The following is a 230686-nucleotide window of genomic DNA, read 5'->3' on the forward strand; positions in this document are numbered from 1 at the left end:
CTAAGAATGTAAAAGGCTCCGAATATTTACAGATCCGACATAAAAAGCCAGCCCGGCGGCGGGGCCGGGCTGGCTGGGTTCATTCGATGTTCTGTTTGCCGAGCACATCCGAGGTGGGAGTCTCGAAGGTGGGGATACCGGCATAGGGATCGGGGGTGGTATCAGCGGGCAGACTCTTCATATACTCGTCCATGGACTGCGCCACCTGCTTGGCGATGGCCACAGCCTCGACGACGGTGCGGGCACCCATGACCGCATCGCCGCCTGCAAAGACGCCGGGGCGGGTGGTGCTGCCGTCCTCACTGACGGTGAGCAGGCCGCGCTGGTTGGTCTCGATGCCGGTGGTGGTCTTGACGAGGTTGCTCTCGGAACCCTGGCTCACCGAGACGATGACGCCGGTGTGGGGGTAGAAGGTCTCGCTGCCCTCCACCTGGGTGAACTTGCCGTCCTCGCCCTTGACGGTGTCGCGGCAGATGAGGCCGTTCTCGCGGATCTCGACGGGAGCCTTGCAGAAGCGGAAGCCCACGCCTTCGAGCTTGGCGTAGCGCACCTCGTACTCGGAGGCGCTGATGCAGCTTTCATCGCGGCGGGCGTAGCAGGTCACATGGCGGGCACCGTTCCGGATGGCGGTGCGGGCGCAGTCCATGGCGGAGTTGCCCACACCGATGACGGCGATGTCGCTGCCCAGGTGGAACGCCTTGGAGTTGGCCAGGTAGTCGATGCCAAACGCCACGTTGCCCAGGGTCTCGCCCTTGATGTGCATGGCGTTGGCCTTCCACAGACCGGCACCGATGAAGACGCTCCTGTAACCGTCGCGGAAGAGGTCGTCGATGGTGATGGTCTTGCCGATGGTGGTGTTGGGGCGGAAGCGGATCCCCTTCAGGTCCAGATGGTGATACTGGAAGTCGTCCAGCACACTGTCGGGCAGACGGTAGTTGGGGATGCCGTACCGCATGACGCCGCCGATCTTGTCGCGGGCGTCAAAGATGGTGATGTCGTAGCCCCAGCGTGCCAGCAGCACCGCGATGGTCAGGCCGGCAGGGCCAGCGCCGACCACAGCGGCTTTCATGCCGTTTTTGGGGGAGGGGCCGGCCACCATCTTGTTGGCATAGGTGGTGGAGATGTAGTCCTCGATGATGGAGAAGTGGACCGGGTCGTGGCTGGGCATCCGGTTGCGGATGCAGTGGCCCTCGCACTGGTTCTCGTGGTTGCAGACCAGAGAGCAGACCGTGGTCAGGGGGTTGTTTTCGAACAGCATCCGGCCTGCGGCATCCAGCTCGTTTGCCTTGAGCAGACGGATGACCTCCGGGATGTTGGTGTGGATGGGGCAGCCCTGCTGACACATCGGCTTTTTGCAGCCGAGGCAGCGGTTGGCTTCGTCCAGAACATGAAGTGCCATGCAGTTCCTCCTCTTGCGCCCATTCTGGGGACGCTTCGTTGTATCCAATGTTCTCTATTATTCTACACCGGATGCCCCTCGTGATGCAAGAGCGTATCTGCCAATTTTTTTGCGAAAAATTTTGTCACTTCGTCAAAAAGATAATTTTTTGACGAAGTGCGCTGCCCATAGGCTCCGGTGTTTTCCGGCAGAGCGCGGAAAAATCGCTGGCCGTGAGCTGGGCGGAGACCATCCGGGCGCAGGCGTCGTTTTCGTCTTTCAGGCGCATCAGCGCATGCGAGACGGGAAGGTGCGCTTCCTTTAATAAAGAAAGCGCTTCCCGGTTGGCCCCCAGCAGGTGGAGATAAGGCGGCAGGGCGGGCAGGGCGTCGTCATAGCCCAGCGCGGCGTCCATGGCAAGGCGGCGCATCCGGGCGCGGGGATAGCGCACGGTGGTCAGGGTGTCCAGCAGCTCTTCGTGGGTGGTGCTGGCCCGCACAGCCCGCTCCAGCCGGTGTTCCAGACCCTCTGAAACACCCCGCACGGCAGCAAACGGCGTCTGCCCCACGCAGCGGGAGCGGAGCAGGGCCAGCTCGCAGCGGCCCGCCGCGTCAAAATCGGTGTACTGCCCGGCGGCGAAGGCTTCCCGGTAGAAGGGAAGGACGGCTTCGGGAACATAAGGGGCCACGGCATCCGCTCCGCCGGTCTGCCAGAGCTTCCGCAGGGCGCTGGCGCTGGCAAACCGGACGGCGTCCGGGGCCAGTTCCTGCCCGTGGTCTGCGCCCTGGCGGGGCAGCGGGACCGGCGTCATGGCGGGGGCCAGTTCAAGGATGGCCTTGCAGTATTCCACGGCCAGGTTGTTGTTGGGCTTGTCCAGCAGGGCGGCCAGCGGAGTGCCGGGGCAGAGCGCTTCCACCGCAGCCTGCCGCGCGGCAGCAAAGTTTCTGGCTCCATCGGCCAGCTGGGCCTTGAGGGCGGCGCGGTAGTCCGCGCACAGCAGGACGCGGGCTGCCTGCATCAGGAGGGCGGCGTCCGGCGTCTCGGCCCCGAAGACCAGCGCATCGCACCCGGCGGCAGAAAGGAGCCGTACCCCCGCGCGGGCAAAGGCTTCGGCCCCGGCCCCGGCGCAGGGGGCGGGCAGGGCGAAGACAAAGTCGGCCCCGCAGGTAAGCGCTGCGCGGACGCGGACGGCCTCCGGCAGCAGGGGCAGAGCGCCACGCTGGGTCAGCCCGCAGCTCATGGCCACGGCGACCCGTTCGGCCCCCAGTGCTCTGGCCTGCGCCAGCTGCCAGGCGTGGCCGTTGTGGAAGGGATCGTATTCGGCAATGATACCGGCCAGTTTCATAGAAGTTCACCTCAATTCCTCGGTCGGGCTCCCCTGATCAGAGCGCGGACTGAGAGGTTCGATTCAAATCAAAACGCATCGACAGACACATTGTGAAATATATGTCAGACTAACAACAAAAAATGGCAATAACCTGCGGATTCTGGGCAGGATGTACAAAAAAGATGGGATACTTTGTAGAACCCTTTGCCTCGTTTACGGCTTGAAAAGGGGGCAGACCTATTATATAATATTTTTAGGAATCTGTAAAATTCTGCCCGTTTCGGCGGGTGGAAAAACAATATGGAGGCACAAGAAGATGAAAGTTCTGGTTATTAACTGCGGTTCTTCTTCCCTGAAATATCAGCTGATCGATATGGACGGCGAGAAGGTGCTGTGCAAGGGCCTGTGCGAGCGCATCGGCATGGAGAGCAGCATGATCACCCACGAGGCAAACGGCCACAAGGCCACCACCCCGGCGATCTTCCCCACCCACACCGAGGCGTTTGCTGAGGTCGTCAAGAAGATGACCACCGGCGAGGGCAAGTGCATCAACGATGTCAGCGAGATCGATGCCATCGGCCACCGCGTGGTGCATGGCGGCGAGAAGTTCAAGAGCAGCTGCCTGATCACCGATGAGGTCATCGACACCCTGCGCGAGCTGAGCCCCCTGGCTCCCCTGCACAACCCCGCAGGCATCCTGGGCATCGAGGCTGCCCGCAAGGTGTTCGGCAACATCCCGATGGTCGCCGTCTTCGACACTGCGTTCCACAGCACCATGCCCCCGAAGGCTTATATGTACGCCATCCCCTATGAGTACTACGAGAAGTACGGCGTCCGCCGCTACGGCTTCCACGGCACCAGCCACAAGTACGTTGCACACAAGGCTGCAGAGTACCTGGAAGAGCCCATTGAGCGCCTGAAGCTCATCACCTGCCACCTGGGCAATGGTTCCTCCATCGCCGCTGTGGACCAGGGCAAGGTCGTCGATACCTCCATGGGCATGACCCCGCTGGCCGGCCTGATGATGGGCACCCGCTGCGGTGACCTGGACCCCTCTGTGGTCAACTACCTGAAGTACACCCTGAACATCACCGGCCATCAGCTGGACGAGATCCTGAACAAGAAGTCCGGCCTGCTGGGCATTTCCGGTGTTTCCAGCGACAAGCGTGACGTTGAAGAGGCAGCTGCTGCCGGCAACAAGCGCGCACAGCTGGCTTCCGATATGCTGAACTACCAGATCAAGAAGACCATCGGCAGCTACATTGCAGCCATGGGCGGTGTGGACGCCATCGTCTTTACCGGCGGCATCGGCGAGCACGATGACATTGCCCGTGCAAAGATCTGCCACCACATGGACTGGCTGGGCATCCGCATCGACACCGAGAAGAACAAGCACCCCGTCGGCGATGTGTGCGAGATCACTGCCTGGGGCGCCAAGGTCCGCACGCTGGTCATCGCTACCGACGAGGAGCTGATGATCGCCCGCGACACCAAGGAAGTCATCGAGAAGTAATCGAACCTCCAAAGCCGCATTGCAAGAGCCGCGTTTCCGCAGGGGAGCGCGGCTCTTTTGCTGTTTTGAACGATGCAAAGTCTGTCTTATTGGGCGGAATCCACAAAAAGGAAGGCGAAGGGTTGTTTTTTGGTTGACAAATCCAAAAAAGAACGGTACAATAGTGGAGTCCTCAGCTAGAGGATGTTTTATCATTCAAGCCCCTGGTAGCTTACGATCAGCGCGATGGTCCCTAAAAACCAAAGGTATGGTTACAATCCTTCCGTGGGCAAGAACTAAACAAAGAGGAGATACTACTATGTTCGAAGACAAGACTTTAGTTTGCAAAGACTGCGGCAAGGAGTTTGTTTGGACTGCTGGTGAGCAGGAGTTCTACGCATCTCGCGGCTTTGAGAACCAGCCCCAGCGCTGCAAGCCCTGCCGTGACGCCCGCAAGAACGGCGTCCGCGGCGGCAACAACGGCGGCGACCGTCAGATGTTCGATGCTGTCTGCGCAGCTTGCGGCAAGGCTTGCAAGGTTCCCTTCCAGCCCCGTGAGGACCGTCCGGTCTACTGCTCTGACTGCTTCGCTCGCATGAAGCAGAACTAAGCGCTGATTTTACAAGTTTGAATCGCGTGGCCCCCTCTGCCGCAAGGCAGAGGGGGCTTTTTGCGCCAAAGGCGAGACTGAGAGGTTGTACTACATGCTGCTTCACGGTTTCTGGGGAGCGGTCGTACAGAGCCAAAACGTTAAAATTTACAAGAATACTTGAAAATAAACCTAGTAATAGGGTATAGTATATATGGTCGGCCGTCTGGCTGGCGAAATGACCGAAACAGAAAGGAAACACCATCATGTTTGATATTTTTGATATGCTCAAGAAGGACAAGGACGAAAAGAAAGCTGCCGTGAAGCAGGTCACCCGCGAGACCATCATCGGTGATATTCTGGATATGGACCAGACCACCGCACCCTACTTCATGGAGATCGGGATGCACTGCCTGGGCTGCCCGGCTTCCCGCGGCGAGACCATCGAGGAGGCCTGCGAGGTGCACGGCGTGGACTGCGATGAGCTCATCGGGAAGCTGAACGAGCACCTGGCTGCAAAGAAGGACTGATGCTGCCCACACTGGATGCGCGTCTGACGGCGGCGGCAGAACTGGTGCTGCCGGGCAGGCCCGTGGCCGACATCGGCTGCGACCACGGCAAGCTGACGGCGGTGCTGGCGGCTTCGGGAAATTACCCGAAGGTCATCGGCGCCGACCTGCGCCCCGGCCCGCTGGCCAAAGCAAAACAGACGCTGGAACATGCAGGCTGCGAAGACCGCGCTGAGCTTCGGCTCGGCGACGGTCTTTCTGTGTTGTCGGCGGGGGAAGTGGGAACCGTCGTGCTGGCGGGTGTCTCCGCACAGACGACGTGGGAGATCATCGAACAGGCACCGTGGGTGATGCAGCCCGGCGGGCCGCGGCTGGTCCTGGTGCCTGCCACCCGCCACAGCGAACTTCGGCGCTGGCTGTGGGCACACGGCTTTGCCCTTGCGGCCGACCGCCCTGTGCAGGCGGCGGGCCGCTGGTATGCGGTGATGGCCGCAGAGTACACCGGCGAGCGGAAGGAAGCCTCCTTCACCGAATGCCTGTTCGGCAGGACCGACGAGTGGCCGGAGGGCGCGGGCTATGCGGCCTGGCAGAAAGCCAAGCTCCCCCGGTTCCGGCTGGGTGTGCCGGATGGGACCGCACTGGCCGAAGAGATCGACACATTGTTAGAATCCTCACCCTCTCAGGCTGCTTCGCGTCCAGCTCTCTCGAAGGGAGAGCCCTTGGCATAAAGAGATGCGCTATGTGGACTGCCAAACCCTCCCACTTCGGGGGAGAGCGGCATCGCGCAGCGATGACGGAGAGGGGAAAGCGGGTGAAACTATGAGAACAGTCAACGAACTTTATGAAGCGATGCAGCGCATCGCGCCGCTGGAACTGGCCGAAAGCTGGGACAACCCCGGCCTTCTGGTGGACTGCGGCAGACCGGTGGACCGGGTGCTGGTCACGCTGGACATCACCCCGGACGTGGTGGAGGAAGCCGCCGCCAAGGGCTGCGGGCTCATCGTGGCCCACCATCCGGTCATCTTCAGCCCGCTCAAGCGGCTGGAACCGAGGGACGTCCCCTTCCAGCTGGTACAGAACGGCATCTCGGCCATCTGTATGCACACCAATCTGGACGCCGCCGAGGGCGGTGTCAACGAGGTGCTGGCGGGCATTTTCGGGATGCGGAATTGGGAGCCTTTCGCGGGCGGCTGCGGCCGTGTGGGCGAAGTGGACCCCATCCCGGTGCCGGAACTGGCGAAAAAGGCGCAGGACGCGCTGGGCAAGCGGTGCAACCTGCCCGAAACTGGCCCTGCAGTGCAGGTGAAATACACCGACAGCGGGAGGCCCGTGCGGCGGCTGGCCGTCATCAGCGGGGCAGGCGGGAGCCTGTTCGAAGAGGCCATTGCCGTGGGGGCGGACTGCCTGCTGACCGGCGAGGCCAACCACCACCACGCCTGCGACGCGGCCCGGCTGGGCCTGTCGCTCATCGCGGCGGGGCACTACGCCACCGAGTTCCCGGTAACGGAAGCCGTGGCCGAAAGGCTGCGGGCGGCGTACCCGGAACTGGAAGTGCTGGTGAGCACCGCGAACCGAGACCCCTATACTTATATATAAAGAAGGAGAGTGAGGAAAGAATATGGCTTTGGATGCTGCAACGCTGGCATTGACGGCGGCAGAACTGAAAACGACCCTGACCGATGCGAAGATCGCAAAACTGTTTGAGCCGACCCGCGATGAACTGGTGCTGACCCTGCGCACCCGCACCGAGACGTACAGCCTGCTGCTGTCGGCCCGCAGCGGTTCCGCGCGGGTCTGCCTGACCGAGGAGAGCTTCGAGAACCCGGAGACCCCGCCGTCCTTCTGCATGCTGATGCGCAAGCATCTCACCGGGGGCAAGCTGCTGGATGTCCGGATGGAGCCGGGCGACCGCATCGTCTACTTCGAGTTCCAGTGCACCAACGAGATGGGCGACCTGGTCCGGAACGTCCTCTGCGCGGAGCTGATGGGGCGCTACTCCAATCTGGTGCTGGTGCAGAACGGCAGGATCATCGACGCCCTCAAGCGGGTCGATTTTGAGGACAGCGACATCCGGCAGCTGCTGCCCGGCCTGCCCTACACCGTGCCGCCCAAACCGGCCCGCCCGGATTTTCTGACCGTGAGTTCGGCTTCCATCGTGGCAGCGGCCTGCGAGCGGGACCTGCCCGTGGCGGATGCCCTGAACAAGACGGTGGCCGGAGTCGGCCCGGTGGTCTGCCGCGAAGCCGCCTGGCGCGCATTCGACGGCGAACACCTGCTGGCCAATGAGCTGACCGGGGAGCAGAAGCGGGCCCTGATGGCAGCCATCGACGAGCTGAAGGAGATCCACGCCAACGGCGGCTGTCCGTGCAGTGTGACGGCTCCGGACGGCAAACCGGTGGAGTTCACCTTCTTCCGGCCCCGGCAGTACGGCGAGGCCTATGCGGTCAGGGAGTGGGCGTCCTTCAACGCGATGCTGGAGGGCTACTATGCCGAAAAGGACCGTGCCGAGCGCCTGCGCACCAAGAGCAAGGAACTCCACAAGGCGGTCCACAACATGTACGAACGCGCTGTCCGCAAGCAGGCCGCCCGGCAGGAAGAGCTGGCCGCCAGCGGCAAGAGCGAAAAGCTCCGCCTGTACGGCGAGCTGCTCTCGGCCAACCTCTATCTGGCCCAAAAGGGCATGAAGAGCATCACCGTGCCCAACTGGTACGATGAGGGCAGGGAAGTCACCATTCCGCTCGACCTGCGGTTCACGCCCAGCCAGAACGCGCAGAACTTCTTCAAGAACTACAAGAAGAAGCAGACGGCGGCGCGGATGCTGGTGGACCTGTTGGCCGAGGGCGAAAAAGAGATCGCCTACCTCGAAACGGTCCTGTATGAGGTGGAAACGGCCTCCGGCGAGGCGGCGCTGAATGAGATCCGCGCGGAGCTGAAGAGCCAGGGCTACCTGAAATATTACAAGCAGCGGGACAAGCGCCAGAAACCGGCGGATTTCCTGCGGTTCACTTCCAGTGACGGCTTTGAGATCCTGGTGGGGCGGAACAACGCCCAGAACGACCGGCTCACCCTTCACACCGCCCGCGGCAAAGACCTGTGGTTCCATGTGCAGAAGGCCCCCGGCAGCCACGTGGTGGTCATGAGCCGGGGAGAGGACATCCCTGACACCACCCGGCAGGAAGCCGCTGAGCTGGCCGTGCTGTATTCCAGCACCTTCAAGGCGGGCACCGGTGCCAAGGTCGCGGTGGACACCACCGAGGTGAAGAACATCTGGAAAGCCAGCGGTGCCAAGCCCGGCATGGTGCTGTACGAGGTGTACACGACCGTCTACATCACACCGAGGGAGGATCTGGCGGAGCGGCTGAAAATGAAGAAGTAAAGTTTGCGGAATGCCAAGGGCTCTCCTGCCAGGAGAGGTGTCACCGAAGGTTTTGTATAACAGGAGCTTTTTTGGGGCATCCTGAAAGGGTGGCTCCGGTTTTCCACCGGAAGGGACTTCCGGAAATTGTGCGTTCTGCACAAAATTTGAGCCGGGAGGCCAAAAGAAGAAAATAAAAAAGAAAAATCAGATTTTTTCTGAAAAATCGCGAAAAAGCACTTGCCAAATGCACGAAGATGTGATAAAATATCTCTCGGCTGCAAAAGGCTTGTGCGATACAAGTCGTGCAGGCCAGCGATATGCGTAGATGCGGGAGGTTGTCATCCGGCGATAGCTGTGATGGGTTATTTCCGCGGAGTATGTCCGATCTTAGAACCGGGCGAAAAAATTACTGACAGCGATGGAATACGTTCCCTCGGCAGGGCGACCTGCGAAACGGGCGGAACCAATGTTCGGATTTGATTTGCTAATATTTTCCGGGAGAACTGCCAGGCGGTTCACCGGTTTTTCTAGTGCCAAATCGAGGAACACCCGGAACTGTGTAGAGCAATTTATCGGCTCGCCTAGGGCAAAATCAATTTTTTCAGGAGGCGTAAGCAATGGCAGTCAAAGAGAAAATCAGAATCCGTCTGCAGAGCTATGATGCTCAGCTGATCGATGCCGCAGCAGAGAAGATCGTGGAGACCGCAAAGCACACCGGTGCACGCGTGTCCGGCCCCATCCCCCTGCCCACCGACCGCGAGATCGTGACCGTTCTGCGTGCTACCCACAAGTACAAGGATAGCCGCGAGCAGTTCGAGAGCCGCACTCACAAGCGTCTGATCGACATTCTGAAGCCGTCTAACAAGACGGTCGAGGCTCTGATGAGCCTCCAGCTCCCCGCTGGCGTGGACATCGAGATCAAGCTGTAAAAGCTGATCCGGAGATGCTCCTCGTTTCCCGAGGGGTCATGTTGGCGGTGACGTGCGCCGCCAACCAATAACCTTTACAGGAGGAAAAGAAAATGGTTAAAGGCATTATCGGCAAGAAAGTCGGTATGACTCAGCTGTTCGATGAGAACGGCAAGGTCGTTCCCGTGACCGTCATCGAGGCAGGTCCCTGCACCGTCGTGCAGAAGAAGACCGTCGAGAGCGATGGTTATCAGGCTGTTCAGCTGGGCTTCGGCGAGGTTTCCGCCAAGAAGGTCAACAAGGCAGCTGCAGGCCACTTCAAGAAGGCAAACGTTGCCCCCAAGAAGACCCTGCGCGAGTTCCGTCTGGAAGATGTTTCCGCAATGAACGTTGGCGACGTGCTGAAGGCTGATGTCTTCGCAGCTGGCGACAAGGTCGACGTTGTGGGCGTTTCCAAGGGCAAGGGCTACCAGGGCGTTATCAAGCGCTACGGTCAGCACCGTCTGCGTGAGAGCCACGGCACTGGTCCTGTTGCTCGTCATGCAGGTTCCAACGGTTCCACTTCTACCCCCTCTCGCGTGTTCCCCGGCAAGCGCCTGCCCGGCCACATGGGCTTTGTGCGCGTCACCGTGCAGAACCTGACCGTTGTCAAGGTTGACACCGAGAACAATCTGATCGCTGTCAAGGGTGCAGTTCCCGGTACCAAGGGCACCATCGTCACCCTGGCCAACAGCGTGAAGGCGTAAGGAGGAAAGCTACAATGGCAAAGTTTAACGTAGTCGATATGAACGGTCAGCATGTTAGCGAGATCGAGCTTTCCGACGCCGTGTTCGGTATCACCCCGAACGAGAAGGCTGTCCACATTGCGGTGGTGAACTTCCTGGCCAACCAGCGTCAGGGCACCCAGAACACCAAGATCCGCATGGAGGTTTCCGGCGGCGGCAAGAAGCCTTGGCGTCAGAAGGGCACCGGCCACGCTCGTCAGGGCTCCATCCGTGCTCCCCAGTGGACCCACGGTGGTGTTGCTCTGGGCCCCAAGCCCCGCAGCTACAACTACCACATCAACAACAAGGTCAAGCGCCTGGCTCTGCTGAGCGTTCTGTCCGACAAGGCTGCCAATGGCAACATGGTCGTTGTTGACAAGTTCGCTTGCGATGAGTACAAGACCAAGACCGTGGTTGCAATGCTGAACGCCGTTGGCGCCGGCAAGAAGAACCTGCTGGTCAATGAGACTGTCGATGCAAAGTTCGTCAAGAGCGCTGGCAACATTGCCGGTGTCAAGACCACCTTCGCTGGCAGCGTGAATACCTATGACGTGCTGAACGCCGACAAGCTGATCATCAGCGTCGACGCAGCAAAGAAGCTTGAGGAGGTGCTTGGCTAATGAAAACCGCACATGATATCATCCTGAAGCCGGTCATTACCGAGAACTCCATGGCTGGCATCGCCGACAAGAAGTACACCTTCAAGGTCGCTACCGACGCTACCAAGGTCGAGATCGCTCAGGCAGTCGAGACCCTGTTCCCCGGCGCTAAGGTCGCAAAGGTCAACACCATTTCTGTGCGTGGCCGCTTCCGCCGCCAGGGCATGCACGCAGGCTACACTGCTGCATCCAAGAAGGCCATCGTCACCCTGACCAAGGACTCCAAGGAGATCGAGTTCTTCAACAGCATGGTCTGATCGAACCCACCGAGGGTTCCTCTATGGGGATATGACCCCGATAATAATTCATAAGATAAACAAAGGAGAATAGCATTATGGCTATCAAGAAGTATGGCCCCACTACTCCGGGCCGCCGCGGCATGACCGTCACGGATTACAGCGTCCTGAGCAAGGTCGCTCCTGAGCGCAGCCTGCTGGAGCCCATGAAGAAGCACAGCGGCCGCAACAACACCGGCCGCATCACCGTCCGTCACCAGGGCGGCGGCAACCGCACCAAGTATCGTGTCATCGACTTCAAGCGTCAGAAGACCGATATCCCTGCTACCGTCAAGACCCTGGAGTACGATCCGAACCGCAGCGCATTCATCGCTCTGGTCGAGTACACCGATGGCGTCAAGAGCTACATCATCGCTCCCGACGGCCTGAAGGTCGGCGATGTGATCCTGAGCGGCAAGGGTGCCGACATCAAGCCCGGCAACTGCCTGCCCTTCGAGAACATCCCCGTCGGTACCATCATCCACAACATCGAGCTGTATCCCGGCCGCGGTGCTCAGCTGGTTCGTTCCGCTGGCAACATGGCTCAGCTGATGGCAAAGGAGAACGGCTACGCACTGGTTCGTCTGCCCTCCGGTGAGATGCGCAACGTGCCCCTCAACTGCACTGCAGTCGTCGGCCAGGTTTCCAACATCGACCACGAGAACGTCAACCTGGGCAAGGCTGGCCGCAAGCGCCACATGGGCGTCCGTCCCGGCAGCCGCGGTACCGTCATGAACCCCTGCGACCACCCCCACGGCGGTGGCGAGGGCCGCGCACCTGTTGGTCACTCCGGTCCTATGACTCCCTGGGGCAAGCCCGCTCTGGGTCTCAAGACTCGCAAGCATCATAAGCGCTCCGATAAGCTGATCGTGAAGCGTGCAGGTAAGTAAGAGAGGAGTTTAAGACAATGGGTAGAAGCATTAAAAAAGGACCTTTCGTCCAGGCTGCTCTTCTGAAGCACGTTGAAGCGATGAACGCTTCCGGCAAGAAGCAGGTCATCAAGACCTGGAGCCGCGCCTCCACGATCTTCCCCGAATTCGTTGGTCACACCTTTGCCGTCCACGACGGCCGCAAGCATGTGCCTGTGTACGTGACCGAGGATATGGTTGGCCACAAGCTGGGTGAGTTCGTTCCCACCCGCACCTTTAAGGGCCACACCGGTAATTCGAAGTAAGAGAAGGAGGAACACAACATGGAAGCTCGGGCAATTCTTCGTTATGCCCGCATTAGTCCTCGTAAGGTGTCCATCGTTATGGATCTGATCCGTAACAAGCCCCTGGACGAAGCGCTGGCAATCCTGCAGTACACCCCGAAGGCCGCTTGTGAGCCCCTTCTGAAGCTGGTGAAGTCTGCAGCCGCAAATGCGGAAAACAACTTCAATATGGACAAGAACAACCTCTACGTCGCCGAGTGCTACGTCTGCCCCGGCCCGACGCTGAAGCGCATGATGCCTCGTGCACAGGGCCGCGGCTACCGCATCCTGAAGCGCACCAGCCACATGACCGTTGTTCTGAAAGAGAAAGAGTAAGGAGGGAAAACAATGGGCCAGAAAGTAAATCCGCACGGCATTCGTGTCGGCGTTATTAAAGACTGGGACAGCCGCTGGTTTGCCTCCAAGAAGGATTTCAGCGATAACCTCGTCGAGGATCACAAGATCCGCACTGAGCTGAAGGCTCAGCTGAAGGACGCTGGCGTCCCCAAGATCGAGATCGAGCGCACTGTGGATCCTTCCACTTCCGCTCCCCGCGTCACCGTCAACATCTACTGCGCAAAGCCCGGCATGGTCATCGGCAAGGGCGGCGAAGAGCGCGTTGCACTCCAGAACAAGCTGACCAAAGAGTATGGCAAGACCGTGATCGTCAATGTCATCGAGGTCAAGAGCGCTTCCACCAACGCTCAGCTGGTTGCTGAGGACATCGCTCGTCAGCTGGAGAACCGCGTGACCTTCCGCCGTGCCATGAAGCAGTGCATGCGCAATGCCATGAGCCCCCGCGATCGTTCTACCGTTCCCGCAAAGGGCATCAAGGCAATGTGCTCCGGCCGTCTGGGCGGCGCTGATATCGCTCGTACCGAGAGCTATCATGAGGGCACCATCCCCCTGCAGACCCTGCGTGCCGACATCGACTACGGCTTTGCAGAGGCTGCTACCACCTACGGCCGCATCGGCGTCAAGGTGTGGGTCTACAAGGGCGAGGTCCTGAAGAGCGCTAAGACCGCTCAGAAGAAGGAAGGAGGCAACAAGTAATGTTACTGCCTAAGCGTGTTAAGTACCGCCGCGTTCAGCGCGGCCGCATGACCGGCAAGGCTACCCGCGGCAACGTGGTGTGCCAGGGCCAGTACGGCCTTGTTGCTCTGGAGCCGGCATGGATCTCTTCCACTCAGATCGAGGCTGCCCGTGTTGCGATGACTCGTTACATCAAGCGCGGCGGCAAGGTCTGGATCAAGATCTTCCCCGATAAGCCCGTTACCGAGAAGCCCGCTGAGACCCGAATGGGTTCTGGTAAAGGCTCTCCCGAATACTGGGTCGCTGTGGTCAAGCCCGGCCGCGTTCTGTTCGAGCTGGCAGATGTCGATGAGGCAACTGCTCGTGAGGCTCTGCGCCTGGCTATGCACAAGCTGCCCATCAAGTGCAAATTTGTGGTCCGTGAGGACTCCGTGAAGGAGGATGGCACCAATGAAGGCTAATGAACTCCGCGAGATGCAGACCGCAGAGCTGACCAGCAAGCTGGCAGATCTGAAGGCTGAGCTGTTTAACCTGCGCTTCCAGCATGCCATCAACCAGCTGGAGAACCCCGGCCGCATCGAAGCAGTCAAGAAGGACATCGCCCGCGTGATGACCGTTCTGGCTGAGAAGCAGTAAGGAGGTTAAACGATGGAAGAACGTAATCTGAGAAAGACCCGCGTCGGCGTTGTCGTGTCCGACAAGATGGATAAGACCATCGTGGTTGCCGTTAAGGATAGCGTGCAGCACCCCCTGTACAAGAAGATCCTGAAGCGTACCGCCAAGTTCAAGGCTCGTGATGAGAAGAACGAGTGCGGCATCGGTGACCGTGTTGAGATCATGGAGTGCCGCCCCCTGAGCAAGGATGTGCGCTGGCGCCTGGTCCGTATCGTTGAGAAGGCAAAGTAATCTTTGCCCGCTGCTTTGAACAGTTTGAAAGGAGATATCTGAAATGGTTCAGATGCAAACTTATCTCAAAGTTGCCGACAACACCGGTGCCAAGGAGCTGATGTGCTTCCGCGTGCTGGGCGGCACCCGCAAGAGATACGCAAACATTGGTGACGTCGTGGTCTGCTCTGTCAAGAAGGCAGCCCCCGGCGGCTCCGTTAAGAAGGGCGACGTCGTCAAGGCTGTCATCGTGCGCAGCAAGCATGGCGTCCGCCGCGACGACGGCTCCTACATCCGTTTCGATGAGAACGCCGCCGTTATCGTCATGGCCGACAAGAGCCCCAAGGGTACTCGTATCTTTGGACCCGTCGCTCGCGAGCTGCGTGATGCCGGCTACACCAAGATCCTGAGCCTGGCTCCGGAATCGCTGTAAGGAGGTTTTAGTAATGAATAATCTTCATGTTAAAACCGGCGACAACGTTATGATCATCAGCGGCAAGGACAAGGGCCACACTGGTAAGGTCCTGCAGGTCAGCCCCTCTGAGAACAAGGTCATCGTTGAGGGCCAGAACATGGTTACCAAGCACGTCAAGCCCCGCCGTCAGGGCGAGCAGGGCGGCATCGTCAAGGCTGAGGGTGCAATGTACGCATCCAAGGTCATGCCCATCTGCCCCAAGTGCGGCAAGGCTGTGCGTGTGGGCCACGTCGAGAAGGACGGTAAGATGGTCCGCGTCTGCAAGAAGTGCGGCGCTGAGCTGTAAGAAAGGAGTATGGAACAATGGCTCGTTTGAAAGAACAGTATGTCAATGAAATTGCTCCTGCTCTGAACTCCAAGTTCGGTTACAAGAGCGTTATGCAGATCCCCAAGCTGGACAAGGTCGTCATCAACGTTGCCTGCGGCGAAGCCAAGGACAACGAGAAGATCCTGGAAGCTGTCATGAAGGATCTGGGCCAGATCACTGGCCAGAAGGCAGTCGTCTGCCGTGCCAAGAAGAGCGTTGCAAACTTTAAGCTGCGCCAGGGCACTCCCATCGGCTGCAAGGTCACCCTGCGTGGTGAGCGCATGTACGAGTTCGTCGATCGTTTCTTCAACGTCGCTCTGCCCCGTGTCCGCGACTTCCGCGGCATCAACGGCAACGGCTTTGACGGCCGCGGCAACTTCGCATGCGGCATCAAGGAGCAGATCATCTTCCCGGAGATCGACTTCGATAAGGTCGATGCAGTCCGCGGCATGGATGTCTGCTTCGTTACCACCGCTAAGACCGACGAAGAGGGCAAGGAGCTGCTGAAGGCTCTGGGCGCTCCGTTCGCTACCGAGAATAACTAAGGAGGAGATTGGTACAATGGCTAAACTGTCTATGAAGCTGAAGCAGTCTCGTCCTGCTAAGTTCTCTACCCGTGCATACACCCGTTGCCGCATCTGCGGCCGCCCCCACTCCGTGCTGCGCAAGTACGGCGTGTGCCGTGTGTGCTTCCGTGAGCTGGCCTACAAGGGCGAGATTCCCGGTGTCAAGAAGGCTTCCTGGTAATTTACCGGACGCCGGATAAATGGTCGGATATCCGCTCCGGGGCAAACGATTGTTTCGGAGCGGTATCATTATAAAACAAATGAGAGCTAATCTAAGGAGGTTAGTGGCAAATGCAGATTACTGATCCTATCGCGGACCTGCTGACTCGCATCCGCAACGCTAGCACTGCCAAACACCCTTCTGTGGAGATCCCCGCATCGAACATGAAGAAGGCAATCTGCCAGATTCTGGTTGACGAGGGCTACATCAAGGGTATGCAGGTCAAGAACGATACCGTCCAGGGCACCATCGTTGTCACCCTGAAGTATCAGGCAAATGGCGAGCCCGTCATCGCCGGCCTGCGCCGTGTTTCCAAGCCCGGCCTGCGCATCTACACCAACTGCGAGGATATGCCGAAGGTCATGAAGGGCCTGGGCACCGCAATCATTTCCACCTCTAAGGGCATCATGACCGATAAGGCTGCTCGTGCTGCGCACGTTGGCGGCGAGGTCCTGGCCTTTGTGTGGTAAGAAAGGGGTAAAAGACAATGTCGAGAATTGGAAGAAAACCCATCGTCATTCCTGCCGGTGTCACGGTCACTGTTGATGAGGCAGCACATACCGTCGCCGTCAAGGGCCCCAAGGGCAGCCTGAATTCCAACTATCATCACCTGATGACCGTCAAGGTCGAGGGCAATGAGGTTTTGGTTACCCGCCCCAATGACGAGCCCGAAGCACGCAGCCTGCATGGCCTGACCCGCACCAACATCGCCAACATGGTGAACGGTGTCGTCAACGGCTATGAGAAGAAGCTGGAGATCGTCGGTGTTGGTCTGCGCTGCCAGAAGCAGGGCTCCAACCTGGTCATGAACCTGGGCTTCTCTCACCAGGTGAACATCCCCGATACTGAGGATTGCACCATTGTGTGGCAGGACCCCAACCACTTCTCTGTTACCGGTATTGACAAGCAGAAGGTCGGCCAGTATGCCGCCGAGATCCGCGCCAAGAAGCCGCCTGAGCCTTACAAGGGCAAGGGCATCCGCTACGAGGGCGAGGTCGTCAAGCACAAAGAAGGCAAAGCCGGCAAGGGCAAGAAATAAGGTAAGGAGTGAAAGACAATGGTTAAGCAGATCGACAAGAACGAAGCTCGTCTTCGTCGTCATCGCCGTGTTCGCAACAAGATCAGCGGCACCGCAGCACGTCCTCGCCTGGATGTTTTCCGCTCCGCCAAGCACATTTACGCTCAGATCATCGATGATGAGCAGGGCGTGACTCTGGTGTCGGCTTCCACCATGGACAAGGACTTCAATGGTTTCGGCGGCAACGTCGAGGCCGCTGCTGAGATCGGCAAGAAGATCGCAGCAAAGGCTCTGGAAAAGGGCATCACCGAGGTCGTTTTCGACCGTGGCGGTTACGTTTATCATGGCCGTGTTAAGGCCCTGGCTGATGGCGCCCGTGAGGGCGGCCTGAAGCTGTAATGAGAGGAGGAAACACATTATGGCTATGAGAAACCGTGAAGACGACGGCATGATCACCAAGGTTGTCTCCATCAACCGCGTTTCCAAGACGGTCAAGGGCGGCCGCATCATGAAGTTTGCTGCTCTGGTCGTTGTGGGCGACGGCAAGGGCACCATCGGTTACGGCATCGGCAAGTCCGGCGAAGTGCCTGAGGCAATCCGCAAGGGCGAAGCTGCTGCAAAGAAGAACATGCACAAGGTTGCCCTGAAGGGCACCACCATCCCCCACGAGATCGTCGGCAAGTACGGCGCAGGCGCCGTTCTGCTCAAGCCGGCTGCACCTGGTACCGGTATGATCGCCGGCGGCCCTGTGCGTGCCGTCATTGAGGCTGCTGGCATCAAGGACATCCGTGCGAAGTCTATGCGTTCCAACAACCCCATCAACGTTGTTTCTGCTACCTTCGCAGGTCTGTGCGGCCTGGTCAGCGCGGAGTCCGTCGCTGAGAAGCGCGGCAAGACCGTGAAAGAGATTCTGGGTTAAGGAGGTAACAAACCATGGCAGATAAGATGCTCAAAATCGAGCTGAAGAAGAGCCTGATCGGCCGCGGCGCAAAGCAGATCGCTACCGCCGAGGCTCTGGGCCTGAAGAAGCCGGGCGACGTTACCGTTCAGCCTGACAATGCCGCTACGCAGGGCAAGATCGCAAAGATCGGCTTCCTGCTCAGCGTCACCGAAGCCTAATAGCAGGGGGTATACGCATAATGAAACTTCATGAACTGCACGCGATTCCCGGCGCAAACAAGGCTGTGACCCGCAAGGGCCGCGGCATTGGCTCCGGCAATGGCAAGACTGCCGGTTTCGGCAGCAAGGGCCAGAAGGCCCGTTCCGGCGTGAAGCACGCTGGTTTCGAGGGCGGCCAGATGCCTCTGGCACGCCGCCTGCCGAAGGTTGGCTTTAACAACATCTTTGCTACCCAGTATGCCATCGTCAACGTGGCAGACCTGGAAGCAGCTTTTGAGGCCGGTGCCGTTGTTGACACCGAGGCTCTGAAGGCAAAGGGTCTGGTCAAGAAGACTCTGGACGGTGTTAAGGTCCTGGGCAACGGCGAGCTGACCAAGGCTCTGACCGTCAAGGCCGCAGCCTATTCCGCTTCTGCCAAAGAGAAAATCGAAAAGGCAGGCGGAAAGGCTGAGGTGATGTAAGGTGTTTCAGACATTCCGTAACGCATGGAAGATTCCCGAGCTGAAAAATCGTCTCCTGTTCACGCTGGCGATCCTCGTGGTGTATCGTCTGGGCTGCGCCATCCCCGTTCCGTTCATCACCGGCTCTGCACTGAGCCAGATGTTCTCGAACGGCAACATGCTCTCGTACCTTGATATGATGAGCGGCGGTGCGTTGTCCCGGTGCACACTCTTCGCGTTAGGTGTGACACCTTATATCAACGCTTCCATCATTGTGCAGCTGCTCACCGTTGCGATCCCTTCGCTGGAAAACATCGCGAAGGAGCCGGACGGCCAGAACAAGCTGCAGCAGATCACCCGGTATGCCGGCGGCGTCATCGCTCTGGTGATGAGCCTTGGCTACTATTTCGTGGTCCGCAATATGGGCGCACTGAAGTATACGAACGGCGCGGCTGGCATCTTTACCGCCGTGGTCATCATCGCCACCTTCACCGCAGGTGCTCAGCTGATCACCTGGTGCGGCGAGCAGATCGATGACAAGGGCATCGGCAACGGCCTGTCCCTTCTGATCTTCTCTTCGATCGTTTCCAACTGGTCCAGCGTCTACACCACGGTCACGGGTCTGCTGACCCGCGCCGCCGCAGGCGAGACCAAGTTCTATATCCTGCTGCCCCTGCTGGTCGTGCTGGCACTGGTCGTGATCGTGTTCATCGTCATCATGACGAATGCAGAACGCCGCATCACCATCCAGTATGCAAAGCGCGTGGTGGGCCGCAAGCAGATGGGCGGGCAGAACAGCTATCTGCCGCTGAAGCTGAACATGAGCGGCGTCATGCCCATCATCTTCGCTTCCGCTCTGGTTTCGATCCCCGGCACGATCGGCAGCTTTTTGCAGATCGACCAGGCAGCACATCCGTTCTGGTATGCGTTTTTCCATACCTTCAACTACACGTCTGCGCTGTATGTGGTCATCTACCTGCTGCTGATCCTGGCCTTCAACTACTTCTATGTGGCCATCCAGTACAACCCTGTGGAGATCGCCAACAATCTGCGCCGTAACAACGGCTCGATCCCCGGCTTCCGTCCCGGCAAGCCGACCAGCGATTTCCTGACCCGCACCCTGAACAAGATCACCCTCATCGGCGCGATCTTCCTGGCTGCGGTGGCTGTACTGCCGATCATCCTTGGCAACCTGACCGGTATGAGCATCCAGCTGGGCGGTACCAGCCTGCTGATCGTTGTGGGTGTTGCACTCGACACGACCCGCAGCCTGGACAGCTTCATGACGATGCGCAACCACAAAGGCTTCCTCGGCTGATCCAATAAAGCACGGATGTGAGAAAGCACTGGAAAGGAGAGTACGACTCGAACTTTTCAGTGCTTTTTTGCTTTGGTGAGTCGTTAGCCGACTCAAACAAAAATACGAACGTCCTTTTATAAGAGGAAAGGAGCCATCCTATGAATCTGATTCTGTTGGGCGCACCTGGCGCCGGCAAGGGCACGCAGGCAGAGATCATCTGCGCAAAGCTGAACATTCCTTCCATCAGCACCGGCAACATCCTGCGTGCGGCTGTGAAGGAAGGCACCGAGATGGGCCTGAAAGCCAAGAGCTTCATGGACGCCGGTGCGCTGGTGCCCGATGAGGTCATCATCGGCATCCTGAAGGATCGTCTGTCCGAGGCAGACTGTGCCAATGGTTTCATCCTGGACGGTGTGCCCCGCACCATCGCGCAGGCCGAGGCCATTGAGACCATGGGCATCCGCATCGACAAGGTGCTGGAGCTGCAGGTCGAGGACAATGTGATCGTGGACCGCATGGGCGGCCGCCGCGTCTGCGAGAAGTGCGGCGCAAGCTACCACATCGTCAACAAGAAGAGCAAGGTGGAAGGCGTCTGCGACTGCTGCGGCGGTAAGCTCGTCATCCGCAAGGACGATCAGCCCGCAACGGTGCTCGACCGCCTGAATGCTTACCATGAGCAGACCGAGCCGCTGGTGGAGTTCTACCGCACCCGCGGCAAGCTGGCTGCCATCCCGTTCTGCCCCTCCATCGAGGAGACCACGGCTGAGATCATGAAGGCTTTGGAGGCATAAACGTGATTCAGATCAAGAATGCGAAAGAACTGGACGGGATGCGCCGGGCAAATGCCCTGAGCGCAGCTGCCCTGAAGTACGGTGGCGAGCACATCGAGGCCGGCATGACCACCTGGGAGCTGGATAAGCTGATCTATGAGTTCATCGTGAAGCACGGCGGCATCCCCAACTTCAAGGGACTGTACGGTTTTCCGGGAACCGCCTGCATCAGCCTGAATGATACCATCATCCACGGCATCCCGTCGCATGATATCGTCATCCGCCCCGGCGACATCGTCAGCATCGACACCGGTGCCAAGGTGGACGGCTTCAACGGCGACAACGCCTGCACCTATGCGGTGGGCAAGATCGACCTGGAAGCCCAGCGCCTGCTGGACGTGACCAAGGCCGCGCTGTACAAGGGCATCGAGCAGGCCAAGGCAGGCAACCGCATCGGCGATATCGGCTGTGCGGTGCAGAGTTACTGCGAGGACGCAGGCTTCTCCGTCGTCCGCGAGTTCGTTGGCCATGGCACCGGCCATGAGCTGCACGAGGACCCCGAAGTGCCCAACTACGGCCATGCAGGCCGCGGCCCGCGTCTGGTGCCCGGCATGACCATCGCCATTGAGCCGATGATCTGCCAGTACGACTGCAAGATCACCCAGTCCAAGGACGGCTGGACCGTCAAGACCAAGGACGGCGGCCTGGCAGCGCACTTTGAGCACTCCATCGCCATCCTCAAGGATCACACCGAGATCATGACCCGCAGCTGGGATGACCCCGATTTTGACCCGGATAGCTTCCGCTTCCAGTAAGCACAAGCGCGCTGAGACCTCCCTTCGGGGAGGTCTTTTTTGGTCGTCAGACCTGTGATTTGTGCAATTCCGACAAGTTTTAGTGAAAAAGTTTCATCCTACAGGGTGAGACGCCCGAAACACGGCACGGAAAAGGACCGGTTTTGCATCAGAGGAAATTTTTATCGGAAATACGGAAAAAAGCACTTGCAAAATGGATGCAAAAGGTGTATAATCTATAAATGGCCGTGACAGCCAGATGCTTTCTCGGTGGACAGGGATTTTCTGCCCACTTTGCGGATTTTGTGCCGCAGGAGAAGAAGTATGTGGCGGTTATCGCCGCCTGTCCGTCAATTCATGGCAAACTGAGCAGATCCAATGAGGAGGCAAATAGCTTGTCTAAAGAAGACGTTATCGAAATCGAAGGCATTGTGCGTGAAGCCATGCCCAACGCCATCTTTAAGGTGGAAATGTTGAGCGAGGATAAGAACACCGGGAAGCTCACTCCCAGCGGGCACATCCTCTTAGCGCACATCTCCGGCAAGCTCCGGACCAATTTCATCCGTATCCTGCCCGGGGACAAGGTCACCGTAGAAATGTCGCCCTACGATCTTTCGAAGGGCCGCATCACCTGGCGCTCCAAATAAGCGTCAGGGTATCAACCAAAAGGAGGTTCAACATCATGAAGGTCAAGCCTTCCGTGAAACCCATCTGCGAAAAGTGCAAGGTCATCCGCCGCAAAGGCCGCGTGATGGTCATCTGCCAGAACCCCAAGCATAAGCAGCGCCAGGGCTAATTCGGGCGCCTGGGGGTCAAGTGCGTAGAGTCCCGGCGCAGACCCCGACACTGACATGGGATGATTTTGGAGGAAACTACTATGGCACGTATTGCCGGCGTTGACCTGCCCCGCGAGAAGCGCGTTCAGGTGGGTCTCACCTACGTTTACGGTATCGGTCAGACCACTGCTAACAAGATCCTGGAAGCAACTGGCATCAACCCCGATACCCGCGTCAAGGACCTGACTCTGGAAGAAGAGGCTAAGATCCGTGACTACATCGATCAGGCAAACATCATCGTTGAGGGCGACCTGCGCCGCAACGTTGCTCTGGACATCAAGCGCCTGGTCGAGATCCAGTCCTTCCGTGGCACCCGCCATCGCAAGAATCTGCCCTGCCGTGGCCAGCGCACCAAGACCAATGCACGTACCTGCAAGGGCCCGAAGCGCACGGTCGCTAACAAGAAGAAGTAAGGAGGATTTGAGAAATGGCAAGTGCAAATAATGCCAAGAAGGGCGCAAATGTCCGCATGAAGCGGAAAGAGCGCAAGAATATTGCTGCTGGTCAGGCTCATATCCAGTCTACCTTCAACAATACCGTTGTTACCATCACCGACCTGCAGGGTAATGCAGTGTCCTGGTGCTCCTCTGGCTCCCTGAACTTCCGTGGCAGCCGCAAGAGCACTCCGTTTGCAGCCCAGTCTGCTGCTGAGACCGCAGCAAAGGTCGCAATCGAGCATGGCATGAAGACCGTTGAGGTCTACGTCAAGGGCCCCGGCGCTGGCCGTGAGTCCGCTATCCGTGCACTTCAGGCTACCGGCCTGGAAGTCACCCTGATCAAGGACGTGACTCCCATCCCCCACAACGGCTGCCGTCCCCCGAAGCGCCGTCGTGTCTGATCGAAGGAGGAAATTGAATTATGGCAAAGAATACGCAGCCTATCGCAAAGCGTTGCAAGGCCCTGGGCATTTCTCCTGCGGTCATGGGCTATGCAAAGAAGAATACCACCCGCAACTCCAATGGCAACATGCGCAAGAAGCAGTCTGAGTACGCTTCTCAGCTGAAGGAAAAGCAGAAGGTCAAGTTCATCTACGGCGTTCTGGAAAAGCAGTTCCACAATGCTTACCTGCGTGCTGAGGCAATGCCCGGCAAGACCGGTGAGAACCTGCTCCAGCTCATGGAGCGCCGCCTGGACAACGTCGTGTTCCGCCTGGGCTTTGCTCAGACCCGCCGCGACGCCCGCCAGCTGGTGAGCCACGCTCACTTCACCGTCAATGGCAAGAAGGTCAACATCCCCTCTTACCAGATCAAGGCCGGTGACGTGATCGAGGTCCGTGAGTCCAGCCGTTCTTCTGCAAAGTTCGCAAAGCTGACTGGCCCTGAGGCTCCCGTCGTGGCTCTGCCTTCCTGGCTGGACCGCGAGGCCGGCACCCTGAAGGGCGTCGTCACCAAGCTCCCTGAGCGCAGCGACATCGACTACGAAGTTGCAGAGCACCTCATCGTCGAGCTGTACTCCAAGTAATCCATTAAGAAGGACGAGCCTTCCGGATGGATGGCAGTCTTTCGCATTCTTTTCTTTGAAAGAATTTAATAATGGGCCGACGGCAACGTCGGTTTGACAAGGAGGGCATAGATATGATGGAGATTGAACGTCCCAAAATCGAAACGGCAAGCCTGTCCCCGGATGGCCGCTACGGCAGATTCGTCGCGGAGCCCCTGGAACGTGGCTTTGGCATCACACTGGGCAACAGCCTGCGTCGTGTGCTTCTTTCCTCTCTGCCCGGTGTCGCCGTGACCAGCGTCAAGATCGACGGCGTGGTCCACGAGTTCTCCACCATTGAGGGCGTCAAGGAAGACGTTACCGAAATTGTCCTGAACCTGAAGGGTATTGCTGCAAAGCTGTACACCGATGGTCCGAAGACAGTGCGTGTTGAGGCAGTGGGCCCCTGTGAGGTCACCGCTGACAACATCAAGCAGGGCGACGATATTGAGATCCTGAACCCTGAATGGCACATTGCGACCCTGGGCGAGGGCGGCAAGCTCGTCATGGAGCTCACCTTCGATAAGGGCCGCGGCTATGTGCCCGCAGAGCGCAATAAGCAGGCCATCGTCGAGAAGAACGACATCAACACTCTTCCCGTCGATAGCATTTACACCCCTGTTCTCAAGGTGAATTACAATGTTGAGAACACCCGTGTTGGCCAGGCAATCGATTATGACAAGCTGACCATTGAGGTTTGGACCGATGGCACGATCAATGCGCAGGAGGCCGTTTCTCTGGCTGCCCGCGTGCTGACCGAGCACCTGAACCTGTTCGTCAACCTGTCCGATGAGGCCGCTGGCACCGAGATCATGGTGGAGAAGACCAACGACGACAAGGAGAAGGCTCTGGAGATGACCATCGAAGAGCTGGATCTGAGCGTCCGTTCCTTCAACTGCCTGAAGCGTGCCGGTATCAACACGGTCGAGGATCTGGTCAGCAAGAGCGAGGACGAAATGATGAAGGTTCGCAACCTCGGCCGCAAGAGCCTGGAGGAAGTCATGGCGAAGCTGGACTCCCTCGGCTTCAAGCTGAACACAGACGATGAATAACTAAAATAATTAAGGAGTGAAACGGGATGCCCGGTACCAGAAAGCTCGGTAGAACCAGCGACAGCCGCAACGCTATGATGCGCGCCATGGTTACCTACCTGTTGGAGAATGGCAAGATTGAGACCACTGTCACTCGCGCTAAGGACGTTCGTTCCATGGCCGAGAAGATGATCAGCCTTGGCAAGGCAAGCGACCTGCACACCAAGCGTCAGGTGTATGCCTACATCACCAAGGAAGATGTTGCAAAGAAGCTGTTTGATGAGATCAGCCCCAAGTACGCTGACCGCAACGGCGGCTACACCCGCATCATCAAGATCGGCGCTCGCCGCGGCGACGCTGCTGAGATGGCAGTTCTGGAGCTCGTCTGATCGACTCTGACTGTAGAAACAGTGTAACGAAACGCTCTTTCCCTTCGGGGGGAGGGCGTTTTTTGTTGCCCGGAAGCGCGATTCGTGCTATACTGAATACTGTATACGCAGCCGGGAGTTTTCCACAGAAAGGAGGGACTGCGGTTGAAACGACGACACTTCCTGTCGCTTGCGGCCTGCGGCCTGCTGGGGCTGCTGCCGGGGTGCAGCTTCCCCATGACGGACAACATGCAGGTCGAGGATCTGCTGCGCGCTCCGCGCCTTTCGGGTGATTACGGTGCGCTGCAAAGTGCCCTGAACGACTGGCTGGGCGAGAGTGCGCAGCTCAAATACCCCATGCAGGGGGAGTTGCTTTCACCCTTCCTGCTGCAGGATCTGGACGGCGACGGCGAACAGGACGCCGCCGTGCTCTACACGACGGCCCAGTCCTCCAACGTCTGCATCGCCTTTTTGCAGAAGGATGCCGCAGGCGCGTGGAAGGTGCAGCAGACCATCGAGGGTCTGGCTGACACAGTGGACAATGTCCGGCTGGCGCAGTTGCAGGACGGAAACGCTGTGCAGCTGGTGGTGGGCTATCTGGCTGCACAGGGGGACAGCTATCTGGCCGTCTATTCCTACGAACACGGCGAGGTGAACGCCATTCTGGAGCAGTCCTACGAGCAGTACCTCGTGGAGGACATCACCGGCGGCGGCAACGAGGACCTGATCCTGATGTCCACGCTGGAGGACGGCGGGGTGCAGATCGAGCTGCTGACCGTGAACCGGGACGGCAGCTTCCAGCAGGTGGCCGTCATGGGCCTGTCGGCGGACAAGTTCTCCGGCTGCGCCTCGGTGGCGTCGGGCCTGGGAGCGGACGGACGGCATTATCTGGTGCTGGACGGCTGGACCGGCATTTCCGGCAACAATCTGGCCACGGTGCTCCTGCGCTTCGATGAAGAGAGCCAGCAGATGATCCCGGCCGAGCAGATCAGCGCCAGCGCGCTCTACAGCGCCTCACTGCGCAACGTGCCGAACCTCGTCAGCCGCGACCTGGACGGCGACGGCACGGTGGAGATCCCTACCCAGCCGGACGAGGCCGGTCTACTGAACATGAGCCAGAGCCGACGGATGGACTTCATCGTCTGGATGGACTACACCCGGCCCGACCCGGAAAAGAGCTTCGGCCTGCTGGACGAAGAGACGAACTGTTACATCGAGCTGCCCGCCGAGTGGGAGGGCAACCTGCTGCTCACCGACAGCGCCGACATCGACGATGCGGTGGAGCTGCGCACGGTGGACGAAAACAAGCTGGTGCTCACCCTGCGGCTGGTGCCGTCCAGCGCCAGCGCGGCGGGCTGGACCCGGCTGGGCGTGGTGGCATCCCGCCAGATGCAGGCAAAGCTGGGCGAGGATGCCGTCATCCAGGACCAGACCTATCGGCTGTCCCGCTCGCTGTATCGGCTGAACTGAGCCGGTCCGACCGGCTGGATGCAATCCAAAAGAAATTGATTGAAAATAGACCGGCCCCGCGGTCACACCGGGGCGGAATAGAACGGAGGCATGTTGTAGATGGTCAAGGTACTTGTTGTGGAGGACGAAGCCAGCATCCGCGAGATGATCGCGCTGAACCTGCGGCGGGCCGGGATGGAGGCCGTGGAGGCCGACAGCGCCGAGGCTGCGCTCCCGCTGCTGGAGCAGAGACCGGGCTGCGATGCGGCCATTCTGGATGTGATGCTGCCCGGCATGAACGGCTTCTCGCTCTGCGAGACCATCCGCCGCACCGACCAGAAGATCGGCATCATCATTCTCAGCGCCAAAGGGCAGGAGCAGGATAAGATCCGCGGCCTGTCCATCGGTGCCGACGACTATATGACCAAGCCGTTCAGCGTCAGCGAGCTGCTGGCCCGCGTGGAGGCGCTCTGCCGCCGTGTGAACCGCTCGACGGGCGGAGAGAACGGAAAGGAAGCTGCCCCCGCCGCCCTCGTCAGCGGCGATTTCGTGCTGGACGAGAACCGCCGTGTCCTGCTCAAGGCGGGCCGCCCCATCGAGCTGACGCAGGTGGAGTTCCAGATCATGGAGCTGTTCTTCCACAACCCCGGCATCGCGTTGGTGCGGGAAAAGATCCTCAAGGGCGTCTGGGGCGAAAACTACTTCGGCGACGTGAAGATCGTGGATGTGAACATCCGCCGCCTGCGGATGAAGGTGGAGGATGAGCCGAGCCACCCGACCCACATCATGACGGTGTGGGGCTACGGCTACCGGTGGGAAGAATGACCCGCTCCGGCTCACAAAAGGCAGACTGAGGAAGGGAGGTGCGCAGGGTGAGAAGCGGAATCACGAGGCGATGGCTGCGGGGCAGCCTGATGCTGACGGTGTTGCTGTTGATACTGGTCGAAGGCATGTTCCTGTACAGCTGCTCACGCAACTACTACAACAGCGTCCAGCAGACGATGTACCGCCGCTTTTCCTCGGTGAACGGCCAGCTGAAGATGTACACCGGCGACACAGCCCAGAAAACTGCCGCCAACCGCAGCGTGGCCCTGCGCCGGATGGTAGAGCAGTTCTCCGATAAGGACAAATACGAGTTTATGCTGCTGGACAGCTACGGCGGCGTCATCGCATCATCCAGCGGCACCGATGCCGAGGGCATCCTGAGCAGTGTTGACTTTGAGCGGGCGCAGGAGAACGCCGACGGCATGGGGATGGCCATCTATCGCACCGCCAGCAATGAGATGGTCATGGCCGTCTGCTGTCTGGTGCCCTATGCAGCCGAAGACGTGGCGGCCATGCGGCTCGTCACGAGCCTGACCCTCATCCAGAACCAGATGAAAAGCGTCTTCCTCATCAGCATCGTGGTGGTGGTGGTCATTCTGGGCTTTACGGTGGCGTCCGGTCTGTATTTCGTGCGCAGCATCGTGGTCCCGCTGGGGCAGGTGGAGCGCACCGCCGCCAGCATCGCGCGGGGAGAACTGGACGTCCGCCTGCCCGTGACCGGCGACAGCCGCGACGAGGTGGACCGCCTGCGCGGCACCATCAACCAGATGGCCGAGGGGCTGGAAGAGACCGAGAAGATGAAGAATGAGTTCATCAGCTCGGTGTCCCATGAGCTGCGCACACCGCTGACCTCCATCCGGGGCTGGGTGGAAACGCTGCGCACCCTCGACGACCCGGAGGACGAGAATTACCGCAAAGGCTTGGAGATCATCAACAACGAGACGGCCCGCCTGTACAACATGGTGGAGGAGCTGCTGGATTTCAGCCGCCTGCAGAACGGCCGCCTGAAGATGGATTGCCGCCTGCTGGACCTTGTGGCCGAGCTGACGGACGCCGTCCTCTTCTGCGAGGCCCGCATCCAGCGGGAGGGGCTGCTGCTCTCCTACAACGAGCCGGAGGAGATGATCCCCGTCTATGCCGACCCGGACCGCCTGCGGCAGGTGTTCATCAACATCCTGGACAATGCCATCAAGTATTCGGCCCCCGGCGGGCGCATCACCGTGAAAATCTGGCAGGGTGAGTATAAGGCCTTCATCGAGATCATCGACCAGGGCCGGGGCATCCCGCCGGAAGACCTGGAAAACGTGAAGACCAAGTTCTACAAGGGCAGCAACTCGGTGCGCGGCAGCGGCATCGGTCTGGCGCTGGTGGATTCCATCATGACGGCGCTGGACGGCACGCTCGACCTCAAGAGTACCCTGGGCCGGGGCACCGTGGTCACGCTGGGCCTGCCCCTTTATAAGCGCTGAGAAGATTTTGACACAATTTTGCGGTAAAATGAGAACTGCAAAAAAATCGCCCGCCCGGCTCAGCCGTGTGCGGGGACAGGAGACATGGATGAATCAACCAAAACAGGAACGTTTCAAAACAAGCGTGGGCGGGCAGGCCCTGATGGAAGGCATCATGATGCGCGGCCCGAAGAACATCTGCTGCGCGGTGCGCAAGCCGGACGGCACCATTGAGACAAAGATCGAGCCGACCCCAACCCACGGCATCTGGACGAAGATCCCCCTCGTGCGGGGGGCCATCTCGATGGTGGAGAGCCTCATCATGGGCTACCGGTACATGATGTATTCCGCACAGGTGAGCATGGGCGACGACTACGACCCCGAAGAGGAGGAGACCGCCTTTGAAAAATGGGTGGGCGACCACCTGGGCAAAAAGGCCGAGGATATCCTGCTGGGCGCTGCCGCCGTGCTGGGCGGACTGTTCGCCATCCTGCTGTTCACGGTGCTGCCGACCGTTCTGGTGGGCGGCGTCAATCGGCTGCTCCCGCTGGGCCGGTGGAGCAAAGTCATCCTCGAAGCGGTCCTGAAGGTGGCCATCTTCCTGAGCTATATGGTCGCCATCTCCAAAATGAAGGAGATCCACCGCGTGTTCGAGTACCACGGGGCCGAGCACAAGACCATCGCCTGTTATGAGGCAGGGGATGCGCTCACCGTGGAGAACGTCCGCAAATACACCCGCTTCCACCCCCGCTGCGGCACCAGCTTTCTGATCCTGGTCGTCATCGTCAGCGTCTTCCTGTACAGTGTGCTGCCCTGGTCCAGCACCGGGCTGCGGGTGGTGTTCAAACTGCTGCTCCTGCCGGTGGTCATGGGCATCAGCTACGAGCTGCTGAAGTGGTGCGGCCGATCTGACAACCTTGCCACCCGCATCATCCGACAGCCCGGCATCTGGGTGCAGCATCTGACCGTGTTCGAGCCGGACGACAGCATGATCGAAGTGGCCATTGCGGCGGTGACGCCCGTCCTGCCCGAAGACCCGGAGGACGGCAGATGGTGAACGAAGGCATCCTGCCCCGCGCGGCGCTGCGGCAGGTGGAGGCCCGGCTCACCGAGGCGGGCTGCCCCGATGCCGATTTTGATGCCGCCGAACTCTTCCGGCTGGCGGTGGGCGCAGACGCCCGGCTGGCCACGGCTCCGCTGACCGCCGCACAGGCGGCGCAGCTGGAAGCCCTGACCGCCCGCCGTGCCGACCGTGAGCCGCTGCAATACCTCTGCGGCAGCTGGCCGTTCCTCGACTTTGAGCTGGCGGTGGGGCCCGGTGTGCTCTGCCCCCGTGCCGATACCGAAGTGGTGGCCGAGGCCGCCGCTGAACTGCTGCGGGGCGTCCCGCACCCGAAGGTGCTGGACCTCTGCGCCGGGACCGGCTGTCTGGGCCTGGGCGTCCAGCGGTTCTGCCCGGCGGCAGAGGTGACGAGCCTGGAAAAAAGCCCGGCGGCGTTTGCGTATCTGACCCGGAATGCCCACCTGCCCAATGGGCTGCATCTGACCCCGGTGCAGGGAGACCTGTTCACCTATTGGGAGACTCTGCCGGAAGGGGAGCTGGACCTCATCGTGTCCAACCCGCCCTACCTGACCGCGGCCGAGATGGGGCAGCTACAGCCCGAAGTGGCACAGGAACCGGCCATGGCGCTGGCAGCGGGGGAGGACGGCCTTGTATTTTACCGTGCCCTCGCGGAACACTACCAGAGAGCGCTCCGCCCCGGCGGTGCACTGGCGCTGGAGATCGGCTGGCAGCAGCGGGAAGCCGTCACGGCCCTGCTGGAAGCAAACGGCTGGGTCGGGATCGCCTGCCGGAAGGACTACGGCGGCAACGACCGGGCCGTCACCGCAAGAAAACCCTGCAAGTGACCGCAAAGCCCGGCTGCCTGCCGCAAGACGCGTGGGCCTGCCCGGCCTGCCAAAGGGCGAGGGTTTGCGCCGACTTGCGGGTCAGCTTGCGAGGGAAAAATAATCGAAAAAACAAACAACTTCCTGTTGTAATATTCTGGATTTGTGATATACTATTAGAGAAAGAATCGGAATGCCCCGCGCAGGCGGCGGAACGAGCCGCGCCGGGAGAGGACAGCAAAGGAGAACACTATGGCAGCAAAGAATCAGAACACGGTCGTCACCGCGACCCAGAAGACCGAGCCGGGTGCCAAGAAGGACGCGCTGGCGACCGCGCTGGCCCAGATCGAAAAGCAGTTCGGCAAGGGTGCCGTCATGAAGCTGGGCGACAATGCCGCCATGCAGGTGGAAGCCATCTCCACCGGCAGCCTGGGTCTGGATATGGCATTGGGCGTGGGCGGTGTGCCGCGCGGCCGCATCGTCGAGGTGTACGGCCCGGAATCCAGCGGTAAGACCACGCTGGCCCTGCACATCCTGGCCGAGGCTCAGAAGCAGGGCGGCGAGGTCGCCTTCATCGACGTCGAGCACGCGCTGGACCCCGTGTATGCCGAGGCACTGGGCGTGGACATCAACAACCTGCTGGTCAGCCAGCCGGACACCGGTGAGCAGGCCATGGAGATCTGCGAGGCGCTGGTCCGTTCCGGTGCCATCGACGCCATCGTCGTGGACTCGGTCGCCGCCATGGTCCCCCGCGCCGAGATCGAGGGCGAGATGGGCGACAGCCACGTCGGCCTGCAGGCCCGCCTGATGAGCCAGGCCATGCGCAAACTGACCAGCGTCATTGGCAAGACCAACACGGTCTGCGTCTTCATCAACCAGCTGCGTGAGAAGGTCGGCGTCGTCTACGGCAACCCCGAAGTCACCACCGGCGGCCGTGCGCTGAAGTATTATTCCTCGGTGCGCATCGACATCCGCCGTGTGGAGGGCCTGAAGGACTCCTCCGGCCAGTTCATCGGCAACCACACCCGTGCCAAGATCGTGAAGAACAAGGTGGCCCCTCCGTTCCGTGAGGCCGAGTTCGACATCATGTTCGGCGAGGGCATTTCCAAGATGAGCGAACTCATTGATCTGGGCGTCAAGCTGGGCATCGTCCAGAAAAGCGGCGCATGGTTCAACTATGGCGATATCCGCCTGGGTCAGGGCCGCGACAACGCCAAACAGTTCCTGCGGGACAATCCGGAGCTGGCCAACGACATCGAGGGCCAGATCCGCGCCAATGCCGACAAGCTCTATGCCACCCGCCGCACCGCAAAGGCAGCCGCTGCTGCACCGGACGCCGGCAGCAAGGCCGAGTCCGCCCCGGCTAAGGAGCCGGTGGTCAAGGCTCCCGTCCGCAGCAGCGAGAGCGAACTGGACATCATGGTGGAAGAGTAAATGGCATGGTACCGTGGAGCCCGCCGCCCGCTGGACGAGGCGGAAAAATCCACCGATGCGGCCAAGGCCCGTGCCCGCGCGATGGAGCTGCTGGCTGGGCAGGAGCTGTCCTCCGGCGGCCTCTACGAGCGGCTGAACCGCCGCTTTGCCGGGCAGACGGCTGCCGCCGTGGTGGCTGAGATGGTGGAGCGGGAGTATGTCAACGATGCGCGCTATGCCGAGACCCGCGCCCACGGCTTGCTGGCGGCGAAAAAAAGCCGCCGCGCTGCCGCACAGAACCTGCGGCAGAAGGGCCTGAGCGCCCCGCAGATCGAACAGGCGCTGGACACGGTCTATGCCGCCGACGAGACCGGGGAAGACCCGGAGCTGGAAGCCGCCGCCGCGCTGGTGGCCAGCCGCTACCGCAAAAAACTGGAAGCCGGACGCCGCGACCTCGTGGTGGCCGCTCTGATGCGCCGGGGCTTTGCCTACCCGGTCATCCGGGACGCGATCCAGCGCGTGGAACAGGAATAACGGCTTGTTTGCACGGCCGCTTTGTCTCGCACACAGTGCCGGAACGGCCGTTCGGACGAACACCGGAACCGTAAAAAAGAAAGAGAGTAGCATCCCCTTATGAAAATTGCATGTATTTCCCTTGGCTGCCCGAAGAACCAGGTCGATCTGGACGGCATGGTCCACATCCTGCTGTCTGCCGGGCACGAGACCGTGGCCGAGCTGGGTGAGGCCGACGTCATTCTGGTCAACACCTGCGGCTTTATCGAGAGCGCCAAGACCGAGGCCATCGAAAACATCCTCGAAGCCTGCTCCTACAAGCAGCAGAACCCCGATCTGAAGGTCATCGTCACCGGCTGCCTGGCCGAGCGCTACCGCAGCCAGATCGAGGAGGAGATCCCCGAAGTGGACGCCGTGGTCGGCTGCGCCTCCAACAAGGCCATTGACTCCATCGTGGCCCGCCTGTTCAACGGCGAGGACCACCTCGAAAGCTACGGCCTGAAGAAGGACTTCCCGCTGGGCGGCAAGCGTGTCATCGGCACCCCCGCCCACTATGCGTACTTAAAGATCGCCGAAGGCTGCAACAACCGCTGCCACTACTGCGCCATCCCCGGCATCCGCGGCCCGCTGCGCAGCCGTGACATGGCCGACTGCGTGGCCGAGGCCCGCTGGCTGGCCGGTGAGGGCGTCAAGGAGCTTATCATCGTGGCGCAGGACCCCACCGCCTATGGCGAGGACTGGGGCAAGCCGGGCAGCATCTGCGAGCTGCTGGATCAGCTGAACAAGGTCCAGGGCATCGAGTGGATCCGCATCATGTACGCCTACCCGGAGCGGATCACCGATGCGTTTATTGCCGCCATGAAGCGGAACGAGAAGGTCCTGCCTTATCTCGACCTGCCCATCCAGCACTGCAACGATGTCATCCTCAAGAACATGAACCGCCGCTCCAACCGTGCGGAGCTGCTGGACGTCATCGGCAAGCTGCGCCGCGAGATTCCCGGCATCACCCTGCGCACCACCCTGATCGCAGGCTTCCCCGGCGAGACCGAGGAGCAGTTCGAAGACCTGTGCAACTTCGTCAAGGAAGTGCAGTTCGACCGTCTGGGCTGCTTTGCCTACTCGGCTGAGGAAAACACCGTGGCCGCCCGCATGGACGGCCAGATCGAGCAGGAGGTCAAGGAGAAGCGCGCCGAGCTGGTGATGCAGATCCAGACCGGCATCATGGCCCAGAAGCAGGCGGCCAAGGTAGGCCAGACCGTCCGCGTCATCTGCGACGGCATCGACGACGAGAGCGGCCTGTACCTCTGCCGCACCGCAGCCGACGCCCCCGAAGTGGACGGCAACGTCTGCGTTTCCAGTGAAGAGCCGCTGTATCCCGGCGCATTCTATGATATCCTGGTGGACGACAGCGACCTTTACGATCTGTATGGTACTGTCGAAAAATAACAAATTGGAGGGTAAAACGTATGAATCTGCCCAATAAACTGACCCTGTGCCGCATCATTCTGGTGCCTGTTTTCATGATCTTCGTCTCGCTGACCGAGTTTGGCACCGAGACCTTCAACGCAACATGGTATCTGGTGGCAGGCATCGTCTTCGCCGCCGCCAGCTTCACCGATTATCTGGACGGCCATCTGGCCCGCAAGTGGCACATGGTCACCGACTTCGGCAAGTTTGCCGACCCGCTGGCCGACAAGCTGCTGACCACGGTGGCCCTCATCTACATGATGCGGGACGGTGTGTGCAGCCCCGTGGTGCTCTGCATCATCCTGGCCCGCGAGTTCGCGGTGTCCGGCCTGCGGATGGTCGCCGCCGGTGCGAAGGACGGCAAGGTCATCGCGGCCAATATGTGGGGCAAGGTGAAGACGGTGCTGCAGATGCTGACCATCATCTTCTACTTCTTCGGCATCTCGCTGACCTATGGCAATACCATCCTTGGCAATCTGAACGTCTGGCTCATCTCCTACTGGCTGTGCTGGCTGGTGGCAGCGGCCACCGCCATCTCCGGTATCAAGTATCTGTGGGACAACCGCAGCTTCATCAACACGGCAAGATGATCCATTCTGGAATAAAATGAAACAAAATTCGCTTTTGGATCAGCTTCGGCGGGTGTTGTCCATCCTGCTGAACCTGGCCGTGGTGCGGATGGAGCCCATCGCCATCCGGATGAGCTGGGAAGCGGTGGGCGAGCAGAGCCTGACCTTCTACACCGAAAACTCCAACCTCTTCTCGGCGGTGGTCTGCCTGCTGGTGGCAGTCTGCCAGGTGTGGACGCTGCTGTCCGGTCGTGCGCTGCCCCGCTGGGTCAAGCGGCTGAAGTTCATTGCGGCCTGCTGCCTGACCCTGACCTTCCTGACGGTGGTCTTCGTGCTGGCACCCTACTACCCCGATGAGGGCGGTGTGGTGTTTCTGCTGACGGAAAGCTCCATGCTGTACCACCACCTGCTGAACCCGGTCCTCGTTTTTGTCTCCTTCGTCTTTCTGGAACGGGAGCCGCGGCTCCCGGCCCGGAACATCCCGCTGGCGCTGGTGCCGACGGCGATCTACGGAAGCATCGCTCTGTGGGCCAACTACCAGCGTCTGTGGACGGGGCCTTACCCCTTTTTGCTGGTGTATGAGCAGACGCCCCGGCAGACGGTGCTGTGGTGCGTGTGCATCCTGGCCGGGAACCTGATCTGCGCAGCGCTGGTCTGGTGGCTGGGGGGCAACAGCCGAAAACGCCGATAAACTGCAACCAAAAGAGCCTGTTTTCTGACGGCAGCTGCCGCCGGAAAACAGGCCCTTTTTGCGTGAAGCAGGGGGGAACGGATCAGTCCGCTTTCTTGTATTCTGCTTTCATGGCAGAATAGCCGATGAGGACAGTCCACACATAGGCGCAGGTCTTGGGGATCATCAGCAGGCCGATGACCGGGATCACATCGCCCCACAGCACCACCGGGATATAGAAGCCGAAGCTCAGCACGATGGTGAGCCACATCCAGCGGAACGCGGTGTCGTGGTGTTCTTTGGCGCTGCGGTAGAACAGCACGATGACCAGCAGGCCCAGCAGCGCGAAGGGAAGGTTGCGGTAGATGCCCCAGGACAGGGGAGAGTGATTGGTGAGCCACTGGTTCTGGGGCATCACGCAGAGGATCACACGGGCAGCCGACAGAGCGTAGACGGCCCAGGTCACAGCCTTCTGGCCCTGGATGTGGTAGCGTTGACGCCAGACGTAGTACAGCAGCACATAGAATACCGTCATGGTGACCGAGGTGATCCACTTGCCCAGACCCAGCTGGAACGCGTAACTGTCAAGGCCGGTGGTGCACAGAGCCAGTGCGCGGGGCACCAGATGGAAGGAATCACCGGCACCCAGCACCACAGCCATCCAGCCAAACAGCTGGAACTGGGCGGAGCCTTTGCTGTTCCGGATCATGCGGATGCCCACGGAAAGGACGGTGAGCAGATAAAAAATGTCAAAAAGCGTTTCAAAGATCGCACGCATCGTAAAAATCTCCTTTGTTGCCTGAAATGGGTGGAATGCAGCAGGGTTCCTGCCTGAGGGTACGGAACCTCACCCCCTTAATTGAACAATGTTCACTTTGACGGATAAAAAATCCCCACGAAACCGTGGGAAGTTTTTTAATAGATGGCCCGCCGGACGATCTCCAACACCATGGACGGGTCGAAATCCTGCTGCACCAGCGCGGAAAGCATCTGGGAAAACAGGACCCCGGCAAACCGTTCGGCAGTGAACTGGTCGTTGAAGGCGTCCGGCCGGACGTTGGGGTCCTGCTGCAGGACGAAACACAGCTGCCGCAGGATGTGCTGCCACGCCTGCTGCATCTGCTGTTTTCCATCCGCCGTGCCCTGGTGCATAAAGCCAAGGGAGTGATGGGTGAAAAAGCCGGGATACTGGGCGCAGCCGTATTCCAGCTGCCGGTACATCCAGCGGACACAGGCCAGCGTGTCCCGGAAGACGGCTTCGTCCTCCGGGCGGTGGAAGATATCGTTCCAGATGCTTTCCACCGTGGCGCTCACCAGCTCGGTCTTGGATGCAAAGTAGTTGTAGATGCAACCCACCGACACACCGCAGGCCGCAGCCACGGCGCGGATGTTGACCGCTGCCCATCCATTTTGCTGGATGAGGGCACGACTGGCTTTTAAGATATCCTCTTTGGAGGTTGCAGTAAGATTCATGCGATCACCTCAAAATGAACTGTGTTCATTATAGATAGAACACAGCGTTCTGTCAAGGGGAAAAGCAAAAAAGTTTTTGGAAATTTTTGCACGGTGCAAAAAAGGCTGCCCCGCGGGAAGACCCATGGGGCAGCCTTGGAAAGAACGCTGGTCGTTACAGCAGCGGGATGCCGGCCTTGGCGCAGGCTTCGTGTGTGGCCTGATCCCAGACGCTGGCCTGGACCTCGCCGATGTGGGCACTGCCCAGCAGCAGCATGCACAGGCGGCTCTGGCCGATGCCGCCGCCGATGGTGTAGGGCAGCTCGCCGGACAGGACGGCCTTGTGGAACGGCAGGGCGCGGCGATCGTCGCAGCCTGCCATGGTCAGCTGCCGGTCCATGCTTTCGGGGCTGACGCGGATGCCCATGCTGCTCAGCTCATAGCTGCACTGCAGCGGCTCGTTCCAGAACAGCAGGTCGCCGTTCAAATCCCAGTCATCGTAGTCGGGTGCACGGCCATCGTGGGGCTTGCCGCTCTTCAGCGGGGCACCGATCTTCATCAGGAAGGTGGTGCCGTTCTCCTTGACGAAAGCGTTCTCGCGCTCCTTCGGGGTCAGGTCAGGGTACAGGTCTTCCAGTTCCTGGGTGGTGATAAAGGTCACGTTCGGGGTGTGCAGGGGCAGGTCCTGCAGCTGGGGGAACATGGCGTGGAGGTTCATCTCGGTGGCGCAGACCGCCGACACGATGGAGCGCACGACATTCTTCAGATAGGCTTCGTTGCGGTCCTCTTCACGGATGACCTTCTCCCAGTCCCACTGGTCCACGTAGACGGAGTGGAGGTTGTCCAGCTCCTCATCGCGGCGGATGGCGTTCATGTCGCAGTACAGGCCCTTGCCCACCCGGAAGCCGTAGTCCTTCAGGGCTTTGCGCTTCCACTTGGCCAGCGACTGCACCACCTGCGCTTCGGTGCCGCTGTCCTTGATGTCGAAGGTGACCTTCCGCTCGACGCCGTTCAGGTCGTCGTTCAGGCCGGTGGAGGCCTCCAGGAACAGCGGTGCGGACACGCGGTAGAGGTTCAGCGTGGCGCAGAGCGTGTCTGCGAACAGCCGCTTCACGGTGCCGATGGCGCGCTGGGTGTCGTACAGATTCAGCGCAGGCGTGTAGTTTGCCGGGATGATCGTTTTACTCATGGCAGTTTACCCCTCTCTTGCGCTCCAGACTGGCCGAATTGCCAGAGCTGGAGACGCTTCCCTTTAATATCGTAAATTATGGCACAAGTTGAGGGAGATGTAAAGGGGGATGCCGAAAAAGCTGCGCTCAGGCGGGCAGGGCGCACAGAATGAACCGCGGCCCCTCCTTGCCCACCGTCCCGGTGGGGACGAAGCCGACCTTGCGGAGAACCGCCTGGGAGGCCGCATTGGCGGGTTCGGTCTCAGCCTCCACGGCGGCCACGCCGGGCTGGGCCAGCGCCCAGCGGCAGGCGGTGCGGACGGCCTCGGTGGCATAGCCCTGGCCCTGAAATTCGGGTGAGATGCCGTAGCCGATCTCCGGCTGGCCGTTTTTGGGCAGACCCTTGAAGCAGAGGTCGCCGACAAAGTCACCGGAATCGTTCTGGTAAAGGCCCCAGGCCGTGTACCAGATCCACTGCTCCGGGTGCCGGAGGGAGAGGGTCAGCATTTCGGTATAGGGGCCGACCAGCTCCGGGTCGGTGGTGCGGGCGAGCAGGGCGCGCATCCCATCCGGCTGCAGCGGGATGAGAAAAAGACGTTCGGTCAAAAGCTGCATGATGTGAACCCTCCGATTTGTTTTTGCCCAGTGTAGCACAGCCGGAGAATGGCGTCAAATCGCTTGACTTCCTGTCCGGCGGCTATTATAATAAATTTGTATCAGAACAAATGCGTTGATCCGGGCAGAGTAGCGCAGAGAGCGTCTGCACAGAGAGAACGGGCCGTTGGCTGGGAGCCTGTTTGCAGAGGACTGTGGGAAGTGCGCCCGGAGAGCACACTGCGGGAAGGACAGTATCGCAGTGCGGCCGCCGCCGTTACCGGCTTTGAGCGACAAACAGAAGTGGAACCGCGATTTGGAATGAGAACCGCCTTCGTTGCTGTACCAGGGTACAGCGAGGAGGGCTTTTTTGTTTTTGCGGCTTCTGTCTGCCACACAAAAGGAGAGGTTTTTATGCAGATTTTCAACACCCTGACCCGCCAGAAGGAAGAGTTCGTGCCGCAGGTGCCCGGCGAGTACCGCATCTACGTCTGCGGCCCGACCGTTTACAACTATATCCACATCGGCAACGCCCGCCCTCTGATCGTGTTCGACACCCTGCGCCGCTATCTGGAATACCGCGGCAACAAGGTCATCTATGTGTCCAACATCACCGACATCGACGATAAGCTCATCAAGAAGGGCCAGGAAGAGGGCACTTCCATGAAGGAAGTCGCCCAGCGCTTTGAGGCCGAGTACCTCAAGGATGCCGCCGGTCTGAACTGCAAAAAGCCCACCGTCCAGCCCCGCGCCACCGAGCACATCCAGCAGATTTTGGACATCGTCAAGGACCTGATCGACTCCGGCCACGCCTATGTGGCCAAGAACGGCGACGTCTACTTCCGCGTCAAGAGCGACCCGGAGTACGGCAAGCTCAGCCACCTCAAGCTGGACGATCTGGAGAGCGGCAACCGCGAGCTGCGCAGCCAGATGGAGGATGACCTGAAGGAAGACCCCGCCGACTTCGCTGTCTGGAAGGCCGCCAAGCCCGGCGAGCCTGCCTGGGAAAGCCCCTACGGCATGGGCCGCCCCGGCTGGCACATCGAGTGCAGCGCCATGAGCCGCACCCATCTGGGCAAGACCATCGACCTGCACTGCGGCGGGCAGGACCTTATCTTCCCCCACCACGAGAACGAGATCGCCCAGAGCGAGTGCGCCAACGGCTGTGCGTTCGCCCGCTACTGGATGCACAACGGCTTCATCAATGTGGACAATCAGAAGATGTCCAAGAGCCTGCACAACTTCTTCACCGTCCGCGATGTGGCCAACCTCTACGGCTATGAGCCCATCCGCTACTTCATGCTGACCGCAGGCTACCGGATGCCGCTGAACTATACCGTAGACCTCATCGAGAGCTGCAAGAACAGCCTGGAGCGCCTGTACACCTGCCGCGAAAACCTCGATTTCGCCCTGAGCAAGAGCGAATTTGGCACCGACGAGAGCCTGAAGGCCAAGGCCGACGAGGCCCGCACCAAGTTCTGCAAGGCCATGGACGACGACCTGAACACCCCCGACGCGCTGGCTGCGGTGTTCGATCTGGTCAAGGAGATCAACACCCTGTCCGCTTCTTCCACCAAAGAAGCGCTCGAAGCCGCCGCCAAGGCGTTCGACGAGATCACCGACGTGCTGGGCCTGATGTACAACCGCAAGAAGGACGAGGTGCCCGCCGAAGTGACCGAGCTGGTCGAAAAGCGCGCTGCGGCCAAGAAAGCCAAAGACTGGGCCACCGCCGATGCCATCCGCGCCCAGCTGACCGAGATGGGCTGGGCCGTCAAGGATACCGCCCAGGGCCCCCAGCTGAGCAAGCTGTAAAGAGCGGAAGAAACTGCCGTGCGTCTGCGCGGCAGTTTTTATATCAAAATTTTGAGTTACTTGAATCCCGTTATTGACCCAAAGGGCAGGATGCGGTAAAATAAAGTTGGCCCAAAGCAATTTTTGGCCCGGCGGGAAGTTTCCCGCCGCATGACCGCAACCTTTGAAATGCAAACAGGAGGTCTGCTCTATGAAGACCAAAAGGATGATCTCGCTGCTGCTCGCCGTCCTTCTGACGCTGAGCGTGGCCGTTACCCCGGCGTTTGCAGCGTCGGCGGGGGATCTGCTGCCCGCCGCAGAAAGTGCAGATGTCGAGGAAAGCAATGATGTCGTTTCCATCCGCCTGACCACGTCGGGTGAGTTGGTTTATGGTTCGCCGTTCACCCTCAGCGTCGTGACCAAACCCGCCGACACCCAGTATATCGGCGTGGTCATCGGCACCAAGGGCGAGGCAAAGGGCTATGTGACGCTGGTCCTCTCGGACAAGATCCGCACCCTGCTCAAGATGATCCCGCTGCCGCGCAAGATGTCCGCTACACCGGATCAGCAGGAAGAATTCAACCTCTACGCCTACATCAAGCAGCTCATTGACGGCAACGACGTGAGTGTACTGCTGCGGGTGGCCGACGAGGTCGTTTCGGTGATGGATGTGCTGCAATTCTATATGCCCACCATCAAGGACGTTTCCACCGGCCTGAAGCTGGCGCTGGCACTCATCCGAAAATTCCTGCCGGATGGTGCCTTCAGCCGCATCTACGTGGATGAACAGCCGACCGAGTCCGGCAACTATGTGGCCGGTGCAGTGGCGCTGGAATCCGGCGACGTGAACACCGCCGGTGTGGCCATGTTCCGCATCAAGCCGAAGACGGAAGGCGTCCGCACTTACTGGGCGCAGGAAGTGCCCGAAACGATGACCGTGGAGGAAGCACAGAACTACGACCTGAGCGCCGTGCTGGAAGTGGACGGCCAGCCCGTTCCGGAGGGCAAGATCAGCTACACCTATAAAAAGGGCGGCTGGTTCGGCAGCAAGTCCGACACCCTGCCCACCCAGCCGGGCGAGTATGTCCAGACCGCGACCGTGGGCGGCAACTACTCCTGCGAGAAGATCACCCGCACCATCATCATCCAGTAAAACGATCAGACGATGAGAAGACCCCTGCCGTGCAGCTGCATGGCAGGGGTCTTTTGTATCAGGAACAGCGGAGATCAGATGCCCCGGAACCGCCAGCCCCAGCCCCAGCCGCCGCAGCAGCAGTTGCAGAGGAGGTTCAGCAGGATCATGCTCCAGCACCAGCGCATCAGGCCGCCCGGCTGGGCATAGGTCGTCTGGGTGCGGTAGGTGCGGCCGGAGCTTTGCAGATTGCGCAGATGCACCTGGTATTCGGTGTTGCCCGGCTCCATCTGGGCGGCGCGGCGGGCGTCCTGCAGGGCGTCGATGCTGTTGCCCAGGCCCTGGTTCGCCAGCGACGAGAGATAATACCACCGGGCGGTGCGGTTCGCGATGCCGTCCAGCACACGGCGGGCCTCGGCGTAGCGGCGGTTCACGATGAAGTTGCGCGCCGCCTGCAGTTCGGGCGTGTCCGCGCTGCTGAAGCCCGGCCCGCTCTGCTGCTGGTAGCCGCCGAACCCAAACCCAAAACCGAACGGGTCGAACCCGAAGTCCCAGTCGCCGTCCTGCTGGCCGTAGCCCTGCTGATAGCCGCTGTTGTAGAAGCCGCCATAGCTCTGCTGCTGGCCGTAGGGGTTGCCGTAGCCGCCGTTCTGTGGGCCGGTCTCCCCTTTGGTGATGGCGTCGTAGGCCGCCTGCACTTCCTTGAAGTGCTCTTCGGCCGTGGGGTCGTTGGGGTTCAGGTCGGGGTGCCAGCGCTTGCACTTGGCACGATAGGCTTTTTTGATTTCTTCCTCGCTGGCTCCGCGCTGGATGCCCAGCACCTCATAGGGGTCTCTCATGGATCAACTTCCTCACGTCTCTACGAACTTGCGCGGCCTTGCTGCCGCACGAACAAAATTAAGTGTACAGGACAATGCCTGAAAAATCAAGAGAAACCGCCTCATTCGGCGGCTCTGGGGGGATTTTTTGCACGTTTGCAGTTGTATTTGAGCCAGACGCCGGAGTAGAGGATGTTCCGCAGCAGGTCCACATCCTCCACGCAGGGCAGGCGCTCAAAGCTACGGGCACAGTTGGCGAGCAGCAGCTCGAAGATCTCCCGCATCTCTTCTTCGTAGCCGGGCAGCTGGTGCAGGCTGCGCAGCGGGTTGTAGGCTCCCTTTTTCAGGTCGCGGTCGAGGTCGTCGTAGGCATCCAGCAGGTAGATGTATTTGCCCAGATGAAAGCCGATGCTGCGCAGCTCCGGGGACCAGTGGTCCTGCTTGTAGTCGAACAATTCCGCCATCAGGTCGCCAAAGCAGCCGGACACGGCGTCCAGGTCTTCGCTGCCCTCGGCCTCGTACTGCGCCAGCCGGTCCAGACAGGCGCGGATGGCGCTGCACTGCCGTGGCCAGCGTTCGGCGGCTGCCGCAGTGGGGGCGGCGAGCAGCGCCTCGAACCCCAGCCCCAGCAGGCTGCGGTCATCGTTCCACTTGTCCTGTGCGTTGTAGTAGTGGAGCGCAACGCTCAGGTCGGCGCAGTAATCGGTTGGCCCGCTGGAACGCCAGTCCACCTTCCGGATGGGGTGGATGGGGCAGTGGTCGGCGCCGGTGTGTAGCGCGGTCTCGCCATCGTACAGGCTGGAGAGCAGCAGATCCAAGAAGGTCAGGTCATAGCTCAGGGTCAGCCGCCCGCGCAGGCCGTGCAGCGCACCGATGCGGCGGCAGAGCCCGCAGTAGGCTGAGCGGTACCGCGCCTGCGCTTCCGGCGAAAGCGCAGCCTGATTCGGGATCACATATCCGAACATGGCTCAGCTCTTCTTGATGAACTGGGTGCCGCAGCGGGGGCAGGAGATCTGGATGCGGCCGCGCCCGCGGGGCACACGGAGCTTCTGGCGGCACTGGGGGCAGCGGTAATAGTGGTAGACCTTGCGGTTGGCCCACTGCTCTTTCAGGCCCCGGAACTTGTTGTCCACCCGGTCTTTGAGGGTGTAGAACTTGTAATTCTCTTCGGTCCGCTTCGAGATGTTGCGGCTGAAGGTGCGGTAATAGCAGAAGCCCAGCAGCACCACACCCAGCCAGGTGAACAGGCTGATGCGGCTGACGATGGCGATGAGCAGCAGAACCAGAGAGGCGATGCTCAGAAACTGGTTCAGGCCGTCGGTGCCGTAGCGGCCGATCATAAAGCGGCGAAGTTTTTCTCTCATAATCGTACAGTCCTTTGTCCTCAAACTCTTCAAAAGGGGACGGCCGAAGCCGTCCCATAAACTCTTTACACCCATAGAATATCAGCCAAACATGATAAAATTTTGAACGGAGTGCAAATCTATCATGAAAGGACGGGATTTAAGAACGCTTGCGCACCGTGAGCACGGCTTCGGTGTCCAGCGCGCCCTCCATTTTGCAGTGGAGCACGGCGCGGCCTGCCCGGCCGGTGGTGGCAAGGTAGGTGCCTGCCATGCCACCCCGCAGCGGCACAACGCTGGGGCCGAGGATCCTGACCGGGCCTTCCACGCTCAGCTGAACAGCCTCGCCGCAGTAGGGCAGGAAGTTGCCGTTCTGGTCGATGGCCCGCAGGCTGACGGCAGCGCAGTCCCAGGTAGGGCCGTCCGTCAGCAGGGGATTGTAGACCGTGCACTCCAGCCGGACGCTCTGCACCGGCTCCCGCACCACGGTGCGGACGGTGCGCCCATGCCACACGGCCTCGAACCGGTAGACGCTGGAGGGTGATCCGAGAACGCCGATGTACTTGTAGTACATCCGGAGCAGGTCGTTCCAGCTCAGCCGCAGCGAAAGCAGCCGCGCCCGGCTCAGGGGCGAAAGGCTCAGCGCGTCCCGGCGCATCTCGTTGAGGATGGCGGCCACCTGCGGCGCGACCACGGGGTCCAGCCCCTCATACTTTTCGAGCAGAGAGCCAACGAAATCCTGCACCTCGATGGGCGGATGGGGCAGCGCCGCGAACCGGCCCCGGCGGTCCGGGCTGAACTCGGCAATGAAATCGTTGCCGCGGTAGAGCCGGACGCTCTCGGCGTTGGTGAACACCCAGCAGGCCCCGGCAAACCCGCCGGGGTGGTCGCCCAGCGCCATGCTGGACGAAACTTCCAGCACGATGTCGGAGGGGGAGCGGGGCGTCTTCTGGCTGGCATAGACGGCGGCGGAGAGCTTCGGGTTCCGGAACGAGTCGAGCACACCGTGGTAACAGATGCGGTCGCCGCTGCCGAACTCCCGGTGGGTGTTGTAATCGGCCATGCACCAGCCAAAGCTGCCCGCCACGCCCGGCTGGGCGATGGCATCGTTCAGGACGGCCGCGTGGTGGAGGGCCTGGGCCAGCCGGTGCGGCTCGTCGTCAAAGGTCTTGGCCGGGAACTGCTGGCCCCCGAACTCGCTGATGAGGTAGCCCTTGCGCAGGTCGGGCGTGACGGCAGAGCGGTTCTCGCAGCCAGCCCCCCGCCCGGTGTAGGAAAAATCGTTGTAGGCGTAGACGTCTTCCAGCAATTGGTCTTTGCGGCGGATGTGGGCACCGCCGGTGGGGCGGGTAGGGTCCAGCCGCCGGACGGCCTCATTGGTGCGCTTGTAGAACGCTTCATCGTCGGGGCTGCCGTTGACCCGTACGCCCCACAGAAAGACGCTGGGATGGTTGCGGCACTGGCAGACCATCTCGCGGCAGTTCTGCAATGCCTGCGCCTGCCAGCTCTCGTCGCCGATGTGCTGCCAGCCCGGCATTTCCACAAAGACCAGAAGCCCCAGCTCGTCGCAGGCGTCGAGGAAGGCTTGGCTCTGGGGGTAGTGGCTGGTGCGGACTGCGTTGCAGCCCAGCTGCTTTTTCAGGATCTGGGCATCCAGCTGCTGGATGCTGTCCGGCATGGCATAGCCCTGATAGGGGTAGCTCTGGTGGCGGTTCAGGCCGCGCAGCTCCACCCGCTGGCCATTGAGGTACAGCCCGCCCGCCACGAACTGGAGGGTCCGGAAGCCGAACCGGGTGGATTTTTCGTCCAGCACCCGGTCGGGCAGGCCGCTGGTGCCGGGGCGGATGAGCCGCACGGTGAGGGTGTACAGGAAGGGGTGTCCGATGCTCCATGGATGGACGCCGTTCAGGGTGCCCACGATGGGCAGCGACAGCTCGCCGCTGTAGAGCGCCCGGCTCCCGGCGGGGCTGCGGATCTCGGCCTGCAAGGTGCAGCCGACCGTTTCGCCCACGGTGGAGGTGTAGATGCGGAAATCGCCCTCGGCCTGCGCCTCGATGAAGATGTCCCGCAGATAGGCAGGCTCCTTCACGTCCAGCGAGACGGCGCGGTAGATGCCGCCGTAGGTCAGGAAATCGATCTGCCCGCCGAAGGGCGGGATGTTCAGGTCTTCCCGGCTGTCGCACCGGACGGCCACGACGTTCTGCTCCCCCAGACGGAGGGATTCGGTCAGGTCCACGGTAAAGGCCGTGTAGCCGCAGCCATGATGAAACATCCGGCGGCCGTTGCAGAAGACGGTGGCGTCGTGCGCCACGGCCTCAAAGGTCAGCAGGACCGTGCGGCCCTGCCACTCTTTGGGCGCAAAAAACTCCCGCCGGTAGCCGCAGAGCCGCTGGTAATCGTTCTCATTGCAGTAATTGTAGGGCAGCGTCCTGACCGTGTGCGGGATGCGCACCGGGGTCAGGGGCAGATCCGGACATTCCGGCCGCACGATGGCGGGGTCGAATACCGGGGTGAAGGTCCAGCCGTCGTTCCAATCGTAGTGTTCCATAGCCTGCTCTCCGTCATGGTAAAAAATACTTATCTTCATGTTACCACAAAGTTATGAACGAAAAAAGGATGCAGGCGCTGTTTCTGCGGGATTTCTCACTTTTTCTGGAACAAAAGCGGCGGATGGCAGCAGAAAAGCCCGGCCGGGCAGTGCCGGTCAGGCTTTTCGGGCGTGGCTGCTTATCGGATGAAGTTCGTCATGGGGCGGCGGGGATTCTCCGGGTGCCGGATGCCGGCGGCCTTGCCGGCCTCGATGCACTGGAGCAGCCAGGCCATGTTCCGGCCCAGTTCCCGCATCACGGCGCAGCCCTCTTCGTCCTGCAGGACCTGAGCGGGGTTGGAGCCGTGGACCATGGCCCAGTAGGAGCCGTTGACCAGCGGCATGTGGAAGAACTCCGGGTACTTGACCAGCTGGTCCAGCGTGGTGGTGGTACCGCCGCGGCGGGCCGAACAGCAGATGGCGGCAGGCTTGTAGGCCAGATACTTGCCGCCTGCGTAGCTCAGACGGTCCATAAAGCTGGTCATGTTGCCGGAGGCCGAGGCATAGTGCACCGGGCTGCCGAAGACGAAGGCGTCGGCGGTCCTGGCTTTTTCGATGGCCTCGTTGACCACGCCGCCAAAGACACAGCCGCTGCCTGCGGCGCAGCCGCCGCAGCCGATGCAGCCGCCGACGGGCCGGGTGCCGACGTTGAAGATCTCGGTCTCGATGTGGGCGCGGTTCAGCTCCTCCGCGATGAGGGACAGAGCGGTGTAGGTGCAGCCTTTCTCGTGGGGGCTGCCGTTGATGAGCAGGACTTTCATACGTTGAATCTCTCCTTTTGACCATGCGCCCCGGAACAGGGGGCGCTCTGCCCTGATTTTAGCACACTTGCGGCCGCAGTGCAACGCGGGCCTTGACAAAGCACGGTGTCTTGACAATAATATAAAGATACATAAAACGGAATGCAAAAGGAGGCAACCACATGCGAGTCATTGCAGGAGACGCACGGGGCAGACGGCTGGAGGCCCTGCCCGGCACCGATATCACCCGCCCCACCCTCGACCAGGTCAAGGAGGCGATGTTCAGCATCGTTCAGTTCGACCTGCCCGGCGCACGGGTGCTGGACCTGTACGCGGGCAGCGGCCAGCTCGGCATCGAGGCCCTCTCGCGCGGGGCAGCACGGTGCGTGTTCCTGGACGAGAACCGCGAGGCCGTCAACATCGTGATGAAGAACTGCAAGACCTGCGGCGTGTTCGACCGCAGCCGTGTCAACATCGGCGAGGCGGCGCGGTATCTTTCCGCCTGCCGTGAGCAGTTCGACCTGGTTCTGCTGGACCCGCCGTTCCACGGTGGTACGCTGGAAAAGATCCTTCCCAGCGTGGAAAAGGTGCTGGCGCCCGGCGGCATCGCCCTGTGCGAGAGCGAGACCGGTCTTGTGCTGCCTGCCGAGGTGGGCAGCCTGACGCTGAAGAAACAGTATAAGTATGGCAAGGTGCTGCTGTGGAAGTACACGAAGCCCATGCAGCCTGCCGGAGAGGAAGATGCGGAATGAACGTGAACGAGCTTTTGGATACCATTGAGGACGCGCTGGAAGAGAGCGCCGGGATGCCCCTTTCGGGCGGCAAGCGGATCGTGGACGTGGAGCAGATCCGGGATTATCTGGACGAGATCCGCCAGAATCTGCCCGTGGAGCTGCGGCAGGCGCAGTCCATCGTCAGCGACCGCGCCCAGCTCATTGATTCGGCCAACGCCCAGGCCCAGGCCATCGTGAAAAAGGCCGAGGACCGCGCCCGCATCCTCGTCAGCGAGGCGGAGATCGTCAAGGCGGCCCAGCAGCGCGCCTCCGAGATCGTCTCAGCCGCCCAGACCGAGGCCCGCACCGTCCGCCAGACCGTGACCGACTACTGTGATAATATGCTCAAGACCACCGAGGAGACCATGGCAGAGAATGCTGCGCAGGTCCGGAACGTCCGCGCCAATCTGCGCCAGACGCCCCGGAAACCCCAGTGAGCGGAGTTTGTCGGAAAAACCCATTTGCCCCTGCAGCAAAATTGACGGCTTGCAGGGGCTTTTTTTGTGACATTTTGAGAGAAAAACCAGCCCGAAAAGCCTTGCATTCGCAGGGCGGTTTTGTTACAATAAAACTGTATCAGAGAGATGCCTTGGGGCAGTGTGTGCCTGCGGGCAGAAAAACACGGCGAAAAACGGAAAAAACAGCGTGAAATCGCCGGATGATACGCAACTTGAAACGACAGAAAGGAGGCTGGGCCCTATGGGCAGTGAAACGATCGGACAAGCCTTTGACCCGGCCTCGTTTGAGCATGTGCCTGTGCTTTTGAACGAGTGCCTGGACGGCCTTGCCATTGATCCGGCAGGCATCTATCTGGACGGCACCGCAGGCGGTGCGGGGCATTCCCGCCAGATCGCGCTGCGGCTGGACGCGGAACAGGGCGGCAGGCTCATCTCGCTGGATCAGGACCCGGACGCGGTGCAGACCGCGCGGGCGCGGCTGGCCGGGCTGCCTGCCACCGTGGTGCAGATCAACTTCCGCTATGCGGGACAAGCTCTGGAACAGCTGGGCATCGACAAGATCAACGGAGCGCTGCTGGACCTCGGCGTTTCCAGCCACCAGCTGGACGATGCTGCCAGAGGCTTTTCCTACCGGGCAGACGCTCCGCTGGACATGCGGATGAGCCAGGAGGGCGAGACCGCCGCCGACCTCGTGAACACCGAGAGCCGGGAGGAGCTGGCCCGCATCCTCAAGGATTACGGCGAAGAACCCTTCGCCTGGCAGATCGCGGGCAAGATCGTCGAGGCGCGGGAGGCTTCCCCCATCGAGACGACATTGCAGCTGGCCGACATCGTGGCCAGCGCCATGCCGGCGGCCGAGCGGCGCAAGAACAAGAACCCGTCCCGCCGCACCTTCCAGGCGCTGCGCATTGCAGTCAACCACGAGCTGGACGCACTGGAAGAGGGCATGGACACCATCTTTGAGCATCTGGCCCCCGGCGGGCGGCTGTGCATCATCACCTTCCACTCGCTGGAAGACCGGCTGGTGAAGAACAAGTTCCGCCGTTGGGCCACCGCCTGCACCTGCCCGCCGGAGTTCCCGGTCTGCGTCTGCGGCGGCAGGGCCAAAGCAAAACTCATCACCCGCAGACCCATCGAAGCAAATACGCAGGAGCTGGAAGAGAACCGGCGCAGCCGGTCGGCACATCTCCGCGTTCTTGAAAAAATTTAACCATTGCGGAGTATCAGTGAGGAGGAGAGTACCATGGGCCAGGCAGCATATGATATGACAGAGGTGCGCCGCAGAAGAGCACCCCAGACGCAGAGGAACGTTCCGCTGCGGGTGGAAAAAGGCGGCAAGCCCCGGCTGAACCCGGTGCGCGCTGCCATGCAGCACGCATTGCAGCTGCTCTCGGCGGCGCTGCTGGTGGGCTTTGCCGTCAGCCTGCTGTGGAGCGAGTCCCAGCTGGTGGAGCTGAACAGCAAGATCCAGAACGCCAAGGCAGAGCTCGTCAGCGAGCAGAGCCAGTACACCTACTACAACAGTGCACTGAACAACCGCACCAACATCACCAGCGTGGAAGAGACGGCCACCCGCCTCGGTCTGATGAAAATCGACCAGAGCCAGATCACCTATATCCGCCTGGACGAGGGCAGCGTCCTTGTCCGCAAGGAGTCCGCTGTGCGGCAGTGGACCGACTTGCTGCACGACGGTGCCATGATGGTCATGGGCCGCGTGAACCGCGCAAACTAAAATAAAACAGGAAAAGCGTGCGGCAGCGCACGCTTTTTCGGTTTCTCAGGAGTCAAACCAACATGCAGGAACCATCCTCCAAGAACAAAAAAGGGCTTTACCGGCTGCGCCGCGCCGACCCGCACGAGCGGCTGAGCGCACGGCTGCGGCATTTCAGCTTTGGCGCAGCGGTGGTGTTCGTCGTGGCGGCGGCAGGCATCGTCATCCACAGCTTGTACAATATCCAGATCAAGAACGGCGCGACCTTCCGCCAGTATGCGGCCCAGCAGCAGCTGCTGGACAGCACCATCCAGGCGACCCGCGGCGAGATCTACGACACGTCCGGCATCACGCTGGCCTCCACCAGCGTGGTCTGGACCATCTGGGCCGACCCCAGCTACAGCACGGCCCTGTTTACCAGCAGCAAGAACGACGACACCGGCGAGGTGACCAGGACGGCCGACCCTGCCGCATTGCAGGAGGTCAGCACCCAGATCACCCTGCGGCTGCTCTCCGGCGACGGTGAGAGCCTGGACAGCGTGGACACCTCCTCGGCGGCCTACCAGACCCAGTATCAGGCGGTGTACGATGCCCTGTCCAAGAGCGACTCGGCCTACCAGACGCTGGCCACCAAGGTGAACAACGCCATCAAGCTGTCCATTGAACAATACGTCACCGCATACAACAAGGCCCACAAAAAGGCCGATGCCGACAAGGGCATCCGCAAGGGCCGCATCTCTGTCTCGTCCACCAAGAGCTTCCAGCGGGATTACCCCTACGGAGCCTTTGCGGCGGCGGTGCTGGGCTTCTGCGATGCCGACGGCTACGGTACCTACGGCCTGGAAAAATCCTACGAATCCACGCTGGCGGGCGTCAATGGCCGCACCATCACCCTGCGCAACGCTTACGGCAATGCCATCGCGGACGAAAACGCCACCACCTACGCTGCCAAGGACGGCTCCAATCTGGTGCTGTCGCTGGATGTGAACATCCAGGAGGTGGCGGAGCGCTACCTGAACGAGGCCATCTCGGCCAACAACGTCGAGAACCGCGGCGCGGCCATCGTGATGAACGTCAAGACCGGTGCCATCCTGGCCATGGCCTCCAAGCCGGACTTCGACCCCAATAACGCGCTGGATTACACCGCCAACGAGGCCTATCTCAACGAGCTGGTCCACGCCGAACCGGAACTCTACGGCATCTACCTCAAGAATGAGGACGGCAGCTATGTCACAGATGCGAACGGCAACAAGGTGCTGGACCCGGAGGGCGATTATTCCGGCTATTACCGCGACATCCAGTGGAAGAACAAGACCATCACCGAGCTGTACTACCCCGGAAGCGTCTTCAAGGTCATCACGGCGGCCATGGGGGTGGACTCCGGCAAGGCGACCATCAACACCACGCTGAACTGTTCCGGTGCCTACGGCGTCGCCAAGGAGACCTATCACTGCGCCGGCAAAAAGGCTCACGGCGTCCAGAATCTGGCCGAAGCGCTGCGGAACAGCTGTAACATCTACTTCATCCAGCTGGGCCAGCGCATCGGTTCCAGCCTGTTCTATGATTACTTTGACGCCTTCGGCTTCACCGAGCGCACCGGCGTGGACCTGCCCAGCGAGACGAACTTCATGCAGTATTACAGCAAGAGCCGCCTGGGTGAAGTCGAGCTGGCCTCGTCGGCCTTCGGTCAGGCCATGGCGGTCACGCCGCTGCAGGTCTGCACGGCCATCTCCGCTGCCGTCAACGGCGGCTATCTCGTCACCCCCCATGTGGTGGATAAGATCACCGACCAGAACGGCAACGTCATCGAAGAGGTGGGGGCAAACGTCCGCCGCCAGGTCATCAGCGAGAGCGCCAGCAAGGCCATCCGCCAGATCATGGAATATGAAGTGGCGGACGGCACCCAGGGCGGCGGCGGTCGCGCCTACGTGGCAGGCTACCGCATCGGCGGCAAGTCCGGCACGTCCGAGCAGCTGAACATGGACCGCCGCAGCGATGGCGACTACAAGAAGGTCGCTTCCTTTGTGGCGGTCCTGCCCGCCGACGACCCGGAGATCCTCGTCTACGTCATGCTCGACGACCCCAACAACGCCAAAACGGACTACTCGTCCATTCTGGCTGCGCCCGTCGTCGGCAACATCATCAGTGAGATCGCGCCCTACCTTGGCATCGCCACCGACGGCACCGACCGCAGCGGCACCATCGTCAAGGTGCCCAACCTCATCGGCAACGAGTGGAGCAATGCGCAGGTCTCGCTGAACATCAAGGGCCTCAAGCACCAGCTGGCCGAGAGCGACGCCAGCCAGGCGGGCGCGGTGGTCACCTACCAGTACCCGCGCGCAGGCGCGGAGGTGCCCTACGGCACCACGGTGTATCTGTATACCGATACATACGAAGGCAGGCACACGGAGGTGCCGGATGTGACGGGCAAGAGCGCGGATTTTGCCCGCCAGATGCTGGCAGCAGCCGGGCTCAACTGCATTGTGGCCGGCGACGCGAATGGCCTGGTCCAGGAGCAGAGCGAGGCGGCGGGGGCCAGCGTCCAGCGCGGCACCCTCGTGACCATCACCTGCGGGTAGACCCTCTCAGGCGCTTCGCGCCAGCTCTCCCCAAGGGAGAGTCATTGGCAGCCGGGTCGTGAGGATCCAATCTGCTGGGGGCTGTTGGTAAGAGGAACGGCATCTCGTATGGAAGACGATCGAGTGATATCAGGAAAAGGGAGAGTATCGTATGGAAAAGATCAGAGCAAGCATTCTGCTGAACGGCCTTGCGCCGGAAGGCTTTGACACCGGGGACGCCGAAGTGTCCCTTGTGACCACCGACAGCCGCGAGGTCTGCCCCGGCTGCATCTTTGTGGCCTTTCCGGGCGAACGATTCGACGGCCACGACTTTGCAGCCAGAGCGCTGGAAGCCGGGGCCTTCTGTGTGGTGCTGAACCACCCGGTCGAGGGCGTCCCGGCGGAAAAGGCCGTGCTCTGCGCGGACAGCTACCATGCCATGATGGTGATGGGGGCCAACTACCGCAGCCAGTTCCACCCCAGAGTCGTGGGCGTGACGGGCAGCGTGGGCAAGACCACCACCAAGCAGATGTGCTATGCTGCCATCGAGGGCTTCGGCAATACCATCAAGACCGAGGGCAACCAGAACAATGAGCTGGGCCTGCCCCGCACGATGTTCCGCATCGGGAACGAGACCGAATACGCCGTCGTCGAGATGGGCATGAGCCACCTGGGCGAGATCGAGCGGCTGAGCCGCTGCGCCCGCCCGGATGTGGGCATCATCACCTGCATCGGCGTGTCCCACATCGGCAACCTGGGCAGTCAGGAGAACATCTGCAAGGCCAAGCTGGAGATCTGCGCCGGTCTGCCGGAGGGCGCTCCGCTGGTGCTGAACGGCGACGACCCCTTCCTGCGGAAGGCAGAGCTGCCGGAGCATGTCCGGCCCGTCTGGTTCAGCCTGGGCGACGAGGGCGCGGATGTCTGCGCCCTGTCCATCCAGCAGGAGGCCGACGGCATGAGCTTCGTGCTCGAAGACCACGAGGAGGGCACCTTTATGGTACACATCCCTGCGATGGGCCGCCACAACGTGGCCAATGCGCTGGCCGCCTATTGCGCCGCCACCCGGCTGGGCCTCAATGCCCGGAAGGTGCTGCGGGGCATCAGCAACTTTGAGCAGACCGGGATGCGCCAGAAGATCGTGCACAGCAACGGCGTGGATGTCATTGAGGACTGCTACAACGCCAATCCAGACAGCATGAAGGCCGCGCTGGCCATGTTCCGGGAGTACCCCTGCAAGCGCCGCTTTGCCCTGCTGGGCGATATGCTGGAGCTGGGAGACCTGAGCCGTGAGGCCCACGAGGAGGTGGGCCGTCAGGCGGCGGAAAGCGGCATCGACACCCTCATCACCTACGGCGAGCAGGCCCGACGCACGGCCGTGGTGGCTGCGGCCAAGGGCCTGACCACCCTGCACGCCAACACCTACCGCGAAGCCGCCGACGCCCTGCTCCGGCTGATGCAGCCGGGCGATGCGCTGCTGGTCAAAGCCAGCCGCGGCATGGCGCTGGAAAAGGTGCTGGAACTCTTCTACAAGGAGCAGCAGTGATATGATCCGTTTTGCCTTGATCGTCGCATCGACACTGGGGTTCGTCCTCACGGCGGCGATGGGGAATCTGATGGTGCCGCTGCTGCGGGCCTTCCAGAGCCGCCAGCAGCCCACCCGCCCGCCGGAGCCGGAACGGCCGGACGCTGCGCCAAGCCAGGACTCGGACGAAGCGCCGGAGCGCCCAGCCCAGCCGCCCACGATGGGCGGGCTCTGCCTGATGGTGGGGGTGCTGGCCGCCGTGGGTGTGGGCTGGACCGCCGCCTGCGTGGCCGAACCGCAGCTGCTGGGCACGGAGGGCCTGCTCTCCACCCGGCTGCTCATCGCCCTGTTCGGGGCGCTGCTGTTCGGCGGCGTCGGCCTGGCCGATGACCTGGCCCGCATCCGCCGCCGTGCCCCGCTGGGCCTGCGCCGGGGCACCCGCCTGCTGCTGGAAGCGGGGGCCGGTGCCGTGGTGCTCCTGCTGCTGGGGGCCAGCCGCTGCCTTGCCACCGGGCTGGCCCTGCCGGGCCTGGGCTATGTGGAGCTGGGCGTTCTGGCTCCGCTGGTCTGGGAAGCGGGCCTTGTGGCGCTGGCCGAGAGTGTCCGCATCGCGGACGGCATCGACGGCCTGTGCTGCGGCACCGCATTTGCGGCCCAGCTGGGCCTGATGCTCTGCATGACCATCCTCGGCTGGTTCCCGCTGGCCGTCTTCCCGGCGGCGCTGGCCGGGGCACTGATGGCGTTCCTGCTCTGGAACTTCCCACCCGCCCGGCTGCGGCTGGGCAGCGTGGGCAGCCTGTTTCTGGCCGGGGCACTGGGCTGTGCGCCGCTGTGCATCGGCTGGCCGGACCTTGCGCTCCCGCTGGGGCTGCCCTACTGGCTGGAGGGCGGCATGGTGGCGGTGCAGATCGCGGTCTATCAAACCACGCATGGGAAAAAGCAGCTCTTCCGCACGGCCCCGCTCCACCGCTGGATGGAGCTGCGCGGCAGCAGTGCGGTGCAGATCTTTTATACATTCTGCGTGCTCGCCCTGCTGGGCGCGGCGCTGGCCCTGCAATGGGCAAAAATCAGTTGAGGAGGTGTGCAGATGGCAACCATCCGCCGAAAAAAGCCGGAGCCGTTCGCGCTGCTGCAGCGGGACCCCGGCCCCTGGTCTCCCATTCTGCTCTACTGGCTGGCAACGCTGGGCATCATCATCGTATTCGGGCTGGTGATGCTGTTCAGCGCCAGCTATACCACAGGCTATCTCCGCTTTGGCGACAGCCTGCACTACATCAAATCCCAGGTGCTCTGCCTGGGGCTGGGCCTTGTGGCCATGTTTTTGTTCTCCTATGTAGACCACCGTCTGCTCCGCAGGCTGGTCTGGCCGGGGTATTTCCTTGTGCTGGCGCTGCTGGTGCTGGTGCTGTTCAGCACCCCGCTGAACGGCTGCAAGCGCTGGCTGCGCGTGGCCGGTATGACGGTGCAGGTTTCGGAGATCGCAAAGTTTGAGATGATCCTGCTCACGGCCCACATCGCGGCCAAGGCCCCCCGGCTGGAAAAACTGGACCCCAGCCGCAGCGGCCAGGTGCCGGTGGGGCCGTGGCTGCAGCAGCGGCTGGTGCGGGAGCTGCTCCTGCCGCTGCTCCCGCTGCTGCCGGTCATCCTGCTGCTCGTGATGGAGCCGCACATGTCCGGCATCGTGCTGACCACCGCCATGGTGGGCACCATCCTGCTGCTGGGCGGCAACGGCGGCGTCATCACCTGGGTGGGGGGTGCAACCGGCATTTTTCTGCTGGAAACGATCCTGCAGCACATCGACTCCATCCCCTACTTACAGAGCCGTCTGGACGGCTGGACGCAGGACCTGACCAAGATGACAGACCAGACCCTGCAAAGTCTGTACGCCATCGGCTCCGGCGGCGTGACGGGCCTGGGGCTGGGCAACAGCATCGAAAAGCAGCTCTGGCTGCCCGAAAGCACCAACGACTTCATCTTCAGCGTCGTCTGTGAGGAGCTGGGCTTTGCGGGGGCCGTGCTGGTCATCGTGCTGTTCGTGGTCTTCCTCGTGCAGGGGTTCTGGCTGGCTTTCCACGCCGAGAACCGCTTCTGCACGCTGGTGGGCATCGGCATCATGGCGCAGATCGCGTGGCAGGTGTTCTGCAACATCGCGGTCGTCACCAACACGCTGCCCAACACCGGCATTTCACTGCCTTTCTTCTCCTCCGGCGGCACGAGCCTGATTTTGCTGCTGGCGGAGATGGGGGTCATGGTCAACATTGGCCGCAACGGTGAGCGCATCCGTCAGGAGCGCCGCCGCGCCCACGAGGAGCGGGAGGCCCGCCGCCGGGAAAAGACCATCGTGCTGGATACCGCGCGCAGAGCGCGGACCGAATCATAAGGAGGAACCAAGATGCGTGTTCTGATCGCTGCCGGCGGCACGGCCGGCCATATCAACCCCGCACTGGCCATTGCCGGTGCACTGAAAAAAGCAGACCCGACGGCCGAGATCCATTTTGCCGGCCGCAAAGAGGGGATGGAGTACCGTCTGGTGACCCAGGCGGGCTATCCCTTCCACCACATCGAGATCACAGGCTTCCAGCGGAAGCTCTCGCTGCACAACATCAAGCGGAACCTCATCACGCTGTGGAATCTGGCCCTCTCCGGCCCCACGGCCCGGAAGATGATGCGCGAGGTGCAGCCCGATCTGGTCATCGGCTGCGGCGGCTATGTGTCCGGCCCGGTGGTGCGCTGCGCCGCCAAAATGGGCATCAAGACCGCCCTGCATGAGCAGAACGCCTTCCCCGGCGTGACCAACAAGCTGCTGGCCCCGGATGTGGACATCGTGTTCGCCGCTGTGCCCGCTGCCGTGGAAAAGCTGGGTGCCCCCGAAAAGACCCGCGTGGTGGGCAACCCGGTGCGGCCGGAGGTGTTCGCCCAGGCCGGGAACCGCGACGCCATTCGCGCCGAACTGGGTGCAGGGGACCGCACGGTCATCCTGTCGTTCGGCGGCAGTCTGGGAGCACGGCGGGTCAATGAGGTCGTGGCCGACCTCTGCGCCTGGGAGCAGAAAAATCAGAAGCCGGTGCTGCACCTGCATGCCACCGGCCAGTACGGCGTAGAGCTGTTCCAGAATCTGGAAAAAGAGAAGGGCTTTGCCCCCGGCGACAGCCTTGTCGTGAAGGAATATATCAACAACATGCCGGAGCTGCTGGCCGCGGCAGACCTCGTCATCAGCCGCGCCGGTGCTCTGACGCTGGCCGAGCTGGAGGCCGTGGGCCGCGCTGCGATCCTCATCCCCAGCCCCAATGTGGCCGAGAACCACCAGTATTACAACGCCATGGAGCTGCAAAAAGCCGGGGCTGCGGTGGTCATTGAGGAAAAAGACCTGACCGGCGAAGCACTCGTGGCCACCGTGGCCGACCTGCTGGCCGAGCCAGGCAAGCTGGCGCAGATGGGCCAGAACGCCCGGAAGCTCTCGGTGGACGACAGCCTGGACCGCATCGCCAGTGCCCTGCTCCAGCTGGTCAAGACCCCGTAACAGAACGTGAAATCCAAAGGAAAGGAGGTGCGGCCCAATGGCAGACCGACCCCAGAACCGGAAAAAGAATGGGAAGCGCCGCCCGGTCTACGATCAGGCGCGGGACACCCGGCCCAGCCGCCCGGCAGACCGGAGCAATGTGGGTTATCCAAGCTCCACGACGCCCGGCAGACACCCGGTGACCAACCCGAACTATGACCCCGATGCGCCCCGGCCCAGCCGCTATGCGGCGCGGGATACCGGCTCCGGCAGCTACCCGGACAACAGCATTCAGTTCCCCACCGGAGTCCGCCCCGTCCAGAAGCAGAACCCTTCCCGGAACCGGGCACCCAATGCGCCGCGCCAGAACCAGCGGAGAACAAGCGCGCCGCAGAGCCAGCGGCCCCGCAATGGGAAGGCCCGGCCTCAGAACCCGAACGCCCGGCACCCGGCCAGCGGCCAGCGGCTCCGCCCTACGCAGGCGAACCTGCGGGACCCCGCCCGCCGGGAAGGAAAAAAGAAACGGAAGATGACCCGCAAGGCCCTCCGACGCCGCAGAGCCATCCAGCGCCTGACCGCGCTGGCCATGCTGCTCTGCGTCATTGCGGCAGGCATCTATTTGACGGTCACCATGCTGTTCAAGATCAACACCATTGAGGTGCGGACGGCGGACGGCGTGGTGAGCGAAGCGGGCGGCTACTCCAGCGAGCAGATCCTGCAGGCGCTGGGTGTCCAGAAAGAAGAGAACATCTTCAGCTTTGACCCCGCTGCCAAAGCCGCCGCGCTGGAAAAGGTCTTCCCCATGCTGGAGGACATCCATGTGGAGCGGGACTACCCCAGCACCGTGGTCGTGCGGGTGGCGGAAGCCCAGCCCGCCTACGCCATGCAGACGGCAAAGGGCTGGCTGACCCTCTCGGTCGGTCTGAAGATCCTGGCGGCGGACTCCGCCCAGCCCGCCGGCCTGCCCACGCTGTATGGCGGCGAGCCGATCTTCTCGGACCCCGGCGAGCAGCTGTGCTTCGAGGAGGAAAAACCGGCAGACAGCAGCACCGCTTCGGAGAGTGCCTCCGACGCGGCCAGCGCCTCCGCTGCCGTGGAAGAGGAGGCGGGCGACAAGCGTCTGGAGGCTCTCAGCACTCTGCTGACGGCGCTGGATACCGCCGGGATGCGCGGGGATGTCACCCGCATCGAGTTCGCCGACCCGGAGGAGATGGCGTTCCTGTATCAGGACCGCATCAGCGTCCGGCTGGGCACCCTGAACGAACTGGACTACAAGCTCAAGCTGGCCCGGCATGTGCTGCTCAATGAGGACGGCAAGGGCTGTGCGGCCACCGACACCGGTACGCTGGACTTCACCCACATCAGCATGTCCAGCACCCGCAAATTCACCTTTGCGCAGGGCGAGCCGGAGCTGCCGTCCGGCTATGTCGTGCCGGAGCCGACGACACCGGAGGAAGCCCCGGCAGAGGAAACGGCGGACAGCACCGCAGAGGGTGCCGCCGATGAAGCAGCGCCCCCGGCGGGCGCCGCTGCACAGCCTGCGGACGATGCCCAGGCTCCGACCACAGAGACAGACCCGGCCCCCGCCGCGCAGGATACGGCAGGCACCGGGGCTGCAAACTGAAGAAGTGAGGTTCATGTATGAAACTGGAACAATTGATGGAAGGCGTCCCCTTTGCCCTTGTGCAGGGCAGTCTGGAGACCGAAGTGACCGATATCATCTACGACAGCCGCAAGGCAGCCGAGGGCATGGCCTTCGTCTGCATCGTGGGCACCCAGCGCGACAGCCACACCTTTGCGGCCGACTGCGCCGCCAAAGGCGTGAGCGTACTGGTCATCCAGCATGACATCGACCTGTCTGCCATGCCGGACGTGACCGTTGTGAAGGTGGAGAACAGCCGCTATGCCATGGCGCTGATGAGCTGCAATCTCTTCGGCAACCCGGCCCGGCAGATGACCGTGATCGGCGTCACCGGCACCAAGGGCAAGACCACCACCACCCACATGATCAAGAGCGTGCTGGAAGCCGCCGGCAAAAAGGTGGGCATGATCGGCACCAACGGCATCTATTTCATGGGCCGCCATCAGGAGACCGCAAACACCACCCCCGAAAGCTACGAGCTGCAAAAGACCTTCCGCCAGTTCGTGGATGCAGGCTGTGATGTGGCGCTGATGGAGGTGTCCAGCCAGGGCCTGATGATGGACCGCGTGGCGGGCATTCACTACGACGTCGGCGTCTTCACGAACCTTTCGCCGGACCACATCGGCCCCGGCGAGCACAAGACCTTTGAGGAGTACCGCAGCTGGAAGGGCCAGCTGTTCAAGCGGTGCGACGTCGGCGTCGTGAACATCGACGACGAGAACACCGAGGCCCTGCTGGAAGGCCACACCTGCAAGCTGGTGACCTATGGCCGCAGCGAGAGGGCCGACTACCGCGCCGAGGGCTGCGAGCTGCTGCGCACCCACGATTTTCTGGGGGTGGCCTTCCACGTCTCCGGCAAGGACGACATGGACGTCCGGGTGAATATGCCCGGTGAGTTCAGCGTATACAACGCGCTGGCCGCGCTGGCCGTGGGTAAGGTGCTGGGCCTGCCCGATGCCGCCATCCACGAGGGTCTGGGCAAGTGCGTCGTCAAGGGCCGCGTGGAGCTGGTGCCCATCAGCAAAAAGTTCACCATCCTGCTGGACTACGCCCACAATGAGGTCTCCACCGAGAGCCTGCTCACCACCCTGCGGGCCTACAAGCCGCACCGGCTGGTGGTGGTGTTCGGCTGTGGCGGCAACCGCTCCAAGCTGCGCCGCTACGGCATGGGCGAGACCTGCGCCAAAATGGCCGATTTCTCCATCCTTACCGAGGACAACAACCGCTTCGAAAAGGTCGAGGACATCCTCGCCGATATCCGGGTGGGCATGAACAAGGGCAACCCGGACGCAAAATTCGTGGAGATCCCCGACCGGCTGGATGCACTGCATTACGCCGTAGACCACGCCCAGGAGGGCGACCTGATCGCCGTCATCGGCAAGGGCCACGAGACTTACCGCGACCGGATGGGCGTCAAGACCCCATTTCTGGAGCGGGAACTGCTGGAAGAATACGCCCAGCAGATCGGGCTGGAATAAGCAGACATAAAAAATACGGAGCATCGCCGTAGCGATGCTCCGTATTTTTATGCTCAGTTCTCGGCCAGGTTGCCGGTGTAGAGCTGGTAATACTTGCCCTTTTTGGCAATCAGCTCGTCGTGGCTGCCGCGCTCGATGATGCGGCCCTGCTCCAGGACCACGATGCAGTCTGCATTGCGGACGGTGGACAGGCGGTGAGCGATGACGAAGGAGGTGCGGCCATACATCAGGCCGTCCATGCCGCGCTGGACCAGTGCCTCGGTGCGGGTGTCGATGGAGGAGGTGGCCTCATCCAGGATCAGCACCGGCGGGTCTGCGACCGCCGCGCGGGCGATGGCCAGCAGCTGACGCTGGCCCTGCGAGAGGTTGGCACCGTCGTTGGTCAGCATGGTGTTGTAGCCATCGGGCAGGCGCTTGATGAAGCCGTCGGCGTTGGCCAGACGGGCAGCGGCGATGCACTCTTCATCGCTGGCTTCCAGACGGCCGTAGCGGATGTTCTCCATGACCGTGCCGGTGAACAGGTGGGTGTCCTGCAGCACGATGCCGAGAGAGCGGCGGAGGTCATCCTTTTTGATCTTGGAGATGTTGATGCCGTCGTAGCGGATCTTACCATCTGAGATGTCGTAGAAGCGGTTGATGAGGTTGGTGATGGTCGTCTTGCCGGCACCGGTGGAGCCGACGAAAGCGATCTTCTGGCCGGGGCGGCCATAGAGGTTGATGTCGTGGAGGACGGTCTTCTCCGGCACATAGCCAAAATCGACATCGGTGAAGGTGATGTCGCCTGCCAGCTTGTGGTAGGTGGTGGTGCCGTCGTGGTGGGGGTGCTTCCATGCCCAGAGGCCGGTGCGGTCGGTGGTCTCGACCAGCTGGTCGTTCGCATCGTATTTGGCGTTGACGAGGGTGACGTAGCCCTCATCGGTCTCGCTGGTCTCGTCCATCATCTTGAAGATGCGCTCGGCACCGGCCAGAGCCATGATGATGCTGTTGGCCTGCATGGACACCTGGCTGATGGGCATGTTGAAGCTCTTGTTCAGGGAGAGGAAGGCCATGACGGTGCCCAGCGTCATGCCGCCGACATTGCCGACGGCCATGGCAGCGCCCACCAGAGCGCAGACTGCATAGCTGATGTTGCCCAGCTGCGCCGTGACGGGCATGATGATGTTGGCGTAGCCGTTGGCCTGCTTGGCACTGTCCTTCAACTTGTCGTTCAGTGCACGGAAGCCGTCCAGCGTCTTCTGCTCGTGGGTGAAGACCTTGACGACCTTCTGGCCCTCCATCATCTCTTCAATGTAGCCGTTCACCTTGCCCAGGTCTTTCTGCTGGGCGATGAAGTACTTGCCGCTCATGGAGGTGATCTTCTTGGTGCAGAAGAGCATCAGAGCCACCATGCACAGGGTCACGAGGGTGAGCTGCCAGCTCATCAGCACCATGCTGGTGAGGACGGAAACGATGGTGATGGCGCTGGACGTCAGCTGCGGGATGCTCTGGCTGAGCATCTGGCGCAGGGTATCGACGTCGTTGGTGTACACGGACATGATGTCGCCGTGGGGGTGCTGGTCAAAATACCGGATGGGCAGGCTCTCCATGTGGGTGAAGAGCTTGGTGCGCAGGTTGCGCAGGGTGCCCTGGGTCACGTTGACCATGATGCGGGAATTGAGCCACGCGGCCAGAACGCCGACGGCGTAAACGCAGCCGATGCGGCCCAGTGCTGCGGCCAGCGGGCCGAAATCGGGGGTGGCCTGCTGGGTCATGGGCACGATGTAATCATCAATGAGGGTCTTGAGGAAGAGGCTGGCCTGCACATTGGCCAGCGCGCTGACCACGATGCACACCAGAACGAAGATGCAGTGGGGCAGATAGTGCTGGAACACTTCGTCCATGATCCGCTTGAGCAGCAGACCCGGATTTTCGACCTTGGGCCGGGGCTGGCCTGCGCCGCGCGGGCCGGGGCCGCGAACTTCTTTCACCTGTGCCATTACTGCTCACCTCCCTGTTTGTCGAAGTCGCCGCTGCTCTGGGTCTGGCTGTTGTAGACTTCCTGATAGATGGTATTGGTCTTCAGCAGCTCCTCGTGGGTGCCCAGGCCGTTGATCTGGCCGTTGTCCAGCACCAGGATGCGGTCGGCATCCTGCACGGAGGAGATGCGCTGTGCGATGATGATCTTGGTGGTGCCGGGGATCTCTTCCCGGAACGCCTTGCGGATCTTGGCGTCGGTGGCGGTATCCACGGCGCTGGTGGAGTCGTCCAGGATCAGCACCTTGGGCTTGCGCAGCAGGGCGCGGGCGATGGTCAGGCGCTGCTTCTGGCCGCCGGAAACGTTCGAGCCGCCCTGCTCGATCCAGGTATTGTACTTGTCGGGGAAGCGCTCGATGAATTCATCGGCGCAGGCCAGCTTGGCCACCCGGATGCACTCTTCCTCGCTGGCGTTCTCATCGCCCCAGCGCAGGTTGTCGAGGATGGTGCCGGAGAACAGGACATTCTTTTGCAGTACCATCGAGACCTCGCGGCGGAGCACATTGAGATTGTAGTCGCGGACATCCACGCCGCCGACCTTGACCGAGCCGGTCTCCGGGTCGTACAGGCGGGGGATGAGCTGCACCAGGCTGGATTTTGCGCTGCCGGTGCCGCCGATGATGCCCAGCGTCTCGCCGGGCCGGATGGTGAAGGTGATGTCGTTCAGGACAGGCTGGCCGGAACCATGCTTGTACTTGAAGGTGACATGGTCGAACGCAATGCTGCCGTCGGCCACGGTGTCCACCGGGGCCTTGGGGGCGGGCAGGTCGGTGGTCTCGTCCAGCACTTCCACGATGCGGCGGGCAGAGGAAGCGGACATGGAGATCATGACGAAGGCCATGCTCAGCATCATCAGGGCCATCAGGATGTTCATGATGTAGCCGAACAGGGCGTTCAGCTGGCCGGTGGTGATGGAACCGTTCAGCACGTAGTGGGCACCAAACCAGCTCAGGGCGATGTTGCAGCCGTAGACGGAGACCAGCATGGCGGGGTTGTTGAAGCTCAGGCGGCTCTCGGCGCTGACGAACTGCTTGTACAGGCTCTCGCAGGCGGTGGTGTATTTCTCGTTCTCGAAGTGCTCGCGGACGAAGCTCTTGACCACGCGGATGGCGGAGATGTTCTCCTGCACCGAGGCGTTCAGGTTGTCGTAGTTTTTGAACACGCGGTCAAAGATCTTGAAGGTGGGGATCATGATGGAGGCCAGCACCGCCACCAGGAAGACGATGGCCACCACGAACACCAGCGACAGGGTGCCGCTGATGGCGGAAGCCATGAGAAGCGCGAAGACCAGATGCACCGGGGCGCGCACACACATGCGCTCGATCATCTGGAAGGCGTTCTGCACGTTGGTCACGTCGGTGGTCATGCGGGTGACCAGACCGGCCGTGGAGTATTTGTCGATGTTGGAGAAGGAAAAATGCTGGATGTTCTCATACATCGCGTCGCGCAGGTTGCCGGCAAGGCCGGTGGAAGCCTCGGCGGCAAATTTGCCGGCCAGCACACCCAGCAGCAGCGCAATGGCGGCCACCAGGAAGGTGAGCAGACCGTATTTGATGACGGCGTTCATGTCGCCCTTTTCAATGCCCTGGTCGATGATAAAGGCCATGATGGTGGGCAGCAGAACGTCCATGACCGCTTCCAATGCGGAAATGATCGGTGTCAGGATCGCGGCGCGTTTGTACTCGCCCAGATGTGACACTAATTTTTTGATCATCTGGTAATCCTCCTGTTTTTTGTTTTTTTTGTTTGACAAAGAACAATTCTATACAAAACAATTTAATTGTCAATGCGTTTTTGCAAAGTTCCGAAAAAAGTCATGAAACTCTCAAAAATCGTACGATTCGCGGGGTCACTGCAGGCCCTTGCGCAGCTTGTTCAGCAGGCGGAGCAGCTCGGCGTTCTCCTCCGGGGTGAGCAGGCTCTCCACAAATTCGTCGGTCTGGTGCAGGGCCTGCATGGTCTTTTCGCGGATGCAGGCCCCCTTTTCGGTCAGCACCAGGCGCTTGAGCCGGGCGTCCTGCGGTACGCTCTGACGCTCGATGTAGCCTTTGCGCTCCATGAGCTGCAAAATATTGGTCACAGTGGAGCGGGTGATGGAGAACTCCCGCTCGATGTCCCGCTGGTAGACGGGTTCGTCCCTGTGCCAGAACAGGTAGCTCAGGATCCACTCGTGCATCGGGGTCACGTCCTCGACCTCATTTTCGCGGTGGAACTGGTTGATCTTGCGGAAGATCAGGTTGTTGACCCGGCGCATCTGCGCCGGGATGACCTGCGGCGGCTCCCAGGGGGGCGTTACCGGCGGGCAGCTGGAGTTGATTTTGTCACACATGATGGTTCGTCCTTTGAATTGTTGGATGGATGATTGTTTTGAATAAAACTGTTTGATACGATACCATTCTAACCCTCGCATCCCGGAATGTCAAGAGCGTTTATGAAAAAATAAACCCCTCTCCGTCTCGCCGTGCGCCAGCGCTTCCAAAGGGGGAGCTGCATGGCAAGGCAAGAGCGGAGAGGGGTTCCGTTACGTTTCAGCCTGTGCTTTTTCGATCCATTCGCGGATGACGTCGGGGCGGTCGGTGACAAAGCAGTCCGGGCCGAGAGGCACCAGAGAGCGGACGACATCCTCGGTGTTGACGGTCCAGAACGCGGCCTTGCAGCCGGCGTCGTGGAGCTGGTTGACCACCTCCGGGTTGGCGAAGGCGGTGTGGTACTCGCAGCTGACCAGCTCCACCGGGAAACCCAGCGTCCGGACATAGGCGGCGGGGTCTGCCTGCGCGGACAGGGTGGCGAGGATCTGCTGGACCGACATCTGCGGGTAAAGAGCCGCGATGAGAGTCAACTTGTCCGAAATAGCACTGGAGACCATGCCCACCTGTTTTTTCAGGGCGGGGCAGTTCTCCTCGTCCAGCGGCTCGTCCATGCTGTTGACAAGGCCCAGATCCTGCCAGATCACCGGCGGCGGGAGCATCATGCTGAGCAGGTCGCCCAGGGTCAGGACGCCGATGCGCAGTTCCGGCATCAGCGCCTTGGCCTGCTGAAGCAGGTCGTGGCGGAACGAGACGAGGAGCAGCCGGTCTGCGATGCCGGAAGCGCGGATGCAGTCCACGACATGGGGCACGAAGTCCGGGTCGGGGAGGATGGGGGCCTTCAGTTCCAGCTGGACGGTGCAGCCCTCCATTTCTTTGCAGCAGGCCAGCGCTTCGTCCAGAGTGGCCAGTCTCTCGGTGGTGAGGCTGACGCCGTTCCATTTGGTCAGGTCGATGGAGCGCAGCTCACCGACGGTCAGGTCGTAGATCTTGGCGGAGAGCTCGGTGCCGATGTCGATGAGGTAGTCGTGGTGGATGATGAGGCCATGGTCGCGGGTCTGCTGGACGTCCATCTCAACGCCGTCGGCACCGAGGTCAATGGCGTTGCGAAAGGCGGACAGGGTGTTTTCGGGGGCAAGATAGGTTGCCCCGCGGTGTGCAATGATCTCAGGCAAGGTCTTCACCATCGGTCGCAATGACCTTTTTATACCAGTAGAAGCTGTCCTTCCGGCTGCGGGTCAGGGTGCCGTTTCCGGCGTTGTCCTTGTCTACATAAATGAAGCCGTAGCGCTTCTTCATCTCACCGGTGGAGGCGGAGACAAGGTCGATGGGGCCCCAGGTGGTGTAGCCCAGCAGGGGCAGGCCGTCCTCGTTGATGGCCTTTTCCATCTGCTCGATGTGGGCGCGCAGATAGTCGATGCGGTAGCTGTCGTGGATGGAACCGTCCGGCTCCACCGTGTCCACCGCGCCCAGACCGTTCTCCACGATGAACAGCGGCTTCTGGTAGCGGTCGTAGAGGGTGTTCATGGTGATGCGCAGGCCCACCGGGTCGATGGGCCAGCCCCACGCACTGGCCTTGAGGTAGGGGTTTCGGGTCGCCGCGCCGAGGGCGTTGCCGTCAGCCTGCTCCAACAGCTCCGGGTCCACCGTGATGCAGCGGCTGGAATAGTAGCTGAAGGAGATGAAGTCCACAGTGCCCTCGCGCAGGGTCTGGTCATCGTCCGGCTCGGTGCGCAGCTGGATGCCAGCCCGCTCCATCCGCTTTTTGGCCCAGACCGGGTAGGCACCGCGGGACTGGACGTCGATGAAGAAGTAATTGTTGCGGTCGGCTTCGGCAGCGGCCTGCACATCCGCCGGGGCGCAGGTGCGGGGGTAGAACTCGCCTGCGGCCAGCATACAGCCCACCATGCAGCCGGGCATGATCTCGTGCGCCAGCTGGACGGCTTTGGCGCTGGCCACCAGCTCGTGATGAGCGGCCTGATACTTGGCCTGTTCGACGTTCTCGCCGGGCTCAAACAGCAGGCCTGCCCCCATGAAGGGCATGTGCAGCAGCATGTTGATCTCGTTGAAGGTCAGCCAGTATTTTACCTTATCTTTATAGCGGCGGAAGATGATGTCGCAGTAGTGGACGTAGGCATCCACCATCCGGCGGTCTTTCCAGCCGCCATACTTCTGAATGAGCGCGATGGGCGCATCGAAGTGGCAGATGGTGACCAGCGGTTCGATGCCGTACTTGCGGCACTCATCGAACAGCGCATCGTAGAAGGCCAGCCCCTCTTCGTTGGGCTCTGCATCGTCGCCGTGGGGCAGGATGCGGGTCCACGCGATGGACAGGCGGTAGCACCGGAAGCCCATCTCGGCGAAGAGGGCGATGTCCTCCTTGAAGTGGTGGTACATGTCGATGGCTTCGTGCGAGGGGTAGTAGTGCTGGTCATCGCATTCCAGCATCTTCAGCTTGCCGAACATCACCGGGAAGCGGTCCTCGCCAAAGGGAACGACATCCACATTGGCCAGCCCGCGCCCGCCTTCGTTGTAGGCACCCTCGCACTGGTTGGCGGCGGTGGCACCGCCCCATAAAAAGTCTTTCGGAAATCTGCCCATGAAAAAATACCTCCTGAACAAAAATTCTGCTGCCTTCATTTTATCATGTTCCGGGAGGGCATTCAAGGACGAAAGTATGACTATTTCCGTCATTTTGACGAAAATCGAGCGTGATTTTTTGCAGTTTTCACGAGAAAATCTGAAAAACCGGGAGATTTTCCTTCCATTCTGTTTCTTCCCAACGGACAGAAAATATGATAGACTGGATACGTAAGAAAAAGCCGTTCGGCCTGTTCGCACAGGGGGATGGCTCCTCTGTGCGCGCTCTGCCGCATGGCCGGAGCGGCCGCACAAAGGAAACAGTAGAACATCGAAATAAGGAAAATGGAGTGTTTTGCGATGAAGGAGTTCCAGCCTATCAAAGAAGGAAAGGTCCGCGAGATCTATGACAACGGCGACAGCCTGATCATGGTCGCAACGGATCGCATTTCCGCATTCGACGTGATCCTGAAAAATAAAGTGACCAACAAGGGCAAGGTGCTGACCCAGATGAGCAAGTTCTGGTTCGACTACACCCGCGATGTGCTGCCCAACCACATGCTGAGCGTGGACACGAAGGATATGCCGGAGTTCTTCCAGCAGCCCCAGTTCGAGGGCAAGTGCATGAAGTGTCGCAAGCTGACCATGCTGCCCATCGAGTGCATCGTGCGCGGCTACATCACCGGCAGCGGCTGGGCCAGCTACCAGAAGACCGGCAAGGTCTGCGGCATCCAGCTGCCGGAGGGCCTGCAGGAGTCTGAGAAGCTGCCGGAGCCCATCTACACCCCCTCCACCAAGGCGGAGATCGGCGACCACGACGAGAACATCTCCTACGAGCAGAGCATCACTGTGCTGGAAAAGCAGTTCCCCGGCCACGGTGAAGAGTACGCCACCAAGCTGCGGGACTATACCATTGCGCTGTACAAGAAGTGCGCAGAATACGCCCTGAGCCGCGGCATCATCATCGCCGACACCAAGTTTGAGTTCGGTCTGGACGAGAACGGCAATGTCGTTCTGGGCGACGAGATGCTGACCCCCGATTCCTCCCGCTTCTGGCCGCTGGAAGGCTATGAGGCAGGCCACGGCCAGCCCTCTTTTGACAAGCAGTTCGTCCGCAACTGGCTCAAGGCCAACCCGGACAGCAACTACGACCTGCCCCAGGACGTCATCGACAAGACCATCGAGAAATACCTCGAAGCCTATGAGATGCTGACGGGCAAAAAGCTCTGATCGCTGACATTCGATCAAATATTAGAACGGTGCCCTGCTTTTTCGGCAGGGCACTTTTTATTTGCAAACTTTTTGTGAATTTCCGTGGAGCAGGGGCCTGCGCTCTTGACATCACAGGGGGTTTGGAATATAATTTTAGCAGTCAAATAGATAGAGTGCTAAAAACAAAATAGCATATCCAATGAACGACTGCTAAATCAACATCCGGTACGAATGGAGGTCGATTCTATGAATACCAATCAATATACCCAGAAGACGCTGGAAGCGCTGCAGGCTGCTCAGCAGCTGGCTGTGGAGTACCAGCACAATGCACTGGAGCCGGAACACCTGCTGCACGCACTGGCATCGCAGGAGCAGGGGCTTATCCCGCAGCTGCTCCAGAAGCTGAATGTAGACCCCGGCAGCTTTTCCGCCGCAGTGGCCGAAAAGCTCTCGGCGCTGCCCCGTGTGTCCGGCTCCGGCCGTGACCCGGACAAGGTCTATATCTCGCAGGCCACCGATAAGGTCCTGAGCGCCGCTGCCCGCGAGGCCAAGGCGATGAAGGACGAATACGTCAGTGTCGAGCATGTGTTCCTCGGCCTGCTGGACGAGCAGACCCAGAACACCGCAGACCTGTTCCGCGCGTTCAACATCCGGAAAGATGCCTTCTTACAGCAGCTGACGGCCGTGCGCGGCAATCAGCGCGTGACCAATGACAACCCGGAGGACACCTACAACGCCCTGCAAAAATACGGTCAGGATCTGGTAGACCTGGCCCGCAAGCAGAAGCTGGACCCCGTCATCGGGCGGGATCAGGAGATCCGCAACGTCATCCGCATCCTGTCCCGTAAGACGAAGAACAACCCCTGCCTGATCGGTGAGCCGGGCGTCGGCAAGACGGCTATCGCTGAGGGTCTGGCCGAACGGATCGTGCGCGGCGATGTGCCCGAAAACCTGAAAGACCGCACCGTGTTCAGCCTGGATATGGGCGCTCTGGTGGCCGGTGCAAAGTACCGCGGCGAGTTCGAGGAGCGCCTGAAGAGCGTTCTGAATGAGGTGAAGAAGAGCGAGGGCAAGATCATCCTCTTCATTGATGAGCTGCACACCATCGTCGGTGCAGGCAAGACCGACGGTGCCATGGATGCGGGCAACCTGCTCAAACCCATGCTGGCCCGCGGCGAGCTGCACTGCATCGGTGCGACGACGCTGGACGAGTACCGCCAGTATATCGAGAAGGACCCCGCTTTGGAACGCCGGTTCCAGCCGGTGCAGGTGGATGAACCGACCGTTGAGGACACCATCTCCATCCTGCGCGGCCTGAAGGAGCGGTACGAGGTTTTCCACGGTGTCAAGATCAGCGACAACGCCCTGATCGCCGCCGCCACCCTGTCCGACCGCTATATCACCGATCGGTTCCTGCCGGATAAGGCCATCGACCTGGTGGATGAAGCCTGCGCCATGATCAAGACCGAGATGGACAGTATGCCCAGCGAGATGGATGATCTGGCCCACCGCATCACCCAGCTGCAGATCGAGCAGGTCAGCCTGAAAAAGGAGACCGATGCGCTCAGCCAGAGCCGTCTGCGCGACCTGGAAAAAGAACTGGCCGAATTGCAGGATCAATTCCGCAGCATGAAGGCAAAGTGGGAGAACGAGAAGAACGCCATCGGCAAGGTGCAGACCCTGCGCGAGCAGATCGAGCAGACCAATGCCGCCATTGAGAAGGCGCAGCGCGAGTATGACCTGAACAAGGCTGCGGAGCTGAAGTATGGCAGACTGCCCGAATTGCAGAAACAGCTGGAAGCCGAAGAGAAGCTGGCCAACGAGAAGAAGGAGGACAGCCTCCTGCGCGACCGCGTGACCGACGAGGAGATCGCCCGCATCGTGGCCCGCTGGACCGGCATCCCGGTCGAGAAGCTGGTGGAAGGCGAGCGCGAGAAGCTGCTGCATCTGGACGATGTGCTCCATAAGCGGGTCATCGGCCAGGATGAGGCTGTCACCAAGGTCAGCGAAGCCATCCTGCGCAGCCGCGCCGGCATCGCCAACCCGAACCGCCCCATCGGCAGCTTCCTCTTCCTCGGCCCCACCGGCGTCGGCAAGACCGAGCTGGCCAAGGCGCTGGCACAGGCATTGTTCGACGATGAGCGGAATATGGTCCGTATCGACATGACGGAGTATATGGAGAAATTCAGCGTCAGCCGCCTGATCGGCGCGCCTCCGGGATACGTCGGTTACGAAGAGGGCGGTCAGCTGACCGAGGCCGTCCGCCGCAAGCCCTACAGCGTTGTGCTGTTCGATGAGGTGGAAAAGGCCCATCCGGACGTCTTCAACATCCTGCTTCAGGTGCTGGATGATGGCCGCATCACCGACAGCCAGGGCCGCACCGTGGACTTCAAGAACACCGTCATCATCCTGACGTCCAATCTAGGCAGCGACATCATCCTGAACGATCTGGAGCGTGCCCGCGCCAGCGGTTCCAACGAGCTGAGCCCGGAGGCCCGCCAGCAGATCGACGCGCTGCTCAAGTCGAAGTTCCGCCCGGAGTTCCTGAACCGTCTGGACGAGATCGTCTACTACAAGAGCCTGACCAAGGATGAGATGCGCAGCATCGTGGACCTGCAGCTCGACGACCTGCGCCGCCGCATGGACGAGGGCAAGCATCTGAAACTGGATGTGACCACCGCCGCCAAGGACTTCATCATCGACTCTGCTTACGACAGCGTCTATGGTGCACGGCCTATCAAGCGGTTCATCCAGAGCCGGGTCGAGACCCTCATCGCCAAGGCCATCATCCGGGGCGACTACGCCGAGGGTACCACTTTGACGGTGGATTACGACGGCAGCGCCCTGATCCTGCGATAAATCACGTTGATTTTACCAGTTCTGTACCTTCGTGTGAGCAGTAACACTTGCGCGGGGGTGCAGAATATGATATGATAAACGTTGAACAAAGTGCTTTTCATCGTCGAGAGCAACGGTGAAAAGCATTTTTTAATATTCAGGATCTCTCAGGCATTGCTTCGCAATGCCTGAGAGGTTCACAACAACATAGGAGTGTGATTTTCCTTTATTATGGACGATGGCAGTATGACGCTTTGGGTAGCGCTGGTAGTATTGGTGGCGTTCTCCGCCTTTTTCTCCGCATCCGAGACCGCATTTTCTTCCCTGAATCAGATCCGCCTGAAAAGCCGGGCCGACGATGGCGACCGCACGGCCGCCCGTGTGCTGGCAATGGCAGAAAAATACGATAAGCTCCTGTCCACCATTCTGGTGGGCAACAACATCGTAAACATTGCCGCAGCCTCGATCGGCACCATCATTTTCACCCAGATGCTGGGTGCAGAGCGGGGCGCTACGGTCTCCACCATCGTGTTGACCATCGTGGTGCTGATCTTCGGCGAGGTGAGCCCCAAGAGCCTGGCCAAGGAGATGCCGGAAACGGTAGCCACCGCAGTTGCGCCGGCACTCAGCCTGCTGATGGTGGTGTTTACCCCGCTGACATGGCTGTTCAGCCAGTGGAAACGGCTGCTGAACCATTTTGTTCACAGCAGCGAGAGCGACACCATCACCGAGGGCGAGCTGATGACCATGGTCAGCGAGGCTGAGAACGACGGTGAGCTGACCGACCGCGAGAGTGAGCTGATCCGCAGCGCCATCGAGTTCGATGACGTGGAGGTGGAAGAGATCCTGACCCCCCGTGTGGATGTGGTGGCGGTGGCGGACGATATCCCGCTGGAAGAACTGGCGCAGACCTTTGCGGAGTCCGGTTACTCCCGCCTGCCGGTCTATCATGGCACCATCGACAACATCATCGGTGTCGTCCATGAAAAGGACTTCTACATTGCCCGCCTGAAAAAGGAGACGAAGATCGACGATCTGGTGGCCCCCACCCTGTATACCACCGGCTCCACGCAGATCTCGCAGCTGCTGCGCATCCTGCGGGAGCAGCATCACCATATGGCGGTCGTCGTGGATGAATACGGCGGCACCGAGGGTATCATCACGCTGGAAGATATCCTCGAAGAGCTGGTGGGTGAGATCTGGGATGAGCATGACGAGGAGACGGAGGACTTCCGCAAGCAGTCGGACGGCAGCTGGCTGGTGGCCGGTTCCGCCAGCGTGGATGACCTGTTCGAAACGCTGGAGCTGCCCGAAGATGAGGACATCGACTCCAACACCGTGAACGGCCTCGTGCAGGAAAAGACCTGCCATCTGCCCAAGGTGGGCGACCACTTCACCCTCGGCGAGTACGACGGCGTCGTGACCCGCACGGCCCGCCGCCGCGTCACCGAGGTCCGCCTCACGCCCGCAGAACCTGTGGACGCCGAGGAGAAGGACGACGAAAAGGAAAAGCGATTTCCCCGGCTTTCCGCGCGGGAGAACCGCTGACGCATCCGCAGAAAAGACCCCCGGCCTTGCATGAAATTGCAGGGCCGGGGGTCTTTGTTATCGGTTCCTTTCCTGTGCCAGCTCGATGAAGGCCTTCATCTGCGGGGTCAGCCATTTGTCGCGGTGGTAGAAGAGCTGCCGCCGCATGGTCACGGTGCAGTCCGGCACGAGCAGGCGGGCCAGTGTCCCGGCGGCGAGGGCGTCCCGGACGATGTACTCCGGCAGAAACGAAAGCCCCATGCCGCGCTCGACCATCTGGCAGAGCAGGGCGGCGCTGCCCAGTTCGAGATAGGGCTTGACGGCCAGCTGGTGGGCGGCAAAGGTCTGGTCCAGCGCGTCGCGGTAGCTCATGCCCCGCTCGGTTAGCAAAAATTCCTGGTGGGCCAGCTCTTCCAGAGACACGCGCTTCTGCGCGGCCAGCGGGTGCCCGGTGGGGGCCACGAAGCAGATGGCTTCCGGCACATCCAGCGCCAGCACAAGGTTGGGCTGGACCAGCGGCTCATCCAGTGTATAGGCCAGATCGACCTGATTCGTGCCCAGCCATTGCAGCATCTCGTCCGAAGTGGCCGTGCAGAGCACAAGCTCCACCTGCGGGCAGAGTGCGTGATAGCGCTGCAGCAGACCTGGCAGGAATGCGCTGCACAGCGAGTCCGCCAGTGCGACCCGCAGGGTGCCGCGGACCTGCTGCGCCGGCTGGAGCGCGGCTCTGGCCTGCTGCGCGGTGGTCAGCAGGGTGCGGGCGTAGGACAGAAAGGTCTGGCCTGCATCGGTCAGCCGGACAGTCTTGCCCACCCGGTCGAACAGCGGGGTCTCCAACTCTGCTTCCAGCTGCGCGATCTGCGACGATACTGCCGACTGCGAATAGCCCAGCTCCCGCGCCGCGCGGGAAAAGCTGTGCAGCTCGGCAATGTGCAGGAAGGTGTTGATGGTTCGCAGTTCCATGGCGTCTCCTTTGGCTCAGCGGCGGTCGATGCCGGTGACGGTCAGTGTGCTGCCGTCCACCTGGAAGTGGACTTCCAGCCCGGCAAACTCCATGCCGTACACCCGCTCCGGGTCGTGCTGGTAGGAGGGGCGGGGGTCGTTTTCGAGCACGCCCCGCAGGCCGTCCCGCTGGTCTGCAGGGACCCTGGCCCAGAGCGTCTCCGGGCAGGCGACGTCGAGATGGTGGAACTGCGTCTGCGCCGTAAAGCCTGCGGCTGCGTCCGGGTGGCAGTCGGCATAGGGAATGTAGGGCTTGATGTCGTAGATGGGGGTGCCGTCCATCAGGTCGGCTCCCCGCACGATGAGCACCGGGCCGACTTCCGGCCGAACTTCAATGGCTTCCAGCTTCACGCTGGACAGCCCCAGCGGGTTGGGCCGGAACGGTGACCGTGTGGCGAAGACACCCATCCGGGTGTTGCCGCCCAGCCGCGGCGGCCGGACGGTGGGGGACCAGCTGTCCCGCACGGCACCCGAAAACTGCCACACCAGCCAGATGTGGCTGAAATCTTCCAGCCCGCGCACAGCGTCCGGGCTGCGGTATTCGGGCGTGAAAACGATCTCGCCCCGCAGACTGTCCACCAGCCCGCTTTGCCGCGGGATGCCGAACTTGGTGGGAAAGGCCGTGTGGATGTGTGCGATGACCTTCAGGGTCATGGCCTCGTTGGATGGTTGGTTCATAGGGGGCATCTCCTTATAAAAATGGAAAAGAGTAGTTGACAATGGGTGAATTTCGCTATATAATACAACTAAAGATTGTGAAGTGCGAGTCCTGTGGAAAACAGAAAGGAGAGTACGCATGACAGATGGCGCACAGATCGAATACTACATTTGGGACCGGAAGCTGAAGATGAACCATGTGGCACAGGTGCTTGGCATCAGCACCTCCACATTGAAGAACAAGCTCACCGGAAAAACAGATTTCAAGGTCAGCGAGGCGGACACCCTCTCCTCGCTGCTGGAGCTGACGCCGCCTCAGCGGGACCTCTGTTTTTTCTGCGGCGGCCGGAGGTGAGCGCGGATGACAAAGGAACAGCGGGAAAAGACCAAGCTCGCCCTGCGGCGCTACGGCACCCGCCAGTGGGCGGCCTGCCCGGCCAACGCAGGCTGGCGGCTGGCCATTGAGCGGACGATCGAATATTACCAGCAGGAAGACCCGCTCCGCGCCGACCTGCTGCGGCTGCGCTATCTGGAGCGCCGCACCGAGGATGACACCATCGAGCGGCTGCACATCGGCCGCAGCACCTACCAGAAGGCGCAGAGCGACCTTCTGAGCACGGTGGCAGTCTATGCCGCCCGGTTCGGTGCCCTGTGAGGCGGGCAGACAGCTGGTCATGAAACGATGAAAAAAGGCTCCCCATGCGAAACGCCGGGAGCCCTGCATTCACTGATTCTTCTTTTCCGGATGGTTACAGCGCTCATGGCAGGCAGAGCAATTTCCGCCGCAGCCTTTGCCTTCCCAGCCGTCATGCTTGGAGATCCAGATGACCGCGAGGGTAAACAACGCCGCCAGCACCAGGACGGTAACGATTCCGCGAATGGACAACAGCATCAATAAGACCTCTCTTTTGCGCCAACAGGCACAATTTTAGTATACACCTTTTTCCGCAAAAGAGCAACCGGGCAGCAGCGCAAAAAAGTTTGCCGAAATCGAAAATTGGGGCTTGCAAATCCACCAAGGCTGTGCTATAATCTTCTTGTTCCGATTCGGAGGATTAGCTCAGCTGGTTAGAGCACCTGCATCACACGCAGGGGGTCTGGGGTTCGAGTCCCTAATTCTCCACCATACAGTTCGTACTCGAACCCGATTCTTTACGAGAAAGGGTTCGGGTACGTTTTTTGTTTATCGGAAATTCTGCGGAAGGACTACACAGAGCGTTAAACGAGCAAAGGCAGGGTATCACTATGACGGTGGTATCCTGCCTTTTGCTTTGAGGAATCAAGTTCGCTTTGTGCGAACTTGGTCGTCACCCTATATGACGCATTGGGGGCAATCGCTGTGTACGTGCGTACCGGGAGAGCGTGTACACCTCTGGCAAGGTGTAACACACTAGACTTTGTTCCAAAGTCTGTGTGCCAAGGGGCATAGCCCCTTTGGAATCCCTGCGGAGCGTGTACGCACGTACGCAGAAAAATGGAAAAATTTCACTATATCGGGGTGTTCTTTCATGGAGGAGTGTGGTATACTCGGCTTAGCCCAGTAAATTGGAAGTTGTGAACTTAGAATTAGAGGTGTTGAAAATGAAAATAATAATTATATTTATTGATTTACTGATGGCAACTGTTCTCTTTTTTGTTGGAAGATTTTTTATCAAATCAAGGAATACAGAAAGAAGTGTGCTGTTTTTATCAGGAGATTATACTGGATTAAACACAGAGAAAATATGCAGAGTTACTGGAAAACGGATTAAGACATGGGCAATGCTCTTTTGTCTTGGCGGTATAATTGATTTTATCAAGCCGGGCGCAGGAATAATAATAGCTTTCGTTTTTTTTATTATCTTACTTGTATTTCATTTGGTTGATATGACTATAAATCGAGACAAGTACCGGGTATAAATTCCAGTTTGCTGTACTCGTTCCTAGCAGGGTTTGGGGCAGGCACGCCCCAACAAGAAGCTGTCCCAAAGGGGCAAGAATTTTCAAGAATTGAAAATTTGTGGCCACGGGACGATTCTTGCTCTCAGCTTTTTCGCTGCGTTTCGCAATTTTCACATTTCAATCTGCTCGCAGATTGTTGACAAGCTGCGCTTGACCCGATACTATAAAGGCAAGTCGAATACACGCCAAGGAGGTGCAACCATGACCGCCGTGATCTACGCCCGCTATTCATCTGACAGCCAGCGAGAAGCGTCCATTGAAGGACAACTGCGCGACTGCAAGGACTACGCCGAGAAGAACGGCATCACCGTGGTCGGCACCTATATTGACCGTGCCTACTCTGCCAAAACGGATGACCGCCCGGACTTTCAGCGGATGATCAAAGACAGCGGAAAGAAAATCTTCGATGTGGTTCTGGTCTGGAAGCTGGACCGCTTTGCCCGGAACCGATTCGATGCCGTGAACTACAAGTACCAGCTGGAAAAGAACGGTGTCCATCTGGTGTCTGCCATGGAACCCATCTCGCAGGGGCCTGAAGGCATTATGGTGGAGAGTATGCTGATTGGCATGGCGGAATACTATTCCGCCGAACTCGCCCTGAAAGTGGCGCGCGGTGAGCGCGAAAATGCCCTCCAGTGCAAGTACAACGGCGGTGTGGTGCCGCTGGGCTTCACCATTGGCAAGGAGGACAGGCTGTACCATATCGACCCGGAGACGGCTCCCATCGTGCAGGAAATCTTCACCCGGTATGCCGACGGCGAACCGGCTGAGAAGATTGCGGCATCCCTGAACGAGCGCGGCCTGCGTACCCGCACCGGAAAGCCGTTCGTGAAGAACAGCTTCTTCCAGATCTTCCGCAACCGCCGCTACATCGGCGAATACCGCTACAAGGACATCGTGACGCCGGGCGGCATTCCGGCCATTGTTGACAAGGACTTGTTCGACCGGGTGCAGCAGCGTTTCGAGCAAAACAAGATCGCCCACGGTCGGCCTGCAAAGGAGGATGTGAGCTATCTGCTGACGACCAAGCTGTTCTGTGGCAAGTGCGGCACCCTGATGGGCGGCGAAAGCGGCACCAGCCACATGGGAAACACCTACTATTACTACAAGTGCGGCAACGCCAAACGCCACGGCAAGGCGCACTGCAACCTGAAAGCCATCCGCAAAGAGCCGTTGGAACGGTTCGTGGTGGAGACTGCCATCAAGGTGATTTTCAGCGATGAAATCATCGAACGGCTGATAGATTTGATTATGGAAGCCCAGCAGCAGGAGAACACCCGCCTGCCCGTTCTGAAAGACCAACTCCGGGATACAGAGAAGCGGCTGGCAAATCTTCTGGAAGCCATTGAACAGGGTATCCTGACCCCGACCACCAAGCAGCGGCTGGACGAACTGGAAGCCCGGAAAGAAGCTCTGAACACCAGCATTCTGGAAGAAGAACTGAAAAAACCAGTTCTGACCCGCGAATGGATGCGGTTCTGGTTTGAAAAATTCCGCAAGGGTGACATGAGAGACATGGAGCACCAGCGGCAGATCATTGATACCTTTGTCAACTCGGTCTACGTCTTTGACGACCGGGTCGTGCTCAATTTCAACTTCACGGACGATGCTAAGACGGTCACTCGTGAAGAGGTTTTAGGTTCGAGTGCTGTGGACAATGCTCCACCAAATGAAAGCCTCTAACGAAAGTTAGGGGCTTTTTTGTTGCGTCTGCCGCTGTCTCATGTCAGAGCAGGACGGTACAGGACTCGAACAGGGCGGCTCTGACGACGCCAGTCGGCAGAGTAAGCAATCAGCCCGTTGGGCTGTTGCTTAGCCCGCGGTTCCTGGACCCGTAGGAATGTCTACAAAGAAAGCACCCGCCTGCCGGAGTATCTTCCCCCGCCAGTGCAGGCCTGAGCGATGGCATCCTGCCTTTTGCTATTTTTCACAGAGTATGATATACTCGGCTTAGTTCATCAAATCGGAAGTTGTGGAGGAAACAAACGTGGAAGATAATAAATCAACGAATGTCAAGAAAACGGTAAAATCAGGAATAACTTTTGGAAGTGCATTAGCTATGGTTATTAGTTATACAACGTGGAAGTCTGTCGGTTGGGCGATTTTTCATGGATTACTTAGCTGGGTATATGTCATATATTTCCTTTTGCGTTACTAAATTCCAGTTTGCCGTACTCGTTCCCAGCAGGGTTTGCCCCCCACGCCCCAACAAGAAGCTGTCCCAAAGGGGCAGAAAATTTTCAAGAATTGAAAATTTGTGGCCACGGGACGGTTCTTGTCCTCTACGTTTTCCCGAAAGGATTGAAAGAGCTAAGATGATTCAAAAACACGAACTGCCTATTTTAGAGTACGATTCCAACTCGGAAGAAGTCATAAGGCCAAATCATGGTGCAGAACAGCTGAAACTTCCCGAAAAATGCGTCTATGCCTTTCTTGGAGACGCGGTTGATGATTATGCTTTCGAGGCAGAAGCCACCGTTGCTGAAACTTTTGAAACCATAACCCGGAACTATCCTGTTTACATCGTAAAGCAGGATGGCATGGAATTTTGCCTTTGCGCTGCCCCGCTGGGCGCACCTGCGGCAGCACAACTGATGGACTTCCTCATCTCCTGCGGTTGTAGGAAAATCATTTCGACTGGTTCTTGCGGTGTTCTGACCGATTTGGCCGAAAACGAATTTCTCATTCCGGTAAAGGCGTTACGAGACGAGGGAACCTCTTATCATTATCTTCCGGCATCCCGCTATATAGAGCTTAACAAAAATATCCGGGATGCCATCGAGCATACTCTTCTTGTGCAGAACATTCCGTTCCGGGAGTGTGTTACATGGACAACGGATGGTTTTTTTCGAGAAACACGAGATATGGTAGAATATCGCAAATCCGAGGGCTGTTCCACAGTTGAAATGGAGTGTGCTGCATTGGCTGCCTGTGCCCGGAAGCGAGGTGCTTCTTTCGGGCAGATTCTCTACACTGCCGACTCTCTTGCGAATATTTATGCGCATGATGAGAGAGATTGGGGAAAGGGTTCTTTGCGGAAAGCGCTGGAACTCTGTATTGCTGTGCTGCAAACGATTTGAAGGTTCGGCTGCCGTGGACGGTACAGGATTCGAAAGCACGGCCTGCCGGAGTATCTTCCCCCGCCAGTGCAAGTTCGAACGGTCGTACAACAACAAAGGCAGGGTATCACCATGATGGTGGTATCCTGCCTTTTACTATTGTATAGGATTGCTCGCGCGCCCTGTTCTCGTCCTGTGCCTCTCCCCCCACAAAACAAAAAATCCCCAGACAAATGTCTGAGGATTTTTGTGGTGGACGGTACAGGACTCGAACCTGTGACCTCCTGCACGTCAAGCAGATGCTCTACCAGCTGAGCTAACCGTCCAAATTGGCTGTGCCGCAATCGGCTTGATTATGTTATCATATTCTCCGCAAAAAAGCAAGTCTTTTTTGAAATTTTCTGCAAACTTTTTTGCAGCAGGGCGGGAGATGCCGAAATTTCTGCGGCCTGGCGTGGAACTTGGCCGACGCAGGGTGGCAGGAGGAGCCGTTTTGCCAAACGTGCTGCGGGACTGCGCAAAAAAGCCCGGCCGGAGGCTGTACGGGCAGCGCTCCGGCCGGGCGGAAAACGGAAATGAGAGATCAGGCGGGGAGAGGCTTACAGGGCGAAGTAACGCTTTGCGTTGTCGAAGCAGATGCCCTTGACGATCTTCTCCAGAGCCTTCTCGTCGTTGGGATACTCGCCATCCTCGACCCACTGGCCGATGATGTTGCACAGGATGCGGCGGAAGTAGTCGTGGCGGGTGTAGCTCAGGAAGCTGCGGCTGTCGGTCAGCATACCGACGAAGTTGCCCAGCAGGCCCAGGCTGGCCAGACGGGTCATCTGCTCTTCCATGCCGATCTTGTGGTCGTTGAACCACCAGGCGGAACCGTGCTGGATCTTGCCCGGAACCTCGCTGTTCTGGAAGCAGCCCAGGATGGTGCCGATCTGGGCGTCATCGCCGGGGTTCAGGCTGTAGATGATGGTCTTGGGGCACTCGTCGGTGTCGTTCAGAGCGCTCAGCAGGCTTGCAATCTCGCCGCCGCAGGTGGCAGTGTTGATCATGTCGAAGCCGGTGTCGGGGCCCAGCAGGCTGTTCATCTTGCGGTTGACGCCGCGCAGGCAGTTGTAGTGGATCTGCATGGCAACGTTCAGGCGGTGATACTGCTTGCCCAGGTGGATCAGGATGTAGGTCTGATACTTCTCAACCTCTTCCGCAGTCACAGCCTCGCCGGCCATGGCCTTCTGGTAGATGGCGTTGACCTCTTCCTTGGTGGCCTCACGATAAGGCACGTAGTCCAGGCCGTGGTCGGTAGCGCGGCAGCCCATCTCGACGAAGAACTCGATGCGCTTGGTCAGAGCATCGCAGACGCAGTCGATGCAGGCCAGCTTTTCTTTGCCGACGACCTCAGCCAGCTTGCCCATGTACTCGACGAAGCCGGGCTTCTGGATGTTGAGGGCCTTGTCGGGGCGGAAGGAAGGGGCCACGGTGAACTTGATGGTGGGGTCTTCCTTGATCTTCTTGTGCCACTCCAGATCGTCGATGGGGTCATCGGTGGTGCCGATGAAAGCGACGTTGGACTGCTCGATCAGGCCGCGGACGGTCAGCTTGGGGTCGTGCTGCAGCTTGTCGTTGCACAGGTTCCAGACTTCCTCAGCGGTGTCGCCGTTCAGGACGCCTTCATAGCCGAAGAAGTGGTGCAGCTCCAGGTTGGTCCAGTGGTACATCGGGTTGCCGATGGCCATGGGCAGAGCCTCTGCGAACTTCTGGAAGCGCTCGCGGTCGGGCTTGTCCCCGGTGATGTACTCTTCCGGCACACCGTTGGAGCGCATCACGCGCCACTTGTAGTGGTCGCCGAAGTAGCTGCCGTCCGGGTTGCGGCCGCCCAGCCAGACCTGAGCGATGTTGTCGAAGCGGCGGTTCTCGTAGATCTCGCGGGGCGGGATGTGGCAGTGATAGTCGCAGATGGGCATATCCTCTGCATAGTCGTGATACAGATGCTGAGCCGTGGCAGACTGGAGCATGAATTCCTTATCCATAAATGCTTTCATGGGTTGAACTCCTTTTCTGATTCGTTCATCGGATAGATAAAACAGTCGGGTTTGCGCCTGCCTGTGCGGGCAAGCTGCGCCTGCCTTTAGTATACCGAAAAATGCCGATGTATACAACTGAAAAACTGCCAAATTTTCAGACTTTTCCTTGTGAAAACCGCTGGAAATTATAAAAATGACCTGTTTTTGGACAAAAATCTGGCAAAAAGTACTTGACTTATTTGTATACAACAGCATAAAATAGAGAAGAGAAGGGGAGGGCACACGGCCCTCTCAGGCGAAGCAAAGCAACCGCAAAGCAAACTTAAAAGGAGAACACAGACATGGAAACTTTGAATTACAAGGTTCTTGAGCAGACGGGCTATCACGGCTACATCCTGAAGGATGCACCGGTCAAGGTCATGCAGTTCGGCGAGGGCAATTTCCTGCGCGCATTCGTGGACTACTTCTATGATATCGCGAACGAAAAAGCAGGCTACAACGGCAAAGTCAAGCTGGTGCAGCCCATCGGCAACTTCCCCCAGATGGCCGACTGGATCAACGAGCAGGAGGGTCTGTACACCCTGTATCTGCGCGGCAGTGAAAAGGGCCAGAAGGTCGATGCCAAGCGTGTGATCTCCTGCGTGTCCGACTGCGTCTGCCCCTATGTGGACGACAAGTGGGACGAAGTGCTGGCTCTGGCCCGCTCGGCAGATCTGGAGACTGTTGTATCCAACACCACCGAGGCTGGCATCGCCTACACCCAGGGCGACAGCGCATTCGACCAGGTGCCCCCCAACAGCTTCCCCGCAAAGCTGACCCGTGTGCTGTATGAGCGCTACAAGGCGTTCCAGGGCGCTGCCGACAAGGGTCTGGTCATCCTGAGCTGCGAGCTGATCGACAACAACGGCAAAGAGCTGAAGAAGTGCTGCAACAACTACGCCAAGGACTGGAATCTGGAAGCGGAGTTCATCGACTGGATGAACGAGGCCAACACCTTCTGCTCCACTCTGGTGGACCGCATCGTTCCGGGCCGCATCCGTGACCCGAAGGAGCTGGCTGCTCTGGAAGAGGCCAACGGCTACCACGATGCCGTTCTGGACGTCGGCGAAGTCTTCGGCGTCTGGGTCATCGAGGGCCCCGCAGGTCTGGAGGACAAGCTCCCGTTCAAGAAGGCCGGCGTCAACGTTATGGTCGTGCCCGATGTCACCCCGTACAAGAAGCGCAAGGTCCGCATCCTGAACGGTGCCCACACCGGCTTCGTCCTGGGCGCATACCTGGCAGGCTTCGACATCGTGCGTGACTGCATGCACAACGACACCATCCGCGGCTTCATGAACAAGATGCTGCACGAGGAAGTCATCCCCACCCTGCCGCTGGACAAGAAGGATCTGGAAGACTTTGCATCCGCTGTGCAGGACCGCTTCAACAACCCGTTCATCAACCACGAGCTGATGAGCATCTCCCTGAACTCCACCTCCAAGTGGAAGGCCCGCAATATGCCGTCCTTCCTGAGCTACATCGAGGAGCAGAAGCAGCTGCCCAAGTGCCTGACCATGAGCCTGGCCGCTTACATCGCCTTCTACTCCAACGACATCCAGGAGCGCACCGCAGACGGCCTGATCTGCAAGCGCCCGGCCGGCAACACCTATAAGATCCAGGACGACGCATGGGCGCTGGACTTCTACTTCGCACACAAGGACGATACCGCTGCTGAGCTGGTGCATGCAGTCCTGACCAACACCCAGATGTGGGATCAGGACCTGACCAGGATCGAGGGTCTGGAGGCCGCTGTTCTGGCAGATCTGGAGCTGATCCGCACCCAGGGTGCCGAGGCTGCTTACAAGAGCTGCCTGTAAGCTGAAGGAAAACTTCCCCCAAGGGGGAAGGCCTATAAGGAGAGTTATTATGCCGCAGGCAATTCATATCAGCCCCATCGACAATGTTGTGGTCGCGCTGCACCCCATCGCCAAGGGCACGCTGGTGGAGGTGGACGGCCTGTCCGTCACCGCGCTGGAAGACATCCCGCAGGGCCACAAGATGGCCGTGAAGTCCATCCGGAATGGCGAGAACGTCATCAAGTACGGCTTCCCCATTGGTCACGCTACCGCAGATGCCGAGCCGGGCACCTGGATGCACACCCACAATGTCCACACCAACCTGTCCGGTGAGGTGGAGTACAGCTACAACCCCGCGCCGGATCTGGCTCCGCTGCCCAAGGTGGCCCCGGAGACCTTTATGGGCTTCCGCCGCAAGGACGGCCGCGCTGCCATCCGCAACGAGATCTGGATCATCCCCACCGTCGGCTGTGTCAACGACATCGCCAAGAAGATGGTCGCTGATAACCAGGACCTCGTCACCGGCAGCATCGAGGGCCTGTACACTTTCACCCATCCGTTTGGCTGCAGCCAGACCGGCCACGACCATGCCCAGACCCGCAAGCTGCTGGCTGCGCTGGTCCGCCATCCGAACGCTGCTGCGGTCCTCGTGCTCCATCTGGGCTGCGAGAACCTGCAGCACGACCAGTTCGTCGAAGAGCTGGGCGAGTATGACCACGACCGCGTCAAGTTCCTGACCTGCCAGGACGTGGACGACGAGTTTGCCGCCGCCCGCAGCTTCCTGAAGGAGCTGGCGGCTTACGCCGGTCAGTTCCAGCGCGAGCCCATCCCGGTGAGCGAGCTGGTCGTGGGCATGAAGTGCGGCGGTTCGGACGGCCTGTCCGGTATCACCGCCAACCCCACCATCGGCCGCTTCTCCGATATGCTGGGCCAGCGCGGCGGCTCCACCGTCCTGACCGAGGTGCCGGAAATGTTCGGTGCCGAGGGCTTCCTGATGGACCGCTGCATCAACCACGACGTCTTCGTCAAGGCGGAGAAGATGATCAACGGCTTCAAGGAGTACTTCATCAGCCACAATGAGGTCGTCTACGACAACCCCTCTCCGGGCAACAAGCAGGGCGGCATCACTACGCTGGAAGACAAGAGCTGCGGCTGCGTCCAGAAGGGCGGCACGGCCCCCATCATGGACGTGATCGGCTACGGCGACCCGGTGGTCACCAAGGGCCTGAACATGCTCTACGGCCCCGGCAACGATCTGGTGTCTGCCACGGCCATGACGGCCGCAGGTGCCCACCTGATCCTGTTCTCCACCGGCCGCGGCACGCCGTTCTCGGCTCCGGCTCCCACCCTGAAGATCTCCACCAACACCCCTCTGGCAGAGAAGAAGTCGGGCTGGATCGACTACAACACCGGTGTCATCGCAGACGGCGAAAAGACCATCGACGAGACCGCACAGGGCCTGCTGGATCTGGTCATCCGCGTTGCAAGCGGCGAGCAGACCAAGGCCGAGAAGCACGGCTTCCGCGAGATCTCCATCTTTAAGGACGGCGTCGTGCTGTAAATACAAAAGGCTGCTGTGCGTTTGTTTTGCGCACGGCGGCCTTTTTGTGAAATACAGGAAGGAAGTGTTATTATGGCAGTCAATACAACCGGAATGCTCTTGATCACACTGCTGGTCTATGCAGCGATCATCTACGGCGCAGTTTGGCTTGTAAAATACTTTATCCGGTATGGCGTTGATTACTATTTCAAAAAACTGGCAGAAAGCCAGAAAAATAGGGAGGACTTAAAATGAATCAGATCACGACTCAGTATGTTACCGAAGGCGGTGCCTGCTACGAGCAGTACGTCATCACTGACCCCGCTGCCAAGACGGCCCTGACCATCACCCCGGAGCGCGGTGGTATGATCACCGGCTTCACGCTGGACGGCGACGAGTACATCTGGACCCGCCGCCCCAACTTCAGCGAGTGCAACCGCCCCCGGTTCGGTGTGCCGGTGCTCTTCCCCAGCTGCGGCAACCCGGACGGCGGCGTCCATCTGTTCGACGGCAAGGCCTACCCCATGGAGTGCCACGGCTTCGCCGACCTGTGCGCCTGGGAGGTGGAGAGTGTCGGACCCGACGGTGTGACGCTGATCCTGGAGTCCACCCCGCTGACCAAGTTCCTCTACCCGTTTGATTTCACCCTGCTGGTGAACTACGACCTGAACGGCACCACCGCTTCCATCAGCATGACCGTCATCAACGAGGGCGATGTCCCGATGCCCTTCAGCTTCGGCTATCACCCCTATTTCACGGCCTCCGCTCTGGAGAATGTGGATTTTGACATCCGGTGCAAGACCTGCTCCGAGAACGCCAAGGGCGAGCAGCCCGCCGCTCCGGAGAAGATCACCCTGACCCGCAAGGAAGGCGCCGACAACACCATCCGCCTGATGACGGGCGTGGAGTTCCCGATGAGCTTCACCGACAAGGGCAACGGCCACAAGGTCACGGTGGACGCCGACGACAGCTTCAACAACGGTGTGCTCTGGCAGCAGGACGCGGAGAGCTTCGTCTGCATGGAGCCTTGGAACGGTTGGGCCAACAGCGTCAACGAAGAAGGAAAGCACGAGGTCCTGGAGCCGGATGAGGCCCTGACCAGCGAGTGGACCATTACCATCGAGAAAGTCTAAGCCCCCGCTTCGGAACCTCTGATACGCAAAAACTCCCCTGCATCCCGGTAAAACGGAGTGCAGGGGAGTTTTTATGTTACAGGCTCAGGCCCGTGGTTTTTACTTCTCCGGAGCGGTGAAGCTGATGGGGGTAGCACCTGCTGCGGCGTCAGCGCTCAGCAGGGAGATGGGAGCGACCTCGTAGCTCAGAGTGTCGAAGCTCTGGGTGGTACCGTCCTCGGTAGTGAACTCCAGGACGTACTTTGCGGACTGGTCAGCATCCTCCGGCAGGGTCAGAACGACGTTCTCGCCGTCTGCCAGACCCTCACCGGCCAGATTCTCGCCCTTGTCCTCAGAGCCGGCAACATACAGGTACAGCTCGGAAACGGTGGAACCGGTGGTGTTGTACACGGTGTACTCAGCGGGCTCGACAACAGCCTCAGAGCTTGCAGCCTCGGAAGAAGCCGCAACAGAGGAAGCCACGGAAGAGGCGGTGGAAGAAGCAGCGGTAGAGGAAGAGGAAGAACCGCAGGCGGTCATGCCGACGGCCAGTGCCAGAGCAGCAGCGACGACAGCAGCATTTTTCAATTTCATAGTGATAGATTCTCCTTGTTCAATGTGAAAAGTTCCTTCATGGGACAACTTCGTGTGAAAGTTGCTCACGAGTAACTATTATACCGAAAATGACGAAAAATGCAAGGAAAAATCCTTTACAAAAATGTGAAATCTCAGGGTTTCTCGAAACAAACTGGGCATCACGACAAGAGACACTGACAAAAATTTGAAAAAACTATTGACATTGTTGATATCAAAATGATATTATAATGGCGAAAGATGGAATAGGAGGTGTTTCCATGAGGCGGACAAAACTTTTCGTGTGGGTGCTTGCAGCGGCATTGCTGCTGTGTGCCTGTACGGGCAGGCCGAATCAGAATCTTCCGCACAGCCGCAGCGACCTGACGAAATGGGTCGTGAGTGAGCGGCAGGTCGAGATCCCATCCCAAACGGTCGAGCACGGCGAAGATTATGTCATCCAGTGGGAAGACCCCGCCATGGAAGCCCACATCCGCTTTGTGCTCAATCAGCCGGAAGGGGACATCCTGCACAGCGACGTGTGGGAGATTCAGGTGCTGCGGATCAGCGCAAACGGCGTGGATGCCGCATGGACAGAGCCGACCGAGGGTGCTGTTTTCAATACGGCTGACAGCGCAAAGAATGCGTCATATCTGGCTGAGGGCGGAAATCTTGAGAACCTGACCAGCCTGAACGATCTGCGGCATTTTGACAGCCTGCAAGTGTTCTATTATACGGCAAAAGTGCCTTACGACAGTCTGACAGACCTGTCCGGACTGGAAGCCTGCACCGGGCTGAAAGTGCTCTCGCTCTATGGTGCCAAACCCGTAACGCTGGCCCCTCTGGCGGCGCTGACGAAGCTGGAAAGCCTGACCCTTTCCAACTGTGGAGCGCTTGATCTAAGCCCCTTGGAGGGCTTGCAGGAGTTGGAGGTGCTTGGCCTGAGTTCGTCGAATGAACTGGCTTCGCTGGAGCCGCTGACGACACTGCCCAAACTGCGGTATCTGAGCATCGGAACCGGCACCACGTACCCCAGCCTGGACCCCTTGACCCGAACGCACATTGAGTTCCTGGACATGGGCCTTGGCGTGGGCGACGAGAAGACCTGCAAGGGTCTGGATTACAAGCCGTTGACCCGGATGCCGGACCTGAAGTATCTGGACCTGATGAACCATCTGGACCTCACCGCCGACCTGTGCAAGCGCATCGCCGCCGGTTCGCCCAACCTGCGCGGGCTGGATATCTCCTACACTCCTGCTGCGGACCACAGCAAGGAACTGCAGGCCCTCGGCATTGAATGGCTGCAGGACCCCACCAACCGAAGCATCAACGAGTTCTGGCGTCGGCTGATCTATAAGCTGGGATGATCGTCCGGCATGGCCAGACAAGATACAGGCAATCATAAAACAAGCCCCCTGCGTGACCAAATGATCTGGCCACGCAGGGGGCTTTGCAGTGTTCGCGGAACTTACTTAGGCTGCTTGCCGATGTAGGCAAGGATGCCGCCGTCGGCGTAGAGGATCTGGCCGTTCACGAAATCGGATGCGTGAGAAGCCAGGAAGACGCAGGGGCCGACCATGTCTTCGGGGTCGCCCCAGCGGCCTGCGGGGGTCTTGGCGCAGATGAAGGTGTCGAAGGGATGACGGCTGCCGTCCGGCTGGATCTCGCGCAGGGGAGCGGTCTGGGCGGTGGCAATGTAGCCGGGGCCCATGCCGTTGCACTGGATGTTGTACTCGCCGTACTCAGAGGCGATGTTCTTGGTCAGCATCTTCAGGGCACCCTTGGCGGCAGCGTAGGCGGAGACGGTCTCGCGGCCCAGCTCGCTCATCATGGAGCAGATGTTGATGATCTTGCCCTCGCGCTTGGCGATCATGTCGGGCAGGACGGCTTTGGAGCAGTTGAACGCACCGCCGACGTGCACGTCGATGACGCGCAGGAAATCGGTGTGGCTCATCTCGATCATGGGCACACGCTTCATCAGACCGGCGTTGTTGACCAGAATGTCCACGGGGCCGACCTCTTCCTTGATCTTGGCCACCATGGCGTTGACGGCGGCCTCGTCGGTGACATCGGCCACATAGCCGTGTGCCTCAACACCGGCCTCCTTGTAGGCGGCAATGCCCTTTTCCAGGCTGCCCTCGTTGGAGCAGTTGAAGCAGACGGTAGCGCCGCACTGTGCCATGCCAACGGCAATGGAGAAGCCGATGCCGTGTGCGCCGCCGGTGATGAGGGCGACCTTGCCCTTCAGATCAAATGCAGACAGATTCATTGATATATTACCTCCGTTTTTTGCAAAAAGCCCCGTGCCGGTTGAGCGGTACGGGGCTTGCTGGTGTTTTTTAGCGCAGGTCGGTGGTGGCGATGTTGTCCATGTCGTCAAACTCCATGTTCTCGCCGCCCATTGCCCAGATGAACGTATAATTCGAGGTGCCGACACCGCTGTGGATGCTCCACGAGGGGCTGATGACAGCATCCTCGTTGTGCATCACGATGTGACGGGTCTGCGTCGGCTCGCCGCACATGTGGAACACCACCTGCCCCTCAGGCAGTTCAAAGTAGGTGTAGATCTCCATCCGCCGCTCATGGGTGTGGCTGGGCATCGTGTTCCAGTTGGAACCCGGCTCCAGCGCGGTCATGCCCATGCTCAGCTGGCAGGTCTTCAGAACATCCGGGTGGATGAACTGGTTGATGGTGCGTTTGTTGCAGGTCTCGACGCTGCCCAGAGGACGATGGTTCGCATCGGCCATCTTGATGAGGCGGGTCTCGTACGAGCAGTGCGCCGGAGCGGAGACCATGTAGAACTTGGCCGGATGCTCCGGGTCGGCGGAAGCAAACGTCACTTCCTTGGTGCCCTTGGTGATGTACAGGCAGTCCTTATAGCCCAGCTTGTACTCGACACCGTCGGCCACCACGATGCCGGTGGAATCCTTGCCGATGTTGAACATGCCGATCTCGCGGCGTTCGAGGAAATAGTGGGTGCCAAAGTTGGCCCAGACATCAATGCCCTTGTCGATGGACACGGTCTCGTGCACCGGCATACAGCCCAGCGTGACCATGCGGTCCACATGGCTGTACACGGCTACGACCTCATCGGCCTTGTACAGGCCGGTGATGAGCATCTCGTCGCGCATCTCCTCGGTGGTATAGCGCTTGAAATCCTTCTGGTTGCAGGAATAGCGGATATCCATATCGGACTCCCTCCTGCGATCAGCGCTGGATACGGCCGGAGCCGTCGCCGCCAGCCAGCTTCTCGACCTCGGAGACGGTCATCATGTTGTAGTCGCCCTCGATGGAGTGCTTCAGAGCAGAAGCAGCAACTGCGAACTCAACAGCCTCCTGGGTGCTCTTGCCGGTCAGCAGAGCGTAGATCAGGCCGCCGCCGAAGGAGTCGCCGCCGCCAACGCGGTCGATGATGTGCAGGTCATACTTCTTGGAGAAGCAGTACTCGTTGGAAGCAACATCGTACAGCATTGCGCTCCAGCCGTTGTCGAATGCGCTGTGAGACTCACGCAGGGTGATGGCGACCTTCTCGAAGTGGAACTTGTCAGCCAGCTGCTTGGCAACGCTCTTGTAGCCCTCAGCGTTCAGCTTGCCGCCGTAGATGTCGGTAGCCTCAGCCTCGATGCCGAAGACGTCCTTTGCATCCTCCTCGTTGGAGATGCAGACGTCAACATACTGGCACAGGTCGGTCATGGCAGCACGGGCCTGCTCACGGGTCCACAGTTTGCCGCGGTAGTTCAGGTCGCAGCTGATCTTCACGCCGTGTGCCTTTGCAGCCTTGCAGGCCTCGCGGCAGATCTCAACGACGTTCTCGCCCAGAGCCGGGGTGATGCCGGTGAAGTGGAACCAGTCCACGCCCTCGAAGATCTTGTCCCAGTCGAAGTCAGAGGGCTGAGCCAGCTGGATGGCGCTGTTGGCACGGTCGTAGATGCAGACGGAACCACGCTGGGAAGCGCCCTTCTCGTTGTAGTAGATGCCGACACGGTCACCGCCGCGGGTGATCATGCTGGTATCGACGCCGTAGCGGCGCAGGCTGTTGACAGCGGCCTGGCCGATGGCATGTGCGGGCAGCTTGGTGACGAAAGCAGCGTCCAGGCCGTAGTTTGCCAGAGAGACTGCAACGTTGGCCTCGCCGCCGCCGAAGGTGAACTCCAGGCTGTTAGCCTGAACGAAACGCTCATAGTTGAACGGCTGCAGACGGACCATCAGTTCGCCAAAAGTAACGACTTTCATTGTGATATTCTCCTTTTTTGTTGGTTCTTATATCCGCCCGCCGCAGGGAAGACCGGTGCGGCGGAGCATGGCAGAAGGAAATGCTCAGGCCTGAACGAGATGGAAGGCGAAGCCGCCGATCTCGTCTGCGAAGTAGCAGGCGACGGTCTTGCCGTTCTTGACGTTCTTGGAGTCCAGGTCGAACTTCACGCCGCGCTGGGTCAGGTGATAGATGGCGCGGTCCACGTTGTTGCAGCCGATGGCGATGTGGCCATTGGTGCCGCGGCCGGGCTTCTTCATGATTTCGAACTCCTTGTTGCCGACGAAGATGCTGGAGTTGCCGGGAGCGACCTTCATGTTCAGCAGACCGCCGATGAGGTTGGCGACCTTCATGGCCTCTTCCTCGTTGCCGGTGTTGATGCCGACGTGCATCAGCTTCAGACCCAGCATGGTGTCAACGGCTTCCTTGCTCTGTGCGGTGATCTTTGCCCAGTCGCCAGCCTTGATGACGTCGCTCTTGCACATCCAGGTGCCGCCGACGGCGAAGATCTGGTCGTAGCCCAGGTAATCGTTGACGTTCTTGGCGTTGACGCCGCCGGTGCACATCCAGCGGGCACCCTTCAGGGCAGCGCCGATGTTCTTCAGCATGTTCACGCCGCCGTTGGCCTCAGCCGGGAAGAACTTCAGAGCCTCGCAGCCCAGGTTCATGGCCTGCTGCATCTCGCCTGCGGAAGCGGTGCCGGGCATCATGATGCCGCCCTTGTCGATGACGTGCTTGCAGACTTCGGGGTCAAAGCCGGGAGCCACGATGAAGGAAGCACCTGCTGCCATTGCGCGGTCTGCCTGCTCGGTGGTCAGGACAGTGCCGGCGCCCAGCAGCATTTCGGGCATCTCATCGTGGATCTTGCGGATGCACTCCTCAGCACATGCGGTGCGGAAAGTGACCTCAGCAGCGGGCAGGCCGCCCTCTGCCAGAGCCTTGCACAGGGGCAGGGCCTCGTCCACGCTGTTGAAAGCGATAACAGGGATAATGCCGATCTGATAGACCTTTTCGACAATGGGATTCATAACGCATTCTCCTTTTATTTTCACTCTGGGGGCGGGGCTTTGGCCCGTTTGGGCACACTCTGCCCCACCATACGTTCGTAATATTAGTATAAACGACAGCGGGGGTTTTGGTAATGCTCAACAAGCACAATGTTTTGCATAAGAGCTTGTATACATTGCACAAAAATGCCGAACGCTCACAGCCCCAGCCGCTCAAACAGCTCGGCCACGCCGTCGTGGTCGCAGTCGTTCGTGCTCACAAGGTCGGCCAGAGCCTGGATGTGGGGCATCCCGTTGGCCATCACAGCGGCAATGCCAGCCTTTTCCAGCATGGCGCGGTCGTTCTCGCTGTCGCCCACGGCCACGGTGGATTCGCGGGGGATGTGCAGCAGGTCGGCCAGCGCCAGCAGGGCCGTGCCCTTGTCTACACCCTGCGCCGTGAGCTCGATGTTGTCCGGTGAGCCCTGCACGACCTCGGCCCCGGCAAGGGCCCGGAAGCGGGGGAGGGCGGCCTGCGCCTGCTCCGCTGTATCGAAGAACATGCAGAACTTCTCCACCTCGTGGGCATGGCGGCTCATCCACTCGGTGAGGTCCCGCACGACCGTGAACCGGCCGTCGTTGGGCTGGCGGGCCTCGGTGGAGCCGCGCCGGGCGTTCCGGCGGGCGAACCGCTCCATGGCGACGGTGTCACGGTAGGTGCGGCCATCGCAGAAGACGCTCATCGCGCCGGGGTATTCCATATAAAGTGCAAAGGCCTCCCGCGCCAGCTCCACCGGCATGGGCCGCGCGATGAGGGAGACCGGCTCGGTGGTGCGGTGTTCGGCAGCATTGCAGTAGCGGCTGTAGACGGCGCTCATGGGGTCGGTGCCCAGGTCCCAGACGGCGGCACCGTTGGAGGTGATGGCGTAGCGGATGCCGGTCAGCTGGGCCACGACCGGTGGAAGATTGGACAGCGGCCGCCCGGTGGCGGGCAGGACCACGATGCCGCGGGCGACTGCCTCCGCGATGGCCTGCCGGGTGCGGGGCGTGACCTGCCCCTGATGATTCAGAAGGGTGCCGTCGAGGTCAAGGGCCACGAGGCGGGGAGAAGTGGTGTTTGACATAAAGGCTCCTTTGGTTCGCTTTTCCTTCGTACGACCTCTCCGTCTCGCATCCGCCCGGCCGCTTTCCTGCAAGGAGAGGTGGCATTGCGCAGCAATGACGGAGAGGTTGTATAGAGTAGAACATGATCTTTTTCATTTTAACGTAAAAATTCCATTTGCGCAATACGGCGCATTATGATAAAATAGGTCGTTGCGGAATCAAAATTATAGGAGAAAATACATGAATACACGCTCGCTGCGCTCCCGCCTGAAGCCGCATCTGTGGTTTCAGGCATATTGGGTGGTGTATCTGGTCTGGTTTTTCTGGCTGGACCTGACCATCACCGACCCGAAGTACATCATCCACAGCCCCATTGACGACTTCATCCCCTTCAATGAGTGGTTCGTTTTCCCGTATTGCAGCTGGTTTTTGCTGCTGGCGGTGGTCACAGCGCTGCTCTGGTGGAACGACACGGAAAGCTACGACAAGCTCTGCCTGATGATGTTCTCCGGCATGACCTTCTGCCTCATTCTCTATATGATACTGCCCAACGGTCTGGACATCCGCCCCACGGCGGAGGCCGTCGGCCGCGACAACATCGCGATGCAGATCATGCAGCTCCTCTGGAAGGCGGATGCCTCGGTCAATGTCTGCCCGTCCATCCACTGCCAGAGTTCCGGCTGCATGGCGCTGGCGTTCTCTCAGAGCAGGTTGGCAAAAGGCCGCCCCGGCCTGAAGGTGCTGGCCTGGGTGTGGGCTGCCCTCATCTGCGCCTCCACCGTCTTCACAAAACAGCATTCCATCCTTGATGTGGTCTGCGGTCTGGCGCTGGTGGCCGTCTGGGTGCCGATCCTTTCTGCCAAAAAGACGAAGAAAGCGGCTTGACAAGAAAAAATTGCATTTTATATCCAAATCCCCTTGACGCACGGTGCGCTTCGGGGGTAAAATAAAACTGGTACTTTCACTAATATATCAAAGAGCGACCGGAATTGTTTTGGTGGATAGAAGGAGAACGTTACGATGGCAGTACGGAGTGCACGGGAGGCTGCATACGAGACCATCCGCAGCCGTATCATTACAATGGAACTCAAGCCTGGCGATGAGCTCAATGACCATGCACTGGCGCAGGAGATGGGCATCAGCCGCACCCCCATGCGGGAGGCACTGATCATGCTCAACATCGCTCACATGGTCACCATCAAGCCGCAGAGCGGCACCTATGTTGCCCCCATCGACCTGACGCTCATGGAGATGGAGCAGTTTGCGCGCTATACGCTGGAAAAGGAGATCCTGAACCACATCCGCGGGCGGCTGACCGGCGAGCAGGAGCGGGCTTACCGCCTGCTCATTGAGCAGTACCGTGTGCTGGAGAGCGACTCCGGCGCCGAGAACCGCGAGACCCGGATGCTGGAACTTGACAACGCCTTCCACCGCCGCGCGTTCGAGCTGTGCGGCATGGAAGCGCACTTCGATCACATGCTGTCCACCTTCCAGCACATCGAGCGGCTGCGCAAGTTCAGCTTGCAGACCGACGAGAATAAATCCGTCTGCGGGGCCCATACCCGCATTCTGGAGGCCGTCCTCCACGGCAGCGAGGACGATGTCGGCCGCACCCTGCACGAGCACCTGAACCGCTATAAGCTCTCGGTGGAACAGGCCAGAGCCATCCATCCGGATTACTTCATTGAAGGGTAAGCGGTGAGAGAAACTGGAAATTGCCGATATTGACAAAAAAATAGCAAGAAAATTGTGTATTTGACGGCCGCAAAAAGGGGAAAATCCTTTGTGTGGTCGTCTTTTTGTCTAAAGTATACAAGAAAAAACTCTGAAAAATGTCAAAACGCCAATTGCCAAGTCGAAACTGATATATTAGAATATATGCAGAGACGTGCCGCAGCGGTTGCTGCGGACGAAACAGCAAAGCAACATAAGGAGGAAACCCCTATGCCTATGAAAATGGGTTGGCGTTGGTATGGTGAGGGCAACGACCCCATCACGCTGAACGACATCAAGCAGATCCCCGGCGTGACCAGCATCGTCTGGGCACTGCACGACAAGATGCCCGGCGAGATCTGGGAGGTCGATGAGATCCAGAAGGTCGCAGACCAGATCCACGCCTACGGCTTCGATATGGACGTTGTGGAATCGGTCAACGTCCATGACGACATCAAGATCGGCCTGCCGACGCGCGACCAGTATATCGAGAACTACAAGCAGTGCATCCGCAACCTGTCCAAGTTCGGCGTCAAGGTCATCTGCTACAACTTCATGCCCATCTTTGACTGGACCCGCACCGACCTGTTCCACCCCGTCGGCGATGGTTCCACCGCTCTGTTCTATCAGAAGGACATGATCCAGAACGACTACAAGGCCATGGCCGACTATATCCTGGGCTTCACCGAGAAGTACAACATGACCTTCCCCGGCTGGGAGCCGGAGCGTATGGCCAAGCTGGACGAGCTGTTCAAGGCCTATGCCCCCGTCACCAAGGAGAAGCTGTGGGAGAATCTGAAGTATTTCCTGGAGGCTCTCATGCCCACCTGCCGCGAGTGCGACATCAAGATGGCCATCCACATGGACGATCCCCCTTGGGATATCTTCGGCCTGCCCCGCCTGCTGGTGGATGCCGAGAGCATCGACCGCTTCCTGAGCATGGTGGATGACGAGTACAACTGCCTGACCCTGTGCTCCGGCAGCCTGAACGCAAACCCCAACAACAACGTTGCTGAGATCGTCCGCAAGCACTGCGATCGCATCGCATTCGCACACATCCGCAACATCCATCACTTCCCCAACGGCGACTTCTCCGAGGCTGCTCACCGCGATTGCTGCGGCGAGACCGGCATCATCGAGATCCTGCGCGCCTACCATGACGGCGGCTACGAGGGCTACATCCGCCCCGACCACGGCCGTCAGCTGTGGGAGGAAGGCCCCGGCAACTGCCGCCCCGGCTACGGCAAGTATGACCGTGCGCTGGGCATCCAGTATATGCTGGGCGTCTGGGATCTGCTGGACCGTCTGGATGAAGAGAAAAAGAAAGGCTGAGCATCAAAATGAAGCTGTCTGATATCAAAAACGGCAATCTGTCCGCCGAGTGGGCAGAAAAAGGCTACGAGCTGCCCAAGTTCGATGTCGAGGCCGTCAAGGCCAAGACCCATGCAGAGCCGACCTGGGTGCACTTCGGTGCAGGCAACATCTTCCGCGCCTTCCCCGCAGCCGTCCTGAACGACGCCCTGAACAGCGGCAAGTATGACCGCGGCGTCATCGTGGCCGAGAGCTTCGACTATGAGATCATCGACAAGGCTTACCGCCCCTACGATAACCTGAGCCTGCTGGTCTGCCTGAAGTCCACCGGCGAGATCGAGAAGAAGGTCGTGGCCTCCGTGACCGAGAGCCTGAAGGCAGACCCCTCCTTCACCGAGGACTGGGCACGTCTGGTCGAGATCTTCCAGAACCCCAGCCTGCAGATGATCTCCTTCACCATCACCGAGAAGGGCTACGGCGTGGCTCCTGCGGACCTGGAGCGCGGCCTGACCCCCGTGCTGGCCATGGGCAAGGTCACCGCTCTGCTGTATGAGCGCTTCAAGGCCGGCAAGCTGCCCCTGACCGTGCAGAGCATGGACAACTGCTCTCACAACGGCGACAAGGTCAGGAATGCCGTCTTCACCTACGCTTCCAAGTGGGTCGAGCAGGGCCTGGTGCCCGCCGAGTTCCTCGCCTATGTGCAGGACGAGACCAAGGTCACCTTCCCCTGGAGCATGATCGACAAGATCACCCCGCGCCCCGACGCCAAGGTCCAGAAGATGCTGGCCGACGACGGCTTTGAGGACAACTACACCATCGTCACCGAGAAGCACACCTTCACCGCTCCCTTCGTCAACGCCGAGGAGACCCAGTATCTCTGCATCGAGGACCACTACACCAATGGCCGTCCTCCGCTGGAGCTGGGCGGTGTTCTGTACTGCGACCGCGAGACTGTCGATAAGATCGAGAAGATGAAGGTCTGCACCTGCCTGAACCCGCTGCACACCGCCATGTCCATCTATGGCTGCATGCTGGACTACACCCTCATCTCTGCCGAAATGGCCGATGAGGACCTGCGCGCCTTCATCCAGAAGATCGGCTACATCGAGGCTATGCCCGTCGTCGTCGATCCGGGCGTCCTGAACCCCTATGAGTTCATCGGCGCGGTCATCAACCGCCGCCTGCCCAACCCCTTCATGCCCGACGCACCCCAGCGTATCGCTACCGATACCTCCCAGAAGCTGGCCATCCGCTTCGGCGAGACCATCAAGGCTTACGAGGCCCGCGGCCTGGACAAGAGCAATCTGGTCCTGATCCCGCTGGTGCTGGCAGGCTATGCCCGCTACCTGAAGGGCATTGATGACAACGGCAAGGCCTTTGAGATCTCTCCCGATCCGATGCTGGCCGAGCTGCAGGCCATCGTGGCTCCGCTGGAAGTCAAGGAAGGCGAGCAGGATTTCAGCTGCCTGAAGAACCTGTACAGCCGCGCCGACATCTTCGGTGTGGACCTGTATGCGGTCGGTCTGGGTGAGCAGATTGAGGGCATGGTCAAGGAGCTGTATGCTGGCAACGGCGCAGTCCGCAAGACTCTGCACAAGTACGTCGTCGCTCGCTGAGCGCTGACATCCTCTTTTTAGGTTAAGCTATCTTCGTCCCCACGCTGCGTTTTGCTTTGCCGCAGCGTGGGATTTTTTATACCCTCTCAGTCTCGCTTCGCTCGCCAGCTCCCCCGATGGGGGAGCTTTTGTGCTGTATATGTTGCCGCTGCGGCAAAACCTCGCCCTTCGGGAGAGGTGGCAGCGCGTGAGCGCTGACGGAGAGGGTGGAATTTCCGGCAAATGCCTTTACTTATAGCCGATTTTTTGCCATAATAAGAAAAAACGGAACCGGGAGGAAACCAGCATGAAGGTCATGATCTTTGACGTGGGCGGCACCGAGATCAAATACTCGGTCATGGACGATGCGATGAACCGGTACGAGTCCGGCAGCATCCCGACGCCCAGCGACAGCCAGCCGCACTTTCTCGAAACGTTGGCGCAGCTCTACCGCCCCCACAGGGACGAGGTGGACGGCATCGCACTGAGCCTGCCCGGCTTCATCGACGCCGAGCACGGTGTGGTCCTGGGCGGCGGTGCGCCCTCTATCATCTATAACATCGGCACCCCGGTGGGCCCGCGCCTGGCCGAGCTCTGCGGCTGCAAGGTCTGGATCGAAAACGACGGCAAGGCAGCTGCCATTGCCGAGCTGCAGCGCGGTGCGCTGCAGGGGTGCAGCAACGCGGCGGTGTTCGTCATCGGCACCGGCGTGGGCGGCGGCCTGATCGTCAACGGCCAGCTGGTGCGCGGCCGGGACTTCACCGCGGGCGAGTACAGCTTCATGAATACCAACGCCGACGCCTGGAGCGACAGCAAAAAGACGATGGCCGGCCAGTGCAGCACCTCCGCGCTGCTGGATGCCTACCGGGTGCGCAGGCAGCTGCCTACCGATGCCCCGTTGAACGGCAGGCTCTTCTTTGATGCGGCCAACGCAGGGGAGCCGGAGGCGCTGGAAGTGCTGGAAGCCTTCTGCAGGGCGGTGGATGTGCAGATCTACAACCTCAGCGTCCTGCTGGATCTCGAAAAGGTGGCCATCGGCGGCGGCATCAGCGGCCAGCCCCTCCTCATCGAGACCCTCGACCGGGTGTATGAGGAAAAGATTCTGAAGGGCCATCCCTTCAGCGAGGAGCAGGCCCGCAGCCTGCCCCGGCCGGAGATCGTGCCCTGCGCGTTCCACAATGAAGCCAACCAGATCGGTGCGCTGGTCAGCTACCTCAACGCATTTTACCCGCAGAAATAAAGTGCCCAGAGCGGCTGTTTTTCGATGGTTTCTATTTCTAGCTTGAAGCAAAGCGAAAAATGGTGTATTATAATGGGTATTGAATCATGAGCAGTACCGGGCGGTTTGGCCCGGATGAAGGGGGAACTCCACCATGGCTGATAAAAACTTTTTGACCGAGATCATCGACGCCGACCTCGCCGAGGGCAAGGTCAGCGAGATCCATACCCGTTTCCCGCCGGAGCCCAACGGCTACCTGCACATCGGCAGCGCCAAGGCGATCTATATCAACTGGTCCATCGCGAACCAGTACGGCGGCAAATTCAATCTGCGTCTGGACGACACCAACCCCGCCCGCGAAGGTGAGGAGTATGTCAACAGCATCATCGAAGACCTGCACTGGCTGGGTGCCGACCCCAACGGCGGCATCTTCTACGGCAGCGACTACTTCGACAAGTGCTATGAGTATGCCGAGAAGCTCATCCTCGAAGGCAAGGCCTACGTGGACGACCTGACCCGCGACGAGATGCGCGAGTACCGCGGCAATGACGCGGGCAAGCCCTCCCGCCCCTCTCCGTGGCGCGACCGTACCCCGGAGGAGAATCTGGACCTGTTCCGCCGGATGCGTGCCGGGGAGTTCCAGGAGGGCGAAAAGACCCTGCGTGCAAAGATCGACCTGGCCAGCCCCAACATGAACCTGCGCGACCCGGCCATCTACCGCATCAAGTATGCGGAGCACCACCGCCAGGGCAGCAAGTGGTGCATCTACCCGATGTACGACTTCGCGCACCCCATCCAGGACGCCATCGAGGGCATCACCCACAGCATGTGCAGCCTGGAGTTCGAGAACCACCGCCCGCTGTACAACTGGGTCATCGAGAACATCTTCGGGACCGAGTTCCCCAAGCAGCGCGAGTTCGCCCGCCTGAACATGACCAACACCGTCATGAGCAAGCGCTACCTGCGCGAGCTGGTGGAAATGGGCATCGTGGACGGCTGGGACGATCCCCGGATGCCGACTCTGTGCGGTCTGCGCCGCCGCGGCTACACCCCGACTTCCATCTTTACTTTTGTGCGTGAGGCCGGTATCTCCAAGTCGGACAACCTCATCGACATGCGCCAGCTGGAAGCCTGCATCCGCAGTGAACTGGACCTGACCGCGCAGCGCCGCATTGCCGTGCTGGACCCGGTCAAGCTCATCATCGACAACTACCCGGAAGAGAAGACCGAGTACTTCGACATCGCCAACAACCCCAACCGCGAGGCCAACGATGCCACCACCCGCAAGGTGGCGTTCACCCGCGAGCTGTGGATCGAGAACGAGGACTTCGCCGAGGTGCCGCCTCCCAAGTTCAAGCGCCTGACCATCGGCGGCGAGGTCCGCCTGATGGGTGCATATCTCGTCAAGTGCGAGAGCATCGAGAAGAACCCTGACGGCAGCATTGCCGCCATCCACTGCACCGCTGACATCGAGACCGGCAATGGCAACCCGGCCGACGGCCGCAAGGTCAAAGGCACCATCCACTGGGTGAGCGCCGCCCACGCCGTGGACGCCGAGGTCCGCCTGTACGACAAGCTCTTCACCGAGGCCAACATGAACGCCATCCCGGAGGGCAGCGACTACAAGGACTACCTGAACCCGGAGAGCGTGACCGTGCGCACCCACTGCAAGCTGGAAGAGAGCCTGAAGGATGCCAAGCCCGGCGAAAAGTTCCAGTTCGTCCGCACCGGTTTTTTCACCCCGGATTCCAAGAACCCCGGCGTGTACAACCGTGTCGTGACCCTGCGCGACAGCTTCAAACCTGCAAAATAAACCAAGACCTGCCAAAGGAGCATACAACAAGATGAAGAAACACATGAGCCGGAACACCCTCGTGATGGTGCTGCTGGATATCGTTCTGGGTGTGGTGCTGTCGCTGTATATCGCCAACACCGGCACGATGCCTGCCGCAGACAACGCGGCCACCTACACCGATGGCACCTACACGGCCAGCGCCAAAGGCTGCCTGAGCGATGTGGCGGTCACCGTGACCATCACCGGCGGCAAAGTGACGAATGTGGACATTGATGCTTCGGGCGAGACGCCGGAACTGGGCGGCAAGGCGGCGGAAAGCCTGACAGCCAGCCTGAAAGAGGCAGGCAGTACCGCCGGTGTGGATGCTGTGACCGGCAGCACCATGACCAGTGACGCGGTCTTTGCCGCAATGGATGATTGTCTGGCGCAGGCCGCACAGTGATCGCACTCTCCCAACTGCTGCACGGCAACTGCGCGTGCAGCAGTTTTTTGTTTGGAAGGCTTTCCGTTGTACAACCTCTCCGTCAATGCTTCGCATTGCCACCTCTCCTGGTAGGAGAGGCCTTGGCATTCCCTGCAACGTTCACCGTTTCGCCAGAGGCTCTCCTACCAGGAGAGCTGTCGAGCGGATGCGAGACTGAGAGGTTGTACCGGGGAGGGCTTTCTCTTGTAAGGAATCTCTATGCTGATTGATGTTTTACCATTGTCCGATACCACGGCCCGCCTTGTCCGGGCCTATGGGGAGGCCCCCTGCATCGCCCTGCCGTCGGCGCTGCCGACCCCGGAGGGCGGCAGCTGGGCTGTCACCGAACTGGGGGACTACTGCTTCTCCGAATCGCCCCGGAACATGCCCGCCCCGGACGCAGTCTGCCGCTACGCAGTGGGGGAAGACGGCAGCGCCGTCCTGACCAGAGCCTTTGGCCGGGACCGGACCGGACGGCACCGCCGCTATGACCTCGACTTTGGCGCTGCGCCCGAAGAAGACCTCCACCCCGTCTGCGGGAACTTCCTCGAAGAAGCCGTCCTGCCGGACAGCCTGCGGGTCATCGGGAGCTGCGCGTTCTACAACTGCCGCAGGCTGCGCACCCTGTCCGTGGGAGCGGGGGAGCTGACCGTGGGCAGCGATGTCTTTTTGAACTGCTTCGCACTGGCGGACCTCATCGTCCGGGCCGACCCGGAACAGGCCACCGGCCTGTTCGCGCTCGTCAACAACATCACCGAGGCCGTGCGGGCGCTGTTCTGGTGCCCCGGCGAGGCGGCCCCCCGCGCAGGTCTGTGGTATCCGGCCTACTGGGAGGATGTGGAGGAATCTCCGGCGCATATCCTGCTGCACACCTTTTCCGGGCAGGGATATCATTACCGGCAGTGTTTTCTGGATGGAAAAATCCTCTGCGCAGAATACGACGCTATTTTCCCGGACGGCCACGCCTCCGAGGACAAGGATATCATGGCCATGCTCTGCTTCGACCGCCTGCGCTGGCCTTGGGGCCTGACCGAACAGGCAAAGACCCCCTACACCGCGTTCCTCAAGGTGAACACGGGCCGGGTCGTGGCCCGGCTGCTGAAGGCGCAGGACCTTGACAGCCTGAAGGCCTTGCTGGCGCTGGATGTGCTGGACGCGGCCGGGTTTGCCGAGGCCGCAGCGCTGGCCGTTCAGGCCGAACAGGCTGCTGCTGCTGCCCTGCTGGCCGATGCCGCCCACAGCAGACAGGCCGCAAAGCCGAACCGGAAACGCTATGATTTTGACTTTTGAACCCTTTCCCGCAGGGGAAGTGAGGTGAAACGATGCCCAAAGAAACATTTTTCGACCCCCGCAAGCCGTTTGAATCGAAGCGCCCGGAGACCCACGAGGAGTGGCAGGTACGGATGGGCGGTGAGGTGCTGGCTGTGGTGCGCAGCGGGCTGTATCTGGACTTCCGCTTTCTCGACCTGGCGCTTTCGGCGCTGACGCCCACCCCGGATGAGCGGTGCGGTGTGCTGGCCACCGATGGCCGCATCCTCTGCTACCAGCCCAGCGCCCTGCTGCGGCTCTATCAGCAGAATCCGAAGTATCTCAACCGGTTGTATCTTCATACGATATTCCACTGCGTATTCCGACATCTCTGGATGAAAGGGAAGCGCGACCCGCGTCTGTGGAGCCTGGCCTGTGATATCGCGGTGGAAAACGTCATCGACGGGCTGAACCGCAGCAGCGTCAAACGGCCGCTGACCTATGTGCGGCAGAACGCCTATCAGTGCATCGCGGAAGAGGGCAAAGTCGTGGCAGCGGCCCCGGCGTACCGCTGGCTGGTCCGGCAGACGCCCGGTGTGCTGCGCCAGCTGGAGCGGGAGTTCTGCACCGACGACCACCGCCTCTGGCCGAAAGACGCCCCCGAACAGCCCCAGCAGATGCCGACCCCGCTGCCCCAGAAGACCTGGCAGAAGATCGGGGAGCGGATGCAGACCGAACTGGAACTGCGCGACAAGGAGGCGGGCGAGGGGGCCGACAACCTGAAGGAACAGGTCAAAGCCGCCAACCGCAGCCGCCGCAGCTACCGGGATTTTCTCCGCCGGTTCTGCGTCACGCGGGAGGAAGTCCACCTTGATCCCGACGAATTCGACCTGAACTTTTACACCTACGGCCTGTCCGTCTATGGGAACCTGCCTCTCATCGAGCCGCTGGAAACGCGGGAGAGCAGAAAGATCGAGGAACTGGCCCTCGTCATCGACACGAGCTATTCTACCTCCGGCGAGCTGGTCCGGGCATTTCTGGCCGAGACCTACACCCTGCTGAAAGGGAGGGAGAACTTCTTCCACCGGATGAACCTGCACCTCATCCAGGCCGACAACGCCATCCGGCAGGACCTTCTGGTCCGGAACGAGGACGAGCTCATCCATGCGATGAACCACTTCCAGCTGCGGGGCGGCGGCGGAACGGATTTCCGCCCGGCGTTCGAATACGTCAGCCAGCTCTGCGCCGAGAAAAAGTTCTCCAACCTGCGGGGCCTGCTCTACTTTACCGACGGCATGGGCACCTACCCGGCCCGCCGCCCGGCCTACGATACGGCGTTCCTGTTTCTGGGCGACCGTTTCGATGACGCCAATGTCCCGCCCTGGGCCATGAAGGTCGTGCTGGACGAGGAAGAATTTGCAGGCCCGTCTGCCAGAGCCGCGTCGGCCCTTGCCGAGGCGCTGTACGACGAGGACGTCCCCTGCCGCGAACTGAACAACACCTGAGGATGTGAGGAACGTTTATGAACATCAAACGAGCCAAAGAAGAGATCGAACACACCGTCAAAGCGTATCTGGCCAAGGATGCGCTGGGCGAATACGCCATCCCGGCCATCCGGCAGCGCCCCATCCTGCTGATGGGCCCTCCGGGCATCGGCAAGACCCAGATCATGGAACAGGCGGCGCGGGAGTGCGGCGTGGCGCTGGTGGCCTATACCATCACCCACCACACCCGCCAGAGCGCGGTGGGCCTGCCCTTCATCCGCCAGCGCCATTATGACGGGAAAGACGTCTCGGTGACGGAATACACCATGAGCGAGATCATCGCCAGCGTCTACGCCAGAATGGAGGCCACCGGCCTGAAGGAGGGCATCCTCTTCATTGATGAGATCAACTGCGTCTCCGAGACGCTGGCCCCCACCATGCTGCAATTTTTGCAGTGCAAGACCTTCGGCAACCAGGCCGTCCCGGCGGGCTGGGTCATCGTGGCGGCAGGCAATCCGCCGGAGTATAACAAATCGGTCCGTGATTTCGACATCGTCACGCTGGACCGTGTCCGCCGGATGGACATCGAGCCGGATCTACAGGTCTGGAAGGACTACGCCCGCGCTGCCCACCTGCACAGCGCGATCCTGAGCTATCTCGACCTTCACCCGCAGAACTTCTATCAGATCAACGCCGATGTGGACGGCACCCAGTTCGTCACCGCCCGCGGCTGGGAGGACCTCTCCAATCTGCTGGATACCTACGAGGCGCTGGGCCTCAAGGCAGACGAGGCACTCATCCGCCAGTACATCCAGCATGAGAAGATTGCGGAGGATTTCTCGGCCTACCTCGACCTCTACTACAAATACCGCGACGACTACGGCGTGGAAGAGATCCTGGCCGGGCAGGCCAAACCCGCCGTCTTCGCTCGCCTGCTCAACGCGCCCTTCGACGAGCGGCTGAGCCTTGTCAGCCTGCTCCTGTCCGGCCTGAACAACCGGTTCACGGCGTCCCGCCGGGCCGATGCTGCGGCCGATGCCTGCTATGCCTTCCTGCGGGAGGCCAAACAGGGCTTTGCGACCCTGCCCGATGACATCCCGGATGGCCCGGCAACTCTGTTCAACCAGATGATGACCGACTACGACGCCGAGACCCAGCGCCAGCGCGAGGCGGGTCTGCTCAGCCGCGACGCGCTGGCCACCCGGCTCAAGGTCTATGCCGTCCTGCGCCAGTGGGAGGCGGAACTGCGCCGCGCCAAGGCGGCGGGCACACAGGAAGCCTTCGACCTGCTGCGCACCCAGTTCCAGTCGCTCTCCGACGAGCGGGATGCCGCACAGGAGGCGGCAGCCAGCGCACTGGAAGCGGCCTTCGATTTTATGGAGCAGGCCTTTGCCGAGAGCCAGGAGATGGTGGTCTTTGTCACCGAGCTGACGCTGGCCCCTGCCGCCCATGCGTTCATCACCGAGAACGGCTGCCCCCGGTACTTCCAGTACAACAAGGACCTGCTGCTCGACCACCGCAAAGCGGCATTGCAGCAGGAGCTGGCGGCAGAAGAGCGCCGCCACGGGGGAATGTGAGCCATGCTGGCAAGTCTGATCTTCAGCCTGAACAGCACGATGCCGTTGTTTTTCCTCATGCTGCTGGGCTACCTGCTCCACCGAAGGCAGTTCCTCACCGACGACTTCGTGGCCATGGCCAACAAGTTCGTCTTTCATGTGGCGCTGCCGGTGCAGCTGTTCCGGGACCTTGCCACCATGGATGTCCGTGCCAGCTTCGATGGCCCGTATGTGCTGTTCTGCGCTGCGGTCACCACGGCAAGCATTCTGGTCATCTGGAGGCTGGCCCGGCTCTTGTTGAAGGACAAGCACATCGTGGGGGAGTTCGTGCAGGCGAGCTACCGCTCTTCGGCGGCCATCCTCGGTGCGGCCTTTATCCAGAACATCTACGGAACCTCCGGCCTGTCCGGCCTGATGATCCTGGGCAGTGTGCCGCTGTACAACATCTTTGCGGTCGTCATCCTCACGCTGGAAAGCCCTTCGCAGGACGCCCGGAGCGGCATGGGGGAGAAGCTGGTCAGGAGCCTCAAGGGCATCGTGACCAACCCCATCCTGCTGGGCATCGCGGCGGGCTTTGCGTGGAGCCTGCTCCGCCTGCCCATGCCCGCCATGGCCAACAAGACGCTCTCCAGCCTGGCTGGTATGACCAGCCCGCTGGCCCTGCTTGCCATCGGTGCGGGCTTCAGGGGCCGCGCAGCGCTGGGCTACCTCAAGCCCACGGCCGTTGCAACGGTCATCAAGCTCATCCTCCTGCCGGCCATCTTCCTGCCCGTGGCGGTGCGGCTGGGCTTTGTGGACCAGAAGCTCGTGGCGCTGATGGTCATGCTGGGCAGTGTGACCACCCCGGCGGGCTACGTCATGGCCAAACAGATGGGCCACGAAGGCACCCTGACCGGCAGCGTCTGCGTCACCACCACCTTCTTCAGCGCCCTGACCCTGACCTTCTGGGTCTTCTGGGCGAGGAGCCGTGGATATATCGTATAAATAAAAAAGAGCTGCTGCAAAACTCCTTCAGTCACGGCTTCGCCGCGCCAGCTCCCTCGAAGAGGGAGCCTTAGCGTGACGGGTAGCTGTAAAGCCTCCCTCTGGGAGGGAGGTGGCATCGCGGATGCGATGCCGGAAGGAGTTTGCAACGGCTCACTTTTTGCATGAAAATAAAAAAACAACAAAAAAGCATCTTGAAAAACTTCAAGATGCTTAGTGGTTGCGGGGGCCGGATTTGAACCAACGACCTTCGGGTTATGAGCCCGACGAGCTACCAGACTGCTCCACCCCGCGCTATTTACTTTTTGCTGTCGGCCTCTCGCTGACTGCTCAAGTATAATACCACAGAGCGGGGGAGATGTCAAGTGTTTTTCAAAAGTTTTTTCGAACTTTCCGGTCGTCACTTCGCTTCAGGCTTGCGGGGCTGCTTTTTGCGGGGGTGGCGGACTTTGTAGAACACCACGCCGCAGACGATACCGATGCCGATGGCGGGCCATGCGCCGATGAGGAAGACGAGAACCGTCTGGACCCCGGCGGTGAAGTTCGACCAGCCGTTCCGGAAGGCGTCGGTCAGCCGGGCACCCAAGCTGCTGCCGGTGGAGGTCAGGGTCTCGACCTCGTTGAGGGTGATGTTCACGGTGCAGTACTGCACCTGATTGGCGTACCAGTTCAGCTGGCTCTGGTAGCTCTCGATCTGGTACTGCACGTCGCTCAGGGAGGACTCGATCTGCAGCAGGTCGGAGAGCGCGTCCGCGCTGGCCTGCAATTCCTGCAAACGGGTGCGCTGGGCGGTCAGATTGTCCAGCCGGGCCTCGATGTCCAGATACTGGGTGGTCACATCGTCGGCGCTCTCGCTTTTGCTGGTCACATTGCCAAGAACATTTTCGGCAACGCCGAGGAAGGCGCTGTAGTACCCCTTCGGCACCCGCAGGGTCAGCGAGAGGGTGCGGGTGTTGTCGGTGCTGTCGGTGTACTCGTTGCTGGATTCCATATAGCCGTCCACATCGCTGAGCGTTTCGTTCAACTGCTGCTGGGACCAATCGAAGTCCTGCGTCTCGATGGAGAGATCGGCCGTGTAGATGAGCTTGGCGCTGTCCACCGTGCCGGAAGCCGCGTTCTCGCCCTCCACATTGCCGGAGGTCAGCAGGTCGGCGCTGCCGGCATCACGCACGGCGTGTTTGGCGCTGCCGGTGCCGTAGGTGTCTGCGCCGCCGTCCAGAGAATAGGTGGCAAGCTCCGGTGCGGCATCGTAGGCGGCTGCCGTGCTGGGCGCAGACCCGCCGGAGAACAGGGTGACACCGTTCCAACTGCTTTTGCTCAGCGCGGCACCATACAGGCAGACACCGCACAGCGCCACACAGGCGGCCAGTTCCGCCGCCCGTTTGACTGGGAAACGGATGGGGGCCTTTTTCTTCTTTTCCAGTGCAGGGGCCGGGGTGAGCTGGGGTTTGGGGGTGGTGCCGGATGCGGCCTGCTCGGCCTGCCGGGCCTTCTGCATGGCCAGCAGCTTTTCCTTCAGGTCGTCCGGGGCATGGACGTCATCGACCTCCATCTTGTACTCATACCACCTCATCTTCGATCTCCTCCTTCAGCATCGTATGTAGCTGTGCGCGGGCCCGCCGCAGCCAGCTGAGCACCGTATTGGTGGGAGCCCCCATCATCCGGCCCACTTCCGCAGCCGTGTATCCTTCGTAGTAGTGCAGGTACACGGCATTGCGGTAGTTCTCCGGCAGGGTGCGCACCGCATCGAGCACACTGCCGTCTTCCATCTGGTCGGGCGCGGGGATATTCTCATCCAGTTCGGTGTCCTTCTGGCGCGCTGCACGGGTCAGGTCCCGGCAGCGGTTGATGGCGACACGCAGCAGCCAGGCCTTGAGGTGCTCCTCACTCTCAAAGCGGCCGTCGTAGTTCAGGAGCTTTTCGAAAACATCCTGCACCACATCTTCGGCGTCCGCCGCGCAGCTGCAATTATGATAGGCTGCTCGGTAGACGGCGTCGCTGTATCGCTGCACAGCCAGCGCAAAAACTTCGTCTTTGGTCAACTGTCCCATATCGTCTTACACTCCTTTGAAGCCCCGGTGGCCGGGGTCTGCTGGAAATCGTTGGTTCCAGTGGGACATTCTACCGGATACACGGCTGAGAGGTCCCGATTATTGCATCGCAGAATAAAAAGAGTATAACAAAAATTCAACGTTTGTACAATCGCTGAAGCAACGCAATGCGCCCGGCGAGAAAGGCTTCGGCCTTGGGGTGGGCAAGCCAGTGCTTGCCGCCCGGCTCCCGGCAGAGCCGCTGCTCCAGCGCATGAGGGTCGGCGTCGATGGCCTCCACATCCCGCAGCGTGAGGGTGAGCGTGAGGGCCGCCGCGCAATCCGGCAGGGGCGGGAGCGGGTCTTCCCAGACGAAGGGCGGCAGCAGCTGCACCGCATACACCGTGCGGGAGCATTCCTCTGTCAGCAGCAGGGCGGCGGGGGTGCCGTCGGGCAGGACATGGAGGCTGCTGTAGAGCAGTTGCAAAGTCCGGGGTGCCAGCAGGGGCATGCTGGCCGCGCCGGGCGTTTCGCGCAGGGTGAGGAAGGCTTCGGCCTCGTCGGCGTAGATGCGCCGGGCCGGTGCCTGAAAGTCTGCCCAGAGTGCGGGCAGCGCAAACACGCCCTCGCGGTCCAGCCCATGCTGGAGCAGCAGGTAAAATTCGGTCAGCGGGTGTGCCGGGTCCGGCTGCGGCATCCCGAAATCCGGCCGGGAAAGATGTCCTCCGCCCATGTGATACGCCTCCTTGGAGATTCTGCTTCCAGTATAGTGGGCTGCGGGCCGTTTGGCAAGCAAAATCACGAATTGTAAACCCTGGCTGAATTTTTGTGTTGACCATTTGCGGCGGGCCGGGGTATACTGGCGAGCGTGACCGACAACAACGACAATAACGACCCGAATATCGGAGGGGAATCATGGAGAAGAAACTGACGACGTATCAAATGGCAGTCACGGCGCTGATGGCAGCGGTGATGTGTGTTCTTGGCCCGCTGACGGTGCCCATCGGAGCCGTCCCCATCTCGCTGGCAAATTTTGTCATCTGCCTGACCGCCTGGCTGCTGGGCCCCAAGTTCGGCACCCTGAGCGTGGCGGTGTATCTGTGCATCGGCCTGATCGGTGTGCCGGTCTTCTCCGGCTACGGTGCAGGTCTGGCCAAGCTCGCCGGCCCCACCGGCGGTTATCTGGTGGGCTACCTGCTGCTGGCGCTCATCGGCGGCCTGTTCATCGAGAAGAGCAACGGCAATCCGGTGGTCTCCGGCATCGGTCTGGTGCTGGGCGACGCGGCCTGCTATGTGCTGGGCACGGCATGGTTCGTGTTCCAGATGCAGTGTGAGCTGGGCTACGCACTCTCGGTGTGCGTCTATCCCTTCATCGCGCTGGACCTCGCCAAGATCGTGGTCTCCTGCGTCGTGGGCGCATTGCTGCGCAAGCGTCTGGTGCAGGCAGGCGTCCTGAAGATGGCCTGATGGTCAAAAGAAACGAGAAAACCTCGGCATTCTCCGGAGGATCATGAAGCACGAGAGGAAGACCGGCCTTCTGCAAGCAGCGGAGGGCCGGTCTTCCTGTTTTTTCTGCTTTTGTTTGACAAGTGCGGCCAATGGTTGTAAGATTAAATCATTTGGTACTTATTAAATAAAGCGAGATACTTCAGGAGGAACATCGTGGCAGCAACCGTTTTGGAACCGCAGAAGAAAAAGACCCGTTTGATGACGGAGGGCAGCATCTGGAAGAGCATCCTGCTGTTTTCCGTGCCGCTGATCCTGGGCAACCTGCTTCAGCAGCTGTACAACACCGCCGACTCCATCATCGTCGGCAACTTCGTGGGCAGCAATGCGCTGGCAGCCGTCGGCTCCAGTGGCTCGCCCATCTTCCTGCTCATCGGCTTCAGTCAGGGCATCGCAGTGGGTGCGGGCGTCGTGGTGGCGCAGTATCTTGGCGCGAAGGACCGCGAGGATGCGCAGCGGGCCGTGCATACCGCGCTGGCGCTGGCCGTGCTTCTGGGCCTCATCCTGACCATCGGCGGCATCCTCGTCAGCCGTGCCCTGCTCACGGCCATGGATACCCCGGCGGAGGTGCTGGAGGACGCTGTGACCTATATGCAGATCTACTTCGGCGGTGTGCTGTTCAGCGTCGTGTACAACATGGCGGCGGGCATCCTGAATGCGGCGGGCAACTCCCAGCGGTCGCTGCTCTATCTGGGCATCGCATCGGGCACGAACATCCTCCTCGACCTCGTGCTCATCGCGGGGCTGCGGATGGGTGTGGCCGGTGCGGCCATCGCCACCGACATCAGCCAGCTGGTTTCCTGTGTGCTGGCGCTGCGCTTTTTGATGCAGGTCCAGGACGACTACCGCGTGACGGCCAGAGAGATCCGGGTGCACGGCAAAATGGCCGTCCGCATCATCAAGGTGGGCCTGCCCACCGGCATCCAGAATATGGTCATCTCGCTGTCCAACATTCTGGTGCAGGCCGGCGTCAACGGCTACGGTGCCGCCGCCATGGCCGGGTTCGCGGCCTATATGAAGGTGGACGGCTTCAACATCCTGCCCATCATGAGCTTCAGCATGGCGGCCACCACCTTCGTGGGGCAGAACTTCGGCGCGGGCAAGCTCGACCGCGTGAAGAAGAGCCTGTGGGTCACGCTGGGCATGGGCGTCGTCTACACCATCCTCACCGGTGTGCTGCTGCTGGCCTTCCAGGACCCCATCATGCACCTGTTTACCCACGAAGAGGACGTCGTCGCCTTTGGCTGCACGGCCATGCACTACTTCTGCCCCTTCTACTGGGAGCTGAGCGTCCTGCACGGTCTGGCGGGCACCGTGCGCGGCACCGGCAAGACCATTCCGCCCATGGTGGTGCTGCTGGTCTCGCTGTGTGTGTTCCGCATCGGGTGGATCCAGTGGGTGCTGCCCTTCTTTTCCAGCATCGACGGCATCTTCCTGCTGTATCCCGTCTCGTGGGGGCTGGGTGCGTTGATGATGGTGGGTTACGCATGGAAAGCAAACTGGCTGGAAACTTAAAATAATAAGGAAAAATCTTCCACTTCCGCTCAAAAAACGTAAAATTTTTTGTCGGGGGGGGGGTAACAATTGGTCGAATTTGATTGCTTTTTCCACGAATGTACCGTATAATAAAACCTGAAACGTTTACAAAAAGGTTCCAGTTTTGAGTGGAAAGGGGATGCGTCCGGATGGAAGAGTCGAATCGGCAGAAATGGGAGCGCTATATCCAGAATCTTCGCCGGGTGCGGACCCTCTCCCGCCCGCAGTTCCCGCCGGAAACGGCTCCGGAATTCCTGCTGGAGGCGATCCAGGGCAACGCGGTGCGCTGCTTCGACCTGATGAAGGAGAACAACGCCCTGCTGGGAGAGCTGGTCTACACGCGGGATGCGAAAACGTTGTCCGACAGCGACATCGCCGAGCTGGAAGAGGCGGCGGGCAGGCTGTTCAACTATGCCAACAGCGAGGACTGCGGCGTGGCCTACAAGATCCACGAGCTGCTGCTGAAGGCGGCCCGCTTCCGCGACGATGTCCCCATGATCGTCCGGGAGCTGTACTACAACGGCATCACCCTGCACTATATCAATGTGCGGGATGAGGACCACGACGTCAACCTGCTGTGGCCGCGCATCCATGCCTTCTTTCTGGAGGGGGCCAACTACATTGCCCGGTATGAAGAGCTGGACAAGGAGACCCGGCAGTACATCATCCGGTGCGTGGGCAACATCCGGCTGGCGGTCTCGCGCCAGACGAAAGAGGATTGCCATCGGTATATGGAGCTGTTCGACCTGGCTATGAGCATCATCACATCGCCCTATTACCAGAAGCTGGACCCGGACATCCCCTGGGCACGGTTCACCTATTCCATGCACATGGACCAGATGATCCTGATGGCCTATCTGCGCCATTGCAATGACCCTGAGGTCGCAGAGCGGGTGCTGCGGTCGGCCTCCTATGTCTACGAGCATCAGAAAAAGAACGCAGGAGAGGAATCCCGCCAGCAGAACTGGCGGGTGAGCTACTTTTACCATGCGGCACTCTACCATGCCGGAAAAGGCACGGCCCGCGCCGTCGTGGAAGATCTGCTGGAGATGATCGACCAGACCGGCGAACAGGATTATTCGCCGGACGGCATCAACCGCAACCTGACCGGCTCGGCCTATCTCTTTTATTATGAAGCATTTTTGAGCGAGCAGGACCGCGCCGAGCTGGCTGACCGCATTGCAAAGGAGCGGGCGGCGGTCCACCGGTATCTGGACGAGATGCCGGGCAATGAATACCCCCGTGTGGCCAGCATGGCCATCCGGGAACTCATCACGGCGCAGTCGGATACCAAGGAAATCGACAACCGCAAGATCCTGGAGAGCATTCTCTCCGGCCACAAGCCGACCTATGTACACTCCACGATGGTGGCGCACCTGACCAGAGTGCTGCTCCGGCGGATGATCGAGACCGACCCCGCCGCTCTCATCGGCCTGCTGGGCTGCAAGACCGCAGCCGAAGTGCAGGCCCGGAAGCCGGAGCTGCTGCAGACCGCCTATGAATGCGGCCTGTACCACGATGTGGGCAAGAGCGCGGTCATCATGTACATCGACACCAACAGCCGCAGCCTGCTGGAGGAAGAATTCTGCTGCATCCAGAGCCACCCGGTCATTGGCTGCAGTCTGCTGCGGGATGCCGGGTACGAAGAGCATCTGGCCCCGGCGGCGCTCTATCACCACTGCTTCTACAACGGACAGGGCGGCTACCCCAGAGATGTGCCGCCCTGCCCGCAGGACATCAAGGGCATCGTGGATGTGCTGACTGTGGCGGACTCGCTGGATGCCGCCACCGACAACATCGGGCGCTGCTACAACCGGGCCAAGCCCCTGCGCACACTGGTGGGGGAGCTGCAGGCCCAGAGCGGCACCCGCTATGCACCGGACGTGGTGGCGCTGTTCCGGGACGAGACCTTCTGCAAAGTGCTGGCCCAAAAGCTGGATGCCGAGCGAAAAAAGGTCTATCTGCACGCATACCACGCTGCGGAATAAAAAAATGAGATAAAAACTTCCATTTCTTTCTTCTGTGTGATACAATAACCGGTAAGAGTGCATAGAAAGCTGCGAAACCGCACGCTGAGGAGGAAAGGCCAATGGAAAAACTGCGCAATCTCCTGTTTTATGGCGGCGCGATGCCGGATGTCTACCGGAACTGCCGGGACGAGATCCGGAAGGAAAACCTGGAAAAGCTCTTCTTCTTTCTCACCGTGGAGATCGTGTTCCTGCTCATGGCGCTGGCGGTGTGCTGCGCCGTCAAATCGCTGGCAGGCGGCTTCATCGCCTACATCATTGCGCTGGCCTGTGCGCTGGTGCTATTGTGCACGGTGCAGAGCTGCCAGAACAGCAACATCGTCCTTTCCATCTGTGCGGACAGTTTTATGGGCATCTGCTATCTGCTGAGCCTCTATCTGGGCTGCTTTGCCTACCCGGATGAACCGGCCATCTGCTTCCATGTCGTTGCGGTGGTGCTGCCCATGCTGTTCACCCGCCCGGCCATCGGGAACATCCTGCGCACGGTGATCTACGAAGCGCTGTTCATCGGCTGTTCTGTGACCTTCAAAGACCCGGCCCTCGTGCCCAGGGATGTATTCAATGCCGTCCTGTTCGGGCTAATGGGCTGTGTGCTTTCCACGTACTATATCCGCGTCCTGACGGACAATGTCGTCGCGCGCTGCAAGCTGAAGGTCATCGCAGAGACCGACCTGAACACTCAGATCCCCAACCGCAACGCCTACGAGAACCACATGAACGAATATCCGCTGCGCTGTTCCAACACCCTGAGCTGTGTCTATGTGGATGTGAACGGCCTGCACGAGCTGAACAACACCAAGGGCCACAATGCGGGCGACGTCATGCTCAAGACGGTGGCTCAGGAGATGGTCCGGCAGTTCGGCATCAAGGACAGCTACCGCATCGGCGGCGACGAGTTCGTAGCCTTTGTGGTGGACGAGCCGCCCCGCACGGTGCGGGAACGGATGAGCCAGCTCGTGGCCAATGTGGAGGCCAACGGCTATTCGGTCGCCGTGGGCTGTGCTACCTGCAGCGCCGGCGGCATCCAGCTCGAAGCCCTCATCAAGCAGGCCGAGAGCCGCATGTACGACGACAAGGAAGAACACTACCGCCGCCGCGGCATCCCGCACGGGTAAAAAGGATAAAACCCTCTCCGGCATTGCGAAGCAATGCCGGAGAGGGTTTCTGTTTTTATAAACCATAGAGCTTCGGCACCTGAATGCGGAACAGCTCCAGCATGGCCTTGAGGGGGGCGCTTTGGTAGTTGCTGCGGGGGTAGACGAGGGCCAGCGGGCGGCTGGTCTCGACTCTGGCAATGTGGAAGTAGCACAGCTCCTCGCCGTAGAACTGCCGCTGGGCAAAGATCAGCGGTGCAAAGGTGATGCCGAGCTGCTGCGCGGCCAGGCTCAGCGCGCGCTCCACGCTGCTGCACTGGAGCCGCAGGTCGGGCAGAAAGCCCGCCTGCTCGCACATTTTCTGGCAGATGCCGCCCAGCATCTGCTCCGGCGGCAGCAGGATGAACGGCTCGCCGCTGAGGGCGTTCAGCTCCAGCGCACCGCTCTGCGGCTGGATGCGGGGCAGGAACGACCGGGGCACGGCCAGCAGGATGGGCTCGTTCAGCAGCAGCTCGTTGCAGTAGGTCACGGTGTCGGGGCTGGGCACGTCCACGATGAAATCCAGCTGTTTGGCGTCCAGCTGAAGGCGCAGCAGGGTGGTGGAAAGCTCCACCGTGTGGACTTCGCAGCTGGGGAACTGCCGGTAAAACGCCGACAGGATGGTGGGCAGCAGCAGATTGCCCCGGTGGGGGCTGACGCCCAGCCGAAGCAGCTGGCGCCGGCCGGAAGCGATGTCGCTGAGCTTGTCGTTCAGCCGCCCGAAAGAGATGTCGGTCTCCGCAGCCCAGGCGCAGAACAGGCTGCCCGCGTAGGTGGGCTCCAGCCCGTCGGGCCCGCGGGTGAACAGCGGGGTGCCCAGCTCCTCTTCCAGTGCCTTCAGGCTCAGCGAAAGGGACGGCTGGGTCAGGTAAAGTCTCTGAGCCGCGCGGGTGATGCTTTTTTCCTCCGCGATGGTCAGAACATAGCGCAGCTGGTTCCAGTTCATACGGCACCTCCGTTCCATAAGAAAAACCTATGGATTCTATCATAAAACATATATTTGAAAAATGCAACCCCCTGTGATACCCTATTGTCAGAAACAGGAGGAATGGATGTTGGAAAAAGCAATTCATAGAACCGCACAAAAAAAGACCGAAGCCGCCCCGGAGCAGACCTCCCGCGTGAAGATGGCGCTTCTGATCTTTGCATACTTTATTAAGATCGGCTCCTTCACCTTTGGCAGCGGATGGAGCATCCTGGCCCAGATGGAGCAGGAGTTCGTGGACAAGCGCCGCTGGCTGACCAAGCAGGAGCTGCTGGAGCTGGTGGCCGTGGGCAAATCACTGCCCGGCATCATGATCACCAACATCACGATGCTGTTCGGCTACCAGATGGCTGGGGTGCTGGGCGGTGTTCTGGCCGTGCTGGGCATCGCGCTGCCGGCCGTGGTGGTGCTGAGCCTGGTCACGCTGGCGTACGATGCCATCAAATCGAATTACTGGGTCTGGGCCGCGCTGCAGGGCGTGCAGTGCGCGGTGGTGCCCATCATCGGCGGGGCGGCCATCTCGCTGGGCAAAGAGGCCCTGAAGGATAAGGCGAGCGTCTTCATCTGCCTGGCGGCGCTGGCCGTCTGCCACTTCACGAGCATCAGCAACATCGTGCTGATCCTGGCGGGTGTTGTGGCCGCGCTGGTCTGGATGGAGGGGAAGGAACATGCTTGAGACGCTGGTGCAGCTGTTCTTCGCCTTTGCCCGCATCGGTTTCACGAGCTTTGGCGGCACCTCGATGATCCCGCTCATCCTCGATGAGATGTCCAGCCACGGCTGGATGAGCGCCGACGACCTGACCAACCTCATCGCCATTGCCGAGATGACCCCCGGCAGCCTGGGCGTGAATTGTGCCACCTTCGCAGGCACCCAGACGGCGGGTACCATCGGCGGTCTGGTGGCTGTGCTGGGCGTGTTGAGCCCGGCCTTCACCCTGACGCTGGCGGCAGCGGTCTTCTTCCAGAAGTTCCGCACCAGCAAGGTCATGGGGTGGATCATGAAAGTCGTCAAGCCGCTCTGCATCGGCATGATCCTGGAAGTGCTGCTCAGCCTGAGCCTGAGCACCTACGCAGGCGAGGGCGGCATCCGCTTCGTCGGCATCGCCATCGGCCTGCTCTGCTTCTGGCTGCTGCAAAAGAAAAAGATGAGTGTGCCGAAGGTCATCGGCATTGCGGCCACGCTGGGCGTGGTCGGTTTCGGCGTATTGTAACAAAGAGAACGGGAGCCTTTCGTGCACGGTGCGGAAGGCTCCCGTTTTGTATCTCATCCAAAATTCGTCTGGGTTTCTCATAAAAAAAGCCTAACGCTTTTTGGGCAGAATGCGCTATACTGGCCCTATCACAAACCTTGGAGGAGCATTTTATGGAGGAAACAAAGAAAAAGGGTTCCGGTACCACCGACCTGACCGTTGGCCGGCCGCTGACCCGCATTTTGCAGTTCGCCCTGCCGCTGGTGCTGGGAACGCTGTTCCAGCAGCTGTACAGCTTTGTGGACACGATCATCGTGGGGCGCTGCATCGGCACCGATGCGCTGGGCGCGGTGGGCACGACCTACTCGCTGAATTTTATGATCGTGGGCTTCGTGCTGGCCACCTGCAACGGCTTCGGCATCCCGGTGGCTGAGAGCTTCGGCGCAAAGGACCGGGATGACCTGCACAAGTACCTGTTCAACGGTGCCGTGCTCTGCGTGGGGATGAGTCTGGTCTTTGCGGTGGGCACGACTCTCGTTGCGGCCCCGCTGCTGCAGCTCATCCACACCCCGGCAGAGCTGCTGGAGAATGCCGTGCACTACATCCGCATCATCTTCCTGGGCATCCCTGCGACGGTGCTGTACAACTATTCGTCCACCGTTCTGCGCAGTCTGGGCGACTCGAAGCATCCGTTCTACTTCCTGCTGGTGTCCAGCTTCCTGAACATTGCGCTGGACGTGCTGTTCATCGTGCCGCTGGGCATGGGCGTCGAGGGCGCGGCCATCGCGACGGTGATCAGCCAGCTCGTCAGCGGCATCCTCTGCACCTGGTGGTTCTTCACCAAAGTGGAGGACATCCACTTCACCAGAGAGAACTGCGTCCTTTCCGGCAGGCACTGCAAGCGGCTGGCCTACATCGGCTTCCCGATGGGGTTTGAGTATTCGGTCTCGGCCATCGGCGCCGTCATCATGCAGGACGCCATCAACCAGCTGGGCAGCGTGGCCGTGGCCGCGCAGACCGCCGGTGAGAAAATCCGCCAGATGTTCACCCTGCCCATGGAGAGTGTCGGCATGGCCATGGCGACTTATGTGGGCCAGAACCACGGTGCGGGCCGCACCGACCGCGTCCGACAGGGCATCCGGGACGGCTGCATCATCCAGGCGGGATACAGCGCCATTGCATGGGTCGCGGTCTTCCTGGTCAAGCGCTGGGCCGTGGGCCTGGTGCTGGGCGATGCCGAACCGGCCATCTTCAACGGTGCGGTGGAGTACCTGACCGTCATCAGTGTGCTGTTCGTTCTGCTGGGCTTCCTGATGATCTTCCGCTACACGCTGCAGGGCCTCGGCTACAGCGTACAGGCCGTCATCTCCGGCGTGGGCGAGCTCATCGGCCGCGCCCTCGGCGGCTGGCTGGCCGTGCACCAGCTGGGCTATCTCGGCATCTGCATCTCGAACCCCCTTGCCTGGGGCTTTGCCCTGTGCTACTGCGTGTTCATGGTCACGCGGGTGCTGAAAAAGGAGAGCCGGGCGTCATAAACCAAAATCAAAAAAGCGCTCCGCAGTTTTGCACTGCGAAGCGCTTTTTTGTGGAAAACTCAGTTGATAAAATTCACAAAGACGGGGCAGAGCACAGCGGTGAGCACACCGGCTACCGCGATGGACAGGCCGCTCATCGCGCCTTCGACTTCGCCCATCTGCAGGGCTTTGCTGGTGCCGACGGCATGGGCCGAGGTGCCGATGCCCACGCCCTTGGCAATGGGGTCGGTGATGTGGAACACCTTGCAGACCGTCTCGGCCAGCAGGTTGCCCGCGATGCCGGTCAGGATGACGATGGCGCCGGTCAGGGCCGCGATGCCGCCCAGCTCAGCGGCGACATCCATGCTGATGGCAGTGGTGACGGACTTGGGCAGCAGGGTCACATACTGCTCACGGGTCAGGCCCATGGCCACGGCCAGAGCCAGTGCGCTGCCCAGACTGACCAGGGTTCCCACCGAGATGCCCGCGATGATGGCGGCGGCGTTCTCCTTGAGCAGATCCCACTTTTCATACAGCGGGATGGCCAGGCTGATGGTGGCGGGCAGCAGCAGATAGCTGACCGGCGCGGCGCTGACTTTGTAATCTGCGTAGGAGATGTTCAGCACACTGAGCAGGATGATGACGAAGATGCTGCCCAGCAGCAGAGGGTTGAAGACGGCCTTGCCCGTCACCCGGTTGATGAGGGTGCCCAGTGCAAAGGCCGCCAGCGTGAGCAGAACGCCCCACGCCGAGGACGAGGAAAGAAACTCATTCAGCAGCTGTGTCATTTGCGGCAGCCTCCTTTTTGCTCTGCTTGCGGCGGGTGAGCGCCTGGGTGGTGTGGCCGGATGTCACCAGCACCAGCACCGTGACCGGGATGATGGCGATGACGATGGGCAGCAGCATGCTGCCCATCTCGGCCCACAGCTCCATGACACCGGCTGCGGCGGGCACGAACAGCAGCGGGAAAATACCGGTCAGGAACAGGCCGACCTCCTTCACATCGTCCAGCTGAACGAGGCCCAGCAGCAGGGCGGCCAGCAGCAGGACCAGGCCATAGATGCTGGCCGGGATGGGCAGCGGCAGAACAGCGTGGCAGAACTCGCCCAGAAAACAGAACGCAAGGATGCGTGCGAACTGAAACAGATACTTCGTAAAAAATCCCCCTTCATCGCGCCCGCGCAGCCCCCCTTCGGGGCAGCTCTGCCGGAGAATGGGCCTCTGGCAGGGCGGGCCGGTCAAACAAAGCCCGGAAGACGCCGGGCCGCGCGTTTATTTGTGACGGTCAGTGTAACAGTATAGCCCAAAAGCCCCGGCGGCGCAACGGCAATACTTGCTAAGAATTTATGTCGAACCGACAAAAAACTGGATGTTCTGAGGGTTTGGCGGAAAATGAGAAAACCGGCCGGGAATGGAACACCGCCTTTTCCCGAAAAAATTTGTGTAAATGCCCGCCGGAGGGTTGCGCTGGGTGGGGCGTTCATTGTACAATAAACACGTTACCGAAAAATACGACACAGCGGGCGGATGTGCCCCAAAGTGAGGAATCGAAATGAACGGATCGAAAATTCGGGTGCTGGCGCTGGATCTGGACGGCACCCTGACCAATGATGAAAAGATCGTTACCCCCCGCACCCGCGCGGCGCTGGACGCAGCAGCGGCGCAGGGCGTGACCATCGTGCTGGCTTCCGGCCGGCCTACGGCGGGCATCACCCCGCTGGCAAAGGAACTGGGGCTGGACAAAAAGGGCGGCTGCATCCTGGCCTACAATGGCGGAAAGATCGTGGACTGCGCCACCGGTGCGGCCCTATATCAGAAGCTGCTGGCCCCGGAGTTCGTGCCCCAGCTGTGCCGGTTTGCGGCAGAGCAGGACGTCGCGCTCCTGACCTACGATGCCCGCGGCATCGTCTGTGAGCGCGACCAGGACCCCTGGGCCCGGAAGGAGTGCGTGACCACTAAGCTGGAGATGTACCATGTGGACGATCTGGCTTCCTATGTGGATTACCCCATCTGCAAGATGCTCCTCACCGTGGACCCCGCCCGCCGCGACGCCGTCTGCGCCGCAGGCCGGCAGCAGTTCGAGGGCAAAATCGACATCTACCCCTCCAGCCCCTTCTTCATCGAGGCCGTGCCGCTGGGCGTGATGAAGGACGTCAGCCTGGGCGCTCTGCTGGAACGCATGGGCCTGACCCGCGAGAACCTGATGGCCTGCGGCGACGGTCTGAACGACCGCTCGATGATCGCCTTTGCGGGCGTGGGCGTCGCCATGCAGAACGCTGAGGACGCCGTGAAGGAGGTCGCCGACTACGTGACCGCCGCCGACAACAACCACGACGGCGTCGCCGAGGCCATTGAGAAATTCATTTTACAGTGAGAGGACAGGACACACGAATGCCGCAGCGCAATCTGGTTTTATTTGATTTGGAATGGAACATCGGCTACCAGCCGTATACGTTCAACTATCATGGGGTGCAGCAGACCTTCCGGGGCGAGATCATCGAGATCGGCGCGGTGAAGATCGACGAAGACGCCAACGTCCTCGATACCTTCTCCATCCATCTGCGCCCCCGTATCTTCCGCAAATTGCAGCACCACATCGCCAAGGTCACCGGCCTGACGCAGGAAGACCTGGACAACGGCGCCCCCATCGTGCAGGGCCTGCGCCGTTTCATGCAGTGGTGCGGCCCGGACGCCGAGTTCGCCGAGTGGGGCATGGACGATGTGCCGGTGCTCAAGCAGAATCTGTTCCTGTGCAATCTGGACGAGAGCCGCCCCACGGTGTGGTACGACCTGCAGCAGGTCTTTCTGCGGGAGCATCCCCGCAAGGAAGGCGAGGGCATGACGCTGGAAAGCGTCGTCACCCGGATGGGCATTCCGATGGACCGCCCCTTCCACGACGCCCTGTCCGATACCCTCTACACCGCCGATGTCTGCCGCAAGCTCGACCTGCGGGAGGGGTTGGCCGCCTACCCCAGCGAGGAGCAGGCCCTGCGCCAGAGCCTCTGCCCGAAGCCCGGCGACTACCGGGATTTCCGCGTCTTCCGCGGCTATGTGGAGCCGTACACCTGGCGGGTCGACCCCATCATCAGCACGGCCCAGTGCCCGGCCTGCGGAGCCGACCTTGCGCCGGACGAGATCTGGCTGAAAAAGGGCAGCAACAGCTGGTACACGCTGGCCCAGTGCCCCCACTGTGCCGGAACGGCCAGCGAGGCGGGCAAGGGCGTCTTCCAGCGGTACAAGCTGGCCCGGCGGGACGGCCTGCACTGGAGCTTTGCCCGCTGTGTGCAGGTCCCGGATGCCGAGGCGCTGGCCCGCTGGGACAAGCAGCGCACCCAGCAGATCGAGCGGATGAAGGCCCGCGCCGAAAAACAGGCCGGGGAAAAAGCCTGAGACCGATCGTGCAGGAAAACCGCACCCCATTTCGTATAGCAAAGTATAGCGCAGACGAAAAAGCGAAGAAAATGCAGAATTTCTTCATCGCACATTCATAAGTTCTGGATATACTAAGAGAAACGAGAGGGAAGGAACACACGATGGAAAGCACCCTGATCAGCTTTGTGCACCAGCTGGGAACGCTGGAATTCTGGCAGACATTACTGGACAGCTTCGGAGACCTCGGCCCCCTTGCGCCCATCTTTCTGGCAATGGTGGAGTCGTTTTTTCCGCCGCTGCCCCTCATCGCCATCGTGGCGCTGAATGTGGCGGCCCACGGCGGCCTTTTCGGTTTTGTGTACAGCTGGGTGGGCGTCATGCTGGGCGGCACCCTGATGTTCCTGTTCTGGCGGCGGGTGCTCAAACAGTTCTTCTGGAAGTTCGCCAGCCGTTCCCAGAAGCTGGAAAAAGCTGAGCAGTGGGTCAGCCGGTTCGACGTTTCGTCCCTGTTCATGCTGTCGGTGCTGCCGTTCACCCCTTCGTCCTTCATGCACTTTGCCTTCGGTATCTCGGATTTTGACGAAAAACGCTACCTCATCACCATGCTGCTGGGCAAGGGTGTGATGGTGGCCATGATGGCCCTCTTCGGCCAGTCCCTCGTCAGTTCGATGAAGAACCCGGTCTACCTCGTCCTCGCCGTCGTCATCTGGGGCGCAATGTACTGGGGCAGCAAGCGGTTCTGCAAAAAACATGATCTGTAAGAAACGATGAAACGATAAAAACGCTCCCTTGCCGACGGCAAGAGAGCGTTTTTTGTGCAAATGGGTCGTTATCCTTCGTATCCCAAGGTCGCCGCCATAACGGCCTTGATGGTGTGCATCCGGTTCTCGGCCTCGTCGAAGACGATGCTCTGCGGGCCTTCGAAGACCTCGTCGGTGACTTCCATGGCATCGCGGCCGAACTTTTCGCCCATCTCTTTGCCCACAGTGGTCTTGTGGTCGTGATAGGCGGGCAGGCAGTGCATGAAGACGGCCTGCGGCCCGGCCAGCGCCATCAGTGCGTTGTTGATCTGGTAGGGGGCCAGGTCGTGGATGCGCTCGGCCCAGACCTCGACAGGTTCGCCCATCGAGACCCAGACGTCGGTGTACAGCACATCGGCACCCTGGGCGGCTTTGGCGGGGTCTTCCTCAAAGGTCAGGGTCGCGCCGGTCTCGGCGGCGATAGCCTGGCACTGAGCGATGAGCGCCGGGTCTGGCTGATACTTCTTGGGGGCGCAGGCCGTGAAGTGCAGGCCCATCTTGGCGCAGCCCACCATCAGGCTGTTGCCCATGTTGTAGCGGGCGTCGCCGAAGTAGACGAAATGGATGCCCTTCAGGCGGCCGAAGTGCTCCCGGATGGTGAGGAAGTCGGCCAGAATCTGAGTGGGGTGGAACTCGTTGGTCAGACCGTTCCAGACGGGAACGCCTGCATAATGGGCCAGGTCCTCGACGATCTGCTGGCCATAGCCGCGGTACTCAATGCCGTCGAACATCCGGCCCAGCACACGGGCGGTGTCCGCAATGGACTCTTTTTTGCCGATCTGGCTGCCCGACGGGTCCAGATAGGTGACTTCCATGCCCAGATCGTGGGCGGCCACTTCAAAGCTGCACCGGGTGCGGGTGGAGGTCTTCTCGAAGATCAGGGCGATGTTTTTGCCGCGCAGGGCATCGTGGCGGATGCCGGCCTTCTTCTTGGCCTTGAGGCCAGCGGCCAGATCCAGCAGCGCTTCGATCTCGGCGGGGGTGTAATCCAGCAGCTTCAGAAAGTTCCGATTTTTCAGACTCATTGCATATTTCCCTCTCTATTCATGAAAACTTGAATATTTATTCGAAATGATGCTTCTATTATATAGCAGAAGAAACCGCCGGTCAAGGGCTTTGCGCGCTCACAGCTCCAGTTCGATCTTCCGCCCGCTGGGGGTGTAGGAGGTGAGCCGGATACCGGCCTTTTTGAACATGAACCGTGCTGCAACGCTGGAATCGGAGTCGTGGTACTTGTCGCCGTAGTAGACCACCTCCGAGATGCCGGACTGGATGATGGCTTTGGCGCACTCGTTGCAGGGGAAGAGGGTCACATAGACCCGTGCGCCCTTCAGGTTGTTGTGGGCGCTGTTCAGGATGGCATTCAGCTCGGCATGGCAGACGTACATATATTTGGTGTCCAGCGGGTCGCCCTCGCGGTCCCAGGGCATGGCGTCGTCGTCGCAGCCAATGGGCATACCGTTATAGCCCAGTGACAGGATCTTGTTTTCCGGGCTGACGATGCAGGCACCCACCTGGCTGCTGGGGTCCTTGGAGCGCATGGCGGTGAGCAGGGCGATGCCCATAAAATATTCATCCCAGTTGATATAATCGGTGCGTTTCATAAAAACAGCCTCCCTTGCAAGTATGGCTTGTTCCGGTTTGACAGAACGTTGAAAATCGACTATGCTGCAAATGAAAAGACGCTCGCGGCCGGAGCGCAAGGTAAGGATACCATAAAAAGAAAAGAAGTGCAATCGCAAAAGCACCCGCAGACGCTGAGCCTGCGGGTGCTTTTGGAATGGTTATGAGAAGGTTTGAGAGAGGTTCAACTTACTTGTTGCCCTTGTAATCCAGCGGGAGGCTGGTCCAGCGGGCGCGGAAGTGGAAGGCGGCGTCCTTCGGCTGACGCTGACGGGTGAAGATGCCCTTCTTGTTGCCGTTGACGCGCATGATGCCCTCGGTGGTCTGGAAGTCTGCAAAGTTCCAGACCAGCTCGCCCTGCACGAAGTCGTAGCTGTCGAAGACGTTGTGGTTCATGTCGAGGTACTCGTTCTGGTACTCCTGGCTCCACATGACGCTGGGCAGCTTGTGCTCGGTGGGCATGGTATCGGCACCGTACTCGGTGAAGATCATCGGGCGGCCGTTCAGGACCTTGGCCCAGCCGTCCATCTCCTTGCGGAATGCGGCCTCGGCATCCACGATGCCCATGCCGCCCATGACGTACCAGCCGTAGTAGCGGTTCAGGCTGATGAAGTCAGCGAACTGCTGGCCCTTGCTGTTGTGGGGCAGGCTCATCATGACGATGGCGTAGGTGCGGGGGCGCTTCTGCGGGTCAAGCTCGTGTGCCAGATCGAACAGGGTCTTGAAGTAGGCTTCGGTGCCCTCGCTGGTGCACTGGGGCTCGTTCAGGATGCTCCATGCGATGACGGAGGCGTGGTTCTTGTCGCGGTCGATCATGTCGGTCAGCGCGTCCTTGTGGTTTTCCAGCAGCTGAGGCGTGGTGTCCTTCTCGAACCAGCCCACCTTCTTGCCGTTGCCCTGGTTTGCTGCCAGGAAGTTCATGGTGCTCTCCATGAAGCCGACGGCGGGGACTTCGTCGATGATGAGGAAGCCTTCCTCATCGGCCATCTGGTACAGCTCCTCCGCATAGGGGTAGTGGCTGGTGCGGAAGCAGTTGGCACCGATCCACTTCATCAGCTCGTAATCGCGCTTGACGGTGGCCAGGTCGAGGCCGCGGCCGCGGATGTCTGCATCCTCGTGCTTGCCGAAGCCGCGCAGGTAGACGGGCTTGCCGTTCAGCAGGAAGTGGCCGTTCTGGATCTCGAAGGTGCGGATGCCGATCTTCTCGGCGTACTCGTCGACGATGGCGCTGCCGTCGTGGATGCGGATGACGAGGTTGTACAGGTAGGCGGCATGGACGTTCCAGAGCTTGGCGTCCTTGACGACCAGAGTACCTTCCTTGCCGGAAGCTTCAGCGACCTTGGTGGTGCCGTCGTACAGCTCCACAGTCACGTCGTGGCTGCCGTTGGTGGTGACGGTGTAATCGACCTCGGCGCCGTCCGCAGTCAGGCGGTGCTTGACGGAATAGTCCAGAACGCGCTCGGTGGGCAGGGCCATCAGCTTGACGGGGCGATGGATGCCGGCATAGTTGTAGAAGTCGAAGTAGGGGGCAGCGACCTTTTTGCCGTTGGACAGGGTAGCGGTGTTGCCGGCGGGCAGCATGTACTCGTTCAGCTCGTTGTTCAGCAGGACGCTCAGCTTGTTGTACTGATTGTAGCGGACGATGTCGGTGACGACTGCGTCAAAGGGCAGGAAGCCGCCCTCGTGCTGTGCGACCTCGACGCCGTTCACAAAGACGCGGGCGTGGTGGGTGGCAGAGCCGAAGCGGATGGCGATGTCCTTGCCGCTCCACTCGCCGGGCACGAAGAAATCGGTCTCGTACCAGAAATCGCCGCAGTACTCGCGGGATTCCTTATCGGTGAAGAAGTCGCAGAAGGAAGCGGGCACGGGCATGGAGATGGACTCCGGCAGGCCGTTTGCCCAGTCTGCATCGACGCCCTCGCTCTTGGGGTCGAAGCGGAAGCGCCACATGCCGTCCAGGCTGACGACGCGGCGGGAAGTGGAAGCCACAGGATACAGCAGGGATTTGTTGTTCATTGCAGGAACCTCATTTCTCATCATACTAAAACATTTTGAACTACGAAATAAACCTCTCCGTCATCGCTGCGCGATGCCACCTCCCCTGATAGGGGAGGCCTTGGCAGTCCCCGCAAAGGATACGGTTTCGCCAGAGGCTCTCCTATCAGGAGAGCTGTCGAGCGAATGCGAGACTGAGAGGTTGATACCGCAGCTCATATCTTCTGGTATCAGTATGACAGATTTTTTGCAAAAGGAATAGAACAATTTTTTTATAAATCCAGACTTTTTTGGGGAATTTTGAACGATTCCGGGGCAGAATACCTATTATAATGCGGGCGATGCCGCGAAAACTGTTAAAATCAACTACGCCAAGGAAAATGTAGTGAAAGAGATTCCACATATTTTATGAAAAAATTGGCAAAATGCCCAAACAATAATCGTAAAATTTTACGTTTTCACCTAAAAATTCTTCTAACAATGATTGCTAAAGATTTGTCATAATACTGATATACAAGCTGAAATGCAGTGAACCATATTTCGATGTGTTTTGCAGCAGCGTTTGGAGAACCGAATCCAAGAATCCATCTATCTAAGGAGAAACCAATGGCAAATGAGATGAAGAAAGCCGCCCCCTTCGGCATGAAGGACAAGGTCGGCTACATGTTCGGTGATTTCGGCAACGATTTCACCTTCCTGCTGTCGTCGAGCTTCCTGATGAAGTTCTACACCGACGTCATGGGCGTCAACGCCGCTATCGTTGGCATGGTGATGATGATCGCCCGTTTTGTGGATGCGTTCACCGATGTGGGCATGGGCCAGATCGTGGACCACTCCAAGCCCACCAAGGACGGAAAGTTCCGCCCCTGGATCAAGCGGATGTGCGGTCCGGTGGCCATCGCTTCCTTCCTGATCTATCAGTCCGGCCTGGCCGGGATGCCCTATGGCTTCAAGGTGGCCTGGCTGTTCATCACCTACATCCTGTGGGGCTCCATCTTCTATACCTCCATCAACATCCCCTACGGCTCCATGGCTTCCGCCGTCTCGGCAGACCCCAAGGACCGCGCGGAGCTGTCCACCTGGCGCACCATCGGTTCCACGCTGGCCAACATGGTCATCGGCGTGGCCACGCCCATGGTCGCCTATGTCGTCGTGGACGGCAAGACGGTGATGTCCGGCTCCCGCATGACCATCATCGCAGGCGTCTTCTCCATCTGCGCCATCCTGTGCTATATCGTCTGCTTCAAGCTGACCCGTGAGCGTGTCGAGGTCCCCGCAAGCAGCCAGAAGGTGAGCGCTTCCGCCATCTTCAAGAGCATCTTCACCAACCGGGCGCTGCTGGGCATCATCGTGGCGGCCATCTTCGTCCTGCTGAGCCAGCTGACCGTCATGAGCCTGGCCGGTTACGTTTACCCCAACGTGTACGGCAGCGCTGCCGCACAGTCCACTGCCAGCCTGCTGGGCACGGTGATCATGCTGATCGTCTGCGCACCCTTTGCTTCCAAGCTGGCTGCAAAGTTCGGCAAGAAGGAGCTGGCCGTGGCCTCCAGCATCTGCTCCGCTCTGGTCTGGCTGGTCTGCCTGATCTGGCGTCCGGCCAGCGTCTGGGGCTTTGTGGCCTGCTACATCCTGGCCAATATCGGCATGGGCTTCTTCAACACCATCATCTGGGCCATGATCACCGACGTCATCGACGACGCCGAGGTCCGCAGCGGCATCCGCGAGGACGGCACCATCTACTCGGTCTACTCCTTCGCCCGCAAGCTGGGTCAGGCCTTCTCTTCCGGTCTGGTCGGTGCCCTGCTGGGGATCATCGGCTACACCGAAGCGACTGCGTTTGACCCCGCTGTCACCCGCGGCATCTTCAACATGGCCTGCATCGCCCCCATCATCGGCTTTGTGTGCATCGTGCTGGCGCTGGTCTTCCTCTACCCGCTGAATAAGAAGAAGGTCGAGGAGAACGTGGCAGCTCTGGCTGCGCGCCGCAACAACAAGTAACCCTTTGTAAGAACATGGAACGAAGTGTCCTGCTGTCTTTGGATGGCAGGACACTTTTTCTACGCTCGGCCACTTGTTTCTTGCGGAAAAATGCTGTATACTGATATATCAAATGAGATGTGAGAGATGCGATGAAACAGGAAAGGAGACGCCATGCGGGTCGATCCATTACAGGTGCTCACCAAACTGGCGGCAGCACAGAATATCCCCACCCGGCGGGTGACGCCGCCGTTCGACGGACTGGAAGAGTTCGACTACGGCCTGCGCCGCTCGCTGGACCCTCAGTTCGACTGGCAGGAGTTCGGCCGGCTGCTGCTGGAACAGACCCCGGCGCAGACGCTGCTCTTCGTGGAGGGCACCTTTGAGCTGCATTTTGCCCTTTTCCGCATCCCGGACGAGGAAAACACCGTCTTCCTCGTCGGGCCATGGACCTTTGGCCCCCGCAGCGAGCAGGCCCGCAAGTGGGCCCGCCGCTATCTGGGCGAGGACGGAGAAAATGCCGTGCAGGAATACTACAACGGCGTCAAGCTGCTGCAGGCGAACGATTTTTACATGACCATCCGGGTCCTGGTCGGGATGATGATAGGGGAGGATCTGGTCGTGAAGGAGCTGAAGGAGTTTCTGCCCTTCTGCTTCCACCCGGACGTCCGGTATTTCAATGAGCCGAAGTTCCAGAAGGATATCCCCATCTCCATGCTGGAACAGCGGTACGAATCCGAGAACCGCATCCTGGATGCCGTGAGCCGCGGCGACGACGAAGCCGCCACCGAGGCCATGCACCATCACTCCCGCTTCACCTACGGCGGGCGGTTCGAAGGCTCGCTCTACCAGCAGAAGAACATGATGATCGTCTTCAACACCCTGCTGCGCAAGGCCATCGAGCCCAGCAAGGTGCACCCCTATTATATCGACGCCATCTCCAGCAAGTACGCCCGCATCATTGAGGAGGCCGACGAGATCCCCCAGGAGATGATGTGGCAGATGGTGCGGGATTACTGCGCCTATGTCCGCCGCTACTCGCTGAAGGAGTTCTCGCCCGCCGTCCAGAAGGTGATGAACTACGTCAACCTGAATGTCTCCGAGCCGCTGACACTGAAGAGTCTGGCGGCCATGTGCTTCATCAGCCCGTCGTATCTGTCGGCGCTGTTCAAGCAGGAGACCGGCACCACCCTCATCGACTATATCAACACCCAGCGGGTGAACCGTGTGGCCCAGCTGCTGGAGCAGAACAACCACAGCATCGCCGCCGTAGCCGAAGAAGTGGGCATTCTGGATGTGAATTACTTCACCAAGATCTTCAAAAAGACCCTCGGCGTCACCCCCACCCGCTACCGCCGGGAACACAAAGAAAAATAACTGCGAAACAGCAGAATGAAAAAAAGACCCATTTTGTCCTTTTGATGCGTACAGATTATGCAGCGGGACAAAGTGGGCTTTTTTTCATCGGATAGGATTGTTGCACACCGGAACGGTCTCTGTAACTATTTTGAGAGATTTCATGGATTTTTGTATGGAATTTGGACGCATGTTGCAAAATCGACAGAAATTGTGCTTGATATCAAAAAGAAACTTGTATCCAACAAAAGCAATTGTGAGGGATGCACAAAAGATTTCTTGGATTCTTGTGAACTTGTTCTATTGCGCATGGTCGTGCGGACGGTTATAATACAAACAGAATCACGAAACGTGCGGTATGCGCACGATTCGATTTTGCTGTAATATGCGAATGAAGGAGAACATTATTATGAAAATGATTTCGCGTCGTGACTTCATGAAGGCTTCCGCTGTTGTGGGTGCCGCTGGCGTTCTGACCGCCTGCGGCGGCTCCTCCAGCTCCACTGCTGCATCCTCTGTTGCAGCTTCCACCGCTGCATCTTCTGCAGCCGCTTCCACCACCGGCAGCGCAAACATCGGCGTCTGCATCTATCAGTTCGCTGATAACTTCATGACCCTGTACCGCACCGATCTGGAAGAGTACCTGAAGGATATGGGCTACGCCGTCACCATCGTCGATGGCAAGAACGACCAGAACACCCAGACCGAGCAGATCAACACCTTCCTGCAGCAGGGCGTGGACGTCCTGGTCATCAACCCCGTCCAGACCACTTCTGCACAGACCATCGTGGACACCATCTCTCCCTCCGGCACCCCCATCGTCTTCATCAACCGTGAGCCGGAGAAGGCAGTTCTGGACTCCTACGCTGGCAAGTGCTGCTACGTTGGTGCAGACGCACGTCAGTCCGGTACTTATCAGGGCGAGCTGATCCTGGAGACCTCTACCCAGGGCGATATCAACGGCGACGGCAAGATCACCTACATCATGTGCAAGGGCGACCCCGAAAACATTGATGCACAGTATCGTACCGAGTACTCCATCAAGGCTCTGACCGACGCCGGCAAGGAAGTCGAGTGCCTGTATGAGTACCTGGACAACTGGGACCAGACCACCGCACAGCAGGACGTTGCAAACGCTCTGGCACAGTACGGCGAGAAGATCGAAGTCGTCTTCTGCAACAACGACGCAATGGCTCTGGGCGCTCTGCAGTCCATCGAGCAGGCTGGCCGCAAGGTCGGCGAGGACATCTATCTGGTCGGTGTTGACGCACTGAAGGAAGCTGTCCAGAACGTTGTTGACGGCAAGATGACCGGTACCGTCCTGAACGATGACGTTGGCCAGGCTACCGCCGCTGCCGACGCCACCAAGCTGTTCGTTGAGGGCAAGGATGTCGAAGAGTACTACTGGGTCGACTATGTGAAGGTCACCACCGAGAACGCTTCTCAGTATCTCTGATTCGGAGCTGAGAACCACTCACGGTTGCAAGGTACGCAGTGAGTCCGAGGCTTTCTAAAAGCTAACAAGCGCGTGCGTGCGAGAGTTCCTCGGCGCACGCGCTTTCCTTTCGGAACGAACCGTGCCGTGCCTTATTTTGAACGACAAGGAGGCTCTGCGGAATGTCAGAATACCGTCTGGTAATGAAAGGCGTGGTCAAGACCTTCCCCGGCGTCAAAGCGCTGGACCACGCGCAGTTGGAGCTCCGCCCCGGCAAAGTCATGGCCCTGATGGGCGAAAACGGCGCTGGCAAGTCCACTTTGATGAAGTGCATGTTCGGCATTTACAAGATGGACGAAGGCGAGATCGAATACGAAGGACAAAAAGTCACCATCCCCAACCCTCTGGAAGCACTGAACCGCGGCATCGCGATGGTGCACCAGGAGCTGCAGCCCATCCCGGCCCGTACCGTGGCTGAGAACATCTGGCTGGGCCGCTTCCCCACCAAGAAGGCAGGTATCATCACCATAGTGGACCATGCCAAAATGTACGCCGATACCGATGCCCTGCTGAAGAAGCTGAAGCTGGACATCAACTCCCACGCAAAGCTGGGCAGCCTGAGCATCGCACAGATGCAGATGGTGGAGATCGCAAAGGCCGTCTCCGCAAACTGCAAGGTGCTGATTTTGGACGAGCCCACCTCCTCGCTGACTGCGAACGAGGTCGAGTCGCTGTTCCGCATCATGCGCGAGCTGAAGGAGCAGGGCGTTGCGCTGGTCTATATCAGCCATAAGATGGACGAGATCAAGGTCATCGCCGACGAAGTCACCATCATGCGCGATGGCCACTACATCGGCAAGTGGGACGTTGCCAACATGACCAAGGAGCAGATCATCGCCAAGATGGTCGGCCGTGAGCTGTCCAATCTGTTCCCGCCGCTGGAGAACCACCCCTCCGACGAGGTCATGATGAAGGTGGAGGACTTCACCTCCATCCATCCGCGTTCCTTCCGCCATTGCAGCTTCGAGCTGAAGAAGGGCGAGATCCTGGGCGTGGCCGGCCTGGTTGGTGCCCAGCGTACCGAGCTGATGGAGGGCATCTTCGGCCTGCGCGCCCACACCGCCGGTAAAGTGTGGATCAAGGGCGAAGCAGTCGAGATCAAACAGCCCCGCGACGCCATTCGCAAGAGCGTGGCGCTGCTGACGGAGGACCGCCGCGCCACCGGCATCATGGGTGTGCTGAGCGTTGCCGACAACATCTCCATTGCATCGCTGGACGCTCTGCGCAAGGGCCCCATCATGCTGGACGATAAGAAGATCCTCAATCTGGTCGCCACCAACAAGGAAAAGATGGCCATCAAGGTGCCCAGCCCCAAGACCGCCATCAAGAGCCTTTCCGGCGGCAACCAGCAGAAGGTGCTGATCGCCCGCTGGCTGGCCAATAACCCCGATGTGCTGATCCTCGACGAGCCCACCCGCGGCATCGACGTCGGTGCAAAGTACGAAATTTACTGCATCATTGCCGACCTGGCCAAGCAGGGCAAGAGCATCATCATGATCTCCTCCGAAATGAGCGAGATCATCGGTATGTCCAACCGTGTCATGGTCATGTGCGATGGCCGCATCACCGGCTTCATCGACGGCAAGGACGCCACCCAGGAGAACATCATGGCGCTGGCGACCCAGTTTGAGACCGCACCGACGACGGCAGCGGCCAATCAGTAAACAAGGAGGCTGTCTATTGTGGAAGCTACCAAGAAATTGAACGGCAAGTCCGTGAAAAAATGGCTGAGTGAAAATGCCATCATCGTCCTGATGCTTGCGGTCTCTCTGATCGTCGGCATCATCCACCCCAACTTCTTCGCAGTCGCAAACCTGATCAACCTGTTCAAGAACGTGTCCATCCGCTACATCATCGCGCTGGGCATCTCCGGCTGTCTGATCACCACCGGCAACGACCTGTCTGCCGGTCGTCTGGCTGGTTTTGCGGCCTGCCTGGCCTGCATCTTTGCGCAGACGGAAGGCGCAGCCGGTAAGTTCTACCCCAACCTGCCCACTCTGCCCACCCCGGTGGTCTTCATCCTGGTCATCGCCATCTGCGCCATCGTGGGTCTGTGCAACGGTCTGGTCGTCAGCTACCTGAAGGCCCAGCCCTTCATCGCTACCCTGGGTATGCAGCAGGTCGTCTACGGCATCTGCCTGGTCTACACCGGCGGTACCCCCATCGGCTCCCTGAACAAGGACTTCACCTCTCTGGCCTCCAACACCATCATCGGCATCCCGGTCCTGATCTGGTTCGCCCTGATCGTGGCTGCCTGCTTCTGGTTCCTGTACAACAAGACCCGCCACGGCAAGTACATGTACGCCATCGGCGGCAACGAGGCTGCGGCTGAGGTCGCCGGCGTCAACGTCAACGCCACCAAGATCCGCATCTATATCCTGGCTTCCTGCATGTTCGGTCTGGCAGGCTGCCTGCTGGCTGCAAAGTCCGGCGGCGCATCCGTCAACACCGCACAGGGCTATGAGCTGGACGCCATCGCAGCTTCCACCATCGGCGGCGTTTCCACCACCGGCGGTGTCGGCACCGTCCCCGGCATCCTGGTCGGCGTTCTGGTCTTTGAGCTGATGAAGGTCGCTCTGCAGTTCATGAACGTCAACTCCTCCTACACCTACATCGTGCAGGGCCTTGTCATCATCGTGGCTGTCGCCATTGATATCCGCAAGTACCTCGCCAAGAAGTAATTTCCCCCGAAAAGAGAGCGCCTGCTGGGCCGTCCACTCGTTGCAGTGGGCGGCCCGCTTTGTTATAATAGAAGAAAAACCAAGGAGAACGACCATGGCAGAATGGAATGAAAAAGAAGCCGAACTCGCCCGCCGCGAAGCACTGCTGGCCGAGCGCGAGGCCCAGCTGGAAAAAGAACAGGCCGAACTGGAAGCGCGCAGGGCGCAGGGCGAAGTGGGGAAGAAGAGCCTGCTGAACAACAACGACCCCAATTTCGTGAACCCCAAGGAAAAGCTCTACGACAAGTTCCCGCTGAGCGTCCACCAGATGGACATCATCATCGGGGTGCTGTTTGCCCTCATCGTTCTGTTTCTGGTGCTGGGCATGACGCACACCAGCTTTTTCGGCCTGTTTGGCGGCTGAAAACGTGGAGCAGGAGCAGCCGCTCTTTGGGAGGCTGCGTAGCCCGGCCGAGCCGCACTTGCAATTTCCCCCGGCGGATGGTATCATAAGCACTGCATGTTCTGTGCATGCAAACTAGAACCAAGGAGCAATCTTTTGATGAAGATCATGAATCGTATCCTCTCTGTTGTCGCTGCTGCTGCACTGGCCGCCGGTCTGCTGGCAGGCTGCGGCGCTTCCTCTGCCGCAGGCAGCACGGCTTCTTCCGCTGCATCCAGCGTGGCGGCATCTTCTTCGGAGGCCGCTTCCTCGGAGGCTGCATCGGCAGAGGCTTCGGAAGCCAAGGTCAAGGCCCAGTTCACGGTGACCGGGGCCGACGGCGAGAGCCAGACCTTCGACCTGGAAGTGACCGACGGCGAGAAGCTGAGCGATGCGCTGGCCGAGGCCGGCATCATCAGCGCGGACGAGGCCGCTGCAGGCTTTGTCACCACCGTCAACGGCGAGACCGCCGACTGGGACAAGGACAGCGCCTGGTGGTGCCTGACCGATGCTTCCGGTGAGATGACCACCGTGGGCGTGGCGGACATCGAGCTGCACGACGGCGACAGCTATGCCTTTATCTACACGAAGTAAGGAACCTATGCACATCAGAGTGCTGCGACTGGTCCTCAGCGGGCTGATGGGCGCACTTCTGGTGGTGAGCAAACAGGCTATGAGCGGCCTCCCGAACATCGAGCCGGTGACGCTCCTCATCATCCTGTTCGCGCTGGAACTGCCCCGTGAGACGCCGGGGGCCATCACGGTGTTTCTGGTATTGCAGGGTGTGCTGTATGGCTTCGGCCTGTGGTGGGCGATGTATCTGTACGTCTGGTATCTGCTGGCCTTTCTGGCCCGGCTGCTGCGCCGGATGGACCATGCCCTCGGCTGGGCCGTGTTCAGCGGGCTGTACGGCCTGTGCTTCGGCGGGCTGTGCGCAGCGGTGTATCTTGTGGCCAAGACGCCCGCCTTCGCGCTGAGCTGGTGGCTGAGCGGCCTTTCCTACGACGCGATGCATGGTGTGGGCAACTTTGCCCTCATGCTGCTGCTCTACCGGCCTCTGCGCACGGCGCTGCGCACCGCCCAAAAACAGATCCATGGATGAAAAAAGACGTGCTGCACAGCGTGTGCGGCACGTCTTTTTCGTTATCCTAAGATCTTTTCCAGCAGCCAGAGCAGAATGCCGGGCAGACCGGCCTGCTCCAGAAACCAGAGCAGGATCGAGGACGAAAGGGAAAAGGTGGAAAGCATGAGCGGTTCTCCTTCCTTCAGATCTGAGAGCGCATTGCAACAGGCGCTCCAGTAAAAATACGAAGGAGAAAAGGCCGCGATTGCTGGAAAATTTTAGCGCTTCACGTTGAACGCTTCCATGCCGGGATAGACGGCGCTGGCACCCAGGTGCTCCTCGATGCGGAGCAGCTGGTTGTACTTGGCCACGCGCTCGGTGCGGCTGGGCGCACCGGTCTTGATCTGGCAGGTGTTCAGGGCCACGGCCAGGTCGGCGATGGTGGTGTCCTCGGTCTCGCCGGAGCGGTGCGAGCTGATGGCGGTGTAACCGGCCTTGTGGGCCATCTTGATGGCCTCCAGCGTCTCGGAGACCGAACCGATCTGGTTCAGCTTGATCAGGATGGCGTTTCCGGCACCCAGCTGGATGCCCTTGGCCAGGCGTTCGGTGTTGGTGACGAACAGATCGTCGCCCACCAGCTGGACCTTGCCGCCCAGCTCGCGGGTCATCTCCTGCCAGCCCTCCCAGTCCTCTTCGTCCAGACCGTCCTCGATGGAAATGATGGGGTACTTCTCCACCAGACTCTTCCAGTGGGCGATCAGCTCGCTGGAGGTGTACTCGGTGCCCGCCTTGGGCAGCTTGTAGAAGCCCTTGCCCTTGGGGCTCTTCCACTCGGAGGAAGCGGCATCCATGGCCAGCATGAAGTCCTTGCCGGGCTGATAACCGGCTTTCTCGATGGCGGCCAGAATGGTCTCGATGGTCTCCTCGTCACTGGACAGGTTGGGCGCAAACCCGCCCTCGTCGCCGACGGAGGTGGCCAGACCTTTGGCCTTCAGGATGGAGGCCAGAGCGTGGAAGACCTCGGCGCACCAGCGCAGCGCCTCTTTGAAGGAGGGGGCACCTACGGGCATGATCATGAACTCCTGGGTGTCCACGGTGTTGGTGGCGTGTGCGCCGCCGTTCAGGATGTTCATCATCGGGACGGGCAGGCGGTTACCGTTCACGCCGCCCAGAAAACGGTACAGCGGCATCTCCAGCGAAGCGGCGGCTGCGCGGCAGGCGGCGATGGACACGGCCAGAATGGCGTTTGCGCCCAGATTGGACTTGTCCTTGGTGCCGTCGGCTTTGCGCATGGCGGCATCGACTGCATAGATGTCGGAGGCATCCAGCCCCACGACGGCGTCGGCGATGACGGTGTTGATGTTCTCAACGGCTTTGGTCACGCCCTTGCCCAGATAACGGCTCTTGTCGCCGTCGCGCAGCTCCAGAGCTTCGAACTCGCCGGTGGATGCGCCGGAGGGGGCACAGCCGCGGGCGACAGTGCCGTCGGCGAGCGTGATCTCAGCTTCGACGGAGGGGTTCCCGCGGGAGTCTAAGATCTCGCGGCCGACAACGGATTCGATTTCCAGATAATTCATACTAAAGACCTCCCGGTAATGATTTGAAATGGTGGATAGTCAATACTAACTAACTGCCTTTATCCTATCACGTCCTGTGCCTGGTTGCAAGAGGGGATCGCGATGTTTGCGGCTGTAAACATCATCAGTCTGCCCGGAGGCGGGGGCGGATATGCCCGGAGGCGGGAAGGCGGCCGCCGCCGCACCTGCCCGGAACCGACCGGACGGCCATTGTGTAACCTTTTTGACATTCGTGAAAACCGTTCATTTCAGGGTGAAACAAGATGAATGATTTAGAAAAACAGCCAAAAGTGATATGGAAATTTTGTGTACTTTAACATGATTTGACGGAAAAGGCCCGGAAAAGTATGGACGGTTTGTGAATTGCGAACGGCCCCGAAGGGGGCTATAATGAAACTACCGAGAGCAGAGCCGCTTTGAGGGAAAGGGCTCTGCTTTCTGCATTTTGCAAATGCTTCCAAACAGGAGGATCACGATTATGAAAAAGATGATCACGCGTCGTAACTTTCTGGCTGCTGCCGGTGTCGTGGCTGCTGCCGGTGTCCTGACCGCCTGCGGCGGTTCTTCTTCCAGCACGGCTGCTTCCGGTTCCGCTGCTTCCGGTGAGACCATCAAGGTGGGCGTCATGGGCCCCCTGAGCGGCAACGTTTCCGTTTACGGCCAGGCCGTTGTCAACGGTGCGGCCCTGTACCTGAAGCAGGTCAACGCCGATGGAGGCATCAACGGTAAGCAGATCGAGATCCTGACCGAGGATGAGCAGGGCGACGCCACCCAGGCCGTCAACTGCTTCACCAAAATGGTGGACGAGGGCATCACGGCACTGGTCGGCGATGTCACCACCACCCCCACGCTGGCCGTGGCTGCTGAGAGCGCCGACTACAACATGCCCATGGTCACTGCTTCTGCGACCGCAGAGGCCGTTACCTACGATGCCGAGACCGACACCGTGAACGCCAACGTTTTCCGTGCCACCTTCACCGACCCGTTCCAGGGCATCAAGATGGCAGATTACGCTTACCAGAAGCTGGGCTACACCAAGGCTGCTGTCATCTTTAAGAAGGGCGCCGACTACAACGAGGGCCTGGCTGAGAACTTCATCGACGAGTTCGAGAGCCTGGGCGGCACCATTGTCGATCAGGAGAGCTACTCCGACGGCGACGTGGACTTCAAGACCCAGCTGACCAGCATCCTGGGCAAGGCACCGGAGACGGTCTTCTGCCCCAACTACTATGAGGAAGTGGGCCAGATCCTGTCGCAGGCTGAGAGCATCGGCCTGACCGTTCCGTTCCTGGGCGGCGACGGCTGGGACGGCCTGGAGGGCTATGCGACCGCTGACCAGCTGAAGGACAGCTACTTCTGCGCCAACTATGCAAAGGGCGCTTCTCCGGAGTTCGAGGAGGCCTACAAGGCAGAGTACGGCGAGGATTACCCCAACGGCTTCGCACCTCTGGGCTACGACGCTGCCAAGACCGTGGTCTACGGCCTGCAGGCTGCGGAGGACGCCGGTCTGGAAGCAGGCAGCGACGAGTACAAGCAGGCTGTCATTGACGCCATCGCTTCCGGCACCATCGACGGCATCACCGGCACCTTCACCTTCGACGAGCACCACGACCCCGTCAAGGAGACTGCGATCCTGACCTATGTGGATGGCAAGCCCGAACTGAAGGAAATGTTCTGATCCCTCGCATCCAGAACCACTTGCGGAGACCGCCGAAACGGGTTGTCTCCGCTTTTTTGGTAAAAGAGTGTCTCCCAAAAGGCGTGGCAAAACGCCGCAAAGAAAGGAAGTATCCATCCATGACAGTGTTTTTTAGTCAGCTGATCAACGGTCTTTCCCTGGGCAGCATCTATGCACTGATCGCACTGGGCTACAGCATGGTGTACGGCATCATCCTGCTGCTGAACTTTGCCCACGGCGATGTCATTATGGTGGGCGCGTACATGTCCTGGTTCGTGATGAACCAGCTGGGCCTTGGCCCGGTGACGGCTGTCTGCGCCACCGTCATTACCTGCACCCTGCTGGGCGTGGTGATCGAAAAGGTCGCCTATACCCCGCTGCGCAGTGCGCCCCGCATCTCGCTGCTGATCACGGCCATCGGCGTGTCCTTCTTCCTGGAGTATACGGCGGAGCTGCTGATGGGCTCCGGTGCAAAGGTCATCCCGTCCTACTTTGAAGCCAGGACCTTCTACTTCGGCAAAGTGCCGGTGGGCCTGACCTCCGTGATCACGCTGGTGGTCACTGTGCTGTCCATGCTCGTGCTGACCTTCCTGGTCCAGAAGACCAAACTCGGCAAGGCCATGCGCGCCGTCTCCGAGGATATGGATGCGGCCCGCCTGATGGGCATCAACGTCAACAGCACCATCTCCTTCACCTTTGCGGTGGGTTCTGCGCTGGCCGGTATCGGTGCAGTGCTGTACTGCTGCTCCTATCCGCAGGCAACGCCCACCATGGGTTCCATGCTGGGCCTGAAAGCCTTCGTTGCCGCAGTTCTGGGCGGCATCGGTTCCATTCCGGGCGCGATGATCGGCGGCATCGCCATCGGCCTGTGCGAGTGCTTCGTTTCCGCCATCGGTCTTTCCGCCTGGAAGGACGCCGTTACGTTTGCGATCCTGATCATCGTGCTGCTGTTCAAGCCCACCGGCTTCCTTGGCCGCAAGGTGCAGGAAAAGGTGTAAGGAGGGCATGAAGATGAATACCAAACGCAAAACGCTCAAAATGCCCGTGCGCTACCTGATGAATACGGTGCTGGTGGCGCTGCTGTTCCTGGGGCTTTCCTACCTGACCGGGAATCTGCTTTCCACCTATCAGAACAAGGTGCTGATGACCGTGGGCATCAACATCATCCTGGCCGTGTCTTTGAACGTGGCCACCGGTTACCTGGGCCAGCTGCCGCTGGGCCATGCCGGTTTCATGGCCGTGGGTGCTTACACCTGCGCGCTGTTCACCAAGTACAGCCCCCTGCCCAGCGGCATCTCCTTTGCCATTGGTCTGGTGCTGGCCTGCATCATGGCGGGCCTGTTCGGTGTGCTGATCGGCATCCCCGCTCTGCGCCTGACCGGTGACTATCTGGCCATCCTGACGCTTGGCTTTGGCGAGATCATCCGCATCACGCTGAACAACATCGACGATGTGCTGGGTTACAGCCTGTTCTACGGCTCCAAGGGCCTGAAGAACATCCCCAAGTATTCCCATTTCAGCAATGTGTTCCTGTGCGTGGTCATCACCTGCTTCCTGATCCACACCATGATGAAGAGCCGCCACGGCCGCGCCGTCCTCGCCATCCGCGACAACGAGATCGCGGCCGAGAGCTGCGGCATCCAGACCACCTACTATAAGGTCATGGCCTTTGCTTTCTCTGCGGCCTTCGCCGGTCTGGCTGGTGGTCTGTACGCCTGCTACATCGGCGTTCTGAACCCCTCGACCTTCGGCTTCATGAAGTCCATCGAGATTCTGGTCATGGTCGTTCTGGGCGGCATGGGCTCCATGCTGGGTTCCATCCTCTCGGCAACGGTGCTGACCATCCTGCCCGAAGCGACCCGCAGCTTTGACAGCTACCGCATGGTCATCTACTCGCTGGTGCTGATCCTGATGATGATCTTCCGCCCCGGCGGACTGCTGGGCAGCTACGACTTCTCCATGAGCCGCATCGTGGAGAAGGTCCTGAATGGGGAACTGTTCCGCAAGAAGAACAAGGAGGGTGCAGACCATGAGTGAGTTCCAGACGAGACTGAACAGCGTCCCCTCCGGCGGTTTCCTGACCGACCGCGACAAGGACAAAAAGCCCATCCTCGACGTGCGCGAGCTGGGCATCGACTTCGGCGGTCTGACCGCAGTGGACGGCTTCAACCTGATGATCGGCCGCAACGAGATCACCGGCCTCATCGGCCCCAACGGTGCCGGTAAGACCACTGTTTTCAACCTGCTGACCAACGTGTACCAGCCCACCCGCGGCTCCATCCTGATCGACGGGATGCCCACGGCAGGCAAGAAGACCTATCAGGTCAACCGGATGGGCGTAGCCCGCACCTTCCAGAACATCCGCCTGTTCAAGGAGCTGTCGGTCATCGACAACATCAAGGTCGGTCTGCATGAGTCCATGAAGTACAACCTGGCCTCCTCCCTGATCCGTCTGCCCAACTACTGGAAGGAAGAAAAGAAGTGCACCGAGCGGGCACTGGAGCTGCTGGATATCTTCCACATGGCCGACCTGGCCAACACCCCGGCGGGCAGCCTGCCCTATGGTGCACAGCGCCGGTTGGAGATCATGCGCGCCCTGGCTACCAGCCCGAAGCTGCTGCTTCTGGACGAGCCTGCTGCCGGTATGAACCCCTCCGAGACCGCTGAACTGACCGAGACCATCCGCCGCATCCGCGACGAATTCGACATTGCCGTGCTGCTGATCGAGCACGACATGAGCCTGGTCATGGGGATCTGCGAGGGCATCGCGGTGCTGAACTTTGGCCGCATCATCGCCAAGGGCACCCCGGATGAGATCCGCAGCAACCCGCAGGTCGTTGAGGCCTATCTGGGCAAGAAGGAGGGCTGACCGATGGCAGATTCTATGCTGAAAGTGGAGAACATCAACGTCTATTACGGCAACATCCACGCCGTCAAGGACGTTTCGTTTGAGGTCCACGAAGGGGAGATCGTGACCCTGATCGGTGCCAACGGTGCCGGTAAGTCCACCACCCTGAAGACCATTTCCGGCCTGCTCCACCCGAAGACGGGCGATGTCCTGTACAAGGGCAAGAGCATCAAGGGCGTCCGTGCCCACAAGATCGTGGAGGCTGGTCTGGCCCATGTGCCGGAGGGACGCCACGTCTTCCTGCACATGACCGTGGAGGAAAATCTGGAAATGGGCGGCTATACCCAGCCGGCCTCCACCATCGGCCCCAACAAGGAAAAGGTCTTTGAACTGTTCCCCCGCCTGAAGGAGCGCCGCAAACAGCTGGCGGGCACCATGTCCGGCGGTGAGCAGCAGATGCTGGCCATGGGCCGTGCGCTGATGAGCAACGCCTCCATGCTGATGCTGGATGAACCGTCCATGGGCCTGTCGCCTCTGCTGGTGCAGGAGATCTTCGACATCATCCGGAACATCCACGAGGAGGGAATGACCATCCTGCTGGTCGAGCAGAACGCGCAGATGGCGCTTTCCGTGGCTGACCGGGCCTATGTTCTGGAGACCGGCCGTGTTGTCATGGATGGCACCGGTGCCGAGCTGCTGACCAATGAGCGTGTCCGCAGCGCCTATCTGGGCGGCTGAGACACGGTATGATAGAGCAAGCAAAAAAGGACTGTCGCGTTCGCGACAGTCCTTTTTTGCTGTGTCTCACTTGATGCAGGTGGAACAGGGGGTGTAGCCTGCTGCAATGGCCTCGTCGTAGCTGGAGAAGAGGATCTGGTTCTTCTCTGCCGGGAGGTTCGGGCAGGTGGGCAGATGGAACTTTTTGGAGTTCACGTTGCCGATGTAGGTCTGCTGTGCCGTGCTGGATGCCGCCGGGGCGGTGGGGTTCAGCTCGGCGTCGGTGGCCGTCTTGTCGGTGCGGATGGTGTAGTTCTGGCCGTCCGACCCGATGACGACCGTGCCCAGCAGGTCGGTGCGGTAGACGTCCACGCCTGCATCCCGCAGGATGCTCAGGGTCTCCTCATGCGGGTGGCCGTATTTGTTGTTCACACCGCAGGAGATGACGCCCATTTCGGGCAGGACGGCATTCAAAAAGAGGTAGCTCGTCGAGGTGCTGGAACCGTGGTGGCCCACCTGCAAAACATCGGCCTTCAGGTTGGCTCCGCTGTTCACCAGGTCGCGCTCTGCATCCGATTCCATGTCGCCGGTCAGGAGGAAGCTGGTGGCACCATAATCTACCCGCAGGACGATCGAGGTATCATTCGTCTCACTGTATTGCGCCACCGGACCCAGCATCGTCACCGTTGCACCGCCCAGCTGCCAGACGGTGCCCACGGTGGGCACCTCGACCTGCAGGCCCTGCTGCTGGGTGTACTTCACAAAATCCTGAAAGCACTTGGTGGAGGCCTCCGTCACCGGGCTGTACACATGGTTCGCCGGGAAGAAGGCCAGCGCAGCGGCCAGCCCGCCCACATGGTCTTCATGCGCGTGGGAGCAGAAGACGTATTGCAGCTCTTCCACGCCCTGCTTCTGCAAATAGCTGACCACCATGCTGCCGTCGTCCACGTTGCCGCCGTCGTACAGCATGTACTGGCCATCGCACTCCACCAGGACGCTGAGCGCCTGCCCCACGTCGAGAAAGTGCATCCGGAAGCTGTCAGCGGTCTGCACCCCGCTGGATGCCGGGTTCGGGATCACATCGGCGCTGCCGCCCGGAAGGACGGATGCCCCGTCACAGGCCGCAAGGCCCAAGGCCAGCGCAGCGGCCAACGCCAGTGCGGCCAGCCGCCGGAAAGGCTTTCGCCAGAAACTTACTTTTTCCGATTTGTATTTTTCCACGTCGTATTCTCTTTCTGTTGATCGTTTTTCGGCTTATGGCCAGGTGTAGAGCGGGGCGCGAACCGTGCGCCGGGGCTGGGCTGACGTCCGCCCGCACTGCGGTTCGCCGGCGCGGCATGGCCCTGCGGACGGCCCTTGCCCTTGCCGTTGGGGCGGACGGTGTAGGTGCCGTCGTTGTGGATGGTCACCTCGGCGGCCTCGGCTCTGCGAGCCGAGCGCTGGACGGCGCGGCGGCCCTCAGCGGGCACCAGCAGCGGGATGAGGTCCTCGCGGTGGGTCATTTTGAGCGCCTTGATGACCTTTTCGGCGTTGCGCGGCTCGTAATACTGGAGCAGTGCGCGCTGCAGCGCCTTGCCTTCGGCGGTCTTCTCCACGAACACCGGCTTGAGGGTGTAGGGGTCCAGACCGGTATAGAACATGCAGGTGCTTACGGTGCCGGGCGTGGGGTAGAAGTCCTGCACCTGCTCCGGGCGCATGTGGTTTTTGTAAAGGTACTCGGCCAGATAGACCGCGTCGCTCAGGGTGCTGCCCGGATGGCTGGACATCAAGTAGGGCACAAGATACTGCTTTTTGCCCGCCTTTTTGCTCAGCTCGTAGAACTTATCCTTGAACTTGTTGAAGGTCTGGATGGGCGGCTTGCCCATGTAGGCGAGGGTATTGGGGGCGCAGTGCTCCGGGGCAACTTTCAGCTGGCCGGAGACGTGGTATTCCACCAGCTCCTTGAAGAAGGTATCGTCCGGGTCTGCCATCAGATAGTCGAACCGGATGCCGCTGCGGATGAACACCTTCTTGACGCCCGGCAGCTCCCGGACGCGGCGCAGGATCTTCAGATAGTCGCTGTGGTCCACGATCATGTGGGAGCAGGTCGTGGGGGCCAGGCAGTGCTTGCCGCCGTTGCACATGCCCCGCAGCATCTGTTCGCGGCAGGACGGGAAGCGGAAGTTTGCCGTGGGGCCGCCGATGTCGTGGATGTAGCCCTTGAAATCCGGCTCATGGGTCATCCGCTCGGCCTCGGCCACGATGCTGTCGGCACTGCGGCTGGTCACGCGGCGGCCCTGATGCAGCTGGATGGCGCAGAAGTTGCAGCCGCCGAAGCAGCCACGGTTCTGGATGATGGAAAACTGCACCTCCCGGATGGCGGGCACACCGCCCATGGCCTCATAGATGGGGTGATACCGGCGGGTGTAGGGCAGGGCATAGACCCGGTCCAGCTCCCAGCGCACCAGCGGCTTTGCCGGGATGTTCTGGACGAGGTACTTCTCGCTCTGCTTCTGGACGATGATCTGGCCGCTGACGACATCCTGATTGTCCATCTGGATGCGGCAGGCTTTGGCGTAGGCGGTCTTATCGGACGCCACCTTTTTGAAGCCCGCGCACTCCACATATTTTTCGGGCAGGTGGTCGAAGTCGGTCAGGTAGCAGGTGCCGTCCACATCGGTGATGGAGCTTACCGGTTCACCGGCCGCCAGCCGCCTGGCAATGGCGACGGTCTGGTGTTCGCCCATGCCGAAGCTGATGATGTCTGCGCCGGAGTCCTCCGCGATGCTGGGCAGGACGGTGTCCAGCCAGTAATCGTAGTGGGCGAACCGCCGCAGCGAGGCTTCCAGACCGCCCAGGATCACGGGCAGGTCGGGGTAGGCCTGCTTTGCCAGCCTGGTATACACGGTGGCGCTGCGGTCCGGCCGGGCACCGCCCTTTCCGCCGGGGGAGTATTCGTCCTCGGCGCGGGGGATCTTGGCGACGGAGTAGTGGCTGACCATGCTGTCCACATTGCCGCCGCCGATGAAGAAGCCGTACTTCGGCTTCCCGAACCGCTTGAAGTCCTCGCAGTCGGTATAGCGGGGCTGTGCCAGTACGCCCACCTTGTAGCCCTCGGCTTCCAGCAGGCGGCTGATGATGGCAGTGCCAAAGCTGGGGTGGTCCACATAGGCGTCGCCGCCCACGACCACGAAGTCCAGCTGCTCCCATCCCCGCGCCTCCATGTCCGCGCGGCTGATGGGGAGAAATTCGGTGTAGATCGGGGAAGAGTTTTCCATAATGCTCCTTTTATTTTATCGTTCGTTCCGTTTCGCTTCTGGATCGCGGGTTTCCCGCTCCGGGGAGAACGGACACGTCAGTGTCTGCGCGGATCATTCATCCGGCTGGTTCATCTGCATTTCCAGCCACTGCTGGCGGCTGATGAGGACAGCGCGGGGCTTGGCACCCTCGTAGGGGCCGATGATGCCTTTTTGTTCCATCTCGTCCATGATGCGGGCGGCGCGGGCATAGCCAAGCTTGCACCGGCGCTGGAGCAGGCTGGTGGATGCCTGACCGGCATCAATGACCACCTCGACGGCCTGCTTGAGCATCGGGTCGCTGCCGGTCTCCTCGTCGGCATCGGCAGAGGACGCGCCTTTTTTGCCGTCCAGGATGGCGTGTTTTTCCATGGCCTCGATCATGGCCTCGTCGTACTGGACCGTCGCGCTCTGCTTGATGAAGTCCAGCACACGGCTGATCTCCTCATCCCGCACGAAGGTGCCCTGGATGCGGATGGGCTTGGGGGCACCGACCGGCATGAAGAGCATATCGCCCATGCCCAGCAGCTTTTCGGCACCGGCACCATCCAGGATGGTGCGGCTGTCCACCTGGCTGGACACCGCGAACGCGATGCGGCTGGGGATGTTGGCCTTGATCAGGCCGGTGATGACGTCCACGCTGGGGCGCTGGGTCGCGACGATGAGGTGCATACCGGCCGCACGGGCCTTCTGGGCGATGCGGCAGATGGAGTCCTCGACGTCCTTGCCCACGACCATCATCAGGTCGGCCAGCTCATCAATGATGATGGCGATGTAGGGCATCTTTTCCAGCATGGGGTCGGTGGCGGCCAGCTTGTTGAAGGACTTGATGTCGCGGACGTTGTTCTCCGCAAACAGGTGATACCGGCGCTCCATCTCCTGCACGGCGCTGCTCAGAGCGCCTGCCGCCTTTTTCGGCTCGGTGATGACCGGCATCAGCAGGTGAGGGATGCCGTTGTACTCGGCCAGCTCGACCACCTTGGGGTCGATGAGGATGAGCTTGACGTCCTCCGGGCTGGACCGGAACAGCAGGCTCATGATGATGCTGTTGACACAGACGGATTTGCCGCTGCCGGTGCTGCCTGCAATGAGCAGGTGGGGCATCTTGCACAGGTCGGCCACCTGGGCTACACCGGCGATGTCCTTGCCCAGTGCGATGCCGAGGGGCGAGGTCATCCGCAGGAAGGCCTGGCTCTCGAAGACACTGCGGATATAGACCGGCGTCTTTTTGTGGTTGGGCACCTCGATGCCCACGGCGGGCTTGCCGGGGATGGGGGCCTCCATGCGGACGTCAGCGACGGCCAGGTTCAGTGCGATGTCGTCTGCCAGCGAGGTGATGCGGCTGATCTTGACGCCCGCCATGGGCTGGACTTCATACCGCGTGACCGACGGGCCGCGGGAGATGTCCAGCACACGGGTGCGGACGCCGAAACTTTCCAGCGTGTCCACGAGCTTCTGCGCGTTGGCCTTCAGCTCGTCCTGTGCGTTGGGGTCGCTCTCCTCCGGGGCCTTTTCGAACAGGTCGATGCCGGGGTACTGGTACTGATAGCTCTCCTCAGGCTCCGGCTCCTCGGCCGGGGCGGTGGCTGCCTGCTGCTCGCCGACGGCGGGCTTTTCCATGGCAGCGGCTACCAGCGTGTTGATGTCTTTTTCCTCCACCGGCTCGCTGGTGATGCTGATCCAGCCGTCCTCGTCCGGGGCAGAGCGCATGGCCATCACGTTGTCGGCCATGACCCGCACCGGCACAGAGGGCTCGTCGGTGGTGGGCAGGGTCGGTGTCTGGAAAGCTCCGCTGCCGTCGAACGCAGGAGCTTCGGCGGGGCCTTCGTCCACCGGCTGGGCCGGGATGCCGGGCGTTACCACCGGGGCCGGTGCTTCGGGGGCCGCTGGGGCTTCCGGTTTTGCAAAGAAGTCCTCAGCCGCCGTCTCAATGGCATCGGGCACCACCGGCTTCACGATGGGCCGGGGCGCAGGCTTGTGGAGCGGGTCCTGCCCGAAGGTGCCGCCGGGCCCGACGATGAAGGGCTCGATGGGCTCACTGCCGCCCTCGACCACGGGGGTGCTGTCCGGCCCAAGGTCGATGTCAAACGAGGCGCGGGGATGGGGCGTGCCCACCTGCACCGGCGTAAAGGCCGGGGCCTCCTGCGGCTCTGCCGGGGCAGGCGCGGGGGAGGGGGCAGGTGCTTCGTAGCCGAGGGAGTCGTCCACCGGTTCGGGCACGGCTTCGCCCTCCAGCTCTTTGGTCACCTTGTGGCCCCAGCTGAAAATACCGGACAGCCAGCCCGGAGCCGCAAAGCCGTCTTCCTCGTCCTCTTCGCCGCAAAGGTCCGGCTCGTCTCCGTCTTCCAGCGCGGCCGCTTCCTCCTCGGCCTGGCGGGCGGCCTGCCGCTCGGCGCGGCGGGCTGCATTCTGCTCGTAGACGGCCACGCCCTTTTCGTGGGCGCTGCCGCCCAGTTCACATATCCACTGCCACAGTTCGGCAGGGGTGATATCAAAAATGTACAGGCTGGCACAGAGCGCCAGCACCACCATCACGAGATTTGCCGCCGGACGCCCGCAGAGCAGCAGCAGATTGCCGCCCAGCAGGGCACCGATGGCACCGCCGCCCAGCCAGGCATGGACGCCGTTCTGATAGCACTCCGCTACCATGCGGGCCGCCGGGATGTCGGCGGGGATCTCGGAAAAGACGATGACGGTGCCGCTGGCAAACACCAGCCCCAACATCAGCTTGAACATCTGGCCGATGAGGTCTTCGCCCCGTGTGTAGAGGATGGCCAGATAGCAGATCGCTGCGCCCAGCACGAAGCTGCCGCAGCCGAACAGGCCGAACAATACCTCGTGCAGGGCCTTCCAGACCGAGCTGCCTTCCACAAAGGCCAGCACGATGAGCAGCAGGCCCGCAAACAGGGTGCCCAGCCCTGCGGGCATCCGCTCCTGTGCCCGGCTCTTTCTCCGCGCAGGTGCGCGTCTTGCGGTCGTTTTTCGTTTTTTCTTTGCCATCTTTCGTTGCAACCCTGTCTCTTTCTCCCATAGTATTCGATTCTTTCATTTTATCACGACCTATGGAAAATAGCAACGAAAACCCGCTCAGCGTTCGATCTCCCGATACAGCCACGCCAGCGCATCCGAGATGCCGCCCAGCTCGTCGATGAGCTTTTCGCGCACGGCCCGGCGGCCGTCCAGCATGGTGCCCACATCCATGACCAGCTCGCCGGTGCGGAGCATCAGCTCGGTGTAGCGCTTTTCCGAGATGCCGCTGTGCGCCGCCACGAAGCCGGTGATCCGCTCCTGCATCTGTTCGAACCACCGCATCGTCTGCGGCACACCCAGGATCATCCCGGAGTGCCGCACCGGGTGGACGGTCATGGTGGCTGTGGGCACGATGAAGCTCCGCCGGGCGCTGACGGCCAGCGGGATGCCGATGGAGTGTCCGCCGCCCAGCACCACGGCGGCGCTGGGCTTGGAGATGCTGGCGATCAGCTCCGCCAGCGCCAGCCCGGCCTCTACATCGCCGCCCACGGTGTTCAGGATGACCAGCAGGCCCTCCACCGCCGGGTCCTCCTGCACGGCCACCAGCTGCGGGATGACATGCTCATATTTGGTGGTCTTCTGCCCCTGAGGCGCTTCCACATGGCCCTCGATCTGCCCCACCACGGTCAGGCAGTGGATGGCGTGGGGGCCTTTGGTGCGGTAGACGCTGCCCAGATCCTCGATCTGCTCTTTTTCCAGCCGCTGCTCTTCCACCGGGGTGTTTTTTTCGTTCTGCTCTGCCATAAGCCCCTCCTGCTCTGTTTTTTTTCAGGGTTCCCGGCGGGTCAAATGATTATGCGGCGGTTAAGATTTCTTAACTTTTGAAAAAATTGCTCCATTTTATTTGACATTCTCCACATCCGCTGTATACTTTAGATAATGAATAAGATTGACAAAGATGTATCATTATTGTGCAAAACTCTTTGAATCTGCCGGAGCGCCACGGTAGGCGCAGAGGACCGGCATCGAATGGATGAAAGGAGAACCACCTATGAACACCCCTGGTAAAGCATCTCTGCCGGTGATCAAACGCCTGCCCAAGTACTACCGCTTTCTGCGGACCTTGAAGAACGACGGCATCACCAGCATCTCTTCCCGCGAACTGGCCGCCCAGATGGGCACCACGGCCTCTCAGGTCCGGCAGGACTTCAACTGCATCGGCGATGTGAACGGCCGTCAGGGCATCGGCTACTCGGTCGAAAACCTGCTCTCTATTCTGGAGAATCTGTTGTTCGGCAACGGCGACCGCCTGTCCACCATCCTCATCGGCTGCGGCCGTCTGGGCAAGGCCGTCAGCCGGTTCATCACCACCGATACCAACGGCTACAAGCTCATTGCCGCCTTCGACAACTCGTCGGACGAAGTGGGCAGGGAGATCAACGGCATCCAGATCCTCCACATCGACCAGCTGGAGAGCTTCTGCGCCGAGCACAAGCCCGAAGTGGCGGTTCTCTGTGTGCCCCGCAGCGGTGCCGAAGAGCTGAGCGGCCGTCTGGTCAGCCTGGGCATCAAAGGCTTCTGGAACTTCTCCCACTACGACCTGTCCGTCCCGTATCCGGAAGTCGTGGTCGAGAACGTCCACCTGGGCGACAGCCTGATGAGCCTGGGCTACCGCCTGCGCAATCAGGACTGAGGTTCCGGTTTCGTCGTTGTTACTATATAGTATAATATGATAAAGCAACCTTCCCATCACAGCGAAGCCCGCTCGCTTCCCATCGTTTGGGCTTTGCTCATTCCGTAGAAAGCTGACCGGCTTGCCAATGGCTCTCCCTTTGGGAGAGCTGGCATCGCGCAGCGATGGCTGAGAGGGTTGCTTTTTATGAGGAGACCTTCATGGCAAAGCTATATTTCCGTTACGGCGCAATGAACAGCGGCAAGAGCACGGCCCTGATGCAGGTGGCGCACAACTACGAGGAGCAGGGGATGCAGGTGCTCATCCTGAAGCCGCAGGTGGACACCAAGGGCGGCGGTGAACTGGTCAGCCGCCTGGGGGTGCGGCGCAAAGCCGACCTGCTCATCCCGCCGGAGGCGGATATCTTCGAGGCCGTCCGCGCCGCCAGCCAGACCCAGAAGCTGGCCTGCGTCCTCTGCGACGAGAGCCAGTTCTTTACCCCGGCACAGGCTGAGCAGCTGTTCATGGTCACGGTAGACCTGAATATCCCGGTCATCTGCTACGGTCTGCGGTCGGACTTCTCGCTCAAGGGGTTCCCCGGCTCCACCCGCCTGCTGGAGCTGGCTCACACCATCGAGGAGATGAAGACCATCTGCACCTGCGGCCGCAAGGCCACCTGCAACTGCCGCAAAGTCAACGGTGAGTTCGTCTTTGAGGGCGAACAGGTCGCCATCGACCTGGAAAACGACGTGCAGTACGTCAGCATGTGCCCCCAATGCTACTTCCGCGAGCGCCGCGCCTTCTACGCCCGCCGGGCCGCGAAATAAAAAAGCGGAGCTTTTCCCGGAAGAAGCATTGCACTGCGTTCATTTTGCAGCCGTGTTCCCCAAAAAACCAGAAAAAATTTTTTCAGCGCTGCCCCGCCGGGCAGCGCTTTTTTCTGCCCGGAACAGACCGTCTCCGACAGGGTGATATATCAGTTGTATCCAACTTCGCGCGTTTATTGCACTATTGATATATCAGTTGGCAAATCTCTGGAATCGTCAACGATTTCACATTTTGTGTACAACAAAACCACGCGAATTTCCCGATGGGTTACAAAAATATTGCAATTTTAGGATGTTTCTCCGACTCCTTGCTCCAATTTCTATGCAATCTGTTGAAGTATACATGTTGCACAGTTTTTTCGCTCAAGTTTATTCATTTCGGCAAGGACGTCAAAACCGCGCCAAACACGAGCGCAATATTTGTTCGTTTTTTGCGCGCTTCTCTTCAATTTACATCTTTCTTTTTGCGGGATATTTTGTTATCATAATTGTATACAACGAGCCTTTTGCAGATAAGGCCGATGAGCAGATGTTTTCTATTTATTAGGAGGAGAACAAACAATGAGCAAGGCAATTTCTCGTCGCGATTTCCTGAAGGTCACCGGCGCTGTGGGCGCAGCTGGCCTGCTGGCTGCCTGTGGCGGCAGCTCCAACTCCACCGCAGCTTCCACCGCTTCTTCCGCAGCAGCAGCTTCCGTGGCTGGCCTGAGCAGCGATCCCGTCACCCTGACCATGAGCTGGTGGGGCGGCGAGTCTCGTCACAACGCTTACCAGGAGGCCCTGAAGGCTTTCTCTGCTGAGCACAGCAACGTCACCGTCAACCCCACCTTCGCTGCATGGTCCGGCTGGGAGGACACCATGTCCACCAAGTTTGCCGGCGGCGTGGCTGAGGATGTCTGCCAGATCAACTGGAACTGGCTGTACAACTACTCTGCAAACGGCCAGACCTTCATCGACCTGAACAGCGTCACCGATTACCTGGATATGTCCCAGTGGGATGACGCCAAGCTGGCAGCCTGCAACGTTGCCAATGCACAGCAGTGTGTGCCTGTCGCTATGACCGGCCGTATCTTCTTCTGGAACATGACCACCTTTAATAAGGCTGGCATCACCGAGGTCCCCAAGACTCTGGACGACCTGATGAACGCAGGCAAGGCATTCCAGGAGAAGCTGGGCGATGACTACTATCCTCTGCACCTGGGCGCATATGACCGTATGATCCTGATGGTCTTCTACCTTGAGTCCAAGTACGGCAAGGATTGGGCAGACCCCACCACCTCTACCCTGAACTACACCGCTGACGAGATTGCCGAGGGCATCGACTTCATCAAGAGCCTGGTCGATGGCCACGTCATCATGAGCCTGCCCACCTACTACGGCTCCAACGGCGACAACGCTGCACACCAGTCCAATGAGTGGATCACCGGCAAGATGGCTGGTATCTTCGAGTGGGATTCCTCCGCTACCAAGTATCAGGACGCTCTGGACGAGGAGAACAAGCCCGGCTTCACCGTCGGCGAGGAGATCAAGTTCGGCGATTACAACGGCGGCTTCTCCAAGGTCTCCATGGGTCTGGCCATCACCAAGACCTGCGAGCATCCCGCTGAGGCTGCTATGCTGATCAACTTCCTGCTGAACGAGAAGGAAGGCGCTGAGATCATGGGTTCTGAGTGCGGCCTGCCCGCTTCCAAGGCTGGCCTGGAGGCTGCACAGGCTGCTGGCAAGATCAAGGAGCTGGTCGCTGAGGCAAACGGCAAGGTCATGGCCTTCGTCGGCTTCCAGCTGGACCCCCTGTTCGAGGCAAACGACCTGAAGGCAAACGGCACCGGTATCTATCAGGAAGTCTTCGACACCGTGGACTACGACAACGCTTCCGGCGCTGATGTCGTTGATACCCTGCTGGACGGCATGTCCGCTGTTGGTTACACCGTCTGATCGCTTCAGACTCTGACCTGAGTTCTACATACGAGGGGCATCGACCGCTCGGCCGATGCCCCTTTTTCTCAGGCACAGGTTACAAATCTCTGACAAGTCTGTTTCCAAAGTGTGACGCGCGGTATGCCATGCGTTGGAAAATCACCCACAAAAGGAGGATTCCCGGATGAAAGAAAGTAATGCGCCCTCTCTGGGGCGTACCCCGGCCCAGAAGTTCTTCGATAAGTGGCAGGGTCTGATCTATCTGATCCCCTGGATCATCGGTTTCGTCGTCTTCAAGGCGATCCCGTTTGGTCAGTCGCTGTACTACAGCTTCACCGATATGAACTTCTTCAACGGCATCCATGAGTACGGCGTGATGAACTACGTCACCGCCTTCTCCGATGCCAAGATCACCAAGGCCCTGATCACTACCTTCAAGTACGCCTTCATCACCGTGCCCCTGAAGCTGATCTTCGCTCTGTTCATCGCATACATCCTGAACTTCAAGATCGCCTGCGTGAACCTGTTCCGTACCGTCTACTACATCCCGTCCATCCTGGGCGGCTCCGTTGCCATCGCTGTTCTGTGGAAGGCTGTCTTCCGCGATGATGGTCTGGTCAACACCATCATCCGCGCCATCACCTTCGGCCACGCACAGGGCCCCTCCTGGCTGAGCGACCCCAACTATGCGCTGTGGATCATCTGCTTCCTGCGCATCTGGCAGTTCGGTTCCGCCATGGTCCTGTTCCTGGCCGCTCTGAAGGGCGTGCCCGCAGACCTGTATGAGGCGGCCACCATCGACGGTGCCGGTAAGTGGAAGCAGTTCTTCTCCATCACCGTCCCGATGATCACCCCCATCATCTTCTACAACCTGGTCACGCAGATCTGCCAGGCATTCCAGGAGTTCAACGGCCCGTTTATCATCACCAACGGCGGCCCGCGCAACTCCACCACTCTGATCTCCATTCTGGTTTACAACTACGCCTTCAAGTCCAACCAGATGGGCATGGCCTCCGCACTGGCATGGATCATGTTCGTGATCGTCTGCATCCTCACGATCATCGCCTTCACCAGCCAGAAGAAGTGGGTCTACTACTCGGATGAAAGGTAAGGTGTGACAGTATGGGAATGAAAGCATCCAACGTCATCGCGACGTTCTTCAAGTACCTCGTCCTGATCCTGGTCGGCCTCATCATGATCTATCCCCTGCTGTGGATGATCAGCGCGACCTTTAAGGACAACAGCGAGATCTTCGCAGGCATCGGCCTGTGGGTCAAGAACCCTACTCTGGAGGGCTATAAGAACGCGCTGAACAACTTCGGCGGTTCCATCAACATCCTGCAGGCCATGATGAACACCTATTCGTATGTTCTGCCCAAGGTCATCTGCACGGTTATCTCCTCCTGCGTTGCCGCTTACGGCTTCGGCCGTTTCGACTTCCCCGGCCGGAAGATCCTGTTCAGCATCATGCTGGCCACCCTGTTCCTGCCCCAGGTCGTTCTGAACGTTCCGCAGTTCCTGCTGTACACCAAGTTCGGCTGGGTCAACAGCCCGTTCTATCTGGCCATCTGGGTCCACTGCGCATTTGCAACTGAGACCTACTTCGTCTACCAGCTGGTGCAGTTCATGCGCAATGTCCCGCGTGACCTGGACGAGGCTGCTGCCATTGACGGCTGCAACTCCTTCCAGACCCTGTACAAGGTCATCGTCCCCATGCTGATGCCCGCTCTGGTGTCCTGCGCTCTGTTCCAGTTCATGTGGAGCTGCAACGACTTCATGGGCCCGCTGCTTTATGTGCAGACCCCTGCAAAGTACCCGATGTCCCTGTTCGTCAAGCTGTCCATGGACGGTGATACCGGCTTTGCATGGAACCGCATCCTGGCTCTGTCCCTGATCTCCATCCTGCCGCAGCTGATCGTCTTCTTCTGTGCACAGGATCAGTTCGTCGAAGGTATCTCCGCCGGTGCTGTCAAGGGCTGATCGCTCTTCACTCTGGCCTGTGAGATCCTGACACAGCAATCAAAACGACCCCTGTGCACACGGCATAGGGGTCGTTTCTCTTTGCAGGTTCAGCGCAGGCTCAGCCGCGGCTGCTCTTGCGGTATTGCAATGGGCCGACGCCCATCATCTCCCGGAAGACCCGGCGGAAGTGAGCCGCCGAGGCAAAGCCGGTCTGCTCGGCCACTGCGCTGATGTTCAGGTCGGTGGTCTCCAGCAGATGCTGCGCGGCCTCGATGCGGCGGCCATTGATGTAGTCCACGATGGACTGCCCCGTCACCCGCCGGAACAGACGGCTGAGGTAGTAGGGCGACAGATAGAACCGCGCCGCTACATCGGTGAGGGAGAATTTCTGCTGATAGTTCGCGGCGAGGTAGGCGCAGATCTGCTCCACGGTCTCGTTCCGGGGGCGGGCGGTCTGCCGCTCGGCTCTGCATTCCTGGTCCACATAATGCAGCAGCAGCGAAAGGTAGATGATGCTGGGGCAGTCCGGTTCCCCGGCGGCGCTCCGCATCAGGTTCAGCAGGGTGCGCAGGCGGCTGGCCCACTGCACCGGGCCGTACAGCAGGATCGGGTCGTCCGGCTCGAACAGCGGGCTGAAATCCCGCTGCATCACGCTCTTCAGCTCGGTCAGCACCGCCGCCGGGAAGCGGCAGCCGATCAGCTCCGGGGCCAGATGCCCCGCCTGCTGAAACACGCCGCCCCCCGGCCCCAGCAGCAGTACGCAGCCGGGGTTGACCAGCAGCGAAGCATCTCCCCGCCGGAACGTGCAGCTGCCGCCGGTCACCACCAGGATGCGGCAGGTCTCCTCATCCTCCTGCAGGCGGTACTCGCTCTCGGTCATCCGCAGCTGGAGCGCCAGCGTCTTTGCATTCAGTTTATCGCGTTCCGCTCGCATTGGCATAATGGATCCCCCGCTTTTTTCGTTTTCTCCAGTGTATCACGTCCGCCCCGCGCGGGCAAGCCGAAACCCCAAGGAGGTTTTGTTTTATGAAACTGTCACTCATCCGCTCCATGACCCGCAGCGCTGTTTTCGAGCTGGAAAACGGCCGGTGCTTCCGTCCGGCCCACCCCTTCCGGGTGCTGCTGAACGGCGAACCGGTCCGGGAGGCCCAGGACACCAACGTGTTCTCCCTCTTCTCCCTGACCCCGGCCACCGACTACACCGTCACCGTTGAGTCGGAGGGCGAGACCCTGACCGCGAACTTCCGCACCCAGGACGAGAGCTTCTTTGTGGATGCGTCCCGTTACGGTCTGGTGGCGGACGGCGAGACCGACAACACCGGCAAGCTGCAGGCGGCCCTTTCCACCTGCCCCAAGGGCGGCACCGTCTATGTTCCGGCCGGCCGTTACCGCACCGCCAGCCTGTTCCTGAAGAGCTGCACGACCCTGTATCTGGAAAAGGGTGCTGTGCTGCTGGGCGACAATGACCGCACCCATTACCCCATCCTGCCCGGCGTCCTGCCCAGCGAGAACGAGGTGGATGAATACTACCTGACCGGCTGGGAGGGCAACCCCCTGAGCAGCTTTGCGGGCCTGCTGAACATCACCCAGGTGCACGACGTCGTCGTCACCGGCGAGGGCACCCTGGACTGCGACGCCCAGAACGGCGACTGGTGGATCGACCCGAAGGTCAAGCGGATCGCATGGCGTCCCCGCGCGGTCGCCATGGTGGACAGCGACAACATCTGCCTGCACGGCATCACGGTGCAGAACAGCTACTCCTGGACCATCCACCCCATCTTCGTCAAGCATCTGGATCTGCTGAACTTCAACATCAACAACCCCTACAACGCCCCCAACACCGACGGCATTGACCCCGAAAGCTGCGAGGATACCCGCATCATCGGCGTGAACATCCATGTCGGCGACGACTGCATCGCCATGAAGGCCAGCAAGGTCTTCCTGGGCATGAAGCTGAAGAAGAGCTGCGAGCACACCGTCATCCGCAACTGCCTGCTGGACAAGGGCCACGGCGGCATCGTCATCGGCAGCGAGATGAGCGGCGGCGTCAAGGACATGGTGGTCACCCAGTGCCTCATGGACCACACCGACCGCGGCCTCCGCGTCAAGACCCGCCGCGGCCGCGGCAACACGGCCGTCATCGACGGGCTGGTCTTCCGCAATGTGGAGATGCGGGGCGTCAAGGCACCCTTCGTCATCAACATGTTCTACTTCTGCGACCCGGACGGCCACGGCCCCTACGTCCAGTGCCGCGACGCGATGCCGGTGGATGAGTACACCCCCAGACTCGGCACCCTGACCATGGAGAACATCGTGGCCACCGACGCCCAGTTCGCGGGCTGCTACTTCGACGGCCTGCCGGAGCAGCCCATCGAGCGCGTCTCGATGAAGAACGTGAGCATCACCTTTGACCCCAACGCCGAGGCCGGGCAGGCTGCCATGGCCGACAACCGCCCCCATGTCAAAAAGCTGGCCATCTACGCCGAAAACGTCAAGGAGATCGACCTGCACAATGTCAAGATCGAGGGCTACGAGGGCGAGCGCCTGCACTTTGCCAACGTCGGTCATTTTGAGGAGGACTGAACCATGACCCATGAAGAGATCCTGTCCATGCTGGGCGACTACGTGGACTACCTGATCGCCAATTCCAGCGCCGAAGCCCCGATGTGGAACATCGAGAAAGTCCGCAGCGGCAAGCCCAACAAGTGGAACTACATCGACGGCTGCATGATCACGGCCTGCCTGAGTCTCTACCACACCACCGGCGACAAGAAGTATCTGGACTTCTCCAAGCAGTTCATCGACTATTTCGTCCAGCCGGACGGCTCTATCCAGACCTATGACCCCAAAGAATACAACCTCGACAACGTGAACCAGGGCAAAAACCTGTTTGTTCTGTACGATCTTTACGGCGAGGAAAAATACCGCAAGGCCATCGACCTCATCCGGAGCCAGCTGGAGACCCAGCCCCGCACCAAAGAGGGCAACTTCTGGCACAAGGACATCTACCCCTGGCAGGTCTGGCTGGACGGCACCTACATGGCCCAGCCCTTCTACATGGAGTACGAGACCCGCTTCAACAAGATGCAGGGCTGCATCGACAGCTACAAGCAGTTCATGAACATCCGCAGGCACATGCGCGACCCGAAGACGGGTCTGTACTACCACGGCTACGATGAGAGCCGCGCGATGTACTGGGCCGACCCGGAGACCGGCTGCAGCCCCAACTTCTGGCTGCGGGCCATGGGCTGGTTCATGGTGGCCATGGTGGATGTGCTGGAGCGGATGGACGAGCAGCTGTACAACGAGTACCGCGGCATCCAGGCCATGCTGAAGCAGACCATCGAGGACGTACACAAGTTCCAGGATGAGGAGACCGGCATGTTCTGGCAGGTCATGGACCACCCCGGCGTCGAGGGCAACTATCTGGAGACCAGCGGCACAGCCCTGTTCGCCTACGCGGTGCTCAAGGGCGTCCGTCTGGGCCTGCTGCCCAAGCGGATGGCTGCCTGGGCCGAGAAGGCCTTTTACGGCACCTGCGACAAGTACCTGTCCAGGAATCCGGACGGCAGCCTGCAGCTGGACGGCATCTGCCTGGTGGCCGGTCTCGGCGGCAAAGACCACCGCGACGGCTCCCTCGCTTACTACTTCAGTGAGCCTGTCGTCTGCAACGATGCCAAGGGCGTCGGCCCGCTCGTGCTGGCCTACACCGAAATGATCGCCCGCTGAGCACACGAACCAAATAGAAACTGCATTGGGGCCGGGAGCTTTTCCCGGCCCCAACGTGTTTTCCGGGCGCAAAAAAGAGGAACTGCACGGAGCAGTTCCTCTGAAAAAAGGCTGTTTACTTGAGCACCGCACCGAGGTTTGCACTCGTGACCATGCGGGCATAGCGGCTGAGCCAGCCGGTATTGATGTTGGGTTCGGGTGCGACATACCGGGCCTTGCGCTCGGCCAGAACGTCGTCGGAGACCTCCAGCGTGATGCTGGCATTGGGGATATCAATGTGGATGGTGTCGCCCTCCTCGATGAGGCCGATGGGGCCGCCGGAAGCAGCTTCGGGGCTGACATGGCCGATGGCGGCACCGCGGGAAGCGCCGGAGAAGCGGCCGTCGGTGATGAGGGCGACGGTCTTGTCCAGCTTCATGCCGGCCAGTGCAGAGGTCGGGTTCAGCATCTCACGCATACCGGGGCCGCCCTTGGGGCCTTCGTAGCGGATGACCACCACATCGCCGGGTACAATCTGGCCTGCGTAGATGGCCGCAATGGCGGTCTCCTCGCTGTTGAAGACGCGGGCCGGGCCGGAGTGCTCCTGCATCTCCGGGGCGACGGCGCTGCGCTTGACCACGCAGCCGTCCGGTGCGATGTTGCCCCACAGGATCTGCAGACCGCCGGTGGGGGAGTAGGGGTTCTCGATGGGGCGGATGGCCTTATCGTTCAGGATGCGGGCACCCTGGATGTTCTCGCCCAGCGTTTTGCCGGTGACGGTGGGGACATCCAGATCCAGCAGGCCCTTCTTGGCCAGCTCGGCCTGCACGGCGGGGATGCCGCCTGCAGCGTAGAGGTCGGGCATGTGGGTCGGGCCGGCGGGGGCCAGATGGCAGAGGTTCGGGGTCTTGGCGCTGATCTCGTTGAAGAGCTTCAGGTCGATGGGGACCCCGGCCTCGTAGGCGATGGCCAGCAGGTGCAGCACGGTGTTGGTGGAGCAGCCCAGCGCCATATCACAGGTGAGCGCATTGCGGATGGAGCGCTCGTTGATGATCTGGCGGGCGGTGATGCCCTTATTGACCATCTCCATGATGGCCATACCGGCGTGTTTTGCCAATTGCAGACGCTTCGAGTAGACCGCCGGGATGGTGCCGTTGCCGGGCAGAGCAATGCCGATGGCCTCGCACAGGCAGTTCATGCTGTTGGCGGTGTACATGCCGGAGCAGCTTCCGCAGCTGGGGCAGCAGTTGCAGGTGCAGTCTTCCAGCTGCGCGTCGGTGATCATACCGGCCTTGTAAGCGCCCACGGCCTCGAACATCTTGGAGAGGCTGACCTCTTCGCCGCCGTAGGTACCGGCCAGCATCGGGCCGCCGGAGCAGACCACGGCGGGCACATCCATGCGGACGGCAGCCATGACCATGCCGGGCACGATCTTGTCGCAGTTGGGCACGAGGACCAGGCCGTCCAGCTGGTGGGCCATGAGCATGGTCTCGACGCTGTCGCAGATGAGCTCGCGGGAGGCGAGGGAATACTTCATGCCCACATGGCCCATGGCGATGCCGTCGCAGACGCCGATGGCCGGGATGAGGATGGGTGTGCCGCCTGCCATCTCGACACCGGCCTTGACTGCATCGGCGATCTTATCCAGATTCATGTGGCCGGGCACGATCTCGCTGTAGGCGCTGACCACACCGATGAGGGGGCGCTCCAGCTCTTCGGGGGTGTAGCCCAGGGCGTAAAACAGGCTGCGGTTCGGGGCGCGCTCCGAGCCTTTGGTCACGTTGTCACTTCTCATGTTATCCTCTCTCTTTTCTGAAACCCTCTCAGTCAACGCCTGACGGCGTTGCCAGCTCCCCCGAAGGGGGAGCCATTGGCACGCCGGGCAAGCCAAGGGTGTTTATCACAAAATGCCGGGCCCCGCTCTCCTTATCAACAACAGCAGACTTGATGCTGCTGGGTGAGAGAACAGCGCCCGGCGCTTTATAGGAAAATGAAATTCAAATCGTTCAGCAGGAACTTTGCCGATACGCCAGCGACTCGCCCTTCGGGAGAGCTGGCGCGAAGCGCCTGAGAGGGTTTACTTCTTCAGCCAGCTCATCATGCTGCGCAGCTCTGCGCCGACCTTTTCGATGGGCAGCTCGGCTTCCATGCGGCGCTTTGCCAGGAAGTGGACCTTGCGGCCGCCGTTGGGGCTCATCTCGGTCAGGAACTCAGAGGCGAAGGTGCCGTCCTGGATCTCGGTCAGGACCTTCTTCATCTCCTTGCGGGTCTCAGCGGTGATCAGGCGCTTGCCGGTGCGGTAGTCGCCATACTCTGCGGTGTTGGAGATGGAGTAGCGCATCTTGGAGAAGCCGCCCTCGTTGATCAGGTCAACGATCAGCTTCATCTCGTGGCAGGTCTCGAAGTAAGCCATCTCCGGCTCGTAGCCAGCCTCGACCAGCGTATCGAAACCGGCGTGGATCAGCTCGGAGACACCGCCGCACAGAACGGCCTGCTCACCGAACAGGTCGGTCTCGGTCTCCTCCTTGAAGGTGGTCTGCAGGATGCCTGCACGGCCGGCACCGATGCCGGAAGCGTAAGCCAGAGCAATGTCCTTGGCCTTGCCGGTGTAGTCCTGCTCTACGCAGATCAGAGAGGGGCAGCCCTCGCCCTCGGTGTACAGGCGGCGGACGATGTGGCCGGGGCCCTTGGGTGCGATCATGATGACGTCCACATTCTTGGGTGCGGTGATGGTCTTGAAGTGGATGTTGAAGCCGTGTGCAAAGGCCAGAGCCTTGCCCTCGGTCATGTAGGGTGCGACCTGCTTGTTGTAGATGTCGGCGCACAGCTCATCGGGCACCAGCATCATGACGACGTCGCCCGCCTTGGCAGCCTCTTCGACTTCCATGACCTTGAAGTTGTCGTGGGTGGCGGCGAACTCGGAAGCCTTCTCCCAGTGTGCAGAGCCTTTGCGCAGGCCGACGACGACGTTGACGCCGCTCTCAGCCAGATTCTCGGAATGGGCGTGGCCCTGGCTGCCGAAACCGATGACAGCGACGGTCTTGCCGTCCAGCACACCGAGGTTGCAGTCGGAATCGTAATATTTCTTGATGGCCATGGTAGTTGTTCTCCTTTTGCTTTTTCTGTTTGGATTTTATATTCGGTTGATTTGAAAACTGGGTGAAACCCTCTCAGTCTCGCGTTGCTCGCCAGCTCTCCCAAAGGGAGAGCTTTTGTGCGAATGTTTCCGTCCCTGCAAAAACCTCGCCCTTCGGGAGAGGTGGCAGCGCGTAAGCGCTGACGGAGAGGGTCAAAAACGTGTTAGTGGCACGTCGTTCCCGGCAGGGGCAGCTGCACGTCGCGCACTTCCTGCGAGGGTTTCTGTATGTGCTGGTGCATCCCGCCGCGTTCCAGCGCGGTGACGCCGGTACGGCACAGTTCGAGGATGGTGTAATCCGCGAACATCTTCAGGAAGGCATCGATCTTTTCGGGCTTGCCGATCAGTTCAAAGACCATGCTGTCCGGGGACAGGTCGATGATCTTGGCCTTGTAGATGCTGCCCACCTCCCGCAGCTCCGCGCGGTTGTGGACATCGGCGGCGACCTTGAGCAGCAGCAGCTCCCGCTCCAGCGCGTTCTCGTGGTCGAGCACGAAGACCTGGCGGGTGACTTCCAGCCGCTCGGTCTGGAGAATGAGCTGGTTCAGCTCCTTTTCGGTGCCGGACACCGCGACCGTGATGCGGCTGACGGTGGGATCGTTGGTGGCGGAAACGGTCAGGCTGTCGATGTTGAAGCCGCGGCGGCAGAACAGGTTGGACACACGGGCCAGAACGCCGCTCTGGTTGTCCACCAGCAGACTGATGACTCTGCGTTTGGATTCCATGGTGCGTTCCTCCTTACTTCATGATGATATCGTTGATGTCGCCGCCGCCGGGGATCATGGGCAGGACCTTTTCGTCCTTGTCGATGATGCACTCGATCCAGGTGGGGCCTTTGCGCTTCATCGCTTCGGCAAAGGCAGACTGGAACTCGGTGAGATTCTGGCAGCGGTATCCCTTCAGGCCAAAGCCCTCGGCCAGCTTGACGAAGTCGGTGTGGCGGTGGGGGTCGGTCTGGGAGTAGCGCTTGCCGTAGAACGCGCTCTGCCACTGGCGGACCATGCCCAGCACCTGGTTGTTGAAGATGACCGTGATGATGGGCAGCTCGTAGCTGACCGCCGTGCAGGCCTCGTTGAGGTTCATGTGGAAGGAGCCGTCGCCCGTGAACATGACCACCCGCTGGTCGCGGCCCAGCGCCATCTGTGCGCCGATGGCGGCACCGTAGCCGAAGCCCATGGTGCCCAGACCGCCGCTGGTGATGAAGCCGCGGCTCTTGGTGTGGCGGATGTACTGCGCCGCCCACATCTGGTGCTGGCCCACGTCGGTGACGTAGACGGCCTCCGGGCCGCACTGGCTGCACACCTCGCCGATGACCTGATGGGGCATCAGGCGGGACGCGTCGGACACGGGATGATAATCCTGCGCCTGCCACTCGCGGATCATGGCCATCCACTCCGGGTGCTTTGCCTCCTGGATGAGGGGGAGCATCCCGCCCAGAACGTAGGCGGCATCGCCGGAGATGGCCAGATCCACATCCACGTTCTTGCCCAGCTCGCTGGGGTCGATGTCGATCTGGATGATGGTGGCATTTTTCGCAAAGGTCTTGGGGTTCAGGGCCACACGGTCCGAGAAGCGGGTGCCCAGCGCGATGAGGACATCGCAGTCGGCCACGGCCCGGTTGGAGGTGTAGCAGCCGTGCATTCCCACCATGCCGATGTTCATCGGGTCGCCGTAGGGCACGACGCCTGCCGCCATCAGGGTGTAGGTGGCGGGGATCTCTGCTTTGTGGATGAGGTCCCGCAGGGGCTGGCAGGAGGCTGCGCTCCGCACACCGCCGCCAAAGTAGACCAGAGGCCGCTTGGCCGCATTGATGAGGTCGGCGGCCCACTTGACCTGTTCTTCGTTGTACGTGGTCACGGTGCGGATCTTTTCCGGCTGCTTGGGGGTGAACTCGCAGACCGCAGCGGTCACATCCTTGGGGATGTCCACGAGGACGGGGCCTTTGCGGCCGCTCTGCGCAATGCGGAACGCGGCCCGCATGGTGTCGGCCAGGTCTTCGACCCTGCGCACCGTGAAATTGTGCTTAGTGATGGGCATCGTGATGCCCTCGATGTAGGCTTCCTGAAAGCTGTCCTTGCCAAGGCCCGCCGTGGTGACGTTGCCGGTGAAGGCGACCATGGGCACCGAGTCCATGTAGGCCGTGGCAATGCCGGTGACGAGGTTGGTGGCACCCGGCCCGCTGGTGGCCAGCACCACGCCGGTACGGCCGGTGGCGCGGGCATAACCGTCTGCCGCATGGGAGGCGCCCTGCTCGTGGGCGGTCAGCACATGGGTGATGTGGTCGGCGTTCTTGTACAGCTCATCGTAAAGGTTCAGCACTGCGCCGCCGGGGTAACCGAAGATGGTATCCACCCCCTGCTCGCAGAGCACCTCAACAAAAATCTGCGAACCATTCAACTGCATGTCTTGTCTCTCCTGTTTCCTGTCTCTTTTCCAACTCTACACTTTCAAAATTCCCTCAGATACGTCAAATTTCGCATCCTGCATCCTCGATGGAACGTTGGGTCAATTATACTATAAATCGGTCAGATGTCAAACAATGATTTGTAAAGTGAATCACCCGAAAGATGAAGATAATTAAACACAGGGTTGCACTGAGCCTGCAGCAGCGGTATAATTTTGGTACATTCGTTAAATATAAGAGGGAAAAGGCTATGAAACTTCGTGAATGGAACGCCCGGCTGCACGGGCTTGTGATCTTCCGCGCCCTGCTGGAAGACCCGGTGGTGGCCAAATTATTGGACCTGACCGACCGGATGGAAGCGGGAACCCGCAGCATGGGCCCGGTGTGCGACGCCGTGGCGGCCTTTGAGGCGGCGTTGTTCGAGCAGACCACCAATCTGGGCGAGTATCTTGCCAATGCGGTGCTGGAGACCGAGACGGTCTGTGTGCGGCAGGCTGCGGCGGGCGGCATCGCGCCGGTGATGCAAAAGGCACTGGACAGTGAACTGCGCTTTTTGCAGGAGCTTTGCCGCCTGACGCTGGATGAGCTGTTCCAGACGGCTTATTCCGAACAGGCCCAGCGGCCGGAACTGGCCTTCCTGCCCCGGTGGGAGACGAAGGACATCGACCTGGCAGCGGCTTACGCCCAGCGGATGCAGGAGGCCGGGAAAAAGGGTTACGGCATGTTTGCCAAACACCATGTCTTCACGGTGGAGAACGGGCGTCTGGTGCCGGTCAAGTACCCGGACCCCCAGCGCCTGTCCGAACTGCCCGGTTACGAGGGCGAGCGGGAAAAGGTCATCGCCAACACCAAAGCCCTGCTGGCCGGGATGCCGGCCAACAACGTCCTGCTGTACGGTGACGCGGGCACCGGCAAATCGAGCGCGGTCAAGGCCATCGCCAATGAGTTCGCGCCCGACGGCCTGCGTCTGGTGGAAGTCAAGAAGAACCAGCTCTATCAGATCCCCGACCTGATGGACAAGCTGGCGGCGAACCCGCTCAAGTTCATCTTCTTCATCGACGACCTGAGCTTCACCGCCAACGACGACAACTTCGCAGCCCTCAAGGCCATCCTCGAAGGCAGCGTGGGCGGCCGGGCCAGAAACATTGCAGTCTATGCGACCTCCAACCGCCGCCACCTCATCAAGGAGACTATGACCGACCGCACCGGTGATGACATCCACGAGGCCGACACCCGGCAGGAGCTGATGAGCCTGTCGGCCCGCTTCGGCCTCACCGTGACCTTCCAGCGGCCCGAAAAGGCCCGCTTCGAGGCCATCCTCACCGAGCTGGCCAGACAGCACGACATCCGGATGCCGATGGACCAGCTCCTCGTCAAGGCCGAGGCGTTCGCCATCCGCGCCGGTGGCCGCAGCCCCCGCGTGGCCAAACAGTTCATCGAGCAGTGCGAGAGCGGCGTACAGAAGTAAGAACAAGCAAGAAAGGCAGTGCCCATGCGGGCACTGCCTTTCTTGCAATAAAATCAAACGCGCTCGGCGACGAGCTGGAAACCGGCCTTGGTCAGCTCCGTGCGGATCTGCTCGATCTGCGCATGGTCGCGGGTCTCCAATGCCAGTTTGAGGAAGCAGCTGGAGATGGGCATGTTGGGGTCGGAGCCATCGTGCAGGACGGAGACGACGTTGCTGCCGCAGCGGGAGACGATCTCGGCCACCTTCTTGAGCTGGCCGGGCTTGTCCTCCAGTGCGATGGTCAGGTTGGCTTTGCGGCCGCTCATGACCAGACCGCGGGTGATGACGCGGTTGAGGATGTTCACGTCGATGTTGCCGCCGGAGATGACGCAGACGACCTTTTTGCCCTCGATGGGCAGCTTGTGGAAGAGGGCGGCCGCCACGGGCACTGCACCGGCCCCCTCAGCGACGAGCTTCTGGTTCTCCATCAGGGAGAGGATGGCGGCTGCGGTCTCGTCCTCGGTCACGGTCACGATATCGTCCACATACTCCTCGCAGAGCTGGTAAGTCAGCTCACCGGGGGTCTTGACCTGGATGCCGTCCGCGAAGGTGGAGGCAGCGGAGAGGGTCTGGTATTTGTGCTCGTGGAGGGAGCGGTACATGCTGGGGGCACCCTCGGCCTGAACGCCGTAGACCTTGACGTCCGGCTTGAGGCTCTTGATGGCAAAGGCCACGCCGGAGATGAGGCCGCCGCCGCCCACAGGCACGATGACCGCATCCACATCGGGCAGCTGGTCCAAGATCTCCAGACCGATGGTGCCCTGACCCGCGATGACCTGTTCGTCGTCGTAGGGGTGAATGAAGGTCATGCCGGTCTCGGCCTGCAGCTCGACGGCCTTGTCGTGGGCGTCGTCGTAGGTGCCGGGCACAAGGCAGACCTCCGCGCCCAGGCTCTTGGTGTTCTCCACCTTCATGATGGGCGCACCGTCCGGCATACAGACGATGCTTTTGATGCCCCGGCGGGTCGCGGCCAGCGCCACGCCCTGGGCGTGGTTGCCTGCCGAGCAGGCGATGACGCCCTTTTCGCTCTCCTCTTTGGAAAGCTGGCTGATCTTATAATAGGCACCGCGCACCTTGAAGCTGCCGGTGGCCTGCAGGTTCTCGGTCTTCAGGTAGAGCTGGCAGTCCTTGGAGAGCTTGGGGGCCTCGATGAGGTCGGTCTTGCGGGCAACATCCTTGAGCACAAAAGCGGCATGGTAAACTTTATCCAGAGTCAACATCGTTCGTTCCTATCCTTTGTTCCATAAATGTGATGCAATCAAGTATAGGATACCAAAAGTCTTTTGTCAAATGAAAGGATTTCACGATTTGACCGGCTGGGGTGACGAAGCGCCAGGAACCGCAAAAAAGCGACGCCGTGCGGCGTCGCTTTTTGCAGAGGTTCAGATCTCGGCCAGAATGGCGTCGCCCATACCGGAGCAGCCGACACAGGTGCAGCCGTCGCTCATGTTGTCGGCGGTGCGGATGCCCTTGTCCAGCACCTTGCTCACCGCGTTCTCAATGGCGTCCGCTTCCTCGGCCAGACCGAAGGAGTAACGCAGCATCATGGCGGCGGAGAGGATGCAGGCGGTGGGGTTGACGATGTCCTTGCCGGCAATATCGGGGGCGGAGCCGTGGATGGGCTCATACAGGCCGCGGGTGCCGTCGCCCAGCGAGGAGGAAGGGATCATGCCGATGGAGCCGGTGATCATCGAAGCCTCGTCGGAAAGGATGTCGCCGAACATGTTCTCGGTGACGATGACGTCGAACTGCGCGGGGTTCTTGACAATCTGCATGGCGCAGTTGTCCACGAACATCTCACTGTACGCGACGTCCGGATATTCGGCCTGCAGCCGGTGCATGACCGAGCGCCAGAGGCGGCTGGTGTCCAGCACGTTGGCCTTGTCCACGCAGCAGAGCTTCTTGCGGCGCTTTCGGGCCGTCTCGAAGCCGATGCGGCCGATGCGCTCGATCTCGTGCTCTGCGTAGGGCATGGAGTCGATGGCCTGCTTCTCGCCGTTTTCGAGGGTGTGGGTCTCGTGCGAGCCGAAGTACACGCCGCCGATGAGCTCCCGCACGATGAGAAAGTCGATGCCCTGGGCCACGATCTCCGGCTTCAGGGGGCTGGCCGGGGCCAGCTGGGGCCAGATCTTGGCCGGGCGGTTGTTGGCGTACAGCCCCATCCCGGCGCGCAGGCGGAGCAGGCCCTTTTCGGGGCGCTGCTCACCGGGCAGGCCCTCCCACTTGGGGCCGCCCACGGCACCCAGCAGGACGCTGTCCGCAGCCAGGCACTTGTCCAGCTCGTGCTGGGGGAGCGGGTCGCCGTATTTGTCGATGGCCTCGCCGCCCATGGCAGCATCGGTGTAGTGGAAGGTGTGGCCATACTTCTCGGCCACTTGATCGAGGACGCGGAGCGTCTGCTTCACGATCTCCGGGCTGGAGCAGTCGCCCCAGATGACAGCAATGTTTTTTTCCATTGGGTTCTCCTTTCGGCTGATCCCTCTCAGTCTCGCTTTGCTCGACAGCTCTCCCAAAGGGAGAGCCATTGGCAGAACGATACAGTCGTGCGGACTGCTTGGGTTTGATTTCGGGTCGGTCTATGTGGGCCCTGTCCTCATTGGCAGCAGCGGCTGGCCTTTGCTGCGGAGCCCGGAGGCTTCCGGTGTAGAAAAACGTTGTCTGGTCAGCATTTTCAAGACCGGCCTGCCAAAGGCTCCCCCTTCGGGGGAGCTGGCACGAAGTGCCTGAGAGGGTCACTTCGTCAGCGACTTCATCAGGCCGCCGTCGGCGATGATCTTCTGGATAAAGGGAGGGAAGGGTTCGGCCTGGAAGGTCTGGCCGGTGGTCTTGTCGGTGATGACGCCGGTGTCGAAGTCCACATGGACCTCGTCGCCTGCGGCGATGGCGTCGGCGGCTTCGGGGCACTCCATGATGGGCAGGCCGATGTTGATGCTGTTGCGGTAGAAGATGCGGGCAAAGCTCTTGGCGATGACCACCGAGATGCCGGCGGTCTTGATGGCCAGCGGGGCGTGCTCACGGGAGGAGCCGCAGCCGAAGTTCCAGCCGCCGACCATGATGTCGCCCGCGTGGACATTGTGCACGAAGTCCTTGTCGATGTCCTCCATGCAGTGGGCGGCCAGCTCTTTGGCATCGGGGGTGTTCAGGTAGCGGGCCGGGATGATGACGTCGGTGTCCACATTGTCCGGGTATTTGAAAACGGAGCCGTTTGCGTTGTTCATGGTGTTTCTCCTCTCTTAGACCGTGCGGGGGTCGGTGATATAGCCGGTGAGGGCGCTGGCGGCGGCGGTGGCCGGGGATGCCAGATAGACCTCGCTCTTCACATGGCCCATGCGGCCCACGAAGTTGCGGTTGGTGGTAGAGACGCAGCGTTCGCCCTCGGCCAGAATGCCCATGTAGCCGCCCAGGCAGGGGCCGCAGGTGGGGGTGGAGACGATGCAGCCCGCATCAATGAAGGCGGTGGTCCAGCCGCGCAGGATGCACTCCTTGTAAACGGCCATGGTGGCGGGGATGATGATGCCGCGCACCCCCTTGGCGATGTGTCGGCCCTTGAGGATGTTGTAGGCGGCCTCCATGTCTTCCAGGCGGCCGTTGGTGCAGCTGCCGATGACGACCTGGTCAATTTTGATCGTTTTGCCCTCGGCGGCGGGGTGGGTGTTCTCCGGCAGATGGGGGTAGCTGACGGTGGGTTCGAGCTGGGAAAGGTCGATCTCGATGGTCTGCTCGTACACGGCATCCGGGTCGGCCTCGTAGAAGACCGGCTCGCGCTGGCTGCGGCCCTTGAGGTAGGCTCTGGTGGTCTCGTCCACGGGGAAGATGCCGTTCTTGGCACCGGCCTCGATGGCCATGTTGCAGACGCACAGGCGGTCGTCCATGGTCAGGGAAGCCACGCCGGGGCCGGTGAACTCCATGGACTTGTACAGCGCGCCGTCCACGCCGATCTGACCGATGATGTGGAGGATGAGGTCCTTGCCGGAGACGCGGGGGCCGAACTTGCCCTTGAGCACGAACCGGATGGCGGCAGGCACCTTGAACCATGCCATGCCGGTGGCCATGCCCGCAGCCATGTCGGTGGAGCCAACGCCAGTGGAGAAGGCACCCAGCGCACCGTAGGTGCAGGTGTGGCTGTCGGCACCGATGACGCAGTCACCGGCGGTCACGATGCCTTTTTCGGGCAGGAGGGCGTGTTCAATGCCCATCTGACCGACATCGTAGAAATTGAGGATGTCGTATTTGTTGGCGAACTCACGGCACTGCTTGGACTGGGTGGCGCTCTTGATATCCTTGTTGGGGACGAAGTGGTCCAGCACGATGGCGATGTGCTCTTTGTCGAACACGCCGTCAAAGCCTGCTTTCTCGAACTCGTTGATGGCAACGGGGGTGGTGATGTCGTTGCCCAGCACGAGATCCAGCTTTGCGTTGATGAGCTGGCCTGCCTTGACCTCGGCCAGACCGGCATGTGCGGCTAAAATCTTCTGCGTCAGGGTCATTCCCATGGTGGTACTCTCCTTTTATATGATATCTGCTGTTTGCCCTCTCAGTCTGCTTCGCAGACAGCTCCCCCAGAGTGGGAGCCACTGGCGAGTCGGGCAGGTCTGCGCGTTGTTCTTCTACAGCCGGGCCTTGTTCTCGTTGGCAGCGGCAGCTGGCCTTTGCTGCGGAGTCTGGATGGCTCCGGTGCAGCAAAACGTTGCTTGGTCAGTAGTTTCAAAACCGGTCTGCCAAAGGCTCCCCCTTTGGGGGAGCTGGCGCAAAGCGCCTGAGAGGGCAAGGCCTTTTACTTACGATTGATCGCACTTACCAGCGCCTTGATGCCGGCGACGATGATGTCGGTGTCGGTGCCGGCACCCCAGGTCATGCTGCCATCGCCCCAGGCCAGGCCGACATAGGAGGCAGCGCGGGAGGTGGAGCCTTCGTCCAGGCTGTGTTCGGAGTAGGCTTCGAGGTGGAAGTCCATCCCGGTCGCGCTCTGGATGGCGTTGGCCACGGCGTCCAGACGGCCGTTGCCCACCGAGGTGACGACCTTGCGCTGGCCGTTCAGCTCCAGCGTGACGGTCGCGGTGATGCCGTCCACCTGAGCGAAGTGTGCCTCGATGACCGAGAGCGGCTTATTTTTATTGAGGAAACTCTCCTCGAAGATGCGGAGCACTTCAGAAGCGCTCAGCTCCTTGTGGCTGTGGTCGGAGACGTTCTTGACCTTGTAGCCCAGGTCTTCGCGCATCTTGGGGGGCAGGTTGTAGCCGTAGTTCTGCTCCAGCACAAAGCCGATGCCGCCCTTGCCGCTCTGGCTGTTGATGCGGATGACGTCGGCGTCGTAGGTGCGGCCGATGTCGTGCGGGTCGATGGGAATGTAGGGGCAGGTCCAGCGGTGTTCGCCGTGCTCCTTGCGGTAGGCCATGCCCTTGGCGATGGCGTCCTGATGGCTGCCGGAGAAGGCCGCAAAGACCAGCTGGCCCGCATAGGGGGTGCGCTCGTAGATGTGCATCCGGGTCACACGCTCATAGGTGGCGCAGATGTCCGGCATGTTGGAGAAATCGAGTTTGGGATCCACGCCGTGGCTGTACATGTTCATGGCCAGAGTGACGGCATCGACGTTGCCGGTGCGCTCGCCGTTGCCGAACAGGCAGCACTCCACGCGCTGTGCACCGGCCAGCACGGCCAGCTCGGCGCAGGCCACGCCGGTGCCGCGGTCGTTGTGGGGGTGGGTGGAGATGATGACGCTGTCGCGGTGCTTGAGGTGCTTGTCGCAGTACTCGATCTGGTTTGCGTAGACGTGCGGCATGCTCATCTCAACGGTGACGGGCAGGTTGATGATCATCGGGCGGTCGGGCGTCGGCTCCATGATGTCCAGCACGGCGTTGCAGACCTCGACGGCATAATCGACCTCGGTGCCGGTGAAGCTCTCCGGGCTGTACTCGAACAGGAAATTGCCCTCGTACTCCTGACTGAGCTGCTTGACCAGCCGGGCACCGTCGGTGGCGATCTTCTTGATCTCTTCCTTGCTCTTATGGAACACCTGCTCACGCTGGGCCACGGAGGTGGAGTTGTAGAAGTGGATGACCGCGCGGGGTGCGCCCTTGACGGCCTCGAAGGTGCGGCGGATGATGTGGTCGCGGCACTGGGTCAGCACCTGCACGGTGACGTCGTCGGGGATCATATCCTTCTCGATGAGGGTACGCAGGAACTCGTACTCGGTCTCGCTGGCGGCAGGGAAGCCGACCTCGATCTCCTTGAAGCCGATCCGGACCAGCATCTGGAAGAACTCCAGCTTCTCTTCCAGACTCATGGGCACGATCAGTGCCTGGTTGCCGTCGCGCAGGTCCACGCTGCACCATGCAGGTGCCTGTTCAATGTGATCTTTTTTGACCCAGCTGTCGTAACCGGCCGGTACGGGGTAATACCCCGGTGCGTACTTGGTAGCGTCCATCATATTCGTTGTCCTCCTGGCTTCCTATCAGCTTACATTCAACACTTTTTGCAGGCGGCCTTGTCCCTCTCCGTCATTGCTTCGCAATGCCACCTCCCCCGAAGTGGGAGGTTTGAAGCTCCCCCCTTTGGGGGAGCTGGCGCGAAGCGCCTGAAAGGGTAAGTCTGCTGCTCAAACGAAAAAAGGCTCCCGTCTCTCAAAGGACGAAATCCTCTGAGAGACGAGAGCCTGTAAGTTTTGTTACAGGGCACCCGTGGTACCACTCTCTTTGCTGGCAAGACCAGCCACTCACACGATCGGCTTTTGGCGGCGAATCGCTGCCCCGGTAACGGTGGGCATCCGTCAGGGCCTACTGTGGTTTCAGCCCTGCCGCTCAGGGGCCAGTAACCGAAGCTTCCCGCACCGTCTTGCACCACCCGGCGGCTCTCTGCAAGCAGAAAACACTTCGTTTTTTCCCCGTCAACGCATTTGCGCTTGTTTCAAAGTGAGCTTATTTTACCAGACCGGTCTGCCTCTGTCAAGCAGTTTGGTTCAGATGCAGAATGAAGAAAATTCAACTTTCGACGGATAATTCCGGGCAGGTTTCATTCTTCGATGCACCGGAACCGGTCAGCGGCCAGCGGAAGTCTGTGTATCGCCGGTCTCGTCGATCATCATGACGTTGCCCTGGATGGGATTTTCCACCGGGGAGGCGTAGCCGCCGTAGTTCGAGTCACGGCCGACGAGCAGGTCGCGGCGGCAGCGCAGGCCGACATGGAGGACGGCAGAACTGCCGATGTGGCGCAGGGTGACCTTGGTGGTGTCGCTCTGGCCCTCGCACAGCAAGGACAGGTTCAGGGTGGTGGAGGCCTTGTTGGTCGTCAGGACCACGGTGCGCACCCCGTTGTCCATCAGCTTGCGCATCTCACCGACGGTGGCGCGGAAGGTGGCGACATCCTCCGGGACGGAGAGGGTCAGAACCTGATCCTTCACCGAGGCGGTATAGAGCACCTGCTTGCCCAGCAGGCCCTTGACGGTGTATCTGGCCGAATAGGCCGGGTTGGAGGCGATCGTCGACTCCGAAGTCTGCGCATCGCCGGTCTCGGCGATCATCATGACGTTGCCCTGAATGGGGTCTTCCACCGGGGCGGCGTAGCCGCCGTAGTTCGGGTTACGCTCGGCAGTAGTCTGTGCATCGCTGCTGTGCAGGGCGATGTCGCCCTGGGTCATGGTGCTCTCGTCCTGCGGGGGCAGATAGCCTGCTACAACTGCCTCGTCTGCGGCCGTTTCGGCGGAAGGCTCAGCGGCAAACGCACCGAGGCTCATGGACGCCATGGCGGACAGGATGAGGGCGGCGGCGATGGCCTGACGGCCAAATTTCGTATTCAAAATCTTCATGGATCATATCCTCCTGATTCAGGGGCTCGTTCGGCCCGTTCTGCCTTGTATACGAACCGGAGAAACGGATTATTGCAGCATCGCTGGAAAAAATATTATTCCCGCTCCAGGATCTCCATGAATTCATCGCCGGTGATGGTCTCTTTCTGGTAGAGGTACTTGGCCAGCTCGTCCAGCTTCTGGCGGTTGTCGGTCAGGATCTGGATGGCCTTCTGGTGCTGGGCCCTGACCAGCTCCACGACCTTCTGGTCGATCTCGCGCTGGGTCTGGGCCGAGCAGGCCAGCGAGGTGTCGCCGCCCAGATACTGGTTGTTCACGGTCTCCAGCGCCACCATGTCGAACTCGTCGCTCATGCCGTAGCGGGTGAGCATGGCGCGGGCCAGCTTGGTGGCCTGCTCGATGTCGTTGGAAGCACCGGTGGTGATGGAACCGAACGCGACCTCCTCGGCAGCGCGGCCGCCGGTCAGGGTGGCGATCTTGTTTTCCAGCTCGGTCTTGTCCATCAGGTAGTGGTTGCCCTCTTCCACCTGCATGGTAAAGCCCAGTGCGCCGGAGGTGCGGGGGATGATGGTGATCTTCTGCACCGGCGCGGAGTGGGTCTGCTTGGCGGCGACCAGCGCGTGGCCGATCTCGTGGTAGGCCACGATGCACTTTTCCTTGTCGGTGAGGATGGAATTCTTCTTCTGGTAGCCTGCAATGACCACTTCGATGCTCTCTTCGAGGTCAGCCTGGGTCACGCTCTTGCGGCCCGCGCGGACGGCCCGCAGCGCAGCCTCGTTGACGATGTTGGCCAGCTCGGCACCGGACGCACCGGAGGCCATCCGGGCCACGACACTGAAATCAACGCCGGGAGCCAGCGCGATCTTTTTGGCGTGGACTTTCAAAATCTCTTCGCGGCCCTTCAGGTCGGGCAGCTCGACGGGAACGCGGCGGTCAAAGCGGCCGGGGCGGGTCAGAGCCGGGTCCAGAGACTCTGGGCGGTTGGTGGCTGCCAGAATGATGACGCCGTTGTTGCCCTCAAAGCCGTCCATCTCGGTGAGCAGCTGGTTCAGGGTCTGTTCGCGCTCATCGTTGCCGCCGTACTGGCCGCTGTTGCGCTTCTGGCCAATGGCGTCGATCTCGTCAATGAAGACGATGCAGGGGGCTTTCTCCTTGGCCTGTTTGAACAGGTCGCGCACCTTGGAAGCGCCCATGCCCACGAACATCTCCACGAATTCGGAGCCGGACATGGAGAAGAAGGGCACATTGGATTCACCGGCCACCGCCTTGGCCAGCATGGTCTTGCCGGTGCCCGGAGGGCCGACGAGCAGGATGCCCTTGGGCATCTGGGCGCCGATGTCCTTGTACTTGCTGGGGTCGTGCAGGTAGTTGACGACCTCCTGCAGGTTCTCCTTGGCTTCATCCTCACCGGCCACATCCGCAAAATGGATGCCCTCGGTGGACTGGACGTAGACCTTGGCATTGGATTTTCCCATGCCGCCGAACATCATCGAGTTGGGGCCGCCCATCTTTTCCATGAGCTTTTTGTTCATAAAGTTGCCCAGCGCGGTGAAGAGGACGATGGGCAGCACGAACCAGAGCAAGAAGCTGAGGATGGGCGAGGTCTGCTCCACGATCTCGCTGGAAAACGCAGCCCCGGCGTCATACAGGCGTTCGGTGAGGCTGGGGTCGTTCATCAGGCCGGTCCGGTAGACCTGGGTCTCGTCTTTGTCGGTAAAGATGATCTGGTTGCTCTCAATGTCCACACGGCCGATGTTCTTTTCTTCGGTCATGCTCATAAAGGTGCCGTAATCCACCTCTTTGACCTGACGCTCGCTCATCCACGGCACCAGAACGAGGTTGAGGAGCAGAAGCACCAGCAGCACGACGGTGTAATAGATGGCCAGCGGCTTTTTCGGCGTTTTGACTTCTTTCATGATGATCCTCCTTTTTTCAGGGTCTCTGCTGTTATGATACCACAACCGAAGTTCAGTTCCAGCGTTTCCAGCGCCTTTTTGCAAAAACTTCGCGGTTTGTTCACAAAAGGTGCAGAACAAAAGGGCCTCTGCCCCACGGGGAGCAGAAACCCTTTCGTTCACACACACATTTTAGGAGAAAAGGAGAGTGGATTCGGAGAATGGGGGGAGTTCTAGCGCACGAGCGGGCAAACAGGGGAGGGTTACTCGCCGCGGACGGCTGCAAAACCGGCTTCGAGGTCGGCAAGGATGTCGTCGATGTGCTCGGTGCCGATGGACAGGCGGATGGTGTTCTGGTAGATCTGCTGCTCGGCCAGTTCGGCGTCGTTCAGCTGGCTGTGGGTGGTGGAAGCCGGGTGGATGACCAGGCTCTTCACGTCGGCCACATTGGCCAGCAGGGAGAAGATCTTCAGGTTGTCGATGAACTTGAAGGCCTCCTCGCGGCCGCCCTTGATATGAAAGGTAAAGATGGAGGCACCGCCGTTGGGGAAATACTTCTGATACAGCGCGTGGTCGGGGTGGTCGGGCAGGGAAGGATGGTTGACCTTCTCGACCTGGGGATGGTTGGCCAGGAACGCGACGACCTTCTTGGTATTCTCGACGTGGCGCTCGATGCGCAGGCTCAAAGTCTCGGTGCCCTGCAGCAGCAGGAATGCGTTGAACGGAGAGATGGTGGCACCGGTATCGCGCAGCAGGATGGCGCGGATGTAGGTGACAAAGGCGGCGGGGCCGGCGGCATCGGCAAAGGAGACGCCGTGGTAGCTGGGGTTGGGGGCGGCGATGTTGGGATAACGGCCGCTGGCTTTCCAGTCGAAGTTGCCGCTGTCCACGATGATGCCGCCCAGCGTGGTGCCGTGGCCGCCGATGAACTTGGTGGCGGAGTGGACCACGATGTCTGCGCCGTGCTCGATGGGGCGGATCAGATACGGGGTGCCAAAGGTGTTATCAATGACCAGCGGCAGGCCATGCTTGTGGGCGATGGCTGCGATGGCGTCGATGTCGGGGATGTCGCTGTTGGGGTTGCCCAGGGTCTCCAGATAGACGGCCTTGGTGTTGGGCTGGATGGCGTTCTCCACCTCGGCCAGGTCGTGGGCGTTCACGAAGGTGGTGGTGATGCCGAACTGGGTCAGGGTGTGCTCCAGCAGGTTGTAGCTGCCGCCGTAGATGGTCTTCTGGGCCACGATGTGGTCACCGGCCTGTGCCAGAGCCTCGATGGTGTAGCTGATAGCGGCAGCACCGGAAGCGGTGGCCAGCGCAGCCACGCCGCCTTCCAGCGCGGCGATGCGCTTCTCGAAGACGTCCTGGGTGGAGTTGGTCAGGCGGCCATAGATGTTGCCTGCGTCAGCCAGACCGAAGCGGTCGGCGGCGTGCTGGCTGTTGCGGAAGACGTAGGACGTGGTCTGGTAGATGGGCACGGCGCGGGAATCGGTGGCGGGATCGGCCTGCTCCTGGCCAACGTGCAGCTGAAGGGTCTCGAATTTATAGTCAGACATGTTGATTGCCTCTCTCTTTGTACAAATAGTATTATTTGTTATTACAAAAAATCCCGGTCGCTGCGGTCTCAAGACAGCGCACCGGGCAAGAAGATCCTGACGTGTTTCGGGGCTTTACCGGCACGGACACATTCGTCCAGCGGAGGGCAAAGCACAGCAGTTCGTCCAGAATTCTGCCCGGTCTGTGTACATTCGCCCACAACGGAAGTTTGCATGAAGCAGGTTTTTCCAAATCAGCGACATCGCAGTGCCCTCCTTTCTCTGAATTTCCCACCAAGTTGGTGGATTGGATGGTTGCATTATATCCCCATTTACCCAGATTGTCAATAGGTTTATGGAAGAATCTTCAAACTTTTTTGCAGCGGCGCAGAGCGGCATTTTTGGTTGACCGTCTGCCCTTCGTGTTGTATACTGAATCTATTCTTTTGTCTTATGAAGGAGGGGAGCCGGGATGTCCATCGGGCCAAGTCGTCCGCTCGTGCTGGAAAAGCCGGACGCCATTGATCTGCAGCAGGCCGCGCGGTATTTTGGCCAGCGTGGCCCGGCGGATGAAGCGACGGCTTCTTTATTAGAACGATGTGCCGTGCCCCTTCTGGCGGCGGCCACACCCCGCGCCGTCTGGCTGGAAGGGGATGTGCAGAGCCTTGCCGAAGCCGGGCTTCTGCTGGGGGAGGACGTCTTCCGCCACCTGACCGGCTGCAGCCATGCCGTTTTGCTGGCCGTGACCCTTGGCCCCGGTGTGGATGCGCAGATCCGCCGGGCCGGGGTGGGGGACATCGCGGCCGGGGTGGCGTCGGATGCGCTGGGCTCGGCATTGGCCGAGCAGATGGCGGATGCCGCCGAGGCGGAGCTGCGCCAGTGGGCCGCAGGGCAGGGCAAGTATCTGACGGGCCGCTATTCGCCCGGCTACGGCGACTGGCCCATCACGGTGCAGCCGCTGGTGGCCGCAGCACTGGACACCGCCCGCCGGGCGGGCCTCTGCGTGACGGACAGCAACCTGATGACGCCCCGCAAGAGCGTCACGGCGCTGCTGGGCGTCAGCGATCATCCGGTCCGGGGGCATCTGGCAGGGTGCGGCCACTGTGTGCTGCGCACCCGCTGCGAATATCGAAAGAGGGGAATCACCTGTGCAAGTGAATGAACTGTTTAGCCAACCGAATACCATCCTGCTGGACGGCGGCATGGGCACCATGCTGCAGGCGGCCGGCCTGAAGCTGGGTGCCCGCCCGGAGGAGCTGAACCTGACCGACCCGGCCCTCATCGAGAGCATCCATGCGCAGTATGCCGCCGCAGGCAGCCGCATCATCAATGCGAACACCTTCGGTGCGTCAGCCCACAAGCTGGCGGGCAGCGCATACACGCTGGAAGAGGTCATCGCGGCGGGCATTGCGAACTGCAAGCGGGCCTGTGCGCCCTACGGCGCGTTGGCGGCGCTGGACGTCGGCCCGCTGGGCGAACTGCTGGAGCCCAACGGTACACGGACCTTTGAAGATGCCGTGGCCGAGTTTGGCCGCATCGTCCGGGCGGGTGCTGCCGCCGGGGCGGACCTCATCTTCTTTGAGACCTTCACCGACCTGTACGAGCTGAAGGCTGCTCTGCTGGCCGCCAAAGAGAACAGCACCCTGCCCATCCTCGCCAGCATGAGCTTTGAGGCGGGCGGGCGCACCTTCACCGGCTGCACGGTCGAAAGCTTTGCGGCCACCGCACGCGGTCTGGGAGCGGATGCCATCGGCATCAACTGTTCGCTTGGCCCCAGGGAGATCTTCCCGATGGCAAAGCGGCTGGCCGAGGCCGTGCCCGGCAGCTTCCCGGTCTTCGTCAAGCCCAACGCGGGCCTGCCCCGCGCCGACGGCTCCGGCTACGACATCACCCCGCAGCTCTACGCCATGCAGATGAAGCCCTACCGGGAACTGCATCTTTTTGCGGCAGGCGGCTGCTGCGGCACGACGCCGGAGTTCATCCGGCTGCTGAACGGTGTGTTTGCAGACTGCCAGCCCGGCCAGCCCGACCACCCCATGCAGTCGGTCATCTGCTCCCCGGTCAGCTGTGTCAACGTGGACGGCATCACCGTGGTGGGCGAGCGAATCAACCCCACCGGCAAAAAGCGGTTCCAGCAGGCCCTGCGCGAACGGGATATGAACTATATTCTGGAACAGGCGGTCAGCCAGGCCGAGGCCGGGGCGCAGATCCTGGACGTCAATGTGGGTGCGCCCGGTGTGGACGAGCCCGCGCTGATGGAACAGGTGGTCAAGGCCCTGCAAAGCGTGGTCAGCCTGCCGCTGCAGCTGGATTCCTCCCACGCCGATGCACTGGAACGCGGTCTGCGGGTCTACAACGGCAAGCCCATCGTCAACTCGGTGAACGGCGAGCCGGAAGTGCTGGAAAAGGTGCTGCCTCTCTGCAAAAAGTACGGTGCCGCCGTCGTCGGTCTGGCCATTGACAAAAAGGGCATCCAGCCCGGAGCGGAAGACCGCGTGGCCATCGCCCGCCGCATCAAGGAAGCGGCGCTGGCAGCGGGCATCCCGCAGGAGGATCTTTACATCGACTGCCTGACCCTGACGGCCAGCGCCCAGCAGAAGGATGTCCTCGCCACGGTGGAGGCCCTGCACACCTGCAAGACGGAACTCGGCGTCCGGACCATCCTGGGCGTGTCGAACATCAGCTTCGGCCTGCCCTGCCGCACCTACCTGAACACGACCTTCCTCACGATGGCCATGTACGCGGGGCTGGACCTCGCCATCATGAACCCGTCCAGCGAGGAGATGATGGCGGCGGTCTACGCCTACAACGTTCTGACCAACCGGGACCCCCAGAGCACCCGGTACATCGAGCGGTATGCGAACCGGGTGCCTGCCGCCACGGCGCTGGCGCAGGCGAACCAGAACGCCGTGGCGGCGCAGGGCGCGCAGCCCGGCGGCGCGGCGGAAGTCTCCGGCCCCTATGCGCCCCTCATCAAGGCGGTGGAAAAGGGCCTGAAGGGCGAAGCTGCCGCCCAGACCCGCGCCCTGCTGGAGACGAAGGAAGCGCTGGAACTGGTGGACGAAGCCCTCATCCCGGCGCTGGACATCGTGGGCAACAAGTACGAGAAGGGCACCCTCTATCTGCCGCAGCTGCTGCAGGCGGCCAGCGCCGCCCAGAGCGCCTTTGAGGAGATCAAGACGGCCATTGCCAAAAAGGGCGGCACCAGTGAGAGCAAGGGCCGCATCGTCATCGCCACGGTCAAGGGGGACGTCCACGACATCGGCAAGAACATCGTGAAGGTCATCCTCGAAAACTACGGCTTTGAGGTCATCGACCTGGGCCGCGACGTGCCGGTGGAGACGGTCGTGAACACCGTCCGGGAGAAGAACGTGCATCTGGTCGGCCTGTCCGCCCTGATGACGACCACCCTCAAGAGCATGGAAGAGACCATTGCGGCCCTCCATGCAGCCAAACTGGACTGCAAGATCATGGTCGGCGGTGCCGTCCTGACGCCGGAATACGCCGAAAAGATCGGTGCCGACTGGTATGCGAAGGACGCCAAGCGCAGCGCTGATATCGCCAAGGAATTTTTCGGGGTCTAAAAAAAGGGGCTGCTGCACAAGGCGAAAAGCCAGTGCAGCAGCCCCTTTCATAGTATTCACTACCGTATCACAAAATGACTACGGACGCAAGGCGGATGCTTCTTGTTGGGGCGTGCCTGCCCCAAACCCTGCTGGGAACGAGTACGGCAAACTGGAAGTTGTTATTGTAAATCATTTTTTGATATTTCAATCGATGGATAGTGCTCTAAACTTGTTAAGTCAACATCTAATGGAGTAACGTATTCCATATAAAATTTTTCAGGATTTTTATCTTGCAATTTTTTAAGTTTATTCCTAATTTTTTCCTCCTCTGTAGAAACAAAAACCACTGATACTACTCCTACCTTTTCACTTGGATTCATTCTGCTATCTTCAACATTTCCACATAAAATCATTCTAACTGTATTCATAATAATCCTCCTCCACATATAACTCCCGATTTGTTGAACTAAGCCGAGTATACCACACTCCCCCCATGAAAGAACACCCCGATATAGTGGAATTTTGCCATTTTCCTGCGTACGTGCGTACACGCACCGCAAAACCTCCGGTAAACAAAAAACGTACCCGAACCCTTTTTCATAAGGAATCGGGTTCGTACGACCTTGGTAGACATTCCTACGGGTCCAGGAACCGCGGGCTAAGCAACAGCCCACTGGGCTGATTGCTTACTCTGCCGACTGGCGTCGTCAGAGCCGCCCTGTTCGAGTCCTGTACCGTCCTGCTCTGACATGAGACAGCGGCAGATGCAACAAAAAAGCCTCTAACTTTCGTTAGAGGCTTTTGTTTGGTGGAGCATTGTCCACAGCACTCGAACCTAAAACCTCTTCACGGGTAACCGTCTTGGCATCATCCGTGAAGTTGAAATTGAGTACGACCCGGTCATCAAAGACGTAGACCGAGTTGACAAAGGTATCAATGATCTGCCGCTGGTGTTCCGTGCTGCCCACGTCACCCTTGCGGAATTTTTCAAGCCAGAACCGAATCCACTCACGGGTCAGGACGGGCTTTTTCAGCTCTTCTTCCAGAAATACTGGTGTTCAGGGCTTCTTTCCGGGCTTCCAGCTCGTCCAACCGCTGCTTGGTGGTCGGGGTCAGGATGCCCTGTTCAATGGCTTCCAGAAGGTTTGCGAGCCGTTTCTCCGTATCCCGGAGCTGCTCTTTCAGAACAGGCAGCCGGGTGTTCTCCTGCTGCTGGGCTACCATGACCAAATCTATCAGCCGTTCGATGATTTCATCGCTGAAGATCACCTTAATGGCGGTGTCCACCACGAACCGTTCCAGCGGCTCCTTGCGGATAGCCTTCAGGTCACAGTGCGCCTTGCCGTGGCGCTTGGCGTTGCCGCACTTGTAGTAATAGTAGGTGTTTCCCATGTGGCTGGTGCCGCTTTCGCCACCCATCAGGGTGCCGCACTTGCCACAGAACAGCTTAGTGGTCAGCAGATAGCTCACATCCTCTTTTGCAGGCCGACCGTGGGCGATCCTGTTCTGCTCGAAACGCTGCTGCACCCGGTCGAACAAATCCTGGTCAACAATAGCCGGAATGCCGCCCGGCGTCACAATGTCCTTGTAGCGGTATTCGCCGATGTAGCGGCGGTTGCGGAAGATCTGGAAGAAGCTGTTCTTTACGAACGGCTTCCCGGTGCGGGTACGCAGGCCGCGCTCATTCAGGGATGCTGCAATCTTCTCAGCCGGTTCGCCGTCGGCGTACCGGGTGAAAATCTCCTGCACGATGGGAGCCGTCTCCGGGTCGATATGGTACAGCCTGTCCTCCTTGCCGATGGTAAAGCCCAGCGGCACCACACCGCCGTTGTACTTGCACTGGAGGGCGTTTTCGCGCTCACCGCGCGCCACTTTCAGGGCGAGTTCGGCGGAATAGTATTCCGCCATGCCAATCAGCATACTCTCCACCATAATGCCTTCAGGCCCCTGCGAGATGGGTTCCATGGCAGACACCAGATGGACACCGTTCTTTTCCAGCTGGTACTTGTAGTTCACGGCATCGAACCGATTCCGGGCAAAGCGGTCCAGCTTCCAGACCAGAACTACGTCGAAGATTTTCTTTCCGCTGTCCTTGATCATCCGCTGAAAGTCCGGGCGGTCATCCGTTTTGGCAGAGTAGGCACGGTCAATGTAGGTGCCGACCACAGTGATGCCGTTCTTCTCGGCGTAGTCCTTGCAGTCGCGCAGCTGTCCCTCAATGGACGATTCACGCTGGCTGTCGGATGAATAGCGGGCGTAGATCACGGCGGTCATGGTTGCACCTCCTTGGCGTGTATTCGACTTGCCTTTATAGTATCGGGTCAAGCGCAGCTTGTCAACAATCTGCGAGCAGATTGAAATGTGAAAATTGCGAAACGCAGCGAAAAAGCTGAGAGCAAGAATCGTCCCGTGGCCACAAATTTTCAATTCTTGAAAATTCTTGCCCCTTTGGGACAGCTTCTTGTTGGGGCGTGCCTGCCCCAAACCCTGCTAGGAACGAGTACAGCAAACTGGAATTTGACTAATCCTACATGTGCATCATATTACACTCATGTAATTATCCTCTACATAAACAGCTTTTCCATCAGCAAGCTTAATCTCATCTTTGCCGTTCGGTAATACTGTTGTTTCAGAACCATTCCAATGGGGGATAATAGGATTGTCAATAATATGTAATCCATCTGTTAAATTTCCCGCCGCATACATACTTCCTGCACTGATTCCGACATATATAAGTCCGTTTTTAATTGCATTATTAAGTATTCTATCAAAACCAGTTCTAGACATTTCACGACAAAGCACAGATACATCACCACCACTGACAAAAACAGCATCAAATTGGTTTAATTCTTCAAAAGTTAATAGCCTTGTAAGCATAAACGGGGTTGTAACATACGAAGAATAGGTTCTTTGATAGTCTTTTGAAAGAATTAATTCCAGATTGTACACTAATATATTTTCGTACTGAATTCCCATTAGAAAGAGTTCATGAAAACATATTGCAAGCGACTCTCTTGCACCATCTGTTTCAATGCCAGCTGTTGGAATATAAAGCACTTTCACATCCTTCGGACACTTTCCAATAATATCAAAGAATTTCTCTTTCATCTTATCGGTCAACCCTGCAGATGTAAGAAATAGATGTTTTCCATTCATATTCTTTTACCTCGTCAAACTCCGATTTACTGGGTTAAGCCGAGTATACCACACTCCTCCATGAAAGAACACCCCGATATAGTGAAATTTTGCCATTTTTCTGCGTACGTGCGTACACGCTCCGCAGGGATTCTAATGGGCTTGGCCCCTTGGCACACAGACTTTGGCACAAAGTCTAGTGTGTTACACCTTGTCAGAGGTGTACAGGCTCCCGGTACGCACGTACGCAGCGATTACCCCCAAACGCGCCATATAGGGGGACGATCAAGTTCGCACAAAGCGACCTTGATCCCGCAAAACAAAAGGCAGGATACCATCACCACGATGATACCCTGCCTTTGCTCGTTTACCGTTCCGAGTAGTCCTTCCGCAGAACCTCCGATAAACAAAAAACGTACCCGAACCCTTTTTCATAAAGAATCGGGTTCGAGTACGAACTGTATGGTGGAGAATTAGGGACTCGAACCCCAGACCCCCTGCGTGTGATGCATAATGACTTTTCGTTTTTTAGAACGATAATTCGTTAAATAGGCTCGATTTGCTACAGATCTGCTACAAATGGCAGTTTTTACCTGGCACTAAATCTGCTGTTCTGGTTTTCTCGATTTTTGTTTTTTAGATTGTTTCTTTTGTTGGTGCAGTTCTTTCAAGTCTTCAATTGCCAGCTCTGGAGCCATGGTGTGGAACATCAGATAGTTTGTGTTCATGGTCTTCGCCGGAGCCTGCGCATAAATCTCCCTGCTGGGTTCGTTGGTCAGAATATGCCAATAACGGTAAAGGTAGCCTGTCCAATACATTACTTCTCTATCATACCGGGCATTGCCCTTTTGCGTCTGAGGGCACTCGTCTGCAAATTCCTCCAGAAGATATTCTTCTCCCGCCCACTGCATCCGGTTGTACTCTGAATCAAGATCACGGGCAACCTTAGAGCGCATGAACCGCTTCATGAAATCCTCGCTGTCATAGCCTGCTTGCAAAGAAAGCTCAAACAAGCGGCCCTGAATATCGCATAGTTTCAATTGAATCAGATCCATAACGCTTCACCTTCTCTGCTTTGCACCATCAAGGATTTCATCAAAAAAGCGGCCTTCTCTACGATACTCTTTGCAGATTTGGTTTGCAAATGCAATGCCATTGCTACGGTTCTGCTCGCTGGACTTCTTCAGTGCCTGCCGTTCCATCCAAAGCAATTGGACTTCACGCTCAATCTTGACCGCATCACAGGCTTTCTGCGTAATAGCAACATACTGACGTCCAAGTTTCAGAGCAGACAGACTTTTCACCAATGCCGTATCGGTAATCGTTCCTTCAAAAAAGCTATCCAGAACATAGAACATTCTATCATTTGCAATGCTGCCAATCACCATGTCATAGCCTTTATCCAGCTCCTGATACTTCTGGAAGAACTTCGTTCCTCGTGCGGCTTCCATTCTACCACGATGATATGCTACCAGCATAGCCCATTCAATATCAGCCGGAACATCCAAAGTTTTTAAGCTATGAAGATCAACCGATAAAATATAAAAAACAGATTGCTCATAGTCACAGATCAGCGTAAGCGGCTGGAGCGGATCAGTTCCCATATAAAATCCAGCTCCGAAGTCACAGCGGTCACGGCTGGCTGGTTTGATTTTCCCCTGAATGCCTGATTTGGAGCCATGGTATAAAACCATTTTATCCGGATGCATAGCAGAGATTTCTGCAGCATCTCCGATAATAGCATCGTGTATAATTTCAGCCAACATGATATGATGTTCTTCGCAAATCGCAAGCATTTTCTCCTGTGCAAGACGATTCGGCGTAGATTTTTCATTTTCCCAGCGGTTTACGGTTGCAAAAGATACCCCGATTTTATCCGCCAACTTCGACTGGCTCCATTGTAAAGCTGAACGAATCTCAAAGACTGTGTTCATCGGGCACCTCCCGCAAGTATAACATTTGTCCTCAATTTTATTGTAGCAAATGTTATATCATACGTCAAGTATTACCGGCTTACCTTCTTTAATATAAGCGGAAAAGTGTAGTGATAATTCAAAGAATAAAATGGTCCTATACAAACGGCACCTTTAAAATACATCTATGTCATACAAATCCAAACACTTCCAAAGCAGAATTTTTTGTTTTATAAGCCCAAATTGGTCTTTCACAGTTGCATTACCATTGTACCTTCTTTTATGTTCCAAAACAAGATATAAAAAGCTCTTGGCCTCTTTATTAAAGGTCAAGAGCTTTTTGCTTGCCGCTGAGCTTCTGCTTCAAAGATCGTGTTCAACTTAATTTTCAATCATCTACACTTTGCGTTTCAGATAATTCTTCCCAGTCTTCCGGGTTTCCACACCTACGGAGATACTCATGCCCGCCATCGACTGCACACGATCCGCAAGAACAAAATTTGAAATCATGCACAGTGCAGCTTTCAATAACGTCCCTGCACTTTTTACACCGGATCATATTTCTCACTATTTTCATCATGCACGTCACCCGCAGTCAATTATCGGCGTTCACATCAATGGTCTCTTCTTGGTATAATTACCATCCTGGTAGATATTCCTATTAAGCTTTTCTGAAATCGTACCACAAGCTTCTCTTTCTCGGAATCTTTAATCTCATATCTCAATTTTAGGTTAGAGAAATCGAAATCTCACCACCAAATGTACTGATTGAAAATCTACCATCCGAAACAACAGCTTCCTTTTCAACATGATATTCAAATGGAAACAGGTATACTGAATCATTCAATTCTTGAAAAGAGTAGTATCCACTGTCATCAATATTCATCACTGCATATGCCATAAATGCACTGATTTGTTCATTATTTACTACCATTCTGTTAATATAATACTTTCCCGGCTTTTCGCAACGCAGCACATCAAATTCCTTCAGTGTTGCAATCAATTTATCAATCGAATGGTATAAAGTTGTTCTTTCTCCCCACTCATCAAATAACTTTTGCTTCAGCTGGGCAAGCGTAATTTCATCCTGAAATTCCGACATTTTACCAATCAATTTGCACATATCAAGAAACACCGGATATGCTGCCAACATCATGCACCAGTTGATATTCACCGCGTATTCCGGGTATTTTTCTATCAGCTGTACTGCCTCGCTCTTTAAGCAGGAGCTGTATGGATTATCATAAACCCAGATGTTCATCAAAATCTCTCTGGTCTTACGAAGAACCGTTGGGCTTTCAATCTCATAGCTCAAATACTCATTGAGTTTATCTTTAATCTCTGATTCCGATGTTCCGTCTGCCACTAAGTCAACCGTATATTTCAACCAAGGCAATTTCAATTTCCTTGACAACCCAACCATTTTAGCCATGATAATCCTCCGTCCTCGCGATTATGAACGGAACCACCACTTCGTCAAGCGAAATCCCGCCATGCGTCATTACATTTTCACCTTTGATATCCAAAGAATCCCCCACATCACAGATTAGATAGTCATAATCCTTGGGCAAATAGTATTTTGGATATTCTAAAAGGCCATATCGTTCTATCAAACTGTCTTTATTTGCAAAATTCTTCAAGACTACCATTTTATGGCTTCTCGTTTCAACTTCAACTCCTGATCCAGTCAATCGTCCCAATCCAGTACAAGGCGTATTTCCATGATCAGCTGTAATATAGACATCAAAGCCTTCCTTCAACAATCTTTTTGTCAGCCCTGCAAGCTTATTTTGTTTCATCAGCACTATATCATCATTCAACATTCCAACACGTCCCTGATACTGTGCATGAACCAGTTCGTCAATATCAAGAATAATGACAGCACCACACTTTACAAATGCCGAAAAACTTGCATCATATCCTCGTTCATAGTCTATTTGATTGTCCCTATAGCCATATTTTCTTGCGCATTCGTAAAATTCATTCTTTTCCTTACTTTGTTTCCACGGTTCAATCAGCTGACTGGGATACTTCCCACTCAGTAGGCATTGGCGAGAAATAGACGTTGTAGACGGAATCATAGCAAAGGCTGCACTTTGGCAATAGCAAATTCCTGTAAACGATCTTTTTAATATCGTCCAGTCAAATTCCGACATACCATCCATTACAATAATTGCTGCTTTTTCGCTATGGTCATGGATATAGTCCATTGCATTGCTTACCAGGACCGGGGATTTCAGGTTGATCTCTGAAGACAACTTTCCAAAATATTTCATAGCATAGGCGCAAAATATCCGATTTAACTCCGACGTGTCAATTTCTACATTGTGTTCTACAGCCATTACGTCAATTTGCGCTTTTTTCTCTGCGAGATCGAACCATACCTTATAATCTTTGACTTTTTTTGATTGATTCAGTACACAATCATATAAATCTTTCAAATATGACTCTACATTTTCGCGAGCATACATTTTGAGACCAAGAAACTTTTCCGTCTGTTTCCGTTCATGGTATTCCTCAAAATCACTCTGATATGCCAGGGTAAGAAGATCCAAATCCAGATTATTGCTTTCTCGCAAAACTACGCTATTCAACTTTGGAAATAATGTCTCGAACGAAATTTCTTCCTCCCGGCATTTTTTCCGAATATCATATGGCACATAAACACCCGGCTGTACCAGAATCACAAGCTTTTCCTCTCCATTTAGAAGGCTTGTATTATTAACCCGGAAGCTCAAATCATCAGTATACACAACAGTCCTGAAGCCATGTGCCTGAAACACCGCACTATAATGCGCTTTTTCTTCCAGATGATCTTCATCAACAAGCAGTATTTTTTTCGTATACTGTGCAGCTGTTTTTTCAAACACATAGTCTCCAAACATCTGTTACGCCTCCAATCTTGCCATCATAATTAACCTAAAATCTGGATATACCTGTGAGCCTTTCCTGTGCTGTGCTTCAATGTTGGCCTTTTCTTTTTGCAACTTTTGCAGGCGGCTTCTCCGAATATTCTCAATCCCAATATGTTCCGCAGCCTCTTGCCTCAGCTCCAAAGCATACATATATTTCTTGAAACTCTCCTCATTCTGCTGCATCTGCTTCTCTTTTAATTCAACAAATGTGTCATAGGCAAAATCCATGCAACTTTTTTCAAGCTTAGAATAAATTTCCGCATCCACATTCGGCGCAGATGAAACCCTGAGCTTGCTGTTTCCATCGAGGAAAACATCCATAATACGCTTTCCTGCCATCGGTCGCAATATCATTGCGCTGTTGACAAATATCGGTAAAATCCGCTTTCCGCTCTCTTTTTCAGAGATAGACAACTCCCAAAGCATAAAATAGCCATCCTCATTGGGGAAGTTATCAATCTGGATGGACATAAGCGGTGCCGTCCGATCCTGCACCAACTCCGTCTTCAAATGCTGTGTGATTTCTTCATCTGCAATGCTGATGCGGTCAATCAAACGCGGGTCATGCCCCTGCCAGCACTCATAATAGGTCAGCATTGTGCGGAGCGCACTGTCTACATCGAAATTCGACTCTGTTCCGACAAGTTTTGTCAAGTCTTTCTCTTCTCGGATCACATCTTTATATTTCTGCGCATTTGTAAGCTGCTGCTTCATCTCTTCCTCAACTGGGTACAGATTCTTCTCTACCTGTGAAGTATGACCAATGGAGCGCATATATACATCCGTAAAGTCACATTCTGCTACTTCGCTGTCCAGAACATCGGAATACTTATCAATGCCCATCTCTTTCAGAATAACGGACAGCTTTTCTTCCAACACTTCACGGACACGGTTCTCTACCGTTTCGCCCACAATGAAGTTGTAAATATGTACATCCCGCTGCTGACCAATACGATCAACACGACCACATCGCTGCTCAATCTTCATTGGGTTCCACGGAAGGTCATAGTTGATGATAATATTGGCAAACTGCAAGTTCAGACCTTCGCCACCGGCATCTGTCGAAATAAAAATACTGGTACTGGTCTTAAACTCCTGCATGGCAGCATTTCGCTCGTCAATGCTCATGCCACCGTTTAGAATCGTTACCGTATAGCCTCTATTCACAAGCAGCTCCTGCAAATAAGTCTGCGTAGCAACAAATTCTGTAAAAATAATAACCTTTTGTGTGCGATCCTCACTCAGAATAGCATCAATCTCATTCAACAGCGGCTCTACTTTTGCATCCTGATTCTGGAACTGTGCTTGTTTTGCAAGAGAGATAATCTGCTTCAGCTCTTCGATTTCCAACTCCATATCCAAAGAAATCGCTTCAAGAGCATCCTCAACACCATCCTCAATGTTCAATTCGTCCAAATCTTCTTCCCTTAAATCACCAACGCAGGTGCGCTGCTCCAGAAGAACATTTAATCTGCGCTCCAGGCTCTGTCGAATGGCCGCCGTACTGCTCGTCACCATGCGCTGCATGATAATCAACAGGAAGATCAGGCACATATTTTTCTTGCGATTGCGCAGTGCTTTGTTATAGGTCTTTGCGACATAGGAGCTGACCATCTCATACAGTTCCCGCTGCAAATTATTGCGTTCGTCCCATGAAATCGTCACAAGATGCGTGATACGGTTCTTGAACAACAGATTACCATTATTGTCAATTGCCTCGCGCTTTTCCGTGCGGATCAGGAATGGAGCAACCTGTTCTCGGACAATAGATTTGGCATTCGGGAAAGCATCCGCATCCAGCAAACGAATCAGCCGCAAAAATGGCTCAGTTTTGCCATTATGCGGTGTTGCTGACAACAGCAGCAGATATGGGCTTGCCTGTGCCAGTAAATTTCCCAGCTTGTAGCGAGCCACTTCGCCGGAGGAGCCTGCCACACGATGTGCCTCATCTATGATGATCAGATCCCATCCGCTGTTGATGATGGAATAGATTCGTTCCTCATTGTACTTTTCAACCTTTTCCTCGCTCCAGCCGGCGTGTTTTTCAATCGGCTTGATAGAATCCATTGGGGAAATCACCTGATCGAACTGACCATACACATCATCATTATCCGTCAGGCGGCGAATCGTATCATAATCGGAAGGTAAAATCACTTGAAATTTCTCATGGAACTTTTCCTGCATCTCGCTTGCCCACTGGGTCACCAGACCAGTCGGGCAGACAACGAGAATCCTACTGACAAGACCACGGCTCTTCAATTCTCGGATGATCATCCCAGCTTCAATCGTCTTACCAAGACCAACTTCATCCGCCAGAATATAGCGAATGTTGTTGGTCTCCATTGCGCGGTTCAACACATGGAGCTGGTGCGGCAACGGAATAATCCCGCTGGCAAGAGAAGAAAGGAAACCACCTGCAGTTTCGTTTTTGATTTTAGAGAGCAGCGTAACATAGCGCAGATAATTTTCATCGTACTGCATCGTACTGCCCGATGAGCTAAGCTGTTCCTCATTTGCCTTATACACCCGACCGGTTGCCGGATTAAAGACCTTATAAGAAGTATAGCCCCATGCTTCAATCTTCTCCAAAACCTGCACATTTGCTTTTTCTATTGTGTCAAAAACGAAATCCCCGACAGCTATCATTTCTCTTTCTTCCATTCCTTAATTTGATTTCGGCCTGTAAACATTTCATCGTAGTGCCACTTTCCGGTCACAAGCCAGTATTCATAAGTACTCAGCCATGTACAGACCCATGGCACAAACGAATCTGCAATATACATTTGCTGATTCCATTCTTTATATTTAGGGTAATAAACGCACAGTTGGTAATTTCCGCTATCATCCTTGCCGTACTTATGATGTGGATATTTTCCCTCATATTTTTGTAATGGTGGCGAAATCAGCCATGCCTTTGGTGCTCCATCACTCAATTTATAAGTAATTTTGATTCTATACACTTGAGACTCGGAGGACGGCTGTATATCTAAAATACATACAAGCATGGAATCCTCAATATAGTTTGCTACCAGTAGCCTATCGTACAAATACTGCATCTGTATTTGCTGATTCACCAACGAAATAGGCTTAGGTTTCAAATATTTACGCGCCAAAGTGATGTGCTGGTGGAACTGAAACTGTGCCATATTTTGATATATTTCCTGTCGATGTGTCTACTTTCAAGGTTCCCGCTGCAATAGCTGATTTCACTGTCTCTGCTTCACTGTTAAAAACAGCTTTTCCGGTCTCGCTACCAAAGCATTCTTTTAGATGATTTCCCATTTCAATTCGGTTATATTGCAAAAGGCTTCCATCGACCAGGTCTTTCCTCGCAGCATATAACCATTGTAAAAATGCAGTAGCACGTTCCGGATGCGTATTCCACTTGTCAGCAAAGTTTTCACCTTTATAACTTGGGTTTTCTATGTAAAATTGCTGATCTTTGCGGTTATCCATAATCCAAGAAGGAGCTTTAGAAAGGATATTGAAAAGAGCATCGTAAATATTATCCTCTTCTTCATACAGCCTTCCCGCTATTGTTGTGATTATAATTGATATGGGCTTATTACCGCTATTGTCATCTGCAAACTTAATGTCTCGATGCCGTTTAAGAATCTGTACAACGCGTTGTAATGGTGTTTTTACCTTTCTTCGCTTTACATCTTCGACATCAGCCTGCGCAACAACTGTACGATGATCCTTGATATATTGTTCATATAATCTGTTACGTTGCTTTGCGCAAGCATCGAAAAACCATTTCACATAGCCTGCCGGATTGCTTCCTAAATAATCATAAGTGTCATCGTCTTCATTATGATCAGTTATACGGATTACACTCCCATAAGTATGAGCTGGAATAACATCCATATGGAAGTTTGGAACATCATCGTATTCAACATGCCAGCATCTCTTTTTTTCTTCAATTTCTCTACTCGTCTTTTTATAACGAACAAGCAGTGGTTTAACCACATCAACCTTAAGTTCCTTTGCCGTCAAGCCATATTGACTCTTGAATTGACAGACAATATCCAAATCGTAATCATCTGCATTTGTAATTGGACGAACCACAGTTCCAAGGGCAAACGAACCTTGCGGATAAATACTAATTTCATAATCAGGAGTCTCCTGATCTATCCATTTTCCAAGATCTTTATAGGTCTTTTCTGCCGCCTCAAACATTTCATCGCTAATATCAATGTTCTGAGCTGTCGATTTAAGCAGGCTATTATACGCTTCTTTGGTATACATCATTTACCCTCCAATCGTTATCGTTTCTTCAAAACTATTTTTCTGTGAAAGCTGATCATAGATTTTAACTGGCAAATCCACTTTGGGCATGATATCCATACCTGCACGAACTGCAAGCGATGCAGGCATAGCTGGAAATAAGCAGATTTCCTTTGCCTTAGGATTATCATTCTTTATTCTTTCCATTGCCAGCCGAAAAGTACGGACAAAACTATCTTGAATCTGAGGATTCTTGACAAACACGCGATTTGGCTCCGGAATAGTCAGATGATAGATGGTACATTTTTCGCCCAATGTATTTTCAATTCTTTGATCAATAATTTCAGCACTCAAATCAATAACCAATGCCACCGCAGTTTCAGAATCAGCCTTTGACTGATGGATTTGAAAATCCACTGTTGACTGATCATCTGGCCATGCCCATTTATCTCCCTCGCGATGGCACTGGAAGACACGAACATTTAGCTGGTCACAAAGTAAATAGCCTAATTTGAAAAGAAGTGGTTGCGGAGCAAGCGCAAATAATGCAACAACATCTTCCTTCTTTACAATGCTACCAAAATACTGTTTGACTTGGCCTTCCAGTTCAGCTGCTTGAAATTGCATAATATCCTTTGATGGTATGTATTTTGTGACCAATCCATTATGCAATTCTATTGGGTCATCCTGTTTTGGATAAAGACCACATTTTACAGTGGCTCTCCTAAGTACAGATGCTGCATTAAACACATCTACATTATCTATATTTGAGAAGAATGTCACCATCTTACAAGAATCAGCATCTTGAATCTCCGTTAATCTCCGAATCCGGTCTTCATGAGCCTTCTTCTGTACAATCAAAAAATCCGACAGGTAGCTTTCAGGCTTAGTATCTATTAAATGGTGATGCTCGGCACAAAGAAGCATTAAATTGTCTATGTTATTTATTTCATCTTGCGTCATATCATCAGCATGTCTTGGTCCTGTTTTACCAACTGCGTGAATATGGGCATTTTCGGCAAAATTAGCATCATCGCCATAATGTGAATCCAAATACAACAGTTTGTTGCAAATTTCGCATCTGCCTGCTGCCATTCCCCACAAGCGCAGTTTTACTGCTTCGCGAATTGGTGTTCTCTTGATTTCAGATGATTCATTCTTCCCCATAGGCAACGCTCCTTTTACACTCTTCCAAGGCTGATATCATAGTACATTAGCAGGTTAGAATCCTCCTGAATGGTCTGCTCCGGCAGACGCTCTGCGATATCAACGATGGCTTTATAGTTCTTTTCTTTCCAAAGGCGAGAGAATCCCACACGGATGGCCTCCGAACGGAATAGCTTCAGCTTGCCCTTGCTGTTCATGTAGCCTTCAAATTCCTTCCACAGGTTCTTCTCACGCAACTTGACCAGATCGCCTTCCTTGGTCACATCCGGGATGTACCAGCGGCCTTTCTCGTCTTGCAGGAAGTTTTCTTCCAGAATGGTAGCAAGCTCTGGCATCTGCTCATATTTATCCACGGCCTTGACTTCCTGCATGAACTTCGGCTGAAGCTCTGCATAGGTCTGCGGGCCACAGAACTGCTCATCCAACTGCTGATACAGCCAGGAAATAGCAGACTTCTCATTCGTAACAAACAGCTCGAACTGGATATTCTCTACTTCGGTCGTAATACGGGCAGTGTCGTACTCATTGACCTGATCCGGCAGGAAGTACATATTATCACGTTTCAGGAACTTCTCATCCAAGCCACGGTAAAAGTCGGTAGCATCCAACGGCACAGGGATACCCTGCATAATGTGGTAGGCAACCATACGGTCAAAGAGCAGGTACGCCTGACGTTCAGCAACAACTTCAATACGATCATTCTTTACAACGACAACAGGTATATTTGCAAGGTGTTGGCGTACAAAATCCCATGCTGTTTCTGCAGTTCCTGCCTTGTCTAAAATATCGCGTCTGAAACTATCCCTTGGCTTATATGCAGAAATAACCAGATCTTGCTTAATGGCTTGCGATGCACCCTTACCTTGATTAAAGCTTACTTGTTTCTTATCAATAGTTCTTACATCCGCCACAACAAAACCAGACCTTTGCAGAGCTGTCTGAATTGCATTCCAGACACTATTTTTTGAATTATGAAATTCGACTGTCATCCACCTATTTGGCTTTAATATACGAAAAAACTCTGAAAATGCTTTAGTCATCAGTGATTGATACTCTACAAGATGTTTTCCCTGTGTATTGTTAATTATCGCTTCAGGCAGACAATTAGTAACGACATGAAGCCACGCTTCCCAAATAAAGTTCAGTTCAGAGTACATCAAGTTATTACCAAATGGAGGATCAGTGAAAATGTAATCACAGCTACTATCGGGAATATTTCTCAAATCCGTTGCTGACTGAGTTGAAACAAGGCCGGTTTCAGGAAATTTTGCCAAAATATTTTTTGCTTTAATCGTTTTGTTAGCGTAGTCCCTTAGCGATTTACAGATATTTATATCTTTAATTAAAGATGGTATGTATAATGTCCCGGAAAGTGGGCCACCACCAGCACCAGCAAATCCACCAGCCCAACGATATCTATACATTTTTGTATTGACCATTGCGACTGAGTGAACTAAAATATGGCATATTTTCCCACGTGCTTTATATGCAAATGCTGCCAGCACCGCAAGAGTCCTTTTCGTGTAAAACTGATGCACATACCGAACATCTGCTCCAAATGGATCGGTCGTTTTATCTCCTTTCGGCAAAGCTGCAATTGGATATGGATACGGTATCTTAAAACTATCAATTTTATTCAGCAATGCAAAGTCATTCTCATCTGGTTCTTTAGTATAACGCTTACCTTCATAACTGTAATTAATTTGAACCGGCACAAGTTTCGACTGTTCAACAATCTTTTCCAAAGCATCATCAAACACTTTAACTTTAGCTCTTTTGCAGTCCTTCTTTTTTAGCAAGGCTCCACAATGCGGACATGCAAATTCATCTGTTACTTTACCCTTCTCATGGTCAACTGCAGCATTCCAAAATACAATTTCATTTCCACAAGTAGGGCAGATAAATACATCTGATAGTACTGTATAGTTGATTTTACCGTAAGCCTTTTCTCCTGATAGAGTTTGCAATGTTGCTTGAGCAACGGTGGAATCCATATGATGTTCAGTCTGAAACATCCACTCAAACTCTTTCTCGCATTCGTCAATTATGCCCATTGCTTCTGTTTGAAATTTTATAGGATCAATTAATGAGTTATAATTGCTCGCCAAAAAACTTGCCACCGGGGATAAGTCACTAACAATTGCATGTCTGCTGTTATCCTCGTAAGCATCAACATAAAAGGATTTTTCCCCTAGTGCCCTTGCAGCAACACCTGTCATGCCCGTTCCACAAAATCCATCAAACACCAAATCCCCTGGATTTGTATAATGCTCTATAAATTTAGTTATGGCCTTATACGGAACTTTTGTATGATAGCTATGTGCCATATAAATCGGTTCGTTTTTCCCCTCACTTACATCTGCTGCAAATGGTTCTCTGTGATAATTGTCCGTTGCCTCATCATAAGGAGTACCATACTCCTTAATGAAGTCCTCGATGAAGGGATTCGGGCAGGCAGTATAAAACGGCGCATCCGAAAGCGCAATGATATCCTCATCTGTACCAATTGGAAAGCCTTCGATGTTGCGCACTTTATCTATATCTTCTTTGGTCAGCTTTCTGCGTTCCATAGCTGTTTCCTCGCTTTCGTTTTCTGAATTGTGCAAGCGGCACTTGCACAATCTTATTTGACAATAATGCGGAGTTTACCTTCGTCTTTGCCTTTGGTATAGCCAGCAATCAGCTCATTCAGTTTCAGTTTGAAGGTAGCTTCATCCATCGGCGGCAGCTTCGTCAGCTTGTCCATCAAATCTTTTGCATCCACTACCACAGGTTCAAAGCCCTTCAGCAATGCCTGAATCGCCTTGATGAAGAAATCGTCAACACGCTTCGGCAAAGTACCAGATGCAGTAAAGTCATCAATCGCTTTCTGCTGTTCTGCGCTCAAGTACTCTTTCTGGCTTGCCACAATCGGGTCAGAAATCGTATTCAATAGAGTCTGCGTCCACTCCGTTACTAGATCATCAATCCGAATATCCAGATTGTCCAGCTGACCTGCAACATTCAGCACCGGATCACCAAGGTGATAGCCACAATGCGGACAGATATGGGTTGTTTTCAGTTCGGTCGGGGTCAACTCATAGCAGACCTTCAGGTTTGCCATGTCCTGCTCGATCTTTGTCAGTTTGGCTACCGAAAGGATTTCAACGCCGCGCAGCTTTCGCAGATTTGCCAGTGCAAGGCTCTCCTGTAATTTACCGCGTCGCTTTGCATCGTCAATGTCCAGACGCTTTTTCTTATGTTCTTCAAAATAAATGCCGATATACTCTTCTTTGACCTTTTCCAGCGCGGTATTGACCTTCTGCGCTGCTGCTTCGCCGGATGCACCGGTCAGGATGCTGTCACGCGCGGAGCGAAACTCGTCTTTTGCCGCTTCCAGTCTTTGTTTGAAATTTGCGCCAAGGTCGATGAACTCAATGTTGCTCATATAAGAGACATTGTTTGCACAATCCGTTTTGAAGGTTACATATTCCGTAATTGCCTTGATCAATGCAATTTGCCCTGCCAGCTTATCAATATCATCAAAAGTCAGCGTGAAGTTATTCAATTTCGCCGGAGTATTGAACCGTGCAGAATAATTGCTGAATTCATCCTTAACCGCTGCACAAGCTTTCTGCATAGCGATTATATGCTGCGCATCCACAAGCGGTTCATTCCAAAGCTCAAGGCCATTATTCAGTTTCTGGTTTGCAAGAACAGCAGCGTTGCTCGTATCCTGTGCCTTTTTCAGCAACTGCTTGACGCCTTCATCGCGATCATTTGGGTTGTCCAGCAAAGCCGGATTGATTTCCAGCACATCAAAGAGCTTTTTCAACTCTGCCATTGCCATCTGTGCAGGCCGTGCCAGATATTTGAACTCATACAAGTCCAGGACACCAATGCGAGGCACCGTATCCAGATTCGATGCACTCAGGACAGTGCCATTGCGCAGAGTCATCGTTGCATAGCCCGCATATACCATGGACAAAAAGATGATCGGTGTAAAAAGATAGTTAATCTTGAAATGCTTATCTTCGTACTGGTCATCATATTTGACATCAAAGATATCCGAATAATTGATAACGCCCTGCGGCGGCAACTGCTTCAGTTGATTGATATAGTAGGCTGCGTACTTGGAACCTTCCGGTCGAATCTTATCGCCATCCAGAACGCCAAAGCTCTGGAGCATCAAGGTCGCAATCTGCGTTTTACGACCGGCAAAGTAATCAAATGCCTGCCGAACATTTTCTTCTATGTTCTTCCGGGTTACCTTCGTCTTCATCATAGGACAATCCGGATACTTGCCGCAGAAATATTCATCCAGGCACAAGGAAGCTGCCAGATCAACAGTATCCTTGAAGTCCATATCCCGATTATAACGTCCACGGAGCACTTCAATCATCTTGCGTTTCTGCCCTTTATACTGGACATCAAAGCAAGTGTTTTTGTTTTCACTTAGATACTTGATCAGTTTTTTGCGGTTCATCGCTGCTTTGTTCAGATACGCATCCTTATCTTTGCCTTCGCTGATCTGCGCCTGTGCATTCGCAGCAGAGAAGATTCCCAGAATTTCCTTGAACTCTGCGGTAGATTTGAAGAAAAAGTAAACTTCGTCCTCCAGATTTTTCACCGCAATACTGCCGGTACTATATGGCGGCATGATATGGATATAGAAATCGCGCTCCGGCTGTGCAGTACTGCGCTCTCCCGGCAGACCAAGGAATAGATAGCCCTCACGGAAAATGTTATGGCTGTCCCAGTTCAGGTCACGCTGGTAAATCTCAAATCCTGGAACATACTGCTTTGCGTCCCAATCAAGGCAACTATAAATCAGTTGATAAAAATAACGATTCAGCTCGCCATCTGCCATGATGGAAGCTTTTTGTTTGATTTTCTCATCATAGTCAACAACCTTATCCACATCAATGTAGTATTGGTTATTAGCATCGTTATAGATAATAAACTGACCGGATACCGTGGTCATAATATCCTTCAACGTAGTTTTGATTAGAGCCAGCAAGAAGTCCGCATCCTGCTCCGGCATCGTCAGGAACAAGCAAAGATCATCTTTCAAGTTCTCTGCCGTCAGTCCGAAATGTACATCCAAGCCATTCGTAGTCAGACGATGGACACTCAGTGCATAGATAATTTTAATTGCCAGCGGCTTGTATGCGGGTTTAGGGAATGCACGGTTAATGATATCCTCCAGCTGTCCACTGGCAGTAACAACACGGTTGATGGTTACGTCACTCTTGAGCAATCCGTTGGATTTGATTGCAGGCCAATAATTATCAAAAGAGATGATGCCCGGCTCGTTCTCTGGCACATCACGGTTAAAAATGTCGCGGATTGTCATCGAGATGTTTTTCAGAATATGTCGATTTTCTATCAGGTAAATTTTGTTGAACACGTCAATGTAGGACGGATGGATTGGGAACAGGTCCACAAACTCATCCATCCGGGAAGACATGCCTGTGTAAAGCATCGAGAATTTTTCCAGATGCTTACGGATCAAAGCCTTCTGCTCCGGCGTTTTCTTCAAAATACGCTCAGACACAACATAAGATGTTGCCTCTTTGGTGATGATCATCTGTGTAAAACGATCAGAGACATGCTTCAAATTATCCGATACAAAACTGAACCGAGGATTGTCAAAAATCTTTTCCTGTACGCCAAAGATAACTCGAAGCTTGCTCTTGGAGCACATCTCACCCAGCGCACGGAAAAATTCCAGATCCAAAACGATTTCACGTTCATTCCGAGAAGATAAGTAGCTAAGGAACTCATCTACAACAATCAGATAGCCTTTATCCGGATATTTTGCCGAAAATGCTGCCATCATATCTTTGACAACAGCTTTAGGGCTTCGTACACTATTATACTCTGGCACATCAAAATCAATGCCACGCTCATCAAAGTCATCCTGAACATATCCCATGATCACGTCATACAGGGACATTCTTGTTCCGCCGATTTCGATGCGAAGGACTTCAAATTTACCTGCAATACATTCCATTTCTTCAGCAAATTTCTTATTCTGGAGATATTGCAAGTTATCAGCATCTTTTGCAATTGCTGAGATAACACTCATCAAATGCGATTTACCAGTACCGTAGTTACCCACAACGAGGACACCCTTGTTGTCAACAACTTCATCCATCTGAAGCTGTTCTAGCACAGGGCTTTTCAAGCTCTGTACCATCGCGTCTGACATTATGTATGTTTTCACATACTCTCGTGCCTTATTGCTGTCATCCGCTGTCACAAGCTGAATAACATCCTCAATCGGGTTAAAGCTGATCAAGTCAGAGTACTTCACCGTTTTATCCTCCCTCAAACAACACAGATTATGTCGTATTGCTCTATATCGTATTCTTTATAGTCATCATATCCATCTTCTGCATAAACCAATTTTCCGTCTATCACAGTTCCTGGCCACAAAACAGAAAATGCCTTGCTTCGGTTCGCAACTGTAAGAAGTTGCAGTACATCTATCTTGTATGCTGGATTGAACAGCACGTCAAAATTTCGGATACAACTGTTTTCCGGAACATCAGCAAGGACTTTCTGGAAACAGCGTTCAATCTTCAAAGTTCTTCGTTCTGGATTGATTTTGATGAGCAGTGCCGCAAGTTCCTCATTCAATGCAACCTGGTGTAGATCTTCGCAGTATTTTTCATCACAATAGATGACGGGTCTCATCAGTCCTACCTGACTTTCAGCTTGATGCAACCGATACTGTATTATATTTCCCATTCAGCCACCATCCTTATTCTACACTATCAGTTGTCTCTTTATCCAAATCATCAGGAATAAAATCCAATACATCGTCAGCCGTACAGCCTAGCGCAAGACAAACTTTTTCCACCATCTCAATGGAAACAGGCGCTCCACGTCCCATTTTGCCAATGGTGCTTATGCTGACCCCTGCAAGTTCGCACAGCTCTTTCTTCTTCATTTTCTTGTCAATCAACAGCTTGAACAACTTATTGTACGATACTGCCATCGTCTTTGCCTCCCGCGTGAAAAATTCTATTAAATATTATATTTTTTCTATTTTCAAGTATAGCACTTTTCAGTTTTTTAGTAAACGAAAAATTGTGCGTTCAAAATGTTTTTTGTCTATTAGAGACAGTTTCCAATAAATTAAAATGTTGTCCGTAGTACCGGGCTGCACACTTGTTCCGGACGCTCTATCAAAGAAAAGTTCTGAGTTGATTGTCTGCACTCGTGTCCATTGTGCTTTTTTAGCCTACGCTAAAAGGCGCACTCTGCAACAGCCATTCATAAATTTCCATTTTTCACCCAGATATAATAATCATGATCCAAAGCCTCTGAGTCGAAAGACTCAGGGGCTTTTTTATGTCTGGAGGTGAGCACTTTGTTATTCCGCACCATCACTATCATTATTACCATCGTATTTTAAAGCGCAGCAGCGCAGAAAGGAGAAAGCATTATGAACTTTTGGTCCGAAATCGTCAAAGAGGTTGGCACCGTCCTGGTGGAAGTCCTCGTCCGCATCGCTGAAGAAATGGAAAACAACAATTGATCACAGTACACTGAAAAGTAGATTTTACTATGCCCGCAAATGTTGAAACGATGTTCTCTGTCCGTGAGACCCCTTGGCACGGCCTTGGCCGTATCATTATGGATGCCCCTGCAAGCCGTGAAGCCTTGGAACTGGCCGGTCTGGATTGGCAGGTGGAGAGCCGCAATATCTATTCCGGCACGGGTGCTATGATCCCCGGCTATCGCGCAAATGTCCGCGGCACTGATGATGCTGTTCTGGGTGTGGTATCCGACCGCTACCGCATTGTGCAGAACGAAGAAGCATTTCAGTTCACCGATGACCTGCTGGGTGAAGGTGTTACTTACGAAACTGCCGGTTCTTTGCAGGGCGGCAAGAAGGTCTGGATGCTGGCAAGGCTTCCGAGGAAATATCTTATCGCTGGAGATCAGGTAGTACCATATCTTGTAATCTTCAACAGTCATGACGGAAGTTCTGGTGTGAAAGTGGCCATGACTCCGATCCGTGTAGTCTGCCAGAACACGCTGAACCTCGCGCTGAATACCGCAAAGCGCAGCTGGACTGCACGCCACACCGAAAATGTTCTGCTGCGGGTGCAGGATGCCCGTGAGACCCTGCAGCTGGCCAGCAACTATATGGTTGAACTCGGCAACCGTGGCGAAGAGCTGGCTCGTATCAATTTATCCGATCACAAGGTGCAGGAGTTCATCAATGAGTTTTTCCCGATTTCTGAGGACCTGTCCGATTGCCAGCGGAAGAATAATCTGCGCCTGCAGGAAGAGCTGAAGACTCGCTACTACAACGCACCGGATCTGGAATGGGTCGGCAAGAACGGTTGGCGCTTTATCAACGCAGTCTCTGATTTTGCCACCCACGCAGACCCTCTCCGCAAGACCAAAAACTACAACGAAAACCTGTTCCTGCGCACCGCAGAGGGCAACCCCATGATCGACAAGGCTTACAAGATGGTGCTGGCATCAGCATAAAGGAGCAAGCCATGAATGATGTAAATAACCGCATTTTCAGGGAATTCACGGAATTTTTTGACAACGTTGAGAAGAGTGCTTCTGAAATCAGCGTTACCATGGCTTATGAGATCACGATGAAAAGTACCATCAGCACCGCCATTATTGTTTTGGAATCCGAGGGCAGACTGGAGGAGCGCTACTGGAACCATCTCAGGGTGCAAAATAATATTCTGGATTTTCTTTATGACCTGTGGGTTGGCTCTTGCCATTCATTGGCCAGTGACTTTTCCACGATCATGAAAGACTTGGTGGAATACGACTTCATCATTACCGAATCAATTATGAGAGAAAGGATGCAAAGCGCATGAAAAGATTGATTTCAACTTTGAACCTGTCCAAAGAGGATTGGCTCCGCTACCGCAAGTGCGGTATTACCGGCACCGATGCAGGTGCCATTCTGGGTGTAAATCCCTATCGTTCTGCTTTTCAGTTTTACTGCGACAAAAACAGCGAAACTATTGAGAGCATCGATAATGAGGCTATGCGCCAGGGACGCGATCTGGAAGATTATGTGGCGCAGCGGTTCACAGAGGCCACCGGTCTGAAAGTACGCCGTGCAAATGCCATTTACCAGAGTGAGGAACATCCGCTGCTTCTGGCAGATTTTGACCGCCTGATCGTTGGACAGAAGGCCGGGCTGGAGTGCAAGACAGTCTCGCCGTTTTCTGCGGACAAATGGGCGGATGGCAAAATCCCCGCACATTACATGGCTCAGGTCAATCACTATCTGGCTGTCAGCGGTTTTGACTGCTGGTACATTGCTGCTCTGATTTTCGGGAAGGAACTGGTGATTCACAAGATCACAACCGACAAAGAAGTTCTGAACAACCTCATTGCCAGAGAAGAGCACTTCTGGAAATACAACGTGATGCCCGAAATTCCGCCTGTGCCTACCGGAAGCGAAGGGGATACGCAGCAGATCAATCAGCTGTACTCTGCAGATGATCGAAACAAAACTGCCGATCTGAATTCCATCCGTAATCTGTTGGACAAGCGGCAGGAGCTTTCCATCCAAATCGAGCAGATGGAACAGAAGAAAACGGCCATCGAGCAGCAGGTCAAGCTGCAAATGCAGGATGCTGCCTATGGCACAGCACCGGGTTATAAGGTATCGTGGGTATCCTCCGAAAGCAAGCGTGTGGATTCCCAGCGTTTGAAGAAAGAACAGCCCGATATTTTCAATCGGTACAGCAAGAATGTAAGCAGCCGCAGGTTTACCATTATCCATGCAGCACAATTTTTGTACGCCTATAGGAACACAAAATTCGCATTTTAGCTATTTTTGTTTAATAGAAAAGCACAATACTGTTTACACAACAATAATTGTATGCTAAGATAAGAATATGAGGTGATGCACGATGGTTCTGCGCAAAAGTTATTTGGATAAGATCATTCCTTTTATCGATCAGGATCTGATCAAAGTTTTGGTTGGAATCCGGCGCTGTGGAAAAACAGTCCTTCTCGGTCAGATCAAGGACGTGCTCCTCCAGCGCAACATTCCCGCACAGAACATTATTCAGGCCAATTTTGAGTCCATGCGCTTCCGCAACACCCGTACTGCAGAAACGCTTTACGACTACATCGCAGAAAAAGCGGAAGGCTGCACCGGCAAAATTTATATTCTTCTGGATGAGATTCAGGAGGTGGAGCGCTGGCAGATTGCAATCAATTCTCTTCGTGTCGATTTCGATTGTGATATTTACCTGACCGGCTCCAATTCCAAGCTGCTTTCCGGCGAATTGGCAACCTATCTTTCCGGACGATACATCCAGATTCAGGTTTTCCCCTTTTCGCTGGCCGAAGCAAAACAGCAATGCATTGAAAACGGAACCTATACTTCGGATGAAAAGCTCTTCGCAGACTATTTGAAGTACGGCGGTTTTCCGCAGCGTTTCTTCCTCCCTGACGATCATTCAATCACCACCTATCTGGACGATCTTTACGAGGCTATCATTGTCCGTGACATCATGCTGCGCCACAATATTCGCGAACAGACTGCATTACGTAATGTCCTTGCATTCCTGCTGGACAATATCGGCAATCCGTTTTCTGCCCGTAATATCAGTGGACGCATGGTTTCGGAAGGAATCAAGACAACCACTGCTACCGTACTGAACTACGTTGATTATTTCAAGGAAGCCTTTATCCTTCTAAATGCACGCCGCTATGATATCAAAGGAAAAGCGCTCCTGTCCAGCACAGAAAAGTACTATGCAGTCGATCTTGGCCTGCGGAACGTTATCAAGAAAAGCGAAGAGCTTGACAGCAACAAGCTGTATGAGAACATCGTATATCTGGAAATGCGGAGCCGTGGCTATGAAGTTCAGGTCGGCAAGCTGGACGACACCGAAATTGATTTTATCTGCTACCGTGGAGATGAAAAGCTCTATATTCAGGTTGCTTACCTGATCACTCCCGCCGATGAAGAACGGGAGTTCGGTAATCTTGAACGGCTGCACGACAACTATCCTAAGTATGTTATCAGTGGTGACTTGGTGAATTTAAGCCGAAACGGAATCATTCATCGAAACATCATTGATTTTCTGCTCAATCCGTAACTTTCACATCATGGGGCACAACAGTTGACGCTGTTGTGCCCTTTTTTCTTTATCAGAATTGGAGGCATTCTTATGGAAAATCCATTCGTAAAATTATTTGCTATCGACTTCAAAGATCATCTGGAAGTCAAAAAGTCCGGCAATACCGAGCTGAAATATGTAAGCTGGGCGTATGCTTGGGCAGAGGTAAAAAAGCTGTATCCCTCTGCCAGCTATGAGGTCAAGAAATTCAACGGCCTGCCCTATGTTTATGATCCCATAACCGGCTTCATGGTGTACACCTCGGTCACGATTGAGGGCGTTTCGCACGAAATGTGGCTGCCTGTACTGGATGGCGCAAACAAAGCCATGAAAGCTGTGCCTTACACCTATACTACCCCGAAATGGGACTACAATCCTCAGACCCGCCGCCGTGAAAAGGTCGGCATGGAAGAGCGCACCGTAGAAGCAGCCTCCATGTTCGATGTGAATAAGGCTATCATGCGGTGCTTGGTAAAGAACCTCGCTATGTTTGGTCTGGGCCTGTACGTTTATGCCGGAGAGGATTTGCCGGAAGATGCTGCACCGCAGCCGGAGACAGAGCCGCAAAAGCAGCCGAAACCGAGACCCACCAGCCAAAAGCAGGAACAGCCGCCTGTGCCCTGCATCTGTGCCCGGTGCAACCAGCCTATCAAGAGGGTCAAGCTGAAGGATGGCTCCATCATGCAGGCGGCAGAGTTTGCCGCCACCCATGAGGGGATGTGCGCAGACTGCTATAAAGCAACCAGATTGAACGTAGCATAATAAAACCGCTCTATTTCGATGTCACTTGATTCTTGTATGATTCTATATTTCATGGTACACTTACAGTAGTAAGTTCTGAAAGCTCTCCTCTGTGAGCGGAAAGGAGCATTGCATGAAAGATTTGCAGTTTCCTGTTGGAATCTCGAATTTTGAAAAGATTCGAGAAGGCGGGTATTATTATATCGACAAGACCACTCTGATTTCTGAACTTCTTAGCGGAGGTATCGCTGAAGTAACATTGATTACTCGCCCTCGTCGCTTCGGAAAATCCCTTGGTATGAGCACTCTCGCAAATTTTCTGGACATCCGCAAAGACAGCAAGCAGATGTTTGAGGGATTGGCGATTTCCAAAAATACAGAACTTTGCAAAAAATGGATGAACCAGTGTCCTGTGGTATTTTTCTCTTTCAAGGATACGGACGGTCTGACCTTTGAAAGTGCCTACGGAATGCTGTGCATGAAACTGGCATTTGCATTTCAGGATTATCAGTTTCTTTTGGATGACGATGCTATTTCTGACGATGACAAAGGCATCTTTAAGCGAATTCTGGGACGCACTGCATCCATAGATGAAACCAAAAGCTGCTTTTTGCTATTGACCCGGATGCTGGAAATCCACTTCAAAAAATCGGCGGTCGTCATTCTAGATGAGTACGATGTTCCTATTGCCAAAGCCAGCAGCAACGGATATTATTCGCAGATGCTGGACGTGATGCGAGCTATGATGAGCACCACGCTCAAAGACAATACTTCGCTTGACTTTGCTGTTATTACCGGCTGCCTGAAAATTGCAAAAGAAAGCATCTTTACCGGGACGAACAATTTTGTTTCGGATACGATTCTTTCTCCCCGGTTGAGCGAATCCTTTGGTTTTACACAGGCAGATGTAGATCAAATGCTGAAAGATGCTGATCTTGAATCGCAGTCTGCTGAAATCAAGACATGGTACGACGGTTATCATTTTGGCGATGCAGACATTTATTGTCCGTGGGACGTAATCAGTTATCTGCGGGATTTCCAGTATGGTGTAGCACAGAAGCCGAAAAGCTATTGGAAAAACACCAGTGATAACGCCATCATCCGTTCTTTCATCGACTATGCAGGCAACAATATCACCACAAAGCTTGAAACTCTGATGGCTGGCGGCTCTATTGTTCAGCATATTGAAGAAAACCTGACCTACGATTATCTACACTCCTCTGAGGAAAATCTTTGGAGTGTGCTGTATCTGACAGGTTATCTGACCAAGGTGCGGGATAAGGATCTGACAGATTCGCTGCCGGATGGTTGCTCTGCATTGATGATTCCCAATGCAGAGATTCGGGAAATTTTTGAAACCACTGTAAGCAAATGGTTTGACGACAGTGCAAAGGCATGGAATCGCAGCCCGTTGTTTGATGCAGTCTGGAGCGGAAACAACGAAGCTCTGACAAAAGAGATGACCAAGCTGCTGCGTATGACTATCAGCTACCATGACTATCGGGAGGATTTTTACCACGCTTTCCTTGCAGGCATCTTTACTGGTGCTGGCTATGTGGTGGAATCCAACAAAGAGCATGGCGAGGGGCGCAGCGATGTTATTGTAAAGGATATCCGCAATGGCCGTGTGGCAATTTTTGAAGCCAAGTATGCAAAAACTCTGGATGCTCTGCCGGATGCCTGTGATACTGCCATTCAGCAGATCAATGACCGGATGTACGCAGCGGACTTCCGGGATGACTATGATGACATCCTCTGTTATGGCATCGCATTCTTCAAAAAGCGTTGCATGGTAAGGAAAAAATAATTATCTACTGGGGAGTATCTTCGGATGCTCCCCTTCACTTTTTACAGGACAGTCCAAATGGATTGTCCTGTTTTTATTTGGAGGCACACAATGAAAGAGCAAAAAATCAAAGTCCTTGCGCTCCTGCCAATGGAGCTGCCAAAGGAGATTGATCTTGACAACACGCTTGAAGCCATGCAGAAATTTGTAGGCGGGCTGATCGAATGCATCGCCTTAAGTGATACCGGTTCAGAGGTCACACTGGTCTGCAACGATGAAGGCAAGCTGCTTGGCCTGCCGCTCAATCGTCCGCTGTGGGATGGAGCCGATGTTCTTGCCGGGCCGGGATTTCTGGCCGGATGCGACAACGAAGGAAATATGACTTCTCTGCCGCAGAGCGCAATGGACTTCTACAAAGAGAAATTCAGAGCTTTTATCATTGAAATTTAAGGAGGAACGTCCTATGACCTTTCATGCAATGACCGAACACTACGAGGAGATTACAGTTTGCGGAAAGCCTGCGCTGTTCACCAGCATCCGCATCAAGAGAGATACCATCCCGGATGGTCTGTACGCCTACGATGTCCGGCACGACGATGAGTGCCGGGGCATCCCTTGTGAGATCGCACCCTTCGTGATGGTCAACCACTGGGGCACCATCATCCTTGCGGAACCGCTGGAACTGCCGGATGATGGGCGGCGATATATTGACGAGGATACCGACTGGAACTACGCTCCTTTGGATGGCGAGGACACCGCCAATCACAAACCGTGCACTACCATTTCTGATTTTATGACCGCCTATGCCCACTAAAACTGTATTAAAAATACCGTATATTCTGTTTTGTATTAAAATCAGCGGTTTTCAGGCTATTTCGAGCTGCAAAATACAGTCTTAAAAATGTCGCTCGTTATCTTTGAGCCAGAAAGGAGACGCATGAACATCTATGGCTATTGCCGCATCTCTACGGCAAAGCAGAGCATTGACCGTCAGATCCGCAACATCAGGGCCGAATACCCGACTGCCCATATCGTGCAGGAAGCCTACACCGGTACATCTATCTTTCGCCCGGAGTGGCTGAAGCTTTACCGGGTTCTGAAAGCAGGAGATACGGTGGTGTTCGATTCGGTGTCCCGAATGTCCAGAAATGCAGAAGAGGGTTTTGCTCTGTACGAAGACCTCTACCATAAGGGCATCCGGCTGGTGTTCTTGAAAGAGCACCACATCGACACCGAGACCTACAAAAAAGCCCTGTCCGGCAGCATTGCCATGACAGGGACAAATGTGGACTTCATCTTGAAGGGCATCAACGAGTATCTGATGGCCTTGGCAAAGGAGCAGATCAAACTGGCCTTTGAACAGTCCGAAAAAGAAGTTGCCGATTTGCACCAGCGCACCCGTGAGGGACTTTTGACGGCCAGGCTGAACGGCAAGCAGGTTGGCCGTAAGAAAGGCACTGGCTTTGAAACGAAAAAAGCCAGAGAAGCCAAGCAAATCATCCGCACCCATTGCAAGACCTTTGGCGGCACACTTGACGATGCCGAGTGCATGAAGCTCACAGGTCTTGCCCGGAATACCTATTATAAATATAAGCGTCAGATTCGTGCCGAACTGATAGCTGAACAGGATTTGCCGAAAGGAGCAAGTATCTTTTATGAACCGCCAAAATCATTCTGAGCCGGAGAACCGGCTCACTTCGGAGGAGCAGCAGGAGTTTTTGAAACTTCTGGCCCGTCTGTCCCCTGAACAGCGTGAAGCACTGAAAGAAGTGCTCAAGTCCTTTACTTAACAAAAATGTGCAGGGCGGCGTTGCTGCTACCCTGCACATTTTATTTTTTACTTCTACTCGAAGAACCGTTAATCAATTAAATCCAAGAACGCTGCGAAATTCTCTGCCATCAGTTCATCTTTTATTTTGCGTGTCCCATGACAACAGGTATATATCTTTTTATCGTATACATATATTGGATCTCCATTGCAAGTCGCAAAAACGAATCGCTCTTTGCCCATAGAATAATCGGATTGAATTGTTTCCAACTCATCTGCCGGAACGAATCTCACCGCATTACCATCCATGGTCACTTCAACATCCACAGGGTTCGCTTGTTGATAAAATTCTTTCAAAACCTCTGGGCAAGTGGAAAGCAGCTTTGTTTTTTCAAAAACATTCCGCTTATCTTGCTTAATGGCACTTCTGACAAAGTCATCTATCGACATAAGGACCTCCTAAACAAATATCGGTTTGCATTTTTCAATCATATAAACACGAAGTTTTTCCGAATAATTCCGCTGATGAACAGTATCAGCTATCGTGTAGGTTACGAAGATGATTCCAACTCCGACAGACACAATGATTCCACTTGGGCCGCCAAAAATACCTTGTGCAGTAATGGATACCACTAGTAGTGAAAGCGAGAACAACGCCTGCTTGCCAACTTGGATAGCCGCTGTTTTCAACGATTCACCCTTGCAAACCAGCTTTACAATCTGTACGGTTGAAAAGACACCTATTGTTATAGCTCCAACAGCACCCATATTACACATTTTAGCTATATTTTCCGTAATTTCAAGTCCTACATTGGAGAAAACTCCCGTCAATGCTTGAGATGCTAGTTGTCCTACGGTTCTTCCTATCCCGTATCCAATGGTGGATTGAATACCCGATGAAAGTCCAGACTTACCGCCATTGATTAAAGCATACTTAATGGAATCAGGGGTAACACCCGTTTGCGCCAACGAAACTGCAAAGCCAATAGTAAAACCAACACCAATACCTATTGCGGCAGCTATTCCAATGCCCTTTATTTCATTTCTAAAGACTCTCTTGCTATTTGTTTTCTTAAGCATTTTGTCTTTGTCAATTTTAGGTGCATCGCTTGAATTGTGAAAGTCACCGTTATGCCCTTTTTCAAGATGTTCTTTTCTCGATTTATAAAATTTTATATTGTCGGGGTCTCCCTGATCTTCGGGATGATCTGCTACATTCTTTTGGTGATGGCCTTCAGCACCTCTAACTTTTCCGGTTTCTTTTATTTCCTGACATTGAGCATCATCCCAATCAGATGAACCTCGACCACCCATTTCGACATCGGCTTTTTCATAATCCCACGCAAGCTTAACTGCATCATTTCTTGCACCTGTATATTCTGAATCTTTTGCTAATCCTTCTGCTACTTTATTTGCGATTCTTTCTCTTTCGGCATGGAAAGCATCTAAAAAAGCATTCAGTTGATTATTGAACTGTGTTGTAACCGTAGCAGTGGTGTATGCAGTAGATGAGATAGCTGTTGCTGTTATTCCGCCTGTATAAGAAGAATCCACGCTGAACTTTGGTCTGAATTCTGTGGTTTGATAGAATGTCAAGCTTTTATTGTTCCTTAGTGCTGTCAGCATAAGTTTCACCTCAGCTTTCGTTCACACTCAATCGAATACCTTGTTAGCTCTAGTTTTCCGTTATCATCTAGCTTGCTAAAGATATAGGAATAGACATGATTATAGAAAATCAGGGTTTCATTAAATAACCGTCCTGCATCATATGCAAACAGCGTCGTGGAAACAAGGCCAAAAAGCTGGCTCTTATCTTTATACCGCGATTCATTATTCTTGAAACTTGTAAAAGCAGAGTTGTATGCATTAACAGCCTTTTTGTTGTAATCGATATTATCTTTGTACTCCAACTGGCGCATCTTGGCACTGATGGTATCAGTGCAGCTCTTGTTCAACTGGTCATAATGTGTTTTCTGCTCTGACGTTAAATTATCATGGTCAATTTCAGCATCCACAGCACTAATTTCCTGCAAGAGCTTGTCAAACTCTGCATGGGTCTTGGCATTTTCCAACTTCTGCTTTATGGTATAGAGCTTTTTGATTTGCGTGGTGTTGGTGGCCTCGATTGCTCTTTTCTGTTTTTCGTATTCTTCCTGTTCGAGCTGTGCAATGTCCGTAACTACTGCACCAAGTCGATTATGGTACACATGAATGTCGTTGATGATGTCATCCGTAAGATCTGCATTTTCTTCATAAAAAGAGAGAACAAGATTTGCTTGGTCTGCAAAACTCTTACGTTCATCGGTACGAGGCAATTTTTCAGCCAGCATCAGCAGGAAATCCAAATAGGCATTTACGCACTCCGAGTCTCCCGGAGCTTTATTCACCATGTTGCGTCCAATCAGCAATGCTTCCTGAATTTTACCAGCATCCTTGTATTCATTGAACATCGGATTCATAGCAATTTCCTTTCATTCCAAATCCCAGTTGTAGAGGTCACGAAACCATTTCCTTACAATGGGATATGCTCGAAAAAATTCTGAATACCTTTCGCCGCGGTAAGCGAAGTTTCAATTTGCTCAATATCGTAACTATCGACAGTTGTCTGCAACCGTTCCACATAAGCAGTCCACGCCTGATCGAGCTGCTCGGCTGCTTGGTCAAATGCAGTTTCCGTCTGCGCCCAATATTCATTGATGGCTTTTCTGTACTGGTCAGTAACACCTTTTTCTTCATAAGCATTCACCAGCTTTTTAGCGACACTCTTTTCCCAGCCGCCGCCAAAAAGTTTCATAATGCCCAGTCCGGCACTAATCAGCGCACCTGCCACAATACCAATCGGGCCAAGGAAATTGGCAAACAACGCAATCTGACCACCTATGCCAAAGAGGAAAGCCCAGCTTCCAAAAGCAAATGCTGCATCAGCAGCTAGAAAAGCTCCCAGTCCTCCGATAATTCCGATTTTAGCAAGTGAAGATGCAAACGCATAACCAGCATCAAAGTCTGCATTAAGATTTGCTTCTTGAAACGAAGCCTGAACACCCTCCTGATAATCGCTCACATATTCTTTGACTTTCACAGACAGCTGTTCCGATCTCTCTTTCAGCAAATCGGAACATTTACTTTGCATTTCATCCTGCAACTGGATTGCAAATTGCTGAATGTCCTCTTTTTTATTTTTGATACCCTTGGATTTGATTCTTCGTGTAATCTCATCAACGGTCAGCACCGATGTGCAATACTTTGTGCATTCATTCAGAGATTCCCCATTGAGAGAATTATGAAAAGCCGCCTGTGCTTTCCATCATTTTACGAAAGGAGAGAAAAATTATGATTGATAAGCAACAGGATTTTCTTACACTAACAGGTGCGGCTCGCCGTGCACGGAGCGAAGGTTATGATATAACATACCACGGTCTCCGCAATCTCGTAGCCGCCGGTTACATAAGTCACGTACCGAACGGATCACGTATCTACGTGTTTTACCCCAATGTGATCCGCTTTCTCCAGAAGGGGCTCACGGCTGAGCAGAGCCTGGACTACCAGCTCTCCCGCGCCCGTAACTGATCTAACCGTTCGCCCTCAGTATCCTCCGATGCTGAGGGCATTTTTTGAAGCAGGAGGTTCAAATCTATGTTCTGTGAAAATTGCGGTCATCAAATCTCAGATACCGCTAAATTCTGCTCTGCCTGCGGTCATCCCGTTGACACAGCGCCATCCCCCGGTGCAGTAGCTCCACCTGCCGTTCCAGCCAAACGAGAATCGCCCCGGCTGAAAGCCTCGTCTGGCAATGGCAGCATCACACGAATGTCCGGAACACGCCGGAAGCCATGGCTGCTCCGAATGCCAATCCCTGATCCTCACACCGGAATTACAGTCATGAAGGCTGTTGGCACCTACGTCACCCGTGAAGAAGCAGAAGCTGTCCGCGCAGAGATGATGAAGCGTCCGGCCACACCCTATCAGGACTCTACCCTGCAGGACTGCTTCCGGATGTTCAAAGAGTCCCGTGAATATAAGGGCCGGTCCGATAAGGCTCGCGAGCTCTATGACATTGCGTGGAAATATCTCCGTCCGCTGTGGCACTTCAAAATTGCCGCCCTCTATGCGCAGGACTTTCAAAACATCTTAGACAAGATGGCCGATAACGGCCTGTCTCAAAGCATGTTGGAAAAAGAGCGTACTCTTATCAGTAAGCTGTATCGCACAGCCATTGGCTGGCGTGTCGTGGATGCCAACCTTGCATCTGTCCTGAAAGTCGAAGGACGCAAATCTCCGGAACGCGAGATTTTCACGGACGAACAGGTGACGCTGATCCTGAGCCAGAAGAACACGCCCACCGGGCAGATGGTAATTGCTCTTCTGGCCTGCGGAGTGCGTATCTATGAGCTGCTGCACTTCAAACACGAAGATTTTCACCGCACGGAATCCGGTGCTTATCTGATCGGCGGCTGCAAGACCGAGGCCGGACGCAACCGCATCATTCCCATTCTCGACTTTGGCATTCCGGTTTTTGAACATGCGTATGCCACCTCTGTGGAAAACGGTCCGCTCTTTCCCAATGGAAAAGGCGGTTTCTGGAATGAAAAGAACTGGCGTAACCGCAAATTCTATCCTTTCCTGGAGGAAATCGGCATCCAGCCGAATCCTTACGACGAAAATGGTAAGCGCAAACCGGAGTTTGCCGGGAAGCTTGCTACCTATACCCCCTACACCACCCGGCATACCTACGCCAGCCTTTGTGACCGCGCAGGCGTCAACAAGGATATCCTGAAACGCGCTGTCGGGCACACGCCCAAATCCAAAACGCTGGATGAAGTCTATCTCCATCCGAAAGCGACCCAGATGATCGAAGCATTTGATAAGGCCAATCAGCTGGTCAATGATGAAGTTCTGACCACAACGAAGGCATAACAACTTCAAAGAGAAAAGCTGCCGATCCGTGAGAATCTTTCTCTCATGGATGGCAGCTTTCTTTTTTGTTTGCACAATCTGTGTCAGGTCTCATCGCTTCATTCTTATTTAAAATTCAGCGGTGGAACTTTCTCCATCAGATCCTCCACGTTGCAATTCAGCGCACGCGCAAGGCGAAGCAGCGTTTCTGCTTGTGCTTTGTTGATGTCCTTCTGTCGCTGTTCGTACTGCTGGATGGTACGCACAGGCACATCAGCCTGTCCTGCCAGTTCCGATTGGCTCAATCCGGCCAATGTGCGCATAGCTTTCAGGTTTGTTTCCGGCTTTGCCGCACGGTACAACTCGTTCATCTTGTCTGCAAACTGCCGTACATCCATCTCGTGGTAGGGCGTATACAGCAGCCGCACTTTCGTGATAGACACTGCCTGTTCAATCTCCGCAAAACGCAGACCGGTCAGCCACTGGTAATAGGCAAGAGCCCAGCCTGTCCAGTATTCCGGGCTGCGGTCGTAGGCATACGAGGGTTTCTGCATGGCCACGACTTCGCCCGCCTGCTCCAGTACAGCGCGGGCAAGTTCTACACCGGACAAGCCCACCAACACAGAACAATCCCCCTGCTCGAACCGGGCAGACAGTTCACTGGTCACAAACCACTGCCATGCCGTCTCCAACGGATAATGCAGATCGTTGACAAGATAATCCAACATCCGGGCAAGATTTTTCTGTGCAGCAGAAAGATAGCTTTTATCGTAAGCGTGGATCATTGGGCTTCATCTCCTCGTCGAGAATCGTGGTAATATAAAGGTCTCCCCTCTGACGGCGGTTGCGCTCCACGTCAAAATATTGGCGGCGGGCTGTCTGGTCACGGAAGGCCTTTTTCTTATACCATTCTTTAGAGTCTGCGGTCTCATAGCCGAGAAATTCCAGCTGTTCAAAGGCCGCTTTACTTTTCAGCACGAACTGCTGCCCCAGCTTGCCCAAGCGCATGGCATCGCACAACTGGCGGTAAGAGATTGCACCGTTGATAAAATCAGATGCAAAGGAAAAGTAGCTGTCATCTGCCCTGTAGCCAATGATGATATCAGCAGACTTATAGTCGAGGTGAAAAGTGTTCATCAGGTATTCTTTGGCTTCTGCGGCCAGCGGGGCAGAAGTATCGAATTCGCGGTTCTCCAAAAGAATCGTCAGCCAATGCAGCATCGTGTAACCGGGAGCGTTCAAATCCAGAATGGTCAAACCGTCGCATTCGATTTTATACCGGTTAGCGTAGCCATTGTGGTCGATGCCAACGCCCCACTCTTTGGCCATGTTGGGGTTCTGAGTGCAGTAAAAGCCGATGCCATAGTCATTGTAGGGCTTGCCATAGCCGAACTTTGGCTTTTCAATAATATGATCCGAACCGTGATAAATTGTTTTTTCCACAGAACCACCTCCTCGCTCTAATTATACTCCCGCAGGAGTATGCATGCAAGAGCTTTATATGAGAATTACGCTATGCACAACACACGATGTTTTCTGTTTTTATATTATCGATTGGTTTCCCGCAAAAAATTTTCCATCTGGATGACATTGCTGCGGAAAGTTTCATCAAAAACGTCCAGAGCTTTTTCTCTTTGCTGCACAGTAGCCGCTGTTTCCAGCAGCAAAAACGGAAGCTTGCAGAAATCATCGACGGCAAGGCCATATCCCTTAGTTGCATCCGCACAGGCCCGGGCGCAAAAAGTGTACAGATTTTCCCACCAAGCAGGGCTGTTTTCTTTTCTGGATTCCAGAAAAAAATGGATTAAAGCGTACTCAGCCCGGTTTGCACACCGTTCCACAAAAAGCCGTAAAACGTCCGGATCGTGAGGCCCAGGCTCCCGACAATACTGCCACACGATATGCTGCGGGATTTCCTGGCAATTTTGCAGCGTATAAAGCAGCAACCGCTTGGCAGCGGTGTTCTTAGGCTCCTGGTTTAGGTCGTCGAAACACTGATCCAAAATTCCATAGGCCTGCTCTGGCATATACTGCCGTTGGAAAAGGTAGGCATGGACATCGAGATTTCCCTTGATGCACAGCTCAGCCAGAATATGGGCAGCATTACGAACAAGATCCTGCTCCGTTTCGCTCTGCTCAAACGCCCAGATCAGACAGGCACGGCACTCTTCCGGATGGACTGGGTAAAGCTGCATGATAAACCATCCAGATGTATAGTGTAAAATGCAACGCGGATCTTGCTGCAAAACTTCCCAATAGCCTTCGCAGGCAAAAGGCTTGTCTACTCTACTGACTGCTGCAAGTGCATCTATCACGGCATAGCGAACCGAAGGATGCGGATCCTGAAGACCATGCTCGAGGACGGTCTTCCAATCCTCTACTTTTTCCGGGTACTTCCATAAAGTTTCTGCGATCGTTCGGAACGCATACCCCCGGATGCTGTTCAGCACGTTGTCCTGGAGACACTGACAGGATTTGTTCTGTGGGTCGTTACTCGATGTTATATTGTACATGTTTTCCTGCGGGTTTTTATGCGCAACAGCCAGAAAGCGCAGACGCTGATAGCTTTCAGCAGACCAAGGGGCGTCCGGGTGGTTGATCAGTAAACCGCAAAATCCTGAAGCCAGCTCATACTCCATCTCCGCTGTCATGCAACGTGTGAATTTTTCTGCAATAGCTTCAACAGTTTCAAACCCGACCGCATCAAATACTTCTTTTTTGGCGAATACATTCAGAATTGCCGCCGAATAATGCGCATCAATCTGCTCGGGTAGTTTTTCTGCAATACCAGCCAGCCGCAAAGGCTCTGTGACGAAAAAGTTTTCCAGTGTCCGGGCAAACTCTCTGGGAGAGGATTGCAGTCCCGGCCGATGGAAGTACTGCTGAATGGTACCACGAGGTGATAGATGCGGCATGTCAGAAGTGAGCAATCGGATCCATGCCGCATCGCTCAGCTTTTCTGCATGATCTGCAATGGACGAACGAACGATATAGCTTTCTATGAGTCCTCCTTTTTTATACCATACATCTCCAAAACCCTGTTCTTTCCGACGCTGCAGCACAGTTTGCAGCGCTTTGCTTTTGCTTCTGGCTGGATCCATCGCGGGCAAAAGCGCTTCCTGCAGGCTACCCCAGTAGGGCCAATACGCTTTCAAGCTGAACCGATCTCGTGCATTTTCCAGCATATCGGGAGAGTGATAGGAAACAACGCGCTGCTCCATTTGGTCAAATTGGGCATCGGACCAGAAGGGAGAAAACTTTTTCAACACCTCTGCCGCATAGGTCATCATCCGCTCTTCCGGGCTCGTTGTGTCTAGAAAGTGTTCCGGGAACTGCTCCATCAGCCATTGATAGGCTAGCGTGGCGTCTCGTTCCGGTAAAAGCAGGAGCGTTTTTAAGATCCATTCATGTTCCAGCCAAGATACTGTATGCAGGTGATTCACTACAAAGTTTTCTACATACGGCAGATCCTGCTGTACCAGCTGCTGCAACGAATCCTGTATCAGCTTTACGTAGCAGCGCACACCATCGTAATGTCTATTATATGCTCGCCATTGCATCCAAACCTCCTCCCCTTTGGATGCCTCAATTACCAACGGACACAGAGCTTCCAGTACACTCTTGGGGCGTTTCTGGGAAAGTTCCATGAATTTTGGTGCGATATATTCCTGATGTGACAATGTTTGTCCAAAAACAAGAGCCAGATATTCCACCGCCTTATCAGGGCATGTTTCCACCCATGATTCGTACTCACTGGTATTCAGCCCCAGGGTTGGCTGTGTTTTCAGAATCTGCAGACATAGTTCAACCGTTTGGCGTTCCAGATTTTTGTGCATCCAGAACAGCCTTAAGATATTCTGGTCGTTTTCTGGTGTTTTTCCAATACAGGGCAGCACGGCCTCTCTTACAAAAGTCTGGTCGCTCGTCACAAGCGGGCTCAGCAGCCACAACGCCGTGGGGTCGGCCCAAGATGCGGCAAACCCGGCCGTTACATACTGCCGAATAAATGCACTGTGCCCCCAGAAAACACGGTGCAGGATTGTTTCTCTCCAGACATCTTCATTCCAGTGCGCCTGAATGAACGCCATGATTTTTTCTCCGGGAGCCTCTATCTGCCCGAGCGCTTCCCAAACGGTACACTTGTAATAATAACGGATGTTTTTGCTGCTCAGAAAACTTTCGGCTCTGTCTAAAAACAATGTTGTGCCAGCGCGCAGCAACACTTGCCAGAGCATCTGCAGCCGCACCCGATATTCCGGCCCCTGGGCATTGTAAGAAGGCAGAAGTTCTTCCACCTTTTTCCTGTGCAGAATATCTTGCAGCCAGCACTCTACATTCAGGTAATCGGCCATGCTTTGATGAACAAATGCCAAACAGCCTTCATTTCTGTATAATACGTTTTCTGAAATCAGGAATTCCTGCACCTGCTGGTTGCCCGGGAGTGCCATTTCCGGGACACAAGGAGTTTCCTGCATCAAGCTCAGTAAAACGTTTAGAAATGACTCGATGGCATCTGCGTGGATGTTTTTTTGTTCTCCATGCTGAATGATCTGCGTTTTCCATTCTTTCATCAGGTCAACCGGAGTAGCAAACGCATTATCTTTTCGTGCATCCTCCAGGAACTGCCAGATGTATAAGTAACAGGGGATCTGCAAAATGCGTTTCATGGCTGGCAACATACAGGCATAACGTTCTTTGCCTACAAAAGTTTCCACCCGTTCTTCGTCCCATGCGTGCAATTCGATTGGCTCCCAGAGACCAGACTGTTCAGGGGTTGCCGATGTGCAAAGCCTGCGCAGCGCCAAATCGTTTTCGTAGTCAAACTTGCGGCTGACCAAAATGACCCGGACAGTCCGGTCTCCTCCGCAGCTTAAAGCCTGCACCTGCTGTAGCATCTCTCCGCAGACGCCCAGTGCTTCTTCGCATGAACGGGTCGCCCAGCGAAGGGAGTCCAACTGGTCTAAGATGAGAACTCCCATTTGACCACTGGCCAACTGGCTCTCTAGGCAAAGCACTGGCGAAGCCCTGAATCCCAAAGCTTCGCCGTAGTATTCCGGTGTGCCTTGGGGAACCTTTTGGTCAACTGAAAGCGCCAAGTACGGAATATGCTCATTATCCAGCTCATCCAACAATGCTTGCACACAACCACTTTTGCCGATGCCTGCATCGCCAAGGAGCAAAACATTTTTGCCTGCCAGAATGGTCTGCAACACCGTGTGCGCTTCCTGTATGGGGAAAGGATGATCGCCGATGGGGCGGAAGTGGGACTTGAACCGATGATTCAGACGCTCGATCTGCAGTGGGATATTGATATCGGAGGCCAGAAGCCGGCGCTGGTATCCCCGCTGTTCCAGATATTGCTGCAATGTCCCCGCCGTGAGCGTTTTGCCATAATTATCGTTCTCCGTCAGGTTCAAAAGGACATCATAGACATCATCCGGGTTCCCGGTGAACATACTGCCGAGCACGTATTTCCACTGATCTCCCTCTACCGAATCATCACTGAGCGTACATATTTCAAACTGCCGCAGATAGAATGCAGACTGTTCCTGATCCGCTGCTGTCTCTCCCAGTCCAAGATTTTTTCGCCACTGATCGAATAGATTTTTTCGGCCATACGTCGTCAGCTGATCCGTTACAAAGCGCTGACAGGAGTCCGAATTTCTGGCCGCCAGACACAAATCATTCAGCGCCACAAAGGGAAGTGCAGTCACAAACACAAAGCGATTCTGCTCCGTCTTTATATGATCCTTGATATGCTGAAACACCTTATGCCGTGCTAACGCAGACATCGTCCAGTGCTCATTGCTGCCGTTGCGTGCCTTACACTGGTGAAAATCCTTCCTTCCGCCTTGGTATTCTACGATAATATCCGTGCCGCTTTCATCGTCACCTGTGGGCTCACTCTGTACACTCAGCAAGCCGCCCTGCAAAACCTTTGCCATGAGAGACACGAAATATCTTCGTTCGTATCGATTGCCAAACTTATCAGCGCGTCCGCCTAATTCAAATGCCATCGTCCGCTCCTTATTTTTAGAGGTCAATGTTTCTGCTTATTTTTAAGGATATTTTGCAAATAGCTTTCTGTCAAGAGCTTTTGTTTCAAATTATGATAGCTTTACGTCTGCTGACTATTGTTTTTCTGTTTTCTTTTCGTGCAAAGATATCCTGAAACGTGCTGTCGGGCACACGCCCAAATCCAAAACGCTGGATGAAGTCTATCTCCATCCGAAAAGCCCACCAGATGATCGAAGTCTTTGACAAGGCCAATCAGCTGGTCAATAATGAGGTTCTGACCACAACGAAGGTATAACAGCTTCAAAGAGAAAAGCTGCCGATCCATGAGAATTTTTCTCTCATGGATGGCAGCTTTCTTTTTTGTTTGCATAATTCACTTTCTGGTACTCAACTACATTCTTGCTTACCTTTGCGCCCGATTCAAAACAGAAATCACCGTTTACAGGCACCATTTGCAGGTAACCTAGAAAACAGAATAATAGCACTCCGGTGCCGACAAATCTGTTTTCAACACTATATTCGACGATTGATCCGTTGCAATCACAGGTCACCCGCGGTATCATTGGTTCGTAGGATTTAATGCAATGGAAGGTCGGCGTTCAAATGATTGTTTTAAGCCTTAACCTGTGCCGTGGTGATTTACATAACACTATGCGGAAGTTCTTTAATTGTGAAACTTATTGGAGAAGATTCCTCTGTTGAGTTATTATGACAAAACTATGTACAATATGGATGTGATCGGTTTTCCGTTTGCCTGATTCACGATCGGTCAAATGGAAACAAAGATGTAAGACGTTCAGTCAACGAAGGTCAAAAATTCAAGAAAGAGGAGACAAAACATGAGCAAATTCACTGACAACGCCAGTGAGAAGCTGCTTGTGGTGGCTGGAAAAATCAGCAACCAAAAGCACATGGCATCCATCAAGAATGCATTCTATACCTTAATGCCTGTCATTCTGACCGGCGCGTTCTGCACACTGATCTCCAATGTTGTGTGCTCTACCACTACCACTGGTATCAGCTTGGCTAAGCTGCCCGGTATGTCCTGGCTTGGGATGTTCACTGATCTGTTCACCGCCGCCAACTACGCGACACTGAACTTCTTTACGGTGGCTGCTGTATTTCTGATCGGTATGGAACTTGCCAAGCAGAACGGCTTAGGCGATAGTCCGGACTCCGGCGTTGTGGCTGTATGTTCCTTTATTTCGGTCCTGCCTACTTACGTTGTGACCACTGTAAATGACGTTCAGGTCACCGTTCCCAATGTGCTGGGCAAGGATTACACCGCAGCACGCGGCCTGTTCCTTGGTATGGTCATTGCACTGGTCTCGGTGGAAATCTACAGCAAGTTTGTAAAATCTCACGTATTCGACTTTAAGATGCCGGACACCGTGCCCGCCAACGTGACCAAGAGCTTCAGTTCTCTGTGCCCGTTTGCATTCACCGTTCTTATTTGCGCAGCTGTCAACTTTGCGCTGGTCAAGCTGTGCAATAAGAGCCTTTACGAGCTGATTTATACCTTCCTGCAGAAGCCGCTGGAAAGCGTCATGCAGGGTCTGCCCGGTCTGCTGATCCTCATGCTGGTGGCACAGCTGTTCTGGTGCATCGGTATCCACGGCAACCAGATCATCAAGGCTGTCCGTGACCCGCTGCTGAACGCAGCCATTCTGGCAAACACCGACCTGATTGCACAGGGCGTTACCGACATGAGCAAGTACAACATCATCAACATGAGCTTCTGGGACACCTATATGTCTCTGGGTGGCTCCGGTTGTACTCTGGGTCTGATCATTGCGATCTTCCTGTTCTCCAAGCGTGCAGATTATCGTGCCATCGCCAAACTGAGCGTCGGCCCCGGCATCTTTGAGATCAACGAGTGCATGACCTTTGGTCTGCCCATCGTGCTGAATCCCTATCTGGTTCTGCCCTTCATCATCACCCCGCTGATCAACGGCACCATTGGCTACTTTGCTACCAAGATCGGCTTTGCAGGTGTAGCACTGTATGCTATGCCTTGGACTACGCCCCCGATCATCAGTGCATGGCTGTCCACCGGCGGTAGCATCGGCGCAGTGATTACACAGCTGATCTGCATTGTGGTTTCCGTGGTGATCTACACCCCGTTTGTTATTCTGGCAAACAAGGAACCCGTTGCAGAGGAAGCCTGATTCGCACACGATTCCTTTTCAACTTGACTGAACTGCTTAACTTCTATCTGAAAGCGCTGCCCGCGTCGGGACCGTCCATGTGGCTCGGCCCGGGCTGCAGGGCAGCACTTTTATTTTTTGAACGGGACGAAAGGAAAAATTATGCTCAGACACGTTACTTTGCCGCAGGGGTTCTTTCTGGGTGCGGCCTCCAGCGCATGGCAAACGGAAGGCTGGAACGGCAAAAAGGATACGCAGGATTCTTACATGGATCTGTGGTACAAAAACCATAAAAGTGCATGGCACAACGGCTACGGCCCGGCTGTAGCAACCAACTTCCACGACCGTTATCAGGAAGATGTGGATCTGATGAAGCAGATTGGTCTGCAATGCTACCGCACCTCCTTGAACTGGGCACGGTTCCTGACCGACTACGAAAAGGTGGTTGTGGACGAGGAATATGCTGCTTACTTTGAAAAGATGCTCGATGCCTGCCGCGCGGCAGGCGTGGAGCCTATGATTTGTCTGGAGCACTACGAGCTGCCCGGCGAGCTGTTCATCAAATATGGCGGCTGGGGTTCCAAACACGTCGTTGATCTGTTCGTCCGCTATGCCGAGGCTGCTTTCCAGCGGTTTGGCCGTAAGGTAAGATACTGGTTTGCCTTCAACGAGCCGGTGGTGGTGCAAACCCGCGTTTATCTGGACTCTGAGCGCTGGCCTTTTGAGCAGAACAGCCAGAAGTGGATGGGCTGGAACTATAATAAAGCGCTGGCTACCAACCGCGTGATGAAGCTGTTCAAGGAAGGCGGTTATCGTCAGCCCGGCGGCAAATTTGGCACCATCATCAATGTGGAGATGGCCTACCCCCGCTCCAATTCTGCCTACGACCGCGAAGCTGCGGAAATGTACGATCTGTTCTACAACAAGGTTTTTTTGGATCCCGCCATCAAGGGTGAGTTCCAGCCGGGGTTCTTTGATCTGCTGGAAAGCCACGGTATCCATGTGGACGCAACCCCCGAGGAGCTGAAGGATATCAAGGAAAACACTATGGACTGGGTGGGCTTGAACCTGTATCACCCTAACCGTGTCAAGGGGCGCACCACTGCAGTGAACCCCAAAGCCCCCTTCCACCCCAACTTCTACTATGAAGAGTGGGATATGCCGGGACGCCGTATGAATCCCTTCCGCGGCTGGGAGATTGGTCCCGAGATCATGTATGATATGGGCATTCGGATGCGCGATGAATACGGCAATATGCCTTGGTTCATCTCCGAAAGCGGCATGGGCGTAGAAAACGAGCAACGTTATCGGAGCGAGAGCGGCATCATTCAGGATGATTATCGTATCGATTTCATCAAGGAACATTTGGACTGTGCGATCCGCGCCGCTAAAGAGGGCTGTAACTGCCAGGGTTATATGCTGTGGGCATTTACCGATAACGTAAGCCCCCGCAACGCATTCAAGAACCGCTATGGGTTGGTGGAGATCGATCTGGAGCACAACCGGGATCGTCACCTGAAAAAGAGCGCGTTCTTCTACAAACAGACTATTGAGCAGCAGTCTTTTGATCTGGAGGACGACAGCGCCGAATACCGGTAAACAGTGGCGCCGCAATGCTTTCTACACTGCGGAAGGCAGGAAAGGATGGACGTAAACATGGCAGCACAGAAAAAGAAAAAGCAAAAGACCACCTATTATCAGGTGACCCCGCAGGCTACCACAGAACAGCAGCTGCGCATCCAGAAAATGCGCGACGAGCTGAACGCGCCGGATCCCAACGATCCTCACGTTTTTACCCGGTACAAAAAAATCACCTATCCCTTTGTGGTGCTGTTTCCGCCCTATGCACTATACCGTATCTGGTGCAAAAAATCAGAATTCAGCCAGCGGGAAAAATACGTGCAAACGGCGGTCTGTGTACTCATCCTGTTCTACTTTATTGCGTTCCGTCTGAACTGGCTCTGAAAAAACATTTTTCAAACTTTACTCAATAAGCAAGGAGAATCTAATTATGGTTATCGTAAATGCTCCGCTGCGTGCGGATCTCTTCCGTGAAAAAGCAGAGAGTCTGGGTCTTGTGTACGTTTCCAAAGTGGGGATGAAGCTCAGCTTCAATGCTCCCAACGGCGATGACAAGGAGAAGGCTGCTGAGCTGAAGAAGCTGTGCAAGGCAGACCCGCAGTTGAACACAGTTTATTTCCAGTGTACTACCGCCTGATAAAGGCACCGAATGGAGGGAAGTGTGCGAATGTTAGGAGCGAAGGAGCGGGCACTGTTGCTGGCCCTTTCTGAGACAGAATATTGCACTTCCGGCACATTGGCAAAAGCGCTGGGAGTGAGCTCCAAGACAGCGCAGGGCATGGTAAAGGATTTGCGCGAAAAGCTGCAGGAAAATGGTGCGGACATTCTGGCTCGCACCCGCCATGGCTATCTTCTGCAGGTGAATGACCGTGCTCTGTTTGAGACCCTGAGCAGCGGAGAAAATGCTGCCGCACACTTTATTCCTTCCGGCAGCGAGGAACGGGTACGTTACCTGCTGGTGCTGTTGCTCGGTCAAGTAGACTATGTAAAGCTGGATGATGTAAGCGAGGAGTTATACGTCAGCAAGTATACCATTTCCGGTGACCTGCATCAGGTAGAGGAAGAACTGGCCAAGTATCATCTGTCGATCCTGCGGCGTCCGAATTATGGCATTCGCGTTACTGGCAGAGAGATCGATATCCGCAACTGCACGGCACACGTGTTGGCCAATTACAACAATATGATGCCGGACGGCGGTGCAGGCTATCGCAATATGGCACAGCGCATATCGCAGTGTCTGATGAGTGCTATGCACAAACACGCACTGCATTTTTCCGAGATCAACTTCCGCAATCTGGTCAACACCATTTTTGCAACCATTCACCGCGCATTACAGCACGCATTTATTCCACTGCTGGAAGAGGACAGCGCACCGGACATCAACGAGAATGTGTATGCTGCCGCCCACTATCTGGCTGAGTTGCTGGAAGCACAGTTCGATATTCGTCTTCCGGAGCCGGAGGTGCTGTTTCTGGCCTTGAATATTGCCGGCAAATGCAACTACAGCAGCGCAGACCGCGAAGATGAAAACGTGGTCATCGCTCCGGAGATCATGGCGCTGGTGGACGATATGCTGGAATCCATCTACGAAAGCTTCAAGCTGGATTACAGCACAAACTTTCTGCTGCGCATGAATCTGGGACAGCATCTGGTCGCAATGGATATTCGTCTGCGCTATGGAATGCCCATTGAAAACCCACTGCTATGCGAGGTGCAAAAGCATTATTCCCTGGCGTATGCACTGGCCGAACAGGCAGCGATCCCATTGCATCGGCACTATGGACGGAACGTCTCGGAGGACGAAATCGGGTTTCTGGCCTATATTTTCCAACTCACACTGGAGCAGGAACGGAAGGGCTTTGAAAAAAAGAACGTTCTGGTAGTGTGCTCTTCCGGTGGGGCAAGCTCCCGCCTGATTGCCTATCGGTTCGAGGAAGAGTTTTCCAAGTATCTGGACAACATCGAAGTATGCGACGTTTTTCATCTGGAACAATATGATTTTTCCAAGATCGATTACATCTTTTCCACAGTGCCCATCCACCAGAAGGTGAATGTTCCCATTATCCGGGTAGAGGATTTTCTCAACCAGTCCAGTATGCGGGTCGTACAGAGCATTCTGGAAGGCAGCTCAGCAGATTTTCTGTCCGCATATTATCGGCCGGAGCTGTTTTTCCCCCATGTGGAAGGCCGTACTAAGGAAGAAGCCATCTTTAATCTATGTACGCAGATCGACCGGGTAATGCCGCTGCCGCAGGGTTTCTATTCGGCGGTACTTAAGCGCGAAGAACTTGCCCGCACGGATTTCTGCCCGCTTGTGGCATTCCCGCACGCGTACAAGGTATTAAGTGAAAATACCTTTGTGGCTGTAGGCATTCTGGACGAACCCATTCGCTGGGTAGAAAACGATGTACAGGTGCTGCTGCTTATCTCTATCGCAGATGGGGAGCACCCTGAGCTTCAGAAGTTCTATCTGTCCATTACCTCCTTCATGCAGGATACCGCCCGTGTGAAAAGCCTGATCCAATGCCGGGATTACCCTTGGTTCATGCGGCTTCTGTGTGGGGAAAACGGTGGAAGCAGAGAGAATAAAACTCAAAAACAAAACAGCAAGACTCAAAAGGAGTATGAATCGTTATGAGCGAAGATATGGAAGCACTATACGAGGCATCCTTTACCCTGATTGGCATTGCAGGCGATTCCAAGGCGGAAAGTATGCAGGCCATTGATTGCTGCAAGCAGGGAGATTTTGAAGGTGCCCGCAAGCATCTGGCTGCCGCCGATGAGACCATGGTAAAAGCCCACGATGCCCAGACCGAAATGCTGCAGCAGGAGGCCGAAGGCAATCCTGTGCCCGTAAACATCATTCTGGTGCACGCACAGGACCATTTGACCATGGCACAGGTGATGCGCGATATGGCCGAGCAGTTTATGGATCTGTACCAGACGGTGCAGACCCTGAAAGAAAGCAAGTAAAATCATGATTCAGAAAGGGAGTAAGTAGTATGAAGATTCTGTTAGCTTGTTCCGCAGGCATGTCCACCAGTCTGCTGGTCAATAATATGAAAAAGTTTGCCGATGCGTCCGATGTCATCGAGGCACGCCCTGTGCGTACCGTGCCGGATATTTTGGATGACTGGGATGTGCTGCTGCTGGGTCCGCAGGTGCGATATCTGGAAAAGGAATATAAGCCTCTGTGTGAGCAGAAGGGTAAGGGCTTTGGTGTGATCCCTATGCAGACCTATGGTCGCATGGATGGCAAGGGCTGCATGGAACTGGCACGCACGGCCGCTGCCAACAAGTGATTTTTGTATAAGAGGAACCGGAACAATGAAAGAGTTTGAGTATACTGTGCAGGATCAGCTGGGCATCCATGCCAGACCAGCTGGTCAGATTGCAAAGCTTGCCAAGGCACATCCGGATTGCGAGATCAGTTTTGCTAAGATTGGCGGCTCCAAAACAGCAAACGCTGCCCGTGTGATGGCACTGATGAGCCTTGGTGCAAAGCCCGGGGATGTACTGCACATCACGGTAGAAGGTGCCAATGAAGAGTCTGTGACCACGGCAATGCAGGAACTGCTGAACAGCGAAAAATTGTAATTATCTTACGCTGCGGGATGCAGCAGAACAGATTCCTCCTTGAAAAGCAGCCCGGAACGAAGGATCCGGGCTGCTTTTTTGCATTTTTTGCAAAAAATATAACGTTAATTCGTAAGTTGATATGAGCGATTTTCTCATGTCGTCTTCATCTTAAACCATTGGAGCATCATAAAAATACAACCTGCTATAACAAAACAGAAAGGATGCCAGACTATGGCTATACTGAAATTACAGCCCGCCTGTCGCGAAACGATCTGGGGCGGACAGCGTCTGCGAAAAGATTATCATATGCAGTACGAAGGTGCTAACATTGCGGAGGCGTGGATGTTATCCTGTCATCCGTCTGCTCCCAGCATGATTGAAAACGGAACCTATTCCGGCAAAACGCTGCAGCAGTATCTGGATGCGGAAGGTCCGCAGGTACTGGGCAGCTTTGGAATGCTTTTTCATCCTTTCCCGATTCTGATTAAACTGATTGATGCAGCACAGCCGCTGTCCATTCAGGTACATCCCTCCAACTTCTATGCTATAAACCGCGAACATCAGTATGGTAAAACAGAGATGTGGTATGTTGTGGATGCCGAGCCGGGAGCATTTTTATACTATGGATTCCGGCAGCAAATCACCCGGGAGGAATTTGCCAGGCGAATCGAAGATAATACGCTGCCTGAGGTGCTGAATGCAGTACCTGTATGCAAAGGAGATTGCTTCTATATCCCATCCGGCACAGTCCATGCTATCGGAAAAGGGATCCTGATTGCCGAAGTCCAGCAGAATTCGGATGTGACCTACCGCGTTTACGATTATGATCGCAGGGATGCCACCGGCAAACCGCGTCAGCTGCACACAGAACAAGCGGAGGATGTTGCAAAGCGGACACCGCCGCGTGACGATTATAATTTTGGTGGGCATCTGATCCGGTGCGAGTACTTTACGGTAGACCGCATGACCGGTAGTTTTACTGATGTATGTGATGACGAGTCGTTCACCTCACTGGTGATACTGGACGGAAATGGTACTCTGATCGGAGAAAACGAGAAGATGCCGCTGCAAAAAGGGGATAGCTTTTTTCTGCCCGCAAACAGTGGTTCCTATCGCGTGGAGGGAAACACCGTGATTCTAAAGACCCGCGTTGGTACTATCTGAAGGAAATTGGTATAAATAGGTTTTGTTGGACTACTTATAATGGCATCAGATATTTTTTGATGTTTTTTCAGAATAGTGAAAGGCCACTCAAACTAACGCCGTTAAGTCAGTGATGGTCACCACAAGTCGATGCATTGAACACTTTCTCTGGCTCAAACTTTACCAAAATCAGGGTCTTTATACCACCAGACAAACCAATCGGCGGAATTTTTCCCAAGACCGGGCTATCAATGACACCACTGTCGATAACGGTAGACTTATCCACATCCTGAATCATTTCCTTGACCATCGGGTCAGCGATCCAGTCTTCCTCGTAATCGTATTTGAAATAAGAAGCCGTTACGTTGCATTGGCCTACATGACAGGCATCTTGCCTATTAAAAAGTACGGCTCCCACTCTGCGCTAAATATGTTTACTGAGTATTCCATGACCGATCCCGATGAACTGGCACGGTGTGACAGCTTCAGATATACAAAAAATCGCCAATGCATGAGAGAAAATCTCTCACGTTTGGCGATTTCCTTTTTACCTTAAAAGCACTCTTGCTCTGCGCTGAACCTCTTTCTCAATCATTTTCAGACGCTTCGGCGGCAGGTTATACCGTGTTGCCCGACGGTCAAAATGGAAATCCAGCAGCTTATGGAGCATTGCACGGTGACGAGGTTTCATTGCACTCTTTGCAGCTGCAAAAAAATCATCGTATGCAAGCGGAAGCAGTGTGCGGGCATATTCATCAAATGCTTTCTGGTTGTCCCAAAGATCCGTTCCACCCAGACTGAACAACGAGTTTCCGTGGTCAAACAGCGGTGCGGGTGCCGCAATCGTGTTGGTCTTATTATCTACCAACACACCAAAATTTCCACAGTGGCGGTCTGTATTGCAGATGATTGCATCAAAGACCAGCATATCTTCCAGTGCATCCACAAAGTTCTGCCCTAACGTCTGATAATACGCTAAAATCGCTTTTATTCCGCCTTTGGACACAAGCTGTCCGATGGGAATATAAGAATATTCTTTGCTGGTGAACAGTTCACACTTGGAACAAAGCGTCCTTTTCAGATCTTTTGTCAGGGTGTAGCGAATCGCATTCACGCCCATCACCTGTGCAACTTGATAAGCATACAGTTCCGAGTACGGTTCAAATCCAAAATTGCTGAACCCTGACGTGCCACCTTTATAAAGATAGATTTTTCCGTTTTGTCTGCGCCAGCATTTTGGCAGCATCCCGTTGGTCGAGAACTCCGGGCAGGACGCAAGCGAAGTTCGTATGCTGCTGCCATATCCTGTAAAGGCGATTACTGCCAGCACCTGACTGAATCGGTTATCGTAAAGATTTACTTTTTCAAAGGTGTCACCGGAGCCCTCTGCATCTACCCAAAAGCAATCATTGAGTGAAAGACCTTTATTGGCTGCAATAATTCCAAGCGGTCGATTCAAAGAAAGCCCCACCTTAGAGAGCAGAGCGTCTACATACGCTCGGTTCTTCGGAATTGCGCGATGCCGCAGCCAGCGTTCTACACCATCTTCTGATACAGTCAGATTCAAAGGTAGAAAAGAACGGTTTTCTTCGTAGACCTTTATAAAATGGAGGCCAGTATCTGCACTGTCCATGTTTGCTTCAAAGGTAAGCAGCGGCAAATCAAAATGCCGGATGGTGTAGCGCACAGCGATTTCTCCTTTCATCCATGATCTTTTCCTTTATTGTACGGCATCAGAATCCGAATGAAAAGCACCACCGTCATTCTGCACAAAATTCAAGGATAAAATTTTATACCAAAAAAATCTGCAAAAATCGGGTTTACGGAGCCATTTTGCCGTTACTCTCCGAATTTTGCTACAGATCTGCTACAAACTTGCTACAAACGACTGAAAAGGGGGCCTCCTACACGTTTCATTATCAATATGCAAAAGTGAATCCGTTTCACTTTTGCATATCAAAAAGCACGTAGATACAAGAAAAAGCCGCTTACCCTTTCAGGTAAACGGCTTTACGTTTGGTGGACGGTACAGGACTCGAACCTGTGACCTCCTGCACGTCAAGCAGATGCTCTACCAGCTGAGCTAACCGTCCAGATGTCGTATCGACTTGGTTATGATACCACATCTTTGGCCGGATTGCAAGCCTTTTTTACAAATTTCTGCAAAAATCATTGCAGAGCCTTCCGGATGATGTTGTAGAGCACGGGTTTCATGGCGTCGATGTGGTCGGGTTTGCCTTCGAGGATGGACGAGTAGCACACCGACATGCACATGCTGCCCAGCGCCGTGATGCGCTGATAGACTTCGCGCTCGGTCAGGCCGGCCATTTCGGGGCTGGACATG

At 57.3% G+C, this 230686-nt stretch carries 216 protein-coding genes, 4 tRNA genes, 2 pseudogenes and 1 other annotated feature (1 of these 223 only partly in view); of the genes and pseudogenes, 140 read left to right on the top strand and 82 right to left on the bottom strand.

The genetic code is table 11. From position 1 onward, the window contains the following. Window positions 1-79: 79 nt before the first annotated feature. Both I5P96_RS01680 and I5P96_RS01685 read right to left on the bottom strand, forming a co-directional pair. Window positions 80-1399 carry an NAD(P)-dependent oxidoreductase gene (locus tag I5P96_RS01680; protein ID WP_223382864.1) on the bottom strand — a complete coding sequence of 440 codons (1320 nt, stop codon included), beginning with the start codon at window positions 1397-1399 and terminating at the stop codon, window positions 80-82. 124 nt (window positions 1400-1523) lie between these two features. Further along, window positions 1524-2723: a nucleotidyltransferase family protein gene (locus tag I5P96_RS01685; RefSeq protein WP_223382865.1), complete on the bottom strand. Its 1200-nt coding sequence runs from the start codon at window positions 2721-2723 to the stop codon at window positions 1524-1526. 298 nt (window positions 2724-3021) lie between these two features. On the opposite strand from I5P96_RS01685, the gene I5P96_RS01690 reads away from it, so the two are divergent. The 47 genes from I5P96_RS01690 to I5P96_RS01920 all read left to right on the top strand — a co-directional run bounded on the left by I5P96_RS01690 (window position 3022) and on the right by I5P96_RS01920 (window position 35353). After that, window positions 3022-4218 (top strand): acetate/propionate family kinase, encoded by a 1197-nt coding sequence (locus tag I5P96_RS01690; RefSeq protein ID WP_223382866.1) that lies wholly within the window; start codon window positions 3022-3024, stop codon window positions 4216-4218. Window positions 4219-4516: 298 nt separating this feature from the next. Then, entirely contained in the window at window positions 4517-4807 is a 291-nt protein-coding gene (locus I5P96_RS01695; protein ID WP_097793127.1) for a zinc-ribbon domain containing protein, read from the top strand. A 245-nt stretch (window positions 4808-5052) separates the two neighbouring features. Next, window positions 5053-5316 carry a DUF1858 domain-containing protein gene (locus I5P96_RS01700; protein WP_223382867.1) on the top strand — a complete coding sequence of 88 codons (264 nt, stop codon included), beginning with the start codon at window positions 5053-5055 and terminating at the stop codon, window positions 5314-5316. After that, entirely contained in the window at window positions 5316-6023 is a 708-nt protein-coding gene (locus tag I5P96_RS01705; protein WP_223382868.1) for a class I SAM-dependent methyltransferase, read from the top strand. The genes I5P96_RS01700 and I5P96_RS01705 overlap by 1 nt, the downstream gene beginning before the upstream one ends. Before the next feature lie 91 nt (window positions 6024-6114). After that, window positions 6115-6891, top strand: coding sequence for a Nif3-like dinuclear metal center hexameric protein (locus tag I5P96_RS01710; protein ID WP_223382869.1), 777 nt, complete (start codon window positions 6115-6117; stop codon window positions 6889-6891). Window positions 6892-6913: 22 nt separating this feature from the next. Beyond that, on the top strand, window positions 6914-8671 hold the full coding sequence (locus tag I5P96_RS01715) for an NFACT family protein (protein WP_223382870.1): 1758 nt from the start codon (window positions 6914-6916) through the stop codon (window positions 8669-8671). A gap of 599 nt (window positions 8672-9270) precedes the next feature. Continuing rightward, the gene (gene rpsJ, locus I5P96_RS01720) at window positions 9271-9582 is read left to right on the top strand and encodes a 30S ribosomal protein S10 (protein WP_005934923.1); all 312 of its coding nucleotides are present in this window, start codon (window positions 9271-9273) and stop codon (window positions 9580-9582) included. Window positions 9583-9674: 92 nt separating this feature from the next. Continuing rightward, window positions 9675-10307 (top strand): 50S ribosomal protein L3, encoded by a 633-nt coding sequence (gene rplC, locus I5P96_RS01725; RefSeq protein WP_097793123.1) that lies wholly within the window; start codon window positions 9675-9677, stop codon window positions 10305-10307. A 14-nt stretch (window positions 10308-10321) separates the two neighbouring features. Beyond that, window positions 10322-10945, top strand: coding sequence for a 50S ribosomal protein L4 (rplD, locus tag I5P96_RS01730; protein WP_005938033.1), 624 nt, complete (start codon window positions 10322-10324; stop codon window positions 10943-10945). Continuing rightward, a complete protein-coding gene (rplW, locus tag I5P96_RS01735; RefSeq protein WP_005934919.1) occupies window positions 10945-11241 on the top strand; it encodes a 50S ribosomal protein L23 in 297 nt (98 codons plus the stop codon). Before rplD ends, rplW begins: the two co-directional genes overlap by 1 nt. Window positions 11242-11318: 77 nt before the next feature. Continuing rightward, the gene (gene rplB, locus I5P96_RS01740) at window positions 11319-12149 is read left to right on the top strand and encodes a 50S ribosomal protein L2 (protein ID WP_097793121.1); all 831 of its coding nucleotides are present in this window, start codon (window positions 11319-11321) and stop codon (window positions 12147-12149) included. Between the two features lie 17 nt (window positions 12150-12166). After that, a complete protein-coding gene (rpsS, locus tag I5P96_RS01745) occupies window positions 12167-12433 on the top strand; it encodes a 30S ribosomal protein S19 (protein ID WP_005934915.1) in 267 nt (88 codons plus the stop codon). Window positions 12434-12451: 18 nt separating this feature from the next. After that, window positions 12452-12787, top strand: a complete 336-nt coding sequence (rplV, locus tag I5P96_RS01750; protein WP_005921882.1) for a 50S ribosomal protein L22 — start codon at window positions 12452-12454, stop codon at window positions 12785-12787. Window positions 12788-12799: 12 nt separating this feature from the next. Next, window positions 12800-13504: a 30S ribosomal protein S3 gene (rpsC, locus tag I5P96_RS01755; protein ID WP_005934914.1), complete on the top strand. Its 705-nt coding sequence runs from the start codon at window positions 12800-12802 to the stop codon at window positions 13502-13504. Next, window positions 13504-13944, top strand: coding sequence for a 50S ribosomal protein L16 (gene rplP / locus I5P96_RS01760; protein ID WP_005938020.1), 441 nt, complete (start codon window positions 13504-13506; stop codon window positions 13942-13944). Before rpsC ends, rplP begins: the two co-directional genes overlap by 1 nt. Further along, window positions 13934-14119 (top strand): 50S ribosomal protein L29, encoded by a 186-nt coding sequence (gene rpmC, locus I5P96_RS01765; RefSeq protein ID WP_005921879.1) that lies wholly within the window; start codon window positions 13934-13936, stop codon window positions 14117-14119. Before rplP ends, rpmC begins: the two co-directional genes overlap by 11 nt. Before the next feature lie 12 nt (window positions 14120-14131). Next, window positions 14132-14389, top strand: coding sequence for a 30S ribosomal protein S17 (gene rpsQ, locus I5P96_RS01770; protein WP_055190687.1), 258 nt, complete (start codon window positions 14132-14134; stop codon window positions 14387-14389). A gap of 43 nt (window positions 14390-14432) precedes the next feature. Then, window positions 14433-14801: a 50S ribosomal protein L14 gene (gene rplN, locus I5P96_RS01775; RefSeq protein WP_005938014.1), complete on the top strand. Its 369-nt coding sequence runs from the start codon at window positions 14433-14435 to the stop codon at window positions 14799-14801. Between the two features lie 13 nt (window positions 14802-14814). Beyond that, entirely contained in the window at window positions 14815-15129 is a 315-nt protein-coding gene (gene rplX / locus I5P96_RS01780; RefSeq protein WP_005934911.1) for a 50S ribosomal protein L24, read from the top strand. Window positions 15130-15146: 17 nt separating this feature from the next. Next, window positions 15147-15695: a 50S ribosomal protein L5 gene (gene rplE / locus I5P96_RS01785; protein WP_005934909.1), complete on the top strand. Its 549-nt coding sequence runs from the start codon at window positions 15147-15149 to the stop codon at window positions 15693-15695. 16 nt (window positions 15696-15711) lie between these two features. Continuing rightward, the gene (locus tag I5P96_RS01790; protein ID WP_005921866.1) at window positions 15712-15897 is read left to right on the top strand and encodes a type Z 30S ribosomal protein S14; all 186 of its coding nucleotides are present in this window, start codon (window positions 15712-15714) and stop codon (window positions 15895-15897) included. Between the two features lie 110 nt (window positions 15898-16007). Further along, the gene (gene rpsH / locus I5P96_RS01795) at window positions 16008-16406 is read left to right on the top strand and encodes a 30S ribosomal protein S8 (protein WP_005934908.1); all 399 of its coding nucleotides are present in this window, start codon (window positions 16008-16010) and stop codon (window positions 16404-16406) included. A 17-nt stretch (window positions 16407-16423) separates the two neighbouring features. Then, a complete protein-coding gene (gene rplF, locus I5P96_RS01800; RefSeq protein ID WP_118553502.1) occupies window positions 16424-16975 on the top strand; it encodes a 50S ribosomal protein L6 in 552 nt (183 codons plus the stop codon). Between the two features lie 18 nt (window positions 16976-16993). Next, the gene (rplR, locus tag I5P96_RS01805; RefSeq protein ID WP_015564643.1) at window positions 16994-17353 is read left to right on the top strand and encodes a 50S ribosomal protein L18; all 360 of its coding nucleotides are present in this window, start codon (window positions 16994-16996) and stop codon (window positions 17351-17353) included. Between the two features lie 19 nt (window positions 17354-17372). Further along, window positions 17373-17873 (top strand): 30S ribosomal protein S5, encoded by a 501-nt coding sequence (rpsE, locus tag I5P96_RS01810; protein WP_005937997.1) that lies wholly within the window; start codon window positions 17373-17375, stop codon window positions 17871-17873. Between the two features lie 14 nt (window positions 17874-17887). Continuing rightward, on the top strand, window positions 17888-18073 hold the full coding sequence (gene rpmD / locus I5P96_RS01815) for a 50S ribosomal protein L30 (RefSeq protein WP_005921851.1): 186 nt from the start codon (window positions 17888-17890) through the stop codon (window positions 18071-18073). Window positions 18074-18093: 20 nt separating this feature from the next. Beyond that, a complete protein-coding gene (gene rplO / locus I5P96_RS01820; RefSeq protein ID WP_055190698.1) occupies window positions 18094-18534 on the top strand; it encodes a 50S ribosomal protein L15 in 441 nt (146 codons plus the stop codon). A gap of 1 nt (window position 18535) precedes the next feature. After that, a complete protein-coding gene (gene secY / locus I5P96_RS01825; RefSeq protein WP_223382871.1) occupies window positions 18536-19831 on the top strand; it encodes a preprotein translocase subunit SecY in 1296 nt (431 codons plus the stop codon). Between the two features lie 140 nt (window positions 19832-19971). Then, on the top strand, window positions 19972-20604 hold the full coding sequence (locus tag I5P96_RS01830) for an adenylate kinase (protein ID WP_118553500.1): 633 nt from the start codon (window positions 19972-19974) through the stop codon (window positions 20602-20604). 2 nt (window positions 20605-20606) lie between these two features. Beyond that, window positions 20607-21398 carry a type I methionyl aminopeptidase gene (map, locus tag I5P96_RS01835; RefSeq protein ID WP_223382872.1) on the top strand — a complete coding sequence of 264 codons (792 nt, stop codon included), beginning with the start codon at window positions 20607-20609 and terminating at the stop codon, window positions 21396-21398. A 374-nt stretch (window positions 21399-21772) separates the two neighbouring features. Beyond that, window positions 21773-22024, top strand: coding sequence for a translation initiation factor IF-1 (infA, locus tag I5P96_RS01840; protein ID WP_005937979.1), 252 nt, complete (start codon window positions 21773-21775; stop codon window positions 22022-22024). A 35-nt stretch (window positions 22025-22059) separates the two neighbouring features. Further along, entirely contained in the window at window positions 22060-22173 is a 114-nt protein-coding gene (gene rpmJ / locus I5P96_RS01845; RefSeq protein ID WP_005921832.1) for a 50S ribosomal protein L36, read from the top strand. Between the two features lie 81 nt (window positions 22174-22254). Continuing rightward, window positions 22255-22626 (top strand): 30S ribosomal protein S13, encoded by a 372-nt coding sequence (gene rpsM / locus I5P96_RS01850; protein WP_005937976.1) that lies wholly within the window; start codon window positions 22255-22257, stop codon window positions 22624-22626. 14 nt (window positions 22627-22640) lie between these two features. Next, window positions 22641-23051: a 30S ribosomal protein S11 gene (gene rpsK, locus I5P96_RS01855; protein WP_005934894.1), complete on the top strand. Its 411-nt coding sequence runs from the start codon at window positions 22641-22643 to the stop codon at window positions 23049-23051. A gap of 20 nt (window positions 23052-23071) precedes the next feature. Continuing rightward, window positions 23072-23674, top strand: a complete 603-nt coding sequence (gene rpsD / locus I5P96_RS01860) for a 30S ribosomal protein S4 (protein WP_097793116.1) — start codon at window positions 23072-23074, stop codon at window positions 23672-23674. Between the two features lie 113 nt (window positions 23675-23787). Then, a complete protein-coding gene (locus tag I5P96_RS01865) occupies window positions 23788-24744 on the top strand; it encodes a DNA-directed RNA polymerase subunit alpha (RefSeq protein WP_097793115.1) in 957 nt (318 codons plus the stop codon). A 26-nt stretch (window positions 24745-24770) separates the two neighbouring features. After that, window positions 24771-25112, top strand: a complete 342-nt coding sequence (gene rplQ / locus I5P96_RS01870) for a 50S ribosomal protein L17 (protein WP_005921819.1) — start codon at window positions 24771-24773, stop codon at window positions 25110-25112. Window positions 25113-25256: 144 nt separating this feature from the next. Then, on the top strand, window positions 25257-26561 hold the full coding sequence (locus tag I5P96_RS01875; RefSeq protein ID WP_223382873.1) for a hypothetical protein: 1305 nt from the start codon (window positions 25257-25259) through the stop codon (window positions 26559-26561). A 99-nt stretch (window positions 26562-26660) separates the two neighbouring features. Continuing rightward, a complete protein-coding gene (locus I5P96_RS01880; RefSeq protein WP_118553499.1) occupies window positions 26661-27365 on the top strand; it encodes a response regulator transcription factor in 705 nt (234 codons plus the stop codon). 47 nt (window positions 27366-27412) lie between these two features. Next, window positions 27413-28834 carry a sensor histidine kinase gene (locus tag I5P96_RS01885; RefSeq protein ID WP_223382874.1) on the top strand — a complete coding sequence of 474 codons (1422 nt, stop codon included), beginning with the start codon at window positions 27413-27415 and terminating at the stop codon, window positions 28832-28834. A gap of 88 nt (window positions 28835-28922) precedes the next feature. Next, window positions 28923-29870, top strand: coding sequence for a DUF1385 domain-containing protein (locus tag I5P96_RS01890; protein WP_223382875.1), 948 nt, complete (start codon window positions 28923-28925; stop codon window positions 29868-29870). Further along, window positions 29864-30721 (top strand): peptide chain release factor N(5)-glutamine methyltransferase, encoded by an 858-nt coding sequence (gene prmC / locus I5P96_RS01895; RefSeq protein ID WP_223382876.1) that lies wholly within the window; start codon window positions 29864-29866, stop codon window positions 30719-30721. Before I5P96_RS01890 ends, prmC begins: the two co-directional genes overlap by 7 nt. A gap of 231 nt (window positions 30722-30952) precedes the next feature. After that, window positions 30953-32134 carry a recombinase RecA gene (recA, locus tag I5P96_RS01900; protein ID WP_097793110.1) on the top strand — a complete coding sequence of 394 codons (1182 nt, stop codon included), beginning with the start codon at window positions 30953-30955 and terminating at the stop codon, window positions 32132-32134. Beyond that, complete coding sequence (locus I5P96_RS01905) at window positions 32135-32647, top strand: regulatory protein RecX (protein WP_223382877.1); 513 nt, start codon at window positions 32135-32137, stop codon at window positions 32645-32647. Window positions 32648-32746: 99 nt separating this feature from the next. Then, on the top strand, window positions 32747-34072 hold the full coding sequence (rimO, locus tag I5P96_RS01910) for a 30S ribosomal protein S12 methylthiotransferase RimO (RefSeq protein WP_097793108.1): 1326 nt from the start codon (window positions 32747-32749) through the stop codon (window positions 34070-34072). A gap of 20 nt (window positions 34073-34092) precedes the next feature. Next, window positions 34093-34683: a CDP-diacylglycerol--glycerol-3-phosphate 3-phosphatidyltransferase gene (gene pgsA, locus I5P96_RS01915; RefSeq protein ID WP_223382878.1), complete on the top strand. Its 591-nt coding sequence runs from the start codon at window positions 34093-34095 to the stop codon at window positions 34681-34683. Window positions 34684-34699: 16 nt separating this feature from the next. Next, on the top strand, window positions 34700-35353 hold the full coding sequence (locus tag I5P96_RS01920) for a hypothetical protein (RefSeq protein WP_223382879.1): 654 nt from the start codon (window positions 34700-34702) through the stop codon (window positions 35351-35353). 82 nt (window positions 35354-35435) lie between these two features. Here the strand turns inward: I5P96_RS01920 and I5P96_RS01925 are convergent, their stop codons facing one another. From I5P96_RS01925 to I5P96_RS01940, 4 genes are all read right to left on the bottom strand, one after another. After that, complete coding sequence (locus tag I5P96_RS01925) at window positions 35436-36110, bottom strand: hypothetical protein (protein WP_223382880.1); 675 nt, start codon at window positions 36108-36110, stop codon at window positions 35436-35438. Between the two features lie 137 nt (window positions 36111-36247). Next, on the bottom strand, window positions 36248-36805 hold the full coding sequence (locus I5P96_RS01930) for a TetR/AcrR family transcriptional regulator (RefSeq protein WP_097793104.1): 558 nt from the start codon (window positions 36803-36805) through the stop codon (window positions 36248-36250). Between the two features lie 154 nt (window positions 36806-36959). After that, on the bottom strand, window positions 36960-37973 hold the full coding sequence (gene asnA, locus I5P96_RS01935; RefSeq protein ID WP_207686152.1) for an aspartate--ammonia ligase: 1014 nt from the start codon (window positions 37971-37973) through the stop codon (window positions 36960-36962). 127 nt (window positions 37974-38100) lie between these two features. Then, on the bottom strand, window positions 38101-38568 hold the full coding sequence (locus I5P96_RS01940) for a GNAT family N-acetyltransferase (protein ID WP_223382881.1): 468 nt from the start codon (window positions 38566-38568) through the stop codon (window positions 38101-38103). Window positions 38569-38961: 393 nt separating this feature from the next. Here I5P96_RS01940 and cysS point away from each other — a divergent pair, with 393 nt between their 5' ends. Next, window positions 38962-40359: a cysteine--tRNA ligase gene (cysS, locus tag I5P96_RS01945; RefSeq protein WP_118553486.1), complete on the top strand. Its 1398-nt coding sequence runs from the start codon at window positions 38962-38964 to the stop codon at window positions 40357-40359. 190 nt (window positions 40360-40549) lie between these two features. Then, window positions 40550-41491, top strand: coding sequence for a hypothetical protein (locus tag I5P96_RS01950; RefSeq protein WP_223382882.1), 942 nt, complete (start codon window positions 40550-40552; stop codon window positions 41489-41491). A gap of 74 nt (window positions 41492-41565) precedes the next feature. Here I5P96_RS01950 and I5P96_RS01955 read toward each other — a convergent pair whose 3' ends face one another. The 5 genes from I5P96_RS01955 to I5P96_RS01975 all read right to left on the bottom strand — a co-directional run bounded on the left by I5P96_RS01955 (window position 41566) and on the right by I5P96_RS01975 (window position 46979). After that, complete coding sequence (locus I5P96_RS01955; protein WP_223382883.1) at window positions 41566-42309, bottom strand: J domain-containing protein; 744 nt, start codon at window positions 42307-42309, stop codon at window positions 41566-41568. 101 nt (window positions 42310-42410) lie between these two features. Beyond that, the gene (locus I5P96_RS01960; protein WP_223382884.1) at window positions 42411-43253 is read right to left on the bottom strand and encodes a DUF5685 family protein; all 843 of its coding nucleotides are present in this window, start codon (window positions 43251-43253) and stop codon (window positions 42411-42413) included. A 3-nt stretch (window positions 43254-43256) separates the two neighbouring features. Further along, entirely contained in the window at window positions 43257-43652 is a 396-nt protein-coding gene (locus tag I5P96_RS01965) for a hypothetical protein (protein ID WP_097793098.1), read from the bottom strand. A 139-nt stretch (window positions 43653-43791) separates the two neighbouring features. Then, window positions 43792-46179 carry a glycoside hydrolase family 2 protein gene (locus tag I5P96_RS01970; RefSeq protein ID WP_223382885.1) on the bottom strand — a complete coding sequence of 796 codons (2388 nt, stop codon included), beginning with the start codon at window positions 46177-46179 and terminating at the stop codon, window positions 43792-43794. A 179-nt stretch (window positions 46180-46358) separates the two neighbouring features. Then, window positions 46359-46979 carry a flavodoxin family protein gene (locus I5P96_RS01975; RefSeq protein WP_097793096.1) on the bottom strand — a complete coding sequence of 207 codons (621 nt, stop codon included), beginning with the start codon at window positions 46977-46979 and terminating at the stop codon, window positions 46359-46361. Window positions 46980-47140: 161 nt separating this feature from the next. On the opposite strand from I5P96_RS01975, the gene rsmD reads away from it, so the two are divergent. From rsmD to I5P96_RS02030, 11 genes are all read left to right on the top strand, one after another. Beyond that, window positions 47141-47710, top strand: coding sequence for a 16S rRNA (guanine(966)-N(2))-methyltransferase RsmD (rsmD, locus tag I5P96_RS01980; RefSeq protein WP_097793095.1), 570 nt, complete (start codon window positions 47141-47143; stop codon window positions 47708-47710). Beyond that, a complete protein-coding gene (locus I5P96_RS01985; protein WP_097793094.1) occupies window positions 47707-48168 on the top strand; it encodes an ATPase in 462 nt (153 codons plus the stop codon). The genes rsmD and I5P96_RS01985 overlap by 4 nt, the downstream gene beginning before the upstream one ends. Window positions 48169-48430: 262 nt before the next feature. After that, entirely contained in the window at window positions 48431-49399 is a 969-nt protein-coding gene (gene rsmH, locus I5P96_RS01990; protein WP_223382886.1) for a 16S rRNA (cytosine(1402)-N(4))-methyltransferase RsmH, read from the top strand. 33 nt (window positions 49400-49432) lie between these two features. Continuing rightward, the gene (locus I5P96_RS01995; RefSeq protein WP_097793092.1) at window positions 49433-49921 is read left to right on the top strand and encodes a cell division protein FtsL; all 489 of its coding nucleotides are present in this window, start codon (window positions 49433-49435) and stop codon (window positions 49919-49921) included. Between the two features lie 62 nt (window positions 49922-49983). Further along, complete coding sequence (locus I5P96_RS02000; RefSeq protein WP_223382887.1) at window positions 49984-52479, top strand: peptidoglycan D,D-transpeptidase FtsI family protein; 2496 nt, start codon at window positions 49984-49986, stop codon at window positions 52477-52479. A gap of 151 nt (window positions 52480-52630) precedes the next feature. After that, a complete protein-coding gene (locus I5P96_RS02005) occupies window positions 52631-54001 on the top strand; it encodes a UDP-N-acetylmuramoyl-tripeptide--D-alanyl-D-alanine ligase (protein WP_223382888.1) in 1371 nt (456 codons plus the stop codon). A gap of 1 nt (window position 54002) precedes the next feature. Next, complete coding sequence (locus tag I5P96_RS02010) at window positions 54003-55055, top strand: glycosyl transferase family 4 (RefSeq protein WP_223382889.1); 1053 nt, start codon at window positions 54003-54005, stop codon at window positions 55053-55055. A 12-nt stretch (window positions 55056-55067) separates the two neighbouring features. Further along, window positions 55068-56360 carry an FtsW/RodA/SpoVE family cell cycle protein gene (locus I5P96_RS02015; RefSeq protein WP_223382890.1) on the top strand — a complete coding sequence of 431 codons (1293 nt, stop codon included), beginning with the start codon at window positions 55068-55070 and terminating at the stop codon, window positions 56358-56360. A gap of 12 nt (window positions 56361-56372) precedes the next feature. Next, window positions 56373-57500 carry an undecaprenyldiphospho-muramoylpentapeptide beta-N-acetylglucosaminyltransferase gene (gene murG, locus I5P96_RS02020; protein WP_223382891.1) on the top strand — a complete coding sequence of 376 codons (1128 nt, stop codon included), beginning with the start codon at window positions 56373-56375 and terminating at the stop codon, window positions 57498-57500. Between the two features lie 37 nt (window positions 57501-57537). Then, window positions 57538-59103 carry a cell division protein FtsQ/DivIB gene (locus I5P96_RS02025; protein ID WP_223382892.1) on the top strand — a complete coding sequence of 522 codons (1566 nt, stop codon included), beginning with the start codon at window positions 57538-57540 and terminating at the stop codon, window positions 59101-59103. A 17-nt stretch (window positions 59104-59120) separates the two neighbouring features. Beyond that, window positions 59121-60599 (top strand): UDP-N-acetylmuramoyl-L-alanyl-D-glutamate--2,6-diaminopimelate ligase, encoded by a 1479-nt coding sequence (locus I5P96_RS02030; protein ID WP_223382893.1) that lies wholly within the window; start codon window positions 59121-59123, stop codon window positions 60597-60599. A 53-nt stretch (window positions 60600-60652) separates the two neighbouring features. Here I5P96_RS02030 and I5P96_RS02035 read toward each other — a convergent pair whose 3' ends face one another. The 5 genes from I5P96_RS02035 to I5P96_RS02055 all read right to left on the bottom strand — a co-directional run bounded on the left by I5P96_RS02035 (window position 60653) and on the right by I5P96_RS02055 (window position 67519). Further along, window positions 60653-62575, bottom strand: coding sequence for an ABC transporter ATP-binding protein (locus I5P96_RS02035; RefSeq protein ID WP_223382894.1), 1923 nt, complete (start codon window positions 62573-62575; stop codon window positions 60653-60655). Further along, window positions 62575-64326, bottom strand: coding sequence for an ABC transporter ATP-binding protein (locus tag I5P96_RS02040; protein ID WP_223382895.1), 1752 nt, complete (start codon window positions 64324-64326; stop codon window positions 62575-62577). The genes I5P96_RS02035 and I5P96_RS02040 overlap by 1 nt, the downstream gene beginning before the upstream one ends. Window positions 64327-64461: 135 nt before the next feature. Further along, on the bottom strand, window positions 64462-64941 hold the full coding sequence (locus tag I5P96_RS02045) for a MarR family winged helix-turn-helix transcriptional regulator (protein WP_223382896.1): 480 nt from the start codon (window positions 64939-64941) through the stop codon (window positions 64462-64464). A gap of 192 nt (window positions 64942-65133) precedes the next feature. Then, on the bottom strand, window positions 65134-66105 hold the full coding sequence (locus I5P96_RS02050; RefSeq protein ID WP_223382897.1) for a glycerophosphodiester phosphodiesterase: 972 nt from the start codon (window positions 66103-66105) through the stop codon (window positions 65134-65136). Then, window positions 66086-67519: a 6-phospho-beta-glucosidase gene (locus I5P96_RS02055; RefSeq protein WP_223382898.1), complete on the bottom strand. Its 1434-nt coding sequence runs from the start codon at window positions 67517-67519 to the stop codon at window positions 66086-66088. The genes I5P96_RS02050 and I5P96_RS02055 overlap by 20 nt, the downstream gene beginning before the upstream one ends. Window positions 67520-67858: 339 nt before the next feature. On the opposite strand from I5P96_RS02055, the gene I5P96_RS02060 reads away from it, so the two are divergent. From I5P96_RS02060 to I5P96_RS02070, 3 genes are all read left to right on the top strand, one after another. Continuing rightward, complete coding sequence (locus tag I5P96_RS02060) at window positions 67859-68728, top strand: phosphoribosylaminoimidazolesuccinocarboxamide synthase (protein ID WP_097793079.1); 870 nt, start codon at window positions 67859-67861, stop codon at window positions 68726-68728. Window positions 68729-68956: 228 nt separating this feature from the next. Continuing rightward, window positions 68957-71569 (top strand): ATP-dependent chaperone ClpB, encoded by a 2613-nt coding sequence (gene clpB / locus I5P96_RS02065; protein ID WP_223382899.1) that lies wholly within the window; start codon window positions 68957-68959, stop codon window positions 71567-71569. 210 nt (window positions 71570-71779) lie between these two features. After that, window positions 71780-73096 carry an HlyC/CorC family transporter gene (locus tag I5P96_RS02070; RefSeq protein WP_223382900.1) on the top strand — a complete coding sequence of 439 codons (1317 nt, stop codon included), beginning with the start codon at window positions 71780-71782 and terminating at the stop codon, window positions 73094-73096. Window positions 73097-73153: 57 nt separating this feature from the next. Here the strand turns inward: I5P96_RS02070 and I5P96_RS02075 are convergent, their stop codons facing one another. Together I5P96_RS02075 and tsaA are read right to left on the bottom strand one after the other, a co-directional pair. Next, the gene (locus I5P96_RS02075; protein WP_223382901.1) at window positions 73154-74038 is read right to left on the bottom strand and encodes a LysR family transcriptional regulator; all 885 of its coding nucleotides are present in this window, start codon (window positions 74036-74038) and stop codon (window positions 73154-73156) included. 15 nt (window positions 74039-74053) lie between these two features. Further along, window positions 74054-74755, bottom strand: coding sequence for a tRNA (N6-threonylcarbamoyladenosine(37)-N6)-methyltransferase TrmO (gene tsaA / locus I5P96_RS02080; RefSeq protein ID WP_118553462.1), 702 nt, complete (start codon window positions 74753-74755; stop codon window positions 74054-74056). A 118-nt stretch (window positions 74756-74873) separates the two neighbouring features. Here tsaA and I5P96_RS02085 point away from each other — a divergent pair, with 118 nt between their 5' ends. Together I5P96_RS02085 and I5P96_RS02090 are read left to right on the top strand one after the other, a co-directional pair. After that, window positions 74874-75089 carry a helix-turn-helix domain-containing protein gene (locus I5P96_RS02085; RefSeq protein WP_097793072.1) on the top strand — a complete coding sequence of 72 codons (216 nt, stop codon included), beginning with the start codon at window positions 74874-74876 and terminating at the stop codon, window positions 75087-75089. A gap of 6 nt (window positions 75090-75095) precedes the next feature. Then, complete coding sequence (locus I5P96_RS02090) at window positions 75096-75389, top strand: SqdX protein (RefSeq protein ID WP_118553461.1); 294 nt, start codon at window positions 75096-75098, stop codon at window positions 75387-75389. Between the two features lie 69 nt (window positions 75390-75458). Here the strand turns inward: I5P96_RS02090 and I5P96_RS02095 are convergent, their stop codons facing one another. Next, window positions 75459-75626, bottom strand: a complete 168-nt coding sequence (locus tag I5P96_RS02095) for a FeoB-associated Cys-rich membrane protein (RefSeq protein WP_097793070.1) — start codon at window positions 75624-75626, stop codon at window positions 75459-75461. Between the two features lie 157 nt (window positions 75627-75783). Here I5P96_RS02095 and I5P96_RS02100 point away from each other — a divergent pair. The 5 genes from I5P96_RS02100 to I5P96_RS02120 all read left to right on the top strand — a co-directional run bounded on the left by I5P96_RS02100 (window position 75784) and on the right by I5P96_RS02120 (window position 79755). Then, window positions 75784-75860, top strand: a tRNA-Val gene (locus tag I5P96_RS02100). Between the two features lie 428 nt (window positions 75861-76288). Next, window positions 76289-76633 carry a hypothetical protein gene (locus tag I5P96_RS02105; protein ID WP_223382902.1) on the top strand — a complete coding sequence of 115 codons (345 nt, stop codon included), beginning with the start codon at window positions 76289-76291 and terminating at the stop codon, window positions 76631-76633. 243 nt (window positions 76634-76876) lie between these two features. Next, on the top strand, window positions 76877-78358 hold the full coding sequence (locus tag I5P96_RS02110; RefSeq protein WP_223382903.1) for a recombinase family protein: 1482 nt from the start codon (window positions 76877-76879) through the stop codon (window positions 78356-78358). Between the two features lie 304 nt (window positions 78359-78662). After that, window positions 78663-78833, top strand: coding sequence for a hypothetical protein (locus I5P96_RS02115; RefSeq protein WP_181966877.1), 171 nt, complete (start codon window positions 78663-78665; stop codon window positions 78831-78833). A gap of 157 nt (window positions 78834-78990) precedes the next feature. Then, entirely contained in the window at window positions 78991-79755 is a 765-nt protein-coding gene (locus I5P96_RS02120; RefSeq protein ID WP_223382904.1) for a nucleoside phosphorylase, read from the top strand. Between the two features lie 229 nt (window positions 79756-79984). On the opposite strand, the gene I5P96_RS02125 is transcribed toward I5P96_RS02120, so the two are convergent. Together I5P96_RS02125 and uxaC are read right to left on the bottom strand one after the other, a co-directional pair. Next, a tRNA-Val gene (locus tag I5P96_RS02125) sits at window positions 79985-80060 on the bottom strand. Window positions 80061-80333: 273 nt separating this feature from the next. Further along, window positions 80334-81767, bottom strand: a complete 1434-nt coding sequence (gene uxaC / locus I5P96_RS02130) for a glucuronate isomerase (RefSeq protein WP_118553414.1) — start codon at window positions 81765-81767, stop codon at window positions 80334-80336. Window positions 81768-82090: 323 nt separating this feature from the next. Here uxaC and I5P96_RS02135 point away from each other — a divergent pair, with 323 nt between their 5' ends. The 4 genes from I5P96_RS02135 to I5P96_RS02150 all read left to right on the top strand — a co-directional run bounded on the left by I5P96_RS02135 (window position 82091) and on the right by I5P96_RS02150 (window position 86257). Beyond that, complete coding sequence (locus I5P96_RS02135) at window positions 82091-83605, top strand: tagaturonate reductase (RefSeq protein ID WP_223382905.1); 1515 nt, start codon at window positions 82091-82093, stop codon at window positions 83603-83605. Between the two features lie 49 nt (window positions 83606-83654). Continuing rightward, entirely contained in the window at window positions 83655-85145 is a 1491-nt protein-coding gene (locus tag I5P96_RS02140) for a UxaA family hydrolase (RefSeq protein ID WP_223382906.1), read from the top strand. Between the two features lie 72 nt (window positions 85146-85217). Continuing rightward, window positions 85218-85379: a hypothetical protein gene (locus I5P96_RS02145; RefSeq protein WP_172678628.1), complete on the top strand. Its 162-nt coding sequence runs from the start codon at window positions 85218-85220 to the stop codon at window positions 85377-85379. Continuing rightward, window positions 85376-86257, top strand: a complete 882-nt coding sequence (locus I5P96_RS02150) for an aldose epimerase (protein WP_097791481.1) — start codon at window positions 85376-85378, stop codon at window positions 86255-86257. The genes I5P96_RS02145 and I5P96_RS02150 overlap by 4 nt, the downstream gene beginning before the upstream one ends. 99 nt (window positions 86258-86356) lie before the next feature. On the opposite strand, the gene I5P96_RS02155 is transcribed toward I5P96_RS02150, so the two are convergent. Next, window positions 86357-86830, bottom strand: a complete 474-nt coding sequence (locus I5P96_RS02155) for a cytochrome C (RefSeq protein WP_223382907.1) — start codon at window positions 86828-86830, stop codon at window positions 86357-86359. Between the two features lie 260 nt (window positions 86831-87090). On the opposite strand from I5P96_RS02155, the gene I5P96_RS02160 reads away from it, so the two are divergent. Further along, window positions 87091-88176: a hypothetical protein gene (locus I5P96_RS02160; RefSeq protein WP_223382908.1), complete on the top strand. Its 1086-nt coding sequence runs from the start codon at window positions 87091-87093 to the stop codon at window positions 88174-88176. A gap of 101 nt (window positions 88177-88277) precedes the next feature. Here the strand turns inward: I5P96_RS02160 and I5P96_RS02165 are convergent, their stop codons facing one another. The 5 genes from I5P96_RS02165 to I5P96_RS02185 form a co-directional block, all read right to left on the bottom strand. Further along, window positions 88278-89078, bottom strand: a complete 801-nt coding sequence (locus I5P96_RS02165; protein ID WP_118553407.1) for a gluconate 5-dehydrogenase — start codon at window positions 89076-89078, stop codon at window positions 88278-88280. A gap of 70 nt (window positions 89079-89148) precedes the next feature. After that, a complete protein-coding gene (kduI, locus tag I5P96_RS02170; RefSeq protein ID WP_097791477.1) occupies window positions 89149-89997 on the bottom strand; it encodes a 5-dehydro-4-deoxy-D-glucuronate isomerase in 849 nt (282 codons plus the stop codon). Window positions 89998-90016: 19 nt separating this feature from the next. Further along, entirely contained in the window at window positions 90017-91042 is a 1026-nt protein-coding gene (locus I5P96_RS02175; protein ID WP_118553406.1) for a sugar kinase, read from the bottom strand. An 84-nt stretch (window positions 91043-91126) separates the two neighbouring features. Then, window positions 91127-92089: a bifunctional 4-hydroxy-2-oxoglutarate aldolase/2-dehydro-3-deoxy-phosphogluconate aldolase gene (eda, locus tag I5P96_RS02180; protein WP_097791475.1), complete on the bottom strand. Its 963-nt coding sequence runs from the start codon at window positions 92087-92089 to the stop codon at window positions 91127-91129. 176 nt (window positions 92090-92265) lie between these two features. Next, the gene (locus I5P96_RS02185; RefSeq protein WP_223382909.1) at window positions 92266-93171 is read right to left on the bottom strand and encodes an HAD-IIB family hydrolase; all 906 of its coding nucleotides are present in this window, start codon (window positions 93169-93171) and stop codon (window positions 92266-92268) included. Window positions 93172-93391: 220 nt separating this feature from the next. Here I5P96_RS02185 and I5P96_RS02190 point away from each other — a divergent pair, with 220 nt between their 5' ends. From I5P96_RS02190 to I5P96_RS02240, 11 genes are all read left to right on the top strand, one after another. Beyond that, window positions 93392-94036, top strand: coding sequence for a phosphatase PAP2 family protein (locus I5P96_RS02190; RefSeq protein ID WP_223382910.1), 645 nt, complete (start codon window positions 93392-93394; stop codon window positions 94034-94036). Window positions 94037-94171: 135 nt separating this feature from the next. Continuing rightward, window positions 94172-94846 carry a GntR family transcriptional regulator gene (locus I5P96_RS02195; RefSeq protein WP_118553402.1) on the top strand — a complete coding sequence of 225 codons (675 nt, stop codon included), beginning with the start codon at window positions 94172-94174 and terminating at the stop codon, window positions 94844-94846. 249 nt (window positions 94847-95095) lie between these two features. Further along, complete coding sequence (gene uxuA, locus I5P96_RS02200; protein WP_097791471.1) at window positions 95096-96196, top strand: mannonate dehydratase; 1101 nt, start codon at window positions 95096-95098, stop codon at window positions 96194-96196. A gap of 8 nt (window positions 96197-96204) precedes the next feature. Further along, window positions 96205-97791 carry a mannitol dehydrogenase family protein gene (locus I5P96_RS02205; RefSeq protein ID WP_223382911.1) on the top strand — a complete coding sequence of 529 codons (1587 nt, stop codon included), beginning with the start codon at window positions 96205-96207 and terminating at the stop codon, window positions 97789-97791. Between the two features lie 286 nt (window positions 97792-98077). After that, complete coding sequence (locus I5P96_RS02210; protein ID WP_223382912.1) at window positions 98078-99010, top strand: ROK family protein; 933 nt, start codon at window positions 98078-98080, stop codon at window positions 99008-99010. A gap of 133 nt (window positions 99011-99143) precedes the next feature. Next, window positions 99144-100802, top strand: a complete 1659-nt coding sequence (locus tag I5P96_RS02215; RefSeq protein ID WP_118553398.1) for a glutamine--tRNA ligase/YqeY domain fusion protein — start codon at window positions 99144-99146, stop codon at window positions 100800-100802. Window positions 100803-100833: 31 nt separating this feature from the next. Continuing rightward, window positions 100834-101226 carry an FMN-binding protein gene (locus I5P96_RS02220; RefSeq protein WP_118553397.1) on the top strand — a complete coding sequence of 131 codons (393 nt, stop codon included), beginning with the start codon at window positions 100834-100836 and terminating at the stop codon, window positions 101224-101226. A 240-nt stretch (window positions 101227-101466) separates the two neighbouring features. Next, window positions 101467-102537 (top strand): leucine-rich repeat protein, encoded by a 1071-nt coding sequence (locus I5P96_RS02225; protein ID WP_223382913.1) that lies wholly within the window; start codon window positions 101467-101469, stop codon window positions 102535-102537. A gap of 32 nt (window positions 102538-102569) precedes the next feature. Further along, the gene (locus I5P96_RS02230) at window positions 102570-104000 is read left to right on the top strand and encodes a VWA-like domain-containing protein (protein ID WP_223382914.1); all 1431 of its coding nucleotides are present in this window, start codon (window positions 102570-102572) and stop codon (window positions 103998-104000) included. A 17-nt stretch (window positions 104001-104017) separates the two neighbouring features. Further along, window positions 104018-105556, top strand: coding sequence for an ATP-binding protein (locus tag I5P96_RS02235; protein ID WP_223382915.1), 1539 nt, complete (start codon window positions 104018-104020; stop codon window positions 105554-105556). A 3-nt stretch (window positions 105557-105559) separates the two neighbouring features. Further along, on the top strand, window positions 105560-106519 hold the full coding sequence (locus tag I5P96_RS02240) for an AEC family transporter (RefSeq protein ID WP_411703387.1): 960 nt from the start codon (window positions 105560-105562) through the stop codon (window positions 106517-106519). Window positions 106520-106736: 217 nt separating this feature from the next. Here the strand turns inward: I5P96_RS02240 and I5P96_RS02245 are convergent. The 4 genes from I5P96_RS02245 to I5P96_RS02260 form a co-directional block, all read right to left on the bottom strand. Next, window positions 106737-106813 (bottom strand) — tRNA-Met (locus I5P96_RS02245). 106 nt (window positions 106814-106919) lie between these two features. Further along, entirely contained in the window at window positions 106920-108092 is a 1173-nt protein-coding gene (locus I5P96_RS02250; protein WP_223382916.1) for a DUF4349 domain-containing protein, read from the bottom strand. Further along, window positions 108079-108570: an RNA polymerase sigma factor gene (locus I5P96_RS02255; RefSeq protein WP_097791462.1), complete on the bottom strand. Its 492-nt coding sequence runs from the start codon at window positions 108568-108570 to the stop codon at window positions 108079-108081. The genes I5P96_RS02250 and I5P96_RS02255 overlap by 14 nt, the downstream gene beginning before the upstream one ends. 136 nt (window positions 108571-108706) lie before the next feature. Then, the gene (locus I5P96_RS02260; RefSeq protein ID WP_223382917.1) at window positions 108707-109282 is read right to left on the bottom strand and encodes a hypothetical protein; all 576 of its coding nucleotides are present in this window, start codon (window positions 109280-109282) and stop codon (window positions 108707-108709) included. A gap of 182 nt (window positions 109283-109464) precedes the next feature. Here I5P96_RS02260 and I5P96_RS02265 point away from each other — a divergent pair, with 182 nt between their 5' ends. From I5P96_RS02265 to I5P96_RS02280, 4 genes are all read left to right on the top strand, one after another. After that, window positions 109465-110016 (top strand): biotin transporter BioY, encoded by a 552-nt coding sequence (locus I5P96_RS02265; protein WP_097791460.1) that lies wholly within the window; start codon window positions 109465-109467, stop codon window positions 110014-110016. A gap of 240 nt (window positions 110017-110256) precedes the next feature. Beyond that, on the top strand, window positions 110257-111570 hold the full coding sequence (locus I5P96_RS02270) for an MATE family efflux transporter (protein ID WP_223383716.1): 1314 nt from the start codon (window positions 110257-110259) through the stop codon (window positions 111568-111570). 170 nt (window positions 111571-111740) lie between these two features. Continuing rightward, complete coding sequence (locus I5P96_RS02275) at window positions 111741-113579, top strand: HD-GYP domain-containing protein (RefSeq protein WP_223382918.1); 1839 nt, start codon at window positions 111741-111743, stop codon at window positions 113577-113579. Window positions 113580-113680: 101 nt separating this feature from the next. Then, the gene (locus I5P96_RS02280; RefSeq protein WP_223382919.1) at window positions 113681-114733 is read left to right on the top strand and encodes a GGDEF domain-containing protein; all 1053 of its coding nucleotides are present in this window, start codon (window positions 113681-113683) and stop codon (window positions 114731-114733) included. Between the two features lie 55 nt (window positions 114734-114788). Here the strand turns inward: I5P96_RS02280 and I5P96_RS02285 are convergent, their stop codons facing one another. Then, complete coding sequence (locus I5P96_RS02285; RefSeq protein ID WP_223382920.1) at window positions 114789-115697, bottom strand: LysR family transcriptional regulator; 909 nt, start codon at window positions 115695-115697, stop codon at window positions 114789-114791. 106 nt (window positions 115698-115803) lie between these two features. On the opposite strand from I5P96_RS02285, the gene I5P96_RS02290 reads away from it, so the two are divergent. The 3 genes from I5P96_RS02290 (at window position 115804) to I5P96_RS02300 (ending at window position 118461) form a co-directional block, all read left to right on the top strand. Further along, complete coding sequence (locus tag I5P96_RS02290) at window positions 115804-116412, top strand: chromate transporter (protein ID WP_223382921.1); 609 nt, start codon at window positions 115804-115806, stop codon at window positions 116410-116412. Further along, window positions 116405-116947 (top strand): chromate transporter, encoded by a 543-nt coding sequence (locus I5P96_RS02295; RefSeq protein WP_223382922.1) that lies wholly within the window; start codon window positions 116405-116407, stop codon window positions 116945-116947. The genes I5P96_RS02290 and I5P96_RS02295 overlap by 8 nt, the downstream gene beginning before the upstream one ends. Before the next feature lie 152 nt (window positions 116948-117099). Further along, on the top strand, window positions 117100-118461 hold the full coding sequence (locus I5P96_RS02300; RefSeq protein WP_223382923.1) for an MATE family efflux transporter: 1362 nt from the start codon (window positions 117100-117102) through the stop codon (window positions 118459-118461). 59 nt (window positions 118462-118520) lie between these two features. Here the strand turns inward: I5P96_RS02300 and I5P96_RS02305 are convergent, their stop codons facing one another. Together I5P96_RS02305 and I5P96_RS02310 are read right to left on the bottom strand one after the other, a co-directional pair. Then, window positions 118521-119228, bottom strand: coding sequence for an LrgB family protein (locus I5P96_RS02305; protein ID WP_097791456.1), 708 nt, complete (start codon window positions 119226-119228; stop codon window positions 118521-118523). Then, a complete protein-coding gene (locus tag I5P96_RS02310; protein ID WP_223382924.1) occupies window positions 119209-119682 on the bottom strand; it encodes a CidA/LrgA family protein in 474 nt (157 codons plus the stop codon). The genes I5P96_RS02305 and I5P96_RS02310 overlap by 20 nt, the downstream gene beginning before the upstream one ends. Window positions 119683-119992: 310 nt before the next feature. Here I5P96_RS02310 and I5P96_RS02315 point away from each other — a divergent pair, with 310 nt between their 5' ends. The 3 genes from I5P96_RS02315 (at window position 119993) to I5P96_RS02325 (ending at window position 122573) form a co-directional block, all read left to right on the top strand. Beyond that, complete coding sequence (locus I5P96_RS02315; RefSeq protein ID WP_223382925.1) at window positions 119993-120814, top strand: Cof-type HAD-IIB family hydrolase; 822 nt, start codon at window positions 119993-119995, stop codon at window positions 120812-120814. 17 nt (window positions 120815-120831) lie between these two features. Next, window positions 120832-121830 carry a 3'-5' exonuclease gene (locus I5P96_RS02320; RefSeq protein ID WP_223382926.1) on the top strand — a complete coding sequence of 333 codons (999 nt, stop codon included), beginning with the start codon at window positions 120832-120834 and terminating at the stop codon, window positions 121828-121830. 143 nt (window positions 121831-121973) lie between these two features. Beyond that, complete coding sequence (locus I5P96_RS02325) at window positions 121974-122573, top strand: TVP38/TMEM64 family protein (RefSeq protein ID WP_223382927.1); 600 nt, start codon at window positions 121974-121976, stop codon at window positions 122571-122573. 68 nt (window positions 122574-122641) lie between these two features. On the opposite strand, the gene argF is transcribed toward I5P96_RS02325, so the two are convergent. From argF to uidA, 3 genes are all read right to left on the bottom strand, one after another. Beyond that, window positions 122642-123637: an ornithine carbamoyltransferase gene (argF, locus tag I5P96_RS02330; protein ID WP_223382928.1), complete on the bottom strand. Its 996-nt coding sequence runs from the start codon at window positions 123635-123637 to the stop codon at window positions 122642-122644. A 99-nt stretch (window positions 123638-123736) separates the two neighbouring features. After that, a complete protein-coding gene (locus I5P96_RS02335; protein WP_097791451.1) occupies window positions 123737-124216 on the bottom strand; it encodes a deoxycytidylate deaminase in 480 nt (159 codons plus the stop codon). Between the two features lie 208 nt (window positions 124217-124424). Then, window positions 124425-126251, bottom strand: a complete 1827-nt coding sequence (gene uidA, locus I5P96_RS02340) for a beta-glucuronidase (protein ID WP_223382929.1) — start codon at window positions 126249-126251, stop codon at window positions 124425-124427. A gap of 585 nt (window positions 126252-126836) precedes the next feature. Here uidA and I5P96_RS02345 point away from each other — a divergent pair. The 8 genes from I5P96_RS02345 to I5P96_RS02380 all read left to right on the top strand — a co-directional run bounded on the left by I5P96_RS02345 (window position 126837) and on the right by I5P96_RS02380 (window position 135262). Next, window positions 126837-128228: an MFS transporter gene (locus I5P96_RS02345; RefSeq protein WP_223382930.1), complete on the top strand. Its 1392-nt coding sequence runs from the start codon at window positions 126837-126839 to the stop codon at window positions 128226-128228. A gap of 153 nt (window positions 128229-128381) precedes the next feature. Continuing rightward, window positions 128382-129584: an AraC family transcriptional regulator gene (locus I5P96_RS02350; protein WP_223382931.1), complete on the top strand. Its 1203-nt coding sequence runs from the start codon at window positions 128382-128384 to the stop codon at window positions 129582-129584. Window positions 129585-129972: 388 nt separating this feature from the next. Next, window positions 129973-131019, top strand: a complete 1047-nt coding sequence (locus I5P96_RS02355; RefSeq protein ID WP_223382932.1) for a substrate-binding domain-containing protein — start codon at window positions 129973-129975, stop codon at window positions 131017-131019. A 161-nt stretch (window positions 131020-131180) separates the two neighbouring features. Continuing rightward, entirely contained in the window at window positions 131181-132722 is a 1542-nt protein-coding gene (locus I5P96_RS02360) for a sugar ABC transporter ATP-binding protein (protein ID WP_223382933.1), read from the top strand. An 18-nt stretch (window positions 132723-132740) separates the two neighbouring features. After that, window positions 132741-133739: an ABC transporter permease subunit gene (locus I5P96_RS02365; RefSeq protein WP_223382934.1), complete on the top strand. Its 999-nt coding sequence runs from the start codon at window positions 132741-132743 to the stop codon at window positions 133737-133739. 94 nt (window positions 133740-133833) lie between these two features. Continuing rightward, window positions 133834-134142, top strand: coding sequence for a hypothetical protein (locus tag I5P96_RS02370; protein ID WP_223382935.1), 309 nt, complete (start codon window positions 133834-133836; stop codon window positions 134140-134142). A gap of 138 nt (window positions 134143-134280) precedes the next feature. Continuing rightward, window positions 134281-134754: a DUF4430 domain-containing protein gene (locus I5P96_RS02375; protein ID WP_223382936.1), complete on the top strand. Its 474-nt coding sequence runs from the start codon at window positions 134281-134283 to the stop codon at window positions 134752-134754. Between the two features lie 7 nt (window positions 134755-134761). After that, window positions 134762-135262: a hypothetical protein gene (locus I5P96_RS02380; protein ID WP_223382937.1), complete on the top strand. Its 501-nt coding sequence runs from the start codon at window positions 134762-134764 to the stop codon at window positions 135260-135262. 239 nt (window positions 135263-135501) lie between these two features. Here the strand turns inward: I5P96_RS02380 and eno are convergent, their stop codons facing one another. After that, on the bottom strand, window positions 135502-136800 hold the full coding sequence (gene eno, locus I5P96_RS02385) for a phosphopyruvate hydratase (protein ID WP_223382938.1): 1299 nt from the start codon (window positions 136798-136800) through the stop codon (window positions 135502-135504). 478 nt (window positions 136801-137278) lie between these two features. Here eno and I5P96_RS02390 point away from each other — a divergent pair, with 478 nt between their 5' ends. The 5 genes from I5P96_RS02390 to I5P96_RS02410 all read left to right on the top strand — a co-directional run bounded on the left by I5P96_RS02390 (window position 137279) and on the right by I5P96_RS02410 (window position 142064). Beyond that, window positions 137279-138478, top strand: a complete 1200-nt coding sequence (locus I5P96_RS02390) for an ABC transporter substrate-binding protein (protein WP_223382939.1) — start codon at window positions 137279-137281, stop codon at window positions 138476-138478. A 119-nt stretch (window positions 138479-138597) separates the two neighbouring features. Continuing rightward, on the top strand, window positions 138598-139476 hold the full coding sequence (locus I5P96_RS02395; RefSeq protein ID WP_097791439.1) for a branched-chain amino acid ABC transporter permease: 879 nt from the start codon (window positions 138598-138600) through the stop codon (window positions 139474-139476). Between the two features lie 13 nt (window positions 139477-139489). Then, window positions 139490-140515, top strand: a complete 1026-nt coding sequence (locus I5P96_RS02400) for a branched-chain amino acid ABC transporter permease (RefSeq protein ID WP_223382940.1) — start codon at window positions 139490-139492, stop codon at window positions 140513-140515. Continuing rightward, on the top strand, window positions 140508-141347 hold the full coding sequence (locus I5P96_RS02405; RefSeq protein WP_223382941.1) for an ABC transporter ATP-binding protein: 840 nt from the start codon (window positions 140508-140510) through the stop codon (window positions 141345-141347). Before I5P96_RS02400 ends, I5P96_RS02405 begins: the two co-directional genes overlap by 8 nt. A 3-nt stretch (window positions 141348-141350) precedes the next feature. Next, window positions 141351-142064, top strand: a complete 714-nt coding sequence (locus tag I5P96_RS02410) for an ABC transporter ATP-binding protein (protein ID WP_097791436.1) — start codon at window positions 141351-141353, stop codon at window positions 142062-142064. 66 nt (window positions 142065-142130) lie between these two features. Here the strand turns inward: I5P96_RS02410 and I5P96_RS02415 are convergent, their stop codons facing one another. The 4 genes from I5P96_RS02415 to I5P96_RS02430 form a co-directional block, all read right to left on the bottom strand. Further along, window positions 142131-143264, bottom strand: a complete 1134-nt coding sequence (locus tag I5P96_RS02415) for a ComEC/Rec2 family competence protein (RefSeq protein WP_223382942.1) — start codon at window positions 143262-143264, stop codon at window positions 142131-142133. After that, window positions 143237-145300: a YgiQ family radical SAM protein gene (locus I5P96_RS02420; RefSeq protein ID WP_223382943.1), complete on the bottom strand. Its 2064-nt coding sequence runs from the start codon at window positions 145298-145300 to the stop codon at window positions 143237-143239. Before I5P96_RS02420 ends, I5P96_RS02415 begins: the two co-directional genes overlap by 28 nt. A 93-nt stretch (window positions 145301-145393) precedes the next feature. Beyond that, complete coding sequence (locus I5P96_RS02425; protein ID WP_223382944.1) at window positions 145394-148318, bottom strand: DNA translocase FtsK; 2925 nt, start codon at window positions 148316-148318, stop codon at window positions 145394-145396. Between the two features lie 87 nt (window positions 148319-148405). After that, window positions 148406-149092: a ClpP family protease gene (locus tag I5P96_RS02430; protein ID WP_097791430.1), complete on the bottom strand. Its 687-nt coding sequence runs from the start codon at window positions 149090-149092 to the stop codon at window positions 148406-148408. Window positions 149093-149339: 247 nt separating this feature from the next. Between I5P96_RS02430 and I5P96_RS02435 the strand changes: the two genes are divergently transcribed. The 5 genes from I5P96_RS02435 (at window position 149340) to I5P96_RS02455 (ending at window position 154684) form a co-directional block, all read left to right on the top strand. Continuing rightward, the gene (locus I5P96_RS02435; RefSeq protein WP_223382945.1) at window positions 149340-149981 is read left to right on the top strand and encodes a redox-sensing transcriptional repressor Rex; all 642 of its coding nucleotides are present in this window, start codon (window positions 149340-149342) and stop codon (window positions 149979-149981) included. A 200-nt stretch (window positions 149982-150181) separates the two neighbouring features. Continuing rightward, window positions 150182-150787: a thymidine kinase gene (locus I5P96_RS02440; RefSeq protein ID WP_223382946.1), complete on the top strand. Its 606-nt coding sequence runs from the start codon at window positions 150182-150184 to the stop codon at window positions 150785-150787. Between the two features lie 561 nt (window positions 150788-151348). Next, entirely contained in the window at window positions 151349-152722 is a 1374-nt protein-coding gene (locus I5P96_RS02445) for an ABC transporter substrate-binding protein (protein ID WP_223382947.1), read from the top strand. Between the two features lie 166 nt (window positions 152723-152888). Continuing rightward, window positions 152889-153815, top strand: a complete 927-nt coding sequence (locus tag I5P96_RS02450; protein ID WP_118553363.1) for a carbohydrate ABC transporter permease — start codon at window positions 152889-152891, stop codon at window positions 153813-153815. A gap of 11 nt (window positions 153816-153826) precedes the next feature. Next, complete coding sequence (locus I5P96_RS02455) at window positions 153827-154684, top strand: carbohydrate ABC transporter permease (RefSeq protein WP_223382948.1); 858 nt, start codon at window positions 153827-153829, stop codon at window positions 154682-154684. A 100-nt stretch (window positions 154685-154784) separates the two neighbouring features. On the opposite strand, the gene I5P96_RS02460 is transcribed toward I5P96_RS02455, so the two are convergent. Beyond that, on the bottom strand, window positions 154785-155606 hold the full coding sequence (locus I5P96_RS02460) for a helix-turn-helix domain-containing protein (protein ID WP_223382949.1): 822 nt from the start codon (window positions 155604-155606) through the stop codon (window positions 154785-154787). A gap of 86 nt (window positions 155607-155692) precedes the next feature. Between I5P96_RS02460 and I5P96_RS02465 the strand changes: the two genes are divergently transcribed. Then, window positions 155693-157249: a glycoside hydrolase family 28 protein gene (locus I5P96_RS02465; protein WP_223382950.1), complete on the top strand. Its 1557-nt coding sequence runs from the start codon at window positions 155693-155695 to the stop codon at window positions 157247-157249. Window positions 157250-157252: 3 nt separating this feature from the next. Next, window positions 157253-158395: a glycoside hydrolase family 105 protein gene (locus tag I5P96_RS02470; RefSeq protein ID WP_223382951.1), complete on the top strand. Its 1143-nt coding sequence runs from the start codon at window positions 157253-157255 to the stop codon at window positions 158393-158395. A gap of 115 nt (window positions 158396-158510) precedes the next feature. Here I5P96_RS02470 and ilvD read toward each other — a convergent pair whose 3' ends face one another. The 4 genes from ilvD to ilvB all read right to left on the bottom strand — a co-directional run bounded on the left by ilvD (window position 158511) and on the right by ilvB (window position 163913). After that, window positions 158511-160169, bottom strand: a complete 1659-nt coding sequence (gene ilvD / locus I5P96_RS02475) for a dihydroxy-acid dehydratase (protein WP_223382952.1) — start codon at window positions 160167-160169, stop codon at window positions 158511-158513. A gap of 282 nt (window positions 160170-160451) precedes the next feature. Beyond that, a complete protein-coding gene (gene ilvC, locus I5P96_RS02480) occupies window positions 160452-161471 on the bottom strand; it encodes a ketol-acid reductoisomerase (RefSeq protein ID WP_097791419.1) in 1020 nt (339 codons plus the stop codon). A 203-nt stretch (window positions 161472-161674) separates the two neighbouring features. Beyond that, entirely contained in the window at window positions 161675-162235 is a 561-nt protein-coding gene (ilvN, locus tag I5P96_RS02485) for an acetolactate synthase small subunit (RefSeq protein WP_223382953.1), read from the bottom strand. Between the two features lie 13 nt (window positions 162236-162248). After that, the gene (gene ilvB, locus I5P96_RS02490; RefSeq protein WP_223382954.1) at window positions 162249-163913 is read right to left on the bottom strand and encodes a biosynthetic-type acetolactate synthase large subunit; all 1665 of its coding nucleotides are present in this window, start codon (window positions 163911-163913) and stop codon (window positions 162249-162251) included. 251 nt (window positions 163914-164164) lie between these two features. Between ilvB and I5P96_RS02495 the strand changes: the two genes are divergently transcribed. Then, window positions 164165-165382 (top strand): ATP-binding protein, encoded by a 1218-nt coding sequence (locus I5P96_RS02495; protein WP_223382955.1) that lies wholly within the window; start codon window positions 164165-164167, stop codon window positions 165380-165382. 53 nt (window positions 165383-165435) lie between these two features. Here the strand turns inward: I5P96_RS02495 and ilvA are convergent, their stop codons facing one another. From ilvA to I5P96_RS02535, 8 genes are all read right to left on the bottom strand, one after another. Further along, a complete protein-coding gene (gene ilvA, locus I5P96_RS02500; protein ID WP_097791415.1) occupies window positions 165436-166641 on the bottom strand; it encodes a threonine ammonia-lyase in 1206 nt (401 codons plus the stop codon). 162 nt (window positions 166642-166803) lie between these two features. Next, complete coding sequence (leuB, locus tag I5P96_RS02505) at window positions 166804-167877, bottom strand: 3-isopropylmalate dehydrogenase (protein ID WP_223382956.1); 1074 nt, start codon at window positions 167875-167877, stop codon at window positions 166804-166806. A 276-nt stretch (window positions 167878-168153) separates the two neighbouring features. Then, complete coding sequence (gene leuD, locus I5P96_RS02510) at window positions 168154-168639, bottom strand: 3-isopropylmalate dehydratase small subunit (RefSeq protein WP_097791413.1); 486 nt, start codon at window positions 168637-168639, stop codon at window positions 168154-168156. Between the two features lie 15 nt (window positions 168640-168654). Then, window positions 168655-169914 carry a 3-isopropylmalate dehydratase large subunit gene (leuC, locus tag I5P96_RS02515; RefSeq protein ID WP_097791412.1) on the bottom strand — a complete coding sequence of 420 codons (1260 nt, stop codon included), beginning with the start codon at window positions 169912-169914 and terminating at the stop codon, window positions 168655-168657. 281 nt (window positions 169915-170195) lie between these two features. Continuing rightward, the gene (locus tag I5P96_RS02520) at window positions 170196-171848 is read right to left on the bottom strand and encodes a 2-isopropylmalate synthase (RefSeq protein WP_223382957.1); all 1653 of its coding nucleotides are present in this window, start codon (window positions 171846-171848) and stop codon (window positions 170196-170198) included. Between the two features lie 210 nt (window positions 171849-172058). Beyond that, window positions 172059-172317 (bottom strand) — a binding site (T-box leader). A gap of 137 nt (window positions 172318-172454) precedes the next feature. Beyond that, complete coding sequence (locus tag I5P96_RS02525) at window positions 172455-173222, bottom strand: transcriptional regulator, IclR family protein (protein ID WP_223382958.1); 768 nt, start codon at window positions 173220-173222, stop codon at window positions 172455-172457. A gap of 95 nt (window positions 173223-173317) precedes the next feature. Continuing rightward, window positions 173318-175138 carry an ATP-dependent zinc metalloprotease FtsH gene (ftsH, locus tag I5P96_RS02530; RefSeq protein ID WP_097791410.1) on the bottom strand — a complete coding sequence of 607 codons (1821 nt, stop codon included), beginning with the start codon at window positions 175136-175138 and terminating at the stop codon, window positions 173318-173320. Between the two features lie 242 nt (window positions 175139-175380). Beyond that, the gene (locus I5P96_RS02535; protein ID WP_223382959.1) at window positions 175381-176670 is read right to left on the bottom strand and encodes an O-acetylhomoserine aminocarboxypropyltransferase/cysteine synthase family protein; all 1290 of its coding nucleotides are present in this window, start codon (window positions 176668-176670) and stop codon (window positions 175381-175383) included. A gap of 451 nt (window positions 176671-177121) precedes the next feature. Between I5P96_RS02535 and I5P96_RS02540 the strand changes: the two genes are divergently transcribed. Further along, window positions 177122-177811 (top strand): vitamin B12 dependent-methionine synthase activation domain-containing protein, encoded by a 690-nt coding sequence (locus I5P96_RS02540; RefSeq protein ID WP_223382960.1) that lies wholly within the window; start codon window positions 177122-177124, stop codon window positions 177809-177811. Continuing rightward, window positions 177798-180233 carry a homocysteine S-methyltransferase family protein gene (locus I5P96_RS02545; protein WP_223382961.1) on the top strand — a complete coding sequence of 812 codons (2436 nt, stop codon included), beginning with the start codon at window positions 177798-177800 and terminating at the stop codon, window positions 180231-180233. Before I5P96_RS02540 ends, I5P96_RS02545 begins: the two co-directional genes overlap by 14 nt. Window positions 180234-180394: 161 nt before the next feature. Here I5P96_RS02545 and I5P96_RS02550 read toward each other — a convergent pair whose 3' ends face one another. The 15 genes and pseudogenes from I5P96_RS02550 to I5P96_RS02620 all read right to left on the bottom strand — a co-directional run bounded on the left by I5P96_RS02550 (window position 180395) and on the right by I5P96_RS02620 (window position 200557). Continuing rightward, window positions 180395-180643 (bottom strand): hypothetical protein, encoded by a 249-nt coding sequence (locus tag I5P96_RS02550; RefSeq protein ID WP_097770686.1) that lies wholly within the window; start codon window positions 180641-180643, stop codon window positions 180395-180397. Window positions 180644-181006: 363 nt separating this feature from the next. Further along, window positions 181007-182489, bottom strand: a pseudogene (locus I5P96_RS02555) (recombinase family protein). 264 nt (window positions 182490-182753) lie between these two features. Continuing rightward, the gene (locus I5P96_RS02560; protein ID WP_005930833.1) at window positions 182754-183371 is read right to left on the bottom strand and encodes a Type 1 glutamine amidotransferase-like domain-containing protein; all 618 of its coding nucleotides are present in this window, start codon (window positions 183369-183371) and stop codon (window positions 182754-182756) included. Window positions 183372-183949: 578 nt separating this feature from the next. Continuing rightward, a complete protein-coding gene (locus tag I5P96_RS02565) occupies window positions 183950-184405 on the bottom strand; it encodes a hypothetical protein (protein ID WP_118553417.1) in 456 nt (151 codons plus the stop codon). Between the two features lie 6 nt (window positions 184406-184411). Beyond that, window positions 184412-185284, bottom strand: a complete 873-nt coding sequence (locus I5P96_RS02570; RefSeq protein WP_223382962.1) for a DUF3990 domain-containing protein — start codon at window positions 185282-185284, stop codon at window positions 184412-184414. A gap of 706 nt (window positions 185285-185990) precedes the next feature. Then, a complete protein-coding gene (locus I5P96_RS02575) occupies window positions 185991-186695 on the bottom strand; it encodes a hypothetical protein (RefSeq protein WP_223382963.1) in 705 nt (234 codons plus the stop codon). Then, complete coding sequence (locus I5P96_RS02580) at window positions 186688-188148, bottom strand: PglZ domain-containing protein (RefSeq protein WP_223382964.1); 1461 nt, start codon at window positions 188146-188148, stop codon at window positions 186688-186690. Before I5P96_RS02580 ends, I5P96_RS02575 begins: the two co-directional genes overlap by 8 nt. A gap of 3 nt (window positions 188149-188151) precedes the next feature. After that, window positions 188152-190824 (bottom strand): DEAD/DEAH box helicase, encoded by a 2673-nt coding sequence (locus I5P96_RS02585; protein WP_223382965.1) that lies wholly within the window; start codon window positions 190822-190824, stop codon window positions 188152-188154. Then, window positions 190821-191324, bottom strand: a complete 504-nt coding sequence (locus I5P96_RS02590; protein WP_052665613.1) for a hypothetical protein — start codon at window positions 191322-191324, stop codon at window positions 190821-190823. The genes I5P96_RS02585 and I5P96_RS02590 overlap by 4 nt, the downstream gene beginning before the upstream one ends. Next, entirely contained in the window at window positions 191281-192429 is a 1149-nt protein-coding gene (locus tag I5P96_RS02595; RefSeq protein WP_223382966.1) for a nucleotidyltransferase, read from the bottom strand. Before I5P96_RS02595 ends, I5P96_RS02590 begins: the two co-directional genes overlap by 44 nt. After that, window positions 192430-193572 (bottom strand): SAVED domain-containing protein, encoded by a 1143-nt coding sequence (locus I5P96_RS02600; protein WP_223382967.1) that lies wholly within the window; start codon window positions 193570-193572, stop codon window positions 192430-192432. A 14-nt stretch (window positions 193573-193586) separates the two neighbouring features. After that, complete coding sequence (locus I5P96_RS02605) at window positions 193587-196142, bottom strand: DNA methyltransferase (RefSeq protein WP_223382968.1); 2556 nt, start codon at window positions 196140-196142, stop codon at window positions 193587-193589. 53 nt (window positions 196143-196195) lie between these two features. Then, window positions 196196-199870 carry a DUF6079 family protein gene (locus I5P96_RS02610; RefSeq protein ID WP_223382969.1) on the bottom strand — a complete coding sequence of 1225 codons (3675 nt, stop codon included), beginning with the start codon at window positions 199868-199870 and terminating at the stop codon, window positions 196196-196198. A 14-nt stretch (window positions 199871-199884) separates the two neighbouring features. Then, entirely contained in the window at window positions 199885-200307 is a 423-nt protein-coding gene (brxF, locus tag I5P96_RS02615; RefSeq protein ID WP_223382970.1) for a BREX-3 system P-loop-containing protein BrxF, read from the bottom strand. A gap of 13 nt (window positions 200308-200320) precedes the next feature. Further along, on the bottom strand, window positions 200321-200557 hold the full coding sequence (locus tag I5P96_RS02620) for a helix-turn-helix domain-containing protein (RefSeq protein WP_223382971.1): 237 nt from the start codon (window positions 200555-200557) through the stop codon (window positions 200321-200323). A gap of 572 nt (window positions 200558-201129) precedes the next feature. On the opposite strand from I5P96_RS02620, the gene I5P96_RS02625 reads away from it, so the two are divergent. From I5P96_RS02625 to I5P96_RS14165, 10 genes are all read left to right on the top strand, one after another. Continuing rightward, a complete protein-coding gene (locus I5P96_RS02625) occupies window positions 201130-202065 on the top strand; it encodes a DUF932 domain-containing protein (RefSeq protein ID WP_223382972.1) in 936 nt (311 codons plus the stop codon). Window positions 202066-202076: 11 nt separating this feature from the next. Then, window positions 202077-202415 (top strand): DUF3848 domain-containing protein, encoded by a 339-nt coding sequence (locus I5P96_RS02630; protein WP_097784709.1) that lies wholly within the window; start codon window positions 202077-202079, stop codon window positions 202413-202415. After that, complete coding sequence (locus tag I5P96_RS02635; protein WP_223382973.1) at window positions 202412-203383, top strand: YqaJ viral recombinase family protein; 972 nt, start codon at window positions 202412-202414, stop codon at window positions 203381-203383. Before I5P96_RS02630 ends, I5P96_RS02635 begins: the two co-directional genes overlap by 4 nt. A gap of 82 nt (window positions 203384-203465) precedes the next feature. Further along, the gene (locus tag I5P96_RS02640; protein ID WP_223382974.1) at window positions 203466-204665 is read left to right on the top strand and encodes an ATP-binding protein; all 1200 of its coding nucleotides are present in this window, start codon (window positions 203466-203468) and stop codon (window positions 204663-204665) included. A gap of 72 nt (window positions 204666-204737) precedes the next feature. Further along, complete coding sequence (locus I5P96_RS02645) at window positions 204738-205448, top strand: DUF1071 domain-containing protein (protein WP_223382975.1); 711 nt, start codon at window positions 204738-204740, stop codon at window positions 205446-205448. 112 nt (window positions 205449-205560) lie between these two features. Further along, window positions 205561-207234 carry an AAA family ATPase gene (locus I5P96_RS02650; RefSeq protein ID WP_223382976.1) on the top strand — a complete coding sequence of 558 codons (1674 nt, stop codon included), beginning with the start codon at window positions 205561-205563 and terminating at the stop codon, window positions 207232-207234. A gap of 90 nt (window positions 207235-207324) precedes the next feature. Further along, window positions 207325-207663, top strand: coding sequence for a DUF3846 domain-containing protein (locus I5P96_RS02655; RefSeq protein WP_223382977.1), 339 nt, complete (start codon window positions 207325-207327; stop codon window positions 207661-207663). Between the two features lie 13 nt (window positions 207664-207676). Further along, the gene (locus I5P96_RS02660; RefSeq protein ID WP_097782641.1) at window positions 207677-208027 is read left to right on the top strand and encodes an LPD28 domain-containing protein; all 351 of its coding nucleotides are present in this window, start codon (window positions 207677-207679) and stop codon (window positions 208025-208027) included. A gap of 123 nt (window positions 208028-208150) precedes the next feature. Further along, window positions 208151-208891 carry a recombinase family protein gene (locus I5P96_RS02665; protein WP_223382978.1) on the top strand — a complete coding sequence of 247 codons (741 nt, stop codon included), beginning with the start codon at window positions 208151-208153 and terminating at the stop codon, window positions 208889-208891. Next, entirely contained in the window at window positions 208869-209003 is a 135-nt protein-coding gene (locus tag I5P96_RS14165) for a hypothetical protein (RefSeq protein ID WP_263286868.1), read from the top strand. Before I5P96_RS02665 ends, I5P96_RS14165 begins: the two co-directional genes overlap by 23 nt. Window positions 209004-209071: 68 nt before the next feature. Here the strand turns inward: I5P96_RS14165 and I5P96_RS02670 are convergent, their stop codons facing one another. Genes I5P96_RS02670 through I5P96_RS02685 form a run of 4 tightly spaced genes read right to left on the bottom strand, consistent with a single transcriptional unit; the run spans window position 209072 to window position 212210 of the window. Further along, a complete protein-coding gene (locus tag I5P96_RS02670; RefSeq protein ID WP_223382979.1) occupies window positions 209072-209431 on the bottom strand; it encodes an SMI1/KNR4 family protein in 360 nt (119 codons plus the stop codon). 9 nt (window positions 209432-209440) lie between these two features. Beyond that, window positions 209441-210607: a hypothetical protein gene (locus I5P96_RS02675; RefSeq protein ID WP_223382980.1), complete on the bottom strand. Its 1167-nt coding sequence runs from the start codon at window positions 210605-210607 to the stop codon at window positions 209441-209443. A 5-nt stretch (window positions 210608-210612) separates the two neighbouring features. Next, a complete protein-coding gene (locus tag I5P96_RS02680; protein WP_113621503.1) occupies window positions 210613-211440 on the bottom strand; it encodes a hypothetical protein in 828 nt (275 codons plus the stop codon). Between the two features lie 53 nt (window positions 211441-211493). Then, entirely contained in the window at window positions 211494-212210 is a 717-nt protein-coding gene (locus tag I5P96_RS02685; protein ID WP_223382981.1) for a hypothetical protein, read from the bottom strand. Between the two features lie 101 nt (window positions 212211-212311). Between I5P96_RS02685 and I5P96_RS02690 the strand changes: the two genes are divergently transcribed. Together I5P96_RS02690 and I5P96_RS02695 are read left to right on the top strand one after the other, a co-directional pair. After that, window positions 212312-212548: a hypothetical protein gene (locus tag I5P96_RS02690; RefSeq protein ID WP_156072098.1), complete on the top strand. Its 237-nt coding sequence runs from the start codon at window positions 212312-212314 to the stop codon at window positions 212546-212548. A 66-nt stretch (window positions 212549-212614) separates the two neighbouring features. Further along, entirely contained in the window at window positions 212615-213895 is a 1281-nt protein-coding gene (locus I5P96_RS02695; RefSeq protein WP_223382982.1) for a zinc-ribbon domain-containing protein, read from the top strand. Window positions 213896-213999: 104 nt separating this feature from the next. Here I5P96_RS02695 and I5P96_RS02700 read toward each other — a convergent pair whose 3' ends face one another. From I5P96_RS02700 to I5P96_RS02715, 4 genes are all read right to left on the bottom strand, one after another. Then, entirely contained in the window at window positions 214000-214659 is a 660-nt protein-coding gene (locus I5P96_RS02700; RefSeq protein ID WP_223382983.1) for a helix-turn-helix domain-containing protein, read from the bottom strand. Further along, window positions 214640-215317: a DUF3990 domain-containing protein gene (locus tag I5P96_RS02705; protein ID WP_223382984.1), complete on the bottom strand. Its 678-nt coding sequence runs from the start codon at window positions 215315-215317 to the stop codon at window positions 214640-214642. The genes I5P96_RS02700 and I5P96_RS02705 overlap by 20 nt, the downstream gene beginning before the upstream one ends. Before the next feature lie 104 nt (window positions 215318-215421). Continuing rightward, entirely contained in the window at window positions 215422-219891 is a 4470-nt protein-coding gene (locus tag I5P96_RS02710) for a hypothetical protein (protein ID WP_223382985.1), read from the bottom strand. Between the two features lie 101 nt (window positions 219892-219992). Beyond that, complete coding sequence (locus tag I5P96_RS02715) at window positions 219993-220262, bottom strand: hypothetical protein (protein ID WP_223382986.1); 270 nt, start codon at window positions 220260-220262, stop codon at window positions 219993-219995. A 469-nt stretch (window positions 220263-220731) separates the two neighbouring features. Here I5P96_RS02715 and I5P96_RS02720 point away from each other — a divergent pair, with 469 nt between their 5' ends. From I5P96_RS02720 to I5P96_RS02760, 9 genes are all read left to right on the top strand, one after another. Then, entirely contained in the window at window positions 220732-222060 is a 1329-nt protein-coding gene (locus tag I5P96_RS02720; protein ID WP_223382987.1) for a PTS sugar transporter subunit IIC, read from the top strand. Window positions 222061-222201: 141 nt separating this feature from the next. After that, window positions 222202-223638: a glycoside hydrolase family 1 protein gene (locus tag I5P96_RS02725; RefSeq protein WP_223382988.1), complete on the top strand. Its 1437-nt coding sequence runs from the start codon at window positions 222202-222204 to the stop codon at window positions 223636-223638. Between the two features lie 57 nt (window positions 223639-223695). Then, on the top strand, window positions 223696-224004 hold the full coding sequence (locus I5P96_RS02730; RefSeq protein ID WP_223382989.1) for a hypothetical protein: 309 nt from the start codon (window positions 223696-223698) through the stop codon (window positions 224002-224004). A 46-nt stretch (window positions 224005-224050) separates the two neighbouring features. Next, window positions 224051-224257 carry a hypothetical protein gene (locus tag I5P96_RS02735; RefSeq protein WP_154244623.1) on the top strand — a complete coding sequence of 69 codons (207 nt, stop codon included), beginning with the start codon at window positions 224051-224053 and terminating at the stop codon, window positions 224255-224257. 30 nt (window positions 224258-224287) lie between these two features. Then, a complete protein-coding gene (locus I5P96_RS02740) occupies window positions 224288-226258 on the top strand; it encodes a BglG family transcription antiterminator (protein WP_223382990.1) in 1971 nt (656 codons plus the stop codon). Then, window positions 226255-226593, top strand: coding sequence for a PTS lactose/cellobiose transporter subunit IIA (locus I5P96_RS02745; RefSeq protein WP_204987146.1), 339 nt, complete (start codon window positions 226255-226257; stop codon window positions 226591-226593). The genes I5P96_RS02740 and I5P96_RS02745 overlap by 4 nt, the downstream gene beginning before the upstream one ends. A 29-nt stretch (window positions 226594-226622) precedes the next feature. Beyond that, window positions 226623-226922, top strand: coding sequence for a PTS sugar transporter subunit IIB (locus tag I5P96_RS02750; protein WP_223382991.1), 300 nt, complete (start codon window positions 226623-226625; stop codon window positions 226920-226922). A gap of 25 nt (window positions 226923-226947) precedes the next feature. Beyond that, window positions 226948-227217, top strand: a complete 270-nt coding sequence (locus tag I5P96_RS02755) for an HPr family phosphocarrier protein (protein WP_223382992.1) — start codon at window positions 226948-226950, stop codon at window positions 227215-227217. A 213-nt stretch (window positions 227218-227430) separates the two neighbouring features. Beyond that, the gene (locus I5P96_RS02760) at window positions 227431-228363 is read left to right on the top strand and encodes a type I phosphomannose isomerase catalytic subunit (protein ID WP_223382993.1); all 933 of its coding nucleotides are present in this window, start codon (window positions 227431-227433) and stop codon (window positions 228361-228363) included. 106 nt (window positions 228364-228469) lie between these two features. Here I5P96_RS02760 and I5P96_RS02765 read toward each other — a convergent pair. From I5P96_RS02765 to I5P96_RS02785, 4 genes and pseudogenes are all read right to left on the bottom strand, one after another. After that, window positions 228470-228691, bottom strand: a pseudogene (locus I5P96_RS02765) (DUF4869 domain-containing protein); the annotation flags it as partial. Between the two features lie 198 nt (window positions 228692-228889). Then, window positions 228890-230047 (bottom strand): XRE family transcriptional regulator, encoded by a 1158-nt coding sequence (locus I5P96_RS02775; protein WP_223382994.1) that lies wholly within the window; start codon window positions 230045-230047, stop codon window positions 228890-228892. 312 nt (window positions 230048-230359) lie between these two features. Further along, window positions 230360-230435, bottom strand: a tRNA-Val gene (locus I5P96_RS02780). A gap of 76 nt (window positions 230436-230511) precedes the next feature. Further along, window positions 230512-230686, bottom strand: partial view of a TetR/AcrR family transcriptional regulator gene (locus tag I5P96_RS02785; RefSeq protein WP_223382995.1) — the final stretch only. The gene runs 419 nt beyond the window's last position; only the last 175 of its 594 coding nucleotides appear in the window; its start codon lies off the right edge, out of view — the gene reads right to left on this strand; it ends in the stop codon at window positions 230512-230514.

It is taken from the genome of Faecalibacterium prausnitzii (genome assembly GCF_019967995.1).
Classification (GTDB): Bacteria; Bacillota; Clostridia; order Oscillospirales; family Ruminococcaceae; genus Faecalibacterium; species Faecalibacterium prausnitzii_E.

Excerpts from the sequence above, each read along its gene's own strand:
- I5P96_RS02635 (WP_223382973.1), top strand. The coding sequence starts at position 202,412 with ATGAAAAGATTGATTTCAACTTTGAACCTGTCCAAAGAGGATTGGCTC.
- I5P96_RS01955 (WP_223382883.1), bottom strand. The coding sequence starts at position 42,309 with ATGAGAGACCCCTATGAGGTGCTGGGCATCCAGCGCGGAGCCAGCGAG.
- I5P96_RS02040 (WP_223382895.1), bottom strand. The coding sequence starts at position 64,326 with ATGATCAAAAAATTAGTGTCACATCTGGGCGAGTACAAACGCGCCGCG.
- I5P96_RS02005 (WP_223382888.1), top strand. The coding sequence starts at position 52,631 with ATGGAAAAGATCAGAGCAAGCATTCTGCTGAACGGCCTTGCGCCGGAA.
- prmC (WP_223382876.1), top strand. The coding sequence starts at position 29,864 with ATGGTGAACGAAGGCATCCTGCCCCGCGCGGCGCTGCGGCAGGTGGAG.
- I5P96_RS01985 (WP_097793094.1), top strand. The coding sequence starts at position 47,707 with ATGAACGTGAACGAGCTTTTGGATACCATTGAGGACGCGCTGGAAGAG.
- I5P96_RS02695 (WP_223382982.1), top strand. The coding sequence starts at position 212,615 with ATGTTCTGTGAAAATTGCGGTCATCAAATCTCAGATACCGCTAAATTC.
- I5P96_RS02285 (WP_223382920.1), bottom strand. The coding sequence starts at position 115,697 with ATGAACTGGAACCAGCTGCGCTATGTTCTGACCATCGCGGAGGAAAAA.
- I5P96_RS02390 (WP_223382939.1), top strand. The coding sequence starts at position 137,279 with ATGAAAAAGATGATCACGCGTCGTAACTTTCTGGCTGCTGCCGGTGTC.
- I5P96_RS02640 (WP_223382974.1), top strand. The coding sequence starts at position 203,466 with ATGGTTCTGCGCAAAAGTTATTTGGATAAGATCATTCCTTTTATCGAT.
- I5P96_RS01890 (WP_223382875.1), top strand. The coding sequence starts at position 28,923 with ATGAATCAACCAAAACAGGAACGTTTCAAAACAAGCGTGGGCGGGCAG.
- I5P96_RS02300 (WP_223382923.1), top strand. The coding sequence starts at position 117,100 with ATGGAGGAAACAAAGAAAAAGGGTTCCGGTACCACCGACCTGACCGTT.
- rplQ (WP_005921819.1), top strand. The coding sequence starts at position 24,771 with ATGCCCGGTACCAGAAAGCTCGGTAGAACCAGCGACAGCCGCAACGCT.
- I5P96_RS02185 (WP_223382909.1), bottom strand. The coding sequence starts at position 93,171 with ATGTCAAACACCACTTCTCCCCGCCTCGTGGCCCTTGACCTCGACGGC.
- I5P96_RS01685 (WP_223382865.1), bottom strand. The coding sequence starts at position 2,723 with ATGAAACTGGCCGGTATCATTGCCGAATACGATCCCTTCCACAACGGC.
- I5P96_RS02410 (WP_097791436.1), top strand. The coding sequence starts at position 141,351 with ATGGCAGATTCTATGCTGAAAGTGGAGAACATCAACGTCTATTACGGC.
- I5P96_RS02670 (WP_223382979.1), bottom strand. The coding sequence starts at position 209,431 with ATGTCGATAGATGACTTTGTCAGAAGTGCCATTAAGCAAGATAAGCGG.
- I5P96_RS02190 (WP_223382910.1), top strand. The coding sequence starts at position 93,392 with ATGAATACACGCTCGCTGCGCTCCCGCCTGAAGCCGCATCTGTGGTTT.
- I5P96_RS02110 (WP_223382903.1), top strand. The coding sequence starts at position 76,877 with ATGACCGCCGTGATCTACGCCCGCTATTCATCTGACAGCCAGCGAGAA.
- I5P96_RS01950 (WP_223382882.1), top strand. The coding sequence starts at position 40,550 with ATGAAGACCAAAAGGATGATCTCGCTGCTGCTCGCCGTCCTTCTGACG.
- I5P96_RS02320 (WP_223382926.1), top strand. The coding sequence starts at position 120,832 with ATGCCGCAGCGCAATCTGGTTTTATTTGATTTGGAATGGAACATCGGC.
- I5P96_RS02535 (WP_223382959.1), bottom strand. The coding sequence starts at position 176,670 with ATGTCTGACTATAAATTCGAGACCCTTCAGCTGCACGTTGGCCAGGAG.
- I5P96_RS02015 (WP_223382890.1), top strand. The coding sequence starts at position 55,068 with ATGGCAACCATCCGCCGAAAAAAGCCGGAGCCGTTCGCGCTGCTGCAG.
- rsmH (WP_223382886.1), top strand. The coding sequence starts at position 48,431 with ATGGGCAGTGAAACGATCGGACAAGCCTTTGACCCGGCCTCGTTTGAG.
- rplD (WP_005938033.1), top strand. The coding sequence starts at position 10,322 with ATGGCAAAGTTTAACGTAGTCGATATGAACGGTCAGCATGTTAGCGAG.
- I5P96_RS02400 (WP_223382940.1), top strand. The coding sequence starts at position 139,490 with ATGAATACCAAACGCAAAACGCTCAAAATGCCCGTGCGCTACCTGATG.
- I5P96_RS02375 (WP_223382936.1), top strand. The coding sequence starts at position 134,281 with ATGAAGATCATGAATCGTATCCTCTCTGTTGTCGCTGCTGCTGCACTG.
- I5P96_RS02260 (WP_223382917.1), bottom strand. The coding sequence starts at position 109,282 with ATGGGCGGAGGACATCTTTCCCGGCCGGATTTCGGGATGCCGCAGCCG.
- I5P96_RS02210 (WP_223382912.1), top strand. The coding sequence starts at position 98,078 with ATGAAGGTCATGATCTTTGACGTGGGCGGCACCGAGATCAAATACTCG.
- I5P96_RS02160 (WP_223382908.1), top strand. The coding sequence starts at position 87,091 with ATGAGGCGGACAAAACTTTTCGTGTGGGTGCTTGCAGCGGCATTGCTG.
- I5P96_RS01715 (WP_223382870.1), top strand. The coding sequence starts at position 6,914 with ATGGCTTTGGATGCTGCAACGCTGGCATTGACGGCGGCAGAACTGAAA.
- I5P96_RS02225 (WP_223382913.1), top strand. The coding sequence starts at position 101,467 with ATGCTGATTGATGTTTTACCATTGTCCGATACCACGGCCCGCCTTGTC.
- I5P96_RS02435 (WP_223382945.1), top strand. The coding sequence starts at position 149,340 with ATGAACACCCCTGGTAAAGCATCTCTGCCGGTGATCAAACGCCTGCCC.
- I5P96_RS02215 (WP_118553398.1), top strand. The coding sequence starts at position 99,144 with ATGGCTGATAAAAACTTTTTGACCGAGATCATCGACGCCGACCTCGCC.
- I5P96_RS02760 (WP_223382993.1), top strand. The coding sequence starts at position 227,431 with ATGGCTATACTGAAATTACAGCCCGCCTGTCGCGAAACGATCTGGGGC.
- leuD (WP_097791413.1), bottom strand. The coding sequence starts at position 168,639 with ATGAACAACGCAAACGGCTCCGTTTTCAAATACCCGGACAATGTGGAC.
- I5P96_RS02360 (WP_223382933.1), top strand. The coding sequence starts at position 131,181 with ATGTCAGAATACCGTCTGGTAATGAAAGGCGTGGTCAAGACCTTCCCC.
- I5P96_RS02725 (WP_223382988.1), top strand. The coding sequence starts at position 222,202 with ATGCTCAGACACGTTACTTTGCCGCAGGGGTTCTTTCTGGGTGCGGCC.
- rimO (WP_097793108.1), top strand. The coding sequence starts at position 32,747 with ATGAAAATTGCATGTATTTCCCTTGGCTGCCCGAAGAACCAGGTCGAT.
- I5P96_RS01680 (WP_223382864.1), bottom strand. The coding sequence starts at position 1,399 with ATGGCACTTCATGTTCTGGACGAAGCCAACCGCTGCCTCGGCTGCAAA.
- I5P96_RS02025 (WP_223382892.1), top strand. The coding sequence starts at position 57,538 with ATGGCAGACCGACCCCAGAACCGGAAAAAGAATGGGAAGCGCCGCCCG.
- I5P96_RS02085 (WP_097793072.1), top strand. The coding sequence starts at position 74,874 with ATGACAGATGGCGCACAGATCGAATACTACATTTGGGACCGGAAGCTG.
- I5P96_RS02050 (WP_223382897.1), bottom strand. The coding sequence starts at position 66,105 with ATGGTGAAGACCTTGCCTGAGATCATTGCACACCGCGGGGCAACCTAT.
- rpsS (WP_005934915.1), top strand. The coding sequence starts at position 12,167 with ATGGGTAGAAGCATTAAAAAAGGACCTTTCGTCCAGGCTGCTCTTCTG.
- cysS (WP_118553486.1), top strand. The coding sequence starts at position 38,962 with ATGCAGATTTTCAACACCCTGACCCGCCAGAAGGAAGAGTTCGTGCCG.
- I5P96_RS02195 (WP_118553402.1), top strand. The coding sequence starts at position 94,172 with ATGGCAGTACGGAGTGCACGGGAGGCTGCATACGAGACCATCCGCAGC.
- rplW (WP_005934919.1), top strand. The coding sequence starts at position 10,945 with ATGAAAACCGCACATGATATCATCCTGAAGCCGGTCATTACCGAGAAC.
- pgsA (WP_223382878.1), top strand. The coding sequence starts at position 34,093 with ATGAATCTGCCCAATAAACTGACCCTGTGCCGCATCATTCTGGTGCCT.
- I5P96_RS01790 (WP_005921866.1), top strand. The coding sequence starts at position 15,712 with ATGGCTAAACTGTCTATGAAGCTGAAGCAGTCTCGTCCTGCTAAGTTC.
- I5P96_RS01705 (WP_223382868.1), top strand. The coding sequence starts at position 5,316 with ATGCTGCCCACACTGGATGCGCGTCTGACGGCGGCGGCAGAACTGGTG.
- I5P96_RS01865 (WP_097793115.1), top strand. The coding sequence starts at position 23,788 with ATGATGGAGATTGAACGTCCCAAAATCGAAACGGCAAGCCTGTCCCCG.
- I5P96_RS02620 (WP_223382971.1), bottom strand. The coding sequence starts at position 200,557 with ATGGCAGTATCGTACAATAAGTTGTTCAAGCTGTTGATTGACAAGAAA.
- I5P96_RS02655 (WP_223382977.1), top strand. The coding sequence starts at position 207,325 with ATGAAAGAGCAAAAAATCAAAGTCCTTGCGCTCCTGCCAATGGAGCTG.
- ftsH (WP_097791410.1), bottom strand. The coding sequence starts at position 175,138 with ATGAAAGAAGTCAAAACGCCGAAAAAGCCGCTGGCCATCTATTACACC.
- I5P96_RS02060 (WP_097793079.1), top strand. The coding sequence starts at position 67,859 with ATGAAGGAGTTCCAGCCTATCAAAGAAGGAAAGGTCCGCGAGATCTAT.
- I5P96_RS02205 (WP_223382911.1), top strand. The coding sequence starts at position 96,205 with ATGAAGCTGTCTGATATCAAAAACGGCAATCTGTCCGCCGAGTGGGCA.
- I5P96_RS02600 (WP_223382967.1), bottom strand. The coding sequence starts at position 193,572 with ATGGGGAAGAATGAATCATCTGAAATCAAGAGAACACCAATTCGCGAA.
- I5P96_RS01975 (WP_097793096.1), bottom strand. The coding sequence starts at position 46,979 with ATGAAAGTCCTGCTCATCAACGGCAGCCCCCACGAGAAAGGCTGCACC.
- I5P96_RS02290 (WP_223382921.1), top strand. The coding sequence starts at position 115,804 with ATGTTGGAAAAAGCAATTCATAGAACCGCACAAAAAAAGACCGAAGCC.
- I5P96_RS02665 (WP_223382978.1), top strand. The coding sequence starts at position 208,151 with ATGAACATCTATGGCTATTGCCGCATCTCTACGGCAAAGCAGAGCATT.
- I5P96_RS02275 (WP_223382918.1), top strand. The coding sequence starts at position 111,741 with ATGGAAGAGTCGAATCGGCAGAAATGGGAGCGCTATATCCAGAATCTT.
- I5P96_RS02370 (WP_223382935.1), top strand. The coding sequence starts at position 133,834 with ATGGCAGAATGGAATGAAAAAGAAGCCGAACTCGCCCGCCGCGAAGCA.
- I5P96_RS02035 (WP_223382894.1), bottom strand. The coding sequence starts at position 62,575 with ATGGCACAGGTGAAAGAAGTTCGCGGCCCCGGCCCGCGCGGCGCAGGC.
- I5P96_RS02280 (WP_223382919.1), top strand. The coding sequence starts at position 113,681 with ATGGAAAAACTGCGCAATCTCCTGTTTTATGGCGGCGCGATGCCGGAT.
- I5P96_RS02450 (WP_118553363.1), top strand. The coding sequence starts at position 152,889 with ATGAAAGAAAGTAATGCGCCCTCTCTGGGGCGTACCCCGGCCCAGAAG.
- rpsC (WP_005934914.1), top strand. The coding sequence starts at position 12,800 with ATGGGCCAGAAAGTAAATCCGCACGGCATTCGTGTCGGCGTTATTAAA.
- I5P96_RS02240 (WP_411703387.1), top strand. The coding sequence starts at position 105,560 with ATGCTGGCAAGTCTGATCTTCAGCCTGAACAGCACGATGCCGTTGTTT.
- I5P96_RS02585 (WP_223382965.1), bottom strand. The coding sequence starts at position 190,824 with ATGATAGCTGTCGGGGATTTCGTTTTTGACACAATAGAAAAAGCAAAT.
- I5P96_RS02460 (WP_223382949.1), bottom strand. The coding sequence starts at position 155,606 with ATGCCAATGCGAGCGGAACGCGATAAACTGAATGCAAAGACGCTGGCG.
- I5P96_RS01710 (WP_223382869.1), top strand. The coding sequence starts at position 6,115 with ATGAGAACAGTCAACGAACTTTATGAAGCGATGCAGCGCATCGCGCCG.
- I5P96_RS02405 (WP_223382941.1), top strand. The coding sequence starts at position 140,508 with ATGAGTGAGTTCCAGACGAGACTGAACAGCGTCCCCTCCGGCGGTTTC.
- I5P96_RS02255 (WP_097791462.1), bottom strand. The coding sequence starts at position 108,570 with ATGGGACAGTTGACCAAAGACGAAGTTTTTGCGCTGGCTGTGCAGCGA.
- I5P96_RS01960 (WP_223382884.1), bottom strand. The coding sequence starts at position 43,253 with ATGTTCGGATATGTGATCCCGAATCAGGCTGCGCTTTCGCCGGAAGCG.
- rplR (WP_015564643.1), top strand. The coding sequence starts at position 16,994 with ATGGTTAAGCAGATCGACAAGAACGAAGCTCGTCTTCGTCGTCATCGC.
- rplC (WP_097793123.1), top strand. The coding sequence starts at position 9,675 with ATGGTTAAAGGCATTATCGGCAAGAAAGTCGGTATGACTCAGCTGTTC.
- I5P96_RS02465 (WP_223382950.1), top strand. The coding sequence starts at position 155,693 with ATGAAACTGTCACTCATCCGCTCCATGACCCGCAGCGCTGTTTTCGAG.
- murG (WP_223382891.1), top strand. The coding sequence starts at position 56,373 with ATGCGTGTTCTGATCGCTGCCGGCGGCACGGCCGGCCATATCAACCCC.
- rplX (WP_005934911.1), top strand. The coding sequence starts at position 14,815 with ATGAATAATCTTCATGTTAAAACCGGCGACAACGTTATGATCATCAGC.
- rpsE (WP_005937997.1), top strand. The coding sequence starts at position 17,373 with ATGGCTATGAGAAACCGTGAAGACGACGGCATGATCACCAAGGTTGTC.
- I5P96_RS02445 (WP_223382947.1), top strand. The coding sequence starts at position 151,349 with ATGAGCAAGGCAATTTCTCGTCGCGATTTCCTGAAGGTCACCGGCGCT.
- I5P96_RS01930 (WP_097793104.1), bottom strand. The coding sequence starts at position 36,805 with ATGAATCTTACTGCAACCTCCAAAGAGGATATCTTAAAAGCCAGTCGT.
- I5P96_RS02570 (WP_223382962.1), bottom strand. The coding sequence starts at position 185,284 with ATGAACACAGTCTTTGAGATTCGTTCAGCTTTACAATGGAGCCAGTCG.
- I5P96_RS02000 (WP_223382887.1), top strand. The coding sequence starts at position 49,984 with ATGCAGGAACCATCCTCCAAGAACAAAAAAGGGCTTTACCGGCTGCGC.
- I5P96_RS01965 (WP_097793098.1), bottom strand. The coding sequence starts at position 43,652 with ATGAGAGAAAAACTTCGCCGCTTTATGATCGGCCGCTACGGCACCGAC.
- I5P96_RS02625 (WP_223382972.1), top strand. The coding sequence starts at position 201,130 with ATGCCCGCAAATGTTGAAACGATGTTCTCTGTCCGTGAGACCCCTTGG.
- I5P96_RS02075 (WP_223382901.1), bottom strand. The coding sequence starts at position 74,038 with ATGGAACTGCGAACCATCAACACCTTCCTGCACATTGCCGAGCTGCAC.
- I5P96_RS02345 (WP_223382930.1), top strand. The coding sequence starts at position 126,837 with ATGGCAAATGAGATGAAGAAAGCCGCCCCCTTCGGCATGAAGGACAAG.
- I5P96_RS02155 (WP_223382907.1), bottom strand. The coding sequence starts at position 86,830 with ATGAAATTGAAAAATGCTGCTGTCGTCGCTGCTGCTCTGGCACTGGCC.
- I5P96_RS02690 (WP_156072098.1), top strand. The coding sequence starts at position 212,312 with ATGATTGATAAGCAACAGGATTTTCTTACACTAACAGGTGCGGCTCGC.
- ilvC (WP_097791419.1), bottom strand. The coding sequence starts at position 161,471 with ATGGCCATCAAGAAATATTACGATTCCGACTGCAACCTCGGTGTGCTG.
- I5P96_RS02150 (WP_097791481.1), top strand. The coding sequence starts at position 85,376 with ATGAATCAGATCACGACTCAGTATGTTACCGAAGGCGGTGCCTGCTAC.
- I5P96_RS02010 (WP_223382889.1), top strand. The coding sequence starts at position 54,003 with ATGATCCGTTTTGCCTTGATCGTCGCATCGACACTGGGGTTCGTCCTC.
- ilvB (WP_223382954.1), bottom strand. The coding sequence starts at position 163,913 with ATGCAGTTGAATGGTTCGCAGATTTTTGTTGAGGTGCTCTGCGAGCAG.
- I5P96_RS02745 (WP_204987146.1), top strand. The coding sequence starts at position 226,255 with ATGAGCGAAGATATGGAAGCACTATACGAGGCATCCTTTACCCTGATT.
- I5P96_RS02750 (WP_223382991.1), top strand. The coding sequence starts at position 226,623 with ATGAAGATTCTGTTAGCTTGTTCCGCAGGCATGTCCACCAGTCTGCTG.
- I5P96_RS01995 (WP_097793092.1), top strand. The coding sequence starts at position 49,433 with ATGGGCCAGGCAGCATATGATATGACAGAGGTGCGCCGCAGAAGAGCA.
- I5P96_RS02315 (WP_223382925.1), top strand. The coding sequence starts at position 119,993 with ATGAACGGATCGAAAATTCGGGTGCTGGCGCTGGATCTGGACGGCACC.
- I5P96_RS02740 (WP_223382990.1), top strand. The coding sequence starts at position 224,288 with ATGTTAGGAGCGAAGGAGCGGGCACTGTTGCTGGCCCTTTCTGAGACA.
- I5P96_RS01830 (WP_118553500.1), top strand. The coding sequence starts at position 19,972 with ATGAATCTGATTCTGTTGGGCGCACCTGGCGCCGGCAAGGGCACGCAG.
- I5P96_RS02605 (WP_223382968.1), bottom strand. The coding sequence starts at position 196,142 with ATGGAACGCAGAAAGCTGACCAAAGAAGATATAGATAAAGTGCGCAAC.
- I5P96_RS02175 (WP_118553406.1), bottom strand. The coding sequence starts at position 91,042 with ATGAAAGTCGTTACTTTTGGCGAACTGATGGTCCGTCTGCAGCCGTTC.
- I5P96_RS02775 (WP_223382994.1), bottom strand. The coding sequence starts at position 230,047 with ATGAAAGGAGAAATCGCTGTGCGCTACACCATCCGGCATTTTGATTTG.
- I5P96_RS02090 (WP_118553461.1), top strand. The coding sequence starts at position 75,096 with ATGACAAAGGAACAGCGGGAAAAGACCAAGCTCGCCCTGCGGCGCTAC.
- rplB (WP_097793121.1), top strand. The coding sequence starts at position 11,319 with ATGGCTATCAAGAAGTATGGCCCCACTACTCCGGGCCGCCGCGGCATG.
- I5P96_RS02045 (WP_223382896.1), bottom strand. The coding sequence starts at position 64,941 with ATGTGTGACAAAATCAACTCCAGCTGCCCGCCGGTAACGCCCCCCTGG.
- I5P96_RS01700 (WP_223382867.1), top strand. The coding sequence starts at position 5,053 with ATGTTTGATATTTTTGATATGCTCAAGAAGGACAAGGACGAAAAGAAA.
- rplO (WP_055190698.1), top strand. The coding sequence starts at position 18,094 with ATGAAACTTCATGAACTGCACGCGATTCCCGGCGCAAACAAGGCTGTG.
- I5P96_RS02650 (WP_223382976.1), top strand. The coding sequence starts at position 205,561 with ATGAAAGATTTGCAGTTTCCTGTTGGAATCTCGAATTTTGAAAAGATT.
- I5P96_RS02560 (WP_005930833.1), bottom strand. The coding sequence starts at position 183,371 with ATGAATGGAAAACATCTATTTCTTACATCTGCAGGGTTGACCGATAAG.
- I5P96_RS02660 (WP_097782641.1), top strand. The coding sequence starts at position 207,677 with ATGACCTTTCATGCAATGACCGAACACTACGAGGAGATTACAGTTTGC.
- I5P96_RS02235 (WP_223382915.1), top strand. The coding sequence starts at position 104,018 with ATGAACATCAAACGAGCCAAAGAAGAGATCGAACACACCGTCAAAGCG.
- I5P96_RS02470 (WP_223382951.1), top strand. The coding sequence starts at position 157,253 with ATGACCCATGAAGAGATCCTGTCCATGCTGGGCGACTACGTGGACTAC.
- I5P96_RS01920 (WP_223382879.1), top strand. The coding sequence starts at position 34,700 with ATGAAACAAAATTCGCTTTTGGATCAGCTTCGGCGGGTGTTGTCCATC.
- I5P96_RS02420 (WP_223382943.1), bottom strand. The coding sequence starts at position 145,300 with ATGGAAAACTCTTCCCCGATCTACACCGAATTTCTCCCCATCAGCCGC.
- I5P96_RS02430 (WP_097791430.1), bottom strand. The coding sequence starts at position 149,092 with ATGGCAGAGCAGAACGAAAAAAACACCCCGGTGGAAGAGCAGCGGCTG.
- I5P96_RS02595 (WP_223382966.1), bottom strand. The coding sequence starts at position 192,429 with ATGATGTATACCAAAGAAGCGTATAATAGCCTGCTTAAATCGACAGCT.
- I5P96_RS02220 (WP_118553397.1), top strand. The coding sequence starts at position 100,834 with ATGAAGAAACACATGAGCCGGAACACCCTCGTGATGGTGCTGCTGGAT.
- I5P96_RS01695 (WP_097793127.1), top strand. The coding sequence starts at position 4,517 with ATGTTCGAAGACAAGACTTTAGTTTGCAAAGACTGCGGCAAGGAGTTT.
- rplP (WP_005938020.1), top strand. The coding sequence starts at position 13,504 with ATGTTACTGCCTAAGCGTGTTAAGTACCGCCGCGTTCAGCGCGGCCGC.
- I5P96_RS02455 (WP_223382948.1), top strand. The coding sequence starts at position 153,827 with ATGGGAATGAAAGCATCCAACGTCATCGCGACGTTCTTCAAGTACCTC.
- rplE (WP_005934909.1), top strand. The coding sequence starts at position 15,147 with ATGGCTCGTTTGAAAGAACAGTATGTCAATGAAATTGCTCCTGCTCTG.
- I5P96_RS02755 (WP_223382992.1), top strand. The coding sequence starts at position 226,948 with ATGAAAGAGTTTGAGTATACTGTGCAGGATCAGCTGGGCATCCATGCC.
- I5P96_RS02425 (WP_223382944.1), bottom strand. The coding sequence starts at position 148,318 with ATGGCAAAGAAAAAACGAAAAACGACCGCAAGACGCGCACCTGCGCGG.
- I5P96_RS02055 (WP_223382898.1), bottom strand. The coding sequence starts at position 67,519 with ATGGGCAGATTTCCGAAAGACTTTTTATGGGGCGGTGCCACCGCCGCC.
- I5P96_RS02710 (WP_223382985.1), bottom strand. The coding sequence starts at position 219,891 with ATGGCATTTGAATTAGGCGGACGCGCTGATAAGTTTGGCAATCGATAC.
- I5P96_RS02230 (WP_223382914.1), top strand. The coding sequence starts at position 102,570 with ATGCCCAAAGAAACATTTTTCGACCCCCGCAAGCCGTTTGAATCGAAG.
- rsmD (WP_097793095.1), top strand. The coding sequence starts at position 47,141 with ATGCGAGTCATTGCAGGAGACGCACGGGGCAGACGGCTGGAGGCCCTG.
- rplN (WP_005938014.1), top strand. The coding sequence starts at position 14,433 with ATGGTTCAGATGCAAACTTATCTCAAAGTTGCCGACAACACCGGTGCC.
- I5P96_RS01690 (WP_223382866.1), top strand. The coding sequence starts at position 3,022 with ATGAAAGTTCTGGTTATTAACTGCGGTTCTTCTTCCCTGAAATATCAG.
- I5P96_RS02720 (WP_223382987.1), top strand. The coding sequence starts at position 220,732 with ATGAGCAAATTCACTGACAACGCCAGTGAGAAGCTGCTTGTGGTGGCT.
- rplV (WP_005921882.1), top strand. The coding sequence starts at position 12,452 with ATGGAAGCTCGGGCAATTCTTCGTTATGCCCGCATTAGTCCTCGTAAG.
- I5P96_RS02120 (WP_223382904.1), top strand. The coding sequence starts at position 78,991 with ATGATTCAAAAACACGAACTGCCTATTTTAGAGTACGATTCCAACTCG.
- I5P96_RS02380 (WP_223382937.1), top strand. The coding sequence starts at position 134,762 with ATGCACATCAGAGTGCTGCGACTGGTCCTCAGCGGGCTGATGGGCGCA.
- I5P96_RS02095 (WP_097793070.1), bottom strand. The coding sequence starts at position 75,626 with ATGCTGTTGTCCATTCGCGGAATCGTTACCGTCCTGGTGCTGGCGGCG.
- I5P96_RS01970 (WP_223382885.1), bottom strand. The coding sequence starts at position 46,179 with ATGGAACACTACGATTGGAACGACGGCTGGACCTTCACCCCGGTATTC.
- uxuA (WP_097791471.1), top strand. The coding sequence starts at position 95,096 with ATGCCTATGAAAATGGGTTGGCGTTGGTATGGTGAGGGCAACGACCCC.
- I5P96_RS02675 (WP_223382980.1), bottom strand. The coding sequence starts at position 210,607 with ATGCTGACAGCACTAAGGAACAATAAAAGCTTGACATTCTATCAAACC.
- I5P96_RS02135 (WP_223382905.1), top strand. The coding sequence starts at position 82,091 with ATGGAAACTTTGAATTACAAGGTTCTTGAGCAGACGGGCTATCACGGC.
- argF (WP_223382928.1), bottom strand. The coding sequence starts at position 123,637 with ATGAGTCTGAAAAATCGGAACTTTCTGAAGCTGCTGGATTACACCCCC.
- I5P96_RS14165 (WP_263286868.1), top strand. The coding sequence starts at position 208,869 with ATGAACCGCCAAAATCATTCTGAGCCGGAGAACCGGCTCACTTCGGAG.
- I5P96_RS02590 (WP_052665613.1), bottom strand. The coding sequence starts at position 191,324 with ATGGCACAGTTTCAGTTCCACCAGCACATCACTTTGGCGCGTAAATAT.
- rpsM (WP_005937976.1), top strand. The coding sequence starts at position 22,255 with ATGGCACGTATTGCCGGCGTTGACCTGCCCCGCGAGAAGCGCGTTCAG.
- uidA (WP_223382929.1), bottom strand. The coding sequence starts at position 126,251 with ATGAACAACAAATCCCTGCTGTATCCTGTGGCTTCCACTTCCCGCCGC.
- rpsJ (WP_005934923.1), top strand. The coding sequence starts at position 9,271 with ATGGCAGTCAAAGAGAAAATCAGAATCCGTCTGCAGAGCTATGATGCT.
- clpB (WP_223382899.1), top strand. The coding sequence starts at position 68,957 with ATGAATACCAATCAATATACCCAGAAGACGCTGGAAGCGCTGCAGGCT.
- I5P96_RS02730 (WP_223382989.1), top strand. The coding sequence starts at position 223,696 with ATGGCAGCACAGAAAAAGAAAAAGCAAAAGACCACCTATTATCAGGTG.
- leuC (WP_097791412.1), bottom strand. The coding sequence starts at position 169,914 with ATGGGAATGACCCTGACGCAGAAGATTTTAGCCGCACATGCCGGTCTG.
- I5P96_RS02540 (WP_223382960.1), top strand. The coding sequence starts at position 177,122 with ATGTCCATCGGGCCAAGTCGTCCGCTCGTGCTGGAAAAGCCGGACGCC.
- recA (WP_097793110.1), top strand. The coding sequence starts at position 30,953 with ATGGCAGCAAAGAATCAGAACACGGTCGTCACCGCGACCCAGAAGACC.
- uxaC (WP_118553414.1), bottom strand. The coding sequence starts at position 81,767 with ATGAAAGCATTTATGGATAAGGAATTCATGCTCCAGTCTGCCACGGCT.
- asnA (WP_207686152.1), bottom strand. The coding sequence starts at position 37,973 with ATGAGTAAAACGATCATCCCGGCAAACTACACGCCTGCGCTGAATCTG.
- I5P96_RS02565 (WP_118553417.1), bottom strand. The coding sequence starts at position 184,405 with ATGGATCTGATTCAATTGAAACTATGCGATATTCAGGGCCGCTTGTTT.
- I5P96_RS02030 (WP_223382893.1), top strand. The coding sequence starts at position 59,121 with ATGAAACTGGAACAATTGATGGAAGGCGTCCCCTTTGCCCTTGTGCAG.
- I5P96_RS02645 (WP_223382975.1), top strand. The coding sequence starts at position 204,738 with ATGGAAAATCCATTCGTAAAATTATTTGCTATCGACTTCAAAGATCAT.
- I5P96_RS02335 (WP_097791451.1), bottom strand. The coding sequence starts at position 124,216 with ATGAAACGCACCGATTATATCAACTGGGATGAATATTTTATGGGCATC.
- I5P96_RS02145 (WP_172678628.1), top strand. The coding sequence starts at position 85,218 with ATGGCAGTCAATACAACCGGAATGCTCTTGATCACACTGCTGGTCTAT.
- I5P96_RS02700 (WP_223382983.1), bottom strand. The coding sequence starts at position 214,659 with ATGATCCACGCTTACGATAAAAGCTATCTTTCTGCTGCACAGAAAAAT.
- rpmJ (WP_005921832.1), top strand. The coding sequence starts at position 22,060 with ATGAAGGTCAAGCCTTCCGTGAAACCCATCTGCGAAAAGTGCAAGGTC.
- I5P96_RS02715 (WP_223382986.1), bottom strand. The coding sequence starts at position 220,262 with ATGCAAACAAAAAAGAAAGCTGCCATCCATGAGAGAAAAATTCTCATG.
- ilvD (WP_223382952.1), bottom strand. The coding sequence starts at position 160,169 with ATGAGAAGTGACAACGTGACCAAAGGCTCGGAGCGCGCCCCGAACCGC.
- I5P96_RS02525 (WP_223382958.1), bottom strand. The coding sequence starts at position 173,222 with ATGAAGATTTTGAATACGAAATTTGGCCGTCAGGCCATCGCCGCCGCC.
- leuB (WP_223382956.1), bottom strand. The coding sequence starts at position 167,877 with ATGGAAAAAAACATTGCTGTCATCTGGGGCGACTGCTCCAGCCCGGAG.
- rpmC (WP_005921879.1), top strand. The coding sequence starts at position 13,934 with ATGAAGGCTAATGAACTCCGCGAGATGCAGACCGCAGAGCTGACCAGC.
- I5P96_RS01905 (WP_223382877.1), top strand. The coding sequence starts at position 32,135 with ATGGCATGGTACCGTGGAGCCCGCCGCCCGCTGGACGAGGCGGAAAAA.
- I5P96_RS02350 (WP_223382931.1), top strand. The coding sequence starts at position 128,382 with ATGCGGGTCGATCCATTACAGGTGCTCACCAAACTGGCGGCAGCACAG.
- I5P96_RS02520 (WP_223382957.1), bottom strand. The coding sequence starts at position 171,848 with ATGATGGACGCTACCAAGTACGCACCGGGGTATTACCCCGTACCGGCC.
- I5P96_RS02630 (WP_097784709.1), top strand. The coding sequence starts at position 202,077 with ATGAATGATGTAAATAACCGCATTTTCAGGGAATTCACGGAATTTTTT.
- ilvA (WP_097791415.1), bottom strand. The coding sequence starts at position 166,641 with ATGTTGACTCTGGATAAAGTTTACCATGCCGCTTTTGTGCTCAAGGAT.
- I5P96_RS02270 (WP_223383716.1), top strand. The coding sequence starts at position 110,257 with ATGACGGAGGGCAGCATCTGGAAGAGCATCCTGCTGTTTTCCGTGCCG.
- I5P96_RS02440 (WP_223382946.1), top strand. The coding sequence starts at position 150,182 with ATGGCAAAGCTATATTTCCGTTACGGCGCAATGAACAGCGGCAAGAGC.
- kduI (WP_097791477.1), bottom strand. The coding sequence starts at position 89,997 with ATGGATATCCGCTATTCCTGCAACCAGAAGGATTTCAAGCGCTATACC.
- rplF (WP_118553502.1), top strand. The coding sequence starts at position 16,424 with ATGTCGAGAATTGGAAGAAAACCCATCGTCATTCCTGCCGGTGTCACG.
- I5P96_RS02325 (WP_223382927.1), top strand. The coding sequence starts at position 121,974 with ATGGAAAGCACCCTGATCAGCTTTGTGCACCAGCTGGGAACGCTGGAA.
- I5P96_RS02495 (WP_223382955.1), top strand. The coding sequence starts at position 164,165 with ATGAAACTTCGTGAATGGAACGCCCGGCTGCACGGGCTTGTGATCTTC.
- rpsK (WP_005934894.1), top strand. The coding sequence starts at position 22,641 with ATGGCAAGTGCAAATAATGCCAAGAAGGGCGCAAATGTCCGCATGAAG.
- I5P96_RS02735 (WP_154244623.1), top strand. The coding sequence starts at position 224,051 with ATGGTTATCGTAAATGCTCCGCTGCGTGCGGATCTCTTCCGTGAAAAA.
- I5P96_RS02070 (WP_223382900.1), top strand. The coding sequence starts at position 71,780 with ATGGACGATGGCAGTATGACGCTTTGGGTAGCGCTGGTAGTATTGGTG.
- I5P96_RS01925 (WP_223382880.1), bottom strand. The coding sequence starts at position 36,110 with ATGCGTGCGATCTTTGAAACGCTTTTTGACATTTTTTATCTGCTCACC.
- I5P96_RS02680 (WP_113621503.1), bottom strand. The coding sequence starts at position 211,440 with ATGAATCCGATGTTCAATGAATACAAGGATGCTGGTAAAATTCAGGAA.
- I5P96_RS02295 (WP_223382922.1), top strand. The coding sequence starts at position 116,405 with ATGCTTGAGACGCTGGTGCAGCTGTTCTTCGCCTTTGCCCGCATCGGT.
- eda (WP_097791475.1), bottom strand. The coding sequence starts at position 92,089 with ATGAATCCCATTGTCGAAAAGGTCTATCAGATCGGCATTATCCCTGTT.
- I5P96_RS02580 (WP_223382964.1), bottom strand. The coding sequence starts at position 188,148 with ATGTTTGGAGACTATGTGTTTGAAAAAACAGCTGCACAGTATACGAAA.
- I5P96_RS02265 (WP_097791460.1), top strand. The coding sequence starts at position 109,465 with ATGGAGAAGAAACTGACGACGTATCAAATGGCAGTCACGGCGCTGATG.
- I5P96_RS02250 (WP_223382916.1), bottom strand. The coding sequence starts at position 108,092 with ATGAGGTGGTATGAGTACAAGATGGAGGTCGATGACGTCCATGCCCCG.
- I5P96_RS02550 (WP_097770686.1), bottom strand. The coding sequence starts at position 180,643 with ATGAATACAGTTAGAATGATTTTATGTGGAAATGTTGAAGATAGCAGA.
- I5P96_RS02355 (WP_223382932.1), top strand. The coding sequence starts at position 129,973 with ATGAAAATGATTTCGCGTCGTGACTTCATGAAGGCTTCCGCTGTTGTG.
- rpmD (WP_005921851.1), top strand. The coding sequence starts at position 17,888 with ATGGCAGATAAGATGCTCAAAATCGAGCTGAAGAAGAGCCTGATCGGC.
- I5P96_RS01880 (WP_118553499.1), top strand. The coding sequence starts at position 26,661 with ATGGTCAAGGTACTTGTTGTGGAGGACGAAGCCAGCATCCGCGAGATG.
- brxF (WP_223382970.1), bottom strand. The coding sequence starts at position 200,307 with ATGGGAAATATAATACAGTATCGGTTGCATCAAGCTGAAAGTCAGGTA.
- I5P96_RS02140 (WP_223382906.1), top strand. The coding sequence starts at position 83,655 with ATGCCGCAGGCAATTCATATCAGCCCCATCGACAATGTTGTGGTCGCG.
- I5P96_RS02575 (WP_223382963.1), bottom strand. The coding sequence starts at position 186,695 with ATGGCTAAAATGGTTGGGTTGTCAAGGAAATTGAAATTGCCTTGGTTG.
- I5P96_RS02165 (WP_118553407.1), bottom strand. The coding sequence starts at position 89,078 with ATGAATCTGTCTGCATTTGATCTGAAGGGCAAGGTCGCCCTCATCACC.
- I5P96_RS01940 (WP_223382881.1), bottom strand. The coding sequence starts at position 38,568 with ATGCAGCTTTTGACCGAACGTCTTTTTCTCATCCCGCTGCAGCCGGAT.
- tsaA (WP_118553462.1), bottom strand. The coding sequence starts at position 74,755 with ATGAACCAACCATCCAACGAGGCCATGACCCTGAAGGTCATCGCACAC.
- I5P96_RS02395 (WP_097791439.1), top strand. The coding sequence starts at position 138,598 with ATGACAGTGTTTTTTAGTCAGCTGATCAACGGTCTTTCCCTGGGCAGC.
- ilvN (WP_223382953.1), bottom strand. The coding sequence starts at position 162,235 with ATGGAATCCAAACGCAGAGTCATCAGTCTGCTGGTGGACAACCAGAGC.
- rpsD (WP_097793116.1), top strand. The coding sequence starts at position 23,072 with ATGGCAAAGAATACGCAGCCTATCGCAAAGCGTTGCAAGGCCCTGGGC.
- I5P96_RS02305 (WP_097791456.1), bottom strand. The coding sequence starts at position 119,228 with ATGACACAGCTGCTGAATGAGTTTCTTTCCTCGTCCTCGGCGTGGGGC.
- eno (WP_223382938.1), bottom strand. The coding sequence starts at position 136,800 with ATGAATTATCTGGAAATCGAATCCGTTGTCGGCCGCGAGATCTTAGAC.
- rpsQ (WP_055190687.1), top strand. The coding sequence starts at position 14,132 with ATGGAAGAACGTAATCTGAGAAAGACCCGCGTCGGCGTTGTCGTGTCC.
- rpsH (WP_005934908.1), top strand. The coding sequence starts at position 16,008 with ATGCAGATTACTGATCCTATCGCGGACCTGCTGACTCGCATCCGCAAC.